The sequence below is a fragment of the Pleurocapsa sp. PCC 7327 genome (genome assembly GCF_000317025.1).
GTDB lineage: Bacteria > Cyanobacteriota > Cyanobacteriia > Cyanobacteriales > Microcystaceae > Hydrococcus.
On record NC_019689.1, the window covers coordinates 505172 to 735857 of the forward strand.

Annotated in this window: 209 protein-coding genes, 4 tRNA genes and 12 pseudogenes (2 of these 225 cut by a window edge); 97 read left to right on the plus strand and 128 right to left on the minus strand. The window is 45.0% G+C overall.

Annotated features, from left to right (window positions below):
* From PLE7327_RS02155 to PLE7327_RS26310, 7 genes and pseudogenes are all read right to left on the minus strand, one after another.
* Nucleotides 1-1056: the 5' portion of a peptide ligase PGM1-related protein gene (locus tag PLE7327_RS02155; RefSeq protein ID WP_015142221.1), read on the minus strand. 543 nt of this gene lie to the left of the window's left edge; 1056 of the gene's 1599 nt are visible here — the first part of the coding sequence; it begins with the start codon at nt 1054-1056; its stop codon lies off the left edge, out of view.
* A 347-nt stretch (nt 1057-1403) separates the two neighbouring features.
* Nucleotides 1404-1925, minus strand: a complete 522-nt coding sequence (locus tag PLE7327_RS02160; protein ID WP_015142222.1) for a hypothetical protein — start codon at nt 1923-1925, stop codon at nt 1404-1406.
* A 32-nt stretch (nt 1926-1957) separates the two neighbouring features.
* Entirely contained in the window at nt 1958-2398 is a 441-nt protein-coding gene (locus PLE7327_RS02165) for a ubiquinol-cytochrome c reductase iron-sulfur subunit (protein ID WP_015142223.1), read from the minus strand.
* A gap of 168 nt (nt 2399-2566) precedes the next feature.
* Nucleotides 2567-3247 (minus strand): rubrerythrin family protein, encoded by a 681-nt coding sequence (locus PLE7327_RS02170; protein ID WP_015142224.1) that lies wholly within the window; start codon nt 3245-3247, stop codon nt 2567-2569.
* Nucleotides 3248-3304: 57 nt separating this feature from the next.
* Nucleotides 3305-3592, minus strand: coding sequence for a hypothetical protein (locus PLE7327_RS02175; RefSeq protein WP_015142225.1), 288 nt, complete (start codon nt 3590-3592; stop codon nt 3305-3307).
* A 331-nt stretch (nt 3593-3923) separates the two neighbouring features.
* A pseudogene (locus tag PLE7327_RS23080) lies at nt 3924-4040 on the minus strand (twitching motility protein PilT); the annotation flags it as partial.
* Nucleotides 4037-4241, minus strand: a pseudogene (locus PLE7327_RS26310) (AbrB/MazE/SpoVT family DNA-binding domain-containing protein). The pseudogenes PLE7327_RS26310 and PLE7327_RS23080, both read right to left, overlap by 4 nt.
* Nucleotides 4242-4715: 474 nt before the next feature.
* Here PLE7327_RS26310 and PLE7327_RS02180 point away from each other — a divergent pair.
* Nucleotides 4716-5027, plus strand: a complete 312-nt coding sequence (locus tag PLE7327_RS02180; RefSeq protein WP_015142227.1) for a DUF433 domain-containing protein — start codon at nt 4716-4718, stop codon at nt 5025-5027.
* A gap of 16 nt (nt 5028-5043) precedes the next feature.
* Nucleotides 5044-5358: a DUF5615 family PIN-like protein gene (locus PLE7327_RS02185; protein ID WP_015142228.1), complete on the plus strand. Its 315-nt coding sequence runs from the start codon at nt 5044-5046 to the stop codon at nt 5356-5358.
* A 175-nt stretch (nt 5359-5533) separates the two neighbouring features.
* On the opposite strand, the gene PLE7327_RS02190 is transcribed toward PLE7327_RS02185, so the two are convergent.
* From PLE7327_RS02190 to ptsP, 9 genes and pseudogenes are all read right to left on the minus strand, one after another.
* Nucleotides 5534-6070, minus strand: coding sequence for a hypothetical protein (locus tag PLE7327_RS02190; RefSeq protein WP_015142229.1), 537 nt, complete (start codon nt 6068-6070; stop codon nt 5534-5536).
* On the minus strand, nt 6067-6270 hold the full coding sequence (locus PLE7327_RS02195) for a hypothetical protein (RefSeq protein ID WP_144266078.1): 204 nt from the start codon (nt 6268-6270) through the stop codon (nt 6067-6069). Before PLE7327_RS02195 ends, PLE7327_RS02190 begins: the two co-directional genes overlap by 4 nt.
* Nucleotides 6271-6340: 70 nt before the next feature.
* Complete coding sequence (locus PLE7327_RS02200) at nt 6341-6661, minus strand: helix-turn-helix transcriptional regulator (RefSeq protein ID WP_254658074.1); 321 nt, start codon at nt 6659-6661, stop codon at nt 6341-6343.
* A gap of 187 nt (nt 6662-6848) precedes the next feature.
* Nucleotides 6849-8692: pseudogene (locus PLE7327_RS02205) on the minus strand (alpha-amylase family glycosyl hydrolase).
* Nucleotides 8693-9086: 394 nt separating this feature from the next.
* A pseudogene (locus PLE7327_RS23085) lies at nt 9087-9281 on the minus strand (ATP-binding protein); the annotation flags it as partial.
* Nucleotides 9200-9859, minus strand: coding sequence for a response regulator transcription factor (locus tag PLE7327_RS02210; RefSeq protein WP_015142231.1), 660 nt, complete (start codon nt 9857-9859; stop codon nt 9200-9202). The gene PLE7327_RS02210 and the pseudogene PLE7327_RS23085, both read right to left, overlap by 82 nt.
* 114 nt (nt 9860-9973) lie before the next feature.
* The gene (locus PLE7327_RS02215) at nt 9974-12079 is read right to left on the minus strand and encodes a hypothetical protein (RefSeq protein ID WP_015142232.1); all 2106 of its coding nucleotides are present in this window, start codon (nt 12077-12079) and stop codon (nt 9974-9976) included.
* Between the two features lie 295 nt (nt 12080-12374).
* Entirely contained in the window at nt 12375-14849 is a 2475-nt protein-coding gene (locus tag PLE7327_RS02220) for an endonuclease MutS2 (protein ID WP_015142233.1), read from the minus strand.
* A 556-nt stretch (nt 14850-15405) separates the two neighbouring features.
* On the minus strand, nt 15406-17925 hold the full coding sequence (gene ptsP / locus PLE7327_RS02225) for a phosphoenolpyruvate--protein phosphotransferase (RefSeq protein WP_015142234.1): 2520 nt from the start codon (nt 17923-17925) through the stop codon (nt 15406-15408).
* A 112-nt stretch (nt 17926-18037) separates the two neighbouring features.
* On the opposite strand from ptsP, the gene PLE7327_RS02230 reads away from it, so the two are divergent.
* The 4 genes from PLE7327_RS02230 to PLE7327_RS02245 all read left to right on the plus strand — a co-directional run bounded on the left by PLE7327_RS02230 (nt 18038) and on the right by PLE7327_RS02245 (nt 20733).
* The gene (locus PLE7327_RS02230) at nt 18038-19135 is read left to right on the plus strand and encodes an AI-2E family transporter (RefSeq protein WP_015142235.1); all 1098 of its coding nucleotides are present in this window, start codon (nt 18038-18040) and stop codon (nt 19133-19135) included.
* Nucleotides 19104-19955, plus strand: a complete 852-nt coding sequence (locus PLE7327_RS02235) for an amino acid ABC transporter substrate-binding protein (protein WP_015142236.1) — start codon at nt 19104-19106, stop codon at nt 19953-19955. The genes PLE7327_RS02230 and PLE7327_RS02235 overlap by 32 nt, the downstream gene beginning before the upstream one ends.
* 142 nt (nt 19956-20097) lie before the next feature.
* A complete protein-coding gene (locus PLE7327_RS02240; protein ID WP_015142237.1) occupies nt 20098-20394 on the plus strand; it encodes a Mo-dependent nitrogenase C-terminal domain-containing protein in 297 nt (98 codons plus the stop codon).
* An 81-nt stretch (nt 20395-20475) separates the two neighbouring features.
* A complete protein-coding gene (locus tag PLE7327_RS02245; RefSeq protein WP_015142238.1) occupies nt 20476-20733 on the plus strand; it encodes a chlororespiratory reduction protein 7 in 258 nt (85 codons plus the stop codon).
* A gap of 87 nt (nt 20734-20820) precedes the next feature.
* Here PLE7327_RS02245 and PLE7327_RS02250 read toward each other — a convergent pair whose 3' ends face one another.
* From PLE7327_RS02250 to PLE7327_RS02265, 4 genes are all read right to left on the minus strand, one after another.
* Entirely contained in the window at nt 20821-21381 is a 561-nt protein-coding gene (locus PLE7327_RS02250; protein ID WP_015142239.1) for a DUF2854 domain-containing protein, read from the minus strand.
* Between the two features lie 99 nt (nt 21382-21480).
* Entirely contained in the window at nt 21481-22209 is a 729-nt protein-coding gene (locus PLE7327_RS02255; RefSeq protein ID WP_083888280.1) for an RNA-guided endonuclease TnpB family protein, read from the minus strand.
* Nucleotides 22210-22358: 149 nt separating this feature from the next.
* Nucleotides 22359-22478, minus strand: coding sequence for a photosystem I reaction centre subunit IX / PsaJ (locus PLE7327_RS02260; RefSeq protein WP_015142240.1), 120 nt, complete (start codon nt 22476-22478; stop codon nt 22359-22361).
* Nucleotides 22479-22536: 58 nt separating this feature from the next.
* Complete coding sequence (locus PLE7327_RS02265) at nt 22537-23037, minus strand: photosystem I reaction centre subunit III (protein WP_015142241.1); 501 nt, start codon at nt 23035-23037, stop codon at nt 22537-22539.
* Nucleotides 23038-23187: 150 nt separating this feature from the next.
* Between PLE7327_RS02265 and tsaD the strand changes: the two genes are divergently transcribed.
* The gene (tsaD, locus tag PLE7327_RS02270) at nt 23188-24228 is read left to right on the plus strand and encodes a tRNA (adenosine(37)-N6)-threonylcarbamoyltransferase complex transferase subunit TsaD (RefSeq protein WP_015142242.1); all 1041 of its coding nucleotides are present in this window, start codon (nt 23188-23190) and stop codon (nt 24226-24228) included.
* A 257-nt stretch (nt 24229-24485) separates the two neighbouring features.
* Here tsaD and PLE7327_RS02275 read toward each other — a convergent pair whose 3' ends face one another.
* The 4 genes from PLE7327_RS02275 to PLE7327_RS02290 all read right to left on the minus strand — a co-directional run bounded on the left by PLE7327_RS02275 (nt 24486) and on the right by PLE7327_RS02290 (nt 29185).
* Nucleotides 24486-24689 carry a hypothetical protein gene (locus PLE7327_RS02275; protein ID WP_015142243.1) on the minus strand — a complete coding sequence of 68 codons (204 nt, stop codon included), beginning with the start codon at nt 24687-24689 and terminating at the stop codon, nt 24486-24488.
* Nucleotides 24690-24788: 99 nt separating this feature from the next.
* Nucleotides 24789-27110: a putative PEP-binding protein gene (locus tag PLE7327_RS02280; RefSeq protein ID WP_015142244.1), complete on the minus strand. Its 2322-nt coding sequence runs from the start codon at nt 27108-27110 to the stop codon at nt 24789-24791.
* Between the two features lie 178 nt (nt 27111-27288).
* Nucleotides 27289-28122, minus strand: a complete 834-nt coding sequence (locus PLE7327_RS02285; protein ID WP_015142245.1) for a YwiC-like family protein — start codon at nt 28120-28122, stop codon at nt 27289-27291.
* Nucleotides 28123-28288: 166 nt separating this feature from the next.
* Nucleotides 28289-29185, minus strand: coding sequence for an alpha/beta fold hydrolase (locus tag PLE7327_RS02290; protein ID WP_015142246.1), 897 nt, complete (start codon nt 29183-29185; stop codon nt 28289-28291).
* A gap of 179 nt (nt 29186-29364) precedes the next feature.
* Between PLE7327_RS02290 and PLE7327_RS02295 the strand changes: the two genes are divergently transcribed.
* Nucleotides 29365-29898 carry a 2TM domain-containing protein gene (locus PLE7327_RS02295; RefSeq protein ID WP_015142247.1) on the plus strand — a complete coding sequence of 178 codons (534 nt, stop codon included), beginning with the start codon at nt 29365-29367 and terminating at the stop codon, nt 29896-29898.
* Between the two features lie 50 nt (nt 29899-29948).
* On the opposite strand, the gene PLE7327_RS02300 is transcribed toward PLE7327_RS02295, so the two are convergent.
* The gene (locus tag PLE7327_RS02300) at nt 29949-31397 is read right to left on the minus strand and encodes a hemolysin family protein (RefSeq protein WP_015142248.1); all 1449 of its coding nucleotides are present in this window, start codon (nt 31395-31397) and stop codon (nt 29949-29951) included.
* A 68-nt stretch (nt 31398-31465) separates the two neighbouring features.
* Entirely contained in the window at nt 31466-32170 is a 705-nt protein-coding gene (locus tag PLE7327_RS02305) for a hypothetical protein (protein WP_015142249.1), read from the minus strand.
* A 182-nt stretch (nt 32171-32352) separates the two neighbouring features.
* Between PLE7327_RS02305 and PLE7327_RS02310 the strand changes: the two genes are divergently transcribed.
* Nucleotides 32353-32425: transfer RNA gene (locus tag PLE7327_RS02310), tRNA-Ile, on the plus strand.
* Between the two features lie 247 nt (nt 32426-32672).
* Here the strand turns inward: PLE7327_RS02310 and PLE7327_RS02315 are convergent.
* A complete protein-coding gene (locus PLE7327_RS02315; RefSeq protein WP_015142250.1) occupies nt 32673-33089 on the minus strand; it encodes a universal stress protein in 417 nt (138 codons plus the stop codon).
* A gap of 117 nt (nt 33090-33206) precedes the next feature.
* Here PLE7327_RS02315 and PLE7327_RS02320 point away from each other — a divergent pair, with 117 nt between their 5' ends.
* The 3 genes from PLE7327_RS02320 to PLE7327_RS02330 all read left to right on the plus strand — a co-directional run bounded on the left by PLE7327_RS02320 (nt 33207) and on the right by PLE7327_RS02330 (nt 35040).
* Entirely contained in the window at nt 33207-34325 is a 1119-nt protein-coding gene (locus tag PLE7327_RS02320) for a pentapeptide repeat-containing protein (protein ID WP_015142251.1), read from the plus strand.
* A gap of 67 nt (nt 34326-34392) precedes the next feature.
* Nucleotides 34393-34465, plus strand: a tRNA-Arg gene (locus PLE7327_RS02325).
* A 35-nt stretch (nt 34466-34500) separates the two neighbouring features.
* Nucleotides 34501-35040, plus strand: a complete 540-nt coding sequence (locus PLE7327_RS02330; protein WP_015142252.1) for a nuclear transport factor 2 family protein — start codon at nt 34501-34503, stop codon at nt 35038-35040.
* Between the two features lie 17 nt (nt 35041-35057).
* On the opposite strand, the gene PLE7327_RS02335 is transcribed toward PLE7327_RS02330, so the two are convergent.
* The 4 genes from PLE7327_RS02335 to PLE7327_RS02355 form a co-directional block, all read right to left on the minus strand.
* Complete coding sequence (locus PLE7327_RS02335) at nt 35058-35591, minus strand: hypothetical protein (protein ID WP_015142253.1); 534 nt, start codon at nt 35589-35591, stop codon at nt 35058-35060.
* A gap of 301 nt (nt 35592-35892) precedes the next feature.
* Nucleotides 35893-37944: a DNA phosphorothioation-associated putative methyltransferase gene (locus tag PLE7327_RS02340; RefSeq protein ID WP_015142254.1), complete on the minus strand. Its 2052-nt coding sequence runs from the start codon at nt 37942-37944 to the stop codon at nt 35893-35895.
* Nucleotides 37945-37997: 53 nt separating this feature from the next.
* Nucleotides 37998-38636, minus strand: coding sequence for a histidine phosphatase family protein (locus PLE7327_RS02345; RefSeq protein ID WP_015142255.1), 639 nt, complete (start codon nt 38634-38636; stop codon nt 37998-38000).
* A 930-nt stretch (nt 38637-39566) separates the two neighbouring features.
* Nucleotides 39567-41384 (minus strand): ABC transporter ATP-binding protein, encoded by a 1818-nt coding sequence (locus PLE7327_RS02355; protein ID WP_015142257.1) that lies wholly within the window; start codon nt 41382-41384, stop codon nt 39567-39569.
* A gap of 354 nt (nt 41385-41738) precedes the next feature.
* On the opposite strand from PLE7327_RS02355, the gene PLE7327_RS02360 reads away from it, so the two are divergent.
* Both PLE7327_RS02360 and PLE7327_RS02365 read left to right on the plus strand, forming a co-directional pair.
* Nucleotides 41739-43208, plus strand: coding sequence for a TldD/PmbA family protein (locus tag PLE7327_RS02360; RefSeq protein ID WP_015142258.1), 1470 nt, complete (start codon nt 41739-41741; stop codon nt 43206-43208).
* A 123-nt stretch (nt 43209-43331) separates the two neighbouring features.
* Nucleotides 43332-44672: a TldD/PmbA family protein gene (locus tag PLE7327_RS02365; protein ID WP_015142259.1), complete on the plus strand. Its 1341-nt coding sequence runs from the start codon at nt 43332-43334 to the stop codon at nt 44670-44672.
* Between the two features lie 153 nt (nt 44673-44825).
* Here PLE7327_RS02365 and PLE7327_RS02370 read toward each other — a convergent pair whose 3' ends face one another.
* The 3 genes from PLE7327_RS02370 to groES all read right to left on the minus strand — a co-directional run bounded on the left by PLE7327_RS02370 (nt 44826) and on the right by groES (nt 48920).
* Nucleotides 44826-46610, minus strand: coding sequence for an ABC transporter ATP-binding protein (locus PLE7327_RS02370; protein ID WP_015142260.1), 1785 nt, complete (start codon nt 46608-46610; stop codon nt 44826-44828).
* Between the two features lie 282 nt (nt 46611-46892).
* Nucleotides 46893-48527, minus strand: coding sequence for a chaperonin GroEL (gene groL / locus PLE7327_RS02375; RefSeq protein WP_015142261.1), 1635 nt, complete (start codon nt 48525-48527; stop codon nt 46893-46895).
* 81 nt (nt 48528-48608) lie between these two features.
* A complete protein-coding gene (gene groES, locus PLE7327_RS02380) occupies nt 48609-48920 on the minus strand; it encodes a co-chaperone GroES (protein ID WP_015142262.1) in 312 nt (103 codons plus the stop codon).
* A gap of 266 nt (nt 48921-49186) precedes the next feature.
* Between groES and PLE7327_RS26315 the strand changes: the two are divergent.
* Together PLE7327_RS26315 and PLE7327_RS26090 are read left to right on the plus strand one after the other, a co-directional pair.
* Nucleotides 49187-50555 (plus strand): annotated as a pseudogene (locus PLE7327_RS26315) (DUF3370 domain-containing protein).
* 122 nt (nt 50556-50677) lie between these two features.
* Nucleotides 50678-50806, plus strand: coding sequence for a hypothetical protein (locus PLE7327_RS26090; RefSeq protein ID WP_256377711.1), 129 nt, complete (start codon nt 50678-50680; stop codon nt 50804-50806).
* A gap of 130 nt (nt 50807-50936) precedes the next feature.
* On the opposite strand, the gene PLE7327_RS02390 is transcribed toward PLE7327_RS26090, so the two are convergent.
* Nucleotides 50937-51371: a DUF29 domain-containing protein gene (locus PLE7327_RS02390; RefSeq protein ID WP_015142263.1), complete on the minus strand. Its 435-nt coding sequence runs from the start codon at nt 51369-51371 to the stop codon at nt 50937-50939.
* A 21-nt stretch (nt 51372-51392) separates the two neighbouring features.
* Entirely contained in the window at nt 51393-51521 is a 129-nt protein-coding gene (locus PLE7327_RS26095; protein ID WP_015142264.1) for a hypothetical protein, read from the minus strand.
* Nucleotides 51522-51667: 146 nt separating this feature from the next.
* On the opposite strand from PLE7327_RS26095, the gene PLE7327_RS24675 reads away from it, so the two are divergent.
* The 3 genes from PLE7327_RS24675 to PLE7327_RS02400 all read left to right on the plus strand — a co-directional run bounded on the left by PLE7327_RS24675 (nt 51668) and on the right by PLE7327_RS02400 (nt 53890).
* Complete coding sequence (locus PLE7327_RS24675; RefSeq protein WP_186005360.1) at nt 51668-51826, plus strand: hypothetical protein; 159 nt, start codon at nt 51668-51670, stop codon at nt 51824-51826.
* 91 nt (nt 51827-51917) lie between these two features.
* Nucleotides 51918-53453, plus strand: a complete 1536-nt coding sequence (crtD, locus tag PLE7327_RS02395) for a C-3',4' desaturase CrtD (protein ID WP_015142266.1) — start codon at nt 51918-51920, stop codon at nt 53451-53453.
* Between the two features lie 161 nt (nt 53454-53614).
* Nucleotides 53615-53890 (plus strand): YggT family protein, encoded by a 276-nt coding sequence (locus PLE7327_RS02400; RefSeq protein WP_015142267.1) that lies wholly within the window; start codon nt 53615-53617, stop codon nt 53888-53890.
* 3 nt (nt 53891-53893) lie between these two features.
* Here PLE7327_RS02400 and PLE7327_RS02405 read toward each other — a convergent pair whose 3' ends face one another.
* Nucleotides 53894-54346 carry a hypothetical protein gene (locus tag PLE7327_RS02405; RefSeq protein WP_015142268.1) on the minus strand — a complete coding sequence of 151 codons (453 nt, stop codon included), beginning with the start codon at nt 54344-54346 and terminating at the stop codon, nt 53894-53896.
* Nucleotides 54347-54507: 161 nt separating this feature from the next.
* Between PLE7327_RS02405 and PLE7327_RS02410 the strand changes: the two genes are divergently transcribed.
* From PLE7327_RS02410 to PLE7327_RS02430, 5 genes are all read left to right on the plus strand, one after another.
* Nucleotides 54508-55110, plus strand: coding sequence for a hypothetical protein (locus PLE7327_RS02410; RefSeq protein WP_015142269.1), 603 nt, complete (start codon nt 54508-54510; stop codon nt 55108-55110).
* 39 nt (nt 55111-55149) lie between these two features.
* A complete protein-coding gene (locus PLE7327_RS02415) occupies nt 55150-55911 on the plus strand; it encodes a class I SAM-dependent methyltransferase (protein WP_015142270.1) in 762 nt (253 codons plus the stop codon).
* A gap of 372 nt (nt 55912-56283) precedes the next feature.
* Nucleotides 56284-56613: a divalent-cation tolerance protein CutA gene (cutA, locus tag PLE7327_RS02420; protein WP_015142271.1), complete on the plus strand. Its 330-nt coding sequence runs from the start codon at nt 56284-56286 to the stop codon at nt 56611-56613.
* 284 nt (nt 56614-56897) lie between these two features.
* Nucleotides 56898-62279: a translocation/assembly module TamB domain-containing protein gene (locus PLE7327_RS02425; RefSeq protein ID WP_015142272.1), complete on the plus strand. Its 5382-nt coding sequence runs from the start codon at nt 56898-56900 to the stop codon at nt 62277-62279.
* Nucleotides 62280-62326: 47 nt separating this feature from the next.
* Nucleotides 62327-62626, plus strand: coding sequence for a hypothetical protein (locus PLE7327_RS02430; protein WP_015142273.1), 300 nt, complete (start codon nt 62327-62329; stop codon nt 62624-62626).
* Between the two features lies 1 nt (nt 62627).
* On the opposite strand, the gene PLE7327_RS02435 is transcribed toward PLE7327_RS02430, so the two are convergent.
* Nucleotides 62628-64058, minus strand: a complete 1431-nt coding sequence (locus PLE7327_RS02435; RefSeq protein ID WP_015142274.1) for a glycosyltransferase family 2 protein — start codon at nt 64056-64058, stop codon at nt 62628-62630.
* 281 nt (nt 64059-64339) lie between these two features.
* Between PLE7327_RS02435 and PLE7327_RS02440 the strand changes: the two genes are divergently transcribed.
* Entirely contained in the window at nt 64340-65563 is a 1224-nt protein-coding gene (locus PLE7327_RS02440) for a bifunctional sterol desaturase/short chain dehydrogenase (RefSeq protein WP_015142275.1), read from the plus strand.
* 17 nt (nt 65564-65580) lie between these two features.
* Here PLE7327_RS02440 and PLE7327_RS24680 read toward each other — a convergent pair whose 3' ends face one another.
* Nucleotides 65581-65751 carry a hypothetical protein gene (locus PLE7327_RS24680; protein WP_015142276.1) on the minus strand — a complete coding sequence of 57 codons (171 nt, stop codon included), beginning with the start codon at nt 65749-65751 and terminating at the stop codon, nt 65581-65583.
* Nucleotides 65748-66095 carry a hypothetical protein gene (locus PLE7327_RS02445; protein WP_015142277.1) on the minus strand — a complete coding sequence of 116 codons (348 nt, stop codon included), beginning with the start codon at nt 66093-66095 and terminating at the stop codon, nt 65748-65750. Before PLE7327_RS02445 ends, PLE7327_RS24680 begins: the two co-directional genes overlap by 4 nt.
* A gap of 223 nt (nt 66096-66318) precedes the next feature.
* On the opposite strand from PLE7327_RS02445, the gene PLE7327_RS02450 reads away from it, so the two are divergent.
* Nucleotides 66319-67599, plus strand: a complete 1281-nt coding sequence (locus tag PLE7327_RS02450) for a glycosyltransferase (RefSeq protein WP_015142278.1) — start codon at nt 66319-66321, stop codon at nt 67597-67599.
* Between the two features lie 323 nt (nt 67600-67922).
* Complete coding sequence (locus tag PLE7327_RS02455; protein ID WP_015142279.1) at nt 67923-68699, plus strand: PEP-CTERM sorting domain-containing protein; 777 nt, start codon at nt 67923-67925, stop codon at nt 68697-68699.
* 307 nt (nt 68700-69006) lie between these two features.
* Here PLE7327_RS02455 and PLE7327_RS02460 read toward each other — a convergent pair whose 3' ends face one another.
* The 6 genes from PLE7327_RS02460 to accA form a co-directional block, all read right to left on the minus strand.
* On the minus strand, nt 69007-69255 hold the full coding sequence (locus PLE7327_RS02460; RefSeq protein ID WP_015142280.1) for a hypothetical protein: 249 nt from the start codon (nt 69253-69255) through the stop codon (nt 69007-69009).
* A gap of 62 nt (nt 69256-69317) precedes the next feature.
* On the minus strand, nt 69318-71045 hold the full coding sequence (locus PLE7327_RS02465) for a TonB family protein (protein WP_015142281.1): 1728 nt from the start codon (nt 71043-71045) through the stop codon (nt 69318-69320).
* Nucleotides 71046-71337: 292 nt separating this feature from the next.
* Entirely contained in the window at nt 71338-72513 is a 1176-nt protein-coding gene (locus tag PLE7327_RS02470) for an LL-diaminopimelate aminotransferase (RefSeq protein ID WP_015142282.1), read from the minus strand.
* Between the two features lie 85 nt (nt 72514-72598).
* Entirely contained in the window at nt 72599-72925 is a 327-nt protein-coding gene (locus PLE7327_RS02475; protein WP_015142283.1) for a co-chaperone YbbN, read from the minus strand.
* 133 nt (nt 72926-73058) lie between these two features.
* The gene (locus tag PLE7327_RS02480; protein ID WP_015142284.1) at nt 73059-73832 is read right to left on the minus strand and encodes a PspA/IM30 family protein; all 774 of its coding nucleotides are present in this window, start codon (nt 73830-73832) and stop codon (nt 73059-73061) included.
* A gap of 185 nt (nt 73833-74017) precedes the next feature.
* Nucleotides 74018-74998: an acetyl-CoA carboxylase carboxyl transferase subunit alpha gene (accA, locus tag PLE7327_RS02485; RefSeq protein WP_015142285.1), complete on the minus strand. Its 981-nt coding sequence runs from the start codon at nt 74996-74998 to the stop codon at nt 74018-74020.
* A 258-nt stretch (nt 74999-75256) separates the two neighbouring features.
* Between accA and ffh the strand changes: the two genes are divergently transcribed.
* Nucleotides 75257-76717: a signal recognition particle protein gene (ffh, locus tag PLE7327_RS02490; protein WP_015142286.1), complete on the plus strand. Its 1461-nt coding sequence runs from the start codon at nt 75257-75259 to the stop codon at nt 76715-76717.
* A gap of 235 nt (nt 76718-76952) precedes the next feature.
* On the opposite strand, the gene PLE7327_RS02495 is transcribed toward ffh, so the two are convergent.
* From PLE7327_RS02495 to PLE7327_RS02515, 5 genes are all read right to left on the minus strand, one after another.
* Nucleotides 76953-78116: an LptF/LptG family permease gene (locus PLE7327_RS02495; RefSeq protein WP_015142287.1), complete on the minus strand. Its 1164-nt coding sequence runs from the start codon at nt 78114-78116 to the stop codon at nt 76953-76955.
* A gap of 62 nt (nt 78117-78178) precedes the next feature.
* The gene (gene lptB, locus PLE7327_RS02500; RefSeq protein WP_015142288.1) at nt 78179-78907 is read right to left on the minus strand and encodes an LPS export ABC transporter ATP-binding protein; all 729 of its coding nucleotides are present in this window, start codon (nt 78905-78907) and stop codon (nt 78179-78181) included.
* Between the two features lie 29 nt (nt 78908-78936).
* Nucleotides 78937-79416, minus strand: a complete 480-nt coding sequence (locus tag PLE7327_RS02505; protein ID WP_015142289.1) for an LptA/OstA family protein — start codon at nt 79414-79416, stop codon at nt 78937-78939.
* A gap of 81 nt (nt 79417-79497) precedes the next feature.
* On the minus strand, nt 79498-79914 hold the full coding sequence (locus tag PLE7327_RS02510) for a DUF309 domain-containing protein (protein WP_015142290.1): 417 nt from the start codon (nt 79912-79914) through the stop codon (nt 79498-79500).
* Between the two features lie 8 nt (nt 79915-79922).
* The gene (locus PLE7327_RS02515) at nt 79923-80291 is read right to left on the minus strand and encodes a ferredoxin-thioredoxin reductase catalytic domain-containing protein (RefSeq protein WP_015142291.1); all 369 of its coding nucleotides are present in this window, start codon (nt 80289-80291) and stop codon (nt 79923-79925) included.
* Nucleotides 80292-80537: 246 nt separating this feature from the next.
* On the opposite strand from PLE7327_RS02515, the gene PLE7327_RS02520 reads away from it, so the two are divergent.
* Nucleotides 80538-80828, plus strand: a complete 291-nt coding sequence (locus PLE7327_RS02520; protein WP_015142292.1) for a DUF1816 domain-containing protein — start codon at nt 80538-80540, stop codon at nt 80826-80828.
* Nucleotides 80829-80880: 52 nt separating this feature from the next.
* A complete protein-coding gene (locus PLE7327_RS02525) occupies nt 80881-81543 on the plus strand; it encodes a ComF family protein (RefSeq protein ID WP_015142293.1) in 663 nt (220 codons plus the stop codon).
* Nucleotides 81544-81550: 7 nt separating this feature from the next.
* On the opposite strand, the gene PLE7327_RS02530 is transcribed toward PLE7327_RS02525, so the two are convergent.
* Complete coding sequence (locus PLE7327_RS02530) at nt 81551-82783, minus strand: DUF4336 domain-containing protein (protein ID WP_015142294.1); 1233 nt, start codon at nt 82781-82783, stop codon at nt 81551-81553.
* 193 nt (nt 82784-82976) lie between these two features.
* On the opposite strand from PLE7327_RS02530, the gene PLE7327_RS02535 reads away from it, so the two are divergent.
* Nucleotides 82977-84896: a GTPase family protein gene (locus PLE7327_RS02535; protein ID WP_015142295.1), complete on the plus strand. Its 1920-nt coding sequence runs from the start codon at nt 82977-82979 to the stop codon at nt 84894-84896.
* A 47-nt stretch (nt 84897-84943) separates the two neighbouring features.
* On the plus strand, nt 84944-86044 hold the full coding sequence (leuB, locus tag PLE7327_RS02540) for a 3-isopropylmalate dehydrogenase (protein ID WP_015142296.1): 1101 nt from the start codon (nt 84944-84946) through the stop codon (nt 86042-86044).
* 135 nt (nt 86045-86179) lie between these two features.
* Here leuB and PLE7327_RS02545 read toward each other — a convergent pair whose 3' ends face one another.
* The 4 genes and pseudogenes from PLE7327_RS02545 to tnpA form a co-directional block, all read right to left on the minus strand.
* Complete coding sequence (locus PLE7327_RS02545; RefSeq protein WP_015142298.1) at nt 86180-87856, minus strand: NAD(P)H-quinone oxidoreductase subunit 4; 1677 nt, start codon at nt 87854-87856, stop codon at nt 86180-86182.
* 213 nt (nt 87857-88069) lie between these two features.
* Nucleotides 88070-88429, minus strand: a complete 360-nt coding sequence (locus PLE7327_RS02550; protein WP_015142299.1) for a DUF6464 family protein — start codon at nt 88427-88429, stop codon at nt 88070-88072.
* Between the two features lie 114 nt (nt 88430-88543).
* Nucleotides 88544-89446 (minus strand): S1 RNA-binding domain-containing protein, encoded by a 903-nt coding sequence (locus tag PLE7327_RS02555; protein WP_015142300.1) that lies wholly within the window; start codon nt 89444-89446, stop codon nt 88544-88546.
* A gap of 303 nt (nt 89447-89749) precedes the next feature.
* A pseudogene (gene tnpA / locus PLE7327_RS02560) lies at nt 89750-89989 on the minus strand (IS200/IS605 family transposase); the annotation flags it as partial.
* Nucleotides 89990-90024: 35 nt separating this feature from the next.
* Between tnpA and PLE7327_RS02565 the strand changes: the two are divergent.
* Nucleotides 90025-91094, plus strand: a pseudogene (locus PLE7327_RS02565) (RNA-guided endonuclease InsQ/TnpB family protein).
* A 56-nt stretch (nt 91095-91150) separates the two neighbouring features.
* Here PLE7327_RS02565 and PLE7327_RS02570 read toward each other — a convergent pair.
* From PLE7327_RS02570 to PLE7327_RS26100, 3 genes are all read right to left on the minus strand, one after another.
* Nucleotides 91151-92005 (minus strand): carbonic anhydrase, encoded by an 855-nt coding sequence (locus PLE7327_RS02570; protein ID WP_015142301.1) that lies wholly within the window; start codon nt 92003-92005, stop codon nt 91151-91153.
* Nucleotides 92006-92142: 137 nt separating this feature from the next.
* Nucleotides 92143-93348 (minus strand): tetratricopeptide repeat protein, encoded by a 1206-nt coding sequence (locus PLE7327_RS02575; RefSeq protein WP_015142302.1) that lies wholly within the window; start codon nt 93346-93348, stop codon nt 92143-92145.
* A gap of 162 nt (nt 93349-93510) precedes the next feature.
* Nucleotides 93511-93633: a hypothetical protein gene (locus tag PLE7327_RS26100; protein WP_256377714.1), complete on the minus strand. Its 123-nt coding sequence runs from the start codon at nt 93631-93633 to the stop codon at nt 93511-93513.
* A 380-nt stretch (nt 93634-94013) separates the two neighbouring features.
* On the opposite strand from PLE7327_RS26100, the gene PLE7327_RS02580 reads away from it, so the two are divergent.
* Nucleotides 94014-94730 (plus strand): pirin family protein, encoded by a 717-nt coding sequence (locus PLE7327_RS02580; RefSeq protein WP_015142303.1) that lies wholly within the window; start codon nt 94014-94016, stop codon nt 94728-94730.
* Between the two features lie 390 nt (nt 94731-95120).
* Here the strand turns inward: PLE7327_RS02580 and PLE7327_RS02585 are convergent, their stop codons facing one another.
* A complete protein-coding gene (locus tag PLE7327_RS02585) occupies nt 95121-96353 on the minus strand; it encodes an RNA-guided endonuclease TnpB family protein (RefSeq protein ID WP_015142304.1) in 1233 nt (410 codons plus the stop codon).
* Between the two features lie 288 nt (nt 96354-96641).
* Here PLE7327_RS02585 and PLE7327_RS02590 point away from each other — a divergent pair, with 288 nt between their 5' ends.
* Both PLE7327_RS02590 and PLE7327_RS02595 read left to right on the plus strand, forming a co-directional pair.
* On the plus strand, nt 96642-97322 hold the full coding sequence (locus PLE7327_RS02590) for a TIGR04283 family arsenosugar biosynthesis glycosyltransferase (protein WP_015142305.1): 681 nt from the start codon (nt 96642-96644) through the stop codon (nt 97320-97322).
* Nucleotides 97323-97433: 111 nt separating this feature from the next.
* Nucleotides 97434-97745, plus strand: a complete 312-nt coding sequence (locus PLE7327_RS02595; RefSeq protein ID WP_015142306.1) for a hypothetical protein — start codon at nt 97434-97436, stop codon at nt 97743-97745.
* 358 nt (nt 97746-98103) lie between these two features.
* Here the strand turns inward: PLE7327_RS02595 and PLE7327_RS02600 are convergent.
* The 8 genes and pseudogenes from PLE7327_RS02600 to PLE7327_RS02635 form a co-directional block, all read right to left on the minus strand.
* Nucleotides 98104-98737, minus strand: a pseudogene (locus PLE7327_RS02600) (Uma2 family endonuclease).
* Between the two features lie 19 nt (nt 98738-98756).
* The gene (locus PLE7327_RS02605) at nt 98757-99671 is read right to left on the minus strand and encodes a branched-chain amino acid transaminase (protein ID WP_041392669.1); all 915 of its coding nucleotides are present in this window, start codon (nt 99669-99671) and stop codon (nt 98757-98759) included.
* 40 nt (nt 99672-99711) lie between these two features.
* A complete protein-coding gene (locus PLE7327_RS02610; protein ID WP_015142309.1) occupies nt 99712-101493 on the minus strand; it encodes a M61 family metallopeptidase in 1782 nt (593 codons plus the stop codon).
* A gap of 2 nt (nt 101494-101495) precedes the next feature.
* Nucleotides 101496-102179, minus strand: a complete 684-nt coding sequence (locus tag PLE7327_RS02615) for a Crp/Fnr family transcriptional regulator (RefSeq protein ID WP_015142310.1) — start codon at nt 102177-102179, stop codon at nt 101496-101498.
* A gap of 1171 nt (nt 102180-103350) precedes the next feature.
* Nucleotides 103351-104331, minus strand: coding sequence for an ABC transporter ATP-binding protein (locus PLE7327_RS02620; RefSeq protein ID WP_015142311.1), 981 nt, complete (start codon nt 104329-104331; stop codon nt 103351-103353).
* Between the two features lie 468 nt (nt 104332-104799).
* Nucleotides 104800-105588 (minus strand): hypothetical protein, encoded by a 789-nt coding sequence (locus PLE7327_RS02625; protein WP_015142313.1) that lies wholly within the window; start codon nt 105586-105588, stop codon nt 104800-104802.
* Nucleotides 105589-105730: 142 nt separating this feature from the next.
* Complete coding sequence (locus tag PLE7327_RS02630; RefSeq protein ID WP_015142314.1) at nt 105731-106000, minus strand: SemiSWEET family sugar transporter; 270 nt, start codon at nt 105998-106000, stop codon at nt 105731-105733.
* Between the two features lie 181 nt (nt 106001-106181).
* Nucleotides 106182-107216, minus strand: a complete 1035-nt coding sequence (locus PLE7327_RS02635; RefSeq protein ID WP_015142315.1) for a Gfo/Idh/MocA family protein — start codon at nt 107214-107216, stop codon at nt 106182-106184.
* A gap of 107 nt (nt 107217-107323) precedes the next feature.
* Here PLE7327_RS02635 and PLE7327_RS02640 point away from each other — a divergent pair, with 107 nt between their 5' ends.
* Nucleotides 107324-108532, plus strand: coding sequence for a 4-hydroxy-3-methylbut-2-enyl diphosphate reductase (locus PLE7327_RS02640; RefSeq protein ID WP_015142316.1), 1209 nt, complete (start codon nt 107324-107326; stop codon nt 108530-108532).
* A gap of 621 nt (nt 108533-109153) precedes the next feature.
* Here PLE7327_RS02640 and PLE7327_RS22510 read toward each other — a convergent pair.
* Nucleotides 109154-110404 (minus strand): VWA domain-containing protein, encoded by a 1251-nt coding sequence (locus PLE7327_RS22510; RefSeq protein WP_051036371.1) that lies wholly within the window; start codon nt 110402-110404, stop codon nt 109154-109156.
* A 115-nt stretch (nt 110405-110519) separates the two neighbouring features.
* Between PLE7327_RS22510 and PLE7327_RS24685 the strand changes: the two genes are divergently transcribed.
* The 3 genes from PLE7327_RS24685 (at nt 110520) to PLE7327_RS02655 (ending at nt 113043) form a co-directional block, all read left to right on the plus strand.
* On the plus strand, nt 110520-110663 hold the full coding sequence (locus tag PLE7327_RS24685; RefSeq protein ID WP_186005361.1) for a hypothetical protein: 144 nt from the start codon (nt 110520-110522) through the stop codon (nt 110661-110663).
* Between the two features lie 222 nt (nt 110664-110885).
* The gene (locus PLE7327_RS02650) at nt 110886-111386 is read left to right on the plus strand and encodes a GbsR/MarR family transcriptional regulator (protein WP_015142319.1); all 501 of its coding nucleotides are present in this window, start codon (nt 110886-110888) and stop codon (nt 111384-111386) included.
* Between the two features lie 964 nt (nt 111387-112350).
* A complete protein-coding gene (locus PLE7327_RS02655; protein ID WP_051036372.1) occupies nt 112351-113043 on the plus strand; it encodes a Coq4 family protein in 693 nt (230 codons plus the stop codon).
* 119 nt (nt 113044-113162) lie between these two features.
* Here PLE7327_RS02655 and PLE7327_RS26320 read toward each other — a convergent pair whose 3' ends face one another.
* From PLE7327_RS26320 to recN, 5 genes are all read right to left on the minus strand, one after another.
* A complete protein-coding gene (locus PLE7327_RS26320; protein WP_371265289.1) occupies nt 113163-113333 on the minus strand; it encodes a hypothetical protein in 171 nt (56 codons plus the stop codon).
* A gap of 212 nt (nt 113334-113545) precedes the next feature.
* The gene (gene moeB, locus PLE7327_RS02660; RefSeq protein WP_015142321.1) at nt 113546-114724 is read right to left on the minus strand and encodes a molybdopterin-synthase adenylyltransferase MoeB; all 1179 of its coding nucleotides are present in this window, start codon (nt 114722-114724) and stop codon (nt 113546-113548) included.
* A gap of 149 nt (nt 114725-114873) precedes the next feature.
* Nucleotides 114874-115794 carry a bifunctional 2-polyprenyl-6-hydroxyphenol methylase/3-demethylubiquinol 3-O-methyltransferase UbiG gene (locus PLE7327_RS02665; protein ID WP_186005362.1) on the minus strand — a complete coding sequence of 307 codons (921 nt, stop codon included), beginning with the start codon at nt 115792-115794 and terminating at the stop codon, nt 114874-114876.
* Nucleotides 115795-115906: 112 nt separating this feature from the next.
* Nucleotides 115907-116362: a Mov34/MPN/PAD-1 family protein gene (locus PLE7327_RS02670; protein WP_015142323.1), complete on the minus strand. Its 456-nt coding sequence runs from the start codon at nt 116360-116362 to the stop codon at nt 115907-115909.
* 15 nt (nt 116363-116377) lie between these two features.
* Nucleotides 116378-118186 carry a DNA repair protein RecN gene (gene recN, locus PLE7327_RS02675; protein ID WP_015142324.1) on the minus strand — a complete coding sequence of 603 codons (1809 nt, stop codon included), beginning with the start codon at nt 118184-118186 and terminating at the stop codon, nt 116378-116380.
* A 230-nt stretch (nt 118187-118416) separates the two neighbouring features.
* On the opposite strand from recN, the gene PLE7327_RS02680 reads away from it, so the two are divergent.
* From PLE7327_RS02680 to PLE7327_RS22515, 3 genes are all read left to right on the plus strand, one after another.
* Entirely contained in the window at nt 118417-120435 is a 2019-nt protein-coding gene (locus tag PLE7327_RS02680; protein WP_015142325.1) for an AarF/ABC1/UbiB kinase family protein, read from the plus strand.
* A 76-nt stretch (nt 120436-120511) separates the two neighbouring features.
* On the plus strand, nt 120512-120712 hold the full coding sequence (locus PLE7327_RS02685; protein WP_015142326.1) for a hypothetical protein: 201 nt from the start codon (nt 120512-120514) through the stop codon (nt 120710-120712).
* Between the two features lie 92 nt (nt 120713-120804).
* A complete protein-coding gene (locus PLE7327_RS22515; protein ID WP_051036373.1) occupies nt 120805-121014 on the plus strand; it encodes a type II toxin-antitoxin system VapC family toxin in 210 nt (69 codons plus the stop codon).
* A gap of 299 nt (nt 121015-121313) precedes the next feature.
* On the opposite strand, the gene pgsA is transcribed toward PLE7327_RS22515, so the two are convergent.
* Nucleotides 121314-121856, minus strand: coding sequence for a CDP-diacylglycerol--glycerol-3-phosphate 3-phosphatidyltransferase (gene pgsA, locus PLE7327_RS02695; protein WP_015142327.1), 543 nt, complete (start codon nt 121854-121856; stop codon nt 121314-121316).
* Between the two features lie 102 nt (nt 121857-121958).
* A complete protein-coding gene (locus PLE7327_RS02700; RefSeq protein ID WP_015142328.1) occupies nt 121959-122633 on the minus strand; it encodes a sugar transferase in 675 nt (224 codons plus the stop codon).
* A 250-nt stretch (nt 122634-122883) separates the two neighbouring features.
* On the opposite strand from PLE7327_RS02700, the gene PLE7327_RS02705 reads away from it, so the two are divergent.
* Nucleotides 122884-123423 carry a DUF4278 domain-containing protein gene (locus PLE7327_RS02705; RefSeq protein WP_186005363.1) on the plus strand — a complete coding sequence of 180 codons (540 nt, stop codon included), beginning with the start codon at nt 122884-122886 and terminating at the stop codon, nt 123421-123423.
* A gap of 194 nt (nt 123424-123617) precedes the next feature.
* On the opposite strand, the gene PLE7327_RS02710 is transcribed toward PLE7327_RS02705, so the two are convergent.
* The 5 genes and pseudogenes from PLE7327_RS02710 to PLE7327_RS26325 all read right to left on the minus strand — a co-directional run.
* Nucleotides 123618-123806, minus strand: a complete 189-nt coding sequence (locus PLE7327_RS02710; RefSeq protein ID WP_041392677.1) for a DUF2949 domain-containing protein — start codon at nt 123804-123806, stop codon at nt 123618-123620.
* 638 nt (nt 123807-124444) lie between these two features.
* The gene (locus PLE7327_RS02715; RefSeq protein ID WP_015142332.1) at nt 124445-125155 is read right to left on the minus strand and encodes a hypothetical protein; all 711 of its coding nucleotides are present in this window, start codon (nt 125153-125155) and stop codon (nt 124445-124447) included.
* A gap of 45 nt (nt 125156-125200) precedes the next feature.
* On the minus strand, nt 125201-125665 hold the full coding sequence (locus PLE7327_RS02720; protein ID WP_015142333.1) for a hypothetical protein: 465 nt from the start codon (nt 125663-125665) through the stop codon (nt 125201-125203).
* A gap of 22 nt (nt 125666-125687) precedes the next feature.
* Nucleotides 125688-126920 carry a MotA/TolQ/ExbB proton channel family protein gene (locus tag PLE7327_RS02725; protein ID WP_217523316.1) on the minus strand — a complete coding sequence of 411 codons (1233 nt, stop codon included), beginning with the start codon at nt 126918-126920 and terminating at the stop codon, nt 125688-125690.
* A gap of 313 nt (nt 126921-127233) precedes the next feature.
* Nucleotides 127234-127502 (minus strand): annotated as a pseudogene (locus tag PLE7327_RS26325) (sensor histidine kinase); the annotation flags it as partial.
* 173 nt (nt 127503-127675) lie between these two features.
* Here PLE7327_RS26325 and PLE7327_RS02740 point away from each other — a divergent pair.
* Nucleotides 127676-128137, plus strand: a pseudogene (locus PLE7327_RS02740) (cupin domain-containing protein).
* Nucleotides 128127-129230 carry a hydrogenase expression/formation protein HypE gene (hypE, locus tag PLE7327_RS02745; RefSeq protein ID WP_041391806.1) on the plus strand — a complete coding sequence of 368 codons (1104 nt, stop codon included), beginning with the start codon at nt 128127-128129 and terminating at the stop codon, nt 129228-129230. Before PLE7327_RS02740 ends, hypE begins: the two are co-directional and overlap by 11 nt.
* Nucleotides 129231-129434: 204 nt before the next feature.
* Here the strand turns inward: hypE and PLE7327_RS02750 are convergent.
* Nucleotides 129435-129506 (minus strand) — tRNA-Cys (locus PLE7327_RS02750).
* Nucleotides 129507-129680: 174 nt separating this feature from the next.
* Here PLE7327_RS02750 and PLE7327_RS02755 point away from each other — a divergent pair.
* Together PLE7327_RS02755 and PLE7327_RS02760 are read left to right on the plus strand one after the other, a co-directional pair.
* The gene (locus PLE7327_RS02755) at nt 129681-130019 is read left to right on the plus strand and encodes a hypothetical protein (protein ID WP_015142336.1); all 339 of its coding nucleotides are present in this window, start codon (nt 129681-129683) and stop codon (nt 130017-130019) included.
* Between the two features lie 101 nt (nt 130020-130120).
* Nucleotides 130121-132925 (plus strand): efflux RND transporter permease subunit, encoded by a 2805-nt coding sequence (locus PLE7327_RS02760; RefSeq protein ID WP_015142337.1) that lies wholly within the window; start codon nt 130121-130123, stop codon nt 132923-132925.
* A 54-nt stretch (nt 132926-132979) separates the two neighbouring features.
* On the opposite strand, the gene PLE7327_RS02765 is transcribed toward PLE7327_RS02760, so the two are convergent.
* The gene (locus tag PLE7327_RS02765; protein ID WP_041391808.1) at nt 132980-133810 is read right to left on the minus strand and encodes a PEP-CTERM sorting domain-containing protein; all 831 of its coding nucleotides are present in this window, start codon (nt 133808-133810) and stop codon (nt 132980-132982) included.
* A 231-nt stretch (nt 133811-134041) separates the two neighbouring features.
* Here PLE7327_RS02765 and hpnA point away from each other — a divergent pair, with 231 nt between their 5' ends.
* Nucleotides 134042-135028: a hopanoid-associated sugar epimerase gene (hpnA, locus tag PLE7327_RS02770; protein ID WP_015142339.1), complete on the plus strand. Its 987-nt coding sequence runs from the start codon at nt 134042-134044 to the stop codon at nt 135026-135028.
* Nucleotides 135029-135136: 108 nt separating this feature from the next.
* On the opposite strand, the gene psbD is transcribed toward hpnA, so the two are convergent.
* Nucleotides 135137-136195 carry a photosystem II D2 protein (photosystem q(a) protein) gene (psbD, locus tag PLE7327_RS02775; protein ID WP_015142340.1) on the minus strand — a complete coding sequence of 353 codons (1059 nt, stop codon included), beginning with the start codon at nt 136193-136195 and terminating at the stop codon, nt 135137-135139.
* Nucleotides 136196-136453: 258 nt separating this feature from the next.
* On the opposite strand from psbD, the gene PLE7327_RS02780 reads away from it, so the two are divergent.
* From PLE7327_RS02780 to PLE7327_RS02795, 4 genes are all read left to right on the plus strand, one after another.
* Nucleotides 136454-136723, plus strand: a complete 270-nt coding sequence (locus PLE7327_RS02780; protein WP_015142341.1) for a hypothetical protein — start codon at nt 136454-136456, stop codon at nt 136721-136723.
* 220 nt (nt 136724-136943) lie between these two features.
* Nucleotides 136944-137627: an energy-coupling factor ABC transporter ATP-binding protein gene (locus PLE7327_RS02785; protein WP_015142342.1), complete on the plus strand. Its 684-nt coding sequence runs from the start codon at nt 136944-136946 to the stop codon at nt 137625-137627.
* A gap of 66 nt (nt 137628-137693) precedes the next feature.
* A complete protein-coding gene (locus PLE7327_RS02790; protein ID WP_015142343.1) occupies nt 137694-138239 on the plus strand; it encodes an NYN domain-containing protein in 546 nt (181 codons plus the stop codon).
* A gap of 86 nt (nt 138240-138325) precedes the next feature.
* Nucleotides 138326-138398 (plus strand) — tRNA-Glu (locus PLE7327_RS02795).
* 97 nt (nt 138399-138495) lie between these two features.
* On the opposite strand, the gene PLE7327_RS02800 is transcribed toward PLE7327_RS02795, so the two are convergent.
* From PLE7327_RS02800 to PLE7327_RS02815, 4 genes are all read right to left on the minus strand, one after another.
* On the minus strand, nt 138496-140241 hold the full coding sequence (locus tag PLE7327_RS02800) for an ABC transporter ATP-binding protein (protein ID WP_015142344.1): 1746 nt from the start codon (nt 140239-140241) through the stop codon (nt 138496-138498).
* 20 nt (nt 140242-140261) lie between these two features.
* Nucleotides 140262-141149, minus strand: a complete 888-nt coding sequence (locus tag PLE7327_RS02805; RefSeq protein ID WP_015142345.1) for a succinyl-CoA synthetase subunit alpha — start codon at nt 141147-141149, stop codon at nt 140262-140264.
* Between the two features lie 10 nt (nt 141150-141159).
* Nucleotides 141160-142446, minus strand: coding sequence for an ATP-grasp domain-containing protein (locus PLE7327_RS02810; RefSeq protein WP_015142346.1), 1287 nt, complete (start codon nt 142444-142446; stop codon nt 141160-141162).
* A gap of 127 nt (nt 142447-142573) precedes the next feature.
* Nucleotides 142574-143839, minus strand: coding sequence for an O-antigen ligase (locus PLE7327_RS02815; RefSeq protein WP_015142347.1), 1266 nt, complete (start codon nt 143837-143839; stop codon nt 142574-142576).
* Between the two features lie 294 nt (nt 143840-144133).
* On the opposite strand from PLE7327_RS02815, the gene PLE7327_RS02820 reads away from it, so the two are divergent.
* The 7 genes from PLE7327_RS02820 (at nt 144134) to PLE7327_RS02850 (ending at nt 150478) form a co-directional block, all read left to right on the plus strand.
* Nucleotides 144134-144541, plus strand: a complete 408-nt coding sequence (locus tag PLE7327_RS02820) for a hypothetical protein (RefSeq protein WP_144266079.1) — start codon at nt 144134-144136, stop codon at nt 144539-144541.
* An 81-nt stretch (nt 144542-144622) separates the two neighbouring features.
* A complete protein-coding gene (locus PLE7327_RS02825) occupies nt 144623-145468 on the plus strand; it encodes a hypothetical protein (RefSeq protein WP_144266080.1) in 846 nt (281 codons plus the stop codon).
* Nucleotides 145469-145473: 5 nt separating this feature from the next.
* A complete protein-coding gene (locus PLE7327_RS02830; RefSeq protein WP_015142348.1) occupies nt 145474-146640 on the plus strand; it encodes an endo-1,4-beta-xylanase in 1167 nt (388 codons plus the stop codon).
* 189 nt (nt 146641-146829) lie between these two features.
* Nucleotides 146830-147543, plus strand: a complete 714-nt coding sequence (locus PLE7327_RS02835) for a 4'-phosphopantetheinyl transferase superfamily protein (protein ID WP_015142349.1) — start codon at nt 146830-146832, stop codon at nt 147541-147543.
* 801 nt (nt 147544-148344) lie between these two features.
* Nucleotides 148345-148878 carry a type IV pilin protein gene (locus PLE7327_RS02840; RefSeq protein ID WP_015142350.1) on the plus strand — a complete coding sequence of 178 codons (534 nt, stop codon included), beginning with the start codon at nt 148345-148347 and terminating at the stop codon, nt 148876-148878.
* 226 nt (nt 148879-149104) lie between these two features.
* Complete coding sequence (locus tag PLE7327_RS02845; protein WP_015142351.1) at nt 149105-149626, plus strand: type IV pilin-like G/H family protein; 522 nt, start codon at nt 149105-149107, stop codon at nt 149624-149626.
* 81 nt (nt 149627-149707) lie between these two features.
* A complete protein-coding gene (locus tag PLE7327_RS02850; protein WP_015142352.1) occupies nt 149708-150478 on the plus strand; it encodes a hypothetical protein in 771 nt (256 codons plus the stop codon).
* Between the two features lie 193 nt (nt 150479-150671).
* On the opposite strand, the gene PLE7327_RS02855 is transcribed toward PLE7327_RS02850, so the two are convergent.
* The 3 genes from PLE7327_RS02855 to PLE7327_RS02860 all read right to left on the minus strand — a co-directional run bounded on the left by PLE7327_RS02855 (nt 150672) and on the right by PLE7327_RS02860 (nt 151898).
* The gene (locus PLE7327_RS02855) at nt 150672-151025 is read right to left on the minus strand and encodes a DUF5615 family PIN-like protein (protein WP_015142353.1); all 354 of its coding nucleotides are present in this window, start codon (nt 151023-151025) and stop codon (nt 150672-150674) included.
* A complete protein-coding gene (locus PLE7327_RS26330) occupies nt 151025-151267 on the minus strand; it encodes a DUF433 domain-containing protein (protein ID WP_071880632.1) in 243 nt (80 codons plus the stop codon). The genes PLE7327_RS02855 and PLE7327_RS26330 overlap by 1 nt, the downstream gene beginning before the upstream one ends.
* A gap of 172 nt (nt 151268-151439) precedes the next feature.
* Complete coding sequence (locus PLE7327_RS02860) at nt 151440-151898, minus strand: flagellar accessory protein FlaC (protein ID WP_015142355.1); 459 nt, start codon at nt 151896-151898, stop codon at nt 151440-151442.
* A 149-nt stretch (nt 151899-152047) separates the two neighbouring features.
* Between PLE7327_RS02860 and PLE7327_RS24690 the strand changes: the two genes are divergently transcribed.
* Nucleotides 152048-152185 carry a hypothetical protein gene (locus PLE7327_RS24690; protein ID WP_186005364.1) on the plus strand — a complete coding sequence of 46 codons (138 nt, stop codon included), beginning with the start codon at nt 152048-152050 and terminating at the stop codon, nt 152183-152185.
* Here PLE7327_RS24690 and PLE7327_RS02865 read toward each other — a convergent pair.
* From PLE7327_RS02865 to PLE7327_RS02875, 3 genes are all read right to left on the minus strand, one after another.
* On the minus strand, nt 152182-154740 hold the full coding sequence (locus PLE7327_RS02865) for an O-antigen ligase family protein (RefSeq protein WP_015142356.1): 2559 nt from the start codon (nt 154738-154740) through the stop codon (nt 152182-152184). The genes PLE7327_RS24690 and PLE7327_RS02865 overlap by 4 nt on opposite strands.
* Nucleotides 154741-154812: 72 nt before the next feature.
* The gene (locus PLE7327_RS02870) at nt 154813-156075 is read right to left on the minus strand and encodes an FGGY-family carbohydrate kinase (RefSeq protein ID WP_015142357.1); all 1263 of its coding nucleotides are present in this window, start codon (nt 156073-156075) and stop codon (nt 154813-154815) included.
* 119 nt (nt 156076-156194) lie between these two features.
* Nucleotides 156195-156629 (minus strand): NUDIX hydrolase, encoded by a 435-nt coding sequence (locus PLE7327_RS02875; RefSeq protein WP_015142358.1) that lies wholly within the window; start codon nt 156627-156629, stop codon nt 156195-156197.
* A gap of 95 nt (nt 156630-156724) precedes the next feature.
* Between PLE7327_RS02875 and PLE7327_RS02880 the strand changes: the two genes are divergently transcribed.
* The 6 genes from PLE7327_RS02880 (at nt 156725) to PLE7327_RS02905 (ending at nt 163757) form a co-directional block, all read left to right on the plus strand.
* Nucleotides 156725-157669 carry an NAD(P)H-dependent glycerol-3-phosphate dehydrogenase gene (locus tag PLE7327_RS02880; protein WP_015142359.1) on the plus strand — a complete coding sequence of 315 codons (945 nt, stop codon included), beginning with the start codon at nt 156725-156727 and terminating at the stop codon, nt 157667-157669.
* Nucleotides 157670-157756: 87 nt separating this feature from the next.
* Nucleotides 157757-158314 carry a phycobilisome linker polypeptide gene (locus tag PLE7327_RS22520; RefSeq protein ID WP_144266081.1) on the plus strand — a complete coding sequence of 186 codons (558 nt, stop codon included), beginning with the start codon at nt 157757-157759 and terminating at the stop codon, nt 158312-158314.
* A gap of 52 nt (nt 158315-158366) precedes the next feature.
* On the plus strand, nt 158367-159149 hold the full coding sequence (locus tag PLE7327_RS02890; RefSeq protein ID WP_015142361.1) for a hypothetical protein: 783 nt from the start codon (nt 158367-158369) through the stop codon (nt 159147-159149).
* 144 nt (nt 159150-159293) lie between these two features.
* Nucleotides 159294-161036: a DNA mismatch repair endonuclease MutL gene (gene mutL, locus PLE7327_RS02895; protein ID WP_015142362.1), complete on the plus strand. Its 1743-nt coding sequence runs from the start codon at nt 159294-159296 to the stop codon at nt 161034-161036.
* Between the two features lie 232 nt (nt 161037-161268).
* Complete coding sequence (locus PLE7327_RS02900) at nt 161269-163314, plus strand: DICT sensory domain-containing protein (RefSeq protein WP_015142363.1); 2046 nt, start codon at nt 161269-161271, stop codon at nt 163312-163314.
* Nucleotides 163315-163439: 125 nt separating this feature from the next.
* The gene (locus tag PLE7327_RS02905; protein WP_015142364.1) at nt 163440-163757 is read left to right on the plus strand and encodes a DUF3067 family protein; all 318 of its coding nucleotides are present in this window, start codon (nt 163440-163442) and stop codon (nt 163755-163757) included.
* Between the two features lie 11 nt (nt 163758-163768).
* Here the strand turns inward: PLE7327_RS02905 and tatC are convergent, their stop codons facing one another.
* Complete coding sequence (tatC, locus tag PLE7327_RS02910; RefSeq protein ID WP_015142365.1) at nt 163769-164533, minus strand: twin-arginine translocase subunit TatC; 765 nt, start codon at nt 164531-164533, stop codon at nt 163769-163771.
* Nucleotides 164534-164788: 255 nt separating this feature from the next.
* Here tatC and PLE7327_RS02915 point away from each other — a divergent pair, with 255 nt between their 5' ends.
* On the plus strand, nt 164789-165484 hold the full coding sequence (locus PLE7327_RS02915; RefSeq protein WP_015142366.1) for a hypothetical protein: 696 nt from the start codon (nt 164789-164791) through the stop codon (nt 165482-165484).
* Between the two features lie 55 nt (nt 165485-165539).
* On the opposite strand, the gene lipA is transcribed toward PLE7327_RS02915, so the two are convergent.
* On the minus strand, nt 165540-166469 hold the full coding sequence (gene lipA, locus PLE7327_RS02920; protein WP_015142367.1) for a lipoyl synthase: 930 nt from the start codon (nt 166467-166469) through the stop codon (nt 165540-165542).
* A 370-nt stretch (nt 166470-166839) separates the two neighbouring features.
* Between lipA and PLE7327_RS02925 the strand changes: the two genes are divergently transcribed.
* A complete protein-coding gene (locus PLE7327_RS02925) occupies nt 166840-167400 on the plus strand; it encodes a response regulator (protein ID WP_015142368.1) in 561 nt (186 codons plus the stop codon).
* A gap of 71 nt (nt 167401-167471) precedes the next feature.
* On the opposite strand, the gene PLE7327_RS02930 is transcribed toward PLE7327_RS02925, so the two are convergent.
* Together PLE7327_RS02930 and psb28 are read right to left on the minus strand one after the other, a co-directional pair.
* Nucleotides 167472-167975: a molybdenum cofactor biosynthesis protein B gene (locus PLE7327_RS02930; protein WP_015142369.1), complete on the minus strand. Its 504-nt coding sequence runs from the start codon at nt 167973-167975 to the stop codon at nt 167472-167474.
* 54 nt (nt 167976-168029) lie between these two features.
* On the minus strand, nt 168030-168365 hold the full coding sequence (gene psb28, locus PLE7327_RS02935) for a photosystem II reaction center protein Psb28 (RefSeq protein WP_015142370.1): 336 nt from the start codon (nt 168363-168365) through the stop codon (nt 168030-168032).
* 99 nt (nt 168366-168464) lie between these two features.
* Here psb28 and PLE7327_RS02940 point away from each other — a divergent pair, with 99 nt between their 5' ends.
* The 8 genes from PLE7327_RS02940 (at nt 168465) to PLE7327_RS24700 (ending at nt 174697) form a co-directional block, all read left to right on the plus strand.
* On the plus strand, nt 168465-168764 hold the full coding sequence (locus PLE7327_RS02940; protein WP_015142371.1) for a hypothetical protein: 300 nt from the start codon (nt 168465-168467) through the stop codon (nt 168762-168764).
* A gap of 213 nt (nt 168765-168977) precedes the next feature.
* The gene (gene glmM, locus PLE7327_RS02945) at nt 168978-170447 is read left to right on the plus strand and encodes a phosphoglucosamine mutase (RefSeq protein WP_015142372.1); all 1470 of its coding nucleotides are present in this window, start codon (nt 168978-168980) and stop codon (nt 170445-170447) included.
* Between the two features lie 140 nt (nt 170448-170587).
* A complete protein-coding gene (locus PLE7327_RS24695; protein WP_041392689.1) occupies nt 170588-170758 on the plus strand; it encodes a hypothetical protein in 171 nt (56 codons plus the stop codon).
* A 149-nt stretch (nt 170759-170907) separates the two neighbouring features.
* Nucleotides 170908-171195 (plus strand): hypothetical protein, encoded by a 288-nt coding sequence (locus PLE7327_RS02955; RefSeq protein WP_015142374.1) that lies wholly within the window; start codon nt 170908-170910, stop codon nt 171193-171195.
* Nucleotides 171192-171626 (plus strand): heavy metal-responsive transcriptional regulator, encoded by a 435-nt coding sequence (locus PLE7327_RS02960; protein WP_015142375.1) that lies wholly within the window; start codon nt 171192-171194, stop codon nt 171624-171626. Before PLE7327_RS02955 ends, PLE7327_RS02960 begins: the two co-directional genes overlap by 4 nt.
* Nucleotides 171623-172810 carry a WD40 repeat domain-containing protein gene (locus PLE7327_RS02965; protein ID WP_015142376.1) on the plus strand — a complete coding sequence of 396 codons (1188 nt, stop codon included), beginning with the start codon at nt 171623-171625 and terminating at the stop codon, nt 172808-172810. Before PLE7327_RS02960 ends, PLE7327_RS02965 begins: the two co-directional genes overlap by 4 nt.
* Nucleotides 172807-174363: a bifunctional ADP-dependent NAD(P)H-hydrate dehydratase/NAD(P)H-hydrate epimerase gene (locus PLE7327_RS02970; protein WP_015142377.1), complete on the plus strand. Its 1557-nt coding sequence runs from the start codon at nt 172807-172809 to the stop codon at nt 174361-174363. The genes PLE7327_RS02965 and PLE7327_RS02970 overlap by 4 nt, the downstream gene beginning before the upstream one ends.
* 187 nt (nt 174364-174550) lie before the next feature.
* Nucleotides 174551-174697 carry a hypothetical protein gene (locus tag PLE7327_RS24700; protein WP_015142378.1) on the plus strand — a complete coding sequence of 49 codons (147 nt, stop codon included), beginning with the start codon at nt 174551-174553 and terminating at the stop codon, nt 174695-174697.
* Between the two features lie 59 nt (nt 174698-174756).
* Here the strand turns inward: PLE7327_RS24700 and PLE7327_RS02975 are convergent, their stop codons facing one another.
* Both PLE7327_RS02975 and lipB read right to left on the minus strand, forming a co-directional pair.
* Nucleotides 174757-176358 (minus strand): helix-turn-helix domain-containing protein, encoded by a 1602-nt coding sequence (locus PLE7327_RS02975; RefSeq protein ID WP_015142379.1) that lies wholly within the window; start codon nt 176356-176358, stop codon nt 174757-174759.
* Between the two features lie 411 nt (nt 176359-176769).
* Nucleotides 176770-177456, minus strand: a complete 687-nt coding sequence (gene lipB, locus PLE7327_RS02980) for a lipoyl(octanoyl) transferase LipB (RefSeq protein ID WP_015142380.1) — start codon at nt 177454-177456, stop codon at nt 176770-176772.
* 404 nt (nt 177457-177860) lie between these two features.
* Here lipB and hpf point away from each other — a divergent pair, with 404 nt between their 5' ends.
* A complete protein-coding gene (gene hpf, locus PLE7327_RS02985) occupies nt 177861-178457 on the plus strand; it encodes a ribosome hibernation-promoting factor, HPF/YfiA family (protein WP_015142381.1) in 597 nt (198 codons plus the stop codon).
* Between the two features lie 83 nt (nt 178458-178540).
* Here hpf and PLE7327_RS02990 read toward each other — a convergent pair whose 3' ends face one another.
* The 6 genes from PLE7327_RS02990 to PLE7327_RS03015 all read right to left on the minus strand — a co-directional run bounded on the left by PLE7327_RS02990 (nt 178541) and on the right by PLE7327_RS03015 (nt 183935).
* Complete coding sequence (locus PLE7327_RS02990) at nt 178541-179707, minus strand: RuBisCO large subunit C-terminal-like domain-containing protein (RefSeq protein ID WP_015142382.1); 1167 nt, start codon at nt 179705-179707, stop codon at nt 178541-178543.
* A 119-nt stretch (nt 179708-179826) separates the two neighbouring features.
* Nucleotides 179827-180381, minus strand: a complete 555-nt coding sequence (locus PLE7327_RS02995) for an acireductone dioxygenase (protein WP_015142383.1) — start codon at nt 180379-180381, stop codon at nt 179827-179829.
* A gap of 255 nt (nt 180382-180636) precedes the next feature.
* On the minus strand, nt 180637-181749 hold the full coding sequence (locus tag PLE7327_RS03000; protein WP_015142384.1) for a CapA family protein: 1113 nt from the start codon (nt 181747-181749) through the stop codon (nt 180637-180639).
* Between the two features lie 317 nt (nt 181750-182066).
* The gene (locus PLE7327_RS03005; protein ID WP_015142385.1) at nt 182067-182396 is read right to left on the minus strand and encodes an MgPME-cyclase complex family protein; all 330 of its coding nucleotides are present in this window, start codon (nt 182394-182396) and stop codon (nt 182067-182069) included.
* Between the two features lie 182 nt (nt 182397-182578).
* Complete coding sequence (locus PLE7327_RS03010; protein WP_015142386.1) at nt 182579-183301, minus strand: pyridoxine 5'-phosphate synthase; 723 nt, start codon at nt 183299-183301, stop codon at nt 182579-182581.
* Nucleotides 183302-183461: 160 nt separating this feature from the next.
* Entirely contained in the window at nt 183462-183935 is a 474-nt protein-coding gene (locus tag PLE7327_RS03015) for a hypothetical protein (protein ID WP_015142387.1), read from the minus strand.
* Nucleotides 183936-184333: 398 nt separating this feature from the next.
* Here PLE7327_RS03015 and PLE7327_RS03020 point away from each other — a divergent pair, with 398 nt between their 5' ends.
* The gene (locus PLE7327_RS03020; RefSeq protein ID WP_015142388.1) at nt 184334-185785 is read left to right on the plus strand and encodes a BCD family MFS transporter; all 1452 of its coding nucleotides are present in this window, start codon (nt 184334-184336) and stop codon (nt 185783-185785) included.
* A gap of 68 nt (nt 185786-185853) precedes the next feature.
* Nucleotides 185854-186768 (plus strand): tRNA (adenosine(37)-N6)-dimethylallyltransferase MiaA, encoded by a 915-nt coding sequence (miaA, locus tag PLE7327_RS03025; protein WP_015142389.1) that lies wholly within the window; start codon nt 185854-185856, stop codon nt 186766-186768.
* 22 nt (nt 186769-186790) lie between these two features.
* On the opposite strand, the gene PLE7327_RS03030 is transcribed toward miaA, so the two are convergent.
* From PLE7327_RS03030 to PLE7327_RS03050, 5 genes are all read right to left on the minus strand, one after another.
* Nucleotides 186791-187585, minus strand: coding sequence for an MlaE family lipid ABC transporter permease subunit (locus tag PLE7327_RS03030; protein ID WP_015142390.1), 795 nt, complete (start codon nt 187583-187585; stop codon nt 186791-186793).
* 99 nt (nt 187586-187684) lie between these two features.
* Nucleotides 187685-190291, minus strand: a complete 2607-nt coding sequence (locus tag PLE7327_RS03035) for a HAMP domain-containing methyl-accepting chemotaxis protein (RefSeq protein ID WP_015142391.1) — start codon at nt 190289-190291, stop codon at nt 187685-187687.
* Nucleotides 190292-190469: 178 nt separating this feature from the next.
* Nucleotides 190470-191006, minus strand: coding sequence for a chemotaxis protein CheW (locus PLE7327_RS03040; protein WP_015142392.1), 537 nt, complete (start codon nt 191004-191006; stop codon nt 190470-190472).
* A gap of 8 nt (nt 191007-191014) precedes the next feature.
* Nucleotides 191015-191380 (minus strand): PleD family two-component system response regulator, encoded by a 366-nt coding sequence (locus PLE7327_RS03045; protein ID WP_015142393.1) that lies wholly within the window; start codon nt 191378-191380, stop codon nt 191015-191017.
* A 228-nt stretch (nt 191381-191608) separates the two neighbouring features.
* The gene (locus tag PLE7327_RS03050) at nt 191609-192835 is read right to left on the minus strand and encodes a response regulator (RefSeq protein WP_015142394.1); all 1227 of its coding nucleotides are present in this window, start codon (nt 192833-192835) and stop codon (nt 191609-191611) included.
* Nucleotides 192836-193334: 499 nt separating this feature from the next.
* Between PLE7327_RS03050 and hmpF the strand changes: the two genes are divergently transcribed.
* Nucleotides 193335-194948: a pilus motility taxis protein HmpF gene (hmpF, locus tag PLE7327_RS03055; protein WP_015142395.1), complete on the plus strand. Its 1614-nt coding sequence runs from the start codon at nt 193335-193337 to the stop codon at nt 194946-194948.
* Between the two features lie 32 nt (nt 194949-194980).
* Here the strand turns inward: hmpF and tilS are convergent, their stop codons facing one another.
* From tilS to PLE7327_RS03070, 3 genes are all read right to left on the minus strand, one after another.
* Entirely contained in the window at nt 194981-195952 is a 972-nt protein-coding gene (gene tilS, locus PLE7327_RS03060; protein ID WP_015142396.1) for a tRNA lysidine(34) synthetase TilS, read from the minus strand.
* Nucleotides 195953-196139: 187 nt separating this feature from the next.
* A complete protein-coding gene (gene ccsB / locus PLE7327_RS03065) occupies nt 196140-197183 on the minus strand; it encodes a c-type cytochrome biogenesis protein CcsB (RefSeq protein ID WP_015142397.1) in 1044 nt (347 codons plus the stop codon).
* Nucleotides 197184-197302: 119 nt separating this feature from the next.
* Nucleotides 197303-198835, minus strand: a complete 1533-nt coding sequence (locus PLE7327_RS03070; protein ID WP_015142398.1) for a SagB/ThcOx family dehydrogenase — start codon at nt 198833-198835, stop codon at nt 197303-197305.
* Between the two features lie 236 nt (nt 198836-199071).
* Between PLE7327_RS03070 and PLE7327_RS03075 the strand changes: the two genes are divergently transcribed.
* Nucleotides 199072-199614 carry a pentapeptide repeat-containing protein gene (locus PLE7327_RS03075; protein WP_015142399.1) on the plus strand — a complete coding sequence of 181 codons (543 nt, stop codon included), beginning with the start codon at nt 199072-199074 and terminating at the stop codon, nt 199612-199614.
* A 19-nt stretch (nt 199615-199633) separates the two neighbouring features.
* Here PLE7327_RS03075 and PLE7327_RS03080 read toward each other — a convergent pair whose 3' ends face one another.
* The 4 genes from PLE7327_RS03080 to PLE7327_RS03100 all read right to left on the minus strand — a co-directional run bounded on the left by PLE7327_RS03080 (nt 199634) and on the right by PLE7327_RS03100 (nt 202760).
* The gene (locus PLE7327_RS03080; RefSeq protein WP_015142400.1) at nt 199634-199915 is read right to left on the minus strand and encodes a hypothetical protein; all 282 of its coding nucleotides are present in this window, start codon (nt 199913-199915) and stop codon (nt 199634-199636) included.
* Nucleotides 199916-199918: 3 nt separating this feature from the next.
* The gene (locus PLE7327_RS03085) at nt 199919-200680 is read right to left on the minus strand and encodes a hypothetical protein (RefSeq protein WP_144266082.1); all 762 of its coding nucleotides are present in this window, start codon (nt 200678-200680) and stop codon (nt 199919-199921) included.
* Nucleotides 200681-200849: 169 nt separating this feature from the next.
* Entirely contained in the window at nt 200850-201638 is a 789-nt protein-coding gene (locus tag PLE7327_RS03090; protein ID WP_015142402.1) for an RNA polymerase sigma factor SigF, read from the minus strand.
* 288 nt (nt 201639-201926) lie between these two features.
* Nucleotides 201927-202760, minus strand: coding sequence for a photosystem II manganese-stabilizing polypeptide (locus PLE7327_RS03100; protein ID WP_015142403.1), 834 nt, complete (start codon nt 202758-202760; stop codon nt 201927-201929).
* Nucleotides 202761-202972: 212 nt separating this feature from the next.
* Here PLE7327_RS03100 and PLE7327_RS03105 point away from each other — a divergent pair, with 212 nt between their 5' ends.
* The 3 genes from PLE7327_RS03105 to rdgB all read left to right on the plus strand — a co-directional run bounded on the left by PLE7327_RS03105 (nt 202973) and on the right by rdgB (nt 205408).
* Nucleotides 202973-203296, plus strand: coding sequence for a hypothetical protein (locus tag PLE7327_RS03105; protein WP_015142404.1), 324 nt, complete (start codon nt 202973-202975; stop codon nt 203294-203296).
* An 83-nt stretch (nt 203297-203379) separates the two neighbouring features.
* Entirely contained in the window at nt 203380-204825 is a 1446-nt protein-coding gene (locus PLE7327_RS03110; RefSeq protein WP_015142405.1) for a phosphoglucomutase/phosphomannomutase family protein, read from the plus strand.
* A 1-nt stretch (nt 204826) separates the two neighbouring features.
* Entirely contained in the window at nt 204827-205408 is a 582-nt protein-coding gene (gene rdgB, locus PLE7327_RS03115; protein WP_015142406.1) for an RdgB/HAM1 family non-canonical purine NTP pyrophosphatase, read from the plus strand.
* A 39-nt stretch (nt 205409-205447) separates the two neighbouring features.
* Here rdgB and PLE7327_RS03120 read toward each other — a convergent pair whose 3' ends face one another.
* The gene (locus PLE7327_RS03120) at nt 205448-205786 is read right to left on the minus strand and encodes a P-II family nitrogen regulator (protein ID WP_015142407.1); all 339 of its coding nucleotides are present in this window, start codon (nt 205784-205786) and stop codon (nt 205448-205450) included.
* A gap of 116 nt (nt 205787-205902) precedes the next feature.
* Nucleotides 205903-206331, minus strand: coding sequence for a thioesterase family protein (locus PLE7327_RS03125; protein ID WP_015142408.1), 429 nt, complete (start codon nt 206329-206331; stop codon nt 205903-205905).
* A 99-nt stretch (nt 206332-206430) separates the two neighbouring features.
* Between PLE7327_RS03125 and PLE7327_RS03130 the strand changes: the two genes are divergently transcribed.
* Together PLE7327_RS03130 and PLE7327_RS03135 are read left to right on the plus strand one after the other, a co-directional pair.
* The gene (locus tag PLE7327_RS03130) at nt 206431-207192 is read left to right on the plus strand and encodes an ABC transporter ATP-binding protein (RefSeq protein ID WP_015142409.1); all 762 of its coding nucleotides are present in this window, start codon (nt 206431-206433) and stop codon (nt 207190-207192) included.
* 30 nt (nt 207193-207222) lie between these two features.
* On the plus strand, nt 207223-208260 hold the full coding sequence (locus tag PLE7327_RS03135) for an NADP(H)-dependent aldo-keto reductase (protein ID WP_015142410.1): 1038 nt from the start codon (nt 207223-207225) through the stop codon (nt 208258-208260).
* Here PLE7327_RS03135 and PLE7327_RS03140 read toward each other — a convergent pair.
* A pseudogene (locus tag PLE7327_RS03140) lies at nt 208250-209434 on the minus strand (anion transporter). The gene PLE7327_RS03135 and the pseudogene PLE7327_RS03140 overlap by 11 nt on opposite strands.
* A gap of 602 nt (nt 209435-210036) precedes the next feature.
* Between PLE7327_RS03140 and PLE7327_RS03145 the strand changes: the two are divergent.
* The 4 genes from PLE7327_RS03145 to PLE7327_RS03160 all read left to right on the plus strand — a co-directional run bounded on the left by PLE7327_RS03145 (nt 210037) and on the right by PLE7327_RS03160 (nt 215375).
* Nucleotides 210037-212457 carry a sucrose synthase gene (locus PLE7327_RS03145; protein WP_015142411.1) on the plus strand — a complete coding sequence of 807 codons (2421 nt, stop codon included), beginning with the start codon at nt 210037-210039 and terminating at the stop codon, nt 212455-212457.
* A gap of 78 nt (nt 212458-212535) precedes the next feature.
* Nucleotides 212536-213459: an RluA family pseudouridine synthase gene (locus PLE7327_RS03150; RefSeq protein WP_371265290.1), complete on the plus strand. Its 924-nt coding sequence runs from the start codon at nt 212536-212538 to the stop codon at nt 213457-213459.
* Nucleotides 213460-213734: 275 nt separating this feature from the next.
* Nucleotides 213735-215021, plus strand: coding sequence for a serine hydrolase (locus tag PLE7327_RS03155; RefSeq protein ID WP_254658077.1), 1287 nt, complete (start codon nt 213735-213737; stop codon nt 215019-215021).
* A 129-nt stretch (nt 215022-215150) separates the two neighbouring features.
* The gene (locus PLE7327_RS03160; RefSeq protein WP_015142415.1) at nt 215151-215375 is read left to right on the plus strand and encodes a hypothetical protein; all 225 of its coding nucleotides are present in this window, start codon (nt 215151-215153) and stop codon (nt 215373-215375) included.
* Nucleotides 215376-215387: 12 nt separating this feature from the next.
* Here the strand turns inward: PLE7327_RS03160 and PLE7327_RS03165 are convergent, their stop codons facing one another.
* The 4 genes from PLE7327_RS03165 to uvrC form a co-directional block, all read right to left on the minus strand.
* Nucleotides 215388-216068, minus strand: a complete 681-nt coding sequence (locus tag PLE7327_RS03165; RefSeq protein ID WP_015142416.1) for a hypothetical protein — start codon at nt 216066-216068, stop codon at nt 215388-215390.
* Nucleotides 216069-216159: 91 nt separating this feature from the next.
* Nucleotides 216160-216438: a hypothetical protein gene (locus tag PLE7327_RS03170; protein WP_015142417.1), complete on the minus strand. Its 279-nt coding sequence runs from the start codon at nt 216436-216438 to the stop codon at nt 216160-216162.
* Nucleotides 216425-216688 carry a hypothetical protein gene (locus tag PLE7327_RS03175; RefSeq protein ID WP_015142418.1) on the minus strand — a complete coding sequence of 88 codons (264 nt, stop codon included), beginning with the start codon at nt 216686-216688 and terminating at the stop codon, nt 216425-216427. Before PLE7327_RS03175 ends, PLE7327_RS03170 begins: the two co-directional genes overlap by 14 nt.
* 63 nt (nt 216689-216751) lie before the next feature.
* A complete protein-coding gene (uvrC, locus tag PLE7327_RS03180) occupies nt 216752-218659 on the minus strand; it encodes an excinuclease ABC subunit UvrC (RefSeq protein WP_015142419.1) in 1908 nt (635 codons plus the stop codon).
* A 255-nt stretch (nt 218660-218914) separates the two neighbouring features.
* On the opposite strand from uvrC, the gene PLE7327_RS03185 reads away from it, so the two are divergent.
* A complete protein-coding gene (locus PLE7327_RS03185) occupies nt 218915-220423 on the plus strand; it encodes a hypothetical protein (protein WP_015142420.1) in 1509 nt (502 codons plus the stop codon).
* A gap of 399 nt (nt 220424-220822) precedes the next feature.
* Here PLE7327_RS03185 and PLE7327_RS03190 read toward each other — a convergent pair whose 3' ends face one another.
* Complete coding sequence (locus PLE7327_RS03190; protein WP_015142421.1) at nt 220823-222559, minus strand: NFACT family protein; 1737 nt, start codon at nt 222557-222559, stop codon at nt 220823-220825.
* Between the two features lie 14 nt (nt 222560-222573).
* Here PLE7327_RS03190 and PLE7327_RS03195 point away from each other — a divergent pair, with 14 nt between their 5' ends.
* From PLE7327_RS03195 to gcvT, 5 genes are all read left to right on the plus strand, one after another.
* Nucleotides 222574-223671, plus strand: coding sequence for an AI-2E family transporter (locus tag PLE7327_RS03195; RefSeq protein ID WP_015142422.1), 1098 nt, complete (start codon nt 222574-222576; stop codon nt 223669-223671).
* 55 nt (nt 223672-223726) lie between these two features.
* Nucleotides 223727-224734, plus strand: coding sequence for a CAP domain-containing protein (locus PLE7327_RS03200; RefSeq protein ID WP_015142423.1), 1008 nt, complete (start codon nt 223727-223729; stop codon nt 224732-224734).
* A 12-nt stretch (nt 224735-224746) separates the two neighbouring features.
* Nucleotides 224747-225376: a ribonuclease D gene (locus tag PLE7327_RS03205; protein ID WP_186005385.1), complete on the plus strand. Its 630-nt coding sequence runs from the start codon at nt 224747-224749 to the stop codon at nt 225374-225376.
* A 76-nt stretch (nt 225377-225452) separates the two neighbouring features.
* Nucleotides 225453-227414: a protein kinase gene (locus PLE7327_RS03210; RefSeq protein WP_015142425.1), complete on the plus strand. Its 1962-nt coding sequence runs from the start codon at nt 225453-225455 to the stop codon at nt 227412-227414.
* 63 nt (nt 227415-227477) lie between these two features.
* Entirely contained in the window at nt 227478-228605 is a 1128-nt protein-coding gene (gene gcvT, locus PLE7327_RS03215) for a glycine cleavage system aminomethyltransferase GcvT (protein ID WP_015142426.1), read from the plus strand.
* 2 nt (nt 228606-228607) lie between these two features.
* On the opposite strand, the gene PLE7327_RS03220 is transcribed toward gcvT, so the two are convergent.
* Complete coding sequence (locus tag PLE7327_RS03220) at nt 228608-229819, minus strand: M20 family metallopeptidase (RefSeq protein ID WP_015142427.1); 1212 nt, start codon at nt 229817-229819, stop codon at nt 228608-228610.
* A gap of 609 nt (nt 229820-230428) precedes the next feature.
* Nucleotides 230429-230686: pseudogene (locus PLE7327_RS03225) on the minus strand (NCS2 family permease); its annotated part runs 141 nt beyond the window's last position; the annotation flags it as partial.

A 230686-nucleotide genomic window follows, 5' to 3' on the forward strand; every position in this document is an offset into this window, starting at 1 on the left:
TTGCAAGCGCAACCGATAGGCATCGTTCGCCGGAAAGCGACAGCCGAGGTAAATTTGACCGTCGGGGCCGCCGAGAATTTGGTCGTGGGTGGAGAGGATTTCTACTTTTCCAGTTGGGTCGATATAGCCTTGGACGCTGGGCGATCGCTTTTCTTCCCCTTCGATAAACGCCTCCACGATCGCTCCCAATTCGGGAAGGCGGCTGGAAAAGGTAGCCCAGGTTTCATCTTTGGCTTGAAAACTCAAATTTTCCAGATGCTCGCGCAATACGACTATTCTCTCGGCTTGGGTTGCCCGTCCCGGTGCGACATGTTGAATCGGTCGTAAATCGAGTACTGCGTTTCCTTCCCCAGAGAAGCCTTCATTGAGTTTAACAACCATCCGTTTTAATTGCGGCTGGCGTTCCCAGAGTCGCACGGCTTCGATTACAAGGTCATCGACCGTCATCACGCACGGACTGCCGTCGGGATGAGGAATCTCGCATTCGGCAAAGATTTCTCGACTGCCGCTTTTTGAACCCCAGTGGAGTAACTCTGGACTAGAAGCCAGTAGAGGAATTCCCAACTGTAGAGACAGTTCGTATTCCAGCCAAGTTGAGTTGAAGCAAACCATGTAGGATTTTCCGGGACGCAGGGCGCGGCGAATGCGTTCGATGAGGCGAGGGCGTTCTAAAATTTTTTGAGTCAGGGGTTTGAAAGAACCATCGTAGGTAGTCAGGAGTAGCAGGCGATCGCGAGCATGAGAAAAAGGAATTCCCGGCAGTAGTTGTAGGTAATAATCGATAATCATCGGCGATAAGGGTTGCGCCGTGACGTAAACTAATCGAGTATGGGGATTGCGCAGGCGAATGAGAGAAAATAACAGTCGTTCTTCGTAATGAAGAAATCCTGGAATCTTCTGTCCGACCCGTTGGTCGATGCTGAAAGAAGGAACGACTAAAATATCGCAATCGTCTTGCTCAAAAGTATCCACACTTTGCCAAAGATCGCGCAACTGATTTTGCAATTGCCGAAACCGATCTGTCTGTCTGGAGACGGCACAATTGTCTATTTGCATCTTCCCAAATCAAATGCTCTGCTACCCTGCTATCAGCAATCTTAGCCGCAATCTCATCGCATCGACTAACAAGCATGACTTTTTCTTAACAATAAATCAAGAAGGAAAAAGCCTTACACCCAGAGCGGCTGACTAATTGATAATTCGCAATTGATAATTCGCCATTCGCCATTAAAATCTAAAAAACATTGAATTTCTAGCTAGAATCCATCTCTATTTCCCAATTGCGAATTGCTATAAGATGTTTTGCTTCGCGATCGCGACGCTCAACATGACGAAGTGCTTTTCAGGCTCCGCCGCTCACTTGACAGAGTACCTTGCACCTTCTCTACTTTTGGGACAACCTGTTAGAAATTTCCCTCATTTAGCGGATCGACTTGTAAACCTGTTCTTCCCGATGGTTCAAAGTGAATTTCACATTGGTTGGGATTCGTATTGAAATTACAAGAATAGATCGCTAAACATTTTTGCTGGCGATCGAAGACTCTGAGATTGTATTGATAGTCTCTAGCCACTGTCCCGAATTTGTTAACAAAGCGATAGCGATCCATATAATTTAATAACGACCAAAGTTGTCGATTGACGACTAGATCGATGCGACGTTCCTTAGGATAGGCTATCCAATTGGTAATTAACCTACCGCCAAAGGGATCGAACTGTTCCTTTGCCCACCACAGACTGGGAACCGTTAGTGCTTCTTGAGAAATCGTGCGATCGGTAACGACGTTTTTTGTAGTGAGTGGGCTATTTGTCTCTAACAATTCCAAATCCAAAGGAACCTCACAGGAAATAGGAGAAGGATTTTGTGCCCAAAGGGGTTGGCAGAGAAAGCTTGTTAGAATTGTTAGGATGATGAAACGCGATCGCATGTGAGACAAAATTGCCAGCTCTAGATAGATCGTTACATTTTTTTCGCTAGAATTGTATTCCCCTCAAGCTTGGCTTCATAAGCAGTCAAAGGTTCCTCTGCGGGACCTTGGACTACTTTCCCGTCAGGCGCAAACTGAGAACCGTGGCAAGGACAGGCAAATAGCTTTTGGTCGGAGTCCCAGCTCACCGTACAGCCAGCATGGGTGCAAGTAGGATTGACGGCATTAACGTTCTGAGGATCGGACGGATTGCGGATAACTAATATCGATCCTCCAGCAAATTCCTTATTGAGGATTTGACCTTGTCGATCTAACTCGGCTATTGTACCGACAGGCGCAAACCCGTTGGCACGGGCAGAATTACTAGAAGAATCTGTCTTGGCGTTTTGACCAGAACAAGCCGCGATCGCGACTGGCAGAGAACTCGCGATCGCGCCAACCCCAACCCAACCTAAAAATTCACGACGATCCATATTACTTCCGTTTAATCAATGATAAATTGTAGTGCGGGCAGGATGCCCGCGAGCGAGACGTTTGCGCGGAGCGCAGCGCCCAAAAGGGCGGATTCGCGCTACTCTTGAATTATGTTTGTTTGAGCAGATTTGAGATCGCTAAGAATTTCCTTGCGCTCACTTTATCTGTTATACTGGCTTTTTAACGCCATCAACGGTGCAATTGGTCTCGTTTGCATTCATTGCCGTCTGCCCAGACACCGAACAGACGTATAATTGTTTCGGTTCTTTCCAGGCATCAAGATTATTTAACGCTTCAGTGTAGAGTTTGGCGTGTCCGGCTTCAGCATTTTTGGCATAGGTAAAGGTCTGGACAGCGTTTTTCTTTCCCTTAGCGTTTGCCTCTTTAATGAAATCGGGGTACATCGTATCGCGTTCGTAAGATTCCCCCTTAATTGCATGTTGTAAGTTTTCTTGAGTGAATTTAACCTCCGGCGTGGCAATTGTATTTTGAGGAGTCCCTCCCATTTCTTTAATTACCTTGGCATGATTTTCCCTATGAATTTCTTCAGCCCGCGCTGCCGCCCGGAAGAGACTAGCGACTCCTTTATAGCCTTCCTCATCTGCCTTTTTCGCATAATCTAGATATATTACGTGGGCATTAGACTCGCCATTGTAAGCTATCTCTAGGTTCTTAAGCGTTGGCGATTGGGCTTTGGTGGCAAGTTGTTCCTCTGACTGGGTTGGTTCGACTTTAGCCGATGGCGTAGTTGGCGCGCAGCCCGCGAGTACCAGCATGCCTAGTGCAGCAGCAGACGTAAAGATAGCAGTTTTCTTAGCCATGTAGCGGATTTTTAGCGTAGGATTCATTAAAGGCTCCTTAAAAAGCTAATGGGAAAAAAAGTTATTAAAAAATCGGATTTTTGATTAGCGATCGCCCGTACTTTTGGGTTGAGATCGTTTCTTAAATAATCCCGTCATACTCAAACCCGTGACGATTAAACCCGCTAATCCCAAGCCATTTAGAATTGGGTAGATCGATTCCAGTCCCAGAATGTCAAGGGTATGAAGTCTCAGAAGAAATCCGCCAATCTCCTCTTGCCCCAACCACTCATCGAAAATGATATAGCCCATTCCCGTAATGACGGTCAGAATTAAAGGCGCAAAAACCGCGATCGCGATATAACGATGATATTTACGAAAGGAACGGATCATAAGAGTACCTCTGTAAAAACAGTAATGATTTCTTAACTAATCTGACCTTCAAACCTTGACATCTTTTAGTTAATAAGTTAATTAGCAAAGGTAAAGAAATCAGGTCGATTTAAAAGATTCCCAAAAATTGCTTAACCATCATCTTGCAGCAGTTGCATCAACCGCCGGGGAATCAATTCCTCGTCTCATATACCAAGTCCATTGAAATGGACTCAGATCCTTATCCAGAGAACATCGCTGACTGACCTGACGGACTGTTGAGAATGGTGCAAGATCTTAGTTAAACTACTGGCAGGCGCACTTTGAAGCAACTGCCAACCCCCAATTGGCTAATGTTGGTAATGAAACATTGTTCGCCACCCCGAATCAGTTGACTGGCTTGTTTCCATTGGGTTTCATCGTCCCTGGTGAGATAGCGAACGATAATATTCGTATCTAGTCCAATCATAGGCTTGCTCCCTGTCGGATTGCTTTCTCCATATCCTCTAGGGTAGCTGCTTTCATGTCAGGGCGAAGGAGTATGCCCGATAGGGTTTCCACAGGAACGTTGAGAGGAATGACTTTGACTTGACCGTCTCGCTCGCTCGATTACGAAATCAACCTTGCTGCCAGTTTCTAGTTTTAGATAGTCTCGGATTTCTTTGGGAATTGTGACCTACCCTTTGCTGGTGATGGTTGCGCTAGCCATTAGCGATTTTTTTGATTAAATGTCCTTACTTTATTGTAAGGTGTAAGGCGATCGCCTTCAGACTATTGAAGGAAAATAAATTATTGAGCATTTATAGGAGGGCGAAGAGATCGCCTCCCATTTCAACTTTCAGCCAAACTCAACTCCGCACTTAGGAAATCAGTCCGTCAGTCACATCCGCATCCTGGTTAATTTGCTCCATGCGATCGCATCGTTGTCAAGTTCAGTAGTTCAATGGATCTCACCTACTGTTGTCTTCTGGCGATCGCCGCAGGCGCACCTTCGGTGAGCGCGTCTTGCCCTTTAAAGGAGCGATCGTCTCCCTGTAAAGTTGCTCTGCTCAATGGAATTTCACCTCTGGTTTGATTTTGGCGATCGTATTCAAACTATTCAGGGAAAATAGAGTTATTAGACGTTTACTCAAATCAGGTCATTATGGAAGTCACTCTCAATCAGCATATTGAAATTACACCAGGGGTTAGAGGTGGAAAACCTCGAATTGCAGGCACTCGCATGACGGTTGCCGATATTGCCACTGTGTATTTACGGATGGGACAGTCTCTGGATTTGATTGCCGGAAAATATCACCTCCCTTTAGCCTCGGTCTATGCGGCGATGGCATACTACTATGACCATCGAGATGAAATAGAGCAGAATATTCGAGAGGATGAAGCGTTCGCTGACTCGTTGCAGAGCAATTATCCCTCCCGGTTGCAGGCAAAGCTGAAGGAGTTACGCGGTGAGTGACCGCATTCGCTGACCTTTGGATGAAAATGTTGACCCAGATGTAGCGTTGGCTTTGCGCCGTCAGGGGATTATTGATGTGACGACGACTCGTGAGATGGGACTACTTGGACAACTGGATGAAGTTCAGTTAGCATTCGCCTGTGAGCAAAGGCGAGCAATTGTCACTCATGGCACCGATTTTCTGAGGCTGGCTAGTCAAAGTGAAGATCGTTGGGGAGTTGCTTTTTGCAAGAAGAATGCCCGTTTGCTGGGCGAAATCATTCGTAGTTTGGTCTTGATTTACGAAGTGCTGAGTCTTGACGAGATGCGGGGCTGGATCGAGTATTTATAGGAGGGCGAAGCGATCGCATTCTTGTAAATTTGCTCTGCTCAATAAAACTTCACCTTCTGTTGTCTTCTGGCGACGCCCCTCTCCCGTTTTCAAGAACGGCGATCGCACTCTTGCAAAGTTAATCTGCTCAATAAAATGTCACCTTCTGTTTGATGCTGGAGATCGCGCCTGTTCTCTAGTGCTGATAGAGTCGAGTCCAAACGTTGTCACCTTGAGCTTCAATTTCGCTAAGTACACGAATCGCTTGCTCAACAATCTCTTCGTCTTCTCTATCTCGTTCTATTCGGAATGACTTTTGGCCTGGCGCTCCTGCTTTGCGCTCCCGGTCAACACCGGAAATTACCCAGTTAATAGCATCTTCAACGAGCAATTGGTTCGCCAGCGACGGCTCTCTGCTGCATCTTTCTGTGAGCATTTGCAGAGCTTGTCGGGCATCCATATTCTCTAGCTCTGGGAAGAAGAGCTTGAGATCGGATAGCAAGTTTCCTCGCCCCAAGTGGTCATCATCATTGAACTGGCTTTCTTCAAGAGTTGGTCTGATTTGACCTGGTAATGGCTCCGCAGCTTTTTGCTGGGAAAGTTCTGTACCTTCGGACTCCGCATATTTCTCCTGAGACTCCGCATATTTCTCCTGAATTTGGCTAGCCCTTTCGGTTAACTTTTTCAGTCCTTCAGGATCCATCAACATTCTTTCTAATTCTATTTTTTTCATTGCTCCGCTCCTTGTGTTAATAACTGTAGTGTCTCTGCGTTGTTGCTCTGAATTGTTTGGATTAATTCTGGCGATCGCATGTTGCCCTTCAAAGAAGCGATCGCCCTCTCCAATACCACACTGTTCTGGATTGATTTTGGTAGGTGAGCGATCGCCAGTAACTTCAGCTCCTGAACCAGCATGAACAATGAATAGGGCATCAACAACACCGTTACGATCATTTTGTAATTAATCGGTTCCAGGGGGCAATACGATGATCCGCGTATAGGATTATGACGACATTGCCACAAATGACCTTTTGAGTAACCCCAATTTTTCCAGAACAACCATCACCGCCCCCGTCCGGGTTTGCACACCCAGTTTTTTGTAAAGATGTTCCAGATGTTTTCGCACCGTTCCTTCACAGCAACCCAGCACCCTAGCAATTCCGACATTGCTTTTATCCTTGGCAACCCAGAAAAGTACCTCCGCCTCACGCTTAGTGAGTCCGAGTAATTCCAAGGCAGAAACGGAAAAGGATTGCAATTTTCGTTCCTCCAATTGCAAGAGATATCGATCGCCGATAGAATCAGGTACGATCCGGATGCACAATTGTCGTCCTGCTTGCTCTATGAGTAAAGGTAAAGTATTTGTTGTTCTTGGTTGAATGTAGGAGTATTATCATCTGTCTGGATCGGGTGGGGACGCAGAAGATTCAGGATACGAAGATCGCACTCTGGGAAATTGGGGCGATCGCAACTCAACGAAATCGTTTGCCCTAACACCATAGCCCCTTTCGCTATTCAAAAATTACAAATCCTGCCGCCGGAACGGTAATCAACACGGCTTTGCCATTCCGCGCTTCAACCGCCACTGACTGACCCACCTGCGCCGCATCCGTCGAGTAAATGCACTTCAAAACATCACCCCCTTGGTGCAGTTCATTGTCAATCGTCACCCAAGCCGTTTTGGGCTGGTCATAGTCGGTGTTAATCGCCAGCAGCATCTCCTTGGTGCTGAAAATCCGCGACCAAGGTACTACAGAGCGAATTTGTACCCCCACCATTTCCGGCAAGCTGAAGCGAATCCCATCATTGGGCGCAGAAATCTGACGCAGATATTGACGACCGCGACGCAATACGATATTTTTTCGGCGAATTTCCAAAACTTTAGCGAGTTCCTGATAGACCGGATTGTCTTCATTAAAGAAATGTACCCCTCGTGTCCGAAACGCCCCAAATTTGCCTCCGAACATGGCTTCTCGGATGTAGCGATCGCTTCCTCCCTGCCCATCAAAGCACTGTTCGCTGCCATAGTAGATGCAGGGAATGCCCAAGGTAAGGTTAAAGCATTTAAGGCTAAAACATTCAGCACTACTTTCGAGGCATGGGCATCTGCACAGAAACGAGCTTTATGATTGCCCTTGCGTACTTGGTCGCGATCGTCAAAGGAAGTCACTACCTTATTGCGAAACCAGATATGGGAACCCTTGTTGACCAACTCAGAGTTGCGGGACAGGCTGAAATAGTCGTTGGGATTGCGGTATCCCTTGACCAAATATTTCAGCTTATCGGGAATGTCATCAATGCCCAGTGCCGCACTCAGTCCAGTTAATTCTAGGGTTTCGTAAGCCCGCTTGCGCCCGCCCGTAATCTCGCCCAGTAGGAAGAAATTCTCCTTGCCAATGGTTTGGGTGAACTCGCGCATCACCGAGACAAAGTAACGAGTTGCGCCAATGTCCATGTGCTCGATCGTATCGATGCGGAAGCCATCAATGTCGGCATAGGCGATCCAATATTTATAGGCTTCACACAAATGGCGCAGGGCATCAGATACTTGGTAATCATCAGCAGAACCGTATCCGTGGTGAATATCCTTCAGGTCAAAGAAATCGCCCTCGCGGAATTCGGGGTCGTAGTCCCAATTTTTGATGTACCCCTTACGAGTAAAGGCATTGGGGTCTTGCAATTCGGCAGGCCACACTGCCCCATCGATATCCGGTAGATGTTGCGGATCGGGTTTGACAAAGGGAATGGTAGGATTCCCCTGTCTGTCGTTGAAGCCCTCAACTGAGTAAGTATTGCCAGTCCAGGGGCGATCGCGATCGCTAGCATAGGAAAAGACGTTGCCTGCATGATTCAAAATGATATCTAGAATCACGTAAATGCCATTTTCGTGGGCAACTCGCACCACTTCTTGCAAGTCTTCGCGACTGCCAAAGTGGGGTTCGACCTCTAGAAAATTCTGGATGCCGTAGCCGTGGTAGGTTTCCTGAAACCGAACCTGTTTAAAAATTGAGCTAATCCACAACGCCGTTACCCCTAATCGTTTCAGATAGCCAATTTTGCTCTGTAACCCCTTCAGAGTTCCTCCAACATATTTGACTCCAGCTTCGCGCCAACGCGCTGCATCCGCTTCTTTTTTCACGGCATTTTCCCCATCAGCGGGGCTGTACAGGGGAGTTGTCCCAATTTGTACGAGATTGCCTTCGTTGTTTTTGTACCCGTTCTCTTGACCATCGGAGAAGCGATCGAGCATCAGGAAGTAGAATACCCGATCTTCCCAGGCGAGCGGCGATGGGAAATACCCGTCGGATGGAAAGATGGATTCAAGATTGACTTCTGCCAATCGTTGTTCAATCATAGAACTTTCCTCCTGAACCCGACTGGGGAACAAGAACTCGCACTAATTTATTTCTCATCACCTCGTTTCTTCGAGTTGAGAAATTCAACTAAAAAATAGGATTTTTCTAGATTGATTCTTAAAATTTTGATTGACTATCTTAATAGTATCTTTTAATTTTATTTTTTTTTTGCAAAGAATATACAAAAATCAACTTTTTAGTCGATAACTGCTCAGGGATTGTTAATTTAACTTACAGAAAACGCCAACAGAAATTTAAAAATAAACTTGATACTGTTCGTTCGCATAATCGAGACTAAGAAAAACCTATTCGATGCCTTGACATCCTCTACTTATTATGTAAAGCAGCAAAGGTAAAGAAGTCGGGTCGATTTAGAGGGTGCCCCAAAAAAGATTACCGTCTCGTTAGAGCTACTGGCAGGCGCACTTTGAAGCAACTGCCAACCCCCAATTGGCTGCTGACAGTAAGATCGCCGCCGTGACGAACGGCAATGGCTTGGGCAATGGCTAATCCCAATCCCGAACCTTCGCTGCGGTAAGAGCGCGCTTTATCTGCACGCCAAAAGCGATCGAAAATAAAAGGAAGATGTGAACTTTAACAGCTTCTTCTGTGGGAGGATCTTCAAACGACCAAAGGCGATCCAAAATCGTACTGCGGCTGAGGACGCGAGGGCTATTTCGTAGCAATAATTCTAGCAAACCGTACTCTTTGGGAGTCAAATGTAGTGGTTGTCCTGCATAGGTGACTCCGCAAGTCCCCGGATCGAGGCGCAGGCGTTCCCATTCGAGTACTGGCGGCAAAGTAGAATTGCCCCGACGCAGCAAAGCGCGTATGCGAGCAGCTAATTCTGGTAAATCAAAGGGTTTGACTACATAATCATCCGCACCCGCATCTAACCCTTTTACCTTATCGTCGCTGTTATCTCTGGCTGTCAACATCAGCACGGGGTTCATATAGCCTTCTCGACGCATTTGCTGGCACAGGCTAATGCCGTCGAGTTTGGGCAGCATGATATCCAGTATCACCAGATCGTAATTGAAGGCTTGTAGATAATCCCAGCCTATCTCGCCATCGGTAGCAAGATCGACGAGATATTGTCGGTCTTTGAGAGTCTCTGCAAGCGCTTTGGCGATGCGATCGTCATCCTCGACTAGCAGAATCCTCATAAGCAAGCTAGTGGGGGCTACTTATAAAAAATTCTATCGAAATTTACGGTAAAGAGATTTGTAGAAATCTTTCAAATTAAATAATCAACTTCGAACTCCCGTTAAGGCAGTTGACTATATTTTCTTTGAAACAGTAAGATTGTTAATGTTTATGTAACAAGAACCTGGAGTTTTAGAGCGATCGCGACTTACTAAATCAAGACGTAAATAAGCTGCATTTTTACCGGGTAGCAATAGAGAAAAGTTAGCTGGGGCTTTTGAAAATTGTAATTTTTCTGTAGTGTTAATTCGTTCCCCTTGTTGATTTAAGGTTGATAAACGAATCGAAAATTCGCTCAAGTTTGAACACTTCAAATCCGAAAAATTACCGGTTACTTTAATTTCTTCTGGTATTGAGCCAAAGTATAAAAAATATGTTGGCTTCGCTTTTGTAAAATCAGCCTTTATATTGACAGTACCATTTAGGTTATTGCCAATCTCGCTCAATTGTTTTTTACGATTTTTACTAAAAACTATCCAATCAGACTGACTACTAGGTTTAGGTTGAATTCGTTCCTGCATGAGGTTAAGTGTTTGTAAAATTGTTTCCGCAGAAGTTAGACGATTTCGTTCATAAATACTCACTTTTACTCCTTCCTCTAAAACAAATTGCTTGGGTAAGCGTCGGAAATCTCGAATCAATCCCCAGTTTTCAGTAAAGGCATCGACCACGACTTTCACGACATCTTGCTCTTCAGGTGGTAAGTGATGCTGAAATGGAGTAGCAACAATGACATACTGAGCTTCTAACAAAGGACTCAATGGATAATAATCACGGGAGTCAACATCTGGCGTATCGATAACCCATAAAAATTTTCTTCCGTATATTTGCTCTTGAGCAACTTGCAATAAGCTATCATTTAATATTCCTGAAGAAGCAGCTACAAATATTGGTTTTCTTTCAGGACTAAGTTGTCTGAGATAATCAATTAAACGGTTAATTTCATCATAATCTTGTCGTACTATTGGTGGCTGACTAGCAGAAAAAAAGGGACGAATTGAATTATGAAATATTCCTAGTGACGTTAGTCCCATAACAGCGTTGCTAGTTAGCAAGATTATTACAGCAACTAGCATTAAGATACGTGCTTTGTCTCTGAGGATAAGCCAAGTTGTCCAAAACAATGCAGTGAGACCAAGAGCAACCAACCAAGTAAAATGTGTTGTGTAATGAATTCCTAGTTGTCTTGAGAGAAGTCCCCACTGAATCAGTGAAATGCTACCGAATATAAGAATAAAAGAGGTTTTTAAAGGCAGCAGTACGCGAGTTAGAGTTCCGGCAGAAAATGCCAGTACAGTTAGAGACCAAAAAAGCCAACCATATACTTCTCCATAATATTGAAAGTTTTCAGCCAACGATTTTTCATATGAAGCATAAAGAAAGCGGTAATTAGTGGTTATAATATTCACTAAAAATTTTGGAGCTAATAGTGTTAAAGCTGCCAAGCTACTCAAACCTATTAAACTTATCAAAATAGTATAGCGAGTTAAATTTTTTAATGCTCTTCTCGGCTCATTTCTGACTTCGTTCGAGAAGACGATAAAGCCTTGAAGAAACATAGCTACCAAAAAAGCTCTTGCACTGTAGGCAAAATGACGACGAAATAAGATAGCTAAGGCAAGTAAAAATCCAATAAGTGGTACCTGCCACCGGGACTGAAGCTTTAGATCTTTTAGGGAAACAAAAATTGCTAAGCCTATAAAAATAGCTGCACCAATATCGGGATAGCCTCGTAGAGTAGATACCCATGTAGGAGGTAGTAATAAAGTTAAAAAAGCTGTTGACCAAAAAACAGCATGAGGATAAGCAGGAAGAATTCTAGTTGTAATTGCTCCCACAACTAGACTGAATGGCAAGATATAGACTAGAGCGCAACTAATGATATAGACAAGGCGAGAATCACCAAAAATTAAGATAAAAGGAATCAAAGGGGCACAAGGCAATAAGTTATAGTCCTCAGCTAAGGATCTACGAACAGCTTTAATTGCTTGAAGTGGTGACTCTCGAAAGATAGTTACCAAACTACTAGTTTTGCTTGAATAATTCGAGTAATCCCAGAAATAAAAGGTTTTCTCGTTGGAGATATACAAATATGCGATTCCAAAGGTAACTAGACTTAAAACAGCTAGTAAGCCAAAACTGATTAGGATTGTCGGTCGGTGAAATTTTTGAATTTGCAAGCTTTTGCCTCCGCTAGCAACTCTTTCGGATACCGTCGATGGGGAAGCATAGAAAAATTAAAAATCTAGTTTTATCGTATACTTATCTTGCCAAGAAATTTATTTCTTGGCTAAAAGCATAAGCTGGTTGACTGACAGAACTCAAATCCTCCTCACCCCAACCCCTCTCCTGCTCTGGGAGAGGGGCTTTTAACTTAAGACTTTTGCCTGAAGTCCCTTCGCCCTTTGTGGGAGAAGGGATTTAGGGATGAGGGGACAAAGATTTGTCAGTCAACCAAGAGCATAAGTCCTGATTTCAAATTAAATAGGCGATAGTTACCCCTGCACCGCCTTCATTTTGAAGGGCAAGTTCAAACCGTTCGACTTGGGGATGATGTTGCAAGAATTCATGAATTCCTTGGCGCAAGCGCCCCGTCCCTTTGCCATGAATAATCCATAGAACTCCCGATTCGGTGGCTTTAGAAATCGCCCTTTCCAATTCAGATTCTGCCTCTGCTACCCGACTTCCCCGCAGATCGATGGTATTTTGAGAGGTTCTTACCGTAACAGGCGGTTTCGGCGTAGCAGGTTGAGCGGGTGGGGGGGGGACAGCCCTTGGTTTGGCGGGGATTTCCACTTTTTTCCCATCCAAAGACTCGATTTCTGTTAGGGGAACAGTCATTTTCATCAGCCCAAAACGAACCGTTACTTCTTCATCTGCAAGATTCAGCACTTCTGCCGTTTGACCTAAATTAGGCAGCCTTATTCTTTCGCCAACTTTGGGCAAATAATTAGAGGAGTGCTTTTCTGGCTTGGGAAGGCGAGTTTCGGCAATTTGACCGATCGCTTCTGTGGCTTTTTGGGCATTTTGCGCGGTTGGAGATCCCTGTTGCAGTTGGCGAATGACTTTGGCGATCTCTGCTTTGGCTTGGGCGATCGCTTTTTGGACTTCCCTTTCCTGATACTGTTTCAACTCGCGCTCTCTTTCTTGCAAAGAAGCGGCTTTTTCGGAAATCTCGGTGTAAAATCGCTCGGTTTGTTGCAGTAGTTGACTGGCTTCTTTGGCTTTGAGTTCTTGCTCGCGGCGCTGCGCCTCTAATCCGGCAATGGTTTGGTTAATCTCTTCGGAATAGCCGCCGACGCGCTTTCTCGCTTCCTCGACGATCTCTTGTCCGAGTCCTAATCGTTGCGCGATCGCAAGGGCGTTAGATCGTCCGGGAATTCCCCACAGCAAGCGGTAGGTAGGCGAGAGGGTGCGATCGTCGAATTCAACCGAGGCATTTTCAAAGCGAGAGTCTTGATATTTTAGGGCTTTTAGTTCGCCGTAGTGAGTCGTCGCGATGGTCAATAAGGCGTTATCGGCAAGATATTTGAGAAGCGCGATCGCTAAAGCACTTCCCTCCGCCGGATCGGTTCCCGCACCTACTTCGTCGAGTAGGATTAGGGATTGGTTATTTGTCCTTTGTATCTTTCCTATCGCTTCACTATCCCACTCTTGTGCTTGTCTGTTATCGTCTGGGTCTTTCTGAACTCTTGAACTACTGAACTCTGCTTTTAATGTATCAATAATGCGAATGATGCGGCGAATGTGACCGGAAAAGGTAGATAAACTTTGTTCTATTGATTGTTCGTCGCCAATATCGGCTAATACCTGTTCAAACCAGGGTAATTCGACGGGTTCTCTCGCCGGAATGAATAAACCGACTTTTGCCATCAAGGCAGCTAACCCAAGGGTTTTTAGGGCGACGGTTTTTCCTCCCGTGTTGGGGCCAGTAATAGCCACGACGCGAATTTTAGGATCGATTTGTACGTTGATGGGAACAACGTCTGCGCCTTGTTCGTGCTGGTGCTGCCAAACTAAGAGAGGATGGCGTAGCTGCCGCAGGGTAATAGGTTCGCCTTCTTCAAAATCGATAAATCTAGGCGCATTTCCTTCCAGCCATAGGCTATAACGCGCTCTCGCCGTGGCTAAATCGAGGATAGTGGCAACGGCTAATAGATACTCTAAATCGGATTCAACGGCGGCGACTCGTTCGGTTAACGCTCGCAGGATTGCTTCTTCTTCTGCTTGTTCTTGACGGCGATATTGCCTGAGTTGGTTTCCTAAGTTAACGATCGCGTTGGGTTCGATATAAAGGGTTGCGCCAGTACTAGATGTATCGTGGATGATACCAGGAATCTGGTCTTTTTGAGGGGCTTTGACGGGGATAACAAAGCGATCGCCCCTTTGAGTAATGACGGGTTCTTGAACGGCTCCTCCCTGTCTTTGTAGGATACTCTGAAGTTTTTGATAGATGCTGTCTCGGACTTCTTTGAGGCGGGCGCGAATGCTTGCTAATTTAGGAGAAGCGCGATCGGCGACTTTTCCCGCATCATCGATACAGCGATGGATTTCTTGCTCTATTTCGGGATAGGTGCGAATTTCGGCAACTAATTCGGTTAAAACGGGGATATCTTCTCGATTGTCGATAACTCGTCGCAAGCGTCTAACCCCTGCGAGAGTGGTTGCAATGTCGAGCAATTCTTGTCCCGACAGCATGCCGCCGAGTTTGGCTCTCTCCAAGGATTCTCCAATATCGGCAATCCCGTCAAATGACCACCCAGTTTCTAAATCTTGTTCGAGTTGATAGACTTCTTTAGTTTGTGCCAAAAGCTGCAAGCTTTCCGTTTTTGTCGTTGGGATTTCCAAATTGCGAGCAGCAACAGCACCTACCTTAGTCGCGGCAAAGGTGGCTAGGTGCTGACAGAGACGATTCCATTCGAGTAATTCTAAAGTTTCTTGTTGTATCAAGGGTCGTATATTAAAACTGGCTTTGTCTTATCTTTGTCTTATTTTATATTTTATCCGGTTTCGATCCCCACCTGGCAAGCAATCTACAAAGGAAATCGCGATCGCTCCTATTTATCCTTACTGTAATCGATCTGTCTCCGTTCTCAGCATGTTACTTTAGTCAGATTTTTGGGAGTTTTTTCATTGAGCATCTGTAGCGTTCTTTTTTAGAAATGGTAGAATTTGTCATTAGTCGCGCAATAAAATGAAGCGAAGAATCTCAATTTTTCGTTAAGCTCAGATTTCGCACCTATGCTTTACCTCACAAGGAAATGAATTCTCTTGCTCGATCGCAAAAATCCTAACCTATAGGAATAAATGATGACTAGATAAGGCTTTCAGTCCATTTTAATGGACTTACGCTGTTAGCCAAGAAATAAATTTCTTGGCAAGATTTTAATGTTTACTGGTTATGGTGCAAGATCTAAGTTAAGGCTGAGATGCTTCACTTCGCTGCGCTACGTTGGGCATGACAAAAACTATATTTTCAGACATCTTCTAAGATGACAGGATAGTTTCATCGCCCTATAAATTGTTGCTCCCCAAGCGAGGCTGCGATTAACTCTCTTACACTGGCAGCAGAGTTTAATTTCAAAGCCGCTTGCGCGATCGCCTGTGTTTCGGTTACAGTTATCTGCGCGATCGCACCTTTAACCTCTCCAATCTTTTGAGGATTGAGACTGATTTCGTCTATCCCCAATCCTAATAAGATAGGCACTGCTAGGGGATCGGCTGCCAGTTCACCACATAGTCCCACCCAAATACCAGCTTCGTGGGCAGCTTGTACGGTTTGCTGAATCATTCGCAACACGGCTGGATGCAAGGCATCGGCTAAGGCAGCCACCTTGGCATTAGTGCGATCGCAAGCCATAACGTATTGACTGAGATCGTTGGTGCCAAGGCTGAAAAAATCCACCTCAGATGCCAAGCGATCCGCGATCGCAGCAGCCGATGGAACTTCTACCATAATGCCGACTTCCATTGCTTCATCGAAGGGAATATTAGCTCGGCGAAGTTCGGACTGGACTTCAGCCAGAATCGCTTTAGCTTGCCGGACTTCGGCTACAGTAGAAATCATCGGGAACATTATCTTAATTTTATGTCCGGGACTGGCTCGCAAAATTGCCCGCAACTGAGTTTTGAAGATATCGGTGCGATCGAGACAGAAACGAATCCCGCGCCAGCCTAAGAAGGGGTTGGTTTCCGGTTGCAAGCCGAGGTAGGAAACTGGCTTGTCGCCGCCGACATCGAGGGTGCGAATGATGAAGGGACGAGTCTCCATTAATTGCGCGATCGCGTGATAGACGGCTAATTGTTCGTCTTCAGAAGGCGCGATCGTTCGATCGAGATAAAGAAATTCAGTACGCATCACCCCAACCCCTTCTGCACCCATATTCAGGGCGACTTTAGCATCGGCTATCCCGCTGATATTTGCGAGTACGGGAATTTGTTTCCCGTCGCGAGTAATAGCGGGTTGTTGCGCTGTCGCTAGGGCTTTCTGTTTGGCGGCTTGGACGCGATCGCGCTTTGATTGAAGAGTTGCTATAGTATCTGCATCTGGATCTATCCATACTTTGCCACTTTCGCCATCGAGTGCCAAGCAAGTTTCATCGCGCAATTTCAATACCTCTGGCGTTAAGCCAACTACTACCGGAATGCCTAATGTTCTTGCCAGAATAGCGCTATGAGAAGTGGCACTGCCACGAGTCATGCAAATGCCCAGCACTTGTTCGGGATCTAACTTGGTTACCTCAGAAGGCGTTAAATCTGGGGCAACCAGAATGACTGGATGGGTTAGTTCTAATGCACTCAGATTGCTACCTGTTAGCAATCTCAGCACTCGCTGTCCCAGATCTGTTACATCGGCAGCACGCGATCGCATGTAAGGATCTTCAAGCTGGCGGTAAGTTGTTACCAACTCCTCGACTGCTGCATGCCAAGCAGCTTCGGCACTCAGATGTCTTTCAAAAATGTTCTGGCGCACAGTATCTAGCAGTGCCGGATCTTCTAGAAACAATACATGAGCATCGAAAATAGCCGCTTCTGAGTTGCCAATTTGACTAGCAGTTTGCTGTCTCAGCGTCCGTATTTCCTGCTTGGCAATTTGAAGCGCTGAGAGCAATTGCTGCCATTCAGCCTGAGGCTCTTCGCTAGGACGTTCGGCTAGTTTGACTGGTGCGGGGCAATAGAGAAAAGCTGGCGCGATCGCGATGCCGGGAGAGGCGGGAATTCCTTGTAGATCTGGGGAGAGAGAGGGCGAAGAGGTGAGGGGGAGAGATTCTAAAACGCGATCGCTTTCTCCAAAGTTGTCTTCCACTAAGGCTTGTAGTGCCGCAATCGCTTCGTCAGCATCGATGCCGCGTGCCGCGATCGCAATTTCGTGTCCTTGCCTTACCCCCAATGTAGCGACTTGGTTAATACTATCGGCACGGACATATTCAGTCCCTTTGGTGAGATTTCGTACCTCGATTTGTGACTGAAAATGAGCTGCCGTGGTAACGAATTTAGCGGCTGGACGGGCATGTAACCCTAGTTGATTGCGAATAATCAGGTGAATTTCTTTGGTTTGTCTTTGTCCTTGGTTATTTGTCTTTTGTCCTTTGCTTTCAATGAAAGATAGCTGACTTCCCAATTGAGCGGCTTTGGCTGTTAAGGCTTCTCTCGCCTCGGCGATGACTCGTTCGATGTTACTGCCCGTTGCTGCGGCGACTGCTGCTGCGAGCGCGCCTTCTACCAAGGGGGCTTCGCACAGATATACTTTATCTCGTCGTTCATTTGGGAGAAATTCTAGCGCCATTTCTGCACTCATAAGAGCGCTGCCAAGATCCATTAAAACGAGAACGCCATCGTCGCTATAAACAGACTCAATGGCTTCCCGAACCTGCATTGCATCGGTGCCTAGTGGGTTTTGGGGATCGTCAATTCCTGCGGCCGTTGCTAATTTTACCTTACCTCGAACCATCTGCGTTACCAGTTCGCGCACGCCTTCGGCAAGTTGCCGACTATGAGAGACGATAACAATTGCGATCGCTGCCATTGAGAATAAAAATGTTCTGTATAGTTCAATAATAATTTGTTGGCATTCTCGTCGATCGGTTCTAGAAAGTTGCCGTTAAAATTATCCTAAAGTTCTTTTAGGGCGATCGCTTGTGAAATTCGGTCAATGGATTGGTTTTCTTAGCTTACTTGTTTCCCTATACGTTCTCTGGAAAATTCAACAATTGTTGTTGCTAGTGTTTACAGCAGTCATTCTTGCGATCGCTCTCAACCGAATTGTTCGTTATTTCCAACGGTTTGGGATTAAACGACACCTTGCGATCGCTGTTACTGTAATTTCCAGTCTCATCGTTACCGTTCTCATTTTCGTTCTCATCGTACCGCCTTTCCTCGAACAATTCCAAAACTTAATTGCTTTGCTCCCCAGCGTCTGGGAACGAATTCGCTTTCAAATTGACATTTTTAAACAGCAACAATTGCAATTTGAATGGCTGCCCCCACTTCCCACCCAAGCCGATCTAATCGAACGGTTACATCCTTTAGGAACAGCCTTGTTTAACAATTTCTTTGCAGTTTTTTCCAATTCTTTAGCTGTCGTTTTACAACTACTTTTGGTCTTCGTTTTAACTTTAATGATGTTGGTCAGTCCACAAGGATACCGAAAAGCATTTTTAATATTATTTCCCTCTTTTTATCGTCAGCGTGCCGATGAAATTCTCTCGGCATCCGAAGAAGCATTAGGAAATTGGTTAATAGGTATTGTCATTACTTCTACCTTTATTGGAACTTTGAGCGGACTGAGCCTATTAGTATTACAAATTAATTTAGTTCTAGTTCATGCCTTAATAGCTGGTTTACTGAATTTCATTCCTAATATTGGCCCCATGCTCAGCATGATTTTTCCGATTACCATTGCCCTTCTCGATTCTCCTTGGAAAATTGGAGCGATTGTCGTTGCATATATTATTATTCAGCAGCTTGAAAGTTATTGGCTTACTCCTACTATTATGGCAAAACAGGTATCTGTATTACCTGCGGTAACCTTGCTCGCTCAAATCTTTTTTGCTCAAGCTTTTGGTTTCTTCGGATTATTTCTTGCCCTGCCTCTAACTGTCGTTGCTAAAATTTTAATTGAAGAAATATTATTTAAAGATATTTTAGATAAATGGGAAATTTCTCCAAGTTCTGATTTAATTTTTACTCGCTCTTTTCCTAGTCATGAACCAGAAAATACTTCTATGGATCGTTAGCCTACTCTTTTTTGTTGGTTTGCCGCTAGATATTAAGGCTCAAGAAGAAACTATCCTCCAGGAAATCAAACGAACGGGATTAGTCAAACTCGGAATTCGAGCGGGAGCTTTTCCCTTCGGCTATAAAGATGCGGCTAATAATTTTGCAGGGATTTGCATCGATCTATTTAAGACAGTTATAGATGAAATCAAAAAGGAATTAAAGCGAGATATTTTGGCAATTAAACTTTATGAATCCAATCTAATTAATCGTTTTAATTTGGTTGAAAATAGAATTGTTCATCTCGAATGTGGGCCTAATACAATCGATCCTCAATTACCCAGAAACGTGCAATTTTCCAATTCTTTTTTTGTTACGGGCACGCAATTGTTAATCAGGGTAGATAATGCTAATAAAATCAAGGCTAACAGGGATTTTTCTAATTTGACCATCGGCGTTCTTCGCGGCACGATTACCCAACAACTGCTTGCCCAAAAATATCCATTAGCAAATCTGCAACAATTTCAAGGAATTACTGGACGGCGGCGAGGCATACAAGCAGTCCAACAGTTGAAAATTGATGCTTTTGCTAGCGATAGTATTCTTTTAATCGGCGAAGCAACTAGAGAAGGTTTATTTTTAGGGCAAGATTATCTATTGGTGCCTCAAAAACCACTAGATTGCGTCTATTATGGTTTTATTCTCCCTAAAAACGACCCTCAATGGCACGATTTAGTCAACTCTGCAATTCAAGCAGCGTCATTGCCCCAAATTTTTAGCAAATGGTTTGGCGAAATTTCTCCTGAAATAAGAGAGACGGCAGAGTTTTGTAGAAGCTAGGGGTCTTAAGTTTCCTCATACACCTATGAATTTAGCTAATTATACATAAAAGGATATTATATTTTTAAGTATTGATATTTGCTAAAGTTATAGATAGAGTAGTATCAGCGACCTAAAACTACATCTCAGATACTTAATATCTATGTCAACTCTAGTCCAGAAAAATATTTATCAGTCTTCGCATCTGCTAGGATTTCTTCAACAATGGATTGACGATTTGGAGATTCGTGAAGAACAAATAGCCCATCAAATCGTTAAGCTAATTCCCGCCCAGTGCCCGTTTGCCCGTGAAGTACGGCTGTTTGGTCGGGTCATTCTTCGCATCCCTGCCCTCTGTAAACTCAATCCTCTCTACGAGCAACTGATGGGTCTGCGGTTTCGTGCCCTTTGCTTTCTTGCTGACCAGTGCGGAGAGGACATTACCCCTTATTGCACCTAATTAGCTAGTACATGTCTAACTGTCTTACGAAATTAGCAATTGGTTAATTTAAATTTTTAATTAATTTCATTTGTCATTGCTATGCCAGACTCAATCATGTATCGAGAGGATGCTTATGTTGTCCTCGAATCCGACCAACCCGAACAATTGATGACTCCCGAAGGGTTATTAGAAAAACTCACCGAAATTTTGCGATCGCGTCAAGATAATTTACCAAGAGAATTGCAAAAATTTCCCATGGTTGAAGAACAAGCGCGATATTTAATGGAAAATTACTGCGAATTAGATATGGAACCCGGAAAATACTTGCAATGGTACGTTGTCCGCTTGGAAAAATAATATAAAAAACTACTTGGTCAGTCCCCTTTGCTGTTTGCGAATCATTGGTTATTGGTTAACTACAAAAAAACAATAACCAATGACCAATCAGCTAACTTTAGCTTCAGAAATCGCGATTAAAGCCACATCGACTCGATTTTCTTGCGGTTGCATCAATTCGGCACGGATTCCCGGTCCAAAAAATTTTTCGATCTTTTCTTGTTTTTCCTGCCACTTTTCTAGAGAAATAAAGGGAGATTCAAATTCCAAAATAAGCGTATAGGAATCGTTAATTGCCGTTTCTCGCACTCCTGTCAAAACGGGTCTTTCTTCATTGCTAGGACTCAATCCCAACCGTTTTAAAGATTCATCTAGATGTGCATCCTGACCGAAGCGATAGCGGGTCACATCTTGACGAACCTGATTTTGAGTTGGTGTTCCTTGCTTTTCTCGTAAGGCGATAATTTCTGGCGGCGTGGGTTGACTGTAAGGAACTGGCTTGAGTTCGGTGATTTTGAGTGCCAGACCGCCGAGGATTAGGGGAATTCCGTAAAACCATCCACCGATGTTTAAGGCTGCCTTTCCGGTGACGTAGGCAATGAGTCCAACAGAGGTTAAGATCCCGCCTAGAGTGAGTAACAACGATGCTAAAGAGAATTTGCGAAACATGGGGAGGAAATAATGCGAGTGATAATCTCGGATAATTGACAACCTAGCTCTTGAAGCTATTAATTAGTTATTGTGACATACTCCCGACCGCAAGCTAAGCTAGGTGGCGGGCTTCTCCAGGTCTAGTTTAGACTTACGAGCATTTTTGAGTGAGGCGATGCCCAACCCCACTTTTTTAATTAGAATGGCTGCATTTGTATCTCGATCGAGTTCACAACCACAAGGACAAGAATGCCATCTATCAGACAAAGTTTTAGCAACTTTGTTTAAACAATTAGAGCAGTATTGACTGGTTCCTCTTGGGTTTACTTGGATAACTTTTGCACTAGCTTTTTCAGCTTTGTACATCAGAATTTCAATGAATTGACCCAGACCAGCATCACCAAAGCTCTTATTCATCCCTGACTTTTGAGCTTGTTTATTAGGAAGAAATTTTCCTTGCTCATCAGTTTTAGGTTTGTTTCTCTTGGACATATTTTTAAGGTCTAAATCTTCAACGAAAATTACATCATACTGCTTTAATAAATCTCTAGCTGTCTCAAAATGAAACTGTTGTCTTTGCCTAGCTATCTTTTGATGTAACTTAGCTACTTTTTTATATAAAAGTTTCCTGGCTCTACTTTTTTTCTTTCTGGTCTCAGCTTTTTGCTGTAGGATAGCTAGGTTTTCTGAAGATTTTCTAAAGAATTTAGGAGGGGAGATAAATTCTCCGGCTGAAGTAGAAACTATCTTCTCCAAGCCTAAATCAATTCCAATGCTGTTATTCCAATTAGGTTCTATATCACTCTTCAACTCACGGACAGACCGATCTTCTAAAGAGATTGAAATATAAAAGTATTATGGTTGTAAATTTCGTAGCTGGCGCGATCGGGAACTAAAAAAGGCTTTGCAATAACTGGGGATTTCCTAGAGAAAAAACTCGCGATCGCAACAGCAACCACGAGTTGAATTCACACTGAAAGAGTGACTTTCTTAACCTAACCTAGAGGGTGGAAAAGCAGATCGGGGTAAATGTTGTTAAACACAATCAACCAAACGGCTGTCTCGGCTAGCCATACAAAGAGAATTACCGGAGCCAAAGAAAGAAATTTTGCCATAAACTATTCTCCAAACAAGATATTGCGATCGAAAAATTATGACGGCTCAAACGATGAGTTAACGGGGAGAAACAGGAATTTCCGAATCCTTTGCGGTTAAGGTACCAGCAAGGAATTCTTTAACAGCCAATAGAGGCCATGCAAAGGCAGCTATCATCTGTTTGAGTGCTAGAGGAACGTCAATGATGATTTCTTTCATTTCTGCGTCCTTCTCGTCTCTGATGGCGATCAAGTAAGCGCGACCTGCCCAACCTATCTGTCCGGCAATATATAGGAAAAGAATGCTAGGAATGAAAAAGTCACCCATATGATCCCAGCGACCATCTACAATTAAGTGAGGATAGCCTTCTGGTCCGCACAGGGCTTGAGCATAGCGTTCGGCACGTTTTTGTCCAGATTTGGGATCGGCAGTCGTGTTGAGGAAGTTCTTGGATTTTTGCTTGAAGGCAGGGGTTTCGCTACAAGGCGTTAACCCGGCAACGCTACCATCGGCAGAGGCAGGAGGAGCAAAATTAAACCACAAGGTAACGATGAGAATTAAAGCCAACAAATGCTTCATAAGAGTTGTTTCCTTTTGTAACAAAAGACTGAGTTTTTTGTATGAAAGATGTGGAAAATCGGCTGCATGCAGATGTAATAATACTCTGACAAGTTTGCCGAGTAAAGTTTAAGTTACAAGAAGTAGTCTTTTGTATCAAACTATCAGAGAATGAGCACGATTCTAGCAATCGAAACAAGTTGTGATGAAACTGCCGTTGCAGTTGTAAAAAATCGTCACATTTTGAGTAGTATTGTTGCCTCTCAAATCGACCTCCACGGAACTTACGGGGGAGTCGTACCGGAAATGGCATCTCGCCAACATTTACAAACGATCGATCCTTGCATCGCCCAAGCGTTCGTAAAGGCGAAGCTGAGCTGGGACGAGATCGACGGCGTTGCCGCTACGGTAGCGCCTGGATTAGTAGGCGCATTGATGGTCGGAGTTACCGCAGCTAAAACTTTGGCAATTTTGCATCAGAAACCCTTCATCGGCGTGCATCATCTTGAAGGTCATATCTATGCAACCTATTTAAGCGATCCCGAATTGCAGCCGCCATTTTTGTGCCTTTTAGTTTCCGGCGGTCACACGAGTTTGATTTACGTCAAAGACTGCGGCGTTTACGAGATGCTGGGATCGACTCGCGATGATGCGGCTGGAGAAGCGTTTGATAAAGTTGCGCGGTTGTTAGGCTTAGGATATCCGGGAGGACCTGCCATCGATCGCGCTGCTAAAATGGGCAATCGAGAAGCGTTTCCCCTGCCAGAAGGAAAAGTCTCCTTACCAGAGGGAGGCTATCATCCCTACGATTCCAGTTTTAGCGGGCTAAAAACGGCTGTTTTGCGATTAGTACAGAAGCTTAAAGCAGAAAACCAACCGTTGCCGATAAACGACCTCGCAGCTAGTTTTCAGGAAACCGTAGCGCGATCGCTCGTGAAAAGAACGATTACCTGCGCGATCGATTATGGGATTTCCACAATTGTTGCGGCGGGTGGCGTGGCAGCTAACAGCGCCTTGAGAGCACATTTACAAGCTGCTGCCCAAGAACACAATCTCAAAGTCTACTATCCCCCCCTCACGCTGTGTACGGATAATGCGGCGATGATTGCTTGCGCGGCAGCAGCTCGTCTCAACCGAGGACAAACTTCTTCGCTAACCCTTGGCGTACAATCCCGATTGCCGATAACGGCTGCTGCGCAGCTATATCATTAATAAAATATTGTAAAAAATTTTATTAACGCGATCGCAATACAACTCCCTTCAGTCGCCCTTACTAGGAAGAAGGGCGAAGCTAGAGGGATAATTTTAGTTTTCTAGCAACCTATTTTTCACTGACTGTTTACAATTGAATTTTTTAGGCGATCGACAAAAAAATTAATTTGTTTTGTTGATTTAAACGCTTTTATTAAAGCAAAAAAACGCGACAATCTTTTTTGTTAATCTTCAAAAATCCTCACTAATCTTGTTTTCTAAACACAGGTTACTTCTGCTAATTTCCCTTGATTTTCTCTTTCTAGAGGAGATAAATGCTGCTGTAATTTGCGATGGGGATTAATCATTCGCATCAGATCGAAATTAGGCATCTCAGCCCAACAGCTTTGACAGAACCAGTATACGTTACCATGACGGACATGGCGAAGTAATGAATTCCCGCAACAAGGACAGTTACTCATACAACCTCAACCTCTCTATAACTCTCTTCAATCAGAATAAGATTGAAATTTGAGGAACTTGTGAGGATCGCAATCAGTTTTTCGCGATCCCCTCCTACATCAAACAGGCAAGTCAGGGCGATCGCCCGACAGCATTTTTCTCGACGCTTTTAGGAGCAAACGCCGTTCGGCGCGAGCGATCGCCCGATAGGTTCTTTCAACTGCCTCCGGTTCTACAGAAATCGAGGTAATTCCCCACTGTACCAAGCGATCGACGAGTTCGGGATATTGTACGGGAGCTTGCCCGCAAATCGAGCATGGGATTGCTGCATTCCTCGCAAGGCGGACTAACTGTTGGATCGCGGCTAACATGGCTGGATGACGAGCATTCAATCTATCCGAAGACATCGCTCCTTCGCGATCGACTGCCAACAAGAATTGAGTGAGATCGTTAGTGCCGATAGAAATGCCCCGAACGCCAGCTCGAATCAATTGTGGCAGCAGAAAAATAACGGAAGGGACTTCTGCCATAATCCACAGTTGAAACGTCTGGCGATCCAATAATCCCGCTCGTTCGACGCGACTGCGACAGAAGCTAAACTCCTCAACACCCCGAACGAATGGCAAAATGAGGTTCACATTCGTGTAGCCAGAATCACTAACTTGCTTCAAAGCCTGCAATTCTAGCTCGAAAAGCGTCGGATTTAACTGATAGCCGCAAGTTCCTCGTTGCTCGCTCGATTTTTTACCTAAAAGAAAACTAAATTCGGGCGCTTTACTATCGATAGAGCGATAAAATACGGGTCGCGGTGCAAATCCTTTGGCAAACTCGCCGATCGCTTGCGTCAACCATTCGACTAGGTGCGATTGTTGAGATGGCTCTAGCCATTCCTCTAAAGGCTTTTGAGACAGCAACTCCGATATCATCCATTCCGATCGCAACAATCCCACGCCATCGACAGGTAATGCAGCCGCCTTGGCAATAGCACTCGGCTGGCTCAAATTGACCATCAACTGAGTGCCAATTGGATAATCGGCAATCGATTCCTGTACTTCTGACTTCTGTATGGGCGTTTCAGGACATGTTTCTGTGACGGTTGGCGATTCCTCTTTGAGACGATAAACTTCTCCTTTGTCGCCATCGAGTAGTAACAATTCTCCGGTGCGAACTCGTTGCATTGCGCCAGTAGCGTTGACAATGGCAGGAATTCCCAATTCTCTAGCGATAATAGCGGTATGGCTGGTTATGCCTCCCTGTTCGGCGATAATACCCGCTGCTTGTTTGATCCAGGGCAGCCAATGGGGATTAATTTGTCGCGCAACCAAAATACTTCCGGCTGGTACGGCAGCTAGATGTGCGTCATCTGCGATCGCGCGGGCAACGGCAATTGCTTTTCCTGGAGAAGCCGATAATCCAGTGAGCAGGAGTTGGGAATTTTCCATAACAGCTCGTGTAGGAACCAAACTAGCTGCGGGCGCTTGTTTGGAGAGATTGGGGCGAATTTGCGCGATCGACAACTGCGAAACTGACGAGAGCGTCCACTCAAAGGAACCGGAGAATTGCTGTTCGGCTACTAAACGCTGAGCTAACTGAATCAGTTGCTCTAGAGTAGTCTCGTCGAGGGAATAGCGTTCTTGTTCTTCTGGTGCTAACACATAGGTTTCGAGAGGAACGTCGCGATCGGTTGGTGCTGGCATGGATTTTAAGCGATAGGCACGGATTTTGTAGCCCAGCTGCTGAGTTTTTATCTGTCCGGTTGAGAGTTGGATTTGGTAAGTGTCAGGCAAAACCTCTCCTCTAAGGATGCTGTAGCCTAATCCCCAGGTTGACTGAATCTCAAGACAATCCGAGTCAATGGCTGCCGTGCCGGAAGCGATCGCGTTTTCGAGCGGCTGTACTAAAATGGCTAAGTCGATCTGTTCGATGCCGATCCCTCTTCGCTGCCAGTAAAACAAACTTTTTGCGCTAAATAACTCCGCCCAAGTCCGTTTTATGGCTAATTCTAATGCCTCCGGTTCGCACCAACAAACCTGCGAGGGAAGCAATCCTGAAAATCGTTCTTCGAGCGAGTGCGGCAGCGATAACGAGACGCGCAAAATTAAAGCGCAAGACTGTAATTGTTGGGCGGCAGTCGCGAAAAGCGATCGCCACTCGGCAGGTAAAGTTGCTCCAAGGATTTCCTGACGGCTTTGTCGCGCTACCCGTTGCAGGGTCGAACGATCGTCTACATCTAAATGTAAAGAAGAATAAGGGAGATCGGTCAAAATAGAGGCTTTACCTTCGAGATTTTCGATAAATTCCCCCCAAAATTCCGTGCTAATAACGAAACCAGGAGGAATCGGATAGCCTTGCTGCCTAAACTGACTCAAGACAAAGGCTTTTTCTCCGACCGATAAACGATCGGAAGGTTGAATGCGATCGAGCCAATATAGTTCTTTCACCTGAATAATAGAGATCTATTAGCAACAAAACGTTGCTTTGTGTTTTCTCGCCCGCTACATTATCCTGGTTTAAATTGTGACCTCAGTTGTCAATGGTTCGCAGTAAATTTTAATTTTTTTGTTAAAAGTTAAAATTTAATATTAGTTTTAAACAAGAATATAGTTGAGAGCGATCGCGCTAAAGCCCTGTTAAGCGGGCAGGTAAAAGCGAGAGAGTCACAACGATTAGAAAAACAAAAGCTCCTCCGGTTTCTAACATCGCCACGAATTGAATTTTGATATGGCGACACCACTGTAGATTCCAGGCAGCAATGCCAAATTTGAGAGGAGCGATCGCAAAAGCTAAAGCGGCAATCGGTGGCAGCCAATCAAGCCAGTAGAGGACGGCGACGAGCGCAGTCGCGATCGCATGATAAATTATCCCTAGCATTAGAGAACTGGTTTGAGGCTTGCGCAGCTTGACGGTAAAGATACTGCTGCTGAAGTAAAGAGCATTCAGCACCCATAATCCTAGCGCTGGAGGGGTAAGAGTTCCAGTGGTAGCAGCATAGGCAAAGGGAGCCGACAAACTAACCGCTGCCAAGGTGACTAGCTCGTTGACAATTGACTTTCGCTCCTTGCGCAGCACTTCTACTATATCCACCAACAAAGCGGCTATAGCTCCAGTGTATAGCCACAGCAATAAAGGCGCACTCAAAGCTAGCCAGAAGGAGATGCCTAAAGCCACAGATCCATACAACCCACCCCAAACCCAAAAACGAGGCTTCAAACTCTTTCTTTGCTTGAGTTGAAGTGCTAGCGGATACTCGGCTTGAAATCCACAAAAAGCAGCAACGAGCGCTAAAGTTGATGAGAGCGTCCAAGCTTGGGCTAATGCTGCTCCCGCCAGAAAAGAACCCGCTAAGACTATGTAAACCCCGTGTTCTGGAGAAAACATGGGTCTATACCAAGCTTGATGGTTGCGAGTAACGGGCTTTTCTAGCAAGCTTGAATTGGATTGAATGCTAGTCATATCATTTTGGATTTTGGATGAAAGGATTGGGGATTGGGGAGTAGTTAGTTGTTAGTAGTTATTAGTTAGTGGTTAATTGTCTCCTCCTCTCAGAAGTCCCCCAGTCTCCCCTACTTCCAACTTCCGAATTCCGAATTCCGACTTCCCCCAACTCCCCCAATCCCCTCTATTTCATGATAGAAGAATTCGCCAGAACCCAAGAACGAATTAATGCATTTACCTGTTCGGGGACTTCATCGTGGGGACAATGGCCCGCTTGGAGATAATATTCGGTTAAGCTGGGGTAATATTGACGGAATTTTGCTCCGCGTTCTCTTGCTTTTATCCAGGGATCGCCTTCTCCCCAAATTGTCAACAGCGGACAAGTCATCTGTTTGAGTAAAGCATCGACTTTTTCACCTTCTGGAGTTTTGAACACGGAAGCAAATACCTGTGCCGCTCCTTTATCGCAAGAGGGACGATAGATTTCTTCTACTAATCGATCGGTAACAGCACTGCGATCGAGATAAACTTTTTGCAGGGTTTTACGAATGGTCGATCGCTGGCGCACGTACTGAAATAAAAGATAACTTGCCCAGGGTTGCAATAAAATCGAGCGAATTAACGTTGGTAATAAATTCTGTTTTTGAGTGGGTTGAGTATCTGTAAAGGGACCCGCACTGTTGAGCAGAACGATTCCTGCCGCCGAAGCAGGACGTTGTGCCGCTACGCATAATGAGGCATAGCCTCCCAGGGAATTCCCTGCTAGAACTGCTGGCTGACCGATGACTTCTGTAATAAAGTCGTGTAATTGATCGCACCATAAATTGCCACTATACTGTAAATTCGGCTTCGCCGACCGTCCGAATCCTAACAAATCGATCGCCCACACTTCAAAATCCCGCTGGAGTTCGGCAAGATTTTTGCGCCAGTGATCGGTGGAGGCACCAAATCCGTGAACTAACAACAGAGAGGGTCGTCCCGCTTGTTTGGCACCTGCTTTGACGTAGTAGATAGAATGTCCTTGCCACTGCCAATACGTACCGGGAATAGGAGCGGTGGATGCAACTGGGGCTATTTGCATGGCTCAACTAATGTTAAGTAATGTTAATTTTTTTTAGTGTATCTCGGTTTTTGAAGGGAAGAAAGACTCGCTTCGTCAATAGTCAGTGACAAATTTTGACAAACAGAAGCCAGTTGGGCGATCGCTTCGGCATAATAGAAACAGAAAGCTTCTCAGCAGGTCGATCTCAACTGCAAATTATGACAGCTTCAGAATTTCAACCGCCTCAAATTTATACCCAAGAGGATGTCCAGCAAATTCTCCATCTGGCGATCGCTAAGAAAACCGATCGAGGAGAATTGTCTAGAGAGCAATTGTGGGAAATTGCAGCAGAACTAGAAATTGACAGCGAATCGTTGCAAGCAGCAGAACGAGATTGGCTTAATCGTAGATTGTTGGATAAAAAGCGACAAGAGTTCGATCTTTATCGGCGAGATCTTCTCAAACAAAAAGTGACTCGATACGCGATCGTCAACATTTTTCTAGTCTCTCTCGATTTTCTCTCTGGCGGTGTTCTGTCTTGGTCGCTCTATATACTGTTGATCTGGGGACTGGGACTAGCGCTAGATGCTTGGAAAACTTTTCAAACCAAAGGCGAAGCTTACGAGCAAGCTTTCCAGAGATGGAATCTTAAGAATGAAATGAGACAAACTCTAGCGAGTCTTTGGAGTAAATTCAAAAATTGGTGGGAACCTCAAACAACGACCAGCGATTCTACAGTTGACGATTGGTAAGTAGCAATCGCTCAAATGTTAGAGCAACTGTCTATGACTATTGCAAGAAGTTAGGTTTCTCTAAATTTCTCCGCCTTTATCAAATCGGTATTGCCATTGTTGGAAAAAGGCAGATCTTCTAGCCATGTCAATCCATTGGCATTGCTCTCATTTGAATTGGGAGCGGAGGGTGGGGGTTGGTGTCGATGAATGCGAATTAGCTCTAAGCGAGGACCTTGAGCTGAGACGACGGTAAATTCTAGATTTTCATAGAGCAAAGTATCGCCTTGAGCGGGAATTTTTTGCCACTGATGGATAAGAAATCCGCCGAGAGTTTGATATTCATCTGCAAGGGGCAAGTCTAATTCTAGCAACTCATTGACTTCATCCAAGTTCATCTGAGCTTGAACCAAGTAAGTCTGCTCGTCTATCATTTGCAGGGCAATGGTTTCCGATCTTTCTCCTTCGAGATTGTCGCCAATGATTTCTGAGACTAAATCTTGAAGGGTTACTAATCCAGACGTACCGCCAAATTCATCGACCACCACGACCATTTGCTGGTGCGATCGCTGCATGAGGGAAAGTAATTCTCTCAAAGGAGTCGTTTCCGGCACGAAGCGCACGGGTTTGATCCAAGGATTAATCGGCGTATCGGATTGCAGTTCGCCTTGCACTAATGGTAGAGCGAGGTCTTTAAAATCGATGATGCCGCGAATGTCGTCTAGGGACTCTCCTTTGACGGGATAGCGAGAATGTCCTGTAGTCGTTACCTCATTGAGAAGAGCTTCAAAAGTTGCCGTGTCGGGAATGGCGATCAGTTGAGTGCGGGGAACCATGACTTCAGATGCCGTTACGTCTCCAAACTCGAATACGTTTTGCAGAAGTTCTCGTTCTCTAGCTTCTAACCCTGTCGATTCGACTTCCGTAGCAATAATTAACTGTAGTTCTTCTGGAGTAACGCGCGTGTACCAGCCGCGATCGCTATACTTAATCCCAAAAATTCGCAGCAAACAATGGGTAGAATGGTTCAAAACCCAAAGAAATGGGTTGAAAATCCGCGCGATCGCACCTATGGGCGGACCTAAAAAGCGGGCTAGCTGTTCTGAATACAGAAGCGCTATTGATTTCGGGCAAAGTTCTCCTAGAATGATTTGCAGGTAGGCAATCAGAAAAAAGGCGATCGGGATTGCCAAGCCGTGAGAAAGCGCTCCAGTTATTGCTGAGGGAAGCGGCAGATGGGCGAATAGCACTTTGATGAATACTGCCATAGTACTTTCACCAATCCACCCTAACGCCAAGCTAGAGAGCGTGATTCCTAACTGCGTGGTCGATAGCAAGCGATCGATGCTTCGCTGTAAGGATTGAACCGTCTGCGCTTGAATATCGCCAGCTTCTACTAACTGGCTGATGCGCGATCGCCGCACGGAAACGATAGAAAACTCGGCGGTGACAAAAAAGGCGTTGATCGCAATCAGGAACACGACTGACAACAATCGCAGCAATATGTCTTGAATAGTCATCTGGATTATAAATTCTGCAAGCGCTTGGCGCTTTGAGTCGGGCTATAGAGAATCGTTGTCCTTGTCACCTACCTAACGGGAATATTAGAGATGTTTAGCTTGAGTTTTTGAGCGGGATAATCTGTCAAGTTTAGAGAAATTTGTTGACCTTCATCAACTAACTCTAGAGGAATTCTGACTATACCCGTAAAACTTTCTCCATTAGCAGGTAATTCTCCAGGTAAACCCTCTACGATCGCGCTCAGCGGTCGTCCTTTTTTATCTTTCACTTCCAAGAAACTATACAAAAATTGTACCGGAGCCGAACCCTCATTGCTCAGATTCACTTCTAGCAATAAAGATCCTCCTTTTTGGGTCGCTTTAACGACCTCAAGGCTAACTTCTCTATCGCTGGTTTTAAGTGGAAAGCTAGCTTCTTCGCTGGAAGTTTGACTGGATTTTGGCTCCTTATTCGAGGAAGCCGAATTTTGTTGGTCTTTGTTGGTAGGATCGGATTTCTCGTCTCGATCTCTGCCATTGATGCGATTATAGACTTGCGTCAAAATTTTCTTTTCATCTAATGGGACGAATTCTTGAGGGTTTGCATCCTTGTTGGCATTGCTCGCCAATCTCTTAGCGGGATTGGCATCGGGTTGGCTGACTCCTTTGAGAGCATCGTGACCCATCTTGTATGCGATCGAAGCGCTAATCAGACCACTTCCTATCATCACTGCCAACAATGCTAGGGCTAGAGTTGAGGGCGATTTACCTGGATTAAACGATGTAAATTTCATTACCCGATAACTACTATAAAAAGTTAGGCTAAATGGGCTGTTTCCATTGTAAGAATTGTCGCCGATCGGATAGAACCATAATTTAAGAAGCTATTCTGTAGGTATATATATAGATATAATAGTATCTGGACTGAATGGCTGATGTTTAATTACAATCCAATCGTCCAGTCAAAATTTATGAACCAGGGTTGGCCGAGCGGTTGAGGCAGCGAACTCATAATTCGCGCTAGGCAGGTTCAACTCCTGCACCCTGGATTCTACTTAGTTACCAGTAACCAGTTATTTGATGAGATGAAAGGATTTGGGGATTGGTCAGTTGTCTTTGGTCATTGGTCATTGGGGAGTAGTCGTAGGGCGTTTTTTGCAGGAAGTGTAGGGAAATCTCTCGCGTTTTTAGATAAACCCGTCCATACGGGGGTTAGTAGTATAATTATCTCCCTTGCTCCCAGTCTCCCCATACTTTCCGTTCCCCCTTTTACCTGCCTCGATCGCCTTGCGTTTGCTAAGACTTGACTACCAACACCGAACAAGGAGCGTCTGCCACGACTTGAGAGCTGACAGAGCCTTCAATAACGCGATCGACTCCTTTTAATCCACGAGTACCGATGACAATCAAATCGGCTTGATGAATATTGGCAAGGCGGATGATTTCCTCGCTTGCATCGCCGCTGACAATCTCGATCGCGCTGTTGCGAATTTGTGCCCGATAAGCTTGTAATTGCTGTTGTGCTTGCTGATAAAGAGATTCGGGCGATTCATGGGGGCGATCGGCGGCAAGCTCGCTCTCACTTGTCGGAGCGGGAAGCACGTGGGCGAGTATAATCTTGGTTTGGGGTTGAACTTGGAGGATATCTAAGGCTTGAATAATGCTCTGCGATCCATCCGAACAGTCTAGAGCTAACAAAATTGTTTTCAGCACCCAAATATCTCTCCTCACACGTGCAGTCAACGCTATTGGAATTTTGCCTCGAAGCTTAAATTTTGTCTAGCGATCGCTGGAGTTTTAAATATCATTTCGTATAATTCATAACCAGTCATGCCAGAATCCCTCTCTCCCATGCACCTGCTTGAGTCTCACAATCCTTACCCAGACTGCATCTCGCTTCAATTAGAAGCGACTCTAGCCTCTTCTAGCGGGACTCCCTCACAACAGTTCGATCTCTATTTGACCGTTCAGTTTAACGAACAGTGGAAATCTTTGCTCGATGGTCGAATTAAATTTGGATTAAAAGGCGGCGAACTGAAACTTAGGATCGAAGGCGGCGAACTCTCTTCAGTTAATTCCGATATCAGCGAAGAATTTCAAGTGGCGACGACAATTTCTAAAATTAATCCAATTTGGCGATTTTTCCCCAAACCGAGCGAGTTATATTTAAAAGGCTCGCTGCAACAGATAAAGCTGGCAACGCTGATGCCAACGGAACCATCCTATCGCCTCGCTGCGACTTTTGAAGTCTCTCAGTCAGATATTTCTCTCACGGATGCCGAGGATTTGTGGCGACACGATATCAGCCCTAACAAACACGGAATTTTAGAGAGAGCGATCGCGCTTCTGTTGCTAGAAAATCGTTTCAAACCCTATCTAAGTTGGACGCAGCTTAGCTCTGAGTATACAAACGATTGGCAACCTCTAGTTGAAGGGCACGAAGCCGCTCTCAGCCCTGATTTACTAATGCGCTTAAAACAACTTATCGAGCGCATTTATGAAGCCCAAACCGATCATTTTCTAGAATTAGCTAAATTAGCTGGATTAAATCCATTAACGGATTTGGCTGGAGGTAACTTTTTGGCAGTTAATTTAAGCGGGATCGAACTAAGCGGTGCTAATCTCTCGCAAGCGAATTTTAGAGGAGCTAATTTGACGGATATCGATCTCAGCGAAGCTAATCTCAGCTATGCCAAACTCAGCGGTGCTGACTTGAGCGGTGCCTATTTAGGTAATGCTAATTTGAGCTATGGGGATTTACGCCGCGCTAGCTTAGCTTTAGTTAACGCGATCGCAGCCGATTTCACGGGAGCCGATCTAGGAGAAGCTAATTTAAGCAATGCCAATTTTAGCCGAGCAACGGTATGGCAAGCCAGATTTAGCCATAATCCCGGTCTTGTAGACGAGGTGAGGCACAGTTTAAAAGAACGCGGCGCGATCGTTGAATAGATGTTATTCTAGATAGAGTCAGAGATACTCCGCCGTCTCACGGCAGAGCCTCCTCTCACTCGGTCAAGGGCACGTAGCTCAGTGGATAGAGCATCAGATTCCGGTTCTGAGGGTCGGGGGTTCAAATCCCTCCGTGCTCGCTTCCAACTCAAGATTTGAGCTTTATTTGCCGCTTATGAGCGATCGCCAAGCTGGTAATTTAGTGAGGTTAATCCTGAGAATTTTAATAGTAGTCGTTGTCGTCGCAGCAACGCTAAACTTTGCCAGCTATTCAGCACTAGAGAATTTTACTCCTGCGGCGATCGCTAATTCCTTGAATCGAGAAAGGGCGGAATCGATGCAACCAGAAGAAATCCGAGCCACTATCGAACAGGCGCGGGAAGCTTGGGTAAAGGGAGATGCAGAGGCTTTTGCGTCTTTATTTAGTCCCGATGGAGAATTTATCGTCCCTGGCAACCGCTGGGTAGGACGGGAAGCGATTCGGCAAGTTGCGGCCGATTTTTTTGCCTCTCATTCATCGGTTAGAATTGACATTAAACAAATTATAATAGAAGGCGATCGCGCTGCGGTGGAATGGTACTGGGAGGAGAAAAACCAGGAGGGTCGCCTTAACAGAGCCGACGATGCTATTCTCGTAGATTTTCAAGCCGGTCAGATCGTTCGTTTTCGCGAATATATCGACACGGCAACTTGGGGAGGTCAAGACAATTTGTAATTAAGCATTAAACGAATCTAATTGCGATCGCAGACTTCTGAAATAGCTTTTTGAATGACTTGTTTTTGTTCGTCGTCGTAACCCCAGCGCTGTAAGAATGCTTTGTAATTTCCTTCTCCAGTAGCCGCACTTTCGTGTAATTCTTTTAATTTTTTAGCAACTAAATCCGATTTAATTTGTTGAATCAGGTTGGCAGTACGCTGACGAACTCTATTGGAACCTTTGGCATTTTCTTCATCATTATTGCGACGATGAGCTATTACCATTGCTGATGACATGGCTAGATTTTTAACGAGTAACTCGCTGACAATTTCTGGAGAAGATTTTAGGGCTTCAATTACTCCAGTAGCGGGATTGTCGGCGAGAGGACGATTATCTGTTAAATAAGTTACGAAAAACCCTCTAGCACCATTTTCGGTTTTGACGAGATCGGTAATGGCTGCTTGAATTTCTCTGTCTTCTAGCTGACCTGCTGACATTTGCTCTAATAATGATTCAGTCAACGCGATCGCGTCTTCAAATGTTACCGATTCAGAAACTTGCCAACTCATAGTTTTTAACAAGAATACCTTTTCATTGTGACGATCCTATTATAAAGTAGCCAGAGAATAAATTCTCTGGCTAAGGAGCTAAAGTCCGTCTGATAGAACTTTATATTTTGGAGACGAGAAATTTATTTCTTGGTGCGATCGAGTCATACCAAGTCAGGTTGAATACTTATCAAAAGATCGTTATCTCATACCGAGTGAGACGCAGTGAAGCGAAGGATCTAGTAGATTCTTCACTTCTTTGGGAATGACAATGACAACTAATTATCTGAACTTGATATCACAATAAAATAACCCCGTACATTTATTGATTTTGCTTGCGAGCATTAATTTGAGATCGCAATAGCTTAACTTTATAAGGATCGGCATCTTTATTCCACTGTAATTGATATCCTTTAATAACAGCACAACGATCTTCCAAACATTTTAACCATCCTTGCAGGCGATTAATCGTACTAAAATCGTCTAGCAGCCCCCAATCTTTTTCTTTACGAGTTAACTTGGCAAACTTTTCATAGAGGGGATAATCGGTCAGCACCAAAGCCTCTTTTTCATGCAATATAGGAGGATTGGTTTCGTTATTAAAGTCTCGATATCTAACGGTTAAATTCCCTAAATAAATATCCATAATTGCCTGTAAAGTCGGATGAGGATTGAGATCAAAGTCTGGGTAAACCAGATAAGAAATTTTAGGCTTATTAAAAAAGAATTGAATTAAATTTGCCTCTTCTAAACGACCAACCGTTCGACTCGCACAACCTTCATAGAGTCGCAGTAAAGGTTCGAGAGTCTCCAAGGCACTGATATGAATTAATAAAGAATTGCGGAATTTTTTGCCTATCGGACTATTCTGACATAAAGCCGCAATTTTGTCTAAATCTCTTAAACTCAATAACATGGCATCTGCCAAAATACAAGCTTGCTTATAACCACCAAATAAGGCTTTGATATCTTCTCGAACGGTAGAAGATAATTGTCTTGGTTTTGGGCGATTGCCGAATCTACTGAGGGCTAAATAGAGCAGTAAATCTTGACGACGTTTTTGGGCGATCGCATCCCATTCTTCTTTATCAGTCACTTGTAAAACCACCTGAAAAGCGCGACGAATTGTATCAAATTCGACCCTTAATTCTGACTCATTTTCTAACTCTCCTTTGACAGGAAGACGACCCCGTTGAGTAACGAATTCCATCAAGGGAATTAGTAAATTTTCATAGTCTTCAAACCGTTTAATTGTAGTTTGAATTTTAGGGGTATTAGTACGCGAACGAAAGCGAGAAACTCGAAACGTTTCTGCTTGAGTTTTATCGCGAAAAACGAAATAAATTCCCAGTCCTGCTGGAATTGAATCGACATTAAGAACTTGGTCGATATAAGTTTTGAGTTCCTCTTGTTCATAATATTTTTGAAAGGTATTGCGACTGGTGATAATGCCATCGCCATAGGCAACAACACCGCGATCGCGATCGTCAATTAATACCTGCGCCGCTACAATTAAGACTTGACGGGTTAACTCCCACGCTTGCAGCAAAGCTTGCCGACGTTCGACAAGATCTTCAATAACGTTAATAACATACCCCAAATTAACGATATCTGCCGGAGTGCGAGGCGTATTAGGACGGTAATAGGGATCCCATCCAGAACTGCTGTAACCTTTTTCGGCAATGCGATCGATGTCGCTGCCGTAACCGCAACCATAGTCAAAGAAAGTCGTAACTTCTGGCACAAATAAACCCGCTTCTAGTGCCAAACGAACGGGACGAGAGAGAGATTTGCGGGGGATTGCCGCTTTGTGGCGGTCGATAGAAACAAGTTGAGTAGATGTCCCGTCAATCGGACAGATGAGGCGATGTCCGTCAAAGGCGATTCGGTAATTGTCTAGACGTTGCTGCCATTCCAAACGAGTGCCGATAAAGCGGGAATTATCTAATAATCCCAGTTTCTCTTCAAGATCGGTGAGTTGGGTAAATTCTTGATAGAGAGGATAGTCTGAAGCGACGAAAGTTTCTTTGCGGTGGAGAATGGGTGGATTATCTGAGGTGGCATAGTCCCAATAACTTGCTTGTAGGGTTTCCATATCTACCACGACACTAAATTGTAGGGCGGGATGGGGATCGCAATCGAAGTCGGGATAAAACAGATAGGAAATTTTCGGTTTATCGGTGCTGAATTTAATGAGGGTTGCGCCTTCAATTTTGTCGGTTACTCTCGCTTGGCGTTCGTAATCCCGTAAAGGCGCGTCGAGGAAAGTTACTGCACTGGTATGAACGTACAGTGCATTGGGTAAGCGTTTGCCTATGGAACTATTTTGACAGCTTAGAGCGATCGCTCTAAATTGCTCGTCATTGAGGAGCATTATTGGGAATTCAATCTGGCGTGACCTTATTTTTTATAGTAAAGGCGATCGCTCTAGCTACCGACGCGATCGCGCAGTTCTTTTCGCAGGTGAGAGCGATCGCCCATAATATGAAGCAACGGCCCTCGTTCTGCCATTTCTACAATACTGACAGAGGCGGCGGGCATGCCAATGCGATCGCGGAAGCGTCCTATATCAATTCCCAACAACTCGCACAAGATAATCCGAATGGTTGCTTTATGGGAAACGACGAGAATGTTTCCATTGCTACAGGTTCGTTCGATTTCATCGAGTACCTGACAACTGCGGCGGGCAATATCGACTCCTTTTTCTCCGCCTGTCGGCGCATTCCAACCGGGATCGGATAACCAGCGCACGTAGTCGTCGTGAAACTCTCGATTGACTTCTTCTGGCATTTTGCCTTCCCATTTGCCATAAGCAATTTCTTTGAGTCCGTCCCTCAGTTTCATGTCTAATCCCACACGATCGCACAACGGTTTGGCGGTAGCGATAGTCCGATGCATGGGACTACAAAAAACAGCCGTCCAAGGCAGAGATTCATAGGTTTTGGCAAAATCTTCCGCCATTAAATAGCCTTCTGGTGTCAAGTCTACATCTAGAGTCCCGCAATAGGTTCCAGTTTGACTGGAGATAGTTTCTCCGTGTCGGAGGAAATAAATTTTCAGAGTCATAGGAGTTTCTAAAACTGGAAATGCTGGATACCGTTTATAGGGTAACGCGATCGGGTTAAAGCAATTCTAAAAATAGGATCTGATTCCTTATTTCAAAGATGTGCGCGATCGCTTTTCTTAATGCAAGCATCTTGTTCGCAAATAGTTAAGATGCTCGCACTCCTGAGCGATCGACTGGTTGAGTGACAAAACTCAAACTCACCTCAACCCCTCTCCCGCTCTGGGAAAGGGGCTTTCCACTTAAGACTTTTGCCTGAAGTCCCTTCGTCCCTTGTGGGAGAAGGGATTTAGGGATGAGGGGACAAAGATTTATCAGTCAACCAGAAGCGATCGATTACCATGGCTATAGAATTGAATGATAGATCGACTTTCAAAGCTTGAATGATAGCTGCCAACCAGAATTTCACTGGCGATCGTAATATTAGTTTTGAGGCGTTATGTCAGATAATAGATTACTTTGAAAATACGGAAGATGAATTGAATAATAGAGAGAAAATTCTTTCTATTATATGGAATCCAATAGCTCTCGTATATTATTTAGTTCTCGTATGTTATTTAGTTTTATTAAATAGCTTTGGTATAAATACTGAGTGCTTGGGTATAGCTACTGACTTCTTAAAAGCAGAACTATTCGGGAGTACAATAACGTGGTCTTCAGTAATTTTATTACTGCTTGCAACAATTCCCTTGCTATTTAATATACGACCATCTCAGATTCGACTAATATATAATAAATGCTTATCTATTTTTTTAAAACAGACGTACAATAAAATTCTTGCCAAGAAATTTGTTTAAAACTAAAGTTTATTTTATCTAAAAACAAGGTCTATTTATTTGTCCGCTCCGGAAAAATATATAAAAATTAGGTAAAAAATAGAGGTTAGTTTTGTGTATTACTATCTTTTCAACCAACCTCTACTCTAATTCAAATCAATCTAACAATTCTCCGGTTTCTTGCAAAGAATGCAGGCGATGATAAATCCCTTGTTGATTCAATAACTCATCGTGGTTTCCGACTTCTACGATTCTTCCAGAATCTAATACTACAATCTTATCTGCCTCGCGAATAGTACTCAAACGGTGGGCGATAATTATTGTCGTGCGAGTTCCAAAAATCGATCGCATTGCTAACTGAATCGATCGCTCGGATTCGTAATCTAAACTAGAAGTTGCTTCGTCGAATACCAAAACATCGGGATCGACAATTAATGCTCTGGCAATTCCCAAACGCTGCCGTTGACCGCCAGATAAACGAACGCCTCGTTCGCCAACTATCGTGTTGTAACCTTTTGGTAAGTCGTGAATAAATTCATCAACTCTGGCAATTCGACAGGCTTTTTCTATTTGCTCGAAGCTAATTTTGCGATTTCCGTAGGTTAAATTATCTAACAGTGTTCCATTAAAAATATCCACCTCCTGATGTACAATTGCCAAGCGTCTACGATAGCCAGCAGTATCTAAAGTACGAATATTTTCTCCATCGATAAAAATACCGCCTTGATTCGGTTCAAAATAGCGGAATAAAAGTTTGACCAGCGTTGATTTTCCCGACCCCGAACGCCCGACTAAGGCAACAGTTTGATAGGGTTCGATGAGCAGGTTAATATCTTTCAAAATGGGACGATTGGGATGGTAGCCAAAAGTTAAATGGCGTAACTCAACTTTTCCCGTAAATTTGTAAGGATTTGAGTCAATAGATTCGGGTAATAAACTGGCTGCATCCCTACCAGCAGGAAGCTTCATGAATTCGTGCAGGCGAATCATAGAAGCATAGCGACGGGCAAAAATTTCTGCCATTTGACTAATCGGATCGAGTTCTGAATACGCCATGCTAGAAATGGTCAGGGTAGTAATAAAATGTCCGATAGAAATATGTCCCTGCACCGTAGAAATTAACGTAAACAACAAGACCAAAAAAACAGATAGCTGAACGATGGTTTTTTGCCATGTCAGCAAGTCAACGTATCCTTTGTGAATGCGATAGATGACGTAGTTTGATTCTCGCTCTAATCGCTGTTTTTGACGATCTAATTCATAGGCTTCCGTTGCAAAGGCTTTGACAGTTTTAATATTAGTAATAATTTCTGAGGTACGGCTTTGGGTATTCTCCATGTGACGATCTAAAACTTCTTCTTTCTTAATCAGTCTGTTCAGATCTTTGAGAATAAAAGCCAGAATCAGCAGAAAAGAAATGAAAAACGCGATCGCGATTCGCCATTCAATTACCCAAATCACAACAAAAATCCCCAAGATTCTTGCCATTTTGGGAATAAATTGTCCGGCAACTTCCGGATAAGTCCAGGTATGATTTTCAATGCCTCTGGCAATGCGACTGGCAATGCGACCGGGATTATTTTCGTCGTAAAATGAGAGGGGCAGGGTCAAGATTTTTGCAATGACTTTGTGGAGATGATCCCGACGAGTGCGTAGGGCAATATCCCAATGAAACCACGCGCTTAACCACGGTTGAATGGGTGCTCTGACGACTGTCACCAGAAAAATTAAGCCCAATAATACTCCCAAAGACAAAAATCTATCTTCGGGTCGTTGCGTTAGGAACGCAACTTGTGCTACTAAGTTTTGTAGCGGTCGATCTAAAGGTTGATTGGAAAGAACGTTGAGAATCTGTCCGATCGCATAGGGAACGACGAGATCGACAAGTTCAAAAAAACTGGAAGCGGCAATACTAAACAGCGCGATCGCTCTATACTTGCGAAAGTAGCCGAGAATATCTCGAAAGGATGCCATGATGCCTCTGGAGTGGGTATTCTGGTTACAGTTTATAGCTGTAACAAAAAATAAACTTTTGCTACATCTTGTACTACAAATACTACACTCTTGAACTGGGATCAACTGACCCCCGCTATAGAGAACGGGTGCTATGGCTACTTCTTTGCAGAAATTTGCGGTCTTAGAGGTTATTCTTAGCCTTACAATGGTTAAATGCCAAGCAAGTTTTTGGAAATAGCAAGTCAGATCGAGATTATCGTTAGATAGTGGAGGCAACGACAGCCTTGACAGAAAGCCTCCGTAGATGCGGCTTTGTAAGTTAAACTGACAATTACGGGACTTGTCAATCACATGCTATAGAGGAAATCATCTATGCCGCCTACCCTACTGATTTCTAAAGAACTACCTACCCTGCAATACAATCTTAGCCGCGATCGCTTCGATACGAGTTGGCAAGCGCCCCTGTCTACCCTGCTAGGCTTAGGACGCGCTGCCGGAGCAGATTTCATCGAATTTTTCCTAGAGCGCGTCAACTATATCAGTTGTTTGGCAGAAGATGATGCCATCACCAGCATTTCGCCTCGACTTACGACTGGTGCCGGAGTCAGAGTTTTCCGAGGAAAAGCAGACTGTTACGTCAGTACCAACGACCTTTCCTTTGCCGGACTAAAAGCAGCGCTAGAAAAAGGGTTATCTATCCTGGGACTGCAACTTCCCGCACCGAATGCCTACGTCCCAGAAATTAATTTAGAGATGATAAGAGACTACGCCACCGTTAAAGGTAAAGAAGCGTGGCTTTCTCAATGCAGTTCGATGAAAGAAATGGGAGAAATTCTCCTAAATGCCAATCAGAAACTCAAGCAAAAAGCCTTCCACTCGCAATCTCGACGAGCGGTATATTTTCGCGATTGGCAAGAAGTTCTCGTCGCTGCCAGCGATGGAACCTTTGCTAGAGACATTCGCCTCAGCCAATCCGTCGGCTACAATCTCCTGTGTGCCGATGGCGCGCACCGTTCCTCGATAGGAAAGCGCGCTGGTAATACCAGCGACCCCAACTTTCTGCGAACTTGGAACTATGAAACCGTAGCTGAAGAAGTAGCGGAATCGGCTGGAAAGATGCTCTACGCAGACTATGTGGAGTCGGGAACTTATCCGATAATCATGGCAAACGAGTTTGGCGGTGTAATCTTCCACGAAGCCTGCGGACACCTTTTAGAAACCACCCAAATCGAACAGAAAACTACACCGTTTATCGACAAAAAGGGAGAGAAAATCGCCCATGAAAACTTAACCGCTTGGGATGAGGGAAGATCGGAAAATGCCTTTGGGACAATTGATATGGACGACGAAGGAATGCCTACTCAAAGAACTCTGTTGATCGAAAATGGCATTTTGAAAAACTTTTTAGCAGACCGTGCGGGTTCTATGCGCACGGGACATCCTCGCACGGGCAGCGGTCGCCGTCAAGACTATAAATATGCGGCAGCCTCACGGATGCGCAATACCTACATCGCACCGGGTAACTATTCCATCCACGACCTTTTTGCCTCGATAGACAAAGGCATCTACTGCAAACAGATGGGAGGTGGAAGCGTTGGTGCTACGGGAGAATTCAATTTTGCCGTTTCGGAAGCGTATTTAATTGAAAATGGCAAAATTACCCAACCTTTGAAGGGAGCGACTCTCATTGGCGAAGCGAAAGAGATTATGAATAAAATCTCGATGTGTTCGCAAGATTTAGGACTGGCAGCAGGTTTCTGCGGTTCCGTCAGCGGTAGTATCTACGTCACCGTCGGACAACCCCATCTTAAAGTGGATTCGATAACCGTAGGTGGAAGATAATTCTAAATTCTACAACTGACAACTGTACGGGCGGGTTTGGTCGGCGGCTATGTAACAAGACGCTCATTTTACAATTCAACCCGCTCCTACTGATAACTGATAACTGATTACTGATTACTGAAAATGCCTAACGTTATAGAAATAGCCAACTACGCTCAAGAAACTGCTCGCGAACTCGGCATTGAAAAATTCGATCTTTACGGTTCAGCCGTCGATAAAACTAGCGTGGAGGTTGCTTTTGGAGAACTCAAGCAAGTGCAAGCCTCCAATCGTTCTAGCATTATCGTACGGGTTTGGAACAAAGATAATACTTTAGGCGTGACTTCGACGACGGATGTAGACCCTCAAGGACTGAAATTAGCGCTGAAAACGGCTTACGAAGCCAGTTTCTTTGGGGCGAAAGAAAATGTGCCCGATTTCAGTTCGCAAGCCAAACAGCCAACAGCAGAAACTGACTGGGAGAAAGAAGCGCCTGCCCCAGTTTCAACCCTAATAGAAAAACTACTTGCGGCAGAAAAAGCCATAATAGAAGCTCATCCAGCCATTACAGGCGTTCCTGACAACGGTTTGGAGCAACGGGATGCGGAACGCTTCTATTTAAACAGCGATGGGGCAATGCGCCACGAATGTCGTTCCTATGCTTCTATCTATCTCTACAGCAAAACCGACCAAGAAGGGAAAAAGCCTCGCAGTGCGGGCACATTTAAAGTTAGCCGCAATTTGGCGCAACTAGACATCGATGGCTGTATCAAGGAAGTCATCGACAAAACCATTAGTCATTTAGATTATCAACCCATTCCCTCTGGAAAATACCGGGTTGTCTTTTCTCCAGGTGCTTTTTTAGGCATTTTGAGTGCGTTTTCTAACTTATTTAACGCTCAGAATATCTTAGATAAACAGAGTCTCTCGACACCGGAGTCGTTGGGCACACTTGTGGCTTCTCCCCTACTCTGCGTCAGCGATGATGCCTTGCATCCCGAAAATGTTTCAGCCGAAACATTCGATGGCGAAGGAACGCCAACTCGTCGCGTGGAACTGATTACCAATGGAGTACTCAGTAGCTTCCTCCACAGTACGGTAACGGCAAAACGAATGAATGCGCAACCGACGGGTCATGCCAACATTGGGGCGAAAGTTACGGTCGGTTCTCATTTTTATCACGTCTTTGCTGGCGAACCTGCTTTCCAAACCTATAGCTTGCAAGAAGCGGAGAATGTTATTTTCATCGACGAACTTCACGCGCTTCATTCGGGGGTTAATGCTTTGCAGGGGTCTTTTTCTTTGCCGTTTGATGGTTGGCTGGTGAATAAAGGCAAGTTAACCAGCATCGAAGCTGCAACCGTAGCAGGGGATTTTCTCGATCTCTTGAAGTCGATTATTTATGTCGAATCAGAGGTGGAGTTAACGCCAAGGGGGTTGAGTCCGAGAGTTTGGGTAGACGGACTATCGATTACAGGGCAATAGCTAGGGAATTAATTTCTTGGCGGGTGAGAGACTTTGGTAAGAAACATTAATTCGTTGTTTTCAGCAGTTACGCATTCAAACTTAATTTTATTACTGGAGAGCGATCGCTCCCGATGACAAGTAACATCTTTGAGTGCAACTTGGTATATCGCTCTAGCCCCTCACGAGTTCCATTTGTACGCGCCACAAACTCGCGTAGATTCCCTCTTTTTCTAATAATTCTTCGTGCGTTCCCCGTTCGACCAGCTTGCCGTACTCCATGACGTAAATGCAATCGGCATTGCGAATGGTAGAGAGGCGATGGGCGATCGCGATCGTGGTTCGATTTTGCGTAATTTTGTCTAAAGATTTTTGAATGGCGGCTTCGGTTTCGTTATCGACGGCAGAGGTGGCTTCGTCCAAAATTAGAATCGGGGGATTTTTTAAGATGGCACGCGCGATCGCAATTCTTTGTCTTTGTCCGCCCGATAGCTTCTGTCCCCGTTCTCCGACGATGGTGTCGTAACCCTTGGGCAGTTGCACAATAAAATCGTCTGCCTCAGCAATTTTAGCGGCGGCGATGACTTCTTCTAGAGAGGCATGGGGATTGCCATAGGCAATATTTTCTCGCACCGAACCGTGAAAGAGAAAGACATCTTGACTGACTAACCCGATCGCGCTTCGCAAATCCTGCAAGCGCAATTCTCGAATATCTATGCCATCCAAGGTAATTCTACCGCGATCGACCTCGTACAGTCGTAAGAGGAGCTTTACCAGCGTACTTTTTCCCGAACCCGTCGAACCAACTATCGCAGTGGTTTTGCCAGCAGGAATATGTAAAGAAAAGTTGGCAAGGATTGCGCTGCTTCCTGGATAGGCAAATGTTACTTCATCTAATTTGATATCTCCCTCGACTGACGAGAGGGGAAGGGCAATATTACCTGAATGAATTGCGATGGGAGTATCCAAAAGATTCATCACGCGCCTGGTAGAAGCCATTGCCCGCTGGTACAAATCTAGCGTTTGTCCTAAGCGAGTCAGGGGCCACAGCAAGCGTTGCACAAGAAATAATAGGGTACTGTATGCGCCGACAGCTAAACGACTGTCAATAACTTCTCTGCCGCCGTACAATAGCAAGGCAGTAAAACCAAATAAAATCGCAAAACGAATCAGAGGAACAAACGCTGCACTCAGCGCGATCGCGTTACTATTACTTTGACGATAGGCTTCGCTTTCTCCGCGCAAGCGTTCGATTTCGTACGATTCCGTCGTAAAGCTTTTAATTGTAGTAATCCCGCTCAAATTATTGGCTAAACGACTGTTGAGCAAGCTGGCTTTCTCGCGGACATCAGCATAACGAGGGGCAAGTAATTTTTGAAAGGCGATCGAACCCCATAAAATAATCGGAATGGGTAACATTGCCAACCAGGCGATATTGGGAGTCAGATAAAAGAAAGTACCAGAAATGATGAGAGAACTGGTAGTAACTTGTATAATCTCGTTTGCCCCAATATCTAAAAAGCGTTCGAGTTGATTGATATCATCGTTGAGGATTGCTTGCAATCCTCCCATACTGCGTTCTTCAAAATAAGCTAATTCTAGCTCTTGCAAGTGAGTGTAGGCATCGAGACGAAGATCGTGTTGAATATTTTGGGCAAGATTTCTCCAGAGGCGATCGTAAGCATATTCAAACAGCGACTCCAAACACCAAATCACAAAATTGAGCAGCGATAAAACCAGAATTTGATTAAACAGATCTGTAACGCCAAATTTAGCCAGAATCGAGTTTTTTCCTGCAACTATCACGTCTACTGCCAGACCGATAATTGCAGGGGGTGCTAGATCGAATAATTTATTTAAGATCGAACAAATTGTCGCCTGCCAAATTAACGGATGATATTTGCGTCCATACTTGAATAGACGTTGTAGAGGATGTCGCGATCGCTGAATTTTAGACATAATTGCTAATTATAATTTCTTCTAGGCTAGCTATTTCAAGGGTCATCCCCTTTCTCTGTTCGCGATCGCGAACCCAATAAAAAAGCTCTCATCCCGATCGACTTCGGACAACTGAAAGGAGAATTGCTAAAAATCGATAGTACTCAATCTGTTTGTGTCGCCTATGTTCTCGTCCATTACTAAGATAAAATTATCCCCTTCCTCAGAGAACTCAGGAAAGGGGATTGTAGTTAGAGAAGATCGGTTGCCTGCCTAGCAGGCACTGCCTGCTAAGCCGAAAGATTAGTAATCGAAGTCGCCACCGCCAGCAGCGCCAGCACCAGCAGGAGCTTTATCCTTTTCGGGTTTATCGACGACGATGCACTCGGTGGTCAGCACCATGCCTGCAATAGAAGCAGCATTTTGCAGAGCAGAGCGAGTGACTTTAGCGGGATCGACGATGCCAGCTTCAAACATATCGACGAACGTGCCTTTAGCAGCATCGAAGCCGACGTTGAACTCTTTCTCTTTAACGCGCTCGGCAATTACCGCACCATTTTGACCTGCATTTTCAGCAATGCGTTTCAAAGGAGCGGAGAGAGCGCGAGCAACGATCATAGCGCCCGTCAACTCTTCATTAGCAAGGTTCTTGGTTGCCCACTCTTCGAGTTGGGGAGTAAGATGCGCCAAAGTAGTGCCGCCGCCAGGAACGATCCCTTCTTCAACGGCTGCCTTGGTCGCGTTGATCGCGTCTTCCAGGCGCAGCTTCTTGTCTTTCATTTCAGTTTCGGTAGCTGCACCGACTTTGATTACGGCTACGCCGCCAGCCAGCTTAGCCAGACGCTCTTGTAGTTTCTCCTTATCGTAGGAGGATTCTGTCTCTTCGATTTGACGGCGAATTTGCTCGCAGCGAGCCTTAACGGCTTTTTCGTTACCTTCAGCAACGATGGTGGTGTTGTCTTTGGTAATGGTGACGCGGCGAGCTTTGCCGAGCATCTCAACCTTGGTGTTTTCTAGTTTTAGACCCGCATCTTCGCTAATGACTTGACCGCCAGTGAGAATGGCGATGTCTTCGAGCATTTGCTTGCGGCGATCGCCAAAGCCCGGAGCCTTAACAGCAGCAACATTCAGGACTCCGCGCAGGCGGTTGACGACCAGGGTAGCGAGGGCTTCTTTTTCGATATCCTCAGCAATAATCAGTAAAGGTTTGCCTTGACGGGCAACTTGTTCGAGTACGGGAACGAGGTCTTGAACGAGGGCAATTTTCTTGTCGGTAATTAAGATCAGAGGCTCGTCCATTACCGCTTCCATGCGCTCGGTATCGGTGACGAAGTAGGGAGAGATATAGCCCTTATCGAAGCGCATCCCCTCGGTGATTTCCAGTTCGGTAGTCATAGACTTACCTTCTTCGAGAGAGATAACACCTTCTTTGCCCACTTTGTCCATGGCACTGGCAATCATCTGACCGACTTCTTCGTCGTTACCAGCAGAGATAGAACCAACTTGAGCGATCGCTTTAGAATCTTCTACTGATATAGCGTGTTCGGCAATTCTTTCTACAAGAAATTCCGTTGCTTTTTCAATCCCGCGCTTGATAGCGATGGGGTTAGCGCCAGCAGCAACGTTGCGCAAGCCTTCTTTAACCATGGCGTGAGCGAGTACGGTAGCGGTTGTGGTTCCGTCCCCAGCTACGTCGTTAGTTTTGGAGGCTGCCTGACGAATCAAAGAAACGCCCGTATTTTCGATGTGGTCTTCGAGTTCGATTTCCTTAGCGATGGTAATCCCATCGTTGACGATCTGAGGAGCGCCGAATTTCTTCTCTAGTACGACGTTACGTCCCTTTGGACCCAAAGTAATAGCGACAGCTTCATTTAAGATATCAATTCCTCGCTCAAGAGCGCGACGAGCTTCGTCATTGTAGATGATGGATTTAGCCATAAGTTATGCCTCTTGCAAATGGATTTAGCGAACTTCGTTGTAAGTGGTGATAGTTAGCGAGCTATTAAAATTCAGTAATAGTTAGGAAACGATTGCTAAAATATCTTTCTCGGATAGCAAAACGTAGTCTTCGCCGCCGAGTTTCACATCGGTGCCAGCATACTTAGAGTAGAGAACTTTGTCTCCAACTTTCACTTCTGGCTCGGAACGACTGCCATCGTCGTTGCGCTTGCCGGGACCGACAGCAACGACTTCACCAATTTGGGGCTTCTCCTTAGCCGTGTCGGGTAGGAGAATCCCGCCAGCGGTTCTTTCTTCAGATGGGCTAACTTTTACGAAAACGCGATCGCCCAATGGTTTAACTGTCGATACGCTAATGCTAATTGCTGCCATGGAAAATCCTCCAGATTACTAGAATTGGTCGGTGCTATATTTCATGTTTAGCACTCTCACCTTCCGAGTGCTAATTTAGCGAAACAGGATAGCTCGTGGCAACTCCTACTTGAGTACGGGTTTCCGAACTTCAGTAGCAATAGAGATGACAAAATAAAAGACCGACGTGTCAATCGGGCACAATCGCTTCGTTTTGACTCTCTGCCGCCTAAACTATTAAGCTAGATGTTTTTTGGGTTACCGGCTAAAAGTAGAGACGAAAATTGATGTTTTCCATTTTATCTAACCTTCTTTATACGAGCTTCATATTTGCCCGGGTTCCCCCGACAACAGCCCCTCAACCTCAGGAAATCGTGCAGCCGCAACCAGTACGTCCCTTACCGGGACAGCTCAATAAAATTCCTGTTTTTAACAGCAACAGTCCAGAATTAGTAGTCAATGAAGGGATTTTACTCTCTACTTTTCCGCCCCAAGGAAAAGCCAATCCCTCTGCCCATTTAAATTTTTCTTTTCAAGGATATTTTGATGTTTTTGCCCATCACGTCGCTAAGGCACCAACCCCAGAAGATTTGCGGACGTTGTACTTAGGAATAATTTTGCACAATCCAACTCAAAAACCAGTCACGGTCGATATTCTGCAAGCAGCTAGCTATTTGAGTCAGCCAGATGCTCCATTTGTTGAGTTACCCCCTCAAGTCGAAGATCCCGAAGGAGAGATTTATGCGGGTCCTGGAAGTCGAGTTATGGGCGATATTCTGAGGAATCGCCATCAAGCGATTTTTCCGCGTCAAATCGTCATTCCTGCCGGAGAAAGTCGGATGCTGATGAATTTACCGATTCCGGTACGGGAGCTAGACCCCCCCATTGAACGGTCGTTCTACCTACATGCGATTGCGGAGTAATGGCGAGATTTATGCAGCAAGTCTGGCTAGGTTTGCCCCAGTGGACGCGGCAGGAAAAGAAAGAAAACCGACGTTAAAAGAATGGGAAAATTTACTGGAGAAGGGAGAATTAGCCACTCCGCGCGATCGCGCTCCGTCGGCTCCCGATGCGACTGATAATATTGTCTACGGTCGGGTGGCGGGAGTTGCCCAAGGTTCTATCTGGAAAGCGAGATTGCTCGATCCGGCCGCTTTAGACCTCACGATTCCGGCGCAAGGCGAAGCTTTTTCCTATGGGTTGAGTACGCTAGAGGGCGGGCGATTGGGAACCCATCAAAGTCAGAGTGCTCCCATGTTAGTTCGCTATCCCGATACAGCGTATGAGGCGCATGGAAACTACGGAGTGCAATATAGTCTGACTTTACCCCTGCGCAACCCTACACAAGAAAGTCAAACTGTTGCGATCTCCGTGCAAACGCCGATTAAACAAGACCAATTGAAAGAAGGATTGCGTTTTCTCGAACCTCCTGCCCAGCAAGTGTTTTTTCGAGGTTCCCTAAAGATTAGCTATACAGATGATAATGGAGAATACCGCACTCGCTATTTTCATTTAGTTCAAAGACGAGGGCAAGAGGGAGAACCGTTGGTTACAGTCAATATCCCTGCTAATGATTGGCGTATAGTGCAAGTGGATTTTCTGTATCCTCCCGATGCAACGCCGCCGCAGGTTTTGACAATTAAGACGCTTGATTAATCTGAATTTGGAGAAGTTGACGAACATTCCCCATCCACAATCAGATATTGCTTTCGCCAAATTGTGATTACGAACCATGCCTTTGACATTAAGATTCTCTACTTTTATACGCTGTGGTCAAATTGAGTGTATGCGATAAACTAATCTGGGAATATTTTGGCGATCGCGATCGAGATCGTCCGATAGGGCAAGGAATCGAGCAACTAAACGAGGTTTTTGCCGCGACTCCCGATTTAATCGGCATAGAATAAAGTCAGACAAACTTAGACACTATCTTGATGTCTTATTTCTGCTTCACTCAGAGTCACTGAAACTTAAGTTAGTTTCTGTAACAACCTCTGTCCACAGACTGACAGACAAAGGCAGCACCTACAGAGGTATTCAATTAGGAAAATAGTCGTCCGAAAGCGTTTCCAGAATAGAAAAAGGAGATTGTTCGGGAAAAGTTGCGATCGCTAATCCGGTTTCAGAAGCAGCATCTCGTCTGGCTTTCTGATAGCATTGCTCAAAAGTCTCTTCCAAAGTTGGCTTTAAGCTAGGGCTATCTAGCAAGAGTTTTTCTATCTGTCTTCTTTGCTCAATAATAGCGCTAATCCAACTATTTGAGCGGTAGGATGCTTGATATTTCCATTTGAGCAGATGCATCAACAACACGATAAGACGGTTGTATAATTCTCGCTTTTCACTCCTGCCCATGCTTTCTATTTCTTCTACTAAATTATCGATGTCTAGATTGCTAAAATCGCGATCGCGTAATTTCTGAGCCGTTCCTTTTAGCCACAAGTAAAAGTCTTTATCGTAAAGAGAGTTAACCATAATTCCACCTCTAGGCAATAGTCAGTTCGGACAGCGGCACAAGCCGATCGATTCTAAGTCTGCCATATCGCCACGGATAGCTAACACTTCTAACGCTCCCCAAGATTCGATGTAAGCAGGAGCTTCATGGGGATGGCAGATTTCGCGCATTTGTTGAGTTGCTCAATCAAGTAATCTGACGGCATTCCATGCTTAGAGGATGTTTGGAAAGTAGCAAAAAGCACAAGGGTAGAAAAAAGCTCCCTAGACTATAGGCTGAAATATTGTTGAAAGTCTATACAACTATCTAGGAAGCGATGGCTCTAGCCTACACCACCGAACTAACATTGGCGACTCCTCAAGCATCTCCTCCCTCGCCTTATGGCATTGGTCGGAGATCCCTTCGTTGTCGCCCGCCAGAGCAATCCCATCACCGATTCGGAGTACCGAATTCAGTGGGGACTTACGGCAATTAAGTTAATAATGAAATAGCCCTGCTTTTCCACACTGCTTTCCCTTGCTAGTTACCATATAAGAAGAAATATTAAGAAATACTAAGATCAAAAGATGCCAAGTAGCCAAGGCAGTCATGAACAAACCCGCGTTCTTGTCGTCGGTGCAGGCATCGGCGGACTAACCGCAGGCGCACTGCTTGCCCGTCGAGGCTACAAAGTCACTATTTTCGACCAAGCCTTTGTACCGGGGGGATGCGCCTCTACCTTCAAACGTCGCGGCTTTACGTTCGATGTCGGGGCAACTCAGGTAGCTGGATTAGAGCCAGGAGGCATTCATCATCGGATTTTTGCAGAACTGGGAGTCGAATTGCCTGCCGCTACTACTTGCGATCCCGCTTGTGTCGTATTTTTACCGGGAGAAAAAGAACCGATTAACGTCTGGCGAGATCCTCAAAAGTGGCATGCCGAAAGACAGCGACAGTTTCCTGGAAGCGAACCTTTCTGGCAGTTAATAGCAAGATTATTTCGGGCAAGTTGGAAGTTTCAATCCCGCGATCCTGTTTTGCCGCCTCGCAATCTCTGGGATTTATGGCGGTTGCTCTCGGCAGTGCGACTGGATACCTTAATTACCGTGCCGTTTACGCTAATGACGGTGGGAGATGCCTTGCGGTTGTACGGGTTGCACAAAGATAAGCGTCTCAAGAAATTTCTCGATTTGCAACTGAAGCTGTATTCCCAAGTGGATGCCGATGAAACGGCACTCTTGTACGCAGCGACGGCATTGGCAGTTTCTCAGGAACCCCAGGGCTTGTTTCACCTTCAAGGTAGCATGCAAGTATTAAGCGATCGCCTGGTAGAAGCCCTGGAAAAATACGGCGGTAAATTATTTATGCGCCATAGTGTCGAACAGATTTACACCAAATCCGGACGGGTTACTGGCGTAAAAGTTCGCCACCTCAAAACCAACCAAGTCTGGACGCAAGAAGCCGATATTATCGTTGCCAACGTCACAGTCCGGAATTTAGTCCAACTATTACCGATGACTAATGACCAAGGACAAAGGACAAATAACTATAAGCGTCGCGTCGATAAACTCCCAGAAGCTTCGGGAGCATTTGTAGTTTATCTAGGAGTAGATCGCAGTGCCATCCCAGAAGGCTGTCCGCCACACTTGCAGTTTCTCTACGACTACAACGGACCTATCGGCGAGAATAATTCGCTGTTTGTCTCGGTCAGCAAACCGGGGGACGGACGTGCACCAGAAGGAAAAGCGACAATTATTGCCTCGTCTTTTACGGATACCCAGCTCTGGTGGCAGAAAACCAAAGAAGATTATAAGGCTCTAAAAGAACAATATACCCAAGAAGCGATCGCGCGCTTAGGAGAGTACTTTCATCTGACCCCAGAAACTATCGTGCATCAAGAAGCTGCCACCCCCAGAACCTTTGCCCGCTTTACGGCGCGAGAGAAAGGGATGGTCGGCGGAGTCGGTCAGCGAATTTCTACCTTTGGTCCTTTTGGTATTGCCACTCGCACCCCAATTAAAAACCTCTGGTTAGCAGGCGATTCTACCCACCCAGGAGAAGGAACGGCAGGAGTCAGTTATTCTGCCCTTACAGTCGTACAACAAATTGAGGCGAGATCGTAACTAAATTTGCGATCGATTTTTACTACAGAAGGCGTTGCCATCCCCCTAGGGATTAATTTGTTGCAGGAATTTTTGAATTTGGTATGACTTCAATAATCTAGGATGTCAAGTTAATATAATCTGTAAACCCTTAACTATTGAATAAGGAAAAATTTGGACTGATGTTTTTAACTACCGTTATCCTAAACTTTATTCAGATCTACACGTTACTAATATTTATTCGTATTCTGCTAACTTGGTTTCAAACGGCAGGTTGGGCTTATCAAGGCATATCTTTTCTAAGTCCCATTACTGACCCCTATCTCAATCTTTTCCGTTCCCTCATCCCACCGCTAGGCGGAATCGATTTTTCTCCGTGGTTGGCAATTATCGTTTTACAAGTCGTCGGGCAATTGCTAGTGCAAGTTGTCAGTCGAGGAGCCTACAGTTTCGGCTAATTTCTAGTCAAGTCGCTGAATATTGGGGCGGACGCTGCCACTAAAACCAGAGGCTTTAAACTGTTCCAACTTTAAAGGTGTCGGTTGATTGGCAGGAACTGAAATTCTAACTTCAAAATTACTGATGCCGGGCGGAACTTCAGGTATCGAGCCAATGCGACCTCGGTTTTGCAAAGCAGGTTCGCCATTGGCATCGTAGATGCGACCGAAAACGTCTGCATCGTAAACGGTTTTACCAGAAGGATTCTTGGCTTTACCCGTTATCATAAAGCAGTTGGCAGGGTCGCTCGATCCGCCACTGGTAACGTTTCCCTCAGCAAATTCGGGAGGACAATCAGTGTAAGAGATATCGAAGAGTTGAATTTGGGTCAGTGCTAAAGCGGCAGGAGTTGCTATCCAACTAAAAATCCACAACAAGCCAGAAACAACTATAACAGTTAAAGCGCGAAATCCCATAGACTGTAAGACTAGATAACGTTTGTTCGTCTTTCAGCTTAGCGCGAATCGTTGATGAAGTTAAGTCGTACCGCTATTCGAGATCTTGGCGACGAAACGATCGCCCGCAAGGGGATGGCAATGCCTAACCCATGCTCAAGAATTAGCTTGCCCAAAAAGCTATGAACCAAGCTGAGATTGAGGCAGCACTAAAAGCCGCATTTCTTCAATGCGAACAAGCGTTTTTGCCGCTGACAGACAGGCAAAAAGAAATTTTGCTCAAAGTGACTGTCGAAAAACTAACAACTCAGCCAAATATTGAGGACAACCCCCTCGACGAATTAACATTAGAACAACGTCAGACTTTATTAGAATTCATACAAGATCGGCAACGGCAAAATCAAGACTGGAAAATTACGTTACTTAATGATTGGCTGAATAATCGCGATTCCGGCGCCGTTCAATTTATCCGCGACGAATATGGGTTTGGTTGGCTAAGTCGAGTTCAGCCAATTCATCTGGCAAAATACAAACAACAGCTAACCGACGAAACGCTCAAAGTTGGCGATCGCATTGAGGTTTGCAACGCTCTATGGGAGTGGGTTCAACCAGAAGATTCCGCTAGTTACGAGTGGTTTCCCTGCCAGGTAATCGACATTTCTGAAGTTTCTGATGGCGATTCGAGTTATACCAATTGTATCGTTCGCTTTGAGAACGGTTTAGAATTTGAAATCCAAGGAATCGATCGATGGAATCGTAATAATTGGCGATTTCCAGAACCATAAACAAGGAAAAAGGTAAAGAGTAAAAGGCAAAAATCAAAAATGGAATCTCAAACAAGTTCTCAAGATAAAAACTATGAAGTCTGGAAAAACGCCGAACTATCAAAAGCTTTTTTAGAAGGAGTGCGAGGAGCCATTCCTCTAGCAGCAGAGCAAATCGATATTCTCCTTCGGGTTATTCAATTAACTCAAACTAAGGTAGAAAATTTCTTAGATTTAGGCTGCGGAAACGGGATTTTAGGTCGGTCGATTTATCAACACTATCCCAAAGCTAAAGGCAGTTTTTTAGATATTTCTGAAAATATGCTACGAGCAGCTAAAAATAATCTGAAAATGGAGAGTAACAATTCTGTTTTTATTCTTCAAGATTTTGGTAAAAAAGAATGGCTTAATTCAGTCACTCAAGAAGCTCCTTTTGATGTTATTGTTTCTGGCTTTGCTATTCATCACTTATCCGATGAGAGAAAGAAAGAACTTTATCAAGAGATTTATCAAATTCTCAAACCGGGTGGAGTATTTCTAAATTTAGAACATGTTGCTTCTCAATCGAAACTAGGAGAAGAGGGTTTCGATCGCTTATTTGTCGATGCACTTTGTTCTTTTCATCAAAAGCAAGGTTCACAGCAGTCTAGAGAAGAAATCGCTCGACAATACTATAATCGCTCCGATAAAACTGCGAATATATTAACCCTTGTAGAAACTCAGTGTCAGTGGCTTAGAGAAATTGGTTTTGTCGATGTGGATTGTTTTATGAAAGTTTTTGAGATTGCCTTATTTGGAGGATTGCGAGCCAAAAACAGTTAGGCTTGTAGCAGATCTATTTGATTCTAGTAGCCAGATAATCAATTCTCTATCTCAGACTTGTCCCTTTGGCATCAACGCCTAGAACTAAAGTTCTAGGCTCAAAGCTCAACTCGATTAAAATCGACTGAAATTCCTATCGGATCTTTTTTTATAAGACTTTTTTGAATTGCAAATTGTGAACTGACGCACACACTCCGTAAGCCGTAATACCATTTCTAAAAAAGAACGCTACAGATGCTCAATGCGAATTGTTAATTGTTAATTATTAATTGTGAATTGTATAAGATGTTTTGCCTAGCGATCGCGACGCTCAACATAACATACTATACTTTTGGGATAACCTGTAATGAAACAAAAGGCTAGTGATAGTTAATGGAGCAAAAGGCTACTGATTACGGAATCGTACTGGTAACGGCTTCTTCTCAAGCAGAAGGAGAAGCGATCGCATCGGCTTTGGTAGAGTTGAAATTAGCTGCTTGCGTTACCTTGCTGCCAGTGCGATCGATTTACACTTGGCAGGGCCAGGTTAATTCAGAAGAAGAATGGCAGTTGCTTATTAAAACCAATCTATCTCGGTTTTCAGTGCTAGAGGCAAAAATTAAAGAACTACACTCCTACCAAGTGCCAGAAATTATTGCTTTGCCAATTGTAGCGGGTTCTCAGTCTTACTTGAATTGGATTGGCGAGAATGTGCGGTCTTAGTTAACCGGGATCTTGCATCATTCTCAACAACTGTTCTTGTAATTAATTTCCTGTCTGCTCGAAAAAGTCTTCCAAAGAAGACCCAATAGGAATTTCAGTCTATTTAATTAATAGCTCCCCTAGTGCCGACCTTCAATCAAATCGCCTAAATCAATCAAACTAATTCAAGCAACGAAATGATTGACGTATCTGACGAAACTTAAGCACGAAATTTCACTCTTTATAATTGAAAGGCAATGTTGCCGACTGGCTAGTCAGACTGTTACAAAGGGTGGAAAAGGCTTATGATGACAGACAAATCCGATTCAGACAAGGAAAATAACGAACCGGAAGTCAAGTTAACTCAAAAGCCAGATCCAAAACTCCCTAAAAGATCGCAATGGAAGCGGCGCTTGTCGGTCTGGGGCGGAAGTCTCGTCTTGGTCAGTCTCGGTGGCGGACTTGCCTACGGATGGTTTTTTATTCAGCGCCAGCTAGTTCCTCTAGTAGAGGAGGAACTGACAGATTTTCTCAATCGCCCAGTCAAACTCGGTTCGCTTGAGGGCATTTCGCTATTTGGCGCGCGCTTAGGTGCTAGCGAAATCTTATCGACTCCCACCGATCCCGCTAAAGTTTCTATTACTGCTGTAGACGTAACCTTCGATCCCTTCCTATTACTTGCCAAAAGAGAATTACAGCTTAACGTTACTGCGATTCAACCCAATATTTATCTAGAACAAGGCAAAAAAAGAAATTGGTTGGTAACTCAGTTTGATTCAACCAAAAGAGAGGGTTCGGAAGGCCGATTCAAAGTGAACGTCAAGACTCTGCAACTGCAAGACGCACAAATCATCTTAGCAGCGCGATCGCCAGCAGGTAAACTACAAAAGCCCGTCAAGATATTAATCGATACGGGAAAAGCAGAGTTTATCGATGCCGGGAAAATTATCGAGTTTGACTTATCGGGAGAACTCGCCAATGGAGGAGAACTTGAGGTTTCAGGAGTTGGCATTCCAAAAACAGAAGCGATTAACCTAATCGTTCGGGGAAATAAGCTGCAAGCGTCTGATGTCGATAATTTGCTCGCCCTTCCTTTCGATATTTCAATGGGAACAATCGGTGCCAACCTAGAAGTCAAACTTAGACCCAAACAAATTCCTCGCGTCAATGGGGTTGCCAGCCTGCAAGAAGTAACCGCACAGATCTCCGCACTGACCCAACCCTTTACTCGCAGCAACGGTCAACTGCGCTTTCAGGGAACCGAGATTCGCCTAGAAAATGTCACTTCTGTTTTTGGATCTATTCCTGGGGTTGCTAATGGGACTATCAACCTGCAAAAAGGCTATGCGCTGACCGCAAAAACGCAACCTATTCGAATACAACAAGTTATTGAGGCATTAAAGCTGCAAAAACCATCCGTACCAATTTTAGGAGAAATTCAAGCCGACATTAGGGTTTCGGGATGGATCGATCGCCCGCAACTGACTCTCGACGTGGTTACAACTAAACAAACTCGCGTCGATCGCGTAGACTTTCGCCCCGGTAGCCGCGCCAATTTACAACTAATCGACTCTAATCTTTTTATTGACAGATTTCAAGCCGTCCCTACCGTAGGCGGAAAGTTAACGGGGACGGGAAGGGTTCAGTTTGAAAGTCAGAAGTCGGAAGTCGGAAATCAGAAGGCACAGGGGAAGGGACAGGATTCCAAATACATTTTCGACCTTCAGGCGACTAACGTTCCAGCCCAAGCGATCGCTCGCCTCTATCAAACCCATTTACCTGTCAATCCCGGACTGGTTTCCGGTCAAGCACGGTTTTTAGGAACGCTAGAAAATCCAGAAAAGCTGCAAGCAACTGGTTTGGCTAATTTCCGATTGGGTGGCGGAAGCGTCAGCGCCAGGAATTTTCAATTTGCCAACCGACGCTGGCAAGGAAACGTGCAAACTTTTGGCGTTAGTTTAGCGAGTTTGAATCCAGCTTTGCCGCCTCAACTCCATCAAGGGCGTTTAACTGGTGCGTTCGCCGTTGCTGGAATGCTCGATTCTTTTCGACCAGAGACTATTCGCGCCACGGGATCGGCTAGCATTGCGATCGCGCAAGGGGTAGCAACCGCAAACGAGCTAACCCTGGCAAATGGACGCTGGACAAGCGATCTAAAAGCGCAAGGCATCCAAGTTACCGAACTTTTTCCGAACGTTCCTTCAGAATTTGCAGGGATCCTCAATGGAACTTTTAACCTAGCAGGAAGGGTAGAGGATTTACTGAAAACTGTTCGAGGAAATGGAACGGCGAATCTAGCCCTATCGAAAGGCGCGATCGCGGCAGAGAATTTACAACTAGCTGATGGCAAATTCAAGGCAGCAGTCATTCCCGATGGAGTTGCGTTAAAACAGTTCTCCAAGGACGGACGGGGAACTTTAGCAGGAAAATTGCAGGTTCTTGGCCCTATAGAAAATCCCACTCTTAAAGACATTCAAGCCAGTGGGGAATTGAAATTTAGCCACGGCATCGGCGCGATCGCGCAACCGTTGACGACAGCTATAAGCTGGAACGGTCGGCGATTGGACATTCAACAAGCCACGGCTAAGGGAATTCAGGCTAGCGGATGGGCAGACATTGCTACCGAGCGACTGGGAACTCCTAGTGCGATCGAACGATTCGAGTTACAAGTAGCTGCTAATAGAGCCGATCTGAAGGCTTTTTCTCTCTTTGTGCCAGCCAGTTTGGCTAGGTTCGATTATTCGGGCAGCTTGGATTTTAAGGGCACGATCGCGGGAACGCTGCGATCGCCCAAGATTAATGGAAATTTAGCAATCGGTAATCTGCAAGTTGCAGGGCTTGAATTCGATCGCTCTCTTAAAGGAACGGTCAAAGAACTGCCAGAAAAGGGAATAGAGCTTGCGCTAGCAGGCAGAGAAGACGAAATTCAACTAGCACTCGACCCTAAATACCAGCCCGTCTCTTTCGATCTGACGTTAGATCGGATGAGCGTTAGGGGCACTCGGAAAAACGAATGGCTTCAGATAGAGGCAGATAATGTACGAGTTGGCTTATTCAAAAACATAGCCACAACCTCCCAATTCGCTTTACCCGAAACCTTGCTCGCCCAACCGCTGTCAGGAGAACTATCGGGCGACTTTGCCTTCAATCTCAACACCTCAGAACTATCTGGAGAGCAAGTGAAAATTGCCAATCCTCGTTTTGGCAGTCTCAGCGGCGATCGCTTAACCGCCAACTTCCGCTATTTAGATGGCAATTTTATCCTCCAAAATGCTCGATTACAAAAAAATGACAGTCAATATCTCCTCAACGGCAGTCTGACGAACGCGCAACGAGGTTCGCAATGGCAAGCCGAAGTTGCCGTTTCTGGCGGAAAAATCCAAGACGTTCTCGAAACCCTACAAATCTTTGAATTATCGGACTTAACGCGCGGACTCAAAGCCCCCGATTACGATAAAGCAGCCGATCTTTATGAAGTCGGAAGTCGGCGCTGCTCGGACGCTACCGCTACGTGCGCGGCGGAGTCGGAAGTGAAGTTCCAAGGCAGGAGTCAGAATACAGAAATCCAGAAATCTCCAGTCCCCAATCATCCCCTTTTCTCCGTCGGCACGCCAGAAACCTCTATACTAAACCAACTGAGCCATATCTCAGAAATTGAAACGCTCTTAAGAAGACAGCGCAAACAACGCCAAGAAGCTTCTCCTTTGCCAGAATTGGCAGAATTAAAAGGTACTTTTGATGGCAATCTCGTCGTCAGCAATGCTCCCAATAGCGGTTTAAAAGCCTCTTTTGACTTTCAAGGGAAGGGGTGGCAGTGGCGAGATTTTGCCTTTAGCCAGATCGATCTCAAAGGCGGCTTTCATAATGGGATCGTCTCGCTGGCACCCTTGAAAATTCAATCGGGAGAAAGTCTATTTGCTTTCTCTGGCAGCATAGGAGGCAAGATTCCCTCCGGTCAACTACAACTGGCAAACGTGCCCATCCAACTGCTCTCAGAATTTGTCGATTTGCCGCCAACCGTTACGTTTGGGGGGCTGCTCAACGGAGATGTGAAGCTCGGAGGCAGTCGAGATAATCCGCAAGCAACGGGAGAATTGGCGATCGCCAAGGCAACCATCAATAAAACTGCGCTTTCTACCACCCAAGGCAGTTTTACCTACGACAACGGTCGCCTGAATTTTCAAGCCAGCAGTAAACTAAATCACCAAGCTCAGCCAATAATTCTACAAGGCTCTATTCCCTATCAAATGCCTTTTTCCACCGTCAAACTAGACAGCGATCGCCTGCAACTAAATCTGCAAGTGAAAAACGAAGGAATGGCACTGTTGGATATTCTCAGCAAAGATGCCCTCTCCTGGATTGATGGCGAGGGAGAGATAGCGCTGGATATTTCTGGTCGATTCGATCGCCAACTTGGTCGTCCCAGTCAGTTACGAGCAGAAGGAATCGCTACGTTTAACAATGCGACGATAGGCGCTCAAGTTATTCCCGAAGAGCCTTTAACTGAAGTTAACGGTAAAATTCTTTTCAATTTTGACCGCCTTGAGGTAGAAAGTCTCAAAGGAAAATTTGGCGGCGGTGAAGTCGCGGTAGCTGGCACTTTACCCCTCGTCGAATCTACGCCCCAGCTAAATCCTCTAACAGTGACTCTAGATAACCTCGCTCTTAACCTCAAAGGACTCTATCGAGGCGGCGTGCGAGGGGAAGTCGCGATTGCGGGGAGCGTCCTAGAACCGGAGATTGGTGGCAAACTGAGATTATTTGACGGTCAAGTTCTTTTGGGAGAAGAAAACGCTACGGAAAACGGCGGCAAGGGAAATGGCGGCGATAACGGTGAATTTGGCTTTAAATCAATGGAATTCGATCGTCTGCAACTCACCTTAGCCGACAATATCCAAATCGTGCGACCTCCCGTTTTAAATTTCTTGGCATCGGGGAGTTTGACCTTAAATGGCAACCTTTCTCAACCCCGCCCGCAAGGTAAAATTACGCTCAAAAGTGGTCAAGTCAACCTCTTCGCTTCCCAGTTCCGTTTGGATAAAGGAGCGGACAACAGCGCTCAGTTTTCTCCCAAGAGGGGGCTAGACCCCTATTTGAACGTTCAGCTATTGACTTCAGCAACCGAGACAACCCGCGACCCAGTACTGACCAATCCTTCCTCGACTGAAATTATCGATCCGTTTACGGCTAGCTTAGATAGTTTGCAAACCGTTCGCATTCGAGCCAGGATACAAGGGTATGCCAGTCAACTGACCAATAGCCTCGAACTTACCAGCACTCCTCCTCGCACTCAGCGAGAGATTATCGCGCTTTTAGGCGGAGGTTTTGTCAATACTCTCGGTCGCGGCGATACCACCCTGGGTTTGACTAATTTAGCTGGGTCAGCCGTCTCTGGAACGATACAAAACGCGATGAGCGATCGCTTGGGTCTTAGCGAGTTTCGCATCTTCTCAACGCCTTTAATTGACGAACAAGAGCGAATCTCCAGAAATCAAATCGGGATAGCGGCTGAAGCCGGAATCGATCTCACAAAAGATGTTTCTTTCTCCGCCATGAAAATTTTGAATACTGACCGACTGCCTCAGTTTGGGCTTCAATACCGCATCAATGGCAATACCGTAATCCGAGGCTCTACTAATTTCTCGGATGATAGCAGGGCTATTATCGAATACGAACAACGATTCTAATAAGGCTTGAGGAAAACATAAATCGATTCACCAACCATAACTTACTTATGTTTGAGAATTTTGTCAATAGATCGAGAGTTCATTCTTGCTTTCGCCCAGCCGGGCGGAAGCCCAAAACCCACGATTACAGCCCCTCTATCTGGGGAGACGATTACATCTTTGAACCCATCGAGGAAGGAAATAAGGGTTATATGACAGGACGAGGACAAGGAATAGAAGGCGGCGATTGCCTGATCCTGTCAAATGGCTTTGACTTTTGTTGCTATCGGGTTGAGACAATTAATTACTATGCCAATCCGCCAGATATGTGGATAGCATTACTCAAGCTGGCGGATCGCAATTGGTAGGCTAGAACTCAAAGCTTCCTTCACTGGTTCCTTCGTGAACCGTTTTCACCCATTTGAGCCGCTTTGGTCGCACGGACATGCGAGCTGTTATGCTGGGGATAATCGCCAGCCAATGGAGCATGTAAATCGTGCCCCGCAGGGTTTGCCAGGTAATGGTCGCTAGATTGAAAAAGCTTAATTTTTCCTCGCTGCAAGTTCGACGCAATCCTACCAACATTCCCAAAAATGCGAGAGAAATTGTAAAGCCTGTTAACGGACTCAGCATTGGCAAGCGATGGCGAGCGATCGCCATCACAAAGTCCGGTACGGCTGCGGTTGGGAGAATATATTGCGTCAACGCGAAGTAAAGCAGATCGAGCTTTTTCCTCAATCCCATCCGCTGGCTGAGAATCAAGCGCCAATAGTCGAGATAGCGCTGATATCCGCCCTCTGCCCAACGGTTGCGCTGGTGCCACAAGGCGATCGCGCTGGTAACGCCTTCCTCTTCTACAGCCGGATCGAGCAAAAAGCCAATTTTCCAATTATCCAAGTGCAGGCGAATCGTTAAATCGAGATCGTCGGTGATGGTCTGTTCGTTCCAACCGCCGCACCGTTGCAGGGCGCTACGACGAGCAAATTGACCGTTTCCCCGCAGTTCGCCGATGCCTCCGACTGCGATGCGCTGCTGCTGATAATAGCTATCTAGCGCCATTTCCGTCATTTGTCCCCGCGTCCAGAAATTGACGGCGCTGTTGGCGATCGCTTTGCGTACCTGGACTGCGCCTATCTCTTGTGCTTCAAATATTGGCAGTACCCGTCTGAGCAAGTCTGGCGTGATTTTTGCATCTGCATCGAATACTCCGATAATCTCTCCCTGAGTCTGGGGTAAAACTTGATTAAGCGCTCCCGATTTACCGCCACCTGCGCCCGCAGGACGGCGAACGACTCGCAGTTGAGGATATTGTCGTGCCAGTTTTTCTAAAATTTGCGGCGTTTTGTCGCTGCTGTGGTCGTCAATTACCCAAACTTCATATTTATCGGTTGGATAGTCTAGATTGCATAGCATTGTCACCAAATTGCCTATCACCGATTCTTCGTTTTTGGCAGCAACTAGCAAGGAAACAGAAGGCGCATTGGCTAACGCTTCATCCGATAATGGGTCTGGCGTAGGTTCTGCTTTGGCTGACATCAAGCGCAGTCCGTGAATAACCATCAGTCCAGTTATGCCCATGATTACCCAGGTTCCCCAGGTAACCAGGTGAAGCGCGATCGTCGTACTCCAAACCGCCATCAACACGAAAGCGGCTTTCTTTCTGCGCCCCGACAATCCCTCGAAAAAATCGCTTCTAAATTCTTCCTCTTCGTCTTCTAGATCGACCCATTCGGACAAGAGGGAACCAATGGGATCTAACTCTTGCTCGGATTCATTTTCTGACCAATATTTTTCTGGCATAATCGGTTTTGGCAGTTGGATGTTTGGCTTTAATTACAATGTTGCAGACTTTGGCTACACTAGCTGCGGTTAGGGTTATCTTGGGTCTATTTTATCCAAGATTATTAACTTTCTTTGATATTTGTGAATTTCCTTTGGCTAGAGCCTGTCTAAATTGCTCGTATAATGGCTATTGCAATCTTTAACGAAATGTCTGAAGAATTCCCCACTCGTAGAGGCGGTGGGGTAGTTCATATTTCTTGATTAAAATTTAAATTTCGCTCTGCTCGATTAATCACTTTATGACGACGGCAATCATAACGGCGACAACTTTGGCAGTTGGTTCGGTTTTCTGGGTGGAATTCGTTCGAGATTTTTACCACGCCTTATCCCATCATTGGCAGCCATTGTATCGCCTCCATGTTTGGCATCATCGCGTGTTTCGCCCGGATTTATCGGCTGTTAGCGAGCAGATCTACCGACAAGCCCATTGGTACAATGACGTACCAGAAGCTCTAGTGATGCTATTATTCAGTCTCCTGCCTTGGGCGATCGCAAGAGCGTTGGCTCTGCCCCATCAATGGACGGCTTGGATAGGTTCTCTTTATACGCTAAGTTTTTTAGTCGGCGCGATCGCGCGAGGAAGTGGCATTCCCTACGCCGACGAATTAACCGATGTCACCCATCGTCCCGGAGCTTTTACCAGCTTACCCGCTCGCTGGTTGGTCAATCGACCCTACCACTGGCGACATCATTTTGACAATCAAAAGGCTTATTATAGCGGTACGTTTACTTTGGTCGATAAGCTCATGGGGACTGCCCTCTCTCTCAAGGGAAAAACTATCGCCATAACGGGAGCATCGGGAACATTAGGGCGATCGCTCTTAAAGCATCTGCATCTGCAGGGTGCAAAAGTCATTGCTCTGACTTCCAAGGAACGAACGGTGACTCTCGACATCAACGGGGAAAATACGCCTATAAAAACCCTTAGGTGGCAAGTTGGCAAAGAATCTGAGCTAGCAGAACTACTAGAGTCAATAGATATATTGATTATCAACCACGGCATTAACGGCTTTGGGAAGAGAACCCAGGAAGCTATTGCCCAATCTTACGAAATCAATACCTTTTCGGGTTGGCGATTGATGGAACTCTTTTTTAAAACCGTCCGCACTAACGAAGACATCGCTCGCAAAGAAGTTTGGATTAACACCTCAGAAGCAGAAGTCAGTCCTGCTTTTAGTCCTCTCTACGAACTGAGCAAGCGATCGCTAGGAGACTTGATAACCCTGCGTCGCTTGGATGCTCCCTGTATCGTGCGCAAGCTGATTTTGGGACCGTTTAAAAGCGATCTCAATCCTTTTGGCGTGATGTCTGGCGATTGGGTGGCGAAGCAGATTGTTAATCTCGCTCAACGGGACGTTCGCAATATCATCGTGACAATCAATCCTTTGACGTTTATTGCTTTTCCTATTAAAGAGTTCTGTGTCTCCGCTTACTTTAAACTGTTTAGCGATCGGGTGAGATAAGTAGGCGCGATCGCTGTTTATTTTCTATCTGCTTGTCTAATAGCAGCTTCTCGCTTTTTTTCTAACCTAATTCGCCACTTTTCGTCTATTGCTGTTGCGAGATCGTATACTTCTCTAGCTTGCTGTTCAAAATCCTTAGCAAGTTCGATCAGTTTATCTAGCGTCTTTTCGTCTGGGAGTTCTTTCATCTTAAATCTTCTAAGATATCAAGAATTAGTTTTCCTCTTATTTTAGCCTCTAGTATTTGCCCCAGTAGAGTACTCAAATCTTCACCTGTTTCTTGAATTTCTTCAGCAGTCACATCAAAGGCTAGAAACCTCTCAACAATAGCCTGTATTCGTCTTCTGGAGATATCTATGAAAAGTAGACCATTATTGAAAAAAGCAAAGAATTGAATCAGTCTAACATTGCTTGGGAAACGTGATAATAAAGGTCTGAGTAGGTTAAGTCCTTCTGTGGCTTCTCGTTCAGTCTCGTCCAATTCCTGGTTTAATCGGTTAACAAGATCGACGAGTTCTGGTGGAATAGGCATTTATCTTTGGATTTCGAGCGCAAAATAAGATCCAGATAGAATTTAATTAGCATATCACCCGATCGGTTTCACGAAATCAGCGATCGCTTGCTAAATTCTACTTGGGTAAAGCGAAAGTTAACGCGATCGCAAAAAAAAATATATTATTCAATACAGAGAAACGAAAAAAACTTATCCCATCGCTCTAATACAATAAACTTTTTTGAGAGTTAGATTTGCCATTATGACCCATTTTGGTATGCTCTGTCCCGCTCTTCCCGGTCATCTAAATCCAATGATGGCTTTGGGAAGGGAACTCAAAAGGCGCGGTCACGACCTCACATTTTTTCAGATTCCAGATGTCAAATCCAAAATCTTAGCAGAAGGGTTCAATTTCCATCCCATCGGTCAAGATGTCTACCCTCCTGGTTCTCTCAAAAAATTCCTAGCCCATTTAGGAAAGCTTAAGGGACCGCCAGCAATTATCTACTGGCATCAAGATCATCAACAGGTAGCTGGTGTAGTTTGTCGCGATGCTCCTAAAGCTATTCAAAAGGCAGGTGTAGAAGCGCTTCTCATCGATCAACTCGAACCCGGTGGTGCTGCTGTCGCCGAACGTTTACAGCTTCCTTTCATCACTATTTGCAATGCGCTTGCCCTCAATCGCGAACCCGGTATTCCTCCAATCTTTACCCATTGGGTTTATCAAGAAGCTTCCTGGGTACATCTACGCAATCAGGTCGCATCTTATCTCAGCGATCTTACAGTACAACCATTTCATGTTGTAGTGGCTCGATATCGACGACAATGGAAATTGCCTCCTCTCAAAGGCTCGGATATCTTTTTTGCCAACTCTCAACTCGCGCAAATCAGCCAGCAACCTACTACTTTTGATTTTCCTCGCCAGTTTCTCCCCAAATGCTTTCACTACACCGGACCTTGGCGCAATCAATCGGCTCAAGTCGTTCCGTTTCCATGGGAACGCTTGACTGATAAACCCCTCATTTACGCGTCCTTGGGAACTTTGCAAATTAGTAAATATGATGTCTTTCACTGCATAGCTGCCGCTTGCGAACCCTTAGACGTACAACTGGTAATTACTCACGGCGGTGGGATGAATGAGGAACAAGCTCAAAAACTCCCTGGCTCCCCTTTGGTTGTCTCTTATGCACCTCAACTGGAGGTTTTAGCCAAAGCAACACTCGCCATTACCCATGCTGGTTTAAACACCGTATTGGATGCTCTCAGTTACGGAGTTCCCCTAGTAGCTATTCCCATTACCTTCGAGCAACCCGGTATTGCTGCTCGCTTGCAATGGACTGGTGCCGGACAGATGCTTCCGGTATCTCGCCTGAGCGTATCTAGGCTCCGCACTGCCATACAACAGGTATTGACTGAAAAATCTTATAGACAAAATGCGGAGCGATTGCGAGATTCTCTACGTCAAGCAGGTGGAGTCGTGCAAGCTGCGGATATTGTGGAACGGGTAATAGAAACGGGGAAACCCGTGCTTGCAGATAATTGAAACTCCCATAGATAAGAATGTTTCTTCTACACCCTCTTACTGTTTTAGCTACTCAGCTAACTGTATTTTTTCAGATTAAGAAGTTATTGACTTGGCTCAAGATTAAAATTGTTCCAGTGATGCATATTAAATTTTGCTGATAAACCACTTTACTAAAACTTCATATGGGATCCTGCATTAAAATCCTTGATTTAACTTGAATGTGAAGCTCTTTACCGAAATTTCATATAAAACTCTTGACCAAATTTGAATATGAACAGTAAATTTAGAGAGAGTTAAGCGATATTGCTGACCGTAAAAACACTAGCAGGGATAAAGCAATTATGAATTGGAAGATTTCAAGCGCAATAGGCTCTTTAGCCTTTCTTTCAGCTAGTGCGCTCTGTAATGCAAACCCAGCGTCTGCCGCCATTATAGGTACTATAGAAATTGGTGGAGCTAATATCGAGGCTAGAGGACTAGGAATAACCTCTCCAGAAGGGAGTCCACTTACTACTATTGACTTTGGCTGGTTTGGCGATCAAACACCTGCCGCTCCCGATCAAGTAGCGGGATTTGGCGAATTTAATATCACTTCAGCAGATGGTGTATTTGCTGCGAATAATCCACCGCCACCTCAGGCAGGTCGCGTTAGGGATTTGCCAGTTAATGGAGCGTTTGAGCCAGTACCTCAATTCCTCCGCTTTGCTTCCAACTTTGGCAATACTGTGCCCGTTACCGATCCTAGCCAGTTCAATACTTCCTTCAATATAAGCTCAACCACCCCACCCGTATATAAGGAGACGGCGAGAGGAATTAATGTAGCCTTTGATGTCACAGGCACATTTAACCTACCAGATGGTCGAACCGTTGATGGAGAAGGAATCGTTGGTGGTGAAGTCCTTTTCAGCAGCCAACCCGGTACCCCCTTCAATAACTTGACCAGTTTTCTGAATTACATTTCAGTACAAGGTAACGTAGTTAACATTGATTCCTGGTCTGGAAACTTGAATGCTAGGATAGAGCAGGTTCCAGAGCCAGCGAGCGTGTTAGGTCTACTAGCAGCGACTGGTCTAGCAGGCGCTACTATGAGAAAGGGTCAGCGCAAGCAAAAAAGCTAATGCTTTTCGCTGAGAAAAATAACTCATTAGTAATGAGGAGTGCGTTGTTAAAGAAGCGCACTCATTTTTTTTATTGCATATAAACAGAAAAGAATCTCGGCGCGAGCCGCTCCTCGTTTTCTATCCTAAGAAGCGAAGCGATCGATCGCATTTCTTTGGTTAAAAAGAGTAACAAAAGCGCGATCGCCTAAAGCAGTATGAAAAGAAAAAAGCTAGGCGAGATCGCGAATCATTCAGAATGATAGACAGCGATCGCAGTTCTTAGGTTAAAAAGAATAACGAAAAAATTCTCTTATATTGTAGTCAGCTAAGAGGTTTCTTGAAATCGCACCGAAGATTCTTTGGCGTTCAATAGTTGCCGAAACTCTTGAGGATGCTGATTTTGCAACTCTTCCGCCTCTAATCGTGCTAGATGAGTGGCTGCATCAGCTAACAGCATGGCTATATTCATTCGTCTGAGTTGGTTAGTTTCTTCCCAAAGTTCTTGTCCTAAAAGCCGTACCCGATGACGATAGGCTTGCACGGAGTTAGGGTCGAGAATGTTAGGATTGTTCATAAGCTTACTGCACCAAGAGAGTACGAATGTTTAGCAAGATTCGTTCTGGCTCAACCCAACTGCTAATCGCTGTCTTCCGTTGATGGTTTTTCTTTATCCAAAGAGGGTTCGCGAGAATTATTAGAATCTTCTTGAAGCTTCCGAGGAGCGACCGTACCGAGAGGGCGAGATTCTGGGTTTTTTCTAAAGCTCGCTGGTGCAGGAGCAGCGGGTTCCCATCGCGGCTTGGGCTTAATAGATGTCTCTGCCTCATTCGCTTCTGGAGTTTTCCCAGGAGCCGTTAGCGCAGGGCTGAGGCTTTCCTGTTGTGGCTTAGACTGAGTGGGCGTGGTAGTTGCTTCAGTCTCTTGTGGGACTTGCTGCCAAGTATTGCGCCTCGGTTCGGAGGTGTCTGGAGTTAATTGAGCTGGTTTGGGAGCGGGCGTGGTAGTCGCCTCACTCTCTTGTGGCACCTGTCGCCAGCCATTGCGCGTCGGTGGGGTTTCTGGAGTCAATCGAGCTGGTTCGGGTGCAGGCGTGGTAGTTGCCCCAGTCTCTTCTGGTGCTTTTCCGGGGGTAGCTGGTGGGGTGGGTTTTTGCGTTGCCGACGGTTCTCCAATCGGTTTATTCTCGCTAGACTCTGGTGGAGCCACAGCTAAAGACGGACATACCTTTGGATCGTATTTATAGTTCACGACTACTCGGTAAGGTTGCGTTTGTCCGGTTTGATTGGTGAAACTGCGCTCTTTAATCTCATTGAGTGCCTGCTGATTTAGAATGGGATAGCCCGCGCTTCTGATTAAATAGGGACGGTACGGAGAACTTGCCACTCTTCCTTGGGCATTTACCATCACGCCATAAACGGTCGTCCCTTCTAGCTTTCTCATACAAGCTGCTTTCGGATATGTTCCTTCAAGGGCAATCTCTGTCGGTTGCGCGACTTTTACCCTGACTCTCCAGTTCACCTCATTTTCCCTAGCTTCTTCGTCGGTCGTATTTTCTTTATCCGCGATGAGACTTTCTGCCCCTCGGATGTTTTCAGCAACTAATTGTTTGATGCGTCTCTCTTGCAGAGCTGCTCTAGCGTTGGCGGCGGCATTGGTTTGTCCTCCATTACCATTAACCATTGCCTGTTGAGAGGTTCCGGCAGGATTGCCCGTTGGCGTACCGCTTCCAGTAACGATAGAATCTCTCCTGTTAATCAATTCGTCAGCCGGAATTGGCGGTCTGAGTTCGCCGAAATCAGGTCTTTGAGTTCTGAGTTCGTTAATTGGAGGGGGCTGAATCTTGGGAGGATAGGTGGGAGGATATTGGAAGTTAGGCGGTTGGGAGGGTAAAGTGGGCAATGTACTAGGTGAGGGCAATGCTCTCTGCGGAGACGGTAAGGCTGGCATTGACTGTTGCGGAGGAACGACGACGGGTAAGTTATTGCCAAGCGCTATGGTATCGGGAGGAGGCGGCAGAGAGGGAAGATTGCTCGCGCTGGGATAAGATGGTGGCAGAGAAGGCAGAGAAGGCAGAGAAGATGAGTCGAAAAAGGAGCCATTGAGAGAGGATGGATCGGGATATTGCGGTATGTCTTCTAAGGAGGGCTGCTCAAGATTTGGCAAACGGCTTTGCTCGGCAGCATTTAACTCTACTAATCCTACTTCTCGCGCGTTCGTCGCTTTCTCTTTTTGCCAGGCTTTTGGGAAGATAGGCAATCCTACTCCCAGCACAAAAGCATGAATTCCAATAGAGGCAATAATAAAAAGGCTCTTGACATTAAATATTTTGCTGGATGTGGTTCCGATTATCGAGGGGGAAGACATAACTATTCTCGTCCAACTCCGCTTTGTCTTTTATAGCAAAAGTAAATATATTCTTTGAGGTTTATGGAGGTTTATGTAGGTATTTTAGTAGCCTAACTCGTTATTTCAGCAAAAACTTACTATGTACCTTACCAGAATTGGTGAAGACGATTGCGGACGGCTGACAGTCAATCGCCTAGCATTGCTATAATCGTGAGATTTTTCTAACGATCGCGATCGCGGCACGGTCAATCACCTTAGAGAGACTACTCTTTCTCTGATGCCAAAGAATAGCTTTCTCCTAACCAATTATCTACTCTCTTTGTAAAAATTCGGCTATTTTTTCGACTGCGATTTCTAAAATTTTTGGTTCTTGTACGAGGGCAAAACGAACGTAACCTTCGCCGCATTTTCCAAATCCCGAACCGGGAGAAACCGCTACTCCAGTGGCAGCGACTAATCGGGTACAAAATTCGACGGAGTTATTCTGCCAGGGTTCGGGTAATTTTGCCCAGACATACATGGTGGCTTTGGGTGTGGGGACTTGCCAGCCAATGCGATGCAGGGCGCCAATGAAAGCATCTCTTCGTTTTTGGAAGGTGGCAACGGTTTCTTTGACCGATGCTTGAGAACCTTCTAAAGCTGCGATCGCTCCCTGTAAAATGCCTCGATACTGATTAAAATCGACGACGGCTTTGATTTGTCTGAGCGCCAAAATAAGCTGAGGGTTGCCAATCGCGTAACCGATGCGAAACCCGCCCATATTATAAGACTTGGAGAAGGTAAAAAATTCTATAGAAACTTCTTTATGCGGATCGGCTTGCAAAATTGATGGGGGAGGGTTCGTCTGGTCAAAAAAGATATCGACGTAGGGGAAGTCGTGGACTAGAACGAGGTTATGCTGGCGACAGAAATCGACCGCTTGCTCGAAGAAAGACAAAGGCACGATCGCGCTGGTAGGATTGTGAGGATAGCTCAGCACCATCATGCGAGCTTGGGCGAGAACTGGCGTAGGAACGTCTTCGAGGACGGGTAAAAATTGATTTTCTGCCAAAAGCGGCATCGGGTAAATCTGTCCGCCAGCGAGATAAACGCCGCCTGCATGAGAAGGATATCCCGGATCGAGGAGTAGGGCAAAATCTCCCGGATCGAGCAGCGCTAAGGGCAAATGTGCCGTTCCTTCTTGAGAGCCAATCAGGGAAAGAACTTCTGTTGCCGGATCGACGGGAATACCAAATCGGTTAGTATACCAGCGAGCCACGGCTTCTCGAAACGCTTGCGTTCCGTGATAGAGTAAATAACCGTGAGTGCTGCGATCGTGAAGCGACTGTTCGATCGCGGCAATGACGTGGTCTGAAGCGGGCAAGTCAGACGAACCTAGGGACAAGTCTATAATTTCTTTTCCTGCTGCCCTCGCCTTTGCCTTCGCCCGATCCATATCGGCAAATACGTTGATTTGTATAGCTTTTAACCGTTCGGCGAATTCCATTTTTCTTAGATGTTGGTTAATCGTTAGTTGTTAGTAGTTATTAGTTAGAGCAAAACTCTACTAACCAATAACTAATAACCAATAACTAATTCAGACAACCATCCACCAATGTCTGAAGCTGTTGCTTGCCGATCGCGCCTTCGTACGACTTCACGAGTTCTTTGTCTTTGAAAAGTCTGAGGGCGGGAACGCCTTCGACCTTGCATTTAGCAACTGCATCTGGATTGGCATCTACCTCTAGTTTAACGACTTTTAGGCGATCGCTATAGGTATTGGCAACCCAATCGATTGACGGCGAGACTAGGCGGCAGGGACCGCACCAACCCGCCCAAAAATAGACGAGAACGGGTTTGTCTTCGCTAAATACTTCTTTCTCGAATTCAGTATCTGTAATTTCTAGGACACTACCCATATCAGTTATTGGTTCTTTTGTGCTCGATTATTAATTATCTCAGCTAGCCGTTCTCGCTTCTCAAAAAAATGAAAAATAAGGGGCAGGTAACAGGAAAAGCGCTATCGTTTCCCCATTTCCTGCTCCTTACTCTTTATACATCCTTGAGCTTCGAGCGCAGTTCCTCTAGCTCGGCATCGACAACCGAGTCGGAGGCAGAAGACGATTTGGTTTCTGAAGCTTGAGGTAATGCTTCTGGAGGTTTCGACCCTTCTATCATCTGAGCTTTGAGCATTGCCAGTTCGTCGTCTACGTTGCTACCCGCTTCTAACTGAGCGAACTGTTGTTCTATGCCATAACCGCTCAATTCCCCGAATGCCTGAGAGCGAGCTTCCATTTCTAGGACTTTGGTTTCCATGCGCTCGAAGGCTCCCGTAGCACTGTTGATATCGATATTGCCCAGAGCCTTTTGCAGATCTTCGTTAGCTTTAGCCGCTCTAGCTCGTGCCTGAAGCATATTTTTCTTAGTTTTGGCTTCAGAAATCTTACTTTCTAGAGCCACCAAATTCTTTCTCAGGCTATCGACTTGAGCGATTTGCCCGTCGAGTTGCTGTTTGAGAACGGTTGCTGTATCCATATGCGATTTTTTGCGCGTCAGAGCTTCGCGAGCTAGATTCTCGTCTCCTTTAGAAAGAGCTAGTTTCGCCCGTTGCTCCCACTTGTTAGCTTCTCCTAAGTCTTGGTTGTACCTTTGCTCGGTACGTTTCTGCTCCGCAATTGCCCTAGCAACGGCTTGGCGTAGCTGAACCAAGTCTTCTTGCATATCGATAACGGCTTGTTCCAGAACTTTTTCTGGGTCTTCAGCCTTGCTTACCATATCGTTAAGATTAGCTCGGACAACTCGGCTAAGGCGATCGAATAATCCCATGGCGCTGTCTATCCTCTCGGAATTTACAAAAGTAGTAGTAATGCAGGTTTAATTGATTGACCTGTCTATTAAAAGTTTATCTCGATGGGATTGGGAGCTTGACGATCTCCCGTTGGCCCAATAAAGCGGGCAATACCCGCTTTATCGATATTAACTTTCTTAAATTCTATTAATCAACCTATTTTTTATTCTAGGCATTCTTCAAAAGCCCCTATGCGACGAAATTTCTGATAGCGCAGTTCTTGGCGCTGCCCAGGGGACATTTGCGAGAGTTTTTCTAAATTTTCCAGTAGGGCGGTTTTGAGAAGCGCTGCTGCCTCAAGAGGATGGGAGTGAGCCCCACCAGAGGGTTCTGGTACGATCTCGTCGATAATGCCCAATTCTTTTAAGTCTGAGGAAGTAATTTTCAGCGCCACAGCCGCCCGATCCGATTTTTTAGCATCTTTCCAGAGGATGGCAGCGCAGGCTTCTGGAGAAGCTACCGTGTAGACAGAATGCTCTAGCATCAAGAGCCGATCGCCCACCCCAATCCCCAAAGCGCCGCCAGAACCGCCTTCGCCAATAACGGTGCAGATAATCGGGACTTCAAAATCGAACATTTGCCGAAGGTTATAAGCGATCGCTTCTCCCTGTCCTCGATTTTCGGCTTCTACTCCCGCCCATGCTCCCGGCGTATCGATAAAGGTAATAATTGGCATGCCAAACTGGTTAGCATGTTCCATCAGGCGTAGGGCTTTGCGATAACCGCTCGGAGAAGCCATGCCGAAATTGCGAACGACATTATCCTTAGTATCTCGACCTTTCTGGTGTCCCAAAATCGTTACGGGCCTTCCATCTAAGCGAGCGATGCCACCTACGATCGCCGGATCGTCATAACCGCCGCGATCGCCGTGCAACTCAAACCACTCGTCGCTCATCGCTTGGATATAGTCGAGGGTGCTGGGACGGCGAGGGTGACGCGCTAGTTGCAGGCGTTGCGAGGGGGTCAGGGCGCTAAAAATTTCCTGGCGCAATTGTTCGGCTCGATTTTCTAACTCGACGATCTTCTCAGAGACATCGACATTATTTTCCTCAGCAAGTTCCCGGATTTGGTTAATCCGAGCTTCTAATTCGTATAAGGGTTTTTCAAAATCCAACAGGAAGGTTCGGCGATTGGTCTTTGTCATAGTTTTGGCTGCCTCGACGATTTCTAGAGATTTTTAATAGGCGAACAAAAGTTAAAAAATTATCTAAATATAAGGTTTTACATCTTTTGAGCAACCACCTCCAAGAATAACAAATCTCATCGCCTTTATTTCTCCTAATTACCTTGTCTCCAAGAACTATGGAAAAGAGACAAGCCTCATACTAGACCCTAAAAACGTTATTCTGGTAAGAAGCCTAACTACTACAGTAGAGAAACTAATAACGCTAAATACTGCTTTATGTTTGATGCTCTTGCCGAACGCCTAGAAGATGCCTGGAAAAAACTGCGCGGTCAGAACAAAATTAGTCAATCGAATATTCAAGATGCGCTTCAAGAGGTACGTCGCGCCCTCCTAGAAGCCGATGTCAACCTGCAAGTCGTAAAAACTTTTGTTGCCGAAGTTGAAAAAAAAGCGCTAGGTGCTGAAGTGATTTCTGGGGTTAACCCAGGTCAACAATTTATCAAAATTGTCTATGACGAATTAGTCAAAGTAATGGGGGAAAGCAATGTTCCCCTCGCCCAAGCTGATAAGCCACCTACCGTCATCCTGATGGCAGGATTGCAAGGGACGGGAAAAACCACCGCTACAGCTAAACTCGCCTTGTACCTGCGCAAGCAAAACCAAACTTGCTTGATGGTGGCAACCGACGTGTATCGACCTGCCGCGATCGACCAATTAATTACCCTTGGTCAGCAGATAGACGTTCCCGTATTCGAGATGGGCAGCGATGCCGACCCGGTAGAAATTGCCCGCGCTGGGGTAGAAAGAGCCAAAGAAATGGGAATCGATACCGTCCTCATCGATACTGCCGGACGCTTGCAGATCGACCGAGATATGATGGCAGAATTAGCCCGCATTAAAGCAACGGTTAACCCGCACGACACGCTGCTAGTCGTGGATGCGATGACGGGTCAAGAAGCTGCTAACCTAACCCGTACCTTCCAAGAACAAATTGGCATTACTGGAGCCATTCTTACTAAACTAGACGGCGATACGCGCGGCGGGGCTGCCCTATCGGTACGGCAAGTTTCCGGTCAACCGATTAAATTTGTCGGCGTTGGCGAAAAAGTCGAGGCGCTGCAACCGTTTTATCCCGATCGCATGGCATCGCGCATTCTCAATATGGGCGATGTTCTGACGCTGGTAGAAAAAGCCCAAGAACAAATCGACATCGCTGATGTCGAAAAGATGCAGTCGAAAATCCTGGAAGCCAAATTCGATTTCAACGACTTCCTCAAACAAATGCGACTGCTCAAAAATATGGGGTCTCTGGGCGGACTTTTGAAAATGATTCCGGGCTTCAACAAGCTTAGCGGTTCCGATATCGAGAAAGGCGAAACCGAACTCAAACGCACCGAAGCGATGATCAATTCCATGACGACAGAGGAACGGGCAAATCCCGATTTACTGGCAAAATCGCCCAATCGCCGCCGTCGTATCGCCAGAGGTTCCGGCTATGAAGAATCGGATGTCACCAAGCTCGTTTCCAACTTTACCCGCATGCGCAACATGATGCAGCAAATGGGTCGAGGCGGAATGCCTGCTATGCCCGGAATGCCTGGAATGGGCGGTATGGGAGGAATGTTTGGCGGCATGGGCGGACAAACCCCACCGCCAGGTTTTCGCGGTTATGCTAGCGGCAGTTCTAAACCCAAGAAGAAAAAAGAGAAGAAGAAGAAGGGATTTGGAACATTATAAGGTAGAAGGCAGGAGGCAGCGGGAGCTGAGGGCAGAAGGCGATCCCCCCTACCCCCCAACCCCCCTTCCCAAGGGGGGACAGCCTACAGGGACAACGACTTGTTCCCCCCAAGGCGGGGGGGATCGGGGGGATTAAGGGGGGATGCAGAAGTTAGAAGTCGCAATGAGCAAGTAAATCTTCATGAGCAAGTAAATCTTCTCCTTGTCCCCCTTGTCCCCTTGTCTCCCCACTCTCTCACTTAGACGAGCGGAATAATAAAAATCCTCCCGCAGCCAGCCCTAAAAAGTTAGGCAGCCAAGCCGCCATAAAGGGCGATACAAGCCCTTTAGCCCCTACCGATCGCGTCAAAACCAATAACATGTAATAACCAAAAATCAATCCGATGCAAATGCCAAAACTGGTTGCCCTGCTGGCATTTTGAGGGCGAAGACCTAGAGCGGCTCCTACCAACCCAAAAGCGACGCAGGCAAAGGGAATGGCAAGTTTTTCTTGGATGCGGATTTCTAACTTGCGAACTTTCTCTTCGTTGCCGCTGAGTTTGACGATTTCTAGATGCTCTCGCGCTTGGGCAAGACTCATTTCTTCGTGATCTCGCTTTTGCGTGAGATCGAGAGGTGCCCTGGGAAATGCCAATTTATGGTGTTTGAAGCGGACGATATTGCGATAGGAACCGTCAGGCGCAATGACATAGATAGTTCCATTAAAAAAATCCCAGATATTTTCGTTAAAATTCCAAGTAGCCGATCGCGCGGTTACAATTTGGTTGATTCCTTCTTGAGAGCGATCGAGAATCGTCAACCCTCGCATTTGCTCGCCATCAAACTCTTCTGCATAAAACAACCGCGAGAGAACATTTCGTCTATTGCCATTTGGCAGCTCGATTTTTTTGTATTCGGGAAAAATCATATTTCTATCTCTGAACGCGGGTTGTTTGTCGTTCAGCGCCGTTTTGAGCGTCACAGTAGCTTGATAATTGGCTGCAGGAGTAACCACATCGCCGACAAAAAAGGTTAACCCCGCGATCGCCAAGCTGAGGACTATGGCTGGAATCACCAGTCGATAGACGCTAAGACCCAAGCTGCGCAAGGCAATCAGTTCGCTATCGCTCGCCAGGCGACTGTAAGCCATTAGCGCTGCCAAGAGGGTTGCCATCGGAAACGCCAAGACGACGAAGGCTGGTATTTTCAGCAACAGGATTTGAATCGCGATGTTAAACGGCAAGCCGGATTCGGTGACTCGGCGAACGAGATCGAATAAGGTGCCGATTGAGATGCCTAGCGACGTAAACAAACCCATTCCAAACAGGAAGGGTAACAACAGCTCGCCGATAATGTAGCGATCCATGACTGATAAGCCAGGAATTCGCCTTTTAAGCCAGTGATATTCACCTATCTTCATCCTATTAACGGTTATGTCATTCTGTTTATATTTAGGGCTGGAGAACCAAATCGAGGTGACGTTTAGAGGTAGTATTTGTCTCCCAAATAATATTGCCGAACTTGGGGATTATTGTAGAGTTCTTCAGCGCTTCCAGAGGCAAGAATTTGACCGTCGCGCATGATATAGGCGCGGTTGACGATCGCCAAAGTTTCTCGCACGTTATGATCGGTAATCAAAATACCGATATCGCGATCGCGCAACTGACCGATAATTGCCTGAATTTCGGCGACGGCAATGGGATCGACTCCAGCGAACGGCTCGTCTAACAATAAAAATTTCGGACCCTCCAATCCTACGGCTAGCGCTCTTGCCAATTCCGTTCGCCGCCGTTCTCCACCAGAGACTTGAAAGCCTTTCGTCTCAGCTACTCTTTCGAGGCGAAACTCTTTGAGTAATTCGTACAGGCGTCCGCTTCTGTGACGAAACGGTACGCCAGTTTGCTCTAGGGCTAATTCAATATTCTCCCGCACGTTGAGATAGCGAAAAATGCTTGGTTGCTGAGTTAGATAGCCGATCCCCAAACGCGCTCTCTCGTTGATGGGTAGAGCAGTGATCTCCCGGCGATCGAGCCAGACTCTACCCTCATTCGGCTTAACCAAACCCGTCGCGATGTAGAACGTCGTTGTTTTTCCAGCCCCGTTGGGACCGAGCAAGCCCACAATCTCGCCCGGTGCCACTTGAAGGTTGACCCGATTGACGACGAATCGTCTGCCGTAAGCTTTATGAATGTTCTCCAGGATGAGTGTCACGATATCCAGAAATTTTCAATCGGAGGTTCTTAGGGTTGGGGATTGAGCGACGGACTGGGCGGAACCTTGACGGGATCGGAAGAAGTCGCTTCGGGATCGGTAACGAGGTAAATGGATTCTACCTGTTGATTAGCTTGTGGAGTCGCAATAAAACGCCCCTCATCGACCAGATACGTCATCGTTTCTGCTCTCATGCTATTGCCTTCTTGCAAGACATAAACATTCCCGCTCAGAACCAGACGACGCTCTCGGCTAAAGTATTGTGCCTGCGCGGCGGTGGCTTGAATTTTTCTAGCTGGATAATTTACCTGTACGTTACCTCGCGCCGTAATTACTCCCGTGCGCGAGTTTGCCTCCTGAATATCGGAACGGACGGTCATAGCGTTTCCCGACGAGGGCGAGGTTTGAGCTTGGACATTTGTCGGCAAACCAGAGGTAGCCATGATGCTACCCAGAAAGATTGACAGTCCCCAAAGAAAAGACGAGCGGTGTTTGCGAGCGATAGACATAGCGACCAACTGAGTGTGGAGATAAGTCTAGTGTAATCAATCAGTTACCCGTTACTAACGACCTGTTACCAGTTTCTTAACTTACACTCGCTTGTTCTCAATTGCGATTATTTTTGGCAAGCTGCAAGTTAGATTTTCGTCACTCTTTTTTGAGGATTCTAAGCGTTCTACGAACTCGGCAATTCGATCTGGCTCTATTTGTTGCAACGCTTTGAGCAAGCGATCGCTCTGTTCCACTAACCGCTCTACGTCAATGCCTTCGTGGATGGGTTGGTAGTCTCGCAAGCGCCTAATTCCTTCCCCTAATACAATGACTGCTCCACGCCAGTTATAATTTCCCAGGTGATAGCAGCCAACAGCAATTTGTAAAATTCCTTGATAAAAATTTTTTTGCGTTTGTGTGGCTTCCATCCACAAAGCTTCTAGGGTATCGTGACAGGCATAAAACTCCTGCCGATTAAATTCCTCAACACCTTGCCAAAACGCTTGCGGTGGCATTACTGTCCTTAAGAAGCCATACTTGCGCGGACTTCTTTTATGTACTCTAGATCTATCTCTCGCTTGTCGCCGGCAAACTCGTTATCTGGCGTGATAAACAACATGCAGTGACATTCTTTCCGCTCGCGCATGGGTACGCAAGGACAGTTCCAATAGGTATTTTTTACCTCAGCTTCCTTATCTTCATAGTGACGGCAAGGGCATAGGGGGGCGCCTAACTCTTCTTTGTGTTTGGCAAGTCCTTCAATTACGACTGCTGTAACGGAGGGATCGCTACAAAAATAGGTGCCAGTGCGCTTAGCGTACTGTTCGGCAAAATTTTTCATTGCCTCAAGGACTTTATCGCTGCCTGTTTTATCGGCGTTTACTGAAGTCATAAATTTAACAGGTGAATCATAAACTTTTTAACATGGTATCTTAAAACTTCGCCGGACTTAAAGGTTACTTGCCATTGACAGTCAGTTGCGATCGCGCCTTTATTTGTACTCATCAATTGATTGTTGCAAAAATTGCATGATTTGTTTCTCAAGAAAAAGCTTTTCTATCTAAGATAGTAAAAATTGGGGAGTCCGCCTGGGAAAACTATGGACAGGCATATTTAAGATAGTGCGGGAGCTATTTCAATGCTTGGCATACTTCTATTCGGTCTATATTTCACCCTCTTTTCTTTACTTGTTTATTACTTTAGGTCTTGGGCGCAAAATCGATGGTGGGTCAAAATAGATACCCAATCTCCTCAATGTACGTATTATTTCGGTCCTTTTGACTCAGAGCGAGAAGCTAAAAGTCTCTACGGCGACTATATCGAGGATCTGCAAGAAGAGGGAGCGCGTGGAATCAGCATTCAGATTCAGCAGGGTCAACCCCAACAGCTAACGATTTTTGAGGAAGATTCTGAAGCGACGTGCCAGTAAGAAATCTTAATACTATTTGCTCCCTTAGCGCGATCGCATCGAGATTTTTTTCATGATAAAAAGCTGGCTTTCTCTATTTCTTAAATCTAACTGTCCTTTATGCGATCGCTCGGCTGACGAGTATATTTGTCACTACTGCCAACAACAACTAAACAACTGTCGTTTCCAAAATCCCTGTCAATTTTGGTCTGGCGATTTACCCCTATTTGTTTGGGGGATTTATAGCGGAAAATTGAAGATGGCGATCGCGGCATTAAAATATAACAATTCTCCCCAGTTAGGAGAATTAATGGGATATTGGTTAGGGGAAGCATGGCTCAATGCGCCTGGGCGCGATCGCCCTAAAAAACTTATCGTTATTCCCATTCCCTTACATCAAAAGCGATTGCAACAAAGAGGATTTAATCAAGCCGAATTAATTGCAAAAAGTTTTTGCCGATTGACCAGACATAGCTTGCAAGTCAAAGGATTGGAACGAATACGAGACACACAACCCATGTTCGGTTTGAATTCTCTTGTAGAGAGAGAGAATAATCTTAGCAAGGCTTTTATTTTGGGGAAAGACTTACAACAATGCCGTCCCAAAGAGCCTGTTCTATTAATCGACGATATCTATACAACGGGAACGACGGTTAGAGAGGCAGCCAATCTCCTGCGTTCTCAAAAAATTTCAGTTTTAGGAGTAGGCGCGATCGCTAAAACCAACAAGTGTTAGACTCAACCTACACCTTCTCCTTGGGTGGCGGCACGATCGCGCGCTTGGTTAGACTTTCATTGATTTCTTTAAGCGCCTTAAAATCCTCTTCGGGTAAAGGATATGTGCTACTCGCGAATAAGCCTGCACTGACAGAAGGGTGCTTTTCTAGAAACGAAAATGCTCGGCGAAACTGCTGCGGTTCTGCTGCAATGGGCGAGTCAAAGTGACAGGGAATGATGCGCTCAAAGTCCCAACTCGCCACCTTATCCGCCCAAGCAAGGGTTTCTCTAGGTGCGCGGTTGAGAATGAGCGTCTGTAGAATCGGTGCTACGAACAAACGACCGTTTCCTCGCAGGGCATTAAACGATCGCTGCCAGTCTTTTTTCCATTTAAAGGGAAATAAACCAAAGTAAGCTTTTTTTGAGCGATCGCTAGCTTTAAATGCGTTGAGAAATACTTCACCCCATGTGGGAACTTCTAGCACGCTCGCTCGAAAGTACAATGCAAATAAAGAAATGCGCTGCCATCCCTTACGGCGATTTTCCTGAGTGTCTTCGATCGGGTCGGTCGCCTTGTCTCTGGCATGAAATAGCAGAGGGTATGGTTCTAATTGCGCGATCGCGGGCGGATCTTCTGGGACGGAAACCACTGAATCTGTAACAAGTAAAGTGCGCGATCGCTTGTCGAACAAGGCAACTTCCTCAAACGATCGCAGTCCTAAGTCGATAGGACCAAGAATCGCGTAGTCAAATTGTTCGGCAAAAGGCGCTTGGCTACTATCTTCTGGAAAGACTTGAGTGCGTTTGGCAGGAAAGCCAAGCCAACTTAACGGAAGATCGATCGGGAAACTCCACTGGTTGGGAGCCACAAAAACTTGTGCGTTCCGAAAGTATCTGGCAAAAGGACCGACGAAAACTTTGTGTTCTAGACCGGAGATCGTTGGCAGGATAATATATTTAACGTCGCCGTGTTCTGCTACCAACTCATTGACGAGCCGAATGCATTCTGGAGTTGGCGCAACAGGTGCATAGACGAGAAGACCCCCTTCCTCTAACTTAACGATGGTCATGCGAATGGGCGCGACAACATAAAAGATGCCCTGGATCTGATCGAAAGTCCAAATCCTATCCTTGATGACCTCGTGACGAATCGTTCGTCGCCTGCCATAGGGATATATTGGCACAACGAACCAAAACGACCACGAAAAGTCTCTCGAATGAATTGGTTTTAAGTTTTCTGTGCGTTCGTCATCAGCCACTTGACAATCCCCTTGCGCATTCCCAATCTCTAGAAGTTGGAGTGTAGCAAATTGTCGCTCCAATAATCTAATTTTTTCAAAATTTTAGTCGATCGCGAGAGGTTTCCTGCCACAGGCAGACCAAACACCGATCGCGAGTGTGTTAAACCAGAAATGATCCTATGAGGTGTTCGAGCTAAGCAGGTATGGGACAATGGTGCGTTTAAACCCGTGGCAGTGGATAGTATTAGCAATCCCGATCGCCATTATTATCGCTTTCTTACTAATAGCGGCGGGGTGGCAGATTCATCAATGGGGCATTAACTGGATCTGGGGGGTATTCACGCTTCTATTTGTAGGCTGGCGTTGGCTATTGGTCAAGTGGACTCGATCGCAGATGGCGCAGGTTGAAGCGGTTATCGCAGAAGCCGAAGAAGAACTAGAATCTTCTGTAGAAGACACGATAAAGCTATCGGCAGACACTGATGCTGCTAAAAAAGCAGAAACAGCACTCCAAGAAATTCTCAAAGCAGCACACAACGATCGCCCCATCTGGGAAGACTGGTCAACCTTTTGGAAGCGATGCCAGGAACTTGTCGCTGCGATCGCTGAGATCTACAATCCTGAAGTTAAATATCCCCTGTTGAATATTTATGTTCCCCAAGCTTATGGATTGATTCGGGGAACAGTAGACGATTTGGAGAGGTGGATACAGAACTTATCTCCTGCCCTCAATCAAGTTACAGTCGGACAAGTATACCAAGCCTACGAAGTCTATCAAAAGTTGGAGCCATCGGCGCGGAAACTTTTGCAAGTGTGGAACTGGGCGCAATGGTTCTTGAATCCTGCGGCGGCATTGGCAAGACAAGCGAGCCAGCGTTCGAGCGATCGCGCTACTGAGCAATTGCTGGTGAATTTAAGTCAATTGCTCCGAGAAGCGGCTTTGAGAAACTTATATCGGCAGGCGATCGCGCTCTATGGCAGCACTACCTCACCAACTTTAGCACCCTCTCCCATGCCGACGTTACCCAAGGCGAAAACCAAAACCCTGCAAGAAATCCTAGCTCGTGCCGAACCCATTGAAGCAGTCGAGCAAAAACCCGTTAATATTTTGCTGGCGGGGCGAACGGGAGCTGGAAAAAGCAGTCTGATCAATACCCTATTTCAGTCGGAACTGACACAAGTCGATGTTTTGCCCAGTACCGATCGCATTGGCAGTTACCACTGGCAAACCCAAACCGGAGAAACGCTGACCCTTTGGGATACGCCAGGATACGAACAGGTAAACCGTGGGGAGCTGCGGGAGCAAGTGTTGGACTATGCTACCCATGCAGATTTACTTTTGTTAGTTACGCCTGCCCTCGATCCTGCCTTGCAAATGGACGTGGATTTTCTCAAAGACATCAAAGCACAAGTGACGGCTCTGCCTGCGATCGCAGTCGTTACCCAAGTCGATCGCCTGCGGCCCATCCGCGAGTGGGAACCTCCCTATGATTGGCAATGGGGCAATCGCCCAAAGGAAAAAGCGATTCGAGAAGCTACCGAATATCGCGCTCAGTTACTGGGGGATTTGTGCGATCGGATTTTCCCTGTCGTGACGGGGGATTTCAAAACGGGTCGAGTTGCCTGGGGTGCGGACGCGCTCTCGTTGGCATTAGTAGACGCGATCGCGCCTGCCAAGCAACTCCGTCTCGCCCGCTTCTTAAGAAACCTGGAAGCTCGTACTGTTGCTACCGCCAAGATTATCGATCGCTACACCTTTCAAATGACGACCGCCCAGGGATTGACTGCCCTGCTCAAAAGTCCCGTTCTCCAGTTCATTTCTACGCTGTCCACCGGATCTCCCAACCTAGCTTATCTGCTAGCAGAGCAAATTCCAGTCGAACAGCTACCCGTCGTCATTGGCAAGCTTCAGATGGCATACGAGCTGTTCTCGCTTTTGAATCCAAGTGAAAACCCGCTCAACTTTGACTTGCGCTCCCTCTGGTCGTTGCTGCTGGAAACCCCTGCCTCGCCCGATCGCAATGCTTGGGCATTCGGTCATGCTCTAGTGGAGTATTGGACTCAGAATCTGACGGTCGAACAACTGCGAGAGCGGTTCGAGCATTATCTCAAGCAGGTTTCGAGGGAATAAATAGGATATGATAATAAATTGACATCGAGCAGATTTAGAACCCAACCATGACTCAGCAATACCGAATTACCTTACTTCCTGGCGATGGCATCGGTCCCGAAATTTTGGCAGTAACGGTAGAGGTGCTGAAAGTCATTGGCAAGCAATTTGAGATTCAATTCGATTTTCAAGAAGCCCTTATCGGCGGTGCGGCAATTGATGAGACGGGAGAACCGCTACCAGAAGAGACGTTGAAATCCTGTCGCAGTTGCGATGCCGTTCTTCTGGCTGCCATTGGCGGCTATAAGTGGGACGATCTCCCGCGCCATCAACGCCCGGAAACTGGCTTGTTAGAGTTGAGGGCAGGCTTAGGATTATTTGCCAATTTGCGACCCGCGACGATTTTTCCTCAACTGATCGATGCTTCTACCCTCAAACGAGAGGTGATAGAAGGGGTAGATATCATGGTAATCCGAGAATTAACCGGAGGGATTTACTTCGGGCAGCCCAAAGGGATTTTTGAAACGGAGACGGGAGAAAGGCGAGGCGTGAATACGATGGCGTATACCGAGTCGGAAATCGATCGCATTGCCAAGGTTGCTTTTGAAACCGCCAGAAAGCGCAGGAACAAGCTATGCTCGGTGGATAAGGCAAACGTGCTAGATGTTTCCCAATTGTGGCGCGATCGCGTTACCAAAATCGCACAAGACTATCCCGATGTCGAACTTTCTCACCTGTTTGTAGACAACGCTGCCATGCAGCTAATTCGCGCCCCCAAACAATTCGATACGATCGTCACGGGGAACTTGTTTGGAGATATTCTCTCCGATGAAGCGGCAATGCTGACGGGAAGTATCGGCATGTTACCCTCTGCGAGTTTGGGGGCTGACGGTCCCGGCGTATTTGAACCCGTTCACGGTTCCGCTCCCGATATTGCAGGTCAAGATAAGGCAAATCCCCTCGCTCAAGTCCTCAGCGCTGCTATGATGCTTCGCTACGGCTTAAACCAACCCCAAGCTGCTAATAAAATTGAAGAATCCGTCTCCCAAGTTCTGGAGTTGGGCTATCGGACGGGAGATATTATGTCGGCAGGAATGCAGCAAGTCGGCTGTCGGCAAATGGGAGAAATGCTGCTAAAAGTTTTGGAATCGGAATCGATTCTTCGGTAGGGGCAAGATCTGGGGAAAAGGAAGAATTAGATTTTCTGATTGAAAGCAAGAGAGGAGCATGATGGCGCGCGCTCTCACAATCATTGAAAGACCAAAAAGCGATCGCCTCTGCAAAAGCGATCGCTCGATTAAAGATTACTCGACCATTCCCGAAACAGAAGCTACTTCAGGCTCTGCAATTCTAGGAAACAAGAATCCTTTGGCATAGATCTTGGGATTTGCTTGCGCGATTTGGGTATAAGATTGGCGAACCTGAGCGTTCACCGCCACAGTTTTCGCGTCGTATATTTGCGTAGCCAGCTTGGGATAGAAACCGATGCCGATAATCAGCAACAGGAAGCAAGCAGCGATAAATACTTCGCGCGGTTTTGCATCGCTATATTTTGCCTCGGCAGGCAGGACGCAGTTTGTACCGAAGCAAACCGCATCCTGATTCTCCGAACCCGCGTCGGTCAGGACGCATGCGGGTGCTGCACTAGAGCCGTAGAATAGCTGTCGCAGCATGGAGAGCAGATAAATCGGCGTAAGGATGAGTCCCACTGCGGCAAGGAAGACGGTCGCGGTACGGAAGGTCGAACTGTAGATGTCGCTAGTCGTTACGCCAACGAAGACCGAGAGTTCGCTAACAAAGCCGCTCATGCCGGGGAGAGCTAGCGATGCCATTGCACCTGCCGTAAACAGGGCAAATACTTTGGGCATGACTTTACCAATATCGCCCATCTCATCCAAGGCAAGCGTATGGGTGCGATCGTAGAGCACGCCTGCTAGGAAGAAGAGTACCGCTGCAATCAAACCGTGGGAGATCATTTGCAGTAGCGCCCCGCTGATTCCTAAATCGGTGAAGGACGCAATACCCAGCAGGACGAAGCCCATATGAGAAACCGACGAATACGCTAAGCGGCGCTTCATGTTGGACTGACCAAAAGAGGTAAACCCGCCGTAGATAATGTTGACAACACCGAGAACGACTAGAATTGGTGCAAAGTAAACGTGCGCGTCAGAGAGCATCTCCAGATTGAGGCGAATCAGCCCGTATCCACCCATTTTTAGCAACACGCCAGCCAGAATCATCGATACCGGGGCGGAGGCTTCGCCGTGCGCGTCAGGCAGCCAGGTGTGTAGGGGGAAAACAGCCAGTTTGACACCAAACGCAATCAGCAATCCCGCATAAATCGGCAGTTCTAGAGCAAGCGGGTAATCTTTCATGGCAAGCTCGACCATATCGAAGGTCATATTGTTGCCATAGAGCGCCATTGCCAGTGCCGCTATTAAAATAAATATGGAAGCGCCTGCGGTATACAGCAAGAATTTCATTGCTGCGTAGCGACGCTTCGGTCCGCCCCAAATGGAGACGAGCAGATAGACGGGAACCAGTTCCAGTTCCCACATAATAAACAGCAGCAGCAAATCTTGAGCAACGAACACCCCTATCTGCGCACAATAGAGCACGAGCATCAGGAAATAGAAGAGGCGAGGCTTGCGATCGACTTGCCAAGCTGCAAGAATCGAAAGCGTTGTCACCAATCCTGCCAGAAGCACGAGCAGAGCAGACAGCCCATCAACCGAAACTGCCCAGTTCAGACCTAACTGAGGCACCCAGGCATACTTTTCCGCAAGTTGAAAAGTAGGGCTGCTCGCATCGTAATGCTTCCAAAAAACGTAACACATTAAGACAAAATCCGCGATCCCTACACCGAGGGCATACCACCGCAGGCGCTTGCCGTCTTTATCGGGCAGCGCGGGAATGACTAAGGAAGCAACGAGCGGCAGCAGTACAATCGCGGTAAGCCAGGGAAATCGATCCGCTATCATGGCAATAAGAATAAATACTTACCTGTTGATAAAGATATCTTACTAGACTTTGTAAACTTTTGTGAATAAATCTTTATCTAAGCAGACCATATAGGCGGATCTATATCATTAGATATCAATGTAGGGCGAGACGTGAAGCGATTTGCATCCGCTGAGAGCCTCCGGCTCCGCTACGCAAACGCGAACGTACTACGATCTAAGCAATAATTATGTTTACTTACTTAACAGCTCGTAAAAACGACAGCCTTTGCAGGGACCTTCGGGATTAACGGCACAGCGCAGGAGTTCTGATTTCGCATTAAAGCGACAACTTGCATCGCCAACAACCCAGCGTCCATCGATGAGGCTTTTTTCTGTAGGACTTTTGGCGGATTGAACGTAGAGAGACATTTTGTGCAAACTGTAGCCACCGATTTTATATTGATAGTGATGGTGGCGTTCTAGAACAGCGTAAGTTTTTCCTTTCAATTCGAGATAGTTTCCAGGTTGGGGCATCCAATCCAGCCGAACTTTGCCGAGGGACTGACGCGGATGCGTCAGAATCACCTCTGTTGGTAGTGAATCTGGCTCCATGGGCATCTAATGTATTACTGGCTACATGGAAATAGTAACGCGATCGCAGCTTCTTTGCCCGATCTGTGTCACAAATTATCAAGACAACCCACTACCACTTATGATAACTAATCATTAATTAGAAAGATTAGTTCTAGCTTGTTCGGCTCGTTCGGATGCGTGTTCCATAACTTTGTCAAACTTTTCTAAAATTTCTCCGGGATAACTTTCTAAGACTTTAGTCGATAAAGAAACGCGATTTTTATACTCGTCGATCTCCAAAATGACTACTTTAATCTCTTGTCCGATTTTAAATAAGGTTGTTAAAGAATCAATGGGAGAGCCGCTAACTTGTTTGATATGCAGTAATCCCGTTACTCCATCCAGGTCAACAAATACTCCATAGGGTTGTATTTTGACGACTTTACCTTCCATTAGCGCCCCCGTCTCCAGCTTTCTAATTGCGGCAGCGCGGGCAGCTTGTCGTTGAGACAGGACGAGTTTTTTGTTGTCTGGATCGACTTCTAAGAAAGTTGCTGTCAGCAATTGGCCGACTAACGATTCTAAGTCTTCTTTTTCAATTAAATGCGATCGCGGAATAAATCCTCGCAATCCTTCTACTTCCCCAGTTACGCCGCCTTTATTGACTCCCGTCACTCGCATTTGCACCGATTTTCCGCTTTCAGCGATTTCGCTTACGCTGTCCCAAGCTTTTTTAAGTTCGAGTTGACGGCGCGACAGCGTTACCTGACCTTCTGCATTTTGCCCGCTGACAATTAAAAAGTCCTTTTCTTCTCGTAGCGGCAGACTCTCAGCCAAGGAGACTCCGGATTTTACAGACGCTTCTCTGAGAGGAACGAAACCGGGAGATTTGCCGCCGATATCAACATAAGCTCCCTCGGAAGTATGCTCAAAGACTGTACCGCGTACTATTTGTCCTTTGGCAAATTGATAGTCGTGTTGGTCAAGAGCTTTAGCAAAATCATCGAGAGAAAAGGATAATCCAGGCTCTTGAGAAGAATTAGATTTGGCAATCATGGTATTATTGTGCGTAAATGATTAGCTCGCGGGTTCGGTCGCGCTATAGAGTTGTGCAAAATAACTCTAACACGTGTGTCTGGGAATCTTCTGCCGCTTATTGGTTGTAGCTTGCTCGCCGAGCCGTCCGGGCAGCTGCAATCGGCTCTAGAGAAGCAAAAGAGACGTTAGCGAATAGTGTATTTTTGTAAAGCCACCAATCGCTAATTCAATGAATTCGATCTGACCAAAATTAATGGGATACAAGCCCCGCCCTAAAAGGGCGGCTTTTTCTGGTTTTGGATGTATCGTTTCAGAATCTCAAAGCGCATTCACTATCTGCGATATGGCGAGCTTTGGCGGATACTCCACCAGCAGATGAACGTGGTCTGCCTCCCCATTGAACTCAAGGATCTGGAAGTCCATCTTCAGGGACACCGATCTACAGGCATCCTCAATCACCCTCAGTCCTTCTGCGTTCAGCACCTTCTGCCGATACTTGGTCACGAAGATGAGGTGAGCTTTCAGGTCTGAGACGCTATGGTTTTCGCGCCGATAGTCCATTGCTTTTTGAGGTACGACCAACCTATAACAACAGCATGAAAGCACGATACCAGTACAGAATCTATCCCACCGACCAACAACGCCTAGAGCTGTCCAAGCTCTTTGGGTGTTGCCGGGTTGTGTGGAATGATGCACTGGCATTGATTAAGTCCACGCCGAAAGGTGAAAAATGGTCAAGTAGCGCTGAGTTGCAGAAGATCTGTATTACCCAGGCTAAGAAAACTGAAGAGCGAAAATGGTTGGCGGAAGTTAGCAATATCCCGTTACAGCAGTCTATTCAAGACCTGGGCATAGCGCTCAAAAATTCCTTTGAGTACTGCAAAGGAAAGCGGAAAGGGTGGCGGGTTGGGTTTCCTCGATTGAAGAAGAAACTGAATCAGCAGTCCGCTAGGTTCCGTAAGGGGGGATTCTCCATCAAGGCAGGGAAAGTCTACCTGTCCAAGATTGGGAACATAAAAACTAAGTGGTCTAGGCCACTGCCCTCCGAGCCAAGCTCTGTCACGGTCATCAAAAACTGTACAGGACGGTACTTTCTAAGCTTTGTGGTTGAGATTCGGCCCATCACCGTTGAACCCAAGAACCAAGGGGTCGGCGTGGATCTGGGTTTGGAAACACTAGCCACATTGAGTACTGGGGAGAAGGTGAAAGAACCCGAAACCAGTGCTTTGGATAGGAAGATCCGCAAAGGTAAGCGCAAGTTGGCTAGGGCTACAAAAGGCTCTAAACGGTATGAAAAATTACGGATTGCGGTGGCACGAACAGAGTCCAGGCGGCGCAATATTCGCCGAGATTTCAACCAGAAGTTGGCGACTCGCTTAGTTCGAGAGAACAGCGTGGTTGTGCTTAAAGAGAGGTGAGAATCATTAGTCGGTGGGAGCCAACTTCTCAGACTTGTTCGTGTTGTGGCTATCGGTGGGGCCAATTAGATCTTTCGGTGCGGTCTGTGTTGTGCCTCAACTGTGGGGCTGAGCAAGACAGAGACGAGAATGCTAGTGCGAATATTTTGGCGGCAGGATTATGCCGACCTAATGAGCGTGTGAGTCAGTGTGAGACCCCCTTGGGGGCAGTTGGCGACGATCCGCTTACCCATCAGGAGGCTGTCTAGTGCAGTCAGACTGGGAATCCCCGCGCCCTATGGGCCGGGGAGGATGTCAATATTGATTATCGAACTTTACTCTGAGAACCTCGGTAAATGCGTTCTGCCTGTTCGGGGGATAAGTGCGAATAACCCGAAGGACTATTCCCGTTTCCGTTACTCGCAGGCAAAGGTACTTGAGTCTCTGATTTAGTCTCTGGTGTGGGCATCGGTGAGAGATCGGGCACCTTAAAGGGGGCATAGTGCGGAAGGGGCGCACTCGGATGCAGAACGTATTCCGGTTCGGGAAAAGTTAGACGGCTCTGAGGAGGAACAAAGTCGTGCAATACTGGGTCGTAGGCTAATACTTCCCCGGTTTCGATGCGATAGATCCAGCCATGGAGGGACAGTTTTTGCTGGTGCTGTTTAGAGCGAATGCTGGGGTAAGTTTGTAAGTTATCCAACTGATTGAGAACGTTTTCAGCGATAGTAAGCTCTAATAATTCTTCCCCGTCCAAATAACTACTGTAGTTCTCATTGACGACTCGGCGCGTGGCTTCTGCGTGTTTGAGCCAGTTATACACCAGGGGCATTTTTTCTTCTAAGCTATTTAATTGCAATAGCCCCTTCATCGCTCCGCAGTGAGAGTGTCCGCAAACGACGATTTGCTCGATCCCTAACGCATCGATCGCATATTCTATAGAAGCGCCTTCTCCGCCATTGGCAGCCCCAAAGGGCGGAATAATATTGCCTGCATTGCGAATTACGAATAACTCGCCTACTTCTGCTTGGGTAATTAGATTAGGGTCGATCCGCGAGTCCGCGCAGGTAATAAACAAAATTCTGGGGTGTTGACCGTGGGCGAGTTGCTCGAAGAGTTCTTTGTGGGAGCTAAAGTAGCCAGCTTGAAACCTTTTCAGCCCCTCAAGTAATTTTTTCATAGGGAAAATTCGGACTTAGATCGAAGTTTTCTAACACTGATTAGATAATTCTCCAAAGGAGAACCTGCATTTTCTAATACTCATTTAATTATCGACTAGAAGGGAACTTTTGCAGTTCATTCTCTTCTGGAGAATTTTTAAGCATTCGGGCGATTGTTTTGAAGCCGATCGCGCTTGAATTTAGCTAACTCAAAATCGGGGTTAATTTCTAGGGCTTTATTATAGCTGGCGAGCGCCGACTCCCGTCGTCCCCAATTTTCTAGGGCAATGCCTCGATTGTACCAGCTTTCATAGGAGTTTGGTTGCAGTTCGACGACTTTATCCCAACACATAATCGCCTCTTCCCACCGCCGCAGATTGAACAAGGCATAGGCGCGATCGTTCCAGGCTTGAGGGTCGCTGGGATCGAGTTCTAGGGCTTTATTATAGCTGGCGAGCGCTTCTTCCAATCTGCCCAGATGCGCCAAGGCACTACCCCGATTGTGCCACGCTTGAGGGAGGTTGGGGTTTAGCGCCAAGGCATATTCCCAAGATGCGATCGCGCTTTCGAGATCGCCCAAATTTGCCTGTTGTAGCCCGCGATTGAACCAGCCTTCTACCGTATCGGGCGCAGGCAACCCCTCCAGCTCTTGCTGAGCTGTTTGGAACTGCTCGATCAGCCTCTCGACAATAACTTGAGGATCGTTTGTTTGAACTCCTAACTGTTGAGCCATCTGAGCCAGTAGCTTGCTATCCTGCTGCAACCTGGCGAGTAATTGTTCTATCGTCAGGGTTTCTGTTGTTGCTGAATCAGCGGAAGAAGTCTCGGCTTCTGGCGTTACCGACTCAACTTTTCTGCCTTCGTTTGTCTCGGAAACTGTTGGCGCTGCGGGCATTTCTAGATCGGGTCCTTCATATTCCCAGATAACGCTGCCGACATTTCTACTATACAGTTGTCTGCCGATAGAATAAGAAGCTTCTCCAATTTGCTCGATCGCCGGAAAGGAGCGAGCTAGCTCGCCCAAGCGCATCATGCGGGCAGCTAGCTGCTGATTGGGTGCGCTTGAGGCGAGAACTCTCGCTCCGAAGCGTTCTAACCATGCCACCCAATCTTTTTGCTTGCCTCGTTCTTCAAGTTGTTGAAAAAACTTAAGGATTCGTCCTTCGTGCCAGCCGTGGGCTACGCCTTCAAGCAACTGGCTAAATAAAAATTCGTAATCGGTATCGGAAAGCCCCGACGGCGCATCCTCCGCCTTGCTTCTTCCTTTCCGATAGCGTCCAGAAGCTTTAGTTCCTCCCAGACCAAATAACTGCTCGAAGAAATTCTTAAGCCCTTGCCAGATTCGGCTGAATAATCTCTGCATTCTGTAATCTTACTTCTACTCTACTTCTAAGGATGCGATCGCAATTCTTATTGTGTCAATGACCTCATTCTACGGCATATAATTCGGTTCGGCAGGAGATGTTTTCTGTCAAAGTCAAATAGGGAAACGCTATGCGCCTCGAAACCAAGGACATTTATGGATTTATCGATCGCTAATCGGGTTAATATCTCGACGACCGAACTGCCTCGCTACTTCTAGAAATGTCTGCAACACAGCCGATGGATTATCTCTGCGCCACACCATTGCTAACTCAATCTCTGGCACTGGTGGGTGCAACTCGCGATACGTAACACCAGGTCGCCAAAAATATGGATCTATTGATATAGATCGATAACATGGATTGGTAATATTATCCATCAACTAAAAGCACAATTTTTGAAAATTAATATAAATTTTGATATAATCTTAAAAAGATTTTCCGAACCCATCAAAAACTTCTCTTTAGAAGAGATTCATTGTTTTTAATAAAAACTCGATTCAAAGAAAATATTGTAGAAAAAAACTAAGATTATTAAAATTTAAATAGGAGTATATAAAAGCTTATACAAAATTTTAGTAGTCAAATAATCCTAGCTAACTAGCCAAAAAATTTAATAGTCTATGCCGCTCGTTCCGAACCGTCAAAAACACAAAGGAGTCAAGATATGAATCAAGGTAAGATAGCCTATCTCATTCACGACAGAAATGCAAGAGGTCATACTCAAATCGGCTGGCTCGATAGCTACCATACCTTTTCCTTCGGCAGCTTTCAAGATCCAAATCGCATGGGATTTCGCCATCTGCGAGTTATTAATGAGGATCGCGTCGTGCCTGGGGCAGGATTTGCTACTCACAGCCATCAGGACATGGAAATTATTAGCTACGTCCTTGAAGGAGCGCTAGAACACAAAGACAGCTTGGGCAACGGTACAGTTATTAAACCAGGTGAAGTGCAAATTATGAGCGCGGGAACGGGGATTACCCACAGCGAATTTAATCCCTCTAAAAGCGAATCCGTTCACTTTTTGCAAATTTGGATTATGCCAAACGAACGAGGATTATCTCCCAGGTACGAACAGCATTATTTTCCCTCAGAAGAACGACATGGCAAGTTGCGTCTTGTCGTTTCTCCCGACGGACGAGAAGGCAGCGCGACCATTCATCAAGATGTCTGTCTCTATGCTTCTATACTAGAACCGGGCAGCGCGATCGCGTATCAGATTCAACCAGGACGCTACGGATGGCTGCAAATAGCCCAAGGCATAGCCACCTTAAACGGCGAATCGCTTCGGGCAGGCGACGGGGTGCAAATTAATGGTGCGGAGAAGCTTGAAATTAGCACTGATGTAGGCGGAGAAATCTTGCTGTTTGACCTAGCGTGAATTGTCATTGGTCACTTGTCCTTTGTCCTTCGTCTTTCGTAGTTAATTAATAAGTTAATTAATAACTAAAACTTTTGTGGTTAATTAATAGCTATTAATAGCTAAAAAAGGAAAAAATAATCGTGAAGTTCTTTTTCCCAGCTAGCCTGTGATTGCCCCACTCTCCCTAAATGTTGCCAATTCTCTGTTGGGATTTTGGGTGGCTGGTTGCGACTGCTTTGCCTTTTAAGCTTGCGTTCACTTCATCGCCAATACCTCGTTAATCAAAACTTGTCAACTGCTGCGCTTTCTGCACTCTCTATTCCAGTTAACCCGATCGTGTTCGTATAATAGCTTTTGACATCCTCCCACCGCTAACCCGAGGCAGGTGTAGCGGGGGATTCCCAAAACTCACGATTTGGGTTTCTGTTTCTTTCCCTTACGGGTTTTTCGCAACTGCCACGGGGCTTTCAAGGTCTGCCGTACGACGGCAGACACAGCCCCTCCTTTAGACTCATGTCTATCAGGTCTTATGTTCGCTCCACAGACTGTAACGGGGTGTCCCACCGCCAAAATGTTTTCAGCCGCATTGAGATCCCGGTCATGGTGTGCCCCACAATTTGGGCAATCCCACTCCCTGACATTCAACGGCAATTTATCAACAACGTGACCGCAGTTTCCGCAGCGTTTAGAACTGGGGAACCATCGGTCAATCTTCACCAAGTTTCGACCGTACCACTTGGCTTTGTACTCCAGTTGCCTCACCAATTCGCCCCATGCTGCGTCACTAATAGCACGGGCAAGTTTGGGGTTTTTGACCATGTTCTTAACTGCCAAATCCTCAACAACTATCGTTTGGTTTTCACGAATCAGTTGAGTTGTCAGTTTGTGCAGATGGTCAGTCCTTGTGTCGGAGATTTTAGCGTGAATGCGTGCTACCTTGAGTCTTGCTCGTTCTCGGTTGCGAGAGCCTTTTTGTTTGCGGCTCAAGGATTTTTGCGCCCTTCTCAATTTCCGATAGTGCGCCCCAAAGGCTTTGGGATTAGCAATTTTTTCACCTGTACTCAGAGTGACAAGACTGCTAATCCCAACATCCAAGCCCACAGCACTATCGCGCTCGCGCATGGTTTCATCTTTTGGATCGTTAATCCGCAGACTGACAAACCAGCGTCCCGAAGGGTCAAGTTTAACGGTGATGGTACTAGGTTCACACCCTTTGGGCAGTTGCCTAGACCATTTAATTGGCAATGGTTCAGAACACTTAGCCAGGTAGAGTTGCCCATCCTTCCATCGGAAAGCGGACTTGGTAAATTCTGCGCTACCGCCACTACGCTTCTTTTTAAAGTTGGGGTACTTCGCTCTACCCGCAAAGAAGTTAGCAAATGCTGTTTGCAGATGTCTCAAGCCTTGTTGCAGTGGTACACAGCTAACCTCGTTCAAAAACTGGAGGTCATCAACTTTTTTCCACTGCGTCAGCATGGCACTTGTTTGAACGTAGTCAACTCGTTGCTGCTTTTCGTACCAAGCTTCGGTTCTCGCAGCCAAGGCTTTGTTAAACACCAACCGCACACAACCAATTGTCCGGCGCAATATTTGTTCTTGCTCGGTAGTTGGATACACTCTGTAGCGGTAGGCTTTTTCCATACTTCACATTCTGCTACAAAATCTGTGAAAAACTATACCCGCTATGCACCGATACCTAATTACTCACTCGTCGCTCACCCCGTCGCCTGTTGTTGCGAAGCCAACAATTCGGCTCAGGGGTGAATCTCCTCGCTCGTCCCCATTCCTCTCACCGCCTCTCCTTCGTTGTGGCGGGAGTCTCCTGGGGGTGTTAGATGATAAAAGTCAACTAAAATCCAAAATGAATACGAGGATTGCTTTTTTGGTTGAGCGCCACTAAAGTAATTATAATTTTTTTATAGCTGTCAAGTGACTAGAATTAGCATCATTATTCCTGTTTTAAATGAAGCTGCAATCATTCAAGAAACTCTATCTAGATTTCAAAATAGCTCGGATATAGAAATTATTATTGTTGATGGCGGCAGCCAGGATCGAACAGTTGAATTAGCACGAGAATTAGGCGTAAAAGTAATTGTTTCTCCTCAATTCGGACGCGCAAATCAAATGAATTTAGGTGCCGCAGCAGCAACGGGAAATATTTTGCTATTTCTCCACGCAGACACTCATTTGCCTACTGGATATTCAGAAATAATTCAAGAGACTCTATCGCGTCCTCAAACCGTTGCAGGCGCTTTTGAATTAGCAATTGACAGTCAAGAAAAATCTTTACGATTAGTTGAGAGGGTAGTGAATCTGCGATCGCGCTTTTGTTCTCTTCCCTATGGCGATCAAGCTATCTTTCTCAAAGCTTCTATTTTTCGAGAAATCGGAGGATTTCCCGATCTTCCTATTATGGAAGATTTTGAATTTATACAATGCTTAAAAAAAAGAGGAAAAATCACGATCGCACCAGCTAAAGTTATTACGTCTAGTCGTCGCTGGCAAAAGTTAGGTATTTTCAAAACAACCCTAATTAATCAACTAATTATTTTGGGTTATTATCTAGGGATTTCGCCGAAAAAGTTGGCTCGTTTGTATGGACATAAATAATTCCTCGTCTTAGCGTTATTTAAATTGCGTATTTTTACTGATGACTAGGAGCTACTAGAAAAAAATCCCAATACTAATACACAAAACGAATCTCAAAAATTTTCTAATGAATTGGATAATTTTGAGAAAATATTCAAAATTTGGGAAAAATATGAAGACATTGCTACGCACTTCAACGAGCTACTTATTAAATTACGAATACAAGCACTTGGAGGGATAGCTATTATTGGAACCTTAGCCACTACTACTCTTTTGAAAGAAAGTAAGGTCGATTTAAGACAATATCTATTGCCGTTATTCTTCTTATTGACGGTAGGTTGGTTAGCTCTCTATTTTCTTGATATATATTACTATAACTGTCTTTTACAAGGAGCAGTAGAATCAATCAAAACTATTGAAAAAAAGACAATAGACTTAAATTAAGTACAACTATAGAGAAAGAGATAAAAAAAATAAAATATTTAGAATATTTAGTGCGAGAAAATTATTTTACCTAATTATTTTTATAGCTCTTTTATATCGAGTTCGGATAATTAGTTGTCATTGTCATTCCCAAAGAAGTGAAGAATCTACTAGATCCTTCGCTTCACTGCGTTACGCTCGGTATGAGACAACGATCTTTTGATAAGTATTCAACCTAACCTGATATTATTCATCGATTTTTATTATCTTACTTTAAATCCACTATTATGGTGGCTAGCATTAATCTTTTTTTCTATTACTTTTACTTTTATTTCTAGAAATTAATGCCAGCAAACAATAATAAGTATTTTTTATTGTCTTATTTGTTTACTTGTCTTTTTACCCAGCGACGAAACTCTTTTACTAATTCTAAATAGTCTACTGTATCTGCTTGTTGTAAAAATTGATAGATTTCTGGGATAGGAAGATTAGGAAATGCTAAACTGCGATCGCACTCAAGATATCTCTAATTTTGTAGCTGATAAATTTTGAAATCTTTGCCATCATATAGCCAGATTTCAGGCACTTCTAAATCTGCATAAACTTGAAAGCGATTTCTCAAACTGCTAGTAATATCAATTTCTACAACTAAATCGGGTGGGAGAGCTTCTTCTATATCAATTCTTTTCCTCCCTTTGATTGCATCTAAATTTTGTATGTAAAAACATTCATCAGGTTCGGTACCACTTAATTGTGGGCGCTGGAAAGTAGTTGAACCAAGGGGATAAATGTTTATTTCCAACTCTTCAGCTATAGTTTCAACGAAGCGACCCAATACTTTTTTATACAGTTCGCGTTCGGGGGAAGGTACCATAATTTCCAGAGTGCCACGATTGTAGGTCAGGCGCAGGCGGCGATGGCTGAGTTCTTTGAGTAAAGTTTCATAGGTTTGCCAACTAATACCTGACAAAGTAATTTTTTTCTTCTGGCGGTGTGAGAGTTTTACTACTCATGACACTCTGAAATTTAATTTCAATCCAAGGGAATAATGTAGACCCACTCTTTATAATCGGGATCTTTATTTTCTACGATTGCCGTTAATTTTTCTTTTAACTTATCTGTAATTGGTCTCTCTTGTGGTAATTCAAAGCTCTCGATTCTTTTAACAGGAGTAATTTTAGCCGCAGTTCCGCTTAAGAATACTTCGTCAGCAATAAATAATTCAGATTTATCAACCGGTCTTTCTACGACTGGAATTCCCATATCTTTCGCAATCGTTAAAATACTATCTCTGGTAATTCCTTCGAGAATATCTTGGTCGTATCCAGGAGTAATTAATTGTCCATTTCTGACGATAAATATATTCATGCCCGTTGCTTCGCAAACTTTCCCCTGAGAGTTCATTAAAATTGCTTCGTCAAAGCCAGATTCTACTGCTTCAGTTTTGGCTAGTGCAGAAGTAATATAGGCGCCAGTAATCTTTCCTCTGAGAGGGAAGCTGCGATCTTCTTGACGATACCAAGAACTAATGCGACAGCTAATTCCGCCGGGAGATAAATAATCTCCCATTTCTAAACCATAGACCAAAAAATCTTTTTCAATATTATGAAGTCTGGGCGCAATTCCTAATCCAGAACTATAGACTAAAGGACGTATATAAAAAGATACTGTAGGTCTGTTTTTCTTGACAAAATCAACTATAATTTGCTGAATTTTATCGGTTGATATTTCGTAATTTAGAAATTTAGCACTTTGGCTTAGTCGTTTGCAATGGCGATCTAATCTGAATAGTAAAATTTGATTAGGATTTTGAGAATCGGGAATACCACGCAATCCACCAAATGCTGCCGTTCCATAATGTAAGGCATGGGTAGCAACAGAAATTTTTGCGTTTTCAAATTCAATAAATTGGTTTTCAAAGTAAGCAATGGGAAGGAAATTATGCATCGTTTGCATTTTGGATTTTGGATGAAAGGATCTTGGATTCCTAGTTAACTCTTTCCAGCCAACCAACGAAATTCTGTTTTTGAATATTTGAAGGATTCTCAATCCGTACAATTTCATAACGACTGGGTTGGGGGGTTGCTAGTTGGACTGTAAGCGTTCTCAGTTCGTCCTGGTGGAAGACTGTAACTTGAATGATATCACCAGCTTGATAATCTTTGAGTCGTTCGTTCAACAGTTCGGCAGTGACTCGCATCCCATTTATCGCTAGTAATTCGTCATCTGCATCGATTCCAGCTACTCCTGCCGGAGAACCTGCTTCGACAAATTTAATGACTTGTTTGTTGTTTTCTGCCTGTACTTTCATGCCTAGATACGGATAGGGATCTTCTTCTAGAATGCTTTTGAGTTGCAAGCCGAAGGGTTCGAGATATTTATCGAAGGGTAATTCATCAGTTCCATCAATATAACGCTCAAAGAAGTCGCTTAAGTCTATTCCAGCCACCGATTCGATCGCTTCGTGCAATTGTTCGGGAGTAAAACCAATTTGCTCTTTCCCAAACTGCTGCCACATCTGACGCATAACATCATCAAGCGATCGCGCATTATTGTGGCGTTCTCGAATTAATAAATCTAGCAATAATGAAACTAATTCCCCTTTTAAATAATAGGAAATTTGGGAATTATCGCTATTAGCATCTCGGCGATATAATTTAATCCAAGCGTCAAAACTCGATTCGCTTAAAGGTTGTACTTTTCGCCCTGGAATAGTTAGAAAGCGAGTAATTTCTTTGCCTAAATTCTCCAAAAAGCTCTTATCATCATAAATACCTGCCCGTAATGGAATTAGTAGGTCGTAATAACTGGTCGTTCCTTCCGAAAACCATAGGGATGTCGTGTAATTTTCTCGTTCGTAATCAATGGTTTCTAAAGCTTTTGGGCGAATTCGTTTTACGTTCCACAAATGGAAGAATTCGTGAGCGACTAATTGGATGAAGCGATTGTATTTATCCTTGGCACGAAACCCAAAGCGAGGATAATTTAACGAACAAGAATTTTGATGTTCTAATCCGCCAAAACCATTATTTGATAAATGAAGTAAAAAGACATACTTTTCATAAGGCAATTCTCCATAGAGATTGGCTTCTACCTCAATAATTTTTTTCGTATCTTCTATAATTTTCTCTGGATTGGCATTGCCTTCTCCCCAGATAGCTAATTGATGCGGTTTGCCCAAAACTTCAAAATTATAGAGGCGATGGATGCCAATTTCAAAGGGACTATCGACTAAAGCATCGAAATCTTGTGCCTTAAAAGTATTATTTTTTCCGGCGACTGAAGGTAAGGAAGTCGTTATTTTCCAATCAGGTTTTGGCGGTAAAATTGTCACTTCGATAGGCTGCTTTTCTAAGCCTGGTATAAAGAAGAATAATGCCGCACCATTGAAATAGCCGTGGGTTACATCTAGATGATTGGTTCGGACTGAAAGTTCGTTGGCAAAGACTCGGTAGCAGACGGTTATTTTCGAGCAATTTGAGGTTTTTACTTGCCAGTGATTTTTACTAATTTTACGACTAATTAATGACTGATTTTTGTCGCTACTGCGCGCAACAAAATCCTGTATATTTCTGGCATATTCTCGTACTAAATACGATCCGGGCGTCCAAACAGGCATTTTGAGATCGAGCGTGGGAGATTGCCAATTTTTAACTTGTAAGGTTACCTCAAAGAGATGAGAAGTAGGTTGAGGCATGGCTACCTCATAAGAAATAATAGGAAGAGTTAAAGATGAGCTTTGCTGTTGGATAAGATTCGCTTTGGTCATGCTTATAACTGTTTGGCAAGGTGATAGAGTTGTTTGATATTCGTTAAGTATAAAGCGCGATCGCTCAGTTCGATTTCTAGCCAACCTCTATCCTGCAATTTGTTCAAAAGTCGGCTCGTTTCTTCAAAGTTAATGCCTGCCAGATCGGCTAAATCTTGATGGGGAATATTTAAAATTTTAGTACCTTTTTCTGTAGGTTGACCGTAGTTCTCTGCAAGAAAAATTAATGTTTTAATTAGCTTAAATCTAGGAGGATGACGATATAATTGAAAACGATAGTAAAATTGGCGCATTTTGTGTGCCATTAGCTGCAACATGCGGTGATGCAGTGTGGGATCTTTGAGGAGTATTTGCAGGAAGCGTTGAGCCGAAATACTTAGTAATTGTACGTCAGAAAGTGCGATCGCTTCTGTAGCGCGAGGAGATTCATCGAGGACTGCCATCTCGCCAAAACAATTGCCGCGACTGAGAATTTCTAGGGTAACTTCCCGATTGCCATACAAAGAGCGGATTTTTACCCAACCGCAGACAATAAAGAAAACCGCTTTGCCCCAGGCAGATTCCGTAATAACGGCACTATCTTTTGAGTAGTCCTGTTCTTGGGCAACAGAAACAAGCCTTTCTAACGTTTCTGGACTGGCGCCGATAAATAAAGGAAAAAGCTCGCCAATGGCTTTAGTCTCCATCAAAGGTCTGTTTGTAGAAACAGCAACAATTGTGCAACAGCTATCCTTTCATTACAACACAATGTCCGTTAACTGACTAACTGGAGTCAGAGTAAAGTCAAAGATGTACCCAGGGTAATACTTTGCGAGTTTGAGAACGAATAAGAAACTTTGTTCGTTCTTTTAGACTACCGTAGTCTTTCCCACCAAAGTGTCCGGCTATTCCGTGAAAATCGGGTTCAATCGGAAATCTAAAGATAACTCTTTTGCCATCTTCTAATTTTTTGATGGCTTGATAAAACTGAGTTTCGATATAAAAACATCCGTTATGATAATTTTTATGGAGAGGCTTGATATTTTGAAAATAAAATTCTTTACTAAAAACTATGAAACGATTATCGCAATAAGGTTCTGCTGAGTTATTCTTATATAGATTTTTTACCCTCCAGCCCCAATCTTTATAATCGCAAAGACAGTCATAATATTCTTCGATTTCCTCTAATATTTGGGTCAGATTTTTTAAATGAATCCGACCTGTAATTTTAGCAAAATGAGTAATGCCATTAATTATACTCGATTGCTCCAGCCCCTTCTCTACTAATAAACATTCTCCATATCCTTTCCCTAATTCCCTAGCAAAATCATTATAATCTAGAGAAATAAATTCAACCTCTTTATTATAAGGATTATTTTCAATTGCTTGTTGAACCCTATCTAGCGTCCAGCCAGAATTCTCAACAAAAATTATTTTGCGAATATGAGGATGATTATTAATCTAATATTTTAGACTATTAAAATAAATTTCTTGTCATTCCTCTAAGATATTAGGATAAGCTTTCGGCATTTCTTTAACAGTAATTGTTGATGTCATCAAAAGCGCAAAGTTTTCTTCAAGATTTAAAAATTGAGAAACATATTTTTGTTTACTATTAATGAGCATTTTTCTCATTAAATTTGTGCTAAAATATAACAAAAATTAAATTAATAACTCATTTCATTCTCCTATTAGTATCGGAATTGATAAAGCTAAAAGCATCGATAAAAACGCTGGAATTTTTCGCTTCCCTTTGTTTTAGATAAGAATTTCTACGGATTTCCTGGGCGATGTTATTTTTAAGTTTTCGATTCTGGATTGAGAAGACTTATATTAGCTATATAAAGTGCCCAACCTACGTTTAATTTCAATTGGTTGCTAATGGCTAGAAGTAATCCCTCGCTCTCTCAACTGACGGATAAAAAATTCTTCCAGGGAAGCACGCGCTAGGTTCATGCTAATAAGTTGGGCATTCATTTTATCGATCGCAACGAGAAATTCTTGAGGATCGCCTTTGAGATGACCGTGCCAGCAATTATCTTCCCAGATTAACTCGTCAATCCATTGCTTGAGTTCTTCGGCATCGCCGCCTTTAACGACGACTTGGTAAATGTCTGCTCTACCGAGAATTTCATCGAGAGAACCCATGCAAATCAATTCTCCTCTGGCTAGGATGGCAATGCGATCGCAAATTTGCTCGACATCCGATAGGACGTGAGAATTAAAAAAGATAGTTTTTCCCTGTTTTTTGAGGGAGAGAATAATTTCCCTGACTTGATAGCGTCCCATCGGATCGAGTCCCGACATCGGTTCGTCTAAAAAGACCAATTCGGGATCGTTGATCAATGCCTGCGCCACGCCAATGCGTTGCAGCATTCCCTTAGAATACTGTCTCAGTTGCTTTTTGCGAGCGGTCTTGCGATCTAATCCCACCAAATCGAGAAGTTCGGGAATGCGTTTTTTCTGCACCGATGCAGGGATTTGAAAGATGCCAGCGGCAAACTGTAAAAATTCTATCCCCGTGAGATAATCGTAGTAATAGGCATTTTCGGGAAGATAGCCGATTCGTTGTTTGACACAGCGATCGCCTATGGGACGATTGAGTAATACAGCGCGTCCTGAAGTGGGGCGAACTATGCCTAGTAGCGTCTTTAATAAGGTCGTTTTTCCCGCGCCGTTAGGTCCGAGCAAGCCAAAAGTTTCTCCCTTGTATACTGACAGAGAGCAGCTTTTTAAGGATTGAATTTTTTGATTGAGCCAAAAGCCTGTGCGGTATATTTTCCCCAAATTCCAAGTTTGCACTACTGGCATTGGTTTGGCGGTGGTTGATTCGGTTTGCAGCTGCGCAGCAGAATCCATCCCAGTTCCAACAGAACTCGTAAAGTTTGCGATCGATAGATCTGAAATAGAATTTTAAATTAAATCCAGAGACTCGTAACTCAGTAATTACACTGATTTTTGTAGATTTGCTGGTAATTTAAATAAACAATCTTCATTCGATTCTAGTTCGGCGACTCGCAAAAACAGCATGAGATTGTTTGTTCTCTTCGAAGTTTCATAGTGAATTTCTGGCTGGACTTTATCGATTCGGTCGTCTTCATACGACTGCATAAGTGTTTGAGTCCATTAAAATGGGCTTGGTATATGAGACGGGAAATTAATTCCCCGGCGATTGTTAAGAATGGCGCAAGATCTCAGCGGACTCAAAGCCTTATCTAGTTAATCATTTAGTCCTATAGGAGAGGACTTTCGCAACTGACCAAGAGAATGAATTCCATTATGGGGTGAAGCGTAGGTGCAAGAAGGGAGAAACAGGACTCTGAAAATTTATGCTATGTGAGTACACAGTTGATAGGTCAAGATATTATAAAGCGGAGATATAGGCTTCAAAAAATCTATAGTGGGATCGATAATTATATATTTATCTTGAGAAAGCAAAATATTTTTTTGATTTAGACTAAAAATTCTAATTCCTTTTGATAATAATCTCCGAAACAGATAAACTGTTTGAATTTTTAAGAGTTGTCGTTGACGATCTTTATCTAGTAATAGATGTAAATTAAACTGAGGCTTGACAAGAATTTCTTCAAGAAAGGGTATCTTAAAAACTTGACAGAATTCTAGACTAAAGCCAGTTTTGGTTTCTCCTAATGTTACGCCGCCTTCAATGTTTTGCATAAAGAGAATCTGCTTAAAAAAGACATCGATCGCGCTGGTTTCAAAATGCAAATAAACCGGACAAATTTGCAGCATCGCTTTTTCTTGGGCATTGAGTTTAGTTTCAAACTCAATAGACAGTTGAATGCTTCTGTCAAACTGTTTTTTCAGATTTTCAGCCAAGAATTTTCCTTGAGAGCATTTTAAAGCTAGACTTGAATGAGGAAAGATTTCTAATTCAGAACTATCTTTAGCAAGGATATAAATTCCTTGCCCGAGTTTGTCGGAATAGGGATTGATATTATATTCGTCTCTATTCTTCTCCAAAGCGGCATTGAAAGACTGTAATTTCTCTATAAATTTAGCCAAACTTCCATAACGATTTTCTATGCGATCGCAAGTATCTTTAGTAATATCGATCTTTATTCGCTCTTGGTTATAGGTTTTAATTGGAAGCATCAAAAATTTTTTTATTGATTCAAGAATCCTGTCGTCCTGGGACTCATGATAGCAATTGCCGAGAGGATGCTGCTTGCCAATCAGCTATTCGATCTTCTTATAGCTTAGCTGACTCCGAATCGCTATTCAAACCCCGATCTTTCTAGACAATATTCTTGTATCGAATTTTCAAAACCAAGATTATAGAGGTTAGAAAAAAAGTCACAACATTTGCGGCAATCAAGGGGATGTTGCGAATCGAAACGCCGTATACTAGCCATAGCACGATTCCCACGCTGAGAATTATCAACATGCTCCAGGAAATGTCGTCAGCCGATTTAGATTGCCAAGTTTTGATCGCCTGCGGTAGATAGGCAAGCGTCGTCAGAATTCCAGCTATTAATCCCAGCAGAGTTATAAAATCGATTTTCATTCTATAACGCGATTGAATTAACTTAATACAAGTTAAGCACGATTGCGTTTAGCTCGGCAATCTCTTTTGCATAAATATATATTTTTACTTGACCAAAACAATTCAAAATTCAAAATTTAACAGGTTACAAGCCTCTCTTTTTAAGGAGAACAAAATTGCTCTAATTTTCTCTCAGCTCATGCTACTCTCCATTCGCTGACTGGTGCAACTGAGGCACAGAAATTATCTCTCCTCGTCGTTGTAGAGAAAGGCTCAAACAACTAAGAATTTGAACTAATTGAGCGCCAATCCAACCAGAAGAAAAGGAGCAAGTTTCGCGAGAACCAATCATTTGCAAAAAGCGATCGCAAACTTTTTTTAACGGTTCGGCCGCTTCGATTTCCAACACCTCGCTTGATTGTCCGACAGGAATAAACCCTTCTCCTTGCTTTTGAAAATGGCCATGCTGAAGCATTAGCGGTGCTTGTAAGTTCATCTCGTCAAAAATCAAACTTCCCTGCGTTCCCACCAAACAGAGTCGTCGCTGTTTGTCGGGATTCAACCAACACAAATGAAGAATGGCTTGAAACCCGTTGGGATAAATCAGCGTTGCCCAAACTAAATCTGGCAAACCCTCTTGCAACCAAACGCTTCCCCTAGCCTGTACCTGCGTAGGAATTTGCCCCAACCAATCATTAAAAATAGCAATATCGTGAATTGCTAAGTCCCACAAAGCATCCACATCTTGACGGACTGGTCCTAAATGGGTACGATTGGCATAACCATAGCGCAACTCTCCTAACTGTTGCGATCGCGCTACCTGCCGACCTCGTTCCACGGCAGGATGAAATAAATAGGTATGATCGACTAATAACTGTCGCTGTTGTTGTTGAGCAAGGCGCGTCAGTTCTAAGCATTCACTCGGATCGAGGGTAAGGGGTTTTTCCGCCAAAACATGATAGCCAAGCCGTAACGCATCGGCAATGAGTGGATAATGAGTCGAAGCAGGCGTAGCCACGACTACTGCATTGATGCCTTTTAGCTGTCGTACCGCTTCCCAATCTTTGGCGAGAACTACTTTCGTCTCGTCGAGATGAAATTTCTCGCGACATTCTGCTAATCTTTGAGCAGAGCGATCGACAATGGCAAGAACTTCGGCTTGAGGATGGTGGAAAAAATTTCGCACCCAATGGACACCCCAACGTCCGACTCCTAAAATAGCAATTCCAGTTTTCATCAACAAAATTGTAAATCTATTGGAGCGATCGCCTCTACAGAATTTGGTTATCGTTAGGGGTCGCCTCTACAATGAGTTAATAATAAGGGAATATTGCTCGTAAAAACATGGATACCAAAGCCTTTAAGCGCTCGCTGCAACAGTCTGAAAACTACCACCGTAAGGGATTCGGTCGCGAAGCCGAAGTCATGGGGGTTTTGAATACCGAATATCAAAGCAATCTGATTCAAGAAATCCGCCACAATAACTATCGGCTGCAACGGGGAGAAGTTACGATTCGACTGGCGGAAGCATTCGGTTTTTGTTGGGGAGTCGAACGCGCAGTCGCAATGGCGTATGAAACCCGTCAGCACTTCCCCACCGAACGGATTTGGATTACCAATGAAATCATTCATAACCCGTCAGTGAATCAGCGTTTGCAGGAGATGGAAGTAGGATTTATTTCTGTTGTAGACGGCAAAAAAGATTTTTCCGCTGTCGAGAGCGGCGATGTCGTGATTTTACCCGCCTTCGGTGCCAGCGTCGCGGAAATGCAACTGCTCAACGACAAAGGTTGCACGATTGTGGATACGACTTGTCCTTGGGTATCTAAAGTATGGAATTCGGTCGAAAAGCATAAAAAACGCGATTATACTTCCATTATCCACGGCAAATACAATCATGAAGAAACGATCGCGACCAGTTCTTTTGCAGGAACCTATTTAGTCGTCCTTAACTTAGAACAGGCAAATTACGTCTGCGACTATATTCTCAACGGCGGCAATAGAGAAGAATTTCTGACGAAATTTAAGAATGCCTATTCAGAAGGCTTCGATCCCGACAGGGATTTGGAACAAATTGGCATTGCCAACCAAACTACCATGCTCAAAAGCGAAACCGAACAAATCGGCAAGCTTTTTGAGCGAACCATGCTTAAGAAATATGGTCCCACGGAGTTAGATCGGCATTTTATGAGCTTCAATACTATCTGCGATGCCACTCAAGAACGTCAGGATGCAATGTTTAACCTCGTCGAAGAAAATTTAACTTTGATGTTGGTCATCGGCGGCTACAACTCGTCTAACACGACTCACCTGCAAGAAATCGCGATCGAGCGCGGCATTCCTTCTTATCATATCGACAGTGCGGCTCGTATTGGTCCAGGCAATCGCATCGAACACAAACCACTAGGTAAGGATTTAGAAGTGACAGAAAATTGGCTGCCCGATGGTTCAATCGTTGTTGGAGTCACTTCTGGTGCCTCTACCCCAGATAAGATCGTAGAAGAGGCGATCGAGAAAATATTTGAATTGAAGGGATTGGTAGCGATCGCTTAATTTTTGATAAATTTTGAGAAGAGTTAAACCCGAAAGCTTGTCCTAAGCTAAACCAGTAGGTACAAGCTTTCTCTTTTTTATATAGATTAATTTAATTCTGAAATTTCTAAATTTTTTTGGTAAAACTTTTTTGAGAACATTAACATATTATTTCTCTGCAATCGATAGACGCTCGCACTAGGTTTCCTTGGCTTTTACGACAATAGTTATCGCGTTCCTCAGTTGGATGGAGTATAGCAAAAGGAGGATAACACTTTTGTCTTCTCCCTTAAAACTAGGGATTTTATCTTCCATTACTATGAAAATTGCTGTAATTCAAATAATCCTTAAGATAGATGTATTTATATAGATTAATCTTGGAATATTAATTATAAAGTTCACAATAATTTTATAAAAAGGAGCAAAGTTTTAGTCATGACAGAATATGGCGTACCTCCAACACCTCGTACTCGCGATGTTTTGCCGATAGTAGGTATTATCTTGGCTTTGGGCATTATCGTAGCGCTGCTGACCCAACTATAAAAGAAAAGACTATCAGAAAGAAAATAAGGTAGGCATTACCACCTTTCTTATCAATTCGGAATTAGCCCTCGTTATCGGGCTGCTGTCTGGTAACGAGAGTTAAGGCGAATTGGTATTGCCCATATTTTCTGTAAACTCGCGGGTGACTTCATCTAGGTCTTGTTGTAGTTTTTCAAGCGTTACGTCTCGACGATTTTCTAGCTCGCCCACAACGCGATCGCGCCAATCTTGGATGTTTTCGTGCCTTGTTCGCAGCTTTTGCTTAACGTATTGGCTATACTTTCTGCGCGGGTCGTCGGGCGATAAACGTCCTAGAGTTAGACTAATAGCTGTAGATTCGCGACCCAAATTTATACTGACGCAGGTAGAAAACTTGCCAATTGCGATGCTCATTATTGTAGATACTCTACCTTGGTCGATCCTGTTTGTTGTCTGGTATCTAGAAAATTCGATCGTTTCTTGAAGGCGGTTTCTAAATACATCTTGCAAATCAGCCGCATTTCGAGCCGAGAAAAATTTGCCGCCGCCTGCTTCGGCAACCGCTTTCAACTGCCGTTGCGCTTCGTTGTTTACGTCAAATCCTATTACGTTAACGATGACTTTAGCGTTGGAGGCGTGTAATTTCTTGGCGGCTGCCACTGGATCGCCATCGCAAGTTTCGATGCCGTCTGAAACGAGATAGACGACATTCTGATGGTCGGCACCGTCGTAAGCCGATAGATTTTGCTGTAAGCGCTCCAATGTGGCTGCTAGCGGCGTATAACCCGTCGGTTGAAAAGATTTGACCGACTCGGTAAACTGCGGTTTATCGAGTTGCGCCAAAGGATAAATATTTTCTATCCCCGCACAAGAGGCAGCTTTATCTGCTGCTGAGTTAGAGCCTTTGTGACCGAATACGGTCAAGCCTACTTTAGCTGCTTTGGGCAACCCGCTAACAAACTGAGCGATCGCGCTTTTGGCGATATCGATCTTTTGACCGCCGCTGACGCTTTCAGCCATCGAACCGGACGAATCAAGGGCAACTAGCACATTGAGTTGCTTGGGCGACGGCGGGGCAGACTCCCCAAAGCCATCGGGTTTCTCGGCTTCTCGCAATTCAATTTCAACGGGTTGGAGACATTCGTGATAATTTTCTCCATGTTGAGCTAGCAATTCCTGATAGAAAGCTTCGGCTTCATCCTCAGCTAACTCAGGCGATCGCTCTGGAGTCAATGACTCGGCAGTTGGTTCGATAGTGACGCTGGGTTGGCTTACCTCTTCTTCGGTGTTATTAGAGTTGCAGCCTCCCAAGGCAGTCAACAAAAAGACCGAGATTAGTAGCGAAAGTACGCGCATTCGACCAGCTATCATACCTTTTTTTTCTTTCCGGTTTTTGAGTATTTTACCCGATGGGGTGACTAAATAATTCGTAATTCGTCGCTGCTCGGAGGCGGGAGCTACGTGCGCGGCGGAGAGTAATTCGTAATTGAAGGGGTACGAGCAAGCACGAGCTTGTAATTACGAATTGCCGCAAAGCGGCTTGACAACCGAGCTAGAGAGTTGGCTGGATAAAGCGATCGCGTCACAAGTCGGTATGAGTCAGTATCATTTGGCGCGTTTATTGTTCTAAACGTTTAGTATTGACTAAACAATTAAAATGATTTAATCTAGATTGAGAAGCTCAATTTTTCTTGTCGTGACTAAAATCAGGCGAGATAGGAGATACTATGCTAGTAATGCTGGTCAATGCCAATCCAGCTAAAACTGCGATCGCAATTAAGTTTTTAAGATGGAATTAAGGATTTATTATTCCGCCTGGGTTTGATGCAAGCTATATTACTGAGAGCTAGTTTTGGACGAAGAGCAACGTCAGTTTGAGATTAAACGACTCATTGAGGAATCGGGTCTTTTATTTGAGATGGAGGGATTGCCTCGCATGGCGGGGCAGATTATTGGTCACTTGCTCTTTTCTCGATCGCCTCTAGTTTCCAGTGCAGAACTAGCAGAAGCGCTTCAGGTTACTAAGGGTGTCATTAGTACAACAAGTCGCCTTCTCATTCAGGTAGAACTGATCGAACGAGTTAAATTAATGGGCGATCGCCGCGATTATTTCCGGCTAAAAAAACGTCCCTGGTTCCACTCGTTTAAGCAAGAGTTATATCTAATCTCAGCTTACCGTCAGATGGCTCAGCGGGGGTTGCAGGCGATCGAAGACTACGAAAGCGAACGCAAGGAAGCACTCCAAGAAATGTTTGAGTTATATTCCTTCTTAGAACGAGAATTTCCGGCTTTAATTGACCGATGGGAGCAAGAATGGGCAACCAAACAAAGTAAAAATTCTCAAAAGAAATAGTTGCCCTGAATTATTGCATCAATTTTTTTAACTTTAGTGTTTAGATGTTTATAAACAATTAAAACTAAAAAAACTCCAAGAACGGTACTGAGGTTATTGCTATGAAATCGCTCATTTTCAGTAGTTTATCGGTTTTGATGTTGTCTTTTGCGATCGCTGCTAGTACCAACGCACAATCTGAACCAGTAACCCCTTTTAACTTTTGGGGGGTTCGGGGGGCAATAAGTCCCGCGCTGTACTCGAAGAGTCAGCGTCGGGATACATGGACACCCCGCGCCCGACGATGGGGTTCGATCCCCTGAGGCGGGCAAATCTACGTCATGTATCTTCATAGAATCTTTACACAGTAAGGGCTTGAGTTGACGGATAATATAAATAGCTCAGAAATCAACCGAGCCTTGGCGAAATACACGAGTGAACCAGCCGTTCGTGTTGGCGTATCCAACCTGTCTGTGAACATAAATCGGAGTAGCTAAGGAATCTGAGTCAACCAATAAAGAGTACCCAAGGACTTTGGGGAATCGAAAATGCCTATGCAGTCGAGGACGCGGATGCGCCACCTGCGGGCGCATCATCTGAGCGTCCGTCGGTCTGTCGGGGAATAAGTCATAAGGCTGTTCTAGATAAGAGACGAAATGCCAGCAATGGAAGTAACTAGGAATGCCCTATTGTGAGGTAGGGAAGCCGTCGCTATACTCGAAGAGTTAGCGCACGGAGGATGTCACTCTGGCTCATTTAGCTCGTCAAGGATATTTCCAGGAGCAAAGAATTCCTAGCTACAGTGCTTTGTGTGCTGCTGTGATGGCAAGGCGAGTTAGAGCGAAATATCTTGTCAAAGCTGCGATCGCCCAAAATCGACTCTCACCCAAAATGCTTAATGACAAAAGCTATTTGGATCGCATAGAAATCCTACTTTATCGCACTTGTCGGCGAATTTAGTTCAGTTTTTGTCCTATCGCTTGAGATCGATTACTCACCTTTGATTATTCTCAAAGCCTTCTCTGCCATGTTGACTGGAGAAGAAAGTCTAGATTCAGTGGGGGAATTAACTGCTGCCTTGCTCGAAACTCCTGCATTTGAATTAGCCGCGAAGTCCCTTAAAGCCGATCCAGCCTGTGCTGCGCTCATCCGCGATCGCTATATTCCACCTGCTCACAATTTAGATGAGCTATTGCATTACCCTCAAGATTCGTTGGGATATATATACGCCTACACGATGAAGGATAAAGGGTTCGATCCCGATCTCTACTCTCATATGGCAGCAGATTCAGATGCAAGTTATGTTGAACTACGGTTGAGTCAAACCCATGACATTTGGCACATTATCGCGGGATTTGATACCTCCTGTGCGGGAGAGATTGGGTTGCAGGCATTCCATTTATCCCAATTTCCCTACCCCTTAGCAGCGATGTTGATTGCCAACAGCCTAATATCTAGTACACTCCTTGCGCCCAAAGAACTGCCAAAGTTAGTACAAGAAATCGATCGCGGTTTGCAAATGGGGAAGCAGGCGAAATCTCTATTTGCCCAAAAGTGGGAACAAGATTGGAAAAAGCCACTCATTCAGTGGCAGAGGGAATTAAACATCAGGATCTCAAGCGCGATCGCGTTTAATCCAAAGATAGGGAATTCATCAAGTAAATCTAAAAAATCCTAACGGCTAGCTTCTCCATCGGTAGGTAATGTATAACTCAGTATCAGCGTATAGCATCTGGTGCAAGTGTTTTGTTAGACCTTACTATCTTACTTATGAGAACTGCCGCGAAAACGATCGATCTACCTCCATCGTCCGTTGGGGTATATTTCTATGATATTCTCCTCGCCTGCTAGAAAAAATACATTTCCTGTTCGTTCGTCCATACGAACTATGTTGACAGGTAAGTAGAGCTTAGTGAACCAGCAGCACAATATGTAGCACTGCGTTCTTTGTTCTGGCGTAGGAATAATCTGAACTCCTCAACATCACCTCATTGCAGGAGTATAGCACCCTCCATCTTACCAAGCCCTTTCCAACTATTTTTATTCTTCAACCAACAGTTAGAGCGATCGCTTCTTAAACTTGGATGGGAGAACGTTTAGTTATTTGGTCTTAAGCAAGTAGGGGCAATTCTTTGCGAACCGCCCCTAATGAAATAGGATAAAAAAACCGAAAATTTTAATCAGTATTGCGGCACGCTGGGATCGATTTCCTTACTCCAAGCAGTAATTCCGCCTTTGACGTTGATGCCTTCAATACCTGCTTTTTTGAGGATGCCCAATGCTTTGGCAGAACGTCCTCCCATCTTGCAGTGGGCGATTAAGCGATGACCGTTGACCAGTTCTTTGACTTTCTCGATACCCGAACCATTTTCGATCTCAGGCAACGGAATTAAAATCGACCCTGGAATTTTGGCAATTTCGTATTCATTGGGGTTGCGAACGTCAATTAAAACGTAACCATCCGCACCGCTGTCGATGAGTGCTTTTAACTCCTGAACTGTCATTTCTGAAATTTCCATCTGCTGTTGCGCCTCCTGTGCTTTTGCTTGGGGAATGCCGCAGAATTGCTCGTAGTCAATCAGTTTCTCAATCGGAGCAAGATTGGGATTGCGTCTGAGTCTCAATTCCCGAAACGTCATATTCATGGCGTTGTACACCAGCAACCGTCCGCTGAGGGTATTTTCTGGGGGTACGCCCAAGATAATTTTAATCGCTTCGGTAGCTTGAATCGTACCGATGACCCCAGGTAAAACGCCTAAAACTCCCCCTTCCGCACAAGAGGGAACCATTCCTGGCGGTGGCGGTTCTTCGTATAAATCGCGATAATTGGGTCCGTCTTGGTAGTTAAAAACGGTTGCTTGTCCGTCGAAGCGGAAAATGGAACCGTAAACGTTGGGCTTATTCAAGATGACGCAAGCATCGTTAGTGAGATAGCGGGTGGGGAAGTTATCGGTTCCATCGATGATGACATCGTAGGGTTTGAGAATATCTAAGGCATTCTCGGAGGTGAGGCGGACTTCATATAAGTCCACCTGACAGTAGGGGTTAATCTCCAGAATGCGATCCTTTGCCGATTGAATTTTCGATTTCCCTACCCAAGAAGTTCCGTGGATGATTTGACGCTGCAAGTTGGAACTATCGACTACATCAAAATCAACAATGCCGATGCGTCCGATTCCCGCAGCAGCTAAATAGAGTAGTAAAGGCGAACCAAGTCCACCCGTACCGACACAAAGTACGCTAGCAGCTTTAAGGCGTTTTTGACCTTCTAGCCCGACTTCTGGCAGGATAATATGGCGAGAATATCGTTGATACTCTTCTTTAGAGAGTTCTATTTCTTCTAAGTTCGGATTTAACATAGCAGTTGCCTGACAAACAATATCGCTTTCTCTAGAGGACTTCAGCAAATGTTCTTAAATGCCTTATTCGGTCTGCCAATGGCTTCTCTAGACGATCGCTTCCTTTCGTTTCTGCAACACAAGGCTCCAAAAAAACTAACTTGGAAGGTTCATGGTCGTATTGCTATGATACCAACAGAGTCATATTTCTTTTCAGCAGAAGCCAATAAAGAAAAAAATAAGTGTTTCCAGACGCGGATTTGGGAGATTCTCTTCGGTAATGGACGGGCAGCGGTTTGAGCTCGAGCATCTCTAAGGCGATCCCAAATCGAAGCCTGTGTATTAATCCAGGAATTACTAAATTGCCGAGTAAAGCCTCTAAAAAATAAGGACTGCGTCTTAAACCCCGATTTCTCGCAAATTGTACGCAGACTTGTAGGTGTAAAGAAGTTTAGGTGGCGCGGTATATCGAGAAAGGGCCAAGTGACTCCATCATAAGACAGTTGCAGCGCACAATTGTTGGGGACTTCGCAGATTAACATCCCACCCGAACGAAGTAGCTGGTATGCATTCCTTAAAGCTACTAAAGGATCGAGGCAATGTTCGAGAACGTGTTTGATAATAACAAGATCGAAAGAGCGCGACATAATGGCTGTGGGAATTTCTTCTGCTGTCCCAGGATAAACATCTAGGTCTTTGAGAAAGGCAAGCGCTTTTTCATCGGGTTCTATCCCGCAAACCTTATGTCCGATCTCTTTTAGTTGTTGTATTAATTCGCCGTTGCCGCAACCGATTTCACAAATCCTAGATATTTTACCCGCGAGGCAGCGATCGATAAAATTGGCTGTTATTTCAGTTCCTCGATCGAATTTCCAGGCAATATTAACGCGAAGCCGATCTAGAAAGGTATTTTTTTCACTTTCTGTAACATGATTGCTTCCGTGAGTATAATAAGCTTTCAAATCGTAAAAGCTTCGTACCGATTCTCGATCCGGACGCGGCATTACAAGTCCGTATTGGGATTCCTCACACCAATAAATTTCTCCATAGGGAGTGGGTTTGCCTTTCAGCCAATCGATAGGCATAGACATCCAAGGTTTCATCGCCTTATCTGATAGCGGACATCTAGGCGATTGAGCGAGAATTGTCATGGTTGGTATAATTACCAAAGGTTTTAAAATTGTGAACCAATAGGAAAATTAGCTATAGTTGGTTAGAGAAATTGTTTTCAGGTTTAAATTGACGATTTTCATCCAAAAACCAACTGCGTATCTCTACGGCACGTCCCTGACTTAGGGATATTATCATATACGAGTATTGCTGCCAAGCGATCGCGCGGTCAAATTCTGAGGGAATGGCGGGATGGTCGGGATGAGAATGATAGATGCCAATAATAGATAAATTGCGATCGCGCGTTTCCTTCTGTACCCGAAGCAAAACCTCTGGCGCAATGCTGAAGCGATTTCGCTTACTCCCAGCCTCTACGGACAAAAACTCTGCTGCTTCTGCATCCCAGCTATTTTCTGTCGCTATCACTTCTATCAGAATTTTGTTTTCTCCCTCAATCTTCCCTATCAGCAAACCGCAACATTCTTCAGGATAAGTGTTTTCTGCATGAGCGCGAATTTGTTGGATTTGTTCTAAAGTAGCTCGAATCATATAATCATATTGAGATTAACGCTTTCTCCTCCCTCTGCGCCTCTGCGCCTCTGCGTGAGACTCTCCTACGCTCAACCCTTTCGCCGCTTGAGCTTTCGCCAACAAAGACTCTGCAAACGCGATCGCATCTTCTGCCGAATGTCCTCCTGTCAGTTGTGCCAGTTCCTCGCGCCGCATCTGAAGATTTTCTAGCGAACTCACCCTTACAACCGTCCGAATTTCTGGCAGATGACTCTGACCGTTATTATCTTGTATGTCCGAGGGGAATTCTTCAATAATTTGTTTATCTACGCGAAAATGGGAATCTGCCATTGCTGCTACTAAGGGTTGGTGAGTAACGCACAAAACCTGATGTTTTTGACTTAAATGATGAAGTTTTTCAGCAATTGCCTGAGCGACTTTTCCCGATACTCCCGCATCGATTTCGTCAAAAATTAACGTCCCCGATTGCTTTTCGGAGTCAGAAAAACACGCTTTGAGCGCGAGTAAAAATCGGCTCATTTCGCCGCCAGAAGCGGTACTAGCAAGCGGTTGAATTTTTTCTCCCGCATTGGGACTAAAATAAAAAACAACGCGATCGCTACCCGTCGCAGTGGGAGGGCAAGGATCGATTTGACACACAAAAACTACCTTATCCATTGCCAAGGGTTTTAATTCTTCAGTCAACTGTTTCTCTAATTTAGTAGCGACTTGTTGGCGTAACTTGGTTAGCTCTTGACAAGCTTGATTTAAATTTTCTCGAGCGATTCGATCTTCAGCTTCTAATTTTTCTACCGATCGATCGCTATCGGTTAATTCGGCAAGTTCTTGCTGTAGTTGTTGATAATAGGAAATGACTTCGGCTAAACTCGCTCCATATTTGCGGCAGAGGCGTTTTAGGAAAAGAATTCTTTCTTCTACTTCTGCGAGTCGTTCGGGATCGGCTTCTAATCCGTCGCCATAGGTATTAATTTGATGTCCCGCTTCGATGACTTCATTGAGTGCCATTCTAATGATTTCTAGAATCGGTTCGATCCCTTCGTCATATTTAGTCATGTCCATTAAGATAGATTCCGCTTGTCCCAATAGATCGGCAACGGCGGGTTGTTCGCTATCGCTTTGGTAGAGAATCTGGTTAGCCTGATAGCTCAATTGTTGCAAATCGACGACATGAGCGAGGCGATCGCGTTCTTGTTCGAGTTGTTCGAGTTCTTGTGGATCGCTCAAGTTAGCAGACTCTAGTTCTTTGACTTGATAGTTTAGTAAATCTAGTCGTTGTAGTCTTTGCTGCTCCGATTGACGGCGTTTTTCTAAAGCCGATCTAGCCGCTTGAGCGATATTATAGGTAGAGGCGACTATTTCGCGCTGTTGCCAGAGGGGTGTGCCACCATAGAGATCGAGCAACTCTCGTTGCATGCTAGAGTCCATTAATTGCACGGTTTGACCCTGAGCGGTAATTTCTACCAGGCGATCGCGCAATTTCGCCATCAACTGACGATTAGCGAGTATGCCATTGATCCGAGAACGCGATCGCAAAGAATCTCCCACAACGGTCAATTCTCTAGAGCAAACCACGCTTTCATCCTCTAACAGATCGATCTCTAACTCTTGAAGCCAAGCTCGAACGTCGGCATTAACCCGAAACGTCGCTTCTACAATTGCCTGTTGAGCGCCTTGCCGAATTAGGCGGTTATTCGCTTTCCCCCCCAAAGCAATGTCAATTGCATCTAAAATAATCGACTTTCCCGCGCCTGTTTCCCCAGTCAGGACGGTTAACCCCCGACTGAATTCCAGTTCTAGTTGGTCGATCAGAGCAAAGTTTTTTATCCGCAAGCAAGAAAGCATTTTAAATTCTGAATTCAAAATAGAGAATTCTAAGAAGCGATCCCCTTGTCAACTTCCCTTGGAGTAAAGTGAAATCAGTTATTATAGCTTCCTAAACTACTCACACTTTATTTAATTTACCAATACGACTTGGAAGGGAAGTTGTTACAATAGTTTACAAAGAGAAAAGACAAACTATATCCTAACCTTTTATTAAAAGGGTCTATCTGCAAACGCCTGGATTTAAGCTTATGTCACAAACTACTCTATCGCCAACGTTACAATCTCTTGAGATTGTAACGATTGAAGATCGGCCGCTGCACATTCCAGAAAAACACAGAGAAAACTTAGGACCGGTAAACGATAAGGATCCTGAAAGTTGGCGCTACCATCCAGACGTTATTAATACCTATTATCGCTCTCGTCCCTTCCAGGTTTTAGGACGATTGATTGAGATTGTTTTGCCGCTTATTTTTTTTGCTTTCAGGCTATGGACGGACAAAATTAGCGGAAGACTCGAACGCAATCAACAAAAACGAGCTATTCAACTCAGAGAAATGTTGACGAATTTGGGACCTACTTATATTAAAGTAGGGCAAGCTCTCTCGACGCGACCCGATTTGGTCCCACCAGCTTATCTTCAGGAATTAACCACGCTACAAGATCAACTACCTTCATTTCCTAATGAAATTGCTTATCGCTTTATTGAAGAAGAACTCGGTGCCAAACCAGACGAAATCTATGCAGAACTGTCTGAAAAACCGATCGCGGCTGCTTCTCTAGGACAAGTCTATCAAGGACGGTTGAAAACAGGAGAAAAAGTTGCCGTTAAAGTTCAGCGTCCCGATTTAGCTCGACGCATTACTTTAGATATTTATATCATGCGTTCTTTGGCTGGCTGGGCGCAGAAAAATCTTAAGCAAATCCGTTCCGATTTAGTAGCAATTACTGACGAACTCGCCAGCCGAATTTTTGAAGAAATGAATTATTGCCACGAAGGAAAAAATGCAGAAAAATTTGCCGAACTCTATGGGCATCTTCCTGAAATTTACGTGCCTAAAATTTATTGGGAATACACGGGACGGCGCGTTCTGACAATGGAATGGATCGACGGGACAAAACTAACTAATATTAAAGCCATTGAAGCACAAGGAATTAATGCCGCCCATTTAGTAGAAGTAGGCGTTAATTGTTCTCTACGCCAACTGCTAGAACACGGTTTTTTCCATGCCGATCCTCACCCTGGCAATCTATTGGCTACGACCGATGGAAAATTAGCTTATATAGACTTTGGCATGATGAGCAATATCAAGCCTTATCAACGCTACGGTTTGATCGAAGCAGTCGTGCATTTAGTGAACCGAGATTTTGAAGCTTTGGCTTATGATTATGTCAAGTTAGATTTTCTTAAGCCCGATACCGATTTAAGTCCAATTATTCCTGCTTTAGCGAAGGTATTTGGAAATGCTTTAGGAGCAAGCGTAGCAGAGTTAAATTTCAAAAGCATCACCGATCAAATGTCGGAAATGATGTATGAATTTCCCTTCAGAGTTCCGGCATATTATGCTTTAATTATTCGTTCGATGGTAACTTTAGAAGGAATTGCGATCGGCATTGACCCTAACTTTAAAGTTCTGAGTAAAGCCTATCCTTATATCGCTAAACGCTTGCTTACCGATCCTTCCCCGCAATTGCGATCGTCCTTGCGCGACCTCTTATTTAAAGAAGGTAGTTTTCGCTGGAATCGACTGGAAAATTTATTGCGAAATGCCAAAAATTCTCCCGACTACGATTTCAGTAGCGCACTAAATCAAGCAGTCGATTTTCTCTTTTCGGATCGCGGTACATTTATTCGGGAAAAATTAGTCGATGAATTAGTTAATGCGATCGATATTTTTGGTCGTCGAACTTTGTTTAATTGGTCGGCTGCCGTTCGCGAACAAGTGGGAGTAGCCGTGCAAGAAACTCCCCCAGAGTTGAGGAAGAATTCTCAGACTATCGAACATCTAAAAAACATCTTGCGTATCTTGCAAGAAACGCCCGGATTCGATCCAATGCATCTGCTAACCATGCTAACGCAACTGGTAACTAAGCCAGAAACTCAACAAATGGGTCAACAAATAGTCGAGAAATTAGTGCAAAAAGCGATCGCGAGATTCATTCGCAGCCTCTTGTTAGAACAACCTCAAGACCCTCAAAACGGTACTTATAATTATTCCGATTCTCAGAAAGCGCTTCCATCAGCAGCTTTTCGTTCATGGGAATGGTAAAGTTTCTGGGATCGAAAGATTTATCATATAAATTAGACAAGCATCAATAAGTGAAAAATAGATGGATCGAGAATGTATGAATACGAAATTAGTCAATTCTTTAGTCCAAATCATTCAATCTCTTACGCCAGAAGAACAGGCGCTTTTAGAGGAAAGGCTTCAATCTAAAAAGAATTGGCAACAAGAATATCAAAAATTATTGGAGGTTCGGGCAAAAATTTTTGCTCGTCGTAAAGGGAAGCCTCTCGAACCAACCCCAGAAGAAATCATTCACTAAATGCGAGAGGATCGCACCGAACAATTAATGCAAGCGTGTTTTCCCTCTTTAGCTCGCTCGGAAGATCGACAGCAGGATGATAAGTTCTAGTCATGATTTGTGTCGATACGAGTTTTATTATCCGGCTATTGACTAGCCAAGATACAGATTCTCCCTACGACCAAAGGTGGAATCAATGGCAAGCGTCAAACGCTACCATCGTTGCGCCTACCTTGATTATGTATGAAGTTAGTAATGGGTTGTATCAGTACAGTAGAGCCGGACAAATTACCATAGAAGAAATAGAACAGCTTGTGGAATGAGCTTTGAAGCTCGGCATTAGATTTTATGGAGATGCTGACCTTCACAGACAAGCATTGAAAATCGCGCAGCATTATAATATTCCGGCGACTTACGACGCTCATTATCTGGCTTTAGCAGAACGCTTGGGCATAGAGTTATGGACTGTGAAAGCGAAGCCGCTATCCGAGCATGGGCCTGGCTTTAGCAGAACGCTTGGGCATAGAGTTATGGATAGCCGACCAACGGTTATTTAATGCCGTACATTCCTCTTTGTCCTGGGTGAATTTAGTTAGTCGAGGATGCTAGAAATAGCAAATTTTTAGCCGGCTGAAGAGGAATAGCTACTTTTTTGGGGTAACAGATAAATAACGCCAGAAATCAAAGTAAGAAGAACGGAAATCCAAAAAGCGACCAGTGACGGGATAGTCCATGCTTCTGATAATGGGGCAATCAAAAGCGCAACGGCGATTATTTGACTGACAGTTTTTAGTTTGCCCCAGAAATTAGCACCTTTAATAGAGCTTTCGCCTGTCAAATTGGGATTGACGCGCCACCCCGCGATCGCCAATTCTCGTCCTAAAATTAAAAAAACTCCCCAAGCAGGAATTTTCTCTAACTCAATTAAGACTAACAGAGTAGCTAGTACCAGTAACTTATCTACCAAAGGATCGAGAAACTTTCCCAGTTCCGTTATTTGGTTGAGTTGGCGTGCTAAATAGCCATCAACCCAATCAGTACTAGCTGCTAACAAAAAGATTGCCAAGCCAATCCAGCGATTTTGAGGGGTTGGCACCTGTAAAAAATAGAAGATAAATGGCAATCCTAATAGACGAGAAAACGTGATCCAGTTTGGTAAGTTCATCGGTCAAGGTAAAAGGCAAAAGGTAAGAATCAAAAACAGTAATTTGCCCTTGCAATTCTCTCTCTATTATTTTGCCTTTTTACTTCTAACTTTTTACTTTCCTCAATACGCTCCTCGACCCGCGAATACGACGGCAATCGTCCTGAAAATCAGATAGAGGTCGTATAGAATAGACCATTGGCGTTGGTAGTCGATATCCATGCGAACGATATCTTCAAAATCTTTTACGTTAGAGCGACCCTTGGCTTGCCATTCTCCGGTCATGCCCGGTTTGACCTTAAGACGCTCGAAATGATGGCTGTCATATTTTTGAACTTCATCGGGGGTAGGCGGGCGAGTTCCTACCAAACTCATTTCTCCCATCAAAACGTTCCAAAATTGGGGCAATTCATCTAAGCTAGTGCGACGGAGAAATCTGCCAACGCGAGTAATGCGAGGGTCGTTTTCGTTTTTGAAGATATGTCCTTGAGCTTGATTTTGAACTAAATGTTTTTTTTGGTCGGCATCTACTACCATGGAGCGAAATTTCCAGATTCGGAAGGGTTTTCCCCTCAACCCACAGCGAACCTGACTGTAAAAAATAGGGCCCGGACTGGTGACTTGCATTGCAATGGCAATGGGAACGGTCAAAATAGCAGTAATTCCTAGTCCTACTAAAGCTCCTGCAATATCGATTAAGCGTTTCCTTTTGCTATAGACGGAGGGATGAACTGCTTGCTCTGCGATCGGTTGTTCTAGGTAAGATGTCCGAATTAGAGAGCTAACGGATGAATGCATAGAGGTTCTTGTCAGGATATCGTGGTTAATTCTATATAGGACTACAAGCTGTAATAGTTATTATTCGTATTTATTATGGAGAATTCGCCAGCTAAAAGCCAGAAAAAAATCAAAACTTCACGGAAACTTTAAATTTATTGCCCATTTTTTTAAATTTTTTATGAAGATAGGTGCGTCAAGGCTAAATTATGTACTTAAGATTACGGAAAATATCGAGCAGATCTAAGACATAAAAAAATAGGATAATTAATTGAATTCACTGAATTCACAAAGTAGCGATCGCTTTATATACTCGCTAAAACATTTCTACTTTGGCATCGAGGTAGCAATTATGCGCTGGCTTTTCTTGATTCCCCTAACTACTGGTCTGATAAGTGGCTACATCTCTCAAAAATCCGCCGATGAAATCGCCTATTTAACTGGCGCATTGACGATTATGAGTCTCCTTGCATCTCTGGTTATGGCACCCTGGCAAGTTCAGCTTTTAATACTTGTTTTGGTTTTTATTATTGTCAGACAATTCTGGTTGAAACTAGAGTTTGAAAGTCAGCTTGAGACAGAACAGCAAGAGAAAGCCGACGTTTTCCGTGTTACTTCTACACCCAATGAAGTTGAGAGAAAAACGATCCGCAAGTATCGCGGTGTCACCTACGAACCTCCGGCTTCTACCAGTAGCGTCACTGAAGTGGAGATAGAAGGAAAGTATCGCGGAGCTACTTGTAAAGTACATTATCTTCAACAAACTTCCGATCCGCTACACAAGCGCGATCTAGATCTAAAGGAACAGTAATGAATTTAAACGCGCTTATAGCTATCGAGGCTTTGAGGGAAAAAAAGAGCGGGTCTTAAATCGACCCGCTTTGAAGTTATATTTGAGGGTTTTGGCAATCGATGTTTTAAACCGAAATCCAGAGAGAAATAGTTGTCTCTAAAATTGAGTTGTCCAGACATTAACGATTTACTCCTTGCCAATGTTCGCTGACGTTAAATCTCTTCGAGCCAGTCATAAATCCGGTCTAATTCTTCTAGGGTGATTAAACCGTATTGCCAGAGAATCATTGGCAGCGGACCTCGATCTTGTTCGGCAGATCGTTGTGCGATCGCTAGGGAATCGGCAGGCAAAGCCAATTCTTCTTGTAAAAAGCGCAGTAAATGAGAATGAGTAACGTTCATATTTTTTTTCACATCCTTATCTTCAAACTCCATTTTTAAATGAGATGATTTCGGAAAATAGATCGTCTCAGCCAGTCTTTAGACTGTCTACTCGATTTTTGGGGACGCTACTTATTAAGATGTCATTTCAGAGTCTTTGCGCCTACGATCTAAATCACACGCTAGATAAGATCCTGCTCGACTTAGGCTGTGATTAGCTTCTTTTACCAGCCTCAACTGTAAAGCCACTCCTCCAAAGAGCGACCGGAATTTTTTGCTGAGTCTTAGAAAAGAAACTCATGACTTTTAGAGGAAGAAGACTTCAAGCTTGACTTGCTTTCGATCTTAGAACTTTTGCTTAACTCGTCTATCAGTCCAGAGAGTTAATTTTCGTACTTGCCGCGATTAACTAACCTCACACCAATGAGCGATCGATTGGGTTACGTGTCAGAGTTCCCAGCGATCTACCTCAATCCTAGACAGCAGAGACTCTTAGAATAGACAGTCCAAGCACGAGTAGCCTGAGATTTTTTCCGAATATATTGTTATAGTGTAATACACAAATTTTTTTTCGTTCCATCTAATTATTCTAAATTTAGGAATTTTTTAATAAGTAGCGCTAAACAGCGATCGCGTCTATTTTAAGTATTTATCCTAATCTATTGCACGCCCACCGCTCTGCCGCCCGAACCGGAAATGTTAAAGACAATCGATTTCTCTACTGACTGAGGTTCCCAACCGATTTCAAAGCCTTTTTCCCAAGCTTGTTGTCTGGCGGCGCGAAAAGCAGAAAAGCTATCCGGTCTGACGATAAAAGCGAGATAATCGGTTTGAGGATTGAGCTTTTTTAAGACGGTTCCGAATTCGGAATCAGATTTGGCGATTTCTTTGATCGTTTCGCCGCTATTTTCTCCTGTGGGTTCGTACATTATGGCATCTACGCCAACTAATCGCACGTTGTAATTTTTCGTCTGTGCTCGAAAGCCTTTCAATCTCTCGAAGACTTTATTCGTGCAAACTTCGTATTCTTCTATATCGCTGAGATAGTATTGGTAGAAATCTGAATCCAGATTCTGAGGGATATCGGGGCGATCGCATCTGGGCAAAGATGAGACTAAAATAGTTAGCTGGCGATCGATTGCTGCATCGTCTAGATAAGTAACTCTCTTGCCGCGAACCTCAAAATAGTGTGCTTTTTTCTCACTTTTAGAAACTAAAGGAGTGCGAATTGTCGTACTGGCTTGAATCGAGATCAGACTAATAAACAAGCTGATAAACATTAACACTCCGACGGTATTAGTCAGAATATCTAAGAATGAATCTAAATTTTGGGTGGGACGGGCAGGTTTTAAATGTCTTCTTCGGTTCATTTGGGTTTCTAGATCCTGACTGGTAATACAGTAGCTTGAAAAAGATTAATTATTTATTTTAAGTTTCCAATCTTTTTCAATGGGTTCGTAACCGATATCGATTTCTTCTTTTTCGATTAAATCTCTAACTTTTTGAAAAACTTCAAGCCCATCTGGTCGGAGAGCAACGATTACATACTCGCGATCGCGTTTTGCTTTTACTTCGTTAATCAAGTTAATTAAAGCAGAATTTGGCTCTTCCAAATTTTCTTGGGCAACAAATTTTTGACTGGGATGAATAATCACTCCGTCTCGGCGACATTCAATATAGTGAGGAGTTTTACTTCTATTTTTACCAATTTCATTGGTTTCATTTTTAGCAACTATGGTCACTTCCCGTTGGCTGGTAAAAAGCTGCATTGTTAGAACGATAATTAAGAGAATTAACGTCCCAATAGTACAAGCAAGAACAGATAGAAAAGGAAATAATTCTGTTTCAATAGATTGATGAGAATGAGAACGTCTGCTCATAATTGAATACTAATTTTGGATTTTATTCTTCTGAATCGACGAATGTAATAATGCGGGGCTTGCTCATTTTTTCTAATGCGGGCTTAAGCTGGATCAAACTTTCTCTAATTTCTATTAGTGCCTGATTTAGATAGCGAGCTTGTTCTAGCGAGGCTAAAACCCGTTCTAGACTTTGTGTAAGTCGATTGATTTCTGATAGTTGCATGGCTGCTTTTTCTAAATCAGCTATGCGAGTTCCTAGCATTTGCGAAGCGCGTTCGAGTCGAGCGCTAATTTGTTGCGTTTGACTGACAAAACTTGTTGACATTTCTGCATGAGTTGTTTTTACTGTCCCAATTATAGCGCGAATTTCTCCCAGCAAATTTTGATGGATTTCTTTCTGTTTTTCCAAAACAGATACATTATTTCCTTCGATCGCTTCAACAATGCTGCGAATTTCTGCGATCAAGTTTTGATTGGTATTTTTTTGTTTTTCTAAGGCAGTTGTATAAGCATATCTGTCTTCAAGAGCCATACGATTTACTTGACCGATTTGTTCGATAAGTTTAGAATGAACCTCTTGCAGTTTGCTCACTTCGCTGACGAAGTTTTGGGCTAAAGTTGCTACTGCTTGTCGAGCATATTCATGGGCGGGTTTAATTAAAGCTTCAGGCTCTGGTAAATGTTCTTTAACAGCTTTATCGATCGCGCGATCGATCGCTTGTTCGTCGAGATCGGTTTTATCTTTAAAACGAGGCAGAAGGTGGTCGTTAATATAAACATCAATTCCCAATAATAATCGAGATTCAAGACGCTCGAGCGCTACTAAGGGAATCATCACTAAAACGCTAAGAAATAAGGCTAATAGCGTCGTATCAAAAGCAATTGCCAAACCAGTAGTAACCGTTCCAATTCCTTCTTTAATTTGCTCGACATCTGCCGCTTTTTCTAGTAACCCAGAAAATCCATTAACGGCTTCACTTATCCCGAAAACCGTGCCGATAAATCCTAATAAGGGAATTGCCCAAATCAAAATGCGCGGGAAAGTATAGGATGACTCCGAAGCACTAACATAAAAAGATGAATCATCTAAAGCTAATTCTGATGCTGCTTTTCGATTGCCTGACTGAATATAAGTAGCAATAACGCGGCTGCAACGAATTGCAATTAAACGACCATCTCTTGCTAGAGTTTTTTGTACTTGTACGATATCTTTAGCATTGGGATCGCCTAACTGAATAGTTTCAGGAATCCAAAAATTTTTGAGTGCTTTCAACTCTTTTTGCAACTTGATAAACTTGAGAAAATTTAAAGTTGCTACAATACATGCAAAATAGATTGCAAAAGGTTGGGTCAGACCTCGGTCATATAATAGAATACCAATAAAAGAAGTTCTAAAAGGAAGTACAATTAAATAAATAGCTATTGTTATAAGCAAAGCAATTAATGAAACTGTTAAGAGATCGACATCTAATTTTTTGCGTTCAAAATCTCCAGACGTATTATTAGATGCTTTTTTCATGCTAAGTAATTATTAACAAATCCTAAAAGTGCATTAACGTTAAGTCTAACGCACTCGATCGCGAAAGTTAAGCGATTCGGTTAGAGAAGGGAAAAGTAACGCTAAAGGTACTTCCTTTGGCAGGTTGAGAATGCAAGGAAATGCTGCTGCCCATTCCCTCCACCAGGGTTTTGACAATCGAGAGTTCCAATCCCGTCCCGCCCCTCCCGTGGTCCGACTGCGGGATTCATCGACGCGATAGAAGCGTTCAAAGATGCGAGCTTGTTGGAGCAGAGGAATGCCAATGCCGCGATCGCTGACTTGCACGATCGCTTGCGTCTTTTGTCGAGCCAACTGATTAGATATCAAAGTTTTTTAGCACGACTTTATGAAGAATTTCAGAGTAAGAGTAAGGATATCATTCATCCAAACGGTAAGCTGGAAACAAAACCGTGGAGTATGAAAGAGTTCGTTGTCATCGATCCTGCTGAAGTTTGCCTCACGTTGTATAAACCAGCTAGCGCGTAATTATGATAATCGACCCTAAAGACGTACCCGAACGAAGAGGTTCAAATTACCCCGAACAATTTAAATCCCTAGTCGCAGGAAGAGTAAAGAAACGGTTGGGGAATGTGGCTAAGCTCAAAAATTTTGGGGTCAATCTAGTCAAACTCAAACCGGGAAGCCGTTCTGCGCTGCGTCACTGGCATACGAAACAAGATGAATTTATCTATATTTTGGAAGGTGAAGCTACGCTAGTAACCAATGCTGGCGAACAAATTTTAAGATCGGGAATGGCAGCAGGATTTCCGGCAGGAGAAGCAAATGGTCATCATTGACTCAATCATTCTAGTACAGATGTCATTTACTTAGAGATTGGCGATCGCACTTGCCATGATATAGTCAATTACCCCGATGATGACCTAATTGCTACAGCTCGCGCTGGCGCTTGGATTTTTATGCATCGAGATGGCAGCTCCTATGACTCATAATCCAACTAACCCGACTCATCATCCCCTTTTCCAAAAAGTCGAACGGGTTCGTCGCCGTCGCGCCAAGGTACGGGATACTAACATTACCCTCGCTCACGGTAGCGGCGGTAAAGCAATGCGCGACTTAATTGACGATATTTTTGTCGGTAGCTTTGATAATCCCCTACTGGCAGAACTAGAAGACCAAGCTAGGATCGGTTTAGCAGAGTTACTCGCTGCTGGCGATCGCTTGGCTTTCACGACCGATTCCTACGTCGTCGATCCGATTTTTTTCCCAGGCGGCGATATTGGTTCCTTAGCCGTACACGGCACGGTAAACGATCTCGCCGTCAGCGGCGCAAAACCTTTCTACCTTTCCTGTAGTATGATTCTCGAAGAAGGATTGCCCGTAGACGCGCTGCGTCAAGTAGCTAGAAGTATGAAAGCGGCGGCTGATGCGGCTGGCGTAAAAATCGTCACGGGCGACACGAAAGTCGTTCATCGAGGTTCGGCTGACAAAATTTTTATTAATACGACAGGAATTGGCGTAATTCGCCCTGAAGTTTCCATTTCTGCTCGCAACCTCCAGCCGGGAGACAAAATTATCGTCAATGGCTATCTCGGCGATCATGGGGCAGCTATTTTAATTGCCCGCGGCGAACTTGCCCTCTCTAGCGCGATCGAAAGTGATTCTCAGCCACTCAATAGCTTAGTCGATGCCATTCTCGATGTTTGCCCAGAGGTTCGGGCAATGCGAGATGCCACGCGCGGCGGACTGGCAACGGTACTCAATGAATTTGCCCTCAGTTCTGAAGTAGGAATACGCCTGTATGAGTCTTCAATGCCTGTGCGGGAAGAGGTTCAAGGCATTTGCGAACTATTGGGACTCGACCCCCTATACCTAGCCAATGAAGGCAAGTTGGCGGTAGTTGTTCCTGGCGATCGCGCCCAAACCATTCTAGCTGCTATGAGGGCACATCCTGCCGCAGGAAAGGCAAGTATTATCGGAGAGGTTATCGATTCGCCGCCGGGAGTGGTGCTGATGCAAACTTTATTTGGCACCGAACGCATCGTAGATATGTTGGTTGGCGATCAACTTCCAAGAATTTGTTAGGGATGTTTTCTCATCATTGAATTGGAGATCCTAGTTGACTGACAAAACTCAAATCGTCCTCACCCCAACCCCTCTCCCGCTCTGGAAGAGGGGGTTTCAACTTAAGACTTTTGCCTGAATTCCCTTCACCTCTTGTGAGAGAAGGGATTTAGGGATGAGGAGACAAAGATTTGTAAGCCAACCAGTTGCAGATCTCTTTAATTAAGGCGACACCCGGATTCGAACCGGGGAATAAAGGTTTTGCAGACCTCTGCCTTACCACTTGGCTATGTCGCCACTTTAATGCCTATATTAGTATAGCAAAAGCTATGCGGTTTCTATAGAAGGAACTTTTTTCTATAAGGCGGTCAAAGTAGGACTATTTGACCAGATTAGAGCAAAGGACTACACTTTCGGGGGACAGGTGTTTATTTTGGCTTGCCAGGAAAGTTTTTCTCCTAATTAAGTGTTATGAAAACAGTACTGCATACCCTTTTTTTTATCGGTATCCTGGAACTAACCCTATCTTCTCCAGCAAAAAGCCGAATATCATCCGTAGCTCAAGCTTCATCTACTCAATATACTTTTGAAGATTATCGAAAAGAATGCCTTCAACGAGCGACTAGGGAAAAATTACCCCAAGACGTAGCTGAAGATTTATGCAATTGCACGATTAATCGATTTCGCTCTCAGTATACACTTGAAGAATTTAGATCGTTAGTAAAAAAATCTAAAAATAATACAGCAGCAGCAGAAACCCTAACAGCAGTAGGAGAGTCCTGTTTTGAGGAAGTTATGTACGAGGAATAACTTGATAGAACCATAACAGAACAAGCTTTTTCGACGACAAATCGACGAATCTTTCAGAATCAGAAAAATCCCAATCGCTAGCGTTTATCTTAAATTTGGTGATGAAACAGTCTTCGCGCAAGCTTTCTTTGAGAGAACGACTGAATATTTCGCGTCTTGCTATTCAATTTCCTCGAATAACAATCGCTTTTTGGATTGCCGTAAGTGTGGCAGGAATTTTTGCCTTTAGTTCTCTCAAATATGCCTTGTTTCCCGATATTACTTTTCCTGTAGTAATCGTCACCGCGCAAGCACCGATAGAAACAACGCTAGATACAGAAAACCAACTCACCAAACCAATCGAAAAACCGCTTCAATCTCTAGAAAGACTTGACGAACTTTCCTCTTCTACCTATCCCGGACAAACGGTTGTCAAGGTTTTATTCGTGCCAGGAACCAAGCTAGAATCTGCCACGGAAAAAGTTAAGGAAGCTTTAACGCAAGTTTCCCTACCGCCAAAAACAACCTTTGAAGTAGTTCCCATCGATCTCAACGAGTCGTCTGCAATTAGCTACGCTATCAAAGGCGAAAATAAAAGCCTCAGCCAATTAGTTCAAATTGCTAAGGCACAGATTGTCCCGCAGATAAAGCAATTGCCGGGAGTTCTCAAGGTTAATCTATTGGGAGATATTAGATCTAACTCGCCGACGCGGGTGCGTTTTAACGGGCAAGATGCGATCGCTCTCCAGATTATCAAGCGCAGTCAAGCAAATACCTTAGATGTCGTCACTCAGGTCGAGCAAGCCGTTCAACAATTACAAGCCAAATTTTCTGATCTACAGCTAGTTTTAGCAGAAACGCAAGCCGATTACATCCGCGAAGCTACCCAAGCAACGATTGATGCGCTTATCGGCGCGATCGTTTTGGCTATCTTAGTCATTTTTCCGTTTTTGCGCAATTTCAAAGCGACCCTGATTACTGCTCTCGCCATTCCCATATCGCTGCTGGGAACTTTTATCGTGATGGCGATCGCGGGGTTTAATTTAGAAACCATGACTTTACTTGCTCTGGCATTGGTAATTGGGATAGTTGTAGACGACGCGATCGTCGATGTCGAAAATATCGCTCGCCACGTCGAGAAAGGAGAGAATTCAAGAGAGGCTGCCATCAAGGGAACCGGTGAGATCGGTTTGGCAGTGACGGCGTCAACCTTAACCATTGCCGCGGTATTTGTGCCAGTAGCGTTGATGCGAAATGCCGTCGGCGAGTTTTTTAAGCCCTTCGGACTGACTGTTTCTGCCGCCGTTGTGTTCTCCTTGTTGGTTGCTCGAACTTTATCGCCCGTCTTGGCAGTTTACTGGCTTAAACCCAGAAACAATCGCAATGAATCTTTACAAAGACTGGAAGCGAGGAATAATTCCCAAGGCGCGATTTCTAACGCGATCGCCAATAATTATTACCGGAATTTACTTGGTTGGTCGCTGCACAATCGTAAAATTGTAGTCGCAATAGCAATCTTGAGCTTTGCCTCAGGAATTGCCCTCATTCCCCTCATTCCCAAAGGTTTTATCCCCAAACTCGATCGCGGCGAATTTAACATCGCCTACACTGCTCCCCTACCCAAGCTAGCAGGACAATTTCAGTCAGGAACCCCTAATACCAATCCAAAATCTGCGGAACGCAGTCGCCGCACCCCGCTGGAAGTCAATTCCAGCACAACGGCGACCAAAACCCAAAATCCAAAATCGAATAATGGTGCATTCGCTTGGATGGAAAATTTAGCCAAATCTCCGGAAAGACTTTTACTTAGAAAAACTATTAAGGTAGGTCAGCAACTCGAAGAAGTCGTCTTGACTTTTTCTGAAGTGGAGTCGGTCTTTACCACAGCTGGGTTGCGAGGAGATCCAACTAAAGGCAAACTCTATATTCGGCTCAAACGCGATCCGCGTTCGCGTAGCGTCCCGGAGGGATTCAGCGCTTCCGCAGAAAATCGCCAACTGACGACCGCCGAAGTCCAAGCCAAAATTCGCGCTGCTCTACCAACTCTCAAAGGTGTTAGCGCCAGCGTTGAAGATATTCCCTTCGTGCAAACCGAAGCCGAAAAACCAATTCAGATCGCTATCTTGGGCAAGAACCTCAATCTTTTGCGTAAAACTGCCCAACAGCTTGAAACTCGCGTCGAGAAATTGCCGGGTTTGGTCGATGTAGCGCTTTCTGGACAAGAAAAACAAGGAGAAAACGCCTTAGAAGTCGAGCGCCTCAACGGTCAGCGAGTCGTCTATCTCAGCGCTAACCTCGCCCAACAACAAGGCTTAGAGGATGCTGCTTGGCAAATCGAACAAATCGCTCAATCCATATTTCCAAAAGGCATTACCCTAAAGCGATGGGGTAGTTCCGCTCACAGTAGCGACGTGTTGAGTAGTTTTGGCTCGACGATGACTTTATCGATTTTTCTGATGTTATCAGTTCTGCTATTGCTTTTCGGCAGATTGCTCGAACCAATCGCAGTCGGTTTGTCTTTACCTTTGTCGATTGTGGGAGCTATGTTAGGGCTTCTGGCGACTCAGAGCGACTTTGGAGTCATTTCGCTACTTGGTTTGATTTTTTTATTGGGGTTGCTCGACAAAAATGCCTTACTTTTGATGGATTATACCAATCAACTGCGCGAATCTGGTTTGAGTCGAGAAGAGGCACTCGTAGAAACTGGAGCCGTTCGCCTGCGACCAATTATTATGACGACCGCCTCGACGATTTTAGGAATGCTGCCGATCGCATTGGGATGGGGAGCCGGAGCCGAGTTGCGCCAGCCAATGGCAGTGGTCATTATTGGGGGATTGATAACTTCTTCTTTGCTCAGTTTGATTGTCGTGCCCGTACTTTATACGCTCCTAGAGGATGGGTGGACGAAAATGTTTGGAAAAAGGTAAAAGAAGATCGATGAGAACGAGAGTAATTTGGTGTTAATTGCTCTCGATTTTTTCTTATTGGCTTTTACGTTTCATTGTAGCGGTAGTACTTAAAGCTCCTAGAACCAGTAGACCAAGCATTGAAGATGGTTCAGGGGTTTTAGCTGCTTCGGAAACAATAGAAGCGCCATTGGAATTAGAAACTGGGGGATCGAACATTTTAATTTCAAAGGCTACGCGAGAACCAGCATTTTGCCTCTGAGGATTAATGGCGTTCCAATTCATAGCAAAAGTGCCTGACATAGAAGTAATTTCTACTCCATTTTGTCGATCTCTAGGAGAGAGGATAAAAAATTGTTTATCAAATCGCTTGGTTCCAGAAGTAGATTTAACAGACCGATTTAGCCTTCTGCGAGTATCATCGCTAAAGGCGACTTGATTGATAGCTAGTTCTATAGTGGTTCTAGATTCTACTTTAGAGCTAGGATTGTCGGCTCTAGTAATCAAGCCAAAGGCATTGAATCGATCGAGGACGTTAGAGGCAAACGTATAGTTGAGCGTCCCAATTATTCCCGAACTCTCTGCGATCGCTAATTCTGCTTTATTATTGGTTGAATCCCAAGTCAACGTCCAATTATAGATTTTCTCATCTATCCATTGAAGATCGATACTGCTTTGTGGTGTGCCCGTACTGGCACCATTAAAACCAAAGAAAATTTCTTTACCGACTCCACCAGCTTGACCTTCGACTTCCCCGATTTTGGTAATGCTGTTGTTGAGGATAAAGGCAGATTCGTTAGTTCCCCCATTTCTCAAGTTGGCACCATAAACCGATTGAGATTCTAGAGCCAAATTTGCTACTGTGGTTCCCACTACCACAGACATCATCAGAGATATTTTTTTCATTTTTTTCTACCACCAGAACCCTTAGCAGAATTTCTCTCCAAAGAGAAATCGTTTTTATTTATCTAATTTACATAGAATATTAGACTCTAACGTCTTCTGGCAAGAGTTTTTGGAATTATAGTTATAATTTTTAGTTTTGCGGTACCATAAAAGCCCTCTGGTCTTATTTCTCTTGACACTTTCGAGCTGTATGAATAAATTCCTATAAAAATCGATCGCTCATTGCCACCCATGACGATACGCGCTTTTGTGACAGGAGGAACGGGATTTATCGGGGCTAACCTCATCCGGTTGCTTCTGGAAAAGGGATGCTCGGTACGAGCGCTCGTGCGTCCCAACAGTAACTCGAACAATTTGCAAGGTTTAGAGCTAGAAATTGTCCGAGGAGATCTCAACGACCCAGATTTATATAGACAGATGCGGGGTTGTCAGGTACTTTTTCACGTCGCCGCCCGTTACTCTCTCTGGCAAGCAGATCGAGAAAAGCTATATGAATCAAACGTGTTAGGAACCCGCAACGTCCTAGCAGCAGCGAGAATGGCGAAGATAGAGCGTACCGTTTACACCAGTTCTGTAGCTGCAATTGGGGTTGGCAGAGTGGGGGAAGCCGTCGATGAAACCCATCAAAGTCCAGTCGAACAATTAGTCGGTCACTACAAAAAATCCAAGTATTTTGCCGAGCAAGAAGCCGTCAAAGCCGCTCGAATGGGTCAAGATGTGGTCATCGTCAATCCTTCTGCTCCTATCGGTCCTTGGGATATTAAACCGACACCGACAGGAGATATCATTCTGCGTTTTTTGCGTCGGCAAATGCCTGCATACGTCAATACGGGTTTGAACTTTATCGACGTGCGGGATGTCGCGCGGGGACATTGGTTAGCTTTGGAGAAAGGAGTAAGGGGCGATCGCTATATTTTAGGTCATCAAAATCTTTCCCTCAAAGAATTATTAGAGCAATTAGCAACCATTACGGGTTTAGATGCGCCTCAGAATATCATTCCGCTTTGGTTGCCCTTAACGGTTGCTTGGGTTGAAGAACGAGTCCTCGCTCCTTTGGGCAAATCTCCTTCCGTTCCCCTCGATGGCGTTCGCATGTCCAAACAGCCGATGTATTACGATGCCTCAAAAGCCGTCAGAGAATTAAATCTCCCTCAATCTCCAATCGATCGCGCCCTTAAAGAAGCAGTAGAGTGGTTTGTTAGTCGGAGATATTTATAGCGCCGCTCTCAGTTACAAATAAAAATAAGCCCCACTAATGGGGGCTTTTTCATACTTTCTACCAACTTTAGAAGGATAAAAAAACTCATCCTTCGCAATTGCTGTAACTTAGAGAGCGTTACCGCGAGGTAATACCTCCTCAGGGAAGACAAAATTCTCGTGAGGCTGATCCTGCGGAGCCATCCATGCCCGCAGTCCCTCGTTCAACAAGATATTCTTGGTGTAGAAGGTCTCGAATTCCGGGTCTTCAGCCGCCCGCAATTCTTGGGAGACGAAATCATAGGCGCGCAGGTTGAGGGCGATGCCTATGATGCCAATGCTGGCCATCCACAATCCCGTCACTGGCACGAACAACATGAAGAAGTGCAGCCAGCGCTTGTTGGAGAAGGCAATCCCGAAAATCTGCGACCAGAATCGGTTCGCCGTTACCATCGAGTAGGTTTCTTCTGCCTGGGTTGGCTGGAAGGCTCTGAAGGTATTGGCTTGGTCTGAGTCTTGGAAGAGGGTGTTCTCGACTGTGGCTCCGTGAATGGCGCACAGTAAGGCTCCTCCTAATACTCCGGCTACTCCCATCATGTGGAACGGGTTGAGGGTGAAGTTGTGGAATCCTTGGACAAATAAGATAAAGCGGAAGATTCCCGCTACCCCAAAGCTGGGGGCAAAGAACCAGCTACTTTGTCCGAGGGGATACATTAAGAAAACCGACACGAACACCGCTATCGGCGCGCTGAAGGCAATGGCGTTGTAGGGACGGATTCCCACTAAGCGGGCAATTTCAAATTGCCGCAACATGAAGCCGATTAAGCCAAAGGCTCCGTGCAAGGCGACAAAGGGCCACAAGCCCCCGATTTGACACCAACGGGTGAAGTTGCCTTGCGCTTCTGGTCCCCACAAGAATAATAGGGAGTGCCCAAAGGCATCGGCGGGAGTCGATACGGCTACCGTCAGGAAGTTGCAGCCCTCTAGGTAGGAGCTGGCTAGTCCGTGGGTGTACCAAGATGTGACGAAGGTGGTTCCGGTCAGCCATCCTCCTAGTGCCAGGTAGGCGCAGGGGAATAGCAGTAAGCCGGACCAGCCGATGAAGACGAAGCGATCGCGCTTTAGCCAGTCGTCGAGGACGTCAAACCATCCTCTCTGTGCTTGCGCGCGTCCCATTGCTATGGTCATGGCGCAAATCTCCTAATCAATATAAGTACGGGATTTATTGTTTCTCCATTTCGACCCAATCTACTTTTATGAATATGCAAAAGGTCGGACTAAATGTGAGAAAAATTTACTTTTCTTAACTTACACTATATTAAAGGAAACATTCCAACTTTTCCAGCTCGATTCTTAACAAAATCTAAAATTTATCCCCGATCTGGTAGGGAAATGAGATGAGTTCTGCCAGATAATCAAATAGAGCAATCGATCCTAGGAGCTTCTATGTACACTATCGACTTAACCTTGAAGTATACGCCGATCCCTGTTTCCGTGCAGCGCAAAGAAGCTGCCGATGCAGAAGCAATTTATCAGAAAATAACCGCAGCCATGCGCTCTAGTGCGCCCCAGCTCATCGAGTTGACCTGTGAAAAACAACCAGAGAAGAAAGTTGCCGTCATGAGCGACCAAATCTGTGCAGTTATTGTTTCTCAGAAAGATAGTGCAGCCGCTACCGGACGAGTTCCTGGCTTCTTTTCTTTGGCGGAAGGATAAAGTCAGCGACCAGTGATTCGATTTTTGATTTTGGATTGAGGATTAGTTAGTAGCGGCGGGTTTATCTAAAAACCCTAGAAACTTACCTACACTTACTGTCAAAAACCCGTCCGTACAGTAGTTAGTAATTAGTTGTTAGTAGCTTCCCCGCCTTCTGACTTCCGACCTCCTTATCCCCTGGTCTCCCAGTCCCCCCGTCCCCCTTGCCTTCCGAGTTCTAATGACCAATAATCAACCTGCCATTCGAGTTAGAGACTTAAATTTTGGCTGGCATCCAAACGCCCCTGTACTGCAATCCTGTTCTCTAGAGGTTCCAAAAGGAGAATTTTGGATGTTGTTGGGAACGAATGGAAGCGGCAAATCTACGCTGTTGAGGCTTTTGGCAGGAATATTAACTCCTCAAAGTGGAGAAATTGAGATCGTTCAACCCGTAGGGTTTGTTTTTCAAAATCCCGACCATCAGTTAGTCATGCCTACTGTAGGGGCGGATGTAGCGTTTGGGTTGGTGAAAGAGAAGCTTTCGCCGATTGAGGTTCGCTCCAGAGTCAAAGAAGCGCTGGCAGCGGTTAATTTGCTCGATTTGGAACGGCGACCGATTTATGCCCTCAGCGGCGGACAAAAACAGCGAATTGCCATTGCGGGCGAAATTGCTCGTCATTGCGCGGTGCTTCTGCTCGACGAGCCAACTGCTCTACTGGATGCGGACACTCAATTAGAATTGGTAGCGCAGGTACAGCGCCTCGTTAAAAATAGAGGATTGACGGCTTTATGGGTAACTCATCGCTTGGATGAATTAGATTATTGCGACGGCGCTTTTCTGCTAGAGGATGGGAAAGTGGTCGCTAGCGGAGGAGCCGTACATCTCAAGCAGAGACTTTTGCAATCTAAGGAGCGAGACTCCTAAATTTTTGTTAAAATTAGTAAACGTCATTATTAATAACGTTAATGAAGAAGGCTTTTATTTATAAAAATGGCTGCTACTTCTGGTGCCCTATTACTCGTTGATGGCTATAATATCATCGGCGCTTGGTCTTATCTTAAAAGAACTCGCGAGCGCGATGGTTTGGAAGCAGCACGTCGAGAATTAGTAGAAGCGCTCGTTAATTACACGGCTCATGAGGGATGGTTGACGAAAATCGTTTTCGATTCCCACTATCAGAAAACGCCGGGTTCTCAAGAAGACTACACGCCCTCTCTGTCGGTTTACTATACTGCTTTTGCACAAACGGCAGATACCTATATAGAAAAAGTTTGTGCCTCCTTTAAGCATCAGGATTCATCCTCAATTTCTAGGTTAATCGTTGCCACTTCAGACCGGGCACAACGCCTGACAGCAATTGGCTACGGCGCGGAATGGATGTCAGCGCAACGTCTGGCTAGTGAAGTAGAGCTAGTATCTTGTCGGATTAGAGCCAAACATCGACCCAAAAAGCAAACCCAGGGTCGTTTTTTATTCAATTGCCTCGATCCTCAAGCCCAACAACGCTTATCGCAATGGCGACGAGGCATTTATTAACCGCTATAAAAATTTTTGCAACGTTATTTGTCGATCGTTGACAAGCTATTAAAGATTCGCTAAAGTTAAAAAGGTGTAAATAACAAGCCCCCATCGTCTAGTGGCCTAGGACACCTCCCTTTCACGGAGGCGACAGGGATTCGAATTCCCTTGGGGGTATCTAAGCAAGAGAAGTGAGGTTTCGCCTTTACTTCTCTTTATTCAGATAGGAAAGATGAGAAGACTTTGGGTTTAAATTGGTTGAACTTCCGTGGGCTTATTCTAAGATTTCTTCCAATTGATGCTGCTGCCACAGAGACAGATATAGTCCCGATTCTGCTAACAATTCGGCATGGGTTCCGATTTGAACGATTTCTCCTTTATCCATGACAACGATTCTGTCAGCTTGTGCCGCTGCTGATAGCTGATGGGAGATAAAAATGACGGTTTTTTCTTGAGTCGAAGACAGGTTCTGTAAAATCTGAGTGGCTGTCTGATTGTCCACGCTAGAGAGGGCATCGTCCAAAATTAATACGGGCGCATCGATTAATAATGCCCTAGCTAGTGCAGTGCGTTGGCGCTGGCCGCCTGAGAGAGTAATTCCGCGCTCTCCGACGATAGTTTCGTATTGTTGCGGAAAATTAAGAATTTCATTGTGAATTTGTGCGATTTTGGCGGCGCGTTCGACATCGGATAGCTCCTTGAGCGGATCGCCGTAGCAGATGTTATCTTTGATGGTGGTGCTGAAGAGAAAACTATCTTGGGGAACGTAAGAGATCGCCCGTCGTAAGTCCGATAATTTAATCTGAGTGATATCCCAGCCATCTAAGAATAACTGTCCCGGCGAGATATCGAGCAAGCGGGGGATAGCATTTGCCAGAGTGGATTTGCCGCAGCCAATCGGTCCGACGATCGCGATCGTTTCGCTTGCTTGGATGGTAAGATTGAGATTTTTCAAGGCAGGCTGGAGCGATCCCGGATAAGTATAGCTGAGTTGACGCGCCGCGATCGCGCCTCGAACTCGTTCTAGCGGCAAAGAAATACTCTCGGACGTATCTCGAATCTTTGGCTGCGCTTGAAAAATGGCTTCTATGCGATCGATGCTAACTTCCCCTCGCTGATAGGCAGTAATAGTAAAGCCCAACAGTGCCGTGGGAAAGACTAACTGTTCGACTAAAATCAGGAGAGCCACAAAATCGCCAACAGTGATAACCCCACGAGCAATTTCTCTAGTTCCAAAGGCGAGCAAAATTAAAAAACTGACGTAAGACAGGGCTTCTACTAGAGGAAAAAGGACGTTGCGAGTTTGGGCAAGCTTAAGATTTGCCGTCAATAATTGCTGATTTTTTTGGCGAAAAGCACGGCGTTCGTTTTCCTCTTGGGCATAGATTTTAATCAATGCCATACCGCTAGTATCTTCTTGGATTAACTCGCTGAGGTCAGAGAGTCTTTCTTGAACGTCTCGCTGTTGTTCCTGCAACCGCCTGCTGAATAATTGTACTGCCAGCAGCATAAACGGATAAACCGCGATCGCCTCTAACGTTAAAGGAACGTCGATGGCGAGCATGGCTGGCAGTCTTAAGCCATAGGCAAAGATAGTGTTGATTAAGCTCAAAATGGCAAACCCCACTAAGCGACGAATGTTATCGACATCGCTAGTGGCTCGATTCATCAAATCTCCCGATGTATTGACAGAAAAATAAGTGGGTTCGAGAGAGAGGAGATGTTGAAAAATGCCTTGCTTGAGTTCAAATTCTACTTGGCGACCCACGCCAAAGATCGTAACGCGAGATACCATGCGAATGCACCACATCACCGAGGCGAGAATCAGAATCTGCCAGACAAAACGCCAGATCGGCTCGAAGCCAAACGCCTTGCGCAAGTCATCAATGCTGTCTCGAATGAGTAGAGGAATGTAGACTCCCAGGGCATTGACAATTAATAAAGCCAAAATGCCCAATAACATCAAGCGCCAGTGGGGACGCAAGTATATTCCCAGTCGTTTTAACCGCGAAGTTGCCATTTGCTTGCAGGCTTTTGATTTTACTTAAGGATTGTTTGCACCAGTTTTGGAATTTCAGAAGGACGCTTAGCGATATTAACTTTTGCTTGTTTGAGAGCGGCAATGGTTTGTTTCTCGGCGCTAGTTGCTGGAGAAGCTTGGGATAGCTGAGTAGCAACAATTGTCGTTGCATCGCCAAAGCTTCTTTCTACTGGAGCCTGAAGTCCGGCAATGTAGGCAATGACGGGTTTTTTCATGGCAGAAGCAATGTAGTTAGCCGCCGCAATTTTGGTACTGCCGTCCGGTTGTCCGAGAAGAACGATCGCTTCGGTACTGTTATCTTCTTCCAAAATTTGCAGCCATTGCTCGAAATTCGCGCCAATAATCCCATCCGTTCCCAGACTAACGGCAATAGACTGTCCGAGTCCGGCTTGGGTAAGGCAGAGGGCAACTTCGTCGCTGAGGCTGTCGATTCGACTAATCAATCCTATATTACCGGGCGTATAAAAGTGGGGTTCGCAAATGCCCAACCAGAGTTTGTCAGGAATAATCAGTCCCTGACTGCCCGAACCGAGAATGAAGGTGTTAGTTGCCCGTGCTTTTGCGAGCAGAGAAACCATGTCTAGGGGAGGAACGCCGCAAGTCACAATAATAATTCGCTTGATTCGAGCTGCGATCGCTTCTAAAGCAGCATCTAGAACCTCGTAGGCATCGACAAAAATAAGACTTATCTCGATTTCTCCAACTTCACCAATGGCTTCCTCGACCAAATCGAAAATGGGGATCTCATTCGCCTGCTGTCCTCCCCGACCAACGCTAACCCCAGCCACAACGTTCGTCCCATAAGCTTTCATTCGGGCTGCATAATGCGACCCTAAGGGAGTGGCAATTCCCTGTATAAGAACTTTACTGTCTGGCATCCACTGCATAATTTCTAGTTTATTTCGATTTGGCTATGGAGAGCGTCTGCGCGATCGCGTCATCTAAGTCATCTGTCAAGAAGACGGGCATAGTAGTTAGGCGTTCTTTAACCGATGCGATCTCTCCTGTGCCAAGGCGGATGACAAATTGAGGGGGTTCGTTCGCTTGTGACTTGCCCGAACGCGACTGAAGGCTCCGCAATCGTCTTGGAGACACTGCGCTTGTGGCTCTTGGCGCTCTCTCTTCGCTCGTCCGCTCTGCGGTTTGTCCGATGTGCGGTTGTAAATAATCGGCGAGCGCTTGTCCTAACATTTCTATTGCTTCGGCACTGCCTAACAGATTTACTAACACCACTTTGAGTCCTTTTACCTCTAATGCCAGCTCTATTGCCTCTCCTAATTCTTGAGTTAAAGTTCCATCGGGCAGACATTTGCCGTTGGTTGCCTCGCCCACGATTAGGCAGCAAGCGGGTTTGCCTTTATCTTGAACGATTAAATCCCAAGTTGCCATGGCTAGCCCCAAGCTATTGGAGAGAATCCCGATATTTCCCTTTTCGTCGATCCGATCTAGCCATCGAGGTTCTGGGATCTCAACTGTAGATGAAGGCACTTCCAATTCGCTAGAAGGCTTTTGGGAAGCCTGTTTTTTCGAGACAGTCAGCCTTTCGATATCTAAATGGCGTTTGATGGCACTATCATTGACGGTAATTTTGCCATCGAGAGCCATGAGTTCCCCGTCAGCACTGACTCCTAGCGGATTTATCTCTACCAGATCCAAATCTTTTTCGCTAAAGAGATGGTAAATCTTCTCGATAATCGCGCTGACAGACTGGATTAACGCGCCTCGGAGTCCCATTTTAATCGCCAACCGCCGCGCGTAGAATGGGGAAAATTCTTCGTCGATAACGACTTTTTGCATGTGCTCCAGTAAGGTGTCGAGATCGATTCCTCCCCTGGTCGAACCGAGCAATACGGGGCGTTTTAGCTGATAGTCGAGCAACACGGCCAGAAAAAATTCCTGTTGGGCATCGTAGCGAGCTTCTGCCAGGATGACTTCGGGGTATTCTCCCATAATAGGCAAATTAAAAATGGTTCGCGCTGCCGCGATCGCGTCGATCGTATTTTCTACGAAGCGGATACCGCCTGCCCTTCCCCTGCCTCCTGCTCGAACCTGGGATTTGAGAACGACTGGATAGCGAATTTGCAACCGTTTCAGTTCGCTGGGGTCGGCGATCGTTTGCGATGGCAAAATGGGAATGCCGATCTGATGAAATAATTCTTTGGCTTGATATTCGAGTAAATCCATTGTTTAAAGGACTTTTCCTTATTTTCCCATCTTAAATTACTTGCTGGAGACTCCTGTTACTGCCGCAGGCTTAACGGGAGAGGAAAGCGCGTCCTCCAGCAAACTTTACAAGTCGATCTGTCAACCCTTACCCGCTATGTTTTTTGAAAACTATATCGAAACTATCTGGTTGCGCTAATATAGTTGCGATATACAAGACCCAAGTAATGCTGTTATATTCTAAAACTCTCGTCTCGGCTAGGTTGGTTAAGATTGTATAGCTCAGAAATATTAAAAGCCAAAAATATCTAGCATCGCGAGTAATACGAATCCAGAACAGAGAGCGTACAAAGCTAGCAAGAAACAAAAGTATATAGATTGACATTCCGATAACGCCGAAAATTAGCAACAATTCCAGCAGTCCATTATGAGGATGAGTTGGTTCCCAACCGAGAGCATACCAGACGTAGGCTGCATCGCTATCAAATCCTTGCCAAAAACCGCTGTATCCATAGCCTAACCAAGGGCGTGCTAGAATGCTTTCCCAGATCAAAGGCCACATATCCGTGCGACCAGTTAAGGTCGGATCTTTTCCCATTGCCCTCAGTAAGTTGTCGAAATTATCTATCAACCATATTCCTATACTGGTAACGACTCCTACTCCCCCAATTAACCCAGGAATCACTAAGTCATAATACCATCTTAAAGCGCTACACATATGTAAAATAACGAACAAACAAACAAAAGTCACTAGCGCACTTTTTGAGCTTGAAAGCAATACTAAAAGAAAGGAAAAAATCAAGCCCAGCCATTTAGTGATCCGTCCAGACTTGCCGCTTTTAAGAGAAACTAAAAATAGCATGGAACTTAAGGTCATCATAGAACCCAGCCCATTTTTATGTAAATAAATACCTCGCCACGCGCCTTCATGCAGTCCGCTCATCATTCCGAATCTTGGCAAGGCGATCGCAAACAAAAAACTGAGAAAGATTGCCAAGCCAAATGTATATAATAAAATCTTTAACTGCTCTTTAAAGCTATAACGAGTAGCAAAGTAGATGCCAAAAATAGTCGTTCCCCATAGAGCAAGGCAGCGACGCAGAGTAACGATTGGAAATCTAGACCAAAGAGCGGAGAGGAGAATAAGCGATAGGAGGCTAACTAATAGGAATAAAATTAATTTGTCTGTTTTGAGTAACTGACTTACAACCAGCTTCCAGCGCCCAAGAACTAATAAGAGCGATATTCCCTGAATTGCTAGGAAAATTACTTGCTCTATGGGGCTAGAAACATCTGGCGAGAGAGCGTTTTGATCTACATCGGCTAACTGTAAGACCTTAAGGATTCCTCCAGTAAAAAGAAGTAGAGAAACAATAACGAAACAGGTTTCAGCAACCTCGATCGGGGATTTCATTCTAGGTTATGGCTTTAGAGACTAGGTTATGGCTTTAGAGAAAACCTCAACCTATCTTTCTAGATAAATTGAGGTTAAATCAATATGTTGACACAGACGAATTACTAATTCAATAGCGCAACCTTCAAAACAAAAATAAAATATAGTAGAGCGACTTTAAATATTTAGCAAAAAATAGATGGTGTTTTGTTCGCCGCTTACTTGACAATTTGTTCTAGAGTAACTACTCTAGCTTTTTAGTCAAAATATAGCTTTTAATGTATACGTTTTTATGTATACGTAATTATTTCTATCATGAAAATTGCTGACAAAACTTGGATGCAAAGGAGTCAGCCGAGTTTTGACTTCCAGCCTATTAAGTTCGATTGGCGCGATCTCGCGATCGCAATTGTTTTGATCTTATGCGCCGGACTTGCCTCTTATCAGGGTTCTCTGCTGACTCAATCTGTCGAGCAGAGGGATAATATTTGGTTTGCAGGAGATAGCGCGCTTGTCTTCACTCAAGTTTCCAGTCCTGAAAACGATGTTTATCGGCGAGTCAGACATCCTTGGTTTCCGATCCTAGCTCCCGCTCTGGTTTATCTTCTAAAAATTACATCCGGTGTCGATTCGTATAGGGCATGGAGCTTGGTCACAGCAGGTGTGGCTTCTCTTTGGATTGGCATGCTGTTCGTCCTATTGAGGTTAATCGGTTGCCGCTAACTCGATGCCACGATCTTTAGCATCCTAGCAGGAACCAGTGCCTCGGCAATATTTGGGTTTGTTGCACCAGAGTGCTATCCGATGAGTTCCATAACCATGTTAATCGGACTGCTCTTTGCGGCGATCGTTCAATACCGAAAGCTGTCGATGCTCTGGTACGCAGTTGCCACTTCACTAACCTTGAGCATGTCAGTCACTAATGGGTTCGTTGGATTTGCGATCGCTATCCTCAACTGGTCTTGGAAGCAATCTGCAAAAATCATTGCAGGTTCTCTTGTTTTGACTGCTATACCGCTGGCAATCTATAGGCTGATTAGACCTTTCATTTTTACGCAAGCGGCTACGGTTCCAGCAGCAACGGGATCGACATCGGGTTCCGAGGTGGCTAATTCAGTGGCATCGCAATCCGGAGGAATGCTTAGTTTGCTAAAGCAACTCATCGCTGCGGATGCTTGGTTTATGTGGCATCCGCTAGACCCCATCGGCTCTTTCTTGTTTCATACGATGATTATGCCAGCCTTCAAAATTAGCCATCAGGAAGGCGATGTTTATGGGATGATTACTCAGGGTTCGGCTCCAGGTTCCGCTAGCTGGTGGGGATTAATCGGCGTTTTCTTATGGATTGCGTTATTAAGTCTGGGGGTGTGGGGATTTTTTTCCGTTCGTTGGTATCTTCAGCTTAAGATCGTTCTTGGGCTAACGCTCCTCCAACAGATAGGGTTTCACACGTTGTTCGGAGATGAAACCTTTCTTTATTCGCTACATTTTGTTCCTTTGCTGATAATGTTGACAGCCTTGAGCACATTAAGCAGGTTCCGTTCTCTAGCGTTAGTGCTATCCTGTTTGCTAATTGTCTGCATGGGAGTCAATAATCTTGGGCAGTTTCAGAAAGCGCTGGAGTACCTTCATAACTATTTATCTTCTTGAGTGTAATGTCTATTAGACGACTGGCAACGAGGCGAAACTTTCTCTTGGGTCTTGGTACCTTGGCAGGAGCGAGCATTGCAGTAGCGGGAAAATCTACCTCTACATACGTGAAGAACCTGATTCATACGAGTCGATATGAGTCGAGAGACTTTGCAACGGTTGGAAATGCCCCTCTGCGCGATCGCGCGGCGGCTAAAGGCTTAATTTACGGCGCGGTAGGAGATTATTTGCCGCTGTCGTCTGATAAAAACTATGCAACCAGTTTTGCGCGAGAGTGTGGCATGCTCGTATCGGGGGAACTGAAATGGTATTTCATCCGTCCCACGCCCGATAGTTTTGATTTTACTAAAAGCGATTGGGTCGCTAAATTTGCTCGTGTTAGTAGCATGCATTTTCGCGGTCATACCCTAGTCTGGCATATTTCCTTGCCCGACTGGTTTGAAGAGACAGTTAACCGTCAAAATGCCGAGGGATTTTTAGTCGAGCACATTAAAACGGTAGTCGGACATTATGCCGGACAAATACATTCCTGGGACGTACTCAACGAAGCGATCGAACCCAACGACGGACGACCCGACAGTTTGCGCAAAACGCCATGGCTGGAATTTCTAGGCGAAGATTACCTCGATCTGGTCTTCCGCGTCGCTGCCGAAACCGACCCACAAGCACTCTTAGTCTATAACGATTTTGGGATGGACTACGACAATCCCAGAGATGAGGCGAGGAGAATTGCTATTTTGAAGCTATTAGAGCGTTTAAAATCGAAAGGAACGCCAGTCCATGCCCTAGGGATTCAAGCTCATCTGTGGGCTGATGCAACGGATTTTAACCCCAAAAAACTGCGCGATTTCTTAAGTCAGGTCGCCAGTCTGGGTTTGAAAATCTTGATTACAGAACTAGACGTAGCAGACCACAGATTGCCCCCAGATATAAAGCTGCGCGATCGCGTCGTTGCTGGAGTCTATGAAGATTATCTCTCAACCGTACTCGACGAGCCAGCCGTTATTGCCATTATCACATGGGGATTGAGCGATCGCTATAGCTGGATGCCTGAATATCACCCTCGCCCGGATGGTCTCCCCTTGCGTCCCCATCCCTTGGACAAACACTTCAAACCCAAACTAGCATGGAATGCCATGGCTCGTGCTTTCGATCGCGCCCCGCAGCGCTGACTGGGGAAGTGTGGGAAGTGTGGGGAGAGGGGGGAGACGGGGAGGAGGATATTAACTTCCGACGAACGTATTCCGAATTCTGCCCTCTGCCCGGAAGCCTTCTGGAGGGGCTGAGTGCGCCACCTGCGGGCGCACCCTGAAAGCCCCGTCCTTCTATGACCAATCCAAAATCCAAAATCCTTTCATCAAATGACAGAAGAAGTTCACCTTTGGTGGGTAAATCTAGACTTGAGCGCAGACAAGATTGAAGAACTCGCCCAAATCCTCTCGGCAGACGAAAAAGCTAGGGCACAGCGATTTTATTTCCAGCAACATCGGCATCGTTTTATTGTTGCTCGCGGCACGCTCAGAACGATTTTAGGGCATTATTTGGCGATCGCACCCAATCGGCTCGAATTTGAGTATAGTTCTCGCGGCAAACCCAAATTAGCCGAAAGCTTGGGCGGTAATGAGATGCACTTCAATTTGTCCCACTCGCAAGACTTGGCTTTATATGGATTTACGCGCGATCGCGCTATCGGCGTAGATTTGGAATATATGCGTCCGATCGCTGACGCTCAAAAGATCGCTCAACGCTTTTTTTCAGCGCGGGAATCGGCGATTATTGACGCTTTGCCAGACTCAGAAAAGCTAATAGCCTTCTTTCGCGGTTGGACGGCAAAGGAAGCTTATTTAAAAGCGACTGGCGACGGGTTGGCAGGTTCTTTAGATCGGGTAGAAGTTTCCTTCGCGCCCAACGAACCGATGCGTTTGCTCGCTATCGACGGCGACGTGCAAGCGGCAGCCCGATGGCATTTGCATGCGATCGTTCCTGCTGCCAATTATATCGCTACCATAGCGGTAGAAGGTCAATCCAATTCGCAATTGACAATTCGCAATTGGCAATTTTTATCCAACTTGTAGTCAAAGATATTACCTGTCATCCTGAGCGTAACGGCGTGAAGCGAAGGATCTCAGAGATTTTTCGCGTCGAGGATGAAAATCTATTCTCTTAACAGGTCTATAGTCCTCTTGAGAGGACTTAAGCTATTAGCTTGGGATTTAAATCCCAAGCGGGTAATAAATTGCACAGTCCGCCAGGAACTGAAGTTCCTGACTCATAGCTTAAGCCCACTTAAGTGAACTGATGCGAGCTAGCCTAGAAATTGAATTCTGGGCGTGTTGGCGTCACCCGTCATGCTGAGTCCTTCGCTTCGCTCAAGGATAAACTCCGCAAAGAATCGAATATTTTAGGGAGCTGAGGTGCTTGAGATCCCTCGCTTATGCTCAGGATGACAGAATTTCGTTACCTGTCATTGAAGAGCGATCGCGAAGAATCTCAATATCGCCCTAGGTTTCGAGATACGAACACTAGCTACGCTCCGTTGAGCATGGCATTAGAAGCTGGTTGACTGACAAATCTTTGTCCCCTCATCCCTAAATCCCTTCTCCCACAAAGGACGAAGAGACTTCAGGCAAAAGTCTTAACTTGAAAGCCCCTCTCCCAGAGCGGGAGAGGGGTTGGGGTGAGGGCGATTTGAATTCTGTCACTCAACCAGCATTAGAAAAGCAATCATTTATGCAACAAGTCTATTACTTGTCGAGGGATTCCTTATAAATCAATTCAAAAAATTTTTTTGGAGGTGATATGAAATTAGATCGCTCTGGGTAAGTTCTATTTAGAAGAGAAAAAACAAACCCCTACCGAAAAAGGAACAAAAACCCATGAATTCTCAATTCAAAGCCAACTTACTCAAAGTTTTAGCTAACAAAAAATCTAACAAAGGTTTCACTCTTATTGAATTATTAGTTGTTGTAATTATCATCGGCGTACTGGCTGCTGTTGCTCTGCCTAACCTCCTCGGTCAAGTTGGTAAAGCTAGAGAAACTGAAGGTAAGAATGGCATCGGTACTATTAACCGCGCTCAGCAAGCTTATCACTTTGAAAAGCAATCTTTTGCTTCAGCACTTACTGATGCTAACTTAGCATCTAACAATATTCTGGGTGTAACCGTTGATAGTCAATATTACAGCTTCTCAACCAATGCAGGTGACGCTGCTAGCGTTACTCAACAAGCAGCTTCCACGGATGCTCCTAAGAATGGGACTCGCAGTTATGCTGGTGGTGTAGGCTTTAGCAGTACCTCTGGAGTTTACGCAAACGTTGTTTGTCAATCTGACCAAATCACTAACACTGCACCTTCAGTTACTGCTGCTGCGACTCCCGTTTGTCCCTCTGGAAGCACTGCGCTTAAGTAAACTAAGCTAGTGTAATGAAACAAGTTTAAAAATTACTTAAATCAACACAGATCTAATTTATAAGCATCAGGTAAACATGTAAATTAACCTGATGCTTTTTGTTTTTTAACATAATTTAAATAGCTCGAAAAATTGCAATAAATAAAATGATATATCTTATCAAAAAAATGGGTAACCTCTACATAGAAGGCAATAATAAAATTAGAAAATATATTTATGTTTAAGTATGAGTTACACTAAAATTAAGATCGATCTACGATCGCTAAAATATTTCTTGTGTAATAGAGATCGCGATCGGGGATTTACTCTCATAGAACTTTTAGTTGTGATAATTATTATAGGAATTCTAGTTGCAGTCAGTCTTCCTAACTTTATCACTCAAATCGGTAAGTCTAGAGAAACTGAGGCTAAAAATAATCTCGGTGCTATTGCTCGTTCTCAACAAGCCTATCACTTCGAGAAACAAACTTTTGCTAACGATCTAAGTTATTTAACTATTAATGGAAGTTTTGCCTCGAAATACTATGACTTACCAAACCCTTCAATAGCTAATAGCGCAATCGTGAAGCATCAGGCAACTGCACTCAATCCTAATAGCGATCGCGTTAGAAATTATGCAATAGGAGTATATCATAATGCTGGTTTATTTAATACTTTCTTTTGCCAAAGTCTAGATGTTGGCGTAACCGTTGATGTACCCGATACAACTAGCGGAGTTTGTACCAACAACGGGATTAGATTAGAGTAAGGATTTGTGAAAATTGCTATCTAGATAAAATATAAACTTATTCTTATATTTTAAATTCAGGTAGTGAAGATAAAGTGAAATATGAAAAATAAAAGACTGCTATTATTCTTGCGCTATCTTACTCCGTTATTTTGTCTGGCAGGGGTTATTTATTTACAAACTTCACATATTAAAACAAAAAAAGCTCGGACAGGAGAAGATGCTTTAAAAGAAGAACAATCTACTCAAGTTTTCCTAAACTTACAAAAGAATATGCCTTCCTTTGGGTTTAACAATTTAATCGCAGACTGGAATTTTCTTGGATTCATTCAATATTTTGGAGATGGAAAAGCTCGCGAGCAAACCGGATATTCTTTAATTCCTAATTTTTTTGAAATAATGGTCGATCGCGATCCTCGTTTTATTCGGGCATATTTGCAAATGTCTACTGCCAACTCAATTTATGCAGGTAGACCCGATAAAACCGTCACTTTTATGAATCGGGTTCTAGAATCAGTTTCTCCTAAAACTTTCCCTCTTTCGATTTATATCTGGATTTATAAAGGCGTAGATGAAATCTTGTTCTTAGGAGATTTAAAAGCAGCGCGACATTCCTACCAAATGGCATCCAATTGGGCAAGTATTCAAGGGAATGAATTTATGGCAAACCAAACTCGCGCAACAGCCGAATACTTAGCAACTAACCCAGATCCAAGAAAAGCTCAAGTTTCTGCTTGGATGACCATTCTAACAACAACTCCAGATCGAAAAACTCAGCAGTATGCTATTGATAAGATTAAGTCTTTGGGTGCCGAGATTACTGTTACGCCAGAAGGCAAATTGCAAGTCATAACACCTTCTAGTTGGAAGTAATTGATAATTTTTGTTCGGCACAGGGAAAAGTAGTGTGAGCGTCTCGCTCACGTATAACTCACATATAATAAAACGCGAGCAGGATGCTCTACTCTACTACGTTGAATACTTAATAGCTGGTTCTACTTAATACAAACTTGCATGGATCGCGATCGCGTACAATAAAAACTGTAGAGGGAAACGCGATTGCTTACTAGAGTAGACGCTGACGCAATTGCTCGCGCTCTAACACAGTAAATCTTCCCTCAAAAGATAAACTAGCTTGACCTAATAATTGTAGTAATTGTTCGGCTGGTTCGTATGGAGTTAGGGGCTGATAGCGAAAGTAAATTATTCCCCAAGGTGCAGCCATTCCTCTTTGATAAATTAACGTTCCATAATCTCTATCAAAAGTCAATATAATTCTCTGCTCGCGAGTAGCACGATTTAAAACTTCGGCATCTTCTATTCCAGGTGATTCTTCACTAATTGATACGACATCATATCTGGCATTGCGCAAAAGATTTATACTAGGCAAAGGCAGATTTTCATTGGCTAAAAACCGCATCAACTTGCCTCAGAAGATAGCGGAATATTGTATAGTATTTCCTCCCGCATACATTCAGCAGCAAATGCAAAAACTGCTCTTAAAGATTCAGGTGTAAGATTAGGATAGCTTTCTAACAGTTGTTGTTCTGTCCAGCCTACGGCAAAAAGACCGAGTAAAAATTCTACAGATAAGCGAGTTCCTTTAATAACAGGTTTACCTATCCATTGCCAAACCCTTAAATAAATCAGTATTAGTAATATTTTAGACTTAGAAGGTAGGGGAGTGCGATCGGATTTGAATTGGGGAAGTATAAGAAGACGCGAGCAGGATGCTCGCACTACGTTTAATATTTAATTGGCTGATTTTACTTAATACAAACTTGCATGGAGTGCGATCGCTCTAATCAATAATTGTAAAGAAATGCGATCGCGTCTACGGATTGCCAACCCAACCAAACAACTTCGCCAAACTACCTAAGATAGCAACAATCAGACCAATCAAAATCCCGCGATTGACAAATTCGGTTGTTTCGAGTCGTTTGCTCAAGCCATCTACTTTTTCATCGAGCGCTTTGAGATCTCCTTTTAATTCTGCTTTAGTCCCATCTACCTTTTCATCGAGCGCTTTGAGATCTCCTTTTAATCCGGCTTCAGTCCTATTAATATCTCCTTTTAATTGTGCTTCAGTCCTAGCAACAGATTCATTGAGAGCCTTGATATCTCCTCTTAGTTCGGCTTCTGTCCTGGCTACAGAGACTTTCAACTCGCTAACATCTTTGGCAACATTATCTATCTTTTGTTCTACTTTATCTATCTTCTGCTCTAATTTATCTAACTTTTGATCGAACTTAGCAAAAATTTCTTTTAAATCTGATTCAATCGTTACGCTCATGTTGCCCGCCAGCTCGACAATTTATTGTTGTTTATATTTTAGACTTAAAAGTTAGAAATTAGTAACTTTAGAGCAAGACGCGATCGCGGGAACATCAAAAACTTGCATGGGGTGAGATCGCTCTAATCAAAATCAATAATTGTAGAGAAATGCGATCGTATCTACGGATTGCCAACCCAACCAAACAGTTTGGCAAAACCACCAAGAATAGCGAGTATCAGCCCAATAAAAATCCCACGATTGATAAATACAGTCGAGTCCAACCGCTTGCTCAATCCAATCGTTAATATCTTCTATTTCCAACAATTTTTGTTTCAAGCTGAAAGTTATTATCAATTGGATGGGGAAGATTTAATTGCTCAGTTCTAATTTGATTAATAAGTCGATCCAAGGGTAGTAAAACTTGAGGATAATCGGGGAATAAACCTAACATCAATACGAGTAAATTTACATCTTCTTCTTGGGAAGAGAGTCCAAAGGCTACCTCAGATGCTTTTAAATTTCTATAAGGTAATGTTAAAGCATTTCTATATACTGCCTGACTTTTTTGGCGGACAGAAGATAGCCAGCTTCTTAAATTTCTTTGCTCGAAAATATGTTCTCTAACTTGCTTTTGTTCTTCTGCATTAAGATCGGAAGCATTCTCTAAATAACTATTTAAGTACTGTTGCGGTTCGAGCCAGGCACGTAGCAGTAATAAAACACGACTTTTGGGATTGAATTCAAGATTTTTATTGAGAATATTTAGAGCTTTTTGTGATGAATTTTCTGCCAATAATAATGCTTGTGAAACAGGTTGCAGTCGATTAAAATCTAGATTTTTTATCGGCTTTCGCTCCCACCACTGCAAAAGCACAATATTTTCATATATTTGATTATATTCGGGTGCGTTCGTGGAAAGTTGTGTCCAAATATTTTTGGAAAAACTAATCGTTTTCTCAACAACAGAATCTTTTAGGCTCACAAGAGGGGATTGATTCCATATCTCTCTGGTTAAAATTTCTGGATTAATTAATCCACTGAGCGCTAAAGCATTTATCGCTTTTTCGGTTTCTTGCTGTTTTAAATATTCTAGACCGAGTAAATAGTAAGTATAATAACTAAGCCGAGGCAATAATTGGGTTGCTCGACTTAAATATATTTGGGCGCGATCGCTCTGGTTCTGCTCGTGATAAAGTAGTCCTAAATTATGATTAAAATAAGCATCGTAGGGAGCTGCATCTACTGCTTTTTGAAATTGCTGTAATATCATTTCCGATAACTCTTTTGAGAGTTGCGCGTCTTTAATCCCTTCTCTTACTTGCAAAAGCTGAAATCCTGTTAATAGGTTATAAATGGGATCCCAAGGAACGAGATTAGTAGCAATAGATAGTTGGTTATAAGCTTTTTCGAGATTGCCTCTTATAAAAAGACTATCTGCCTCTGAAGCCAACTTCATTGCCCAAGTGACGGGAAACCAGAGTAAGAAAATTAATACCAAAACAGTAATACCTCCCAAACTTAGCCAGCGACGGCGAGAACTCCGAAGCTTATTTAATTGAGATAATTGAAAATCGTCTGCCAGTCCAACAAGCATCACAATTAGCACGACTAAACTGCCACTAATGGCAATATTTTCTAGTTGATAATCGGTGAGACTAGATGCACCATAGGCTAACAACCCGCCGCCAATACCATAGAGTAAATAACGTTCGTTTGGTTTAGATAATTTTTTATATAACTTGTACCATAAGTAGCCCAAACAACCAATTAAGAATAAAAAAGCTGAGAAACCAACTAACCCTAATTCTCCTAGAATTTGGAGAGGGGTATTGTGAAGTTGCTGTACGTGGGATGCACCCGTTCCTACTTCAATAGGACGATAGAGGTTGTATACTCGTGCCATATTGCCGGGCCCGACACCGAAAAGTGGCTTTGCTTTGAAAATATTTAAGCTAGCCTGCCACATAAATATGCGATCGCGGCTTTCGCCATCAATTCTCACTTGAACGGCTGGAGAATGAGAGGCGATCGAAGGAACTTGTACGATCTGCCGAACTCTCGGATTGCTGAGTAAAATGAAGGCAATCAGAATCAGTAATGCACTACAACCTGCAAGGCGTTGCCATCGCTGCTTTCCTCGACCCCGAACAGTAAACAAGACCATTCCCATTAGTCCCAAAATCAGTAGCCCTAAAAATCCTCCCCGCGAACTGGTGGTGTAAAGGACGACTCCTAACGGGAGACTGGCGGCTAATGCCCCGATTCGCTGCCATCCCTGGCGAGATAGGGCTAAGGCAATGGTTAAGGGCAGAATAAGTAGTAAATAGCCTGCTACAAAGTTAGGGTGTCCCATCGGAAATTGATTGCGAGGGGCACCAGATGCCCATTCTGGGTACCAAACGATGAGGCTAATGATACTCGTCACCACCCCAATCAAAGAAACTCCTATCCATAAGCGCGTTATGGTTAATCCACCATTTCCTAGCCAATTGCGCAGAATGTAGAGTAATAACCCATAGCCAACCACAAGAGAGACATTCCAGAGGGCTAGTTGACGGAATTGGCAAAATAAAGTGGAGAGAAATAGCGCGATCGCGATTAACCCTAATGCCCAGTCCAACCCATGCCCTAGCGGTTTAAACGGCAGTTGAAATTGACGCAGCATCCATATAGCCCATACCCCTAGCAGCAAAAATCCAAGCTGCCAGATAGCTATCCAGGGCGAAGAAACCATTAGTTCGTAGCTATAGGGCAGCCAAGTAAAGAATACTAAAATCGCTAGACCAAGCCAGCCTAACCACTGACCGCGCCATGTAAGGGATAGAGGAGAAGGATCGGAGGTAGAAACGTTAATATCCATTAAAAAATCGCGACAGACATAGGGAATTGTTGCGCCTCCAAAAAAGGCGATCGCTATTTTAAGTTTACTGAGTTAGTCTCGGATTAAATACTTTTTTTTTGCAAGTAATGCAGTTCCGTAAGCCGCTTCTGCATAGTCTGAGGAGACAACCGGAACTTGTAAATAACGTTTGCGAATCTTTTCCCAAGTCGGATTTTTTGCCCCTCCTCCCGCCGTGTAGACGTAACGAAGCGGAGTTGCCCCTAGTTCTTGCAACCGTCGATATCCTAGCGCTTCGATTCTTGCCATGCTTTCCAATAAGCCGTGTAAAAATTGCACGGGATCTTCGGGACGAGGTTCCAGTTTTGGCGGCAATTGGGGATCGTTAATCGGAAAGCGATCGCCCGGTTTAAGCAGGGGATAATAATCTAAATGACTTGCTTGAGTGGCATCGATTTGGCGACTGAATCTTTCTAACTCTTCATTGCTAAAAAAGTATCGCAAGACTACCCCACCCGTATTAGATGCGCCTCCAGTTAGCCATAAATCTCCGAATCGATGGCTATAGATTCCATATTGAGAATTTTCTACGCGAGTATGACTTAATAATTTCAATACCAAAGTCGAACCGAGTGAAGTGACTGCCTCGCCCGGATTTGTCGCGCCACTGGCAAGAAATGCGGCAATACTATCAGTTGTCCCAGCACAAACGAGACAATCTTTTCGTAAATTAAAACGATAGGCAATTTCTTTTTTGACTGTATCTATAGGCGTTCCTGGGGACAACACTTGCGGCAATAAATCTCGGATGAACCATTTTTCCAACCAGTTAGGATAACATAAATTTTCCACGTCATAACCGAGTTTTAAAGCATTGTGATAATCGCTAATGCCTAATTTTCCATGCAACAAAAATGCTAGCCAGTCTGCTTGATGTAAAAAGTAGGAAGATTGAGAGTAAATTGGTTGTCGATACCACCAAAAAAGTTTTGCCAAACTAGAGGTAGCACTTAAAACTAGATGATTGGGAGGGGCAATGGCTGCTAAATTTTCTAGGACAGTCATTCCTCGCCCATCGTTATATAAAATAGGATCGTTAATGGGATTTCCTTGCTTGTCGCAGAGTAGTACTGTAGAGGACGTTCCATCGATCGCGATCGCTCTAATTTCTTGTCTAATCTGGAGAGGAATTTGCTCGATTAAAGCAAATAAAGTCTGCTGCCAATAAGTTGTTAAATTATTTGAGGACGATTTTTTAAAAGTTTCTTGAATTTCTGAGCAAATATTTTCTTGCGAATCGATGACAATTGCTCTTGCGCCAGAGGTACCGAAATCAATTCCTAAGTAAAAGTTCATATTACGATCGATAAGTTTGTTTAAATCTCACGCAGAGGAGGCAGCGCGTTGCGGGGGTTTCCCCCATTGTAGTGACTGCCGTCGCGCTTCAGGCGCAGAGGCAGAGGAAAACGCTGAGATTAGTTTGAAATTTGAGGGCGAATTTTGTAGTGACGGTAATGCCAATAATCTCGAAGGATTTTGTCATGATCGAAACAGAGATTTTCTGGCAGATTCCAAAGATCGAAAATGCCAATATTTTTAGCATCATCCGCTGCTTTGGGGTTGCCTTTAGCTGTAGCGATAAAAACGACGCTTAAAGTGTGTTGGCGCGGATCTCGATTAGGATCGGAATAGACTTGAAATTGTTCGATGAGTTCGACCTCTAAACTGACTTCTTCTTTTGCTTCTCGTCGTGCTGCTGTTTCTGCTGATTCTCCATAGTCCACGAATCCACCAGGAATTGCCCAGCCATAGGGAGGATTTTGACGTTCGATTAAAACAATCGGTCGATGAGGGCGATCGATTAGTTCGATAATAATATCAACTGTTGGTGCAGGATTGCGAAATGTCATCTGAATTTTGAAGTCTAAATGCAAATTTTTAATAACATTTTTTAACTATATCATCGTTTTAAAATAAATAAATAACAACCAATAACTAATAACTAATGACCGATAACAAACAAAAAAAATTAACAATTATAGGGTCGGGTGTTTGGGGTTCGGCTTTAGCAACTTTAGCCAAGCGAAATCAGCATTTAGTTCGTTTATGGTCGCGTCATAGTGCAGAAAGTTTGGAAGCAGTTATCGCTGATGCCGATATTATTTTATCAGCCGTTTCTATCAAGGGAGTTAGACCTACAATTGAAAAACTACAAGCTTTAACTTTACCCGAAAAAGTGGTTTTAGTAACAGCGACTAAAGGGTTAGATCCGCTTACAACTCGCACGCCTTCTCAAATTTGGCAAGAAGCTTTTCCAAGTTATTCTATTGTTGTCCTATCGGGACCAAATCTCTCTAAAGAAATTCAGCAAGGTTTACCTGCCGCAACAGTTGTTGCTAGTAATAATATATCGGCAGCCGAGATCGTACAATCGGTATTTACATCGGAAAATTTTCGAGTATATGTTAATAGCGATCCGCTAGGAACAGAATTAGGTGGTACGTTAAAAAATGTGATGGCGATCGCGGCTGGTGTTTGCGATGGCTTACAATTGGGAACGAATGCAAAGGCAGGATTAATAACGCGCGCATTACCAGAGATGATTCGCGTGGGAATTTATTTAGGTGCTCAAGCTTCAACCTTTTTTGGATTATCTGGTTTGGGAGATTTAATAGCAACTTGTAACAGTCCTCTTTCAAGAAATTATCAAGTTGGTTACGGACTCTCTCAAGGGAAATCTTTAGAAAAAATTCTAGAAAACTTGAAAGGAACTGCCGAAGGAATTAATACGACTGAAGTTTTGATAAGAATTGCCCAAACTAAAGAAATTTATGTTCCTATTTCCCATCAAATTTATCGACTTCTCAAAGGAGAGATAACTCCTCAAGAAGCTGTTAAAGCTCTTATGGAACGCGAACCAAGATCGGAATTTCATGGCTTAGAAATATAATAAAAAAATGTAACAAAAATTATTTGTTACAATTCTCAATCCGAAAATTGCTGATAACATTGTATAAATAGAGCGAACAACTCAATCGTGACTGAGATTAAGGCTATCAAAATGGATAACTACGACAGTCGCAAAGTAGCTATTCAAGTTGTGGGTTTACCCAATCAAACTCTTAAGCGAAGAACTAACTATACCGTTATAGTTCCCTACTATCGCTTTCGTCAGACAATTCAACAAATTTGCCGCACTGGAGGGAGAATTGTTAATATAACCGTGCATTCTTCGTCTCTGATTACTACAAAAACAGCAGAAATATTGCCAGAGACTGAAACAGGATTCCCTCAAACGTTAACTTATGCTGAAATTAGTGAATCAGAATCGATCGCAACGTCTAAACCTCAAAAAGAAACCATCGCACCTAAAGGCAGTCAGGCAGAAATAGCCCCTGCACCTGTAGAGTCAGCGACGACGCGATCGCAAATAACAACTTCTAAAATTGTACGATCGTCAAGAAAAACTACTCAAGCTCGCAGAAAAAAATCTCAAATCGATTCCGCCAAACATTTAAAAAAGACGATGAGAAACGCCGCAAAAATTCGAGGCAAAAAGGAGCGCAAGAAATCGAAACCTTACTTGTTTAATTAATTAACCAAAAGAAATAGGCTAATAATTGACATGTGTTTTGAGGAGAATCTCAATGGCAAAAAGAAGACGTAAAATTTCCCCACAATCTGTAGAAAGAAAAGAGAATTTAGTTGTAGAAAAAGAAGAAAACAATGCGATCGCTGTAGAATCTTTCCCAGAAAATATTGAAGAGGCTAATCCAGCACTCTCTTTAGAAGACCACAATTCTCTGCAAAATAAATTGAAAAAGAAAGAAATCAAAATTACAGAATTAAAAGAAAAAATAGAATTGCTCCAAGAACAAACTGAAAAGCAAGCCAAAGACATAGATAAAAAAGACAAACAACTTCAAGAAATACAAGAGAAATTAGTAAAGCAAAAAGCAAAAATAGAAGAACAAGAAGAAGATTATCAAGCTCTGCGCAAAAAAGCTAACAAAAAAGAAGAACGAATAGCAGAATTACAAGACAAGCTTGCCGAGCAAACTAAGAGGAATCAAGCTCTCCAAAATAATATTTATGAGTTAGAGCAAAATTGGAAAAATTTTCAATCTCAAACAAGCGAGCAACTAAAAATCACTCACGCTCTCCAACAGCAATTAGATACTAAAGAAAAACAATTAAAAGAACTGCGCGTTTGTTTGGCACAAAAACAAAGTCAAATTAACGAGCAAATTCAAAAATTTTACGACCGAGAGCGACAAATCGCAGAAAAAGAAAGAAATCATTTCCACCTAGAGCAAGATTATCAAGAGCAAATTGCCGCTTTACAAAAACAAATTGTTCGGCAAACTAGCGTAGCGGCTATTGGAGAGGCGCATTTAAATAAATGGCGCAAACATCATTTTTCTAGCTAAGTTGAATTGTTTGAGTCATATAAGGCTCGCTTTGCTCTGTTTTAATAGGCAAACAAAATTTCTCGGCGATCGCGAATTAGTATGCAATAAATTGTGCTTCAGGATTAGAATGAGTCTGAGCTAACCTTCTTTGCAACCGAGACAATGTCGCTCGACATTCAAACACTGCCTTCAGATGTCATCAATCTGATTGCTGCTGGAGAAGTAATCGATTCTTTTGCAGCCGTCGTCAGGGAATTGGTAGAAAATTCCCTCGATGCAGGAGCAACTAGAATCGTTATTTCGCTCTATCCCAACCTGTGGCGCGTACAGGTAGCCGATAATGGCACAGGAATGTCTTTGCTTGATTTACGGCTCTGTGCGAAGGCACATACAACCAGCAAAATTCGCAGTACGGACGATTTGCGGAAAATTACGACTTTAGGATTTCGAGGAGAAGCTCTACACAGTTTAGCCCAAGTCGCCGATTTAGAGATTGCTAGTCGCTGGGCTTCAGATCCAGATGCGCCCGGATGGCAAGTTGTCTACAATCGACAAGGAGAACCGGACAAAATAGAAACGATCGCGATCGCGCCCGGTACGATTGTTACGGTTGCCAATCTATTTGGAAGTTTGCCAGTTCGCCGTCAAGGATTGCCTCCCCTGGCGCAACAACTCAAAGCCTTACAGGGATTGATTCAGCAAATAGCACTTTGCAACCCCAGCATTACTTGGCAAGTGCGACAAGACGAAAAACCTTGGTTTAACATTAGTCCCGGCAAGAGCGCCCAACAGATTCTACCACAAATTCTCAAGCCAATTAAGATAGGCGATTTGCATAGCTTGAATTTAGAAGTAGAAGCCCCTCGCAACTCCCAATCCAAAATCGAATTAGTCTTAGGATTGCCCGATCGCTGTCATCGTAGAAAGCCCGATTGGGTTAAAGTAGCAGTCAACGGACGAATGGTGCGATCGCCCGAACTAGAACAGACTATCCTAAGCGCCTTTAGTCGAACCTTACCGCGCGATCGCTTTCCCGTCTGCTTCGCTCACCTAACAGTTTGCCCCAGCCAAATCGACTGGAATCGCCACCCGGCAAAAGCAGAAATTTACTTGCATTCGATGGAATTCTGGCAAGAACGAGTGATTAGCGCGATCAAACGAGCAATGCAACTAAGTTCCGCCAATCTTCCTGCGACAGTTCATAATCAACGGATCGGTCAACTGATTAAAGCGGCTGAAGCCAAAACTAACTACCAAATTGATTCGCCATCCAAAATCTTAGCAACGCAGCCGCCGCCAGGGACTGAAAACAAACCCCAACCAAATGGCAACCCAAATCTAAAACTCAAACATCAAATTAGTTTGATGGAATTGCGAGCCGTCGCTCAGGTTAATAAAACTTATATCGTTGCCGAACACTCCAGCGGGGTATGGATAGTCGAACAGCATATTGCCCACGAACGGATTTTGTACGAACAACTGCAAGACGACTGGAAGCTGGTGCCTTTACAAACCCCCATCGTTCTGAGTCAGTTAACCTCGGCACAAGTAGAACAACTCCAACGACTAGGATTACAGGTAGAACCTTTTGGCGAGCAACTATGGGCAGTTCGCAACGCCCCAGAAATGCTAAGCAAACGCGACGATTGTGCGGATGCGCTTTTAGAATTGAGTTTGGGAGGAGACTTGCAAGCGGCACAAGTAGCTACTGCCTGTCGCAGTGCCATTCGCAATGGCATGCCCCTGAGTTTATCCGAGATGCAAACATTGTTAGATCGCTGGAAAAGTACCCGCAATCCGCGCACTTGTCCCCACGGACGACCGATTTATTTATCTTTAGAAGAAGCTTCTCTAGCTCGTTTCTTTCGTCGTCATTGGGTGATTGGAAAAAGCCATGGAATTTGAGCCAAACCGATCCCTACACTGGGATATTGTACCGTCTTTGAAAGCTCGGTTAAGGATCTATTGATTTACGGGATGGGTAGCTCACGAGTTAAACTCATACTAGAGGTCTACTTGTATAACCTTTATCGGAAACAAAAAATAAAGCAGGCGATCGCTCCGCTTCCCTAAGCTGCCTCTAGAGAGTGCCTGCTTGTTTCTCTGGTAGCCGTAATCGCAAAAGCAAAAACGCTTGATGAGCATCCAAAAGTCTGTACTAGCAGAACTGCTGCAAGTCCTTCCTAATTGGCGACCCCAGATGTACTTTAAAGCATCTCTAACCGCGCTTTCTCACGCGATGGAAGATCGGGTACTGGTGGGAGAAGATCGACCTTTAGCGATCGCAAGCTTTCAACGAGAGCGTTTTTATCGCCAAGAAGCCCATCGATATCGACGCATTGCCCAGAAGACCGACCAAGTATACGTTCTTTGCGCCCCAGAAACCGACTTTAAGAACAGTTCTGGACTCTATGAAACCATCGCCTTTGAACCAACCGACAGCTTAGCTCGGGAATGGCATTTAGTCGTCATTGGAGAACAGTATTCTAGCTGTTTGATCTGTCGCGAGAGAACGACAACCATAGATGGAGAAAATCGGGGTTCTGCGATGGACAACAGCCGCCGTTTTGAGGGCATTTGGACTTTCGATCGCCAAGTCAGTCAAGAAGCCGCAGCGATTTTGTTAGATCGCATTTTAGCCTACCGACCCGAACTGGCAAAAAAAATCGAGCGAGCGCGACATCTCTATTTACACTCAGGAGTCAGGAGCCAAGATGCAGAATGGAGCTTTCAAGCCGACCCATTCGTTCAGAGATTGGTCACCTATTTACAAGCCGGCCAGTATAAGTTAATCAAAGCCAACCGCTCGCTCGCCTCCAAAGAACATAAAGAACGGCTGATTAACTCGGTCACGGCAGCGATTCGGCGTTCCCTAGACCCGCAACAGATTCTGCAAGTGGCTGTTCAAAAATTAGGGGAAGGACTTGGAGTATGTAGATGCATTATCTATCGCTGCGACGAATCCGATGCCACTGCCAAGATAGAACACGAATTTTTGAACGCAGGCATTACCTCTATCAAGGGACAAGCTTGGCCCCTCAAAAACAATCCCCTATTTGAGGAAGTTTTGGAATTGCGCGAATCGATTAGCATTGATGATGCTTTCCACGACCCTCGTATCGTCGAGCGAGCTAGCCCCAATGCTCCCGATGCTTCTTTACAGAAAATTGTGAAAAATTGCTCGATTTTTTCCTGGTTGTTGGTTCCCATTCTCTACCAAGGTAGATTGCTGGGAATGGTCGAGTTACACCACTGCGGTCCGACTCCCTCGGCTTGGAAGAGCGAAGATATTGCCCTGGTAGACGCGATCGCAACTCAAGTCGGCGTTGCCCTCATTCAAGCCGAAGCCTATGCCAACTTGCAAGATCTCAACGAGCAGCTAGAAGCCCTCGATCGCACTCGTTCTAATCTAGTCGCCATTACCGGACACGAACTGCGCACACCGCTATCGACCATTCAAGTGTGTCTAGAAAGTCTTGCCAGCGAGCCGGATATGTCTCCAGAACTGCGCCAAGTCATGCTCAATACGGCTCTAGCAGATGCGGAACGCATGCGCAAACTCATCCAAGACTTTCTTACCCTCTCCCAGCTTGAAAGCGGTCGTGTCAAGTGGCATCCAGAACCGCTATCTCTCAATGAATGCGTCGAGTTAGCCCTCAGCCATCTCCACGCTCGTAACGCCAAGAACGATCTCCCGAAGATTAGTAATCTCGTGCCCCAAAACCTACCGTTAGTAGAAGCCGATGGGGAATGGTTGGTAGAGGTCTTGACAAAATTACTCGATAATGCATGTAAGTTCACCAGTCCTGACGGTCAAGTAACTGTAGAAGTCAGTCGCCATAGTCCTCAAAGTCTAGAAGTTACCATCGCGGATACGGGTCGCGGCATCGAACCCAATCGCTTAAAAACTGTATTTGACCGCTTTTATCAAGAAGAAGGTGCTTTGCGACGCAGCGTCGGGGGAACGGGATTGGGATTAGCTATTTGCCGCCAAATCGTCAACGGTTGGGGCGGAGAAATCTGGGCAGAATCAGAAGGAAAAAACCACGGCAGTCAATTTCACTTCACCGTCCCTATCGTCAGCGAATCTTCTTCGAGTAAAAAATCGCAAGACGTTAACTCCCAATCCTTACCATCTCAAAAGCAACAGAGATCCTCTAGAAAGAGGAGTAGAGGAAAATGAAGAAGAGTTCTCACGAAGGGGGACAATCTGCGATCGCTCGCGAGGTTTTCTAAAACTCCCATCCCAAAAGCTTTAAGATTAAAGAAAATTTTAAAATTTAGCGCGATCGCTCGCTTCGATTCACGATGACGGGACAAGAACTTCAACAACTTTTGCTCGCTAAGTGGGGGCATTCCTACGATGTTCGGCTACGACGGATTAAGGGCAGAATTTTTGTCCAAGTTATGTGGAAATATCTCGAACAGGTATCTTTCCCCATGTCAGAGCAAGAATATCTCGAACATCTCAATGCTATAACGAGTTACCTTGAAGCTTGGGGAGGAGTCGAGCAGGTCAAAACTTATATCTACAGAACCCGCGAACGTCCCCGACTCGGTAAACCAGTGAGCATTCCTATTGATTTGGGCGATCGCGCTTCAGAATGGATTCTAGATGAAACTTAAAATTTCTCCGCTCAGCGTCCGCTTAACTTAACCATCCCAACCCCGCCAAAATACAGCCCCAGAACTGCACCCGCCAGAAGAGATTGAGTCAGGGGGTCAGTAGAAGGAGTTAGCACCGCACCTAAAACGACTGCCCCTAGAACGACATAACGCCAGCCAGACAGCATTTGCTTGGAAGAAACAATGCCCAAATATCCCAATATTAACTGGATTACTGGAATTTGAAAGGCTAGTCCAGTGCTGAACATTAACAGCAAGACAAATTCAAAATAGCGATCGATCGACCATAATTGTTCGACGACATCAGCACCGTAGCTAATAAAAAACTTTAGTGCAGCAGGGATAAGAGCTAAGTAAGCAAAGGCAAGTCCCACAAAAAATAAGACGCTCGATCCCAATACAATGGGTCCGAGAAGGCGGCGTTCGCGCCGGGTCAATCCTGGCAAAACAAACTGAATAATTTGGTAGAGGATAAATGGACTGGCAACTAATATGCCGCTGTATCCAGCAACTTTGAGAGAGACAAAAAAGAATTCTCCAGGGGCGAGTTGTAAAAACTTGACATCTCCCGCCGGAACTTCCAACAGTTGAACCAATGGCTTGACGAAGATAAAACAGCCAGTTACCCCGATCGCTACAGCAATTAAAGCATAAAAAATTCGCTGGCGTAATTCTTCGAGATGGTCGAATAACGACATCTCTACCTCATCGGGAATCTCGTCGAGATGTTCGTCAGTCTTGTTTTTAGGTGGGGTTTTCAGTTCTGTAGAAGCCATGTTCGCTCTAATCCAGTCCAAGGGCTGTTAACCATTTTATCGATAGTTGGGTTTAGGAAGTAGCCATCGCTTCTCGATTGCTTGCTTTTGTCAACCTTGGATAACGCGATCGAGTCATTGAATCTTAGAATTTAAATTTTTATTCCCTAAGACTGATGTTTGCAACTGCGATCGCTTTTTCTTAAGTAACAAAATGTGTATAATTGTAACAATAGTGAAGAAAATATAAAATTGTCTATCGAGCTATTAGCCTAAATGACCTTTTTCAATCCAACCGAACCCATTCTTCGTCCCAAACAATATGCATTAGATTATCAGGATCGCCAAGGACTCTTGCACGTTCAGCTGAAAATTAAAAATAAAACCCTAGTTTCTAGTATTTATACCCGTATCGATCAAGTTTTTGGACTCTGGGGTTTAATATCAGCCGCAATCTTTATTAATGCTCAATTTACTCCCATTAGTTGGGTAACGCAAGCGATTGTTTGGTCGGTTTTAACAGTTGGGGGAACTCTAGTTACTATCGGACTAACTCACTTTTGGGTAGCAGTAGAACGCTTGCATTGGGTGTTATATGTCTGGGTGATTTTAATGCTGGTAGGTGTTGCTATTACCGATTTGGGTATCTTTTTAGGGTGGGGTCAGGTGTTAATGCATCTATCTCATCTCTGGTTGGGATTATGCGCCATAGGATATTTCTGTACGGGAATAGGAATGCGTTCTCGCGCCTTCATCATCTCTGGCATCATTCACTCGCTGGGGATTGTCAGCTTATCCTATGTTGTGGGATGGCAGTTTCTGGTTACGGGGTTAATTATGGCAGCCAATCTATTTGTCTTGGCAGAAACTCAATGGGATATGCGCCTTCCCATTGAGAGTTATGGATTGTTAACAGAAAAGCAAAAACAATTCAATCGCGAACAGCAAAAGTTAAGACAAGCAACTTGTTAGAAAGAAAAAGTAAAAAGGAGAAAAGAAAAATTTTTATTTCCTTTTTACCTTGCGACTAATCCTCCTCTCCAGCATGATAGGAGCTGCGAACCAAGGGACCGGAACGTACGTGAGAAAACCCGAGGGAGCAGGCAATTTCTCCGAGTCGGTCAAATTCTTCCGGTCGCCAATATTTTTGTACGGGTAAGTGTTCTAGGGAAGGACGCATGTATTGACCGAGGGTAAGGCGATCGCACTTTACCGCCCGTAAATCTTCCATCGTTTGGATAACTTCTGTTTCTGTCTCGCCGTGTCCCAGCATCAAACCGGACTTGGTAGGAATGCTCGGATCGAGTTCTTTCACCCAACGCAATACGTCAAGAGATCTTTCGTACTTTGCTCCCCGCCGTACGGGACCTTGCAGCCGCCGTACCGTTTCGATATTGTGGTTGTAACAAGCAGGTTTAGCTGCGACTACGGTTGCCACTCGTTCTTTTTGTGCTTTTTCTTTCCCTATACCGCCCCAAAAATCGGGAGTCAAGACTTCGATTTGAGTATCTCGATTCATTTGACGAATGGCAGTCATCGTCTTAACAAACCAACTTGCTCCACCATCAGGCAAATCGTCTCTCGCCACCGAAGTCAGCACCACATAGCTCAACCCCAGCAAATGGACGGATTCCGCTACCTTTTGCGGTTCGTCGGGGTCTAATTGCATCGGCGCGTGTCCCTTATCTACTTGACAAAATGCACAGGCACGGGTACACGTCGATCCCATCAATAAGAATGTCGCCGTTTTCTTGGAATAACATTCGCCTCGATTGGGACAGCGACCTTCTTCGCAGATAGTATGAATTTGTCGTTGCTTGATAATCCTCTGGACGGTCGAAAGTTCGCTGGCTTTGCCAAGAGAACGCTTCAACCAAGGCGGAAGTGCGGCTATTTCTTCGCGCCACTGAGAATGAGCCGATGGAGTTGGATGAGAGCGATCGATTTCTGTCGGCATCTATCTTGAGAAATACTGGTAACTGTCACGATATCTCAAATGTTACAACATTTCAGCTCGCAGCTTGGTTAGTGCGGGTCAAAGAGAGGATAATTAGTCGCTTCTTCGTTCCCCTTCCGATGAAAAGAAAACTTCAGTACGAGGGATCCAAGTTTGAGAAGCATCCCCCTAGGGATGTAAATTTTGACAGATGAAATGTGTAGCTTTAAATTTATACTGTTAGTTTTAAGCGATTGGTAGGGAACATTAATATGTGTAGAGCGAGCAGTATTTAGTCTATAGTCTTTTGTACGCACTAAACTAATGACAGATGACTAACGGCTCACTCGTCAGTGCAGTCAATCACCTCTTTGTATAAGGAGAGTTAATCGTGTCCACTCACAAAGTTCTCGTGATTGATGACAGTAAAGTCATCAGAATGCGTGTCAGAGATATGTTGCCTCCCAACACCTTTGAGGTCATAGAAGCCAAAGATGGATTAGAAGGTTATAATCTCATTCGCTCCGAAAACCCTAACTTGATTATGTTAGATTTTCTCCTACCCAAAATGAGCGGCTGGGAAGTCTATCAAGAACTTCAGAAAGAATATCAACTAAAGACTATTCCCTTAGTCGTTATGTCGGGTCGCAAAGAAGAGGTGATGGAGAAAATTCCAGAACCTTTCGACTATTTTGCTTTTGTTGAAAAACCTTTCGATCAAAAACAATTAGTAGATGCTATCAGAGAAGCGATGGCAAAGGCGAAGAAGCATCCCAGATCCGTAGAGTTTGCTTCTACTAATAACGTTGGTACGGCAGCTTCTAGCTCATCGGATACGGCTGCTGAAATTCAGACACTTAATGCTAAAATCGCTCAGATGCAGGATGAAATTAATAGCTTGAAAAAACAGTTATCTCAACTTATCGTGTTTATTAAACAGAGAATTAAATAGGAAAGCGAGGAAACCTGCTAGCTTTTATTTTTCTTCAAATATCTCTTTTCTAGTTATTCGATCGCTCATTCTTACGATCGCAACAGTCGAACCAGATGCACCAGTTCCGGCAAAATAAGTTTTTCTAGGGCGAGTTTCACAGCACTAGAAGAACCGGGGAGAGAAAAGACGAGTTTCTGACGATAAACGCCAGCAGTTGCTCTTGAGGCGATCGCTCTCGAACCAATTTCTTGATAGCTTAAATAGCGAAAGATCTCGCCAAATCCCGGTAGCGTCTTTTCTAATAACTTTGAGAGGGCATCGTAGGTCGTATCTCTAGGTGCAATTCCCGTCCCGCCGCTGAAAACGATCGCGTCAACGTCGGGAATCTCGCATAATTGTCTTAACTGTGTCTCGATTTGCGTCGGTTCGTCCTTGATAATAGCGTATGCATCAACCCGATGACCCGCTTGTTGCAACAATTGCTCGATGAGTTGACCGCTGCGATCGGTCTCAAAAGTGCGAGTGTCGCTAACCGTAATGACCGCACAATTGACAGAAATTAGATCGCGGTCGGGGTGAGGAACTGAAGTCATAGAGATTTTTCTTGCGATCGACGATCGCCGCTTGACGATCGCAATCGCTTTGAATTACGCTTTGGTAAACTGTAACCCCTTTTCCTGGGCATATCGCTCCATAAAGCGCATAAAGCGATCCCATTCTTGAGGAGAATTCATAACCACAACTGCTTCTACAGCTTCTGGTTTGCCATTAATAAACTTGCCTTTGACTTCCCGCGTAACAATTTCTCCTTCTTCATCGATTAAATACATTCCAGTAATTTCTTCTCGACTGTCGTTGCTGAAAATGTTAGGAGAATCAAAATAAAACTTAGCCATACCATTTTGTCCGTTGCGATCGCGACTTAAGCGAACTTCTGGAATCGCTTCTTCCGTAACTCCTCTAGCAAATTGAATTTCAGCCATCTTTTGTTATCCTCATATTTAACTGGTAATTTTCTCATCATCGCACAATCAATAAGCAATCGGCTTAAAAAAATCAGAGGCGAATTCAGGACAAAACCAGTGGAAAAATCTATTGGGCAACGCTTAGAACAGTACGCTATCAAGCGCCCTCAAGAAGTTTTGTTAGTCGAGATTGAAATAGGGGGCGAACCCGACCAAATTGTTATCTTCAAAGGATTTTCCAGTTCTCTGATGCGTCCGACGGCTTTCGATCCCGACGTGCCGATCCTTTCAGAAGACGCAAAAATTATCAGGATCGATCGCCTTGCCAGTCCCTACAATCCTGCCGAACCTCGCTACATCCAGCAAGGATTGACTCTCGAACAGATGGAGGCTCTTTTAGCCGAAGTCGGTTCTTAGAGAATTAAAATATAAATAAATTTAATCATTTGCCTGAATCTTCAAGCGACTAGCTGCCGTCGAGGTTAGCTAATCGCAGAATTTACTGTTTTAGCGATAGAGTAATATCTTAAAACTCAATTATTGCGTTATTGAAACTTAATCTACAATCTATTGGCATTTTAAGTTTTATATCCTTCTATTGTGAGCGTGTCGTGTGAGGAAGCTTGAACTATGGTAACGTCTCTATCCCGCAACGGAAATAGCCGTCTTAATCCGCTACAACCAAAACTACCTGTCTTTGCTCAGTCTTGCGATCGCCTTCTCGAACTTCCTAAGTCTCCCTTATTTGGTACTGACGGCATCCGAGGGAAAGCGGGAGAGTTACTAACCGCTCCTTTTGCCTTACAACTCGGTTTTTGGGCAGGTCAAGTGCTGCGGGAAGTCACCTCCGAAGCTGGACCGATCGTTATCGGGCAAGATTCCAGAAACTCCAGCAATATGCTTTCTATGGCACTCGAAGCCGGATTGACCGCGGCAGGACTAGAAGTATGGCAATTGGGATTGTGCCCCACGCCTTGCGTTGCCTACCTGACGCGAATGAGCGAGGCGATCGGGGGGATTATGATTTCAGCCAGCCACAATCCGCCAGAAGATAACGGAATCAAGTTTTTTAGCGGCGAGGGAACTAAGCTATCGGAATCGCTAGCGCAGAGAATCGAAGCGGGATTGAGAGGCAATCTCGCTTCTGAAACGACCGTCGAAACTGCAACCCCATGGGGGAAATCCCATCAGTACAAGGAATTGGTAAAAAATTACGGTCAGTTCTTGCAGGAGTCGCTCCCAGCAGGCATCGATTTTCAGGGGATGCGAATCGTTCTGGATCTGGCTTGGGGAGCCTCTGTCGAAGTTGCACCCTCAGTATTTCGCGCTTTAGGGGCAGAAGTGATTGGCTTGCACGATCGCCCCGACGGCGATCGCATTAACGTTAAGTGCGGTTCCACCCATCTCAATTTACTGCAAGCGGCAGTTAAAGAATCTGGTGCCGACATGGGATTTGCCTTCGATGGCGATGCCGATCGCGCGATGGCAGTCGATGCCAAAGGTCGAGCGATCGATGGCGATTATATTCTCTATTTTTGGGGTCAGATGCTCAAAAATCAGAATTTATTGCCCGATAATTCGATCGTCACGACGGTTATGGCAAATCTCGGCTTCGAGCGAGCTTGGCAAGCGATTGGCGGTCAAATGATTCGCACGGCAGTGGGCGATCGCTACGTTCAGGAAAAAATGTGGCAAACGGGAGCCATGCTGGGCGGCGAACAGTCGGGACATATTATCTGCCATCACCACAGCGTTTCTGGCGATGGCGTACAAACCGCCCTGCATCTAGCCGCTTTAGTGCGCCAATTGGGAACTTCCTTAGCCGAATTAGTCGATCGCAGCTTTCAAACCTATCCTCAGATTTTACGGAATATCCGCGTCGAAGACCGCGAATGCCGCGATCGCTGGCAAGAATGCGACCCCCTACAAGCGGCGATCGCTCGCGCCGAGAGCGAAATGGGCGATCGAGGACGAGTTTTGGTTCGGGCATCGGGTACGGAACCCTTAATCCGCGTTATGGTAGAGTCGGCTTGCGCCCAATCGGCTCAATATTGGTCCGAGCAATTGGTTAACGCCGTCGAGCGATATTTAGTTGCCTGAAATTCGGCGATCGGTTATCAGTTATTAGTTATTTGGTCGGTTTCTTACCCAACATTGGTAACTTTTCACGGTTGAAGCTTATCCTCTTACAATAGAAAGTAAAGAAATGTAACTACCGAGATCGGGAAATGCAGAAAACGATGACAGAACCTCAACCAACTCAAACACCCAAACTAGAGGAACCCAAGTTTGGATTCAACGACTACGCAGAACGGTTAAACGGTCGTGCAGCCATGATTGGCTTCGTTCTGACTCTTCTAATCGAGTACATTACGGGAAAAGGCTTACTTGCCTGGTTGGGCTTGAAATAGTCAATAACAAGTATTGCCCCTATGTCTTGCAGAAGGCTAGGGGAAAATACTTAATGATTATTGAACTTTACATTTGGTGCCTTTTTGAGGCAGGTAAGATAAGCTGAAGTTAGAGTCGCGAATATACTTAAAGAATCTAGAGCCAAGTGATGAACGCTTTATTGCCTCGATTTTTAAAAGTCGCTTACCGCAAGGAACCGATTTCTAGCTTCATTTTGATCGTGGGAGCGGTGGATGCGGCGATCGGCGGTTTTGGCTCGCGCTGGAGCTTACTATCTTTTGGGCTAATGATGGTATTCTTAGCTGCCTTGCTGCGGTGGTGGCAAATGCAAAAAGCGCAAGCGGCGATGGCAGAAAATACTCCCAGACATTATTTGCCGCCTAGTTCGTCTCGAACCCCATTACCCATGTTGACTAGCGAAAGGCATCGGCGATGAATCCGACTGCTAGGATCGATCGATGGCTAAAAATTGGCGAGGTGGCAACCGAAAGCGGTTTGCCAGTCAAAACAATTCGTTATTACGAAAAACTCGGCTTGTTGACTCCTTCGGTAGAAAGAACGAAATCCGGCTATCGCCTCTTTCACAGATCGGTGTTCAATCGACTTGCATTCATCAAGCGATCGCAGTCTTTAGGTCTCACTCTCAACGACATCCGCAAAATTCTCTCAGTTCGCGATGCTGGAGAACTTCCCTGCGGAGTCGCCAAAGAAATGCTGTTGCACAAGCTAGAGCTAATCCAACAACAAATAGAAGCCCTAGAAATTTTGCAATCTGAGTTACGAGGAATACTATCGGGTTGGCAAGATATGCCATCTCGTGAGAAGATCGCCCAAACAATCTGTCCCAATATTCAATCAGAAATATGAAGTTTAGGGGCGAAGCTCGGAAAAATCGAATTAACTGGACGCTAATCCTAACAATCCTCGCAATTTTCCCAGGAGGGCACGAACTAACCGCACAAGAGCCAAACCCTTCCGCTCCCTCCGAACCCGTGCCGGGAACCGAGAGAGTATTTCCAGCCAATCCCTGGAGAAAAGCGCTGAAAATCCACACCCTCTCAGGTCACCTGACAGGCATCACTTCTCTCTCATTTACGAGAGACGGACGAACTCTCATCAGCGGCGGTAGCGAAAATGATGGTTCCCTGCGCTTTTGGTCGGTTAGTTCGGGCGAAGAAGTCGCCGAGTTTCGCGCTCAACAAACCAACGTGCAGACGATGGCAATTACTCCCAATGGGGAAACATTGGTGACTAGCGGACCGGATACTATTATTAACCTCTGGGATTTGGCAAGGGGAAAAGAATACAGAGAAAATAGAACCTTTTTCTTAGAGCACAGCACCCAAGTTCTATCCGTAGCCATTAGTCCCGACGGAAATATTTTGGTTAGCGGCGCTTTAGATGGGATTCGCGTCTGGACTCTCAAGCCGCGCCGTCCTCTTTATCGGTTAAGCTGGATAGGCAACCCAGTCTATGCTATTGCTTTTAACCCTAACGGGTATATCGTCGCCAGCGGCGATGGAGATGGCAGAGTTCAACTTTGGGACGTGAGAGAAGGAACTTTTATCTCTGAATTCTTCCCTCACCAAGAAGCTATTACCGCACTGAGGTTTACTCCCGATGGCAAGCTCCTCATCACAGCTAGCGATGATCGCACCATAAAAATTTGGGATCTGGAAACGGGAACGCTAGTCCATACGCTGATCGGACATACCGGTCGAGTCCGCGCGATCGCTCTCAATCCCGACGGACGAACCCTAGCGACTGGTAGCAACGACGGCATTCGCATTTGGGATACCCTAACCGGAGATTTGGTAGGAAGATACTACGGTCACAGAGATTGGGTAACTGCCTTGGCCTTTAGTCCCAACGGACGCTATTTAGCTAGCGGAGGACTCGATTCGCTAGTTAATATTTGGGATAGTGCCTCAGCCAAACAACCCAAAAAATCTGAGGAAGCAGAGGAAACTGAAGAACCAGAAAGGTTAGAAGATTCAGAAGATTCTGAAAAACCAGAAAAACCGGAAGATTCAGAAGAATCGGAACAATGAATCCGCAACAACAACTCGAACAAGTTGTCGTCACCGCCGAACAGATGCGTCAAATCGAGGCGCGTATATTTGCGGCAGGAATGCCCGTAGCGGCGCTGATGGAAAAAGCGGCAGGACTGGCGGCTTCTCGCATTCAACAACTCTATCCGCTTTCTCAAGTCTCGCGGGTGGGGATTTTAATCGGTCCGGGTCATAATGGGGGAGATGCCCTAGTTGTTGCCCGCGAATTACATCTGGCAGGCTATCAAGTGTCCCTGTACCGTCCTTTTCCCAAGCTAAAGGATTTAACGGCACAGCATGCTCAATACGCGGAGAATTTGGGAATTCCCTCCTATAACGATCTTCAGTCCTTACAACAGTGCGAGTTAATTATTGATGGATTGTTTGGTTTTGGACTGGAGCGATCGCTTTCTGGCGAAATCGCACAGGCAATTCATCAACTCAATCAATGGTCGCAACCCGTCGTCAGTATCGACATTCCCTCTGGGCTGCACACGGATACGGGAGAAGTTTTAGGCACCGCCGTTCGCGCCACTCATACCCTGTGTTTGGGGCTATGGAAACGGGGATTTTTCCAAGACGCAGCGCTGGAATACCTTGGCAAGGCAGAACGGATCGATTTTGGCGTTCCGCCAAAGGAAGCATGGGCGATTCTCTCGCAAAGCGAACCGATACGACAGATAAATCTATCCAGTGCCAAGCAGTATTTGCCCGTACCGCGTCCGCCAGTTACGCATAAATACAAGCAAGGACATTTATTGGTAATTTGCGGCTCTCGTCGCTATGCTGGGGGCGCGATTCTCACCGGACTGGGAGCGAGGGCGAGTGGGGTAGGAATGCTCTCTATAGCCGTGCCAGAATCGCTCAAACCCTTGTTGGTAACTCACCTACCCGACGCTCTCATTATCGATTGTCCCGAAACGGAAACGGGCGCGATCGCACAGTTGCCCCCGATTGCTTCAGATTTCAGTAAATATCAAGTCATCGCTTGCGGACCCGGTTTAACTCAGCAAGCGCAATCGATCGTCCAAGCGGTTTTAAAAGCCGAATGTCCGCTCGTGTTAGACGCGGATGGATTAAATAATTTGGTGCAATTGGGTACGATGGCAAGTTTATCGTTACGAAAAGCTCCAACCGTTCTTACTCCTCATTTGGGAGAATTTAAACGGTTATTTCCCGATATCGATCGCCCGGATCGCGATCGCATTCAAGCAGTACAAAAAGCGGCAGCGCAAAGCGGTGCAATTATCTTATTAAAAGGAGCCAGAACCGCGATCGCTCATCCTCAAGGTTCCGTTTGGTTAGTTCCCACAAGTACGCCTGCCCTGGCGCGAGGAGGCAGCGGAGATGTATTGACAGGTTTAATTGGGGGCTTATTAGCGCAATCGGCTACTTCCGATGGGTCACTAGAAGCGCTCGTCGCTACGGCGGCTTGGTGGCACGCGCAGGCGGGAATTTTGGCTGCTCAAGAGCGTACTGAGTTAGGAGTCGATGCTTTTACTTTATCTCAGTATCTCTTGCCGTTTCTAAGTAATGCGATCGAGAAAACCTAATTATCTTAAATGTTATTCAGAACAATTCTGGAGATTGTCAACAGAGATACAGAAAAATTCTTGATACTATTTTTCTCTAGCTTCATGCTGCTACGATCCCAAATCCCAATCGAGCTGACACTTTCATGTCATATTCGCCACTCATACTAAAAACTAGCAAACTTAATTCAGTTTTTCAGAGGGTACTATGAAAATCAAACTGATGCCATTGTTAGTTGGAGCGCTCGTCTTTGCCCTGTCATTGGCTCCTCTAGCCGCTCAAGCTTGCACTGAAGGCAAACAGAGTTCGGACACTAACACGGATAGCACCCCCAGACAGGAGCAAAACTCATAAACTCAGTGTAGAAGATAGTGATGGGATTACCAAAAACTCAATCCCATCGCTCTTTGCAATCAAGATAATCCCAACACTTTCCGAAGCAATAGTTGATCTTCCAACTTGGCACAGAAACGACCGTTCTCTAAGTCTCGAATCCAACTTTGGCTTTTTCCCAGCTTTTTGGCTAAATCTCTCTGACTGATACCTCGATGTTTTCTGGCTGTCTGAATTGCTTCGGCAGATAATTCAAAATTCATCTTGGGTTGGGTTTTTCGCGCGGTCTTTTGCTGCTTTTTCTTTTCGAGTTTGGCAAGTTGCTCCGCCCACTCTGATGGCAACTCAAACCCCAAAATACGAGCTTTCATCAATAAATCCCACTTTCCGCGAGGTCCGGAATCGGTTAAGCGGCGATCGCCACTGCCGTCGTTAGTCCAAAATTCTAGCGCTTCTTCTGCGTCTTCGGGAAGCTCGTCTAATTTTGCCCATAGCGGTTGAATTTCGCTTTGATAGGTTGCCGGATCGAAGATAGGTTTGAGTCTGTAATAGTTAAGCACTTCTAAATCGCTTTCAAAAGTTCGCACAAGTCGCTTTCGATGTTCTCGCTTTAAAGAAGCTTCCAGCATTTTTTCTTTCCCATAGGCAACGCGCATCAAGGTAGGAACGGTAATACACTGTTGCTGACCCATTTTGACTTTAAATAGCAACCATAACATCATCCGCACGGCTCCTTGATGTTGCTGCCAAATGCTCATCACGGTACTTAATAAAAACTGAGGCAGGGTTCCGTACTGATAAAAAGCAGTTCGTTTTCTGTAGCTTTGCTTGTTTAAAAAATATTCTGCCCAGCGTCCCGCGCGAATTCTAAAGGTTATACCCATCAAATGTTTGTGTCCTGACTCGTCTTGCTGAAAATGATGATGAATTGCTATCAGATGCCACAAACGACTTTCCTCAACTGAAAAGCTTTTAACTTTACCTTGTTGGGGCCAGTCAATCGTCGTAAGGAGCTGACAGGGTTGCTGTGCCAGGATTTTAATCAAAGTTAGCTTGGTGGCTTTAGTTAAATCTTTGCGTTTATCTAAGCCTAAATATTTTTCAATTTGCAGGTCGCTAATAATAAATTCTTGTTCCCAAGGCTTTTCTAAGGTTGTGGCATAGGCAGCGTAAATTAAATGTAAGCATGCAGAGCGAATGTCGATCGCGTCAAGAATCGGTAGGGCTGCTGCTTCGTCTAGCGTCTGGGGAAGGTCGCTTTCACGGTCATCGCTCAGTCGAAATGCGATCGCGCCCCGACCGTGTTTGACCGCTCGCTGATAATATAGCTTCCCATTAGCATCAGTTTTCCAGGGAAGAATCTTTGCGCCACTCAATAATTTGCAAGCTTCCCAAATCACCATCGAAGAAGCAAAGGGATTGTTCTTGCCGTTGGAAAAAAGATCGGGGCTAGTGGCTATTCTTTCGGCAGCTTTGTATCTCCCTTTTTTGGCTTGCAGGGGAGTTGGACAATCGATTGGACAATGAACGACGCATTGAGGTTCGCTATAGCGGTCTTGGCAACCATCGCACAGACCTGGCTCGATCCAATATTGCCCGTCATCGATCTGAATAGCGCCCGTCGGACATAAAGGTTTGCAAGTACCGCATTCAATACAACTGTTGGGAATTGTATAACTCATTACACTATATTATTTTTTTGTCTTAGAAATGAAGTTGCAACTGACAGGAACTACTCAATTCGATTCGTTCGGCAATCTTTTTTACTTCTCCTTCACCACCCAAGCTGCAATGAATAAGCGAGCAGCTTTACCATCACTTGGCAAGATTCTTCTAGGTTTTAGACTCTCATAATATTGTTTTTAACTTTGTTCAAATCGATCGCTTTAATTTTTTCTTAATACTCTTTCTGGCAAATTGTTCAAGACAAACATTTATTGTAATAAGAAAAAATACTTAAAGGTTTTTAAATGCGTTTTTTGTAGAGTGAATAAGTAAAATAGTCAAGTTAATTAATGCTCTTATCTTGACAGGCTTAAAGTTAATAGTTAACAGTTAGTTGGAATTTTTACTAATTACTAACCACTAACCAATTATGATATTTCTATCAACTCTACTTGAAATACCTCAGCAAAAGCAGTAGCGATATCTTGACGGACTCGTTCGAGATTGATATCGGGAAGAAACTGAACTAAACTACCAACGGGTTTGTCGGCAATGCCGCAAGGAACGATATGTTTGAATCCCGTCAGATCGGGACATACGTTCAAGGCAAAACCGTGCATGGTAATCCAACGACTCGCTTTGATGCCGATGGCAGCAACCTTATATCCTTCTACCCAAACGCCAGTCAAACCGGGAACGCGATCGCCTTTGAGTCCGTAAGTCGCGATCGCCTGAATAATTACCTCTTCTAGCTGTCGTAGATACCAGTGCAGATCTTGGCGATAATGACGCAGATTGAGGATAGGATAGCCGACTAACTGCCCCGGACAGTGATAGGTGACTTCGCCTCCCCGTTCGATGCGATGCACTTCCCAGCCAGTTTGTGCGGGGTCGAATTTGAGAAAATCCAGACTCGCACCCGTACCCAACGTGTAAACGGGAGGATGTTCTAATAATAAGAATATATCTTCGAGATTCGGATCTTTGATTCTTTGCGCCACTAGCGATCGCTGATCTTCCAAAGCCTCACTATAAGGAACCAATCCTCGGTTATCGAGAAAACAGCGTCTGTGTTGAGAACCAGGCGTTAATCCGTTAACTTTAAGAAATGTCACAAGATGCAAAGGAAAATAAAAAGAAGACAAAAAGCGATGTTTTAGGCAATACAAAATGCTAGTCTAAAATTAAAGAATCAGTTGGAGGGAAGCATCTTCTAAAGAAACCCCAAAGATTTTACCAGACATTTACTTCAGAAAAACTCTCCCAAACCAATTAATAACAAAAAACATGGGAGTTAAGCAAACTAGCCAGCTAATTGGGTAGATCGAGCAATATCCTACCATTGGGATCGACAGCTAGAGAAAAAATAGGATAAAGATTCTGCAAAGGTGGGGAGATTTTTGCTATCTAATCGGCTCAAAAAGAAAGCATGAAATTTTCTCAATCGAACAAAAAAAGCTAACAAGCTTTGTGCTGGCTTTTTTTACTCATAAAAACTAGAAAAGATGGAGTAATCGGTATGAAGCTTTTGATCCAGGGCAATAACATTACAGTTACTGAAGCCATTCATGATTACGTAGAGCAGAAGCTAGAAAAAGCCGTTAAACACTTTCAAGGCATGACGACAAAGGTAGACGTTCATTTGTCCGTAGCCCGTAATGCTCGAATCCCTGATAAACACAAAGCCGAGGTCACAGTTTATGCTAACGGAGCAGTGATTCGTGCCCAGGAGGGAAGCGAAAACCTATATGCCAGTATCGATCTAGTCTCTGATAAAATTGCGCGTCAGCTACGCAAATACAAAGAAAGATTGCAAGACAAAAAAGTCGCTTCAGTGAAAGCCGGAGAAATTGTCGAAGAAAAACCTGTAAGCGAGACCTTAATTGGCGATCGCACCCCAGAACTTCCGCCAGAAGTGGTACGCATGAAATATTTTGCCATGCCTCCCATGTCAATCGAAGAAGCCCTGGAACAACTTCAGTTAGTCGATCACGATTTCTATATGTTCCGCAACCGCGACACCAATGAAATTAATGTGATTTACCTGCGCAACCACGGTGGCTATGGCGTGATCCAACCGCGTCAGAGCAACGGAAATTCTAATGGTACTCATTAAATCATCCAGTCCGCCAGCCAGCCAGCCAGCCAGGAACTGAAGTTCCTGGCTAATAGCCAAAGTCCACTTAAGCGGACTTTTTTTTAGGGTTTCCCCCATTTTTCTATTGCCCGCCGCAACGCGCCTGCTGGCAAAGTCTCTAATTCAAAAGATCGACCGTTTTGCAATCTTTCCAAGGCTTCAAAAAATGCGCGAACGCCTGCGGCGGCACCGTCGGGATGATCCATAATCCCCGTCCCGGCATTGAGAATGACATCCTTCCCGTAATCTGCGATTGCTTTGGGGACGATCCCCGGATGAATGCCCGCCGAGGGAACGGGAAAAACATTGCGCGATCGCAAACTATCTCTAATTTTTTGCTCCTCTTGTGGGTCGAAAGGCAAACTGCCATAATGAGCAGGATATAGCACTGCATCCGCCCCGCCATGTGCCATCAAAGTTCCCAACACCACCGAATAGGCTAATCCCGTGTCGGCAGAGGCACACATCGCCCCAGCAAAGGCGGGATGAGCAAAAATGGGGACATTAATTTCTGGATCGGCGGCTAAGGCTTCTAGGACGGAAAAGCCGTAGGTGAGGACGTTGAGTAGTAAAGCATTTGCCCCTTCTCTGACCAATAGGCGGGCTTTTTCGATTAATTTATCTGCCGTTCCCGTGACATTGACAGCATACAATACCGTGCGTCCCGTTTTCGCTTTCACTTCATCCAAGACGCGGCGGCAGGCTTCTAGCCGCTTTAGCGTCGGTGCAACGGCTAAATCGCCCATAATTTCATCATCTTTGATGATATCTAATCCCGCATCTGCCACCTGTTCTAAAATGGCGGCATGGTCTTCGGCAGACAGTCCCAAAGCTGGCTTATAAATTGCCATGATTAAGGGGCGATCGCGGACTCCCAATCTTTCTCTAATTCCCGTAATCCCCACTTTGGGCATCCTGCCATAGGTCTGGGGGAGATGCACCCCGACTACTTTTGCCGCTCCAGCCAGGGAATATTTGCCGAAAATCATCGTTAAAAGACTAGAGATGTCATTTTCGACGTTTAGATCGGGAAAGCGCACTCTAGCGATGCTATAGCCTTGCTCGTCGGTTTCGACGCTGACAACTTCAGCCAAGTGACGTTTGAGAGAGTCTTCGCGATGGGCAAAGCGCTCGTCCCAAGTTCCCGCCGTTTGCCCGACAGCGATGACTTTTGCCTGACGCTGTGCGTCTATTCCAGGGGGAAAGCGGTAATCGACTTCAATAGACATTGGTTATTGGTTATTGGTTGACCAATCACTGCTGCTGTACGGGCGGGTTTGGATTTATCTCGACAAAATGAAATTGGTTGCCTTGACCATTAAACCTGCCCCTACTTATAACTGAATAACTAACCCATTGCTAAAGCTGGGAAACGAATTGAGGTTCCCGTGTATTTAGGAACCCAACCTTCTGTAGTGACAAAGTAACGGACTGCTTTAATGCGTTTGCGATCGCTAAGATGGAACCAATGTTCCGTTCCGGCGGGGACATTGATATATTCTTCGGGTTGAATGGTTAGTTCTACCTGAGATCCGTCGGGACGAACGAATCCAAAAACTCCCTCGCCATCGATGATATAACGCACTTCATCATCTGCATGGGTATGGCAGCTTTCAAATTTAGCCAGCAAAGCATCTAAATTGGGAATATTGGGATGGAGAACGATTAAATCGCGAGATTGATAGCCTGCATTTTGCTTTAACCGTTCAAAATAGCCGTCTAATGCTTGTAAAACTTGTTTTTTTTCGTCTTCATTTAATTTTTCTTGTGCTAGCAACTTACGAAGTTCAGGATTATCGCCGACAGACCAATAATTGAGCTGAACGTTGAGGGGAGCAAGTTCGCGGGAAATGTCTTCCAATTGGGTGTAGGTCGTTCCGCTTTCCAAACGTAAAATTGCCATCTTTAACCTCAGTATCCTAAGATGCCTTCAACTTCAATCATTATCCCTTTGAAGCTAAGGAAGCGACAAGTTTGATGAGTAGATGAGCAGAATTAATTTTCAAATAATTGAAGTGCGAGTGTCTCACTTGCACGAGCTAGAAGCTCGCACTACATGGATTTAATTCTAGCTACCTACTTAATTTTCACAATCTGCCTGAAAACGATCGCCAATTCAATCTTAGCAAAAGCGATAAAGTCGTTTTGAGATGAGAAATTAACGCCATTTTAGGCTTAAAGTCCGATCCGGGTTCAATTCCACTTGGGTTCCTAACCGTTTTCCTTCCCGATGCAAAACATCTCTTAACCAAAAGGCATCTTGGGGTAAAGCTCGATTCACTCTTAAGCGCTTAATTTGCGTTGGGGTCATTTGCAAAGAAACGAGCTTCCCAGTTAATGGCTCTATCCGAGCAAAGTACATTAAGCCCAAATCGTCTCTAAACGCTTCATAGCCACTCACTCCTTCATAGTCATTGAGAAAGTCTCCGCAGCCATAGAGAATCAGCTTGTCTTGATAAACTTCGATCCCTTTGATATGGTGAGAAGAATGACCGTGAACGAGATCGACTCCAGCTCTTTCGATGAGTCGATGGGCAAATTCCCTTTGGCCGCGATCGATCTCGTAACCCCAATTCCCTCCCCAATGAATCGAGGCAACGACAATATCTCGCGATCGCTTAATTTTTCGGATTTGTTCGCTAATTTGGCAGACAGTTGCCTCTGACAAGTCTTTTAACAGATTGACCCCAGGTCGCTCTTCTGAAGCCCTCCAACTGAAAGGAATTCCGCTTGTTGCTAATCCGAATGAAAAAACAATAACTCTCCCTTTGCCTTTAATCTCCATCATGGCTGGAGCTTCTGCCGCTTGCAGATTCCGTCCGGCTCCTGCACTTTCGATCTTAGCTTCCTTCAAGCTTTGCAATGTCTCTGCCAAACCCGAATAGCCCCAATCGAGAACGTGATTGTTTGCCAGAGAACAACAATCGATTTTTGCTGCCACCAAACAGGGAATATTGGCTGGATTCATCCGATAGTGAATGTCCTTACCTTCCCAATAATCTTCACTGGTGGTGATGCTTGTCTCCAAATTAACGATCCTCAAATCTGGTGCGAGACGTTCCCATTCATCAATAGCGTCTCCCCAAATGTCAGAAAAGTTGACAGGGTATTGTATGGCCCCGTTCGCCTCCTGAGCCAGTTCGACGTATTCTTCGGCACTTTTGACATATGGCTCGTGCAGGAGTGGATTACTTGGATGAGGTAATATTTGGTCGATCCCTCTTCCTGTCATAACATCCCCGCACAGAAACAAGGTGATGCAATTGGTCATCTTCGATAGACTTCTTGCTTTTATTCGGGTAAGGGATTTCGCCCTGGGGGAAAAGGGGAAAGGTTACAGGGAAAAGGAGTATGCGTCTTTTCCCTTCCCCCCTTACCTTTTTCCCTTTACCTTGGAGCGAAGCTCCTCCCTGCATGAGAATTAAATTTTGTGATTGAAAGCAGGAGGTTTGATGATTGGCTAGTAAGAAGCGATCGCGGTTCGGATAATAGGTACTAGGGGAAAACTAGCGAAGCTGTCACCAGGATCGATCTAGCTCGAGCCCCCTGCCCTTCCATTCTAGCCATGTGGGAGTTAGCAATTGCTTATCAAGAAACGGTTTCCAGCGAAGCTAATGGATCGGTAATTGTTTGGGAGGGGGCTTGAAACTCACCCACGACTACATATTCTAGGCGTAATTTCAACCAAGTAATAAACTGTTGATTGGTAGAAATAATCGCTGCTGCTGGTTGAGGACACTTCGCTTTGATTTCGGCGAATTCCGGTGCCTCTAAAAATGCAGGTTGCTTGACTAACCAAAAGTCAATTTCTTGTTTCTTTTCTTGATAATGTCGCGTGCGTTCCCTGAAAACTTCTTCTAAGGGTTCTTCTTCTATTAAAAATTTTTGGCTGGCTAGGATGTAATAATAGGTAGTCATTTGTCCTCGATCGTTAGTCGTTTGATTTTGGATGAAAAGATTGTGGATTGGTGAGAGTTAATAGTTAATGGTTAGTAGTTAGTTGTTTTTCTTCTTCGGAGTCTCGCAAGTCCTCCTCTTCCCACACCTCCCACACTCCCCGTCTCCCAGTCTCTCGTCTCCTCCTCTCCTCATATCTCGGTCTAAAATTCACCTCGCATGGCAAGTTTCATTTCTCGGACGGCTCTTTCCATGCCGACTAACACTGCCCGACTAATAATAGTGTGACCGATGTTGAGTTCTTCCATGCCGGGAATACAGGCGACTGGATAGACATTCCAGTAAGTTAAGCCGTGACCTGCATTGACGCGCAACCCCAAGGAAATCGCTTCTTCGCATCCTTTCCGTAACAAGTCTAATTCTTTCTGGCGCGTTTTTTCGTCGTGGGCTTCGGCATATTTTCCTGTGTTCAGTTCGATAAATTGAGCTTTTGTCTTAGCTGCGGCTTCGATTTGGGCGGGATCGGTATCGATAAACAAGCTTACCAGAATGCCTTCGCCTTGCAAGCGATCGACAACTTGGCAAAGGCGATCCAGTCCGCCTACAACATCGAGTCCCCCTTCTGTGGTCACTTCTTCCCGTTTTTCCGGGACGAGGGTGACGTAATCGGGTTTGACCTCAATAGCGATCGCGACCATTTCATCAATGGCTGCCATTTCTAAGTTTAAATGAGTGCGTACTGTTTGCCGCAAGAGTCGCACGTCTCGATCCTGGATGTGACGGCGATCCTCTCTCAGATGAGCGGTAATGCCATCGGCACCGCCTAGTTCGGCTAAAACGGCAGCAGCAATGGGATCGGGTTCGACAGTACGTCGTGCCTGTCGAATGGTTGCAACGTGATCGATATTGACACCGAGAGTTAGCACAGCAAACTTCTCCTATAACTGGGCAATGCGATCGCTTTAACGATCTTAACCGAAACAGATAGACTAAAAACATAAAAATCCTCGCTCTTATGATGAACTAGGGCGAGGCAGTTTTTAGTTAAAAGATCAGTTATTCGGTTTTGACTCAATTGCGAGGCGATTAGTCAAGAAAACCCATCAAAGCTGCGGGATCGTCAATCTCGTTAGAAGCAACGGGGCGATTGCCCATAACCGTATAGGTTTCGCTGATTTTCAGATGGCTAGCTGCAATAGGACGGTTTCCAGAGATCGCCAGCGTGCTGCTGACCTCCATTCCGCTCGCAACGACTGGACGTACACCTCCAACAGAATTATAGGTACTAACAACTTTTAGATGGCTCGCTTCAACGGGGCGATTGTTAGGCAGACCCTGTCCATCCATCTCTTTGATCTCTAAATGGCTGACACCAATGGGGCGATTTTCTGGCAATCCTTCAACATGTTTGAGTTGCGATTCTTTTTCTGGTTGTTTCTTTACCGATAAAGCGACGACTTCCCGGTTTTTTTTGGCTCTATTACCTGTTTTAGCGCTATCGTTAGCTTGTTCGGCTTCTTGAATCTGGTTCCCGTTTGCTTCTAATTTTTCGACAGTCATTTCCCTTTTCTCCTTATCATTAGCACCTTTAAGTCCCGTATCTTATCAGCTTTATTGAGGATTTTATCTATTAAATTTCGTTAATCTTATTTTAAGAATCATCTCTATTATAGAGATACAATCGAATGAAAACAATAGACATAAGCGTCTGTAATAACACCGATTAGCAAAATCGAGATCTGGACGCGATAGACTAGAAAAAATTAGCAATCCAAGCTCGTAAAAGCTCTCAATATGTTTTCATCAGTCGGTCGCGAAGCTTGGAAACAAACTGCGATCGCCCCCTAGAAGAAAATTGCCTTGCCCAACCCCCTCATTGCGATTGAGTCAGAAAATATTATCGTGCTACCCTAACAAAAAAGCCTTATACAAAACTATTAGTTTTGCAAGCGAGCGCAATGGCTATCAGCGACCTTTCCGATTCCCGCTATTCTCAACCCGATCGGCACAAACCCCTTCCCAAGCTGAATCTCTTCACCATGTTCCGACTGGGTTTGTTTCAGATGGGATTGGGGATTATGTCTCTCCTAACGCTAGGAGTCCTCAACCGGATCTTGATTGCCGAACTCCAAGTTCTGCCGTTGATTGTCGCAGGTGCGATCGCCATGCACCAGTTTGTTAGTCCTACGCGGATCTGGTTTGGGCAAATGTCTGATGCCAAGAAGCTCTTAGGCTACCATCGTACGGGTTATGTTTGGATTGGTGCAGCGCTGTTTACCAGTATTTCTTTTGTTGCCCTGCAAGCAGTTTGGCAATTGGGCAGCAGCCTACAAACTACTGGCTGGAGTTTTGTAACCTATAGCTGGGCTGTATTGCTAGCTATCATTTTTGCCATCTATGGTTTAGCACTGAGTGCAAGCTCCACGCCTTTTGCTGCTTTACTCGTCGATGTCTCAGATGAAGACAACCGTTCTCAACTCGTTGGTGTTGTGTGGTCGATGTTAATGGTCGGTATCGTCGTGGGAGCTATTATTAGCTCTCGGTTATTAGCCACCGACCCCTCCCAAACAGTAGCTATCGGCAATATCGCTCAATTGAAAGCAACGGTTGACCCCGTTTTTATTATTATGCCCGCACTCGTCTTTGGGCTGTGTTTGCTAGCTACCGTAGGAGTTGAAAAGAAATATTCTCGCTATTCCTCGCGATCGACTGTAGTAGAGCGAGAAGACCAAATTACGCTCGGTCGTGCCTTAAAAATCTTGACCGCCAGCCGTCAAACGGGTTTATTTTTCAGCTTTCTACTGGTACTGACACTAAGCCTGTTCGTGCAGGATGCAGTTATAGAACCATATGGTGGGGAAGTGTTCGGAATGTCTATCTCGGAAACAACCAAGCTGAATGCCTATTTCGGCATGGGGACGTTATTTGGCATTGCTTTAACAGGATTTTTAGTACTGCCGCGCTTGGGCAAACAAAGAACGACGAAACTGGGATGTATTTTCGCTATCTTCTGCGTTGGCTTGATAATATTAGCAGGAGCTACAGCCAGCCAAAGTTTGCTCAAATCCGGATTACTATTTTTTGGATTAGCGTCTGGAGTCCTGACAGTAGGAGCCACCAGTTTAATGTTAGATCTGACGGCGGCGGAAACGGCAGGTACTTTTATCGGGGCTTGGGGATTGGCCCAGTCAATGTCGAGAGCATTGGCTACAGTGATAGGAGGAGCCGTCCTCAATGCGGGTAAGGGAACGTTTAACGTCCCCGTCTTGGCATACGGAACCGTGTTTGCTCTGCAAGCGTTAGGATTTATCCTCGCAATCGCGCTCTTGGGACGGGTTAATATCAAAGAATTCCAAGACAATGCCAAAGTTGCGATCGCGACTATCGTACAGGAAGATTTGGATGGTTAAAAGCTCGGCGATCGCTATTTTTTTGAGATCGATCGCTAAGGTAATCGCAATATTCCGAACTCACGTTAATGAAACCCTCTGCGATCGTCATTTGCGGTGCTACTGCTACGGGCAAATCTGGCTTAGCCTTAAAATTGGCTCAAAGACTCAATTCAGTTATTATTAGTGCCGATTCTCGTCAAGTCTACCGAGAATTTGACATCGGAACGGCTAAGCCAACCCCGATAGAACAAAAGTTAGTGCCGCACTATCTGATCGATATCTGCGATCCGACTGAAACCCTAACTCTGGCTCAGTATCAAGAAAAAGCGCAAGCGTTAATAGAAAATTCCGATTTCAATGTTCCCCCTCTCCTAGCGGGAGGAACGGGATTATATATTAAATCGATTGTCAAAGGGTTAAAAATTCCCAGGATATCGCCGCAGCCAGAATTGCGATCGCAACTGCAATCTCTCGGACAAATCCAACTTTACGCTTTTTTGTGCCAAGTCGATGCGATCGCCGCTCAAAAAATTCATCCGAACGATGAAGTCAGAACCCTGAGAGCGTTAGAGGTTTATTATGTTACTGGAAAGCCCATTTCCGAGCAACAGGGAGAAAATCCACCCGACTATCCGCTCCTGCAAATTGGTTTGGATTGCGAGGCAGAAGTCCTAAGAAAACGCATCGAACTACGCACGGAAAAAATGATAGAGGCTGGATTGGTTGAAGAAGTAGAAAGATTGGGTAAAAAATATGGTTGGCATCTACCTCTTTTGAATACCTTGGGCTATCAAGAGATAAAACAATATCTTGCTGCTGATTTCTCTTTATCTGAGGCAAAAAAATTAATAGTCGTGCATACTCGCCAATTTGCCAAACGGCAGCGTACTTGGTTTCGAGCCTACCCCGAAATTGAGTGGTTTGATGCAGATTCTGCCGATTTATTAGATCGAGTTTGGCAGCGCGTACAAGATTTTATTAACAGTTTGCGTAGCAATTGATAGTCGGTATGCTTCACACTGTCTACTCGATCGCAGTGCTACCCGTTCCCTGAAACATCAACCAAGACAAGAAAAAGTTGGCAATAAAAATCGACAGCAAAGCCGTTACCACTGCTGTCGTCGTCGATTGCCCGACTCCTTTTGCGCCGCCTGTCGTCGTCAATCCCCAACTGCAACCGATAATGGCAATTAGCGCGCCGAAGACAACCGATTTAATTACCGCACTGAATAAATCCCAAACCTGAAGAAAGTTTTGAGCAGACCTGAGAAAAACCGTCGGAGAAATATCGTATAAAGCATCTGCCATAAACATTCCTCCCGTCATCCCAGTAATTAGAGATAGGATCGTCAAAACTGGCATCATCAGAGAGCAAGCCAGAACGCGAGGCGAGACCAAATAATCGATCGGGTCGGTCTTAAGCATGTAGAGCGCGTCAATTTGCTCCGTCACTCGCATCGTTCCAATTTCAGCCGCAAAAGCCGATCCCACTCGTCCGGCTATGACAACGGCAGTGAGAACTGGGGCTAATTCTCGCGTCAAGGCGATCGCTAACACCCCTCCTACCGTCGTTCCCGCCCCATAGTAAATAAATTCTCGCGCCACCTGGATAGTAAATACCATTCCGACAAAAGCAGCAGTTAACAGCGCGATCGTCAAAGACTCCGGTCCGACGATACTCATTTGATCGAAGGTGTTTCGTCGGTGGATTTTGGCTCGCAGCAGGTGCAGAAATACTTGCCCTGCCAGAAAGCAAGCTGCTATCAATCGCTGGAACCACGTTTGCAGACCGCCTCTAGAGGTTGTTGAATTAGCCATCTCAATTTTAAAATTAGCAATTCGTCGCTATTTACACGGTAGTGCAGGGTCATACAATACTTCTATCGATTGAAACTAACAATGGCAAGATTTTCTATTCTAGCTCTCGCCTTTCTCGACGCGGAAACGTTCCACCGAGGTTAGGAGTTCTCTAGAGATGCTAACGAGGGTTTGCAAGGAACCAGCCACTCGCTGAGACTCTTGAGAGGTTTCCTGGGCGGTCAATTCTACCGCCTGCATAACCTGAGCTACCGAGCGAGAGTTTTCTCGCTGCTTGACCGTATCGGCAGTAATCGATCGCACTAGCGTATCGATACGGTTGGATACCTCAATGATATCTTCGAGCGATCGCTTTGCCTGCTCTGACTTATCGGTTACGTCGATCACCTGCTGGATGCCTTCTTCCATAGCGGTCATAACCGAGCCAGTTTCGCTCTGGATTTGTAGAACGATTTGCTCGATTTCCTTCAACGATTTTGCCGAGCGATCGGCTAGCTGGCGCACTTCGTCGGCAACGATCGCGAAACCCCGGCCCGCTTCTCCCGCTCTTGCCGCCTGAATCGAAGCGTTGAGCGCTAATAGGTTGGTACGAGAAGCAATCTGAGAAATCAAAGCGACGATCTTAGAAATTTCCTGAGACGCTTCGGCGAGGCGCTTCACCTTGCGCGCTGTCTCCGATACCGTTTCGCGGATTTGCAGAATGCCTGCGACCGTTCGCTCTACCGCTTCGCCGCCCTTGAGAGCAGTGACCGATGACGACCGAGCCACTTCTTCCGCTTCGCGAGCATTTTCGGCAACGCGCTGAATCGATTCGGTCATCATCTGTACCGAATTGAGCGTCACTGCCAATTCCTCCGCCATTCGCAGCGCGTCGCTAGACTGGTTGCGGGCAAACAGTTCGCTATCGGTAGATCCCTTGTTTACTTGCTTGGCGGCATTTTTTACCTGGAGGACGATTTCTCGCAGATTTTGAATGGTCAGGTTGAAAGCATCGGCAACCGCCCCCAACACGTCGGCAGTCACTTCCGCTTCTACCGTCAGATCGCCTCGCGCCGCTCCTTCTACATCGTCGAGTAAGCGAATTACTTGGCGCTGCAAGTCTTCCTTTGCTTGTTCCATCTCAGTCGCTCGCCGTTGCGCTTCGCTGGTCGTTGTAGCGATGACCCGCGCCATCTGAGTGAATTTTGCCGCTAGTTGCCCCAGTTCGTCTTCTGAGTATACCGTTGCCTTAACGTTAAAATTGCCTGCTGTCATTGCATCGAACTGGGCTTGCAGGTCGTCGCTAGAGCGCTTGGCTTGACTGGCAGCCACCTGTCCTAAGAATGCCGTCGCGCCTAAGCTAGCCGCCCCTGTCACCAATGTCATTAACAACCCCGTCCCGCCAATAGGGGAAAGGTTTTTTTTAGCCTCTCCAGACGCTGTAGAGGAGACGATGCCAAGCGTCAGGAGGACGGCTAAGGCTGAAGTCAGTCCTGCTGCTCCAGCGACAATCCACTGTTTTTGCCTGAAGGAAGCATTGAGAAATCTTGCGAGTTTCCCTTGTCTGACCTCAACAGTCGGTTTGATAAATTGTTCGGAAACCCCGCTCAAACCGAGAGCGGCACTGCTCTCTCCCTCGCCCCAAGTTGCCAGACCCGTTCCGCTACCGGAAGCCATCGATTGGGAGATTCCCGAATTGAGATTGCCGCTCAACTCCGGGCTAGCAGAGGTAAACAACTCGGAATCGGAAAAGTCTGCTGCAACGTCTGTCAGGTCGAATCTGGTGATGTCCTCTAATCCGTCATCGGGCAGGGCATCTAAATTATCTAGGAAACTTTCGCTCGATTCAGTGCTGGTAACTGCGTAGGCAGATCGATCTTGAGACTCTTCGAGCGGGAAATTTTCGCTGGGGTTGTCGATCGCCCCCTCCTCCTTAAATTCGTCTTTTGCTTGCTCGTTCGAGTCCTGCAAAGGGTTGTTTTGAGAATCGGTGCCGACGACAAAAGTCGGTTCTCCGACGGCTTGAGATGGAGAAAAACTGTAATCCGTTCGATCTTCTCGAGCAAAGGAAAATTCGGGGGGGTTTTCCTCTAATTGTTGCCAGTTGAGGGCGGTATCCGGATCGTCTGATTGCGCAAAAGGGGTATCGGAAGAAGCCTCGGATGGCTCGCTGGGAGATTCAAAATTGGCATCGAGGTCGTTTTCAAAAGAATTGTCGAAGGATTGCACTTGTCCGACTGTCGGCTCTCCCGCGTCGTCTTCATCAAAGACAGAACTGTCCCAATCTATCTCGCCACCTGAGATATTGTTTTCCCAGGTAATGCCATCAGACTCCTCTTGCCAGCGGGGAAAGCTGTTATTCTCCTCTGAAGATAGGTCGGTTGCGCTCAGCTCTGATTCGTTGAGGGTAAATCCTGTCGCTTCTTCGTCGACAAAATTGTCTGCCTCGGCTGAGTGCATCTGTTGAGCTTGTTCTAGACCTTTTTGAGCGTATTCAACCCATTCTGGCTCCTCGGTCAGTTCTAAAACTGTTCGATATTGCTCGCTTGCTAAAGCGTATTGGTGCAAGCCTAGATAGATATGACCTCGCAACAACAATACGTTGGGATCGTCTGGATACTCTGTTGCCAAGCGCTCTACAATTGCGGCTGCTTGTGGATAATCAGCTTCTAGATAAGCTGTTTGAGCTTGTTCGTACAATTGTGTATAATCAGTCTCTGGTGCCATTTGCCTCTCTCCACGGTTTTTATCAGTTATCAGTTATCAGTTATCAGTTACCAGTTAATAGCTATAGCTACGAATTATAGATATCTTTCTTTTTTTATCTCCTCCCTCCTCCCTATCCTCTCCTGCTCCCCCAGCTCCTTACTCGCTGGTTACTGGTCCCTGGTCACTGGTTACTGATTTATGCTGCCCACCGTGCCGAACGTAAAATTGCTACGTGATTTAGAACTCGTAAAATTTGAGTTGGTGAGGAATCGTCTTTTAAAACCCACTCCCCTTTGACGAAGGGCACGATGCGATCGGGGACGTTGGTTGGCATTTGCAACTGTTCCGCATCCAGCCAGTCCATCTCTCCCAGCCGCTCGATCGCTAAGCCTAAAATCATTTCTTGATCTTCGATCGCAATTACCGGAATTTCTGCTCTATCGGTGTTTAACACCGCCGGATCTCCTAAAAATTGTCCTAAGTCTGCTACCCAAATGACTTGACCCCGTAAATTGATTGTTCCCAATAGCAGGGGAGAGGAGTTGGGAATTGGCGTAATGCGCTCGGTCGGTTGTTGCATGACTTCCATAATTCCCGTTGCTGGAAGGGCAAATTCATCGCTAGAAGGTAGGTAAAATCGCAGGTAAAGCTCTCCTTCAGGCGTTTTTAACTCCTGGAGTTCGGGTGCTAAATTGCGCTCGTTTCCGGTGAAAAATTCCGGATTTCCAATCATTGGTACTATTATCCTCTCATTAGCTGTTTAATAGTTCCAAGTAGTTCTACTGGTTGAAAAGGCTTGACTATGTAAGCATCTGCTCCTTGTTTCATTCCCCAATAGCGATCGAATTCTTCGGCTTTGGTAGAGCAGAGAATTACTGGCACATCTTTAGTTTTTGGATCGGATTTGAGCCGCCGACAAACTTCGTAGCCATTCATCCGAGGCATGACGATATCCAAGATGACTAGGTTGGGATGGTATTTTTGAACGTGTTCTAATGCTTCAACCCCATCTTGAACGATAGTCACTTTTAAACCGCTATTTTTGAGTAAATCTAAAATTATCTGCTGTTGTGTAGGACTATCTTCTACAACCAGAACTTTGCTCATAATCCCCCATCTAAATTATCCAATAACATAAAATTGACGTTTAGTGACTGACACCGAGCTTGTATTTGTTAGAATTCATTTTTTTTAGGCATCGACAGTTTTAACATGTTTAACTTTAAACACAATACATTAAACTTAACTCGACTGAAAATAATTGATACACATATAATAATGTGCCCAACTTTTGCCGCTAACTACCACACTGCAATTCTTTTTTTTGCCCCCACGTTACTTCAGGCACATTTCTAAATTCAAATATTTTTCTAACAACAATAGTAACTCGCGTTCTCCAAACGGCTTAGTGAGATAGTCGGTCGCGCCTACCAAGCGTGCCCTTACTCGATCGACAAAGGCTTCCTTGCCCGTCAACATAATAATGGGAGTCTGCCGAAACGCAACCGATCGCCGCAGCATGGCGCAGACCTCGTACCCTTCTAGCTGAGGCATAGCAATGTCGCACAGAATCAGATCCGGCTTGAGTTGGAAAACCCGACCCAACGCCTGAAGCGGATCGGCGATCGCAGTGGCTCGAAGACCTTTCTCCTGGAGAATATATTCGACTATTTTGCCGATGCTCGCATCGTCGTCGATGCAGACCACGTGGGGGGAATGGTTCCCTTCTTGGACTTCCCGGCTTAATTGAGACTTCTGTTTTTTTGGCGCGATCGCATCGATTAGGTGAATCCATCCCCTCTCGGCGTAGGGATAAATCCCTTTGGCTAGGGTTAATAAATCGCGATTGAGAAATCTAGAGAGTTGGCGCAGTGAAGTTTTGCCGTCTGCCCAACGGGCTAGGCTTTGATAGGCTTGTTCGGGTAAAGTTGCCTTCAATTTAGCTTCGTTGCCGATGGTGAAACTTTGATGGGGTGACTGAATGTAGGGATGAAATTGTTTCCACTGCTGTAGTTGCCCCACGATCTTAACCAGTTGGGGGGCAACATCTAAGGCAGTTAATTGGGGAGCAAGCGCCGTCCCTGCCTCAAAAACGAATGCGCCGTGACGCAGGCTTAATAGATCGAACAGTACCTCCGCGATCGCGCTTTCGATAATGCTGCGTGCTTGCTCTGGCGAGAGCTGCTTTTTCTCCAACAACAGCCAAAGATAAGCATACTCTGGCTCGTTGGTCGTTGCGAGCGACGCGCTCTGCAACAGGTCGATCGCTCCCTGGGCTTGATAGCGATGGAGGTAATCGCGCAGGCGGATTAGACTACTACTGGCGCGATCGGCTCCGTAGACAATTTTCCCATTAACGAAAAAAATCAGCCAATATTGTCCGGTTCCTAAAGTTGTTTTCGGCTCGGAAGCAAAAGTCTGCCAATCTTTTTTCCAAACTTTCCGCTCCGAACCCTCTAAGCTAGTTGGATAGGCTTCAACTAATAGCTCGCCCGTTCGCTGACCCAATTCGATCAGTTGCAGGACACTTCGGAGATCGATTTCAGATAACGTTCCCTGCATGAGGCGATCGTCTGCTCGCAAAGAATTCTTTATGCCAATTAGGTTGGTAAATCTTGAATAGCTGTCCTATATAATACCTTAGTTTAGAGGAATACTTAGAAAAGATAATTTTCTCGATTGGCACTACTTTTGGGAAAGGTCTTGGCAAGGTCTTCTGAAGCTGGTTATCCTTGATACTAGCGATGTCATTTCTCTATGGTCTCGCAACAGAGATAGTCGAGCAGGTCGAGCTTGCGATCGCAGATTGTCTGACAAAGAAAGCCATAAATTAGCTACATTTATAGAAATTTAAATTCTCAAAGAGCTTTGTTAACTTTCATGAATTATTACACTGGGCAGATGCGCGCAAAACTTATATGTCATGCTAAGCAAGAAGAAAAAAGATATCAATTTTATTAATAATGCTAGGCTTAGCCCCGTTTTATCGAGATCGATTGCAATATTCATTAACCTTATTGTCAACTGTTAGGCAAAAGAGATACCAAGAGGATCGCGACTCGTGCTATATCTGGCAGAAGTTAAAAAGCAAATAAAAGGATTCATAGGCGGAGCAAAAACAGAACTCAAACTCCTAGCTTGCCAGCACAACGACCAAACTTGGAGTGCCGTTCCGGGGGACGAAACGATCGCCTGCGACGAGCTCGCCCAAGCTGGAGAAGGAGCGCTGGTGCTCGTCAACCTAAGTAACAATCGGCAACTTCAGGGAAAACCCGAATTGGCTGGCATCGAGCTAGTAAGGCAGTTGCAAAAGCTGTCTCGGCTTCTGGAAAAGACAAAAGACCAACAAGAAGAAATCGAACAATGGAAACAGTCTCTGAGCATTCAAAGCGAGGAACTCACCCGCCGCCAAATGGACATGGAGGCGCGGCTCGAACAAATCGACCAGATGCAAGAAGAGTTTCAGGAACTCGAGCGCCAGCGACAGGAAATGGAGGCGAATTGGCAGCGTTTTCGAGCCGAGCAAGAGCGCATCGAACAGTTGCATCGACAAATTGGTCCAATTGATTGGAATTCGCCGCAAGTTGGCAAGGTTCAAGCAATTATCGGTCGCCTTTTCGCCAATCCCGATCGCGCCACTGCCGTAGAAACGCAGATCCAGTCGGCACGGGAAGCGCTTGAGCGCCAACAAACCCTCTTAAAGAATCATCTACAACAACTCGAACAAGAAAAAGCCAGCCTCGAACAACGACAAAACGATATTAACCAGCAGGGCGAAGCGATTAAAACTCGCAAGCAGGAGTTAGAGTCGCTCGTCGCTGCACTACAGGAGAGCCAAATTCAACTTCAGGTACGTGAATCGCTTCTGACAAGCAAGCAAGAACTTTTGGAGCGCATCAATCTCGAAATCGGAGCGACGGAGGACTTAAGAAAAATTCTGACTGGCGCGGGAGACACCCAAAGCAAACAGCAAGTTGACATTAAAACTCTGGAAAATATGCCTTTGGGAGAGTTACAGGAAACGGTCAAGAATCTCCAAGCAGATTTTGATAAGTTAGTTCGTTTTGTCAACGATCAAGAAGAAGAACTGTCCTTGCAATGTCAAGCCGTTGCAGAATTAGAAGAAAAATTAAAAACAGCTAACGATTACGAGCGCTTCGATCTTGAGTCAGAACTGGCAGAAGAGCAAGAGAGAAGAAAAATGCTCGATGAAACTCTGTTCGGTCAGCGGCGCAGGCTTAGAGAGCGACAAGCCATTCTTTCTCAGTACCTAAAAGTGTTGCGCCGCCGTCAGGGAGTGATGGAGATAGAGGATAATCTCCAGCAAATCAATCTAGAGCCAATTCTGCTTCAGTTAAAAGAGAAAAAACGCAACGCCCAACAAGATCGGCAACGGCAAGAGAAAGAGATCGAACAGTTGCACTCGAGCATCCAAGAGCTTCGACGACAAATTGCCCAGCAAGAAAGCGATCGCGCCGCTAAAATGCAAGAGTTACAACGGCAAGAAGCCAACTGGGAGCAAGCCAAGGCAGCTTTGTCAGAACTTCAGTCGCGTGTCAAGCTTTATGAAGAAGCTCTCAGTCCCTTGCAAAGTAACTTAACAAAAAGCCGACAGAAGGTAGAGGAAGTGGCACGGTTGTTTAGTTCTGTAGAACAACCCCAAGCGAGCGCTTAATACAATTCGGAAGTCGGAAGTAAACAATTAAACTAACACCTCAAAATAATCCAATCGCCTTGGACTTCTGCAACTGCTCCTCCAGGAAATGGAGGAGTCCGAGTTCGGTTAGGAGCGTTGATGAGATGAGTTAGCGCTTCGATTTGCTCGAAAGTGGGCGCTTCGCTCAAATATTGCTGCAAAAATTGCCGCATGACTCGCCTTTGTAGGGCAAGGGGAGCGCCACGCAAACAAAAACGATTTAATTTTATTGGCTCGCCAGTTATCGCCTGTTGTAATAGTTGACTGGCAGATGCTTCCAGATACTCTACCTCTGCCCGCAGTAATTCTGCCGTTCGTGCTAATGCCGTTTCCACTTGTGGATTGAAGTGGGTTTGTAAATAGGGCAATAAATCGGTGCGGATGCGATTGCGAGCATAGTTGAGGTTTTGATTCGCTGCATCTTCCCAAACAGGGAGTTGAAACTTTTGGCAGAATTCTAGAGTTTCCGCGCGAGAAACGTTCAAAAGAGGGCGGATTAGCTCGATTTCAGGAGTTAGAGAACGCTGCCAAGCAAGGGCACTGAGTCCGTCAGTGCCAGCACCTCGGATGAGATTATATAGGAGAGTTTCGGCGCGATCGCTGAGGGTATGCCCGGTGACAATAGTTTCAAATCCTTGTTCCTGGGCAATTTCAATTAAAGCATGGTAGCGCCATTCTCTAGCAGCTGCTTCGGTTTCCGCAATTTGCTCGGCAGTTTTTAGGTAGAAAGGAATTTTCCATTGACGGGCGAGTTCTTCAACATGTTTGGCAATTCCCGCATCTGTTGACCAACGATGGTCGCAATGGGCGATCGCGAGCTGCCAATTCCATTTTGGCTGCAAATCTAGCAGTAGTTTCATCAAACATAAAGAGTCCTGTCCCCCAGATACCGCCACCAACAAACGTCTACCTTTTTTTAAAAGCTGTCGTTGCCGCAGTGTCTGATGCACTCTTGCGTGGAGAATTGTCCAACTGTTTATCATTTCCTATTGCAATTGGACGAGATAAGGAGGATCCGATAGATTATAGCGGAGCATTTGCCAAATTTTTATTTGACTTTGCCTCAAAACTCCTTTTTTTGCCAACCATCTCCTGACATAGCTACACCCATTCAGTTTGGAGACTCAATGGAGTCAGTCCAGATGCGATTGCCCCTGAGAATTTTATTGCTTAAAAGAACCAGCCGTAGGAATGTAACCCTTTGCCCAATAAATTTACACCGAGGTAGCAAACCCAGATGACAACAAAACCACTAGCTGCTAAGATAGCCGGTTTCCTCCCTTGCCAGCCGCGAGTAATGCGAGCGTGGAGATAGGCGGCAAACACCAGCCAAGTAATCAATGCCCAAGTTTCCTTAGGATCCCAGCTCCAGTACGAACCCCAGGCTTCATTTGCCCAAACGGCTCCGGCAATAATGCCAATCGTCAGGAGAGGAAAGCCCAGTCCGATAATGCGATAACTAATATTGTCGAGGGTATCGGCTAAACTTAGACGTTGGGGAGAAAGGGTAGGAGCCGCAGGAACATCGGCAATAGAAGTTGTTGGCGGCGTAGCTAAATTGAGAACTGCCGTGCTGCCTCTGCCGTTGCTCTCTGACACTACGGGCGCGACAGCAGTGGAATTATTATCTGTTAGCTGGTGTTGGGAGGTTAGCGAGCGAAGATTAGTACGATAGCCGCCCGTCCCAACAGAACTGCCGCGTAGCTCTACCGCTTGAGTGCGAGTGACCGCCAAGAAAGCGATCGCAAGCAGAGAACCTACCATGAGCGCAGCATAGCTGAGCATCATGACGCTGACGTGCATCATCAACCAATTAGATTTCAAAGCCGGAACTAACGGAGCAGAGGCTTGCATCTCTGAGGGAAGAGATAGAGCGGCAAAAGCCGTAATTCCCATCGCTACTGGAGTTGTCGCTACGCCCACCAAACGACTGCGACTCATTCTCTCGGCAATTAGGTGAACGGTGGTTATCCCCCAAGTCAGGAAAAATAGCGATTCGTATAAATTGCTCAAGGGGAAATAACCCGCCTCTAGCCAACGAGCGCCCAGTAAAGCAGCGATACACAAGTTGGCAATCCAGACTCCTGCCGTTCCTAAAGCTGATAGATAAGGAATTTCTGGAAAGGCAGCACCTCCCCAGTAAATCAGCATCGTCAAAAATAAAACTAAGAACGAAGTATTGTCTAGAATGTTTTGAAGGGTTACTAAATCCATAATCTTCTAAGAAAGTTTTTTAATAACTGACAGCACTAAGCTTGTCATTATTCAATTGTAGGTTATTGGTCATTTGTCCTTGGTTATTTGTCCTTTGTTCTTGGCGTACCGATAATCAGTCAGTGATATCGGGGTCTTCCTAAGGTCGTGATATAAATGACGGCTTCATCTTCAGGAATTCCCAAAACCTCATTCACTTGGTCGTCAAAAAAGCCGCCAATGCCGCTTGCGCCGAGATTGAGATGAATGGCTGCCAGATTGAGTCGCTGTCCTAAATGTCCAGCATCCATGTGTAGATAGCGGTAGGCGCGATCGCCATATTTAGCGATTGCCTTCTGTAAATCGGCGGTATGGAAAACCACAGCCGCCGCATCCCTACCCAATTCTTGCCCCAAACACAAAAAATGCAACTCGCGTCGAAAGTTTTTGAAGCGAATTTGCCGCAGTTCTTGAGCTTTGGGCGCGTAGTAATAACAGCCTTCTTCTAATCCCGTCACGCCAGACACTGCTACAAAGGTTTCAATTAAATCCAAATCAAAATAGTCTGGAGAGAGATCCAATCCCTGGTCGATATAATCTTCGGGATGATAGGTAAAATTCAGTAGCGCTTTTAGTTCCTCTAGGGTCAGCTCTTCGCCAGTGTAAGCGCGAGTAGAACGCCGCCTCAGAATAGTACTTTCTAGTTCTGAGAGCCTCTCTCCCCAATCAATGGGATTAGTTTTTGTAGAAATTTTTAGACAGAAGGGAAAGTTATATTTATCCTCTAAGGAAATCGCCTCCTCTACTCGTTCGGGGGGAGCTGGGGGTTCGGCGCGATCGATCTCAGTTGCTTGATGAAAATAGCCCAACAAATCTCCGTCGGGAATCTCTGGATATTGTGTCTGAATATCAGAAGCTAAGGCAGTCGTACCGCTAGGCAAATGTTGTCTAATGTCTAGCAAATCTGCTAGAGGAATGACTGTAATGACTCCTTCCTGTTCGGGATCGAGATAGAGCAGAGCGTCCATTGCTCGATCCCTAAATCCGCCGATGAGATGGGGTCGGTAATCATTCATCGCACTGGCTAGCTCGATATTCCCCAGCAGATGTCCGGTATCCAAGAAAATTCGACGATAGGCGCGATCTTCGTAACGCCACGCCGAACGATAGAAAATGGCTGTCGTGACGATCGCAAGTTGGGTATTTTCTAAAGCTGGATGCCAAAAACAAGCTGCTTGTAGGTCATTCCAAACCTCACTCGCCCAAAAATGAATCAGGGAATGGTTTTGTGGCTGATAGTTATACAATCCCGCACCCAATAGAGGGGTGCCGCGAGAAATGAGATAAACCTCTGCTGGATATAACCCTCCAGCCGACGGAGCTGCCCTGAGATACACTGGCGCACCCATGGTTGGCAGCTTGGCAGTCAAGCCATAACTGCAAAACAGCAATCGCGACAGTCGCCGCCAATTGCGATCGCTCGGTTCGGACGAGGTTCCGCGCTCCTCTGACAGATAGGGTTTGAGGTCGATCGCGTTACCAATTTTGTATTCTTTAAAAGGAGATGGTTGATTTGCCCAATCCAGAGCTTTGTTTTTGGAGGCAATCGTTTCTGGATGGTATTTGGTTCGCTCGTGGTAGTGAGTAGCAATTGATGTCTGCAAGTATGCCATAGGGGTTGCCTGCTCGTTTCGCTTCGTTTTCCATCTTGACAAAGCTTTGAGGTTTTTGCTAAGCGCTATCTGCCCTTGACGGTGTTGTTACAAATCTTAAAAAAAAGTTAGAAAGAAATGTCGTCAAGGCTACAGTCTCCTATTTTAAGAAAAAGCTGAGCATAAATACTCAAAAGAAAAGCTGCTCGCAAACTCAGACAGACTGTATCAACGGAAGAACATAATAGCAAACCTATATGCAAAAGCTAAATGCAAAAGAATTATTAGCCCAATATATTGAAGGTCAACGGGACTTTACCGAGCTAGATCTAAGTCAAGCAGATTTATTTGAAGCGAATTTACAGGAAATCGATCTCTCTCGCAGCAATCTTCAGAGAACTTATCTGCCCTACGCCAACTTGACCAATGCGAATCTACAAGAAGTCGAATTTCAGAGTGCTCAATTGAGCAACGCGCAACTGTGTCAAGCGAATCTAACTAAAGCAAATCTACAAAGAGCTAAGCTCTCTAGAGCCAATCTTCGCTATGCTAATTTGCGAGAAGCAAACCTGAGCGAAGCGGATTTACAGAGAGCCGATCTATCGTTTGCCGATCTCAGCTACGCTAACTTAAGTCACGCAGATTTGCGCCGAGCTAATTTAGAGAAAGCCAATCTCTACCAAGCTCAACTTGGGGGAGCCAATCTATTTGGCGCGCAGAACGTAGATTTGGATCGTGCCCAACTGGATGCTAGCACGATTAATCCGAACGGCTACCGACAGTTAAGTGGTGAAGAGTAAGAAACAGTTATCTTCTCTCTTAAATCGGCTGACGCTGATAAGGGCTGTAAACTCTAGCGTAATAGGCTAGAATCGCTTCTATCTGTTGGCGATCGCGATCGCTGAGATTCGTAGGATATTCAACCTGCAATGCGCTAATTTGACTCTGGTTGTAATCGAAGTGCTGGCAATCTTGAGCAATGAGCGTTGCTTTGATTCCCGCGACTTGTCGCAAGTGAGCAGCTACCTCTCGGTAAATGGCTAAAGGCAAACCGGGGTAAGTAACCCGTTCTCGTAGCCCTTCAATTGCTGTTTGGCCCATATCTCAAAAGCCTCCCGTTAGGGATTCTGGAAGCGAGAGTGCCGTTTTCTCTTCTCGATCTGGCTTAGTTTGGGAAGGTTGTTGAGCGACTCCCTCGCCGACGTTTTTGTATACCTCTTGTCCCAACTCTTCAAGAACGACAACAGGCGTAGCACTCCGAGCATTTTCAATGCGTTTGACTCGCACCTGTCCGTTAGAGAGATAATCTCCAACTCGGACGTAACGGCTAGCTCGTTCGCCAGGAGCTTTGACAATAATTTGAGTCACTCCGCCCATATCGATAATTCCGGTTATGGCAACGGCTTGAGCGATTTCGGGTTGAGGTGGGAGAAGAGCTGGGGGACGAATCGGGGTGGGAGAAGATCCAAATGGCGAAGGTGAGGACGGTTGAGGAGAACTCGCCGTCGGCGGTTGAGGAGTATTGGATTGAGGTTGGAGTTGTTGTGGGTTGGGTTTAGGCGCTGGCTTGACGGGAACGAAAGCAAAAGGATCTTTGCGTCCTTGAGCGATTTTTTGTCTGCGTTGCGCTGGATTGGTTGAGGGGATTAAACCAACCACTGATTCCTTTTTTTCGGCGGTTTTGGGTTGCGAGGATTTCTCAGCATCGGGGGTCGCTGCTGCGGGACTGGGAGAGGAAGCTGGTTGAGGAGTTTCCGTTGCTTGGGGTTGTTGCGCTTGGTTAGATCCCGATGGTTGGGACGACGAACAGCCGACAATCGAGAGAGCGACTGTCGCTATAGATAAAATAAACAACGATTTTTTCACGATTGAATCTCTGCGCCTCCTAAGTAAAGACACTAATAATAACTATGAAAGATTAAATTAAATTTTGGCACTACGATTTAAATTCTAAAAGAACAATTAACAAAAGGCGGAGATTTTTTGTCTGCAACGTCCAAATGTAAAGGCACACGGTCGTGCGCCCTTACCTCTGTTAAAAGATTTCTTTGCCCATTGCGTTTTTCAGGGTTTCTAATCCCTTCTTGACGCGACGCGATACGGTCACAACACTGATGCCTAACTGTTCGGCAGCTTCTTTTTGGGTTAAATCCCGTAGAAAAACAAACTCCAGAATGTGTCGCGTCTTGTCTTCAAGCTGTGCCAAAGCGTGTTGTAGGCGAAGTTGGTCTTCTTGTGCTAGTTGGAAACTGCGGTAGTTAGGATCGGCAACTAAGTCGCCCAAGCTGGTTTCTCCGTCGTCATCGTTGCCTACGGAAACATCCAAGCTAATAGGTTCGCGATTTCGCATTGCTAGCTTGACTTCCAGCCATTCTTGGAGAGAGGTTTCCAAAACCTGTGCTATCTCTGAATCGGTAGGTTGACGGTTGAAACGAGTCTGGAAATCTTTGCGAATTGCCATCGCTTGCTGTCCGACTTCCTGCCAGCGTCTGGGAATGCGAACGCAATGCCCGCGATCGCGCAAATAATGTTGAATCTCACCTCGGATATAAGGAACGGCAAAGGAGCTAAAAGCACAGCCTTTTTCTAAGTCAAATCTTTCAATGGCTCTAATTAAGCCTATGCAGCCAACCTGAAGTAAATCTTCATAACTTTCATGACATTGGTTTACCCAATGGTGGGCTTCTTTTCTCACCAATCCAAAGTTTAGTTTGAGAATTCGATCGCGAAGTTCTATTTTAGCAGTCTTTTTATACTCTCTAAATAAGCTCAAAGTCTCTAATTTGAGGTTATCTTTAGTGGTATCTTTAACCGAGATATACATAGCGCAATTAATTGAAGAAAGCGATCGGCTGCAAAATGTTTTTCGTTGTTTTAAGGCTGTTTTTCTTGTATTGACAGCCCTCAACATCTACAGCTTATTGTTTGCACTAGCCCAGTTACAACAGCATTTTTACGATATTAGACGCTTAAAAAATAAAAAAATCTCCGCAATTCTACGGAGATTCATTCGAGTTATTTTTAAAACCCTTGCTAAATAAGAGGGAACATCCCCCCGCGAAGATTTGTACTTGATAGATTGTTGGCAAAGGTTGCTAAAACAATCTTTTAACTAAGCTTCTGGTGTGACGCGAGCGTAGAAAATTCCGCGAACTTTGACATCTACAGCATCTCTAGCGCCTAGATCGGTATCTGATGGCTGTACGCTTTCAAAAACTCCGGCAATTTCGCCAGTTTCTCCATCAACCTTGGTGACTTGCAAAGAAATCTTCCCTACACCAGCAGTAGTTTCCTTAACGTTAGCGCGGCTGTATTCGGCTTCATCCCCACTAGCTGGAAGAGCAACAGCAGTATCGTAACCCGTATAGACACCGCGACCTTTGGGATCGAGGAATCCTGCACCCCGGTAGGAGGGAACTTTGAATTGTCCTTCAAAGTCTACCGAACTGTTAATGGAAGTAAAGCCGGGTTCCGTTCGACCTTCTAAACTTTTAATGGTAAAAAAGAAAGGAAATTGCTCGCCGCCCGGAACCTGAACGGTAATAGGCTGAAAGTCAATACCGTCTTCTTCTTTCAAGGTCAACACCCCATTCTCATCTACGGTAATCGTTCCGGTAATTTGCTCTAGGGTAGTGGTTGCTCGCGTCAAGAGTTTGCCCGGAATGAATTCGGCTTCTTGCCGCTTAGTTTTGGGTTCTTCTTTGACAAAATATTCTTGGGGTTCTAAGCACAAATCGGAAACGCGATAACTCTTGTTAGGTTCGATGGGAATCGTGCCGCGCGTAAATTCTGAAATTTGCGGACATTTATTGGCAAGCCCGGTTCCTAGAATTTCATCGTAAGTCAATTGTTCGCGGTCGGCTGCGGTGGCTGGTCCTTCGCTGCAAGCTGTCAGTATTCCCAAACATAATGCCAAAAAGGCAACGATTAAGGCGCGATATCTCATTGTTGTTAACCTCGCTTCGTCAATCTCTAATTTGTAAAGTCTTGTCCATATAAGCAGTATTAAACTAAAAGCCATTAATGGCATTTTGGACAAGTTATTTTAGTTGCACCGCAATCTAATGTACCAAATTTAGATACCCCAAATCGCGAAAGCTAGAGGGATTGTTTGCGCCATCGATTATGATGAGAGCGATCGCTTATTAACTCAGATCGATGAACATTCATCCAGATTGGGATAGCAGCCAGCTAGAAGAATCGTTACAAGAGATTTCGACGACAGTATGGGCTATCGGGAAACAATGCCAAGGAGACAGTCATTGCCTGCTGACTTTGCTGCGCGCTCTAGAGTGCTTGCATCGAGATATTCGAGAACAATTATTCGAGCCGTCGTTACCTAATACTCGTAATGCTCTCTCCAACTTGCTCAGAGAAATTGAGGAAACCGGGGGATGGCCTTATATCGAGCGAATGAGACTGCAAGCTTTACTCAAAAAATTGGCTGCGGACGAAGATCCCCAAAAGCGCGAACAGCCATAATCGAGTTTCACGCGCAAAACGAGTTTTCAAAACGAACTCGAACGGCTAATCTGGGAGAAGATAAGAGTTTGCAAGCGAGTTTCATGCCTTTTACCGTCAACCCGATTAAATTTGGTACCGATGGCTGGCGAGGCGTTATCGCCGCCGATTTTACCTTCGAGCGGGTGTGGATGTTAGCCCCGCTAGCCGCTAAGGTTTTAGCCGATAACTATGGAACGGCAACGGGCGATCGCCGCATTATCGTGGGTTACGATCGCCGCTTCATGGCAGAAGATTTTGCCAAAGCAGCAGCCGAATCCATTCGAGAAGCGGGTTTCGATGTCTTGCTGTCCCAGTCTTACGCCCCGACACCCGCTTTCAGTTGGGCAGCCAAAACCCAAAATGCCTTGGGAGCGATCGTTCTGACTGCCAGCCACAATCCAGCGAAATATCTCGGATTGAAGGTAAAAGGAGCCTTTGGCGGTTCGGTATCTCCGGAAGTGACGCAGCAAATCGAAGCTTTGCTGTCCCAAAATGTCTCCCATGGGAGACAAATGGGGAGTTTAACCTCATTCGATCCCTGGTCGAGTTACTGCGACGGGTTGCGGGCTAAGGTCAAGATTGACGCAATCAAAGACGCGATCGCGTCTGGGAAACTCAAGGTCTTTGCTGATGTCATGCACGGTGCGGCAGCCTCTGGATTGGGTCGCTTGCTCGACTGTCCGATCGCGGAAATTAATGGCGATCGCGATCCTTTATTTGAAGGCGGCGCGCCAGAACCCTTACCGCGTTATATTCCTAAGTTATTTGAAGCGATTAAAAGCGATGCCCGTCAAGGGGGAGATTGCATTCGGGTTGGATTGGTTTTCGATGGCGATAGCGATCGCGTAGCGGCAGTAGACGGGCAAGGAAATTTTCTCAGTTCCCAAGTCTTGATTCCCATTCTGATCGAACACCTCGCCGATCGCAAAGGCATGACGGGAGAAATCGTTAAAACGGTCAGCGGTTCCGACCTGATTCCGCGTTTGGCAAAACTTTACAACCTGCCCGTCTTTGAAACGCCGATCGGTTATAAATACATCGCCGATCGCATGCTAAGCGCTCAAGTTCTCATCGGCGGGGAAGAGTCGGGGGGAATTGGCTATGGAACTCATATTCCCGAACGCGATGCCCTCCTATCGGCACTTTACGTTCTCGAAGCCGCGATCGAGTCGGGACAAGATTTAAGCGCTATCTACGTTCGACTGCAAGAAAAAACCGGATTTACCTCTGCCTACGATCGCATCGATCTGCCCCTAGCCAGTATGGAAGTACGAGACAAGTTACTCCAACGCCTAGAAAGCCAACCGCTCAAAGAAGTTGCCGGACAAGCGGTTGTCGATTGCCTGACGATGGACGGCTATAAATTCCGCCTCGCCGACGGCAGTTGGTTGCTGATTCGCTTTAGCGGCACCGAACCCGTTTTGCGTCTCTACTGCGAAGCGCCCACAGCGACGCAGGTTCGTCAAACCTTGAATTGGGCAAAAAATTGGGCAACTCAATTTGACTAAAATGAGAAAATTGGTCGTAGCCACTGGAAACCCCGGCAAACTGCGAGAAATACGAGAATATCTGACGGGCTTTGATTGGGAATTACAGTTAAAACCCGACGATCTCGATATAGAAGAAACAGGCGACACTTTTATTGCCAATGCTTGTCTCAAAGCCTCCCAGGTAGCCAGAGCAGTAGGAGAATGGGCGATCGCCGACGATTCTGGATTGGAAGTAGAAGCGCTTGGGGGAGCGCCGGGTATTTATTCGGCTCGTTATGGGAAGACAGACCGAGAACGAATCGAAAGACTCTTAAAAGAGCTAGGAGATAGCGAAAATCGACGCGCTCAATTCGTCTGTGCCGTCGCGATCGCACGTCGGGATGGTTCGATTGCCGCCTTCGTCGAAGGGATTTGCCCAGGAGAAATCCTCCGCGAGCCTCGCGGTATGGGGGGCTTCGGCTACGATCCCATCTTTTACGTGCCCCAACAACAACAAACTTTTGCCCAGATGCAACCAGAAGTCAAGCGAAAATTCAGCCATCGCGGTCGAGCTTTTGAAAAATTACTGCCTAAGTTGCGAGAAATAGAGAGTGAAGTATGAAGTATGAAGTCAGCCTTCATCCTTCATCCTTCATTGCTGCTAAATGGCTTCCAAGTCTTTTTCGCCAGTGCGAATGCGGATAATTTGCTCGACGGGAGAGACAAATATTTTGCCATCGCCGATTTCTCCGGTTCGTGCAGCCGAGATCAGTTTATCGACGACCAAATCGACTTGGTTATCTTCGACAACAATTTCTATCTTTAGTTTCTGGAGAAACTCAACGGTATACTCCGAACCGCGATAGCGTTCTGTTTGACCTTTCTGGCGACCGAATCCCCGAACTTCAGACACTGTCATGCCCACGATGCCAGCATTGACCAGGGCAATCTTGACTTCATCTAATTTAAAGGGTCGGATAATAGCTTCTATTTTTTTCAAGGTCTCAACTCCTAATTCAACTCTTCTATTGGTTTATTTATACGGCGAGCCTGCCACTTTACGATCGCTTCCAAGGTGGAAATTTTTGTGAAGCTTGCTAAGGTATGCCCAAACGTTTATCGATCTCCGGGCAAAGGTGGCTCTAGTGCTAGCCATCGAACCATAGATTCGGGGAGGGGGATTCTGCGTCGCGCGATGGGATCGATACAGACGTGTTTGGTTTTTGCCTTTGCCAAACATTCTGCCCGACAGGAGCGACTGTGAATCAGATAGTCAATCTCAAACTCGTTCTCTTGCAACTGCCGGGAGAACAAATGTATCGCCAATCGATCCCCGCAAAAAATCGGACGCAAAAAATCTACCGAGCCATGAACGATGGGAATGACCGTCGAAGAATTGTCAAAAAATGTCCTAAGATCGATACTAACTGTCTCTAGAGAAGCTTCATAGGCTTCGTGGCAAATTGATAGCAACTGGGCAAAATAAATAACCCCAGCGGCATCGGTATCCGATAAACGAATTGTTCGATAATAAGTAAAGCGCATGTTGTAGTCATGTCATAACCAAGTTGCGATCGCGATCGCAACAGCCATCGTTGATAGAGGTTAATCTTGCGTTATATTCTGCCAGATTTGCCACAATAGATGTGTACTGTAGCTAGTTTTCGACTCTTGTCTTCTATTCGCACTCAGCTCGATTCGTCGGTCGATCGCGATCGCATAGACACCCGGTCTGCGATCGCAATTGCTTGTCACGGCATAGAAATGACTTTCCAATCCGGCAAGCAGTCTTACCAAGCTCTCAAGGGGATCGATCTAGAAGTCAACAGCGGTACGATTCAACTTCTCATGGGACCTTCGGGTTCTGGAAAAACCACTTTGCTTTCTATTTTGGCAGGGCTGCTAACGCCCAGCAAAGGCAAAGTGAACTTGCTAGGACAAGACATTACGGCAATGTCTCGCTCCGAGCTAGCTAAGTTTCGCTTGCACAATATCGGCTTCATTTTCCAGAAATTTAACCTTTTCCCCGCTCTAACCGCCGCAGAGAACGTCGAAATCATTCTGAAAATGAAGGGCATGAGCGATAAAATGGCAAAAAAAGAAACCAAACACTTACTAGCAACCGTGGGATTGGGAGATAAGACCGACTTGCTTCCTCGCGATTTGTCTGGAGGACAGCAACAGCGTGTCGCTATTGCTAGAGCCTTAGCAGGTAACCCCAAACTGATTATGGCAGACGAACCGACAGCCGCCCTAGACTCCTATAACGGGCATGCCGTCATAGAATTACTCGCTCGATTAGCCAAGCAAGAAGGCTGTACGGTTGTCATGGTAACTCACGATCCTCGTATTGTGGATGTCGCCGATCGCGTGGCGTATCTAGAAGACGGTATTTTAAAAATCTGAAGGACAGAATACTGAATCCTAAAAGAGCCAATGAAGTATAGCCAACTGGGAGATAGCGATTTATTCGTCTCGGAAATTTGTCTGGGGACAATGACATTCGGAGAGCAAAATACGCTCGAAGATGCCCGACAACAGCTAGACTACGCCGTTTCTGCGGGAATTAACTTCATTGATAGCGCAGAAATGTATCCAGTCCCAGCGAAGGCAGAAACTCAAGGAAAAACGGAGGAATATATTGGGGAATGGCTGGTTAAGCAGCAGCGAGACAAGCTAATTATCGCCACTAAGGTAGCGGGTCCCAATTCTCGCTTAACTTGGCTTCGAGGCGGAAACAACCGCATCGATCGCGCTAACGTAAATCAAGCCGTAGAAGATAGTCTCAAGCGCTTGCAAACGGACTATATCGATCTCTATCAAATCCATTGGCCCGACCGCTACGTTCCTCTATTTGGCGCCCCCGATTACGATCCGACTCAGGAAAGAGAAAGTACGCCTATTGCAGAACAGTTAGAAATATTTGCTGACCTTATCAAAGCAGGTAAAATTCGCTATCTAGGATTGAGTAACGAAACGCCTTGGGGAGTCTGCGAATTTTGTCATCTCGCTCAAAAATTAGGATTGCCAAAAGTCGTCTCGATTCAAAATGCTTTTAGTCTGGTCAATCGAGTTTTTCAGATTAATTTAGCCGAAGCTTGTCGCTTTAATAATATCGGTTTGTTGGCTTATAGTCCGCTAGCATTTGGTTTATTGACGGGGAAATATCTCGACCGAATCCCAGAAAATTCTCGACTGAATTTATTTAAAGGGTTTGGCATTCGCTACGAGAAACCGAATCTTACCGAAGCAGTAACAGCTTATGTAGAAATTGCCAAGAAATATGGACTGTCTCCTGCTAAAATGGCGTTGGCTTTTGTGCGATCGCATTGGTTTGTCACCAGTACAATTATTGGTGCGACGACAATGGAACAACTCAAGGAAAATTTGAGTAGCATCGAGGTGGAATTAGATAAGGATATCTTGGCAGAAATCGATGCAGTTCACGTTCGCTATCCCAATCCTACACCTTAGTTTGCATAAAGCAAGCGATCGCAGTCAGGGGCAACCCAAAACGCAAATGTTCTTTGAAAGAGAGATGATAGCCCATAGAAGCTGCTGCCTCTGACACAATGAGGTTAGCAACCGAACCAAACAAGGTCAAATTTCCCGCTAAAGTCGATCCAGCCGACAGCAATAACCAGGAGGAAAGATCGTTTTTTTCGATTATTGGTGCCAGTACTAAGACAGCAGGCACATTAGAGATTAAATTCGATAGCATCGCCGTCACTCCCAGCAGTTTTGCAGGCGTATTGGCTAGCGGAGTCACTAACTCTAACCAGCCCAGAGTTTGGGTGGCATGGGTGAGAATAAACAAACCAGAAAACATTACCAGCAAGTTCCAGTCTACTTGTCGAAGCACTTTTTCAGGTTTTACTCGACGGGTGATTAACAATAAGGCTGCTGCTGTCAGTGCTGCTTTTCCCATGGGAACGCCTGCGGTAAAGGCGATTAATAATCCGAGGGTAATGACTAGCGTTTTTTTGAGTAAAGGTCTCAAGAGTCGGAAGCGAAGCTGAGGCAGATATAGAGAAGGTTGGCGCGATCGCACTTCGGGATATAGCAGGCATAATAAACCGATTTGTAAGGCTAAACTGAAAATAGCAATGGGAGCTAAGGCAAGGGAAAATTCTAGGTAGCCAATCGGAGCAAAAGAACCAATGAGAATATTTTGAGGGTTGCCGCTCAAAGTCGCAACCGAGCCAGAATTAGTTGCTCCGGCGAGTGCGAGTAAATAAGGGATAGGATTGAATTATAGCGCTTGCGCAAGCTTCAAAATTAGGGGAGTCAATAGAAGAGCGATCGTATCGTTGAGAAAAAATGCCGACAGCACTCCAGTTCCAAAGGTCAAAACGCAAAGTAAGCCAAAAGGACTCGATGTCAGACGAATCAAAGAAAGCAGGGTTAATTGAAAGAAGCCAGCATAGGAAAGGTTGGCATTGACTACCATCATGCTGAGAAGGAAAACGATAGTATTGGAGTCGATCGCTTCCCACGCTTGCGGTAGCGAAATAACGCCCAGAGCAACTAGAAAAGCTGCCCCAACTAGAGCAATAGTAGCTCGATTCATCCGCAGTCCCGGCAGTCGTCCCAACGCCAAACCCAGGTAGGCGAAAGCCAAGACGGCGTCTTTCGCGATTTGCCAAATAATTTCCAAATTGCGATCGCCTTACTAGCTAATTCCTAAAATCCTTCTGTCGATCATAAAAAAATCAATTTTACTGACAATTATTGAGCAGCTAATCCCTTTAAGCTTAAAATGCGTTATTTTTTCTTCCGGAAAAATACTGTGAATTTGTCTTGTTTTCTCAACTCTCACTCGGAAATTTATCTATCTATAGAGAAAACGAAAAGAATATGACTGACAGACGCTTTAAACTAAAATAGTAAAAACAGAGATTTACTGAATAATCTCGCCAAAAGCTCGGCTTAATAAGCCAAGCTCGGCAATTAACTCATCGTGGCTTAATGGGATTGATTATTGCTAGGATAATCGAGGCAATCAGACAGGCAAAAAACATTGTCAGGAGGCGATGCTCCTGTCAAACAGTTCGTCGCAGAACCTAAAATAAAGCCTTACTTAGCAGAAGAATTTAGAATTGTGGATTTTAGATTAAATTTTCGGAGATTGTGACCGTTTCCTTCTAAAAATTAATTTATACGAAGTTTATCTTTCCTTTTGAGAGGTCAGTCCAACCTCTAATTAAAAATTTATTAAAGGCGTAAACAATTGGCGTTTAGGGAACTTTCATGTCCAACTTAATCGAGACGATACTCAACTCAGATGAAAAAATTGAATTATGGCAGTTTCTGGAGGAATTACGAAAGTCAGAAAAGCGATATTTATTGCGTAATGACATTCAAAATGCCTTTGAAAACTACTGTAAACTCCATGAAAAATCGGATGGCTTTTATCATACCTCTCTGGTGAGTAAATTAGTTTATTATACTCAGGAAATTATTTTAGAAGAAGAAAGTCTTTGTTTAGTCTATCGACCGAAAATTGCCAGACATGAATTTTACCGAATCTATGACGGCTTGACCATCGAACCCCTAACGATTCAGCAATTATTAGACATACGCGATCGCTTTGTCAATCATTATCATCCCGAAGAAGGAGACGTATTTGAAATCGATTTCGGACCTTTCTACGATTATTCTCCCATCGTTCGCGATCCGAAAAATATTGGCAGAGGCGTACAGTTTCTCAACCGCTTTCTCTCCAGCCAACTCTTTCAAAATCCCCAGCAAGGATTAGACGCACTATTTCGCTTTCTCAGCCTCCATAGCTATAACGGTCATACCTTATTAATTAACGGACGAATTAAAAACTCACAACAACTCTCCGAACAAGTCAAAGATGCCATATCATTTGTCAGCGAACTGCCAGAAAATCAACCCTATGAGGAATTTCGCTTTGAATTACAGTCGATGGGATTTGAACCAGGATGGGGAAATACGGCAGGTCGCGTCAAGGAAACTTTAGAAATTCTCGATCGACTGATAGATTTACCCGACCCCGAAGTCATGGAAGCTTTCCTCTCCCGCATCCCCATGATCTTCCGCATTGTTTTAGTCTCCGTTCACGGTTGGTTCGGACAGGAGGGGGTTTTAGGTCGTCCCGATACGGGGGGTCAGGTCGTCTACGTTTTAGACCAAGCGAGAAGTTTAGAACAACGGCTTCAAGAAGATATTACGCTTGCTGGGTTGGATAGTTTAGAAGTTCAGCCACAAGTCATGATTCTCAGCCGTTTAATTCCTAATAGCGACGGAACGCGGTGTAACGAACGTCTGGAGAAAGTTCACGGCACTGAGAATGCTTGGATTTTGCGCGTACCTTTTCGAGATTTTAATCCTAATGTCACGCAAAACTGGATCTCTCGCTTTGAAATTTGGCCCTATTTAGAAACGTTTGCTATTGATGCGCAAAAAGAACTTTATGCCGAACTTAGAGGCAAACCCGATCTCATTATCGGCAACTATTCCGATGGCAATTTAGTTGCCTTTCTACTAGCACGTCGCTTAAATGTTACCCAATTTAATGTCGCTCATGCTCTAGAAAAATCTAAATACTTGTTCAGCAACCTGTACTGGCAAGATTTGGAAAATACCTATCATTTTTCTCTCCAGTTTACTGCCGATCTCATTGCTATGAATGCTGCTAATTGCATTATCAGCAGTACCTATCAAGAGATAGTCGGCAGACCGGATAGCGTAGGACAATACGAATCCTATGAAACTTTTACCATGCCAGACCTGTTTCATGTAGTCAAAGGAATCGAACTTTTTTCGCCTAAGTTTAATGTGGTTCCGCCAGGGGTGAATGAAAACGTTTATTTTCCCTATACTCGTACTGAAGATCGAGTTCCAAGCAAGAGCGAACAATTAGAAGATTTACTTTTTACGCGCGAAGAGCCCACTCAGGTTTTTGGTAAATTAGACGATCCAAATAAGCGTCCTATTTTCTCGATGGCACGTCTCGATCGCATCAAAAATTTGACGGGATTAGCAGAAGCTTTCGGTCTTTCTGAAGAATTACAAGAGCATTGTAATTTAATTTTAGTGGCGGGAAAATTATCAGTTTCTGAATCGACAGATAGCGAAGAACGAGAAGAAATTGAAAAGCTTTATCGCCTTATCGACCAGTATAATTTGTATGGAAAAATTCGTTGGTTGGGCGTTCGCTTGCCAAAAAGTGATTCAGGAGAAATTTATCGAGTTATCGCTGACCGCCAAGGAATTTTCGTCCAACCTGCCCTATTTGAAGCATTCGGTTTGACGATTTTAGAAGCAATGATTTCTGGATTGCCAACCTTTGCCACTCAATTTGGAGGTCCTTTGGAGATCATTCAAGATAAGGTTAATGGGTTTTATATCAATCCAACGAACTTAGAAGAAACTGCCAAGAAAATTCTTGAATTTGTTTGCAAATGCGAAGGAAATTCTAACTATTGGTTAGAAATTTCTAACCGAGCGATTGCCAGGGTTTATAGCACTTATACCTGGAAAATTCACACGACAAAACTGCTTTCTTTGGCACGAATTTACGGCTTTTGGAACTTCACTTCCAAGGAAAACCGAGAGGATATGTTGCGCTATATCGAAGCGTTATTTTACCTGATTTATAAACCGCGAGCCAAGCAAGTTTTAGAGTTGCACATGCAGCGATAAGAGCCTAATTTAGATTAGGATAATTCTGGGAGAAAATCGTACTGGCTACCAACCTAGTTCAATAGCGTTTCTGTGACCATTAATTTACAAGTAGAAAATTATGGCGATCGCTTGGATAGTTATTTGTCCCAACGATTGCCCGAACTCTCTCGTTCGCGCCTGCAAAAGTTGATCGAACAGGGAAACGTCCAGTTAAACGGTCAAATCTGTACCGCCAAAAAAACTGCGGTACGAGAGGGCGATCGCCTACAGATTACCATCCCGCCAACTCAACCGCTAGACCTGCAACCCGAAGAAATTCCTCTCGATATCCTCTACGAAGACGACTATCTAATTATCATTAACAAGCCTGCCGATCTAGTAGTGCATCCGGCACCCGGTCACGAAAACGGAACTCTCGTCAACGCGCTATTATCTCACTGTCCAAACTTAGCCGGAATTGGCGGCGTTAGCCGTCCGGGAATCGTCCACCGACTCGATAAAGATACCACGGGAGCGCTCGTTATTGCGAAAACCGAATTTGCTCACCAAAACCTGCAAGCGCAACTCAAAGCGAAAACTGCCAGAAGAGAATATTTGGGGATTGTCTACGGGGTTCCTAAAACGGAGAGTGGAATCATTAACCTTCCCATCGGCCGCCATCGGGTCGATCGCAAGAAAATGGCAGTCGTTCCCGTTGAAAAAGGAGGAAGAGAAGCGATTACCCACTGGCAAATTTTAGAAAGACTCGGCAACTATACGTTAATGCAGTTTCGCCTAGAAACGGGCCGAACCCATCAAATTCGCGTTCATAGTTCTCAGATGGGTCATCCCATCGTCGGCGATCCGCTATACAGTTCCGGTCGTTTTGGGGGAATCAATCTATCCGGTCAAGTCCTTCATGCCTGGAAGCTTACCTTAAATCATCCCATGTCCGGAGAAACCATTGAAGCGATCGCGCCTCTGCCCGCAACCTTTATCAAGCTTTTAGAAATTTTGCGCAAGCGACAGGGAACTTTTTAAGGAAAGAATTCGGAATTCAGAAGTCGGAAGTCGAAGTTAATAACTAAAAAAGGGGAACAGAAAATTCTCGCTCGCGTCTACATGAACTGGTTTACCAGTTCTCTGTTTTGGCGTTGCACGCAGCAAACAAGCTTTTAGAAATTGGCGAATTGTCCTTTGCTGCAGGTCTACTCGTAAGGTAAAATTTTTCTCGGTCTGTACAGCATCTCCAAACAGAAGTAGCATCTTACTCCCCTGCAACTGGTCAAAAAAATGATAGGAGAGGAATAGCGCTAGTGTCTCGCCGATTAAGTCAAAATAATATCTCTAGGCTGACGAGAAGATCGTCTCCTCGGACTCCATCGACTCAACCATCTACTTCTCCTAGTTCGAGTCACGCAAGAGTCCCCAGAAAAACTCTCTCGTCGCGTTCTCAACCCGATCGCCCAGATAAAAAAACTACTGTAGTTGTTTCTGGGAAGCGTAGAAACGGTGAAAAAAGCTCTCGCATTCGTCAAAGAAGGCAATTTTCAAATCCTTTCGCTACATTGCTGCTGTATACGCTCCGTTTATCGATTATGGGCATTGGCATCAGCGCGATCGCGGGGACGGTCTTAACCGTCATCAGACCGACTCAATTTCCCGGAGCTAATTTTCACGAAAGAGGAGGCTTTGCCGTTGCACGTAGGAGTATGTCTGACAATTCTCAAGGGATTTTTACTCAAGCGTCTGCCTCTTCTTTATCTCTGACGCGAGAATTATTGCCTTTGAAAGCTAAACTAGAGGCTTTAGCTGCAAAATATCCAAAGTTACAACCAGGGGTATTTTTTGTAGATTTGGATAGTGGGAATTATGTGAATGTACGGGGAGAGCAGGGATTTTCTGCGGCTAGTACCATTAAAATTCCCATTCTGATTGCTTTCTTCCAAGATGTAGATGCAGGCAAAGCGCGCCTGGATGAAATGCTGACCATGAAGAAAGAATTGATCGGTGGCGGTTCCGGCGATCTGCAATACCAGCAACCCGGAAAACAATTCTCCGCCCTAGAGACAGCCAGAAAAATGATTGTTATTAGCGACAATACCGCTACAAATATGATAATCGAGCGTTTGGGAGGAATAAAAGCGCTCAATCAGCGCTTTCAAGACTGGGGTCTAACCTCGACAGCCATTCACAACTCGCTTCCCGATTTAGAAGGGACAAATACAACCAGTCCGAGAGATTTGGCGCATTTGCTGGCGATGGTGAATCGCGGAGAATTGGTATCGCTGAAGTCGCGCGATCGCCTTCTTGGTATTATGCAAGAAACTCAAAATAGAAATCTGCTGCCTCAAGGCTTAGAAAAAGATGCTACGATTGCCCACAAAACGGGCGATATTGGTTCGGTGTTGGGCGATGCGGGAATCGTAGATATGCCCAGCGGGAAGCGTTACATCGCTTCTATTTTAGTAAAGCGCCCTCACAACGATGGGAATGCCAAAAAGCTCATTCAAGGCATTTCTCGGACAGCTTATCAACATTTTAAATGGTATAAGGCTCGCCCTGCTGCCAAACAGGAAGCGAAAAATCGCTCGAATACGTAAAATACCCAAATAGATCCGCAAAACTGCGGAGCGACAACAGTGCCACGGCTCGACTAATTACGCGATCGCCGCGATGATAGTTAATCGATCGGCTTGTTAATCTCTATGGCAGAGTTGAGGTTAACAGCTATGGAACTAGGATTCGCTCAAGAGAACAAACCAAGCATCTGCGATCGCAAAAAAGTTGTCGCGCGTCTTTCAGCACTTGGAATATTAACTGGACTTGCCATGGGATATTGGACGTTTGAGACGACAACCTCAACTAATCAACTGACCGATGCATGTTTTGCGTCTTATGGCAAGCAGGTAGGCGTTATTTCTTTTCATGCAATGAAAGCTTGCCTACTTCGTTAACGCGATCGCAAGTTAATTTCCGGCTGGTTGCTGAGTGCTAAGAATCGTTGCGAGACTCTTGTCTGGCAATGGAGGACGAAGACATAAATAAACTAATGCTCCCAATAAAGGAACGAGCGAAACTATCCAGAAAATTAGCAAATTTCCAATCTCTCTTCGGGCTAGATCGTCGTTTAATAGAGATGGAAATAATAAACAAAGAAAACAAAAATCCAAACTCATTACATGAATAAATCGACTGGTTTGCCACTGTCGAATAAAATCTTCCCAATTTCCTTGCGAAAATCCAAAGACAAGTAAAATAACTGTCCCTATGGTCAGTATTATTCCTGTAAAACGAGAGTCTAAAATTTTAATTAACCAGTCTTTTTGTCCCGAAAATTCTGGATTTGAGTTGCGGAGTGCTAAATAGGGCAAAATGGCAAAAGCACCAACACCAAAAGATCCCAGAACAAACGGAAATGCTTTAATTTTTTGTCCTCGTCCGTCGATAAAAAGTAGGCAGGCATAAATTAGAGGCAAGATTCCCATCAAGTTAAAAAGTGCAATAATTAGAGGATTAATTCCTTCCCACGCTCCCGTCGAGAGTTTGATAATCAGTTCAAAAGTATCCGGTTGGTTGGGGGGTGCAAGGAGAAATGCATAACCAATCAACCCAACCCATAGTCCCCAAAAGCTAATTTTTGCAAACATTGCTTGACAATTAATATAAGGTTTTCATCTTTTTTATAGATTTATCTGCCAATAGTCCTTGAAAAGCCTAAAAGAAAAACTAGCAACTCAACTATTCCTCAGAACCGGATACATCAATTTCTGCTTTTGTGGCGGCAAATCTCTCTCGCCAAGTTCCATGTTTTTTGAGGTAATTAGCAATCGATTGTTCATCAAAAACTTGTCTTGCTAAAGCCAAATATTCTTGCTTTTCTTCATTATTTAACCATTGATTACCATTAGCAGAGCGATGGGGATCTCCTCCAGATTCTAGGTATCGCTGTCGTGCTATTTTTGCTAGTTCTCCTATTCGTAAGGATTGTTGTTGTTTGATAGGATTAATCTCCGTCATAATTTTGAACCCACTCGATTGGATAAATTTCGCCCGTTTGTGTAATCACTGCTCTAGGTAAAGTCGTGCTTGACGTTTCAATATACCAGTTTCCTGTATCTGGATCGTATAGCTGATAAATAAGAAAACCCAAAGTTTCTAAGGCATTTATAATTAAATATGTTCGTTGCTTGGTCCCACAAGTTTTTAGTTTAGTTTTCAGGTCTAAATTGATTTGACATGGCTTAATTGCACTGAGTTCTGGTAGCATTGTTTCTCCTTAATAATTTATCGTCAATTTAAAGAGTAAATGAACAAAAATGTATTGTTTTTTTTAAGCAGGATGAAAATAGTTATAAATTTCCTGCGCTAACTGCTGACCGATTCCCGAAACCTCCATTAATTGTTTGACAGAAGCTTCGCGAATATAATCAACTGAATGGAAATGAGCCAACAGTTGTTTCTGGCGGTGAAAACCCAATCCGGGGATTTCATCCAAACGCGATCGCCTGCTTTTATTTAATCTTTGTTGGCGATGGAAACTAACAGCAAAGCGGTGCGCTTCATCTCTGACTCTTCTGAGTAATTGCACCCCTGGTTGTTCTGGATCGGTTGGTAAAGGTAAAGACTCTCCAGGAAGAAATATTTCTTCTTTTTGCTTGGCTAAACTGACTACTTTGACATCTTGTAGCAAGTTCATTTCTTGTAGTACCGCTACTACCGAAGAGAGTTGTCCTTTTCCGCCATCTATCATTACTAAATCAGGAAAATCTTCTGCATCTTCGATTGAATTTTCTCCTCCTTGATACTTGCGAAAACGGCGGCGGATGACTTCTGCTAGAGAAGCAAAATCATCGGAGTGACCGATTCTAACATTCGGATTTTTAATATTGTAATGACGATAGTATTGCTTGGCAGGAATGCCATCGATAAAAACAACCTGGGATGCGACGGCATTAGAACCCTGAATGTGAGAAATATCGTATCCTTCAATGCGTTTGGGAAAGTCAGGTAAATCGAGAATTTCTGCTAAGTCTTGTAGGGATTGCAAATTGCGATCGGCAAAGCGTTGAGTTCGTTCTAATTCGTATTTTGCATTGCGTTCCACCATCTCAATTAATTCTGCTTTCGTCTGTCTTTGGGGAACGATGATACTGACTTTACGACCCTTTCTTTCACTCAACCAATCTGCTAATATTTCAGCTTCGGGTAATTGGTATTGAACGAGAATTTCGCTGGGAATTTCCACCGGATCTGCCATTTGGTAACGATCTTCTAGCACTCGTTGTAAAATAGCGCCAGGAGTTTCCGATCGCGCATCGGCAAAAAATCCCAAACGACCCACCAATCGACCCGCACGAATTTGAAATAATTGAATGCAGCAGTGTCGATCGTCGCTAGCGAGTGCGATCGCGTCCCTAGAGATGGTATCGTCGGGTAGAGAAACTTTTTGATCGGCATTGAGTGCGCCTAATGCTTTGATGCGATCGCGAATTTCCGCAGCTAACTCAAAATTCATCGCTTGCGCTGCTTTCTCCATCTGAGATGTCAGCGTATCGATCAACTCTCCCGTCCGTCCCTGAAAAACCATGGCGACTTTTTGGACGGTTTGGCGATACTCTTGGGGTGTAATTAACTGCTGGCAAACGCCGGGACAGCGACCGATATCGTAGTTAAGGCAAGGACGGTCTTTAAATAAAGGTCGGGGACGCTGGCGTAGCGGAAAGATGCGCTTGATGGTATGTAAGGTATAGCGCAATAGGCGAGTATCGACATAGGGACCGTAATATTTATCTTTCTCGTTGTCGATGCGTCGCTTGCGCGTAATAAAGATGCGAGGATAATCTTCCGACCAGGTAATGCAGACATAGGGATAGCGTTTGTCATCCTTGAGCAGCACATTAAAGTAAGGTTGGTGCTGTTTGATTAAATTCGCTTCTAGCGCTAGCGATTCCGCTTCCGTATCGGTGACGATAAACTCGATGTCCGCAACCTGCTGCACCATCGTGGCGATGCGAGGACTGAGGGGTTGCGAGTCGCGGAAATAGGAACGAAGGCGCGATCGCAATTTCTTTGATTTGCCAATATAGAGAATATCCCCTTTTTGGTCGCGCATCAAATAAATTCCCGGTTCGGGGGGGATCTCTTTGAGGCGATTTTCTAGTCTTTCTTTGTCTTTAACTAGAGTTAGTGTCTCAGTCAAGGTTATTACTGTCGGATTGTAGCTAGCTACTACTATCATGATAAAGTTTCTGCATTCTCTCAACCATCTCACGCGCAGCGATTTTATACTACTAATACTACAAAAAGTAGTATAAAATAGCGATCGCCGAAGACGAAAAAATCTAACAGTTAGATACAATTTCCTGGGCAAAACTGGGAACAATAAAATGGCAATACACGCACCCGAACAAAAGAAAGAATTTAGCGTCAAGACTAGCGCATGCCTATAAGAAAGCAAGAAAAGTTCATCGTTTCTCGTTCTTAAAACAGCGAAATGAACGCTAGCAAAGAAATTTTAATCATTGTCGTTATTTTGAGTTTAGCCGCCTTTGCTAGCGCGTTACTCATTATGGTGGACAGTCCTCGCGCCAGAATTTTGTGTACTGCCGCAATTGTTTGCATGACGTTGGCTTACAAGCATCCTCGCCTGGGACTGTGGATGTTTCTGATCTATTTACCATTTGGCGGCACCGTTACCTATGCTGTCGTGGATATCTACAGGGCCGTTAATGGGAGAGTCACCTACAGCAGCGATGCCTCACTGTTTCATTTGGTAAAAGATACGGTTTACTTTCCCGCACTCATTGCTCTAATTGTCTCAAGCGCATCGTTTCAGAAGTTCCAACGAATTGCTAAGCCCCTTTTATTGGCAATTGGTAGCTTGTTGGGAGCATGTTTGTTGACACTGCTATTTGTCAATCTCTCACTTCAGCTAGCGAATCCCCAGAACAACTTTTTGCTTATAGGCGCAATCGGCTTAAAAAGCCTGATTGGCTATGTGCCTTTGATTCTTTGCGGCTATTATCTAATCCGCAACCAAAAAGACTTATTTTTTCTCAATCGCTTGTTGGTTGCTCTGACCTTAATTTGCTGCGGCTTGTGTTTTGTTCAGTTCTTTTTGCTCTCTCAAGGCATTTGTCCGGGTAATAGTCTGTTACCCGAACCCGCATCTTCAAGAGCTAGCCTACTAGCTCGATGTTTTGTTGGCGGTTCTCTACTGTACAATCCTGCCAGAGGTTTAATTCGCTTGCCAGGGACATTTGTTGCTCCTTGGCAATGGTCTTGGTTTCTTATTGCTAATAGCTTTTTTGTCTTTGGCGCTAGTTTGAGCGATCCTTCGCGTTGCTGGCGCTGGTTGGGTTGGATATCGGTAGGCTTGCTCTTGGCTACCACAATTATTTCCGGTCAAAGAGCTGCCCTGCTATGCGTTCCCATTATTTTATTGGTTTTGTTTTTATTAAGTGAGTCAAACAAAAAACAGCTCGCGCTCAAGTTAGGCATTATGGTCTTTCTCGGTTTTTTAATTTTCAGCAGCATCGAGAAAGTTCGGAAAGAATGGCTCGATTTGGTTGGTCGTTGGAATTATTCTCCTCCTCCTCTATTCGTTCTCAATCAATTCCGCAACGTTCTCGAAAACTACAGCGCGTGGCTGGGACAGGGTTTGGGTTTGGCGACCAATGCTGCTCGTCGCTTGGGTAACACGGTGCTGATCGAAACGTTCTACGCTAAGTTACTTTATGAAATCGGTTGGATCGGTCTCCTGACTTTTTTGCTTGTCGTTTCTATGCTCGCGCTACTAACCTTTAGAGCCTATCGATCGCTCGAAAAACCTTCTCTACGACGTTTGGCGCTTTGTTGGTGGATATTTATTTTGTTTATCGGCTATAACACTTATTACTATCCTCTAACTGTCGATCCGGTCGCAGTTTATTATTGGTTTATTGGCGGAGTCATGCTAAAATTACCAGAACTGGAGCGTCAGAAAAGTTTTGATCCTATCTAGTGGATAGTGACACCATTGCTAAATAAAGAATGCTACAGATAGCCTTACACCCAGAGCCGCTGACTAATTGATAATTCGCCATTCGCCATGAAAAGGTAAAAACATTGAATTTCTAGCTAGAATCCATCTCTATTTCCCAATTGCGAACTGATAATTGCGAATTGGTATGACACTGCGAGCGCGTTTATTTTTTCGCTCGCAAGACTTTCAGCACCGGCATCCTACCAAGCTGTAAAAAAAAGACCAGCGATCTCAGTCGCTGGTATCCTCTAATTTTTGTTGTTGCTCTGTCGAGGAAATCTTAGCTGCGCGTTCCCAATTCGCCAGCTATCAAGACTTCTCTATACAGATTGTAACAGGGGGCGTTCCCCTTTGTAAAAAAAGATAAATTTTTTGAACTTATGCATCTGTTGTTAGATATCGTTTTACTTTATGGGGGTATCCCCAAATTACAGTTTCATGCTTGTAGACGACCATTCCTGGTTTAGTGCCTTTGGGTTTATAAACGTACTTGAGTTTGGTGTAGACTACCGGAACGCGATCGCTTTCCCGTGCCTGACTGAAATAAGCCGCCCAATTAGCTGCAAACTGTAAATCGGCTTCGTCGGGAACGGCTCCGGGTTCTAGACGCAACAAAACATGGCTCCCAGCTATTTCTTGGCTATGCAACCAAAGGTCGTAATCCCCTGCCATGCGAAAGGTAAGGCGATCGTTCTGGCGGTTGTTTCTGCCGATCCACACTTCAAATCCAGAGGGCGTGCGATAGCGATAGGGTTTAGATTCGTCTGTGGTACTGCGACTGTGCTGTTGAGTAGCTCCTAGATAATTTTGTTGAATCAGTTCCTCGCGGATTTCCTCTAGCGTTTGTAAATCTTCTGGGTTGTTATAGCCTTCTAGTTGATGCAAACTTGCTTCTACTTGCTCTAAATACTCGATTTCGGAGCGGACTTCTTGGAGTAAAGGTTCTACCGCACCTCTGGCTCGTTTGAGTTTTTGATGCTGTTTGTAGAGAGCTTGTGCGTTCTGCACGCCGTTTTTTTCTGGATTGAGAGAAATACTGACGGGTTCGCCCGTTTCAAAATCCTCAAGGCTAATCGATGTCATCCCAGGTTGCCACCGATGCAGATTCGCCATCAGTAAATCGGCCTGTAGGCGATAGGTATCTGCTGCATCGGATTGCTGCAAGCGTTGTTGGAAACTCTCTGCCTTGAGGCGTAGTTTCTGTAGCGAGTTGCTGACTTTTTGGCGCAATTGATGGCGTAATTGTTGGAAAGTTTCCTGTTCCAGTCGAGCCGTGTAATAACGGTTGAGTAGGGTTTGAACGCTTTCGACAGGTTTAGTCATTCCCCATCCGAGCACCGTATAGCCATCCTCCGTCCAACCGGGTTTAAAATTGCCCGCTTCTAGGATTTGCAACCATTCTTGCCAAAAGTGAAACAGTCGTTGCCAGTCAGAGTCTGCCAACGTTTGCGTGGATCGTTCGGGTTCTAAATTGGCGGCTCGAACCATCGAACGGGCAACAGTAGGACTCAAGCCGCGATAGCTTTTGAGTAATTGCCGCTCAATTGCCCCAGGAATGAGGCTGACTCGTTCTTGCCAGCGCACCCGCGATTCGCTCAAACTCGGTAAATTTCCTGCAAGGGCGGGCGGAAGTTCGTAAGGTTGTCCGGTTTGAACGGTACGAACGCTAGATTGGCTAGCCGTCACTTGATGGGCAGCGGTAACAATCTCTGTGTTAGCATCCGTTAAGATAACATTGCTATATTTCCCCATGATTTCAACGTAGAGATGCCACTGAGGAAGATCGCCGGGACGCTTGGCAAATTGCAAATCGACTACCCTCTCCCAAGGCGCGATCGCGTCTATGGCAGTTAGGGCGTAGCCGTTCAATTGATGGCGCAATTGGTCGCTAAAGGTAAACGTATCGGGAATGCGAGGGGGGGCATCTCCAATGCATATTCTCGCCGCTTGCGGGTGCCAGCAAAGCGTTAACCAGCCTCGCTGCTTGAGGGTACGCAAGGCAAGAACAACGGTGTAGCGATCGCGCTGATAAACCTGTTCGACGCGGGCAGGTAGCCAACGGGTTCTCAGTTCGGCACAAGCAGCCGTTAAAGTAGTAAAGTCAACTGATTGCATAGGGCTTCCTCACAATGAGAGAGGATGGGTTAACGAAAGTACAAAGAGCGGTTAAAGTTCTTGAACGACTGCCTCGCTGGCTAATTTTGGGATTGGCATTTCCGCTACTCGTTCTCAATGGCTGGGTATTTCTTGTGGTATTTCACTATTTCCAGTCTCTCATTACTATCTTTGTTACTGCCAATCTTTTGGCTTTTATCTTGAATTATCCGGTCAATTTGCTGACCTCGCGCGGCGCCAAGCGCAATCGCGCGATCTTATTTGTCGGGTTGTTGGCTGTATTGCTCATTCTCGTTCTCGGTCTTACTTTAGCACCTGCGGTCGTCGGACAGTTTAACGAGCTGATCGCCCGACTGCCTACCTGGATCGAGTCTAGCAGCCAACAAGTTCAAATATTCGATCGCTGGGCGGCAGGACGCAAGCTGCCGCTGAACTTGACGGGTTTGGCGATTCAACTGACAGAACGCCTCGCAGAGCAATTGCAATCTTTGACGGGTCAAGTTTTTAATGTTATCGCAATTACTATCGGCGGCGTTTTCAATTTCGTCTTTATTCTCGTAATGACTTTTTACTTGCTCCTACAGGGCGATCGACTTTGGGATGGAATTTTTCTGTGGTTTCCTCAGCCCTACGGTTCCCTGCTGCGACAATTGTTGCGACAGAATTTCCACAACTATTTTATCGGACAAGCTTCTCTAGCCGCCATCATGGGAACGTCTATGACCATTGCTTTCGTGCTGCTGCAAGTTCCCTTTGCGCTGTTGTTTGGTTTGGGCGTAGGCTTTATGGCGCTTTTCCCTTTCGGCACTGGAGTAAGTATTAGCGCAATCAGTTTGTTAATGGCATTAAAAAGTGTTTGGTTGGGATTGAAGGTGCTAGGGGTTGCCGTCGTTATTCAACAAATTATCGAAAATGGCATTGCGCCTCGGTTGCTAGGAGGATTCACAGGACTCAATCCGGTTTGGATTTTAATCGCTTTGTTAATAGGCGCTCAGGTTGCGGGAATTTTGGGACTCTTACTTGCCGTACCCCTAGCGGGTTTTTTAAAAGGTGTCGCCAGCCTGATGCGTTCCCATCTTTTGGAGGAGCATTCTCTTGAGAGTTTAAAATGAAGATTTTAAAGTGAAGAATAAATAAACAGTTAAAAAAATCCTGAAACTTAATTGCATGAATCAGACAGTTGCTGGAATGATTTTAGGATTAGCAATGCTAACTGGGGGATTATTGGGTTGCCAGTCTCTCGACAGTCAGAATGGCGCTTCCTCGCTTCCAGCTTCTCAGAGTGTCGCGTTTGCGCTCGTCAATCCCGATTCTCTTGCTAGCTTAGAGCAAGCTATTTACGAGGAAATCAATCGGTATCGTCAAACCCGAAAGCTACCACCTCTCAAGTTGAATTCAGACATTAGTCGGTACGCCAGAATTCATAGCGAACGCATGGCGGCAGGAATCGTTTCTTTCAGTCACGATGGCTTTGAGAAACGGGTACAATCTATCGGTCAAATCATTCCTTACGAACAAGCGGCAGAAAATCTATCGGTTAATGTGGGATATATAGATCCGGTGAAGGTTGCCGTGCAGGGGTGGATTGCCAGTTCCGGTCATCGTAAAAATCTGGAGGGAGAGTTCGATCTCACTGGAATTGGGGTAGCTAGAAATGCAAGTGGAGAATATTATTTCACGCAAATTTTTCTTAAACAACGTTATCCGAGAGAGACGAATACAGTCGAGGCAGGCAGATGGAAATCTCCCGTACCGACTAAGAATTCTCCCTTAGACTCTTCTTTGCTGATTACCATAGAACAAGAAGTTTATCGACAGGTCAATCAGTACCGCCTGTCTCGCAATCTAGCTCCTTTGAGGTTGGATGCCCGACTCAGCTATGAGGCGAGACTTTACAGTCAAAAAATGGCACGAGGAGAAGCGCCTTTCAGCCATGATGGAAGAGAAGAACGATTCAAAAAAGTCGGACGGATCGTTCCCTATCGCAAGGCAGCAGAAAATCTCGCTGTCAACAAAGTGTTTGCCGATCCGGGATCGGTTGCTGTAGAAGGATGGATTAGGAGTTCCGGTCATCGCCAAAATATGGAGGGAAAATTCAATGTTACGGGGATTGGCGTTGCCAAAAATCACCAAGGTGAATACTATCTTACCCAGTTTTTTATTCTTAAACGGTAGAACATTTTTATGATGAGTTTAGAAAATTTTCAAGTTTGCGATCGCGATCTTCCTCAAGACACTCTATCGAAGTATCTATCGGTTGAAGCGATCGCGGTCGATACCGAAACGATGGGATTGATTCCCGGACGCGATCGCCTGTGCTTAGTACAATTATGCGATCCGAGTGGATTTGTCACGGCAATTCGCATCGCCAAAGGACAAACGGAAGCGCCTAATTTAAAACAATTAATGGAAGCAACTAATATCACTAAAATTTTTCACTTTGCTCGTTTCGATCTCGCTCAACTTCGTTACAATTTTGGAATAGAAACTCAACCAATTTTTTGTACTAAAATTGCTAGTAAATTAGCTCGAACTTATACATCCAATCATGGATTAAAAAACTTAGTTCAAGACTTAGAAGGAGTAGAATTGGACAAAAGCTCTCAAAGTTCTGATTGGGGCAACGCAGCTAATTTAACTGAAGCGCAATTGAGCTATGCAGCAAATGATGTACGCTATTTACATGGGTTGAGAGATAAGCTGACGACAATGCTCAAACGAGAAGACCGTTGGGAATTAGCACAGCAGTGTTTTGCTTGCCTTCCTACCTTTGTTGCCTTGGATTTATTACAATATCAGGCTATTTTCGATCATTAATAAAAAGTCATAAAATTTTTGCTTAATTGTCAGTTTTTTGTCAATTTTATGTATCGATTTATTGAGTATTTATTTAATGACAAAAACACTGTTAAATAATCGCTATCAAATCTTACAAATTCTGGGCAAAGGTGGCTTTGGCGAAACCTTTCTGGCGATCGATACCCATATGCCTTCAGCCAGAAAATGCGTCATAAAGCAGCTCAAACCTGCCATTCAAGTCCCTACAATCCCGCAGTGGTTACAAGAACGATTTAAGCGAGAGGCGGCGGTTTTAGAAGAATTGGGAGAAAATCATCTTCAGATTCCCCGACTGTATGCCTATTTCTCTGAAGGCGGCGACTTCTATCTAGTTCAGGAATGGATAGAAGGCATGACGCTCACCCAAAAACATCAACAAAAAGGTAATTTTTCGGCAGAAGAAGTTAGAGAAATTCTGCTCGATCTCTTGCCCGTTCTGGATTATATCCACAGCCGCCGCATTATTCACCGAGATATCAAACCCGACAATATTATTCTGCGTGCTTGTGATGGCAAACCCGTTTTAATTGACTTCGGAGTCATGAAAGAAGCCGTGGCAACGGTAATTAACACCGATGGAACGACAACTTATTCCGTTGCCCTCGGAACCCCTGGTTATATGTCCTCCGAACAGGCGGCAGGTCGTCCCCTTTATTCTAGCGATCTCTACAGCTTAGGGTTAACAGCCGTCTTTTTACTGACGGGGAAAACCCCACAATACTTATCTACAGACGAGCGCACCGGAGAGCTGATCTGGCGACAAGATTTACCCGATCTCGATTCTAATCTAGCCGCAGCGATCGATCGCGCTATTCGCTTTCATCCGCGCGATCGCTTTTCCTCGGCCAAAGAAATGCTTGCCGCCTTGAAAGGCAGTGTAAAAATGCCCAAAGCAGTTCCTGTTGACGCTTCCGAGCAGGCAAGGCAAGTCCAAACCCATCTCCAGGAAAAAACAAACCTGATGGGGGCGACTCCTTCAGCGCCAACGGAATCAGAAAACGCTTGGATGCAGTGGGTATTTGGACTGTTGCTGTTTTCGGGAGTAATAGCGGGAGCTTTTGCGGTTGGCTATTATGCCTTTTCCCTAAGAGAGTCTTCCAATCCTTCGCCTTCCAATCCTTCGCCTTCTGCCCCATTCGACTCAACTCCCCAAACTTTTCCTCCCATTCTCTCGCCAGACTCGAAAGGAACGCAGTCTCCTACGCCGCAACCAGAGGCTACCGCTTCTCCAATCCCAGAAGTTACCCCCAACCCGGAACCGGAAGCGACAGTCAGTCCAGTACCGGAAGCCTCGCCAACCCAGGAGCCGGAAGCCACCGCTAGCCCCTCTCCCGAAGCCTCGCCAACTCAGGAGCCGGAAGCCACCACTAGCCCCTCTCCCGAAGCCTCGCCAATCCAGGAGCCGGAAGCCACCACTAGCCCCTCTCCCGAAGCCTCGCCAACTCAGGAGCCGGAAGCCACCACTAGCCCCTCTCCCGAAGCTAGTCCATCCTCTCCGGAAACGACGAATCAATCCAGTTCGCCCTCAACAGAAGCGACACCCGAACCTTCTGCCACAATTGTCCCCGAACAAACGCCCCCTCAAGAAAGCAAAAACAGTTCTTCAAATGCCGTTCCTATTTTTAACATCGGAACGCCGGAAAGTCGAATCAGAGAAATGCTCGGACAACCTATCTCAACGAGTAAGGGAATCCGAGATAACAATCATATTGTTTTATACAAAAACGTTGTGTCCGATCGCGTAGAACTGGATTATTCAGTCGATTCCAAAACCGAGCAACTAAAACGAACTGAAGTCTCCTTTGCTCAGACAGTTGACCTGTTAACGATGAAAGAAGCTTTGAATAGCTTATTAGGCGGTAAGGCTCCAGAATCTGCCAAACAAGCGTTAGAGCAAATTTATTATCGCCAAAGCGATCGCTATTCATTTACTGTTGGGAATCTAACAGGAACGATAGAGCGAAATCAAAGCGATCGCATTTATATGAAAGTTTGGGAAACCGATTTTCATTCTTAAGCCAAAATTCGGATTTTTCCCGTAGGATAAAGATTAATTCTTTCGCTTGGACAATCAGAAGCCGTGGCAGAATCGGAAACCCTTTCTAACCTCTTACGCACTCCCCTGTTCGACCTCGAAGTAGAACAGAAAGCCAGACTGACGGCTTTTTCTGGATGGGAGATGCCAGTGCAGTTTAGCGGACTCAAGCAAGAACACGAGGCAGTGCGGACTGCTGTGGGCATGTTCGATATTTCTCACATGGGCAAATTTGTTTTAAAGGGAAAAGAATTGCTCAAAAGTCTTCAATCCTTGGTGCCCTCTGACTTGGAAGGCTTGCAACCCGGTCAAGCACAATACAGCGTCCTTCTCAACCCTCAAGCTGGCATCATTGACGACATTATCTTCTACTATCAGGGCGAGGATGAAACTGGCGAGCAACATGGCGTATTAATTGTTAATGCTGCCACGACTGTTAAAGATAAAACCTGGTTGTTGGAACACCTCAATTCAACTGCCGTTCGACTAGAAGATCTTTCCCGCAATAAGGTTTTAATTGCCATTCAGGGACCGCAAGCCCTAGTCTCGTTTCAGCCTTTTGTGCAAGAAGATTTGAGTTCTCTTAAAGCTTTCGGACATCTAGAGGCAACGGTGCTGGACGAACCCGCGTTTATTGCCAGGACGGGTTATACCGGAGAGGACGGGTTTGAAGTTATGCTAGATCCAGCAGTAGGACAAAAATTGTGGCGATCTCTCCGAGAGGCTGGCGTAACTCCCTGCGGTTTGGGCGCGAGAGACACCCTGCGTCTAGAAGCGGCGATGTGCCTCTACGGGCAAGATATCAACGATAAGACGACTCCTTTAGAAGCCGGTTTGGGATGGCTAGTTCATTTGGATAACAAAGGCGATTTTATCGGACGTTCCGTCCTAGAAAAGCAAAAGGCATCGGGGGTAGAACGCCGTTTGGTAGGCTTGCAGATGGAAGGACGACACATTGCCCGCCACGGTTATCCCGTTGTGTCCGGCAGTAAAGTCGTCGGAGAAGTGACTAGCGGGACGCTATCGCCTACTTTAGGGAAAGCGATCGCGCTTGCTTATGTTCCTACCGCTTTAAGTAAAGTCGGACAGTCTCTAGAAGTAAAAATTCGCGGCAAAACCTATCCCGCTACCGTTGTTAAAAAACCCTTCTACCGTTCTCCCAGTCGTCTTTAATCTTACTGACAAAACTTTTCCACGCAACGGACAAACATTTCTACCCCCACTCCTAAGGCAGCTTCATCAAAATCGAAGCGAGGATGGTGATGGGGATAGGCTAATCCTTTCTCTGGATTGGCGGAACCTAAGAAGAAATAACACCCCGGTACTTCTTGCAAAAAGAAGGACATATCCTCTCCACCCATGGTTTGACACTCTGGGACTATTCCTGCTGGGGTTTCTACCACTTCTAACGCCACAGAACGCACTAAGTCAGCGATACGAGCATCGTTGATCGTGGGAGGATACAGCCGCCAGTAATCTAGCTCGTAAGTTGCGCCGTGACCGTGACAGACTCCCGCGATGATTTCATCAATGCGCTTGCCGATATAATCTTCTAAGGCAGGGTTAAAATAGCGGACGGTCCCGCTCATTCTCGCCGTATCGGCAATGACATTCAGTGCTGTGCCTGCATGGAGTTCCCCAACGGTAACGACTGCTGAATCGATGGGATTGACATTGCGGGCGACAATAGTTTGTAAAGCATTGACGATTTGAGCGCTAACTACTATCGAATCGACAGTTTGATGGGGCATGGCACCGTGTCCGCCTTTACCCTGGATGGTGCAGCGAAAACATTCTACGGCTGCCATTAATGCCCCGCTACGAACGCCTATCGTGCCGAGAGGAAGATTATTCCAAAGATGCAGTCCGATAATGGCATCGACATCGGGATTTTTGAGAACTCCTTCCTCGATCATCGGTTTCGCACCGCCTGGACTTTCTTCTGCGGGTTGGAAGATAATTTTGACAGTTCCTTTGAAGTCGTCTCGATGTTGGGAGAGATAGCATGCCGTTCCCAGCGCGATCGCAGTATGTCCGTCGTGTCCGCAGGCATGCATGATGCCGTCGTGTTTTGAACGATAGGAGACATCATTTTCTTCCTGAATCGGTAAGGCATCCATATCTGCCCGAATTGCCAACACCGGGCCCGGATGATTACTCTCAATCGTGGCGACGATCCCCGTTTTAGCGATGCCCGTTCGATGGTCGATTTCCATTTCTGTTAGTTTCTGGGAAAGGAATTCGGTGGTTAATTGCTCTTGAAAACCCAGTTCGGGACGTTGATGAAATCTTCTCCGCCATTCCACCAAACGGGTTTGCAGGGAGCGAATTTCTAAACGAATTTGAGATAGATCGATAAAGTTTGGAGTGGGAAAAGTAAAAACCATATTTTTAAATCGATTGGCAGACAAAAAATAAAAGTATCTTTAATTAAATTGATAAGATTATTCTTAAACAGATTTGCCTAATTAGGCGTTACTTTAAAGCTTTTAATTTAGATTCTAATTATAGCTTGCACTATAACCAGTAAACATTAAAGCCAAGAAATCAATTTCTTGGCTAAGAGCATAAGTCCATTAAAATGGACTAAAAGCCTTATCTAGTCATCATTTAGTTCTATTATAAGCGAGAACTCTCGCGATTGAGCCAGAGAATTCATTCTCTTGTGGGGTGAAACAAGTAATTTGTTTCTACTATCTAAGACAATTTTATTATTAATCTCCCGCTCAAGTTTTTCTTAATTAGTTGGTATTCCTGCAATTATCCGATCTTTTCGATCTATGAATAAATGATAATTTCTAAACAGAAAATGATGGCAGCCAATAAAAAGGTAAAATTTTGTTTCCATTTCCAAAAATAAATGCGATCGCTAGTATTGCCAAAAATATAAACACAATTAAATCATCGAGGTAAGATGAAAAGTAGAGAGACATAAAGGACTATCCCGTACATGGAATGGCAACAGTTGCTTTTGGTGAAGCGAATGCGCTCTATTTCTACTGTGTACTTCCTATGGTTTTGAGGACGAATCGCAGCAAAAAAACTCCAGCTAAAATCCACATTGCTACTGTTGTTTCTTGAAGCTTTCCTTGAAAGGTTTTGACTAGAGGATAAGTAATAAAACCAAAAGCTAATCCTTCAGCAATAGAATAGCTTAAAGACATCATCAAAATTGTCAAAAATGAAGGGATCGATTCAGCCGGATCGTCCCAACGAATAGCTCGCACATTTCCCGTCATGAGAACGCCAACAAT

Coding starts and splice junctions, on each gene's coding strand:
- PLE7327_RS02160 (WP_015142222.1), bottom strand. CDS start 1,925: ATGCGATCGCGTTTCATCATCCTAACAATTCTAACAAGCTTTCTCTGC.
- PLE7327_RS02165 (WP_015142223.1), bottom strand. CDS start 2,398: ATGGATCGTCGTGAATTTTTAGGTTGGGTTGGGGTTGGCGCGATCGCG.
- PLE7327_RS02170 (WP_015142224.1), bottom strand. CDS start 3,247: ATGAATCCTACGCTAAAAATCCGCTACATGGCTAAGAAAACTGCTATC.
- PLE7327_RS02175 (WP_015142225.1), bottom strand. CDS start 3,592: ATGATCCGTTCCTTTCGTAAATATCATCGTTATATCGCGATCGCGGTT.
- PLE7327_RS02180 (WP_015142227.1), top strand. CDS start 4,716: ATGGAAGTCACTCTCAATCAGCATATTGAAATTACACCAGGGGTTAGA.
- PLE7327_RS02190 (WP_015142229.1), bottom strand. CDS start 6,070: ATGAAAAAAATAGAATTAGAAAGAATGTTGATGGATCCTGAAGGACTG.
- PLE7327_RS02195 (WP_144266078.1), bottom strand. CDS start 6,270: ATGCCCTATTCATTGTTCATGCTGGTTCAGGAGCTGAAGTTACTGGCG.
- PLE7327_RS02210 (WP_015142231.1), bottom strand. CDS start 9,859: ATGAGGATTCTGCTAGTCGAGGATGACGATCGCATCGCCAAAGCGCTT.
- ptsP (WP_015142234.1), bottom strand. CDS start 17,925: ATGGCAGCGATCGCAATTGTTATCGTCTCTCATAGTCGGCAACTTGCC.
- PLE7327_RS02235 (WP_015142236.1), top strand. CDS start 19,104: ATGAACCAGAAAATACTTCTATGGATCGTTAGCCTACTCTTTTTTGTT.
- PLE7327_RS02240 (WP_015142237.1), top strand. CDS start 20,098: ATGTCAACTCTAGTCCAGAAAAATATTTATCAGTCTTCGCATCTGCTA.
- PLE7327_RS02245 (WP_015142238.1), top strand. CDS start 20,476: ATGCCAGACTCAATCATGTATCGAGAGGATGCTTATGTTGTCCTCGAA.
- PLE7327_RS02250 (WP_015142239.1), bottom strand. CDS start 21,381: ATGTTTCGCAAATTCTCTTTAGCATCGTTGTTACTCACTCTAGGCGGG.
- PLE7327_RS02260 (WP_015142240.1), bottom strand. CDS start 22,478: ATGGCAAAATTTCTTTCTTTGGCTCCGGTAATTCTCTTTGTATGGCTA.
- PLE7327_RS02265 (WP_015142241.1), bottom strand. CDS start 23,037: ATGAAGCATTTGTTGGCTTTAATTCTCATCGTTACCTTGTGGTTTAAT.
- tsaD (WP_015142242.1), top strand. CDS start 23,188: ATGAGCACGATTCTAGCAATCGAAACAAGTTGTGATGAAACTGCCGTT.
- PLE7327_RS02275 (WP_015142243.1), bottom strand. CDS start 24,689: ATGAGTAACTGTCCTTGTTGCGGGAATTCATTACTTCGCCATGTCCGT.
- PLE7327_RS02285 (WP_015142245.1), bottom strand. CDS start 28,122: ATGACTAGCATTCAATCCAATTCAAGCTTGCTAGAAAAGCCCGTTACT.
- PLE7327_RS02290 (WP_015142246.1), bottom strand. CDS start 29,185: ATGCAAATAGCCCCAGTTGCATCCACCGCTCCTATTCCCGGTACGTAT.
- PLE7327_RS02295 (WP_015142247.1), top strand. CDS start 29,365: ATGACAGCTTCAGAATTTCAACCGCCTCAAATTTATACCCAAGAGGAT.
- PLE7327_RS02300 (WP_015142248.1), bottom strand. CDS start 31,397: ATGACTATTCAAGACATATTGCTGCGATTGTTGTCAGTCGTGTTCCTG.
- PLE7327_RS02305 (WP_015142249.1), bottom strand. CDS start 32,170: ATGAAATTTACATCGTTTAATCCAGGTAAATCGCCCTCAACTCTAGCC.
- PLE7327_RS02320 (WP_015142251.1), top strand. CDS start 33,207: ATGCCAGAATCCCTCTCTCCCATGCACCTGCTTGAGTCTCACAATCCT.
- PLE7327_RS02330 (WP_015142252.1), top strand. CDS start 34,501: ATGAGCGATCGCCAAGCTGGTAATTTAGTGAGGTTAATCCTGAGAATT.
- PLE7327_RS02335 (WP_015142253.1), bottom strand. CDS start 35,591: ATGAGTTGGCAAGTTTCTGAATCGGTAACATTTGAAGACGCGATCGCG.
- PLE7327_RS02340 (WP_015142254.1), bottom strand. CDS start 37,944: ATGCTCCTCAATGACGAGCAATTTAGAGCGATCGCTCTAAGCTGTCAA.
- PLE7327_RS02345 (WP_015142255.1), bottom strand. CDS start 38,636: ATGACTCTGAAAATTTATTTCCTCCGACACGGAGAAACTATCTCCAGT.
- PLE7327_RS02355 (WP_015142257.1), bottom strand. CDS start 41,384: ATGGCATCCTTTCGAGATATTCTCGGCTACTTTCGCAAGTATAGAGCG.
- PLE7327_RS02360 (WP_015142258.1), top strand. CDS start 41,739: ATGCCGCCTACCCTACTGATTTCTAAAGAACTACCTACCCTGCAATAC.
- PLE7327_RS02365 (WP_015142259.1), top strand. CDS start 43,332: ATGCCTAACGTTATAGAAATAGCCAACTACGCTCAAGAAACTGCTCGC.
- PLE7327_RS02370 (WP_015142260.1), bottom strand. CDS start 46,610: ATGTCTAAAATTCAGCGATCGCGACATCCTCTACAACGTCTATTCAAG.
- groL (WP_015142261.1), bottom strand. CDS start 48,527: ATGGCTAAATCCATCATCTACAATGACGAAGCTCGTCGCGCTCTTGAG.
- groES (WP_015142262.1), bottom strand. CDS start 48,920: ATGGCAGCAATTAGCATTAGCGTATCGACAGTTAAACCATTGGGCGAT.
- PLE7327_RS02390 (WP_015142263.1), bottom strand. CDS start 51,371: ATGGTTAACTCTCTTTACGATAAAGACTTTTACTTGTGGCTAAAAGGA.
- PLE7327_RS26095 (WP_015142264.1), bottom strand. CDS start 51,521: ATGCGCGAAATCTGCCATCCCCATGAAGCTCCTGCTTACATCGAATCT.
- PLE7327_RS24675 (WP_186005360.1), top strand. CDS start 51,668: ATGGCTCTAGCCTACACCACCGAACTAACATTGGCGACTCCTCAAGCA.
- crtD (WP_015142266.1), top strand. CDS start 51,918: ATGCCAAGTAGCCAAGGCAGTCATGAACAAACCCGCGTTCTTGTCGTC.
- PLE7327_RS02400 (WP_015142267.1), top strand. CDS start 53,615: ATGTTTTTAACTACCGTTATCCTAAACTTTATTCAGATCTACACGTTA.
- PLE7327_RS02405 (WP_015142268.1), bottom strand. CDS start 54,346: ATGGGATTTCGCGCTTTAACTGTTATAGTTGTTTCTGGCTTGTTGTGG.
- PLE7327_RS02410 (WP_015142269.1), top strand. CDS start 54,508: ATGAACCAAGCTGAGATTGAGGCAGCACTAAAAGCCGCATTTCTTCAA.
- PLE7327_RS02415 (WP_015142270.1), top strand. CDS start 55,150: ATGGAATCTCAAACAAGTTCTCAAGATAAAAACTATGAAGTCTGGAAA.
- cutA (WP_015142271.1), top strand. CDS start 56,284: ATGGAGCAAAAGGCTACTGATTACGGAATCGTACTGGTAACGGCTTCT.
- PLE7327_RS02425 (WP_015142272.1), top strand. CDS start 56,898: ATGATGACAGACAAATCCGATTCAGACAAGGAAAATAACGAACCGGAA.
- PLE7327_RS02430 (WP_015142273.1), top strand. CDS start 62,327: ATGTTTGAGAATTTTGTCAATAGATCGAGAGTTCATTCTTGCTTTCGC.
- PLE7327_RS02435 (WP_015142274.1), bottom strand. CDS start 64,058: ATGCCAGAAAAATATTGGTCAGAAAATGAATCCGAGCAAGAGTTAGAT.
- PLE7327_RS02440 (WP_015142275.1), top strand. CDS start 64,340: ATGACGACGGCAATCATAACGGCGACAACTTTGGCAGTTGGTTCGGTT.
- PLE7327_RS24680 (WP_015142276.1), bottom strand. CDS start 65,751: ATGAAAGAACTCCCAGACGAAAAGACGCTAGATAAACTGATCGAACTT.
- PLE7327_RS02445 (WP_015142277.1), bottom strand. CDS start 66,095: ATGCCTATTCCACCAGAACTCGTCGATCTTGTTAACCGATTAAACCAG.
- PLE7327_RS02450 (WP_015142278.1), top strand. CDS start 66,319: ATGACCCATTTTGGTATGCTCTGTCCCGCTCTTCCCGGTCATCTAAAT.
- PLE7327_RS02455 (WP_015142279.1), top strand. CDS start 67,923: ATGAATTGGAAGATTTCAAGCGCAATAGGCTCTTTAGCCTTTCTTTCA.
- PLE7327_RS02460 (WP_015142280.1), bottom strand. CDS start 69,255: ATGAACAATCCTAACATTCTCGACCCTAACTCCGTGCAAGCCTATCGT.
- PLE7327_RS02465 (WP_015142281.1), bottom strand. CDS start 71,045: ATGTCTTCCCCCTCGATAATCGGAACCACATCCAGCAAAATATTTAAT.
- PLE7327_RS02470 (WP_015142282.1), bottom strand. CDS start 72,513: ATGGAATTCGCCGAACGGTTAAAAGCTATACAAATCAACGTATTTGCC.
- PLE7327_RS02475 (WP_015142283.1), bottom strand. CDS start 72,925: ATGGGTAGTGTCCTAGAAATTACAGATACTGAATTCGAGAAAGAAGTA.
- PLE7327_RS02480 (WP_015142284.1), bottom strand. CDS start 73,832: ATGGGATTATTCGATCGCCTTAGCCGAGTTGTCCGAGCTAATCTTAAC.
- accA (WP_015142285.1), bottom strand. CDS start 74,998: ATGACAAAGACCAATCGCCGAACCTTCCTGTTGGATTTTGAAAAACCC.
- ffh (WP_015142286.1), top strand. CDS start 75,257: ATGTTTGATGCTCTTGCCGAACGCCTAGAAGATGCCTGGAAAAAACTG.
- PLE7327_RS02495 (WP_015142287.1), bottom strand. CDS start 78,116: ATGAAGATAGGTGAATATCACTGGCTTAAAAGGCGAATTCCTGGCTTA.
- PLE7327_RS02505 (WP_015142289.1), bottom strand. CDS start 79,416: ATGTCTATCGCTCGCAAACACCGCTCGTCTTTTCTTTGGGGACTGTCA.
- PLE7327_RS02510 (WP_015142290.1), bottom strand. CDS start 79,914: ATGCCACCGCAAGCGTTTTGGCAAGGTGTTGAGGAATTTAATCGGCAG.
- PLE7327_RS02515 (WP_015142291.1), bottom strand. CDS start 80,291: ATGACTTCAGTAAACGCCGATAAAACAGGCAGCGATAAAGTCCTTGAG.
- PLE7327_RS02520 (WP_015142292.1), top strand. CDS start 80,538: ATGCTTGGCATACTTCTATTCGGTCTATATTTCACCCTCTTTTCTTTA.
- PLE7327_RS02525 (WP_015142293.1), top strand. CDS start 80,881: ATGATAAAAAGCTGGCTTTCTCTATTTCTTAAATCTAACTGTCCTTTA.
- PLE7327_RS02535 (WP_015142295.1), top strand. CDS start 82,977: ATGGTGCGTTTAAACCCGTGGCAGTGGATAGTATTAGCAATCCCGATC.
- leuB (WP_015142296.1), top strand. CDS start 84,944: ATGACTCAGCAATACCGAATTACCTTACTTCCTGGCGATGGCATCGGT.
- PLE7327_RS02545 (WP_015142298.1), bottom strand. CDS start 87,856: ATGATAGCGGATCGATTTCCCTGGCTTACCGCGATTGTACTGCTGCCG.
- PLE7327_RS02550 (WP_015142299.1), bottom strand. CDS start 88,429: ATGGAGCCAGATTCACTACCAACAGAGGTGATTCTGACGCATCCGCGT.
- PLE7327_RS02555 (WP_015142300.1), bottom strand. CDS start 89,446: ATGATTGCCAAATCTAATTCTTCTCAAGAGCCTGGATTATCCTTTTCT.
- PLE7327_RS02570 (WP_015142301.1), bottom strand. CDS start 92,005: ATGAAAAAATTACTTGAGGGGCTGAAAAGGTTTCAAGCTGGCTACTTT.
- PLE7327_RS02575 (WP_015142302.1), bottom strand. CDS start 93,348: ATGCAGAGATTATTCAGCCGAATCTGGCAAGGGCTTAAGAATTTCTTC.
- PLE7327_RS02580 (WP_015142303.1), top strand. CDS start 94,014: ATGAATCAAGGTAAGATAGCCTATCTCATTCACGACAGAAATGCAAGA.
- PLE7327_RS02585 (WP_015142304.1), bottom strand. CDS start 96,353: ATGGAAAAAGCCTACCGCTACAGAGTGTATCCAACTACCGAGCAAGAA.
- PLE7327_RS02605 (WP_041392669.1), bottom strand. CDS start 99,671: ATGCATAATTTCCTTCCCATTGCTTACTTTGAAAACCAATTTATTGAA.
- PLE7327_RS02610 (WP_015142309.1), bottom strand. CDS start 101,493: ATGACCAAAGCGAATCTTATCCAACAGCAAAGCTCATCTTTAACTCTT.
- PLE7327_RS02615 (WP_015142310.1), bottom strand. CDS start 102,179: ATGGAGACTAAAGCCATTGGCGAGCTTTTTCCTTTATTTATCGGCGCC.
- PLE7327_RS02620 (WP_015142311.1), bottom strand. CDS start 104,331: ATGGATTCTGCTGCGCAGCTGCAAACCGAATCAACCACCGCCAAACCA.
- PLE7327_RS02625 (WP_015142313.1), bottom strand. CDS start 105,588: ATGCTTCCAATTAAAACCTATAACCAAGAGCGAATAAAGATCGATATT.
- PLE7327_RS02630 (WP_015142314.1), bottom strand. CDS start 106,000: ATGAAAATCGATTTTATAACTCTGCTGGGATTAATAGCTGGAATTCTG.
- PLE7327_RS02635 (WP_015142315.1), bottom strand. CDS start 107,216: ATGAAAACTGGAATTGCTATTTTAGGAGTCGGACGTTGGGGTGTCCAT.
- PLE7327_RS02640 (WP_015142316.1), top strand. CDS start 107,324: ATGGATACCAAAGCCTTTAAGCGCTCGCTGCAACAGTCTGAAAACTAC.
- PLE7327_RS22510 (WP_051036371.1), bottom strand. CDS start 110,404: ATGATAGCTGGTCGAATGCGCGTACTTTCGCTACTAATCTCGGTCTTT.
- moeB (WP_015142321.1), bottom strand. CDS start 114,724: ATGTTAAATCCGAACTTAGAAGAAATAGAACTCTCTAAAGAAGAGTAT.
- PLE7327_RS02665 (WP_186005362.1), bottom strand. CDS start 115,794: ATGTCTATGCCTATCGATTGGCTGAAAGGCAAACCCACTCCCTATGGA.
- PLE7327_RS02670 (WP_015142323.1), bottom strand. CDS start 116,362: ATGATTCGAGCTACTTTAGAACAAATCCAACAAATTCGCGCTCATGCA.
- recN (WP_015142324.1), bottom strand. CDS start 118,186: ATGCTTTCTTGCTTGCGGATAAAAAACTTTGCTCTGATCGACCAACTA.
- PLE7327_RS02680 (WP_015142325.1), top strand. CDS start 118,417: ATGTCACAAACTACTCTATCGCCAACGTTACAATCTCTTGAGATTGTA.
- PLE7327_RS02685 (WP_015142326.1), top strand. CDS start 120,512: ATGAATACGAAATTAGTCAATTCTTTAGTCCAAATCATTCAATCTCTT.
- PLE7327_RS22515 (WP_051036373.1), top strand. CDS start 120,805: ATGATTTGTGTCGATACGAGTTTTATTATCCGGCTATTGACTAGCCAA.
- pgsA (WP_015142327.1), bottom strand. CDS start 121,856: ATGAACTTACCAAACTGGATCACGTTTTCTCGTCTATTAGGATTGCCA.
- PLE7327_RS02700 (WP_015142328.1), bottom strand. CDS start 122,633: ATGCATTCATCCGTTAGCTCTCTAATTCGGACATCTTACCTAGAACAA.
- PLE7327_RS02710 (WP_041392677.1), bottom strand. CDS start 123,806: ATGAACGTTACTCATTCTCATTTACTGCGCTTTTTACAAGAAGAATTG.
- PLE7327_RS02715 (WP_015142332.1), bottom strand. CDS start 125,155: ATGAACCGAAGAAGACATTTAAAACCTGCCCGTCCCACCCAAAATTTA.
- PLE7327_RS02720 (WP_015142333.1), bottom strand. CDS start 125,665: ATGAGCAGACGTTCTCATTCTCATCAATCTATTGAAACAGAATTATTT.
- hypE (WP_041391806.1), top strand. CDS start 128,127: ATGACTCATAATCCAACTAACCCGACTCATCATCCCCTTTTCCAAAAA.
- PLE7327_RS02755 (WP_015142336.1), top strand. CDS start 129,681: ATGAAAACAGTACTGCATACCCTTTTTTTTATCGGTATCCTGGAACTA.
- PLE7327_RS02760 (WP_015142337.1), top strand. CDS start 130,121: ATGAAACAGTCTTCGCGCAAGCTTTCTTTGAGAGAACGACTGAATATT.
- PLE7327_RS02765 (WP_041391808.1), bottom strand. CDS start 133,810: ATGAAAAAAATATCTCTGATGATGTCTGTGGTAGTGGGAACCACAGTA.
- hpnA (WP_015142339.1), top strand. CDS start 134,042: ATGACGATACGCGCTTTTGTGACAGGAGGAACGGGATTTATCGGGGCT.
- psbD (WP_015142340.1), bottom strand. CDS start 136,195: ATGACCATAGCAATGGGACGCGCGCAAGCACAGAGAGGATGGTTTGAC.
- PLE7327_RS02780 (WP_015142341.1), top strand. CDS start 136,454: ATGTACACTATCGACTTAACCTTGAAGTATACGCCGATCCCTGTTTCC.
- PLE7327_RS02785 (WP_015142342.1), top strand. CDS start 136,944: ATGACCAATAATCAACCTGCCATTCGAGTTAGAGACTTAAATTTTGGC.
- PLE7327_RS02790 (WP_015142343.1), top strand. CDS start 137,694: ATGGCTGCTACTTCTGGTGCCCTATTACTCGTTGATGGCTATAATATC.
- PLE7327_RS02800 (WP_015142344.1), bottom strand. CDS start 140,241: ATGGCAACTTCGCGGTTAAAACGACTGGGAATATACTTGCGTCCCCAC.
- PLE7327_RS02805 (WP_015142345.1), bottom strand. CDS start 141,149: ATGCAGTGGATGCCAGACAGTAAAGTTCTTATACAGGGAATTGCCACT.
- PLE7327_RS02810 (WP_015142346.1), bottom strand. CDS start 142,446: ATGGATTTACTCGAATATCAAGCCAAAGAATTATTTCATCAGATCGGC.
- PLE7327_RS02815 (WP_015142347.1), bottom strand. CDS start 143,839: ATGAAATCCCCGATCGAGGTTGCTGAAACCTGTTTCGTTATTGTTTCT.
- PLE7327_RS02820 (WP_144266079.1), top strand. CDS start 144,134: ATGAAAATTGCTGACAAAACTTGGATGCAAAGGAGTCAGCCGAGTTTT.
- PLE7327_RS02825 (WP_144266080.1), top strand. CDS start 144,623: ATGAGTTCCATAACCATGTTAATCGGACTGCTCTTTGCGGCGATCGTT.
- PLE7327_RS02830 (WP_015142348.1), top strand. CDS start 145,474: ATGTCTATTAGACGACTGGCAACGAGGCGAAACTTTCTCTTGGGTCTT.
- PLE7327_RS02835 (WP_015142349.1), top strand. CDS start 146,830: ATGACAGAAGAAGTTCACCTTTGGTGGGTAAATCTAGACTTGAGCGCA.
- PLE7327_RS02840 (WP_015142350.1), top strand. CDS start 148,345: ATGAATTCTCAATTCAAAGCCAACTTACTCAAAGTTTTAGCTAACAAA.
- PLE7327_RS02845 (WP_015142351.1), top strand. CDS start 149,105: ATGAGTTACACTAAAATTAAGATCGATCTACGATCGCTAAAATATTTC.
- PLE7327_RS02850 (WP_015142352.1), top strand. CDS start 149,708: ATGAAAAATAAAAGACTGCTATTATTCTTGCGCTATCTTACTCCGTTA.
- PLE7327_RS02855 (WP_015142353.1), bottom strand. CDS start 151,025: ATGCGGTTTTTAGCCAATGAAAATCTGCCTTTGCCTAGTATAAATCTT.
- PLE7327_RS02860 (WP_015142355.1), bottom strand. CDS start 151,898: ATGAGCGTAACGATTGAATCAGATTTAAAAGAAATTTTTGCTAAGTTC.
- PLE7327_RS24690 (WP_186005364.1), top strand. CDS start 152,048: ATGCGATCGTATCTACGGATTGCCAACCCAACCAAACAGTTTGGCAAA.
- PLE7327_RS02865 (WP_015142356.1), bottom strand. CDS start 154,740: ATGGATATTAACGTTTCTACCTCCGATCCTTCTCCTCTATCCCTTACA.
- PLE7327_RS02870 (WP_015142357.1), bottom strand. CDS start 156,075: ATGAACTTTTACTTAGGAATTGATTTCGGTACCTCTGGCGCAAGAGCA.
- PLE7327_RS02875 (WP_015142358.1), bottom strand. CDS start 156,629: ATGACATTTCGCAATCCTGCACCAACAGTTGATATTATTATCGAACTA.
- PLE7327_RS02880 (WP_015142359.1), top strand. CDS start 156,725: ATGACCGATAACAAACAAAAAAAATTAACAATTATAGGGTCGGGTGTT.
- PLE7327_RS02890 (WP_015142361.1), top strand. CDS start 158,367: ATGGCAAAAAGAAGACGTAAAATTTCCCCACAATCTGTAGAAAGAAAA.
- mutL (WP_015142362.1), top strand. CDS start 159,294: ATGTCGCTCGACATTCAAACACTGCCTTCAGATGTCATCAATCTGATT.
- PLE7327_RS02900 (WP_015142363.1), top strand. CDS start 161,269: ATGAGCATCCAAAAGTCTGTACTAGCAGAACTGCTGCAAGTCCTTCCT.
- PLE7327_RS02905 (WP_015142364.1), top strand. CDS start 163,440: ATGACGGGACAAGAACTTCAACAACTTTTGCTCGCTAAGTGGGGGCAT.
- tatC (WP_015142365.1), bottom strand. CDS start 164,533: ATGGCTTCTACAGAACTGAAAACCCCACCTAAAAACAAGACTGACGAA.
- PLE7327_RS02915 (WP_015142366.1), top strand. CDS start 164,789: ATGACCTTTTTCAATCCAACCGAACCCATTCTTCGTCCCAAACAATAT.
- lipA (WP_015142367.1), bottom strand. CDS start 166,469: ATGCCGACAGAAATCGATCGCTCTCATCCAACTCCATCGGCTCATTCT.
- PLE7327_RS02930 (WP_015142369.1), bottom strand. CDS start 167,975: ATGACTTCAGTTCCTCACCCCGACCGCGATCTAATTTCTGTCAATTGT.
- psb28 (WP_015142370.1), bottom strand. CDS start 168,365: ATGGCTGAAATTCAATTTGCTAGAGGAGTTACGGAAGAAGCGATTCCA.
- glmM (WP_015142372.1), top strand. CDS start 168,978: ATGGTAACGTCTCTATCCCGCAACGGAAATAGCCGTCTTAATCCGCTA.
- PLE7327_RS24695 (WP_041392689.1), top strand. CDS start 170,588: ATGACAGAACCTCAACCAACTCAAACACCCAAACTAGAGGAACCCAAG.
- PLE7327_RS02955 (WP_015142374.1), top strand. CDS start 170,908: ATGAACGCTTTATTGCCTCGATTTTTAAAAGTCGCTTACCGCAAGGAA.
- PLE7327_RS02960 (WP_015142375.1), top strand. CDS start 171,192: ATGAATCCGACTGCTAGGATCGATCGATGGCTAAAAATTGGCGAGGTG.
- PLE7327_RS02965 (WP_015142376.1), top strand. CDS start 171,623: ATGAAGTTTAGGGGCGAAGCTCGGAAAAATCGAATTAACTGGACGCTA.
- PLE7327_RS02970 (WP_015142377.1), top strand. CDS start 172,807: ATGAATCCGCAACAACAACTCGAACAAGTTGTCGTCACCGCCGAACAG.
- PLE7327_RS24700 (WP_015142378.1), top strand. CDS start 174,551: ATGAAAATCAAACTGATGCCATTGTTAGTTGGAGCGCTCGTCTTTGCC.
- PLE7327_RS02975 (WP_015142379.1), bottom strand. CDS start 176,358: ATGAGTTATACAATTCCCAACAGTTGTATTGAATGCGGTACTTGCAAA.
- hpf (WP_015142381.1), top strand. CDS start 177,861: ATGAAGCTTTTGATCCAGGGCAATAACATTACAGTTACTGAAGCCATT.
- PLE7327_RS02990 (WP_015142382.1), bottom strand. CDS start 179,707: ATGTCTATTGAAGTCGATTACCGCTTTCCCCCTGGAATAGACGCACAG.
- PLE7327_RS02995 (WP_015142383.1), bottom strand. CDS start 180,381: ATGGCAATTTTACGTTTGGAAAGCGGAACGACCTACACCCAATTGGAA.
- PLE7327_RS03000 (WP_015142384.1), bottom strand. CDS start 181,749: ATGACCAATTGCATCACCTTGTTTCTGTGCGGGGATGTTATGACAGGA.
- PLE7327_RS03005 (WP_015142385.1), bottom strand. CDS start 182,396: ATGACTACCTATTATTACATCCTAGCCAGCCAAAAATTTTTAATAGAA.
- PLE7327_RS03015 (WP_015142387.1), bottom strand. CDS start 183,935: ATGACTGTCGAAAAATTAGAAGCAAACGGGAACCAGATTCAAGAAGCC.
- PLE7327_RS03020 (WP_015142388.1), top strand. CDS start 184,334: ATGGCTATCAGCGACCTTTCCGATTCCCGCTATTCTCAACCCGATCGG.
- miaA (WP_015142389.1), top strand. CDS start 185,854: ATGAAACCCTCTGCGATCGTCATTTGCGGTGCTACTGCTACGGGCAAA.
- PLE7327_RS03030 (WP_015142390.1), bottom strand. CDS start 187,585: ATGGCTAATTCAACAACCTCTAGAGGCGGTCTGCAAACGTGGTTCCAG.
- PLE7327_RS03035 (WP_015142391.1), bottom strand. CDS start 190,291: ATGGCACCAGAGACTGATTATACACAATTGTACGAACAAGCTCAAACA.
- PLE7327_RS03040 (WP_015142392.1), bottom strand. CDS start 191,006: ATGATTGGAAATCCGGAATTTTTCACCGGAAACGAGCGCAATTTAGCA.
- PLE7327_RS03045 (WP_015142393.1), bottom strand. CDS start 191,380: ATGAGCAAAGTTCTGGTTGTAGAAGATAGTCCTACACAACAGCAGATA.
- PLE7327_RS03050 (WP_015142394.1), bottom strand. CDS start 192,835: ATGCAGGGAACGTTATCTGAAATCGATCTCCGAAGTGTCCTGCAACTG.
- tilS (WP_015142396.1), bottom strand. CDS start 195,952: ATGATAAACAGTTGGACAATTCTCCACGCAAGAGTGCATCAGACACTG.
- ccsB (WP_015142397.1), bottom strand. CDS start 197,183: ATGGATTTAGTAACCCTTCAAAACATTCTAGACAATACTTCGTTCTTA.
- PLE7327_RS03070 (WP_015142398.1), bottom strand. CDS start 198,835: ATGGCATACTTGCAGACATCAATTGCTACTCACTACCACGAGCGAACC.
- PLE7327_RS03075 (WP_015142399.1), top strand. CDS start 199,072: ATGCAAAAGCTAAATGCAAAAGAATTATTAGCCCAATATATTGAAGGT.
- PLE7327_RS03080 (WP_015142400.1), bottom strand. CDS start 199,915: ATGGGCCAAACAGCAATTGAAGGGCTACGAGAACGGGTTACTTACCCC.
- PLE7327_RS03090 (WP_015142402.1), bottom strand. CDS start 201,638: ATGTATATCTCGGTTAAAGATACCACTAAAGATAACCTCAAATTAGAG.
- PLE7327_RS03100 (WP_015142403.1), bottom strand. CDS start 202,760: ATGAGATATCGCGCCTTAATCGTTGCCTTTTTGGCATTATGTTTGGGA.
- PLE7327_RS03105 (WP_015142404.1), top strand. CDS start 202,973: ATGAACATTCATCCAGATTGGGATAGCAGCCAGCTAGAAGAATCGTTA.
- PLE7327_RS03110 (WP_015142405.1), top strand. CDS start 203,380: ATGCCTTTTACCGTCAACCCGATTAAATTTGGTACCGATGGCTGGCGA.
- rdgB (WP_015142406.1), top strand. CDS start 204,827: ATGAGAAAATTGGTCGTAGCCACTGGAAACCCCGGCAAACTGCGAGAA.
- PLE7327_RS03125 (WP_015142408.1), bottom strand. CDS start 206,331: ATGCGCTTTACTTATTATCGAACAATTCGTTTATCGGATACCGATGCC.
- PLE7327_RS03130 (WP_015142409.1), top strand. CDS start 206,431: ATGTGTACTGTAGCTAGTTTTCGACTCTTGTCTTCTATTCGCACTCAG.
- PLE7327_RS03135 (WP_015142410.1), top strand. CDS start 207,223: ATGAAGTATAGCCAACTGGGAGATAGCGATTTATTCGTCTCGGAAATT.
- PLE7327_RS03145 (WP_015142411.1), top strand. CDS start 210,037: ATGTCCAACTTAATCGAGACGATACTCAACTCAGATGAAAAAATTGAA.
- PLE7327_RS03160 (WP_015142415.1), top strand. CDS start 215,151: ATGGAACTAGGATTCGCTCAAGAGAACAAACCAAGCATCTGCGATCGC.
- PLE7327_RS03165 (WP_015142416.1), bottom strand. CDS start 216,068: ATGTTTGCAAAAATTAGCTTTTGGGGACTATGGGTTGGGTTGATTGGT.
- PLE7327_RS03170 (WP_015142417.1), bottom strand. CDS start 216,438: ATGACGGAGATTAATCCTATCAAACAACAACAATCCTTACGAATAGGA.
- PLE7327_RS03175 (WP_015142418.1), bottom strand. CDS start 216,688: ATGCTACCAGAACTCAGTGCAATTAAGCCATGTCAAATCAATTTAGAC.
- uvrC (WP_015142419.1), bottom strand. CDS start 218,659: ATGATAGTAGTAGCTAGCTACAATCCGACAGTAATAACCTTGACTGAG.
- PLE7327_RS03185 (WP_015142420.1), top strand. CDS start 218,915: ATGAACGCTAGCAAAGAAATTTTAATCATTGTCGTTATTTTGAGTTTA.
- PLE7327_RS03190 (WP_015142421.1), bottom strand. CDS start 222,559: ATGCAATCAGTTGACTTTACTACTTTAACGGCTGCTTGTGCCGAACTG.
- PLE7327_RS03195 (WP_015142422.1), top strand. CDS start 222,574: ATGAGAGAGGATGGGTTAACGAAAGTACAAAGAGCGGTTAAAGTTCTT.
- PLE7327_RS03200 (WP_015142423.1), top strand. CDS start 223,727: ATGAATCAGACAGTTGCTGGAATGATTTTAGGATTAGCAATGCTAACT.
- PLE7327_RS03205 (WP_186005385.1), top strand. CDS start 224,747: ATGAGTTTAGAAAATTTTCAAGTTTGCGATCGCGATCTTCCTCAAGAC.
- PLE7327_RS03210 (WP_015142425.1), top strand. CDS start 225,453: ATGACAAAAACACTGTTAAATAATCGCTATCAAATCTTACAAATTCTG.
- PLE7327_RS03220 (WP_015142427.1), bottom strand. CDS start 229,819: ATGGTTTTTACTTTTCCCACTCCAAACTTTATCGATCTATCTCAAATT.